The following is a 230,686-nucleotide window of genomic DNA, read 5'->3' as shown; positions in this document are numbered from 1 at the left end:
CGCACGGGCGGCTCAGGCGGTGAACCCGGCGACCCTGAGCGCGTGCACCAGATCCCACCGACGCTCCTCGGAAACGGCACGCGCGGCCTCCAACAGCAGCGGGACAAGGGCCCGCGGGTCCGGGGCCGCGCTGCGGGCTGCCTCCTCCGGGGTGCGGACCCGGACGTAGGCGTCGAGCAGGGCGCGGGCCTCCCGCCGCCGGTCCTCCCCGACCAGGGCGAGGACGGCCTGCCCGATCTCGGCGGCCGGACGGGCGACGCCCTGCCGCAGGATCTGCTCGCCGTCGTCGGCGCGCCCCACCGCGGCCAGCGCGTCGGCCGCGGCGACGAGCCGGTCGGGCGGCAGGGAGGCCGCCTCCCAGAGCAGGGTCGTCCAGTCGGCCGCGAGGCCGGTGCGCTGCAACTCCGCCGCGAGCAGCGGGATGCGGGCGGCCGGCCAGCCGGCCAGCTCCACCAGCAGGGCGTGCGCCTCGCCGCTGCGTCCCTCGGCGCGCAGCCGCAGCAGCCGCTCCACCGCCTCGACGGTCTCCCGCCGCGCGGCCGCGTCCAGCGGCTCGCGCCGCGGCTCGGCGTCGCGCTCCACGCGTTCGACGCGCTCGGCACGTCCGGCGGCTCCGGCGAAGCGGGCGCCGCGCAGCGTGCGGCGGGCGGGTACGGCGGGCGCGGTCGCCGCCGGTTCCGCGGCGGGCGGAACGGCCAGGGGGGTCACGTCGTCGTCCGCCAGACCGGCGAACCGGGCACTGCCCCGACGCCGCTTGCGCTGCCTGAGCACGGGGTCCGGCGCGGCGGCGTCATGGGCGACGGAGGGCGAGCCGCCGTCACCGGCCCGAGGCCGCACCGTCATGCCATCTGCACCGGTCCCGGGACGAGCACCGGCCCCGGCATCGGCATCGGCGCGCTGAGGATCGTCGTCGAACCCCTCCCGGGCGTCATGGCCGGACGGGGTGTCGTGGGCGTCCGGGGCGGCGTGACCGGAGGGGGTCTCACGGGCGGCCGGTCGGACGGGATGGGGTGACGGCGGGGGGACAGCGGGGAGGCGGTCCAGGGCCGCCATGCGGTGGCGCAGCTCGGCGCAGCGGGCGGTGGCGCGGTCGTGGTCGTCGCGGGCCCAGGCGAGGTCGAGGCGGACGGCGTCGGCCTGCTCGTGGGTGGCCGCGGAGGCGAGACGGCGGCCGAGGCCGGCGAGCCGGTCGGAGGCGTAGCGCTGCTCGCGGAGCATGACGTCGAGCCGGTCCCCGAGGGCGTCGCGGCCGCCGGGACGGGCGTCGTGGGCGGCGAGCGCGCCGGCGTGCAGGAGCCACAGCCGTCGCGTCTCCTGCTCGGCGACCGGGGAACCGTATGCGGCCGCGACATCCTGGAGGAGAGCCTCCACCACGTCCCAGGGCGGCACCTCACGTCCGTCCAGGCAGGCCCGCATGCCGTCCGGGTCGCGCTGCCAGAACACCGCGCACCAGCCGGCGCCCTGGTCCAGGCGTGCCAGCACTCCGTTCAGGTGGTTCACGAACTCCCGCACCCGGCCCGGGAGTTGATGCACAGTCATCGCTGGACTCCCGCCCCGACCGGAACACTCCGCTTCGTAGCGAACACCAGTTGTGTTACAGCGGGGCTACGGGGAGTTTTCGAAGCGGACGCGACCCGGTCACCGCGGGTCCCCGAGCCGGGCGAGACCGCGGGGATCCCGGCGTCAGACGGGGGCGAGCGCGCACAGCCCCGCCAGCTCGTCCATGGACAGGCCGAGCACACGGGCCAGGGCGGCGACCGTGAAGAAGGCCGGGGTCGGCGCCCGTCCGGTCTCGATCTTGCGGAGGGTCTCGGCGGAGATGCCCGCGCTCGCCGCGATCTCGGTCATGCTCCGGCCGCCGCGCGCCTCGCGCAGCAGCCGTCCGAGCCGCTCGCCGCGTTCGCGCTCTTCGGGGGTCAAGGGGGTGCGCACCATGACACCATTCTAATACCGGTATAGTAATTGGAATGGTAGAGCTGAAGACGGACACATCGATCGACGCCATGTACGAGGCGGGCCAGGTCGTGGCGCGAGCCCTGACGGCCGTGCGCGAAGCCGCCGACGTGGGCGTGTCCCTGCTGGAGCTGGACGAGGTGGCGCACGACGTGCTGCGGGAGGCGGGGGCGTCGTCGCCCTTCCTCGGCTACCGCCCGTCCTTCGCGCCCACGCCCTTCCCCGCGGTGATCTGCGCCTCCGTGAACGACGCGATCGTGCACGGCGTCCCCACCCGCCACCGGCTGCGCGACGGCGACCTGGTGTCGATCGACTGCGGCGCCGAGCTGGACGGCTGGGTGGGCGACTCCGCGATCAGCTTCACCGTGGGCCGGGCCCGCCCGCAGGACGTCCGGCTCGTCGAGACCGCCGAGCGCGCGCTCGCCGCCGGAATCGGGGCGGCCCTCGTCGGCAACCGCGTGGGCGACATCGCGCACGCGATCGGCACGGTCTGCCGGGGCGCCGGGTACGGGATCATGGACGACTTCGGGGGCCACGGCGTGGGCCGCCGCATGCACGAGGACCCGGCGATCCCGAACGAGGGCCGGCCCGGCCGGGGCCTGCCGCTGCGCCACGGCATGGTCATCGCCATCGAGCCGATGCTGATCGCCGGCGGCGGCGACGACTACCACGTCGCTCCCGACGGCTGGACCCTGCGCACCAACGACGGCTCCAGAGCGGCCCACACGGAACACACGGTGGCCATCACGGACAACGGCCCCCGCGTGCTCACCCAGCGGGGCTGAGACCACCGGGAACGCCCCCGGCACGCGGGCCCCACCGCCACGCCGACGACAGGCGCTCGCGTCGCCCCCGGCACGCGGCAACCCCCGCCCCGCGGGAACCACGGCACCGCGCACGCCACGGGCTGTCGCGTCACCCCCCGGGCACGGGGCCGCCCCCACCACGCGCGACACCACCGCACGTGGGCCGCCCCCGCCACCGCCAGGTGGGGCGCCACAGGTGGTCACGGCATCCCAGGGGCACGGGGCGACCCTCGCGGGACACCACCCCCGCGGCGGGACGCCACCGGCGCTCGCGTCGCCCCGGAGGCATGGGACACCCGGCCGGGCACGGGACACCTGGCCCGGCGCGGGGCGTCGCGGGGCGCCGTGGCTGGTCGCCCGCCGGGCCTGACGTTCGCGGGTGTTCCTGCGCGTGCCCGCGGTCGGCGGGCGTGCGAAGGTGGGTGTGTCCGCCCCAGCCGAGGGCACCCGGCAGCGCAGCGCATCGCACGTCCATGGAACGGAACGCCATGACCAACGGCTTCGACGCCCCGGAGGGCTACGGCGACTACGGAGACCCCTACGGCGAGTTCCTGGCCCGCTTCTTCGGCGGGCCGCGCCCCGGCCCCCGTCAGATCAACATAGGCCGGCTCCTCAGCCAGCCGGCGAGAGACCTCGTCCGCGGCGCGGCCCAGTACGCCGCCGAGCACGGCAGCAGGGACCTGGACACCGAGCACCTGCTGCGCGCGGCCCTCACGGCGGAGCCGACCCGCAGCCTGCTCAGCCGGGCCGGCGCCGACCCCGACTCGCTGGCGACGGAGATCGACGAGCGCTCGGGCCCGGCCCGGCACCCGCCCGGCGAGGCTCCCGCGCCGACCTCCCTGGCGCTCACCCCGGCCGCCAAACGCGCCCTGCTGGACGCGCACGACCTCGCCCGTTCCCGGGGCGCGGGGCACATCGGCCCCGAGCACGTGCTCAGCGCGCTGGCCGCGAACCCCGACTCGGCGGCCGGGCACATCCTCAACGCGGCCCGGTTCGCCTCCACGGGCATGCCGCCCGAACCCCCGGAAGCCCCGGCGGGGGCCCGTGCCGCGGACCGGCAGCAGGCGACCGGCACGCCCACCCTGGACAAGTACGGGCGCGACCTCACCGAACTGGCCGCCCGGGGCCGGATAGACCCGGTGATCGGCCGCGACGACGAGATCGAGCAGACCATCGAGGTCCTCTCCCGGCGCGGCAAGAACAACCCGGTGCTGATCGGCGACGCGGGCGTCGGCAAGACCGCCGTCGTGGAGGGACTGGCCCAGCGGATCGCGGAAGGGGACGTGCCCGACGTCCTCCAGGCCCGGCGGGTGGTCGCCCTGGACCTCACCGGCGTGGTCGCCGGCACCCGCTTCCGGGGCGACTTCGAGGAGCGGCTGAACACCATCGTCGACGAGATCCGCGCCCACTCCGACCGGCTGATCGTCTTCATCGACGAGCTGCACACGGTCGTCGGCGCGGGCGGGGGCGGCGAGAGCGGCTCGATGGACGCCGGCAACATCCTCAAGCCGGCGCTGGCCCGCGGCGAACTGCACATCGTGGGCGCGACGACGCTGGAGGAGTACCGGCGCATCGAGAAGGACGCGGCGCTCGCCCGGCGGTTCCAGCCGATCCTCGTGCCGGAGCCGTCGGTCGCGGACGCCCTGGAGATCCTGCGCGGGCTGCGCGACCGCTACGAGGCCCACCACCAGGTCCGCTACACCGACGGCGCGCTCGACGCGGCGGTGGGGCTGTCGGACCGCTATCTCACCGACCGCCGCCTGCCCGACAAGGCGATCGACCTGATCGACCAGGCGGGCGCCCGGGTCCGGCTCGGCGCCCGCACCAAGGGCACCGACGTGCGGGCCATGGAGCGCGAGGTCGAGCAGCTCGTCCGGGACAAGGACCAGGCGGTCGCGGACGAGCAGTACGAGGAGGCCACCCGGCTGCGCGACCGCGTCGCGGAGCTGAAGGAGCGCATCGCGCGGGCGGGCGACGAGGTCACGGTGGACGAGGGCCGGGACCTGGAGGTCACCGCGGAGGCGATCGCGGAGGTCGTGTCCCGGCAGACCGGCATCCCCGTCGCGAGCCTGACCCAGGAGGAGAAGGACCGGCTGCTCGGTCTGGAGGAGCACCTGCACGAGCGGGTGGTCGGCCAGGAGGAGGCCGTACGGGTCGTCGCGGACGCGGTGCTGCGCTCGCGCGCCGGGCTCGCCAGTCCGGACCGGCCGATCGGCAGCTTCCTGTTCCTCGGCCCGACCGGCGTCGGCAAGACGGAACTGGCCCGCGCGCTCGCCGAGGCCCTGTTCGGCAGCGAGGAGCGCATGGTCCGCCTCGACATGAGCGAGTACCAGGAACGGCACACCGTCAGCCGTCTGGTGGGCGCCCCGCCCGGCTACGTCGGCCACGAGGAGGCGGGGCAGCTCACCGAGGTCGTCCGCCGCCACCCGTACTCGCTGCTCCTGCTGGACGAGGTGGAGAAGGCCCACCCGGACGTCTTCAACATCCTGTTGCAGGTCCTCGACGACGGCCGGCTCACCGACTCCCAGGGCCGCACGGTGGACTTCACCAACACGGTCATCGTGATGACGAGCAACCTGGGCTCGGAGGCGATCACCCGGCGCGGCTCGGGCATCGGCTTCGGCCCCGGCGGCGCGGACGCCGACGAGGAGGCCCGGCGCGAGCGGATCCTGCGGCCGCTGCGCGAGCACTTCCGGCCGGAGTTCCTCAACCGGATCGACGAGATCGTCGTGTTCCGTCAGCTGACGACCGATCAACTGCGGCGGATCACCGACCTGTTGCTGGAGAAGACGCGCCGACTGGTGCGGGCGCAGGGCCTCACGGCCGACTTCACCGCGGCGGCCGTCGACTGGCTCGCCGAGCGCGGCTACCAACCCGAGTACGGGGCACGGCCGTTGCGCCGCACGATCCAGCGCGAGGTCGACAACCGGCTCTCCCGGCTGCTGCTGGACGGCCGGGTCGCGGAGGGTGACCGGATCACGGTGGACGTCGAGGACGGGCGGCTCGCGTTCCGCACGCGGCCGCCCGTCCCCACCGCCGAACTCTGAGCGCTACCGCGCCGGGCGGACCACCTGGGCCGAACCGCCGCCGCGCCGTACGGTCTCGGCCGCGGCCAGCCACTCGCCGTTCGGCAGCCGCTGCACGCCCGTCGCCGCGCCGATCTCGGGGTTGAGCTTGAAGGAGTGTCCGAGGGCCTCCAGGCGCGCCCGAAGACCGGTGGGGCTGGTGTCGTCGTAGAGGGCGGGCTCCAGTTCCGTCTGGGCCGCGTTGCGCTGGCTCGCGCGCGGCGCGGCGATCGCGTCGACGAGCGGCAGGCCGCGGTCGAGGAACTCGGTGAGGGTCTGCAGCACGGTGGTGATGATGGTCGCGCCGCCGGGCGAGCCGAGCGCGACGACGGGCCTGTCGTGGCGGTCGAGCACGATGGTCGGCGAGATCGACGAGCGCGGCCGCTTGCCCGGGCCGGGCAGGTTCGGGTCGTGGACGGCCGGGCTGGCCGGGGCGAAGGAGAAGTCCGTCAGTTCGTTGTTGAGCAGGAAGCCGCGGCCGGGCACGGTGATGCCGCTGCCGCCGGTCTGCTCGATGGTCAGGGTGTAGGAGACGACGTCGCCCCACTTGTCGGCGACGGTGAGGTGCGTGGTGTTCTCGCCCTCGTAGGTCGTGGGCGCCGCGGTGCCGCCGGCGCCGCAGGCGGCCGGGTGGCGCGGGTCGCCGGGCGCGAGCGGGCTGGTGAGCACGGCGTCGTCCTTGATGAGGCAGGCGCGCGAGTCGGCGTACCTCTGCGACAGCAGCTGCCGGGTGGGGACGTCCTCGAAGGCGGGGTCGCCGACCCAGCGCCCGCGGTCGGCGAACGCGATGCGGCTGGCCTCGATGTAGCGGTGCAGGTACCGCGTCTCGCTCGCCTTCGCCAGGTTCGTGCGCTCCAGGATGTTGAGCGCCTCGCCGACCGTGGTGCCGCCCGAGGACGAGGGCGCGATGGAGTAGACGCCGAGGCCGCGGTACGAGGTCTTCGTGGGCGCCTGGAGCTTGGCGCGGTAGGCGGCGAGGTCCTTGGCGGACAGTTCGCCGGGCCGGGCGTTCCAGCCCGAAGCCGGGTCCACGGGCGGGTGGTTCACCGTGGCGACGATGTCCCTGCCGAGGTCGCCGCGGTAGATCGCGTCGACGCCCCTGGCGCCCAGCTCCTTGTAGGTGCGGGCGAGGTCGGGGTTCTTGAAGGTGGAGCCGACGACGGGCAGCCGGCCGCCGGGCAGGAACAGCTTCGCCGTGTCCGGGAAGGCACGGAAGCGGGTCTCGTTGGCGGCGGTCTGGGAGCGGAAGGTGTCGTCGACGGTGAAGCCGTCGCGGGCGAGGCGCTCGGCGGGCCGCAGGACGGCGCCGAGCCGTCGGCTGCCCCACTTGCCCAGTGCCGTCGCCCAGGTGGCGGGCGTTCCCGGGGTGCCGACGCCGAGGCCGCTGGTGACGGCGTCCGCGAAGGCGAGCGGCTTGCCGTTCTCCAGGAAGAGGCCGGAGTCCGCGGTCAGCGGGGCGGTCTCGCGGCCGTCGATGGTGTGCACGGTACGGGACTTGGCGTCGTAGTAGACGAAGTAGCCGCCTCCGCCGACGCCGGAGGAGTAGGGCTCGGTGACGCCGAGGGCCGCGGCGGTGGCGACGGCCGCGTCGACGGCGTTGCCGCCCTTCCTCAGCACCTCGATGCCGGCGGCCGTGGCGTCCGCGTCGACGCTGGCCACGGCGCCGCCGTAGCCGACGGCGACCGGCGTCTTCGCGACCGCCGTCCGCTGTGCGGCGGGTGGCGCGGCGCTGGGCGGCGCCGCGGCCCCCACGGCGACGACGGCGGCCGAGACCGCCAGGACCGACAGTTTCCGCGGGACAGGGCGACGCATCCGTACCTCCAGTCCGAACCGTCCGCGCAGCGTAACCACATTCGGGGGGCCCCGACAGACACCTTCAAGGCACTGTCATACGACTGCCACACCTCGAACACGGGTACGCCTCGGGCCGGTGGGCCCGCTAGCATGCGCGCCCATGAACGACGACGTGCGCAACATCGTCCTGGGCGTCATAGCGGCGGCCGTCAGCGCCGCGCTCGGCTGGGTGGCGCGGACCTGTCTGTGGAGGCGCAGACTTCGGCGCAAGCAGGCGTTCTTCGGGCTGCCGGACAACTCGGAGTCGCTGCTCGTGGTGAACCGGGAGGCGGGCGGCGCCGAGCTGTCGGTGATGCGCAACGACGTGTTCGCCCTGCTGGAGCTGTCCGCGCTCATCAAGGACTGCAACGCCCACGCCCAGGTCGTCGGTCACGACACGGCCCGTCAGGGCTTCGGGGACCGCACGGAGTTCTGTGTCGGCGGGCCGTCCTCGAACCGCCGTATGGCGGCGCACCTCTCCTCCCTGCTGCCGGGCGTCCGGGTGAACGCCGACGCCGAGCCCGGCCCGGACCGCGGCGCGTTCCGGATCGGCGGGGAGGACTACCGGATCGATCCTGGCGTCACCGAGTACGTGCTGCTGGCCCGGCTGACGGTGGGTCAGCGCCGCGGGGAGCGGCCGGTGTTCCTGTTCTGCGGGCAGCGCGCGATCACCAACCAGGCGGCCACCCGCTACCTCGCCCGCCACCACGAGCGACTGGCGCGCAAGTACGGCGACGGCTCCTTCGTCCTGCTGCTGAAGGTCGTCAACTCTCAGGCGTACGGCCCCGACGTCGTCGAGCTGGTCGACGACGTGACGCGTGCGGCCCGGACCCCGCTGCCTGCGACGACAATCGTTACTCCCACGTAACTTACCGACGGGTTACCCGTGGTCGCCCCTGCGGTTACCGTCGGGTCACTTTGTGACGCGGGAAGTTGAGGAGTTAATCGTGGGACAGCACCGCAGGGCTCTGCGCACGACCGCCGCGGGCGCCGTCTCCGCCTCCCTGATCGCCGGCGGGGTCCTGGGCCTGGCGCCCGCGGCCCACGCCGCCGGGAACGGCGTGCGCTACGTCGACATCGCCGGGGACGGCGGGACCGTCCTCAAGGCCAACGTCGTCACCCCGGCCGGGGCCGACGGAACCCGCCGCTACCCGCTCGTCGTGCTGCCGACGAGCTGGGGCTTCCCGCAGGTCGAATACCTGGCGCAGGCACAGCGGCTCGCCGACGCGGGCTATGTGGTGCTCAGTTACAACGTGCGGGGCTTCTGGCAGTCCGGCGGGGAGATCGACGTGGCGGGCCCGCACGACGTGGCCGACGCCTCCAAGGTCGTCGACTGGGCCCTCGCCCACACCCCCGCCGACGCCCGGCACATCGGAATGGCGGGCGTCTCCTACGGCGCCGGGATCAGCCTCCTGGCGGCCGCCCACGACCCGCGCGTGCGGGCCGTCGCCTCGCTCAGCGGCTGGGGCGACCTCATCGACTCGATCTACTCGGGCAGCACCCAGCACCTCCAGGCCGCCGCCGTCCTCGACACGGCCGGCACGGCGACCGGGCGGGAGAGCGCCGAGTCGCGGGCCGTCCTCTCCGCCTTCCGCTCCGGCGACCTGACGAAGGAGAAGGACCTGATCGCCTGGGGGAAGAAACGTTCCCCCGCGACCTATGCAGACCGGCTCAACCGCAGCGGCACGGCGGTGCTGCTCGCCGGCGCCTGGGGCGACAGCATCTTCCCGCCCCTCCAGTCCGCCGCCTTCTACGAGCAGCTGACCGGCCCGAAGCGGCTGGAGTTCCGCCCGGGCGACCACGCGACCGCCGAGATCACCGGACTCTTCGGACTGCCCAACGACGTGTGGACGGACACCGAGCGCTGGTTCGACCACTACCTCAAGGGCGAGGACAACGGCGTCGACCGTGAGGCGCCCGTGCGCCTCAAGTCCCGTACCGGAGGCGGGTACGAGGGGTACCCGGACTGGAAGTCGGTGAGCGCGACGCGCGGCAAGATCGCCCTCGCCGGCGCCGCCACCGTCCACACGAACGTCGACTCCGGCGCGGACGGCGGGACGGTGTTCCTCTCCGGCATCCTCGACCAGTTCGCCAAGCTGCCGCCGGTCGCCGCGATCCCGCTGCTCCCCCGCCGCTGGGCGGCGGTGTGGCAGTCGCCGAAGTACGCCACGGTCCAGCGCGTCCGGGGAGCGGCGACGTTGCACACCACCGTCACCCCGACCGAGGAGAGCGGCACCCTCGTCGCCTATCTGTACGACGTGGGGCCGCTCGGCCTCGGCAAGCTGGTCGACCACGCGCCGTACACCTTCCACGGACGCACGCCCGGCAAGGCGTTCGGTCTCGACCTGGAGATGCTCTCCACGGCCTACGACGTCCCGGCGGGGCACCGGCTCGCCCTGGTCGTCGACACGGTGGACCCGCTCTACATGGAGCACAACCCCTCCGGCGCGCGGCTGACCTTCTCCTCGCCGGCGAGCGACCCGTCGTACGTGTCGGTCCCGCTGCGCGAGCAGTGATCTCCGGCCGCTGCCGGGGCGGACGCGCCCCGCGGCTGCCGCCGTCCGGGTTCAGTGCTTGAGGATCTTGGACAGGAAGTCCTTGGCGCGGTCGCTGCGCGGGTCGGTGAAGAACTCCTCGGGCGTGCGGTCCTCGACGATGCGGCCGTCGGCCATGAAGAGCACCCGGTTGGCGGCGGAGCGCGCGAAGCCCATCTCGTGGGTGACGACGACCATGGTCATGCCGTCGCGGGCCAGTTGCCGCATCACCTCCAGCACCTCGTTGATCATCTCGGGGTCGAGGGCGGAGGTGGGCTCGTCGAAGAGGAGCGCCTTGGGGTCCATGGCGAGGGCGCGGGCGATGGCCACGCGCTGCTGCTGGCCTCCGGAGAGCTGCGCGGGGTACTTGTCGGCCTGGTCGGCGAGACCCACCCGGTCGAGCAGTTCGCGCGAGCGCCGGTCGGCCTCGTCCTTCTTGCGCCGGCGGACCTTCACCTGCCCGAGCGAGATGTTCTGCAAAACCGTCTTGTGGGCGAAGAGGTTGAACGACTGGAAGACCATGCCGACCTCGGAACGCAGCCTCGCCAGGCCTTTGCCCTCCTCGGGCAGCGGTTGCCCGTCGAGGGTGATCGTGCCGGACGCGATCGGCTCCAGCCGGTTGATCGCACGGCACAGCGTCGACTTGCCCGACCCCGACGGGCCGATCACCACGACCACCTCCCCCCTGCCGACCGTGAGGGAGACGTCCTGCAGAACATGCAGCTCCCCGAAGTACTTGTTGACGTCACGCAGCTCGATCAGCGGATCGACGGCCATGCGCAGCCCTACTCACTCTCAGCTGTGTCGTGGTCGCCGCAAACTATCCACATAAGGACAGGGTGAAGAAGCGACACGCATTTTGCGGGCATTAGCCGTATTTACGGCAGTGTCGGAAGCCGGCCCGGACCCGCGTCAGTGTTCGGCCACCTCGGCGTACAGCTGGGACAGTTCCGGGGTCCCGGTCGCCGCCCACTCGAACCCCGCCGCGACGACGTCGATCTCCCGCCCGGACGTCAGCCGGACGACCGCCTCCCCGCCGGGCCTGATCACCCATGCGGCGCCGGGCACCGTGCGCACCACGACGGTCCCCAGATAGAGCCCCGCGTCATGGCCGAACCACGGCAGGTTCTCCTCGTCCTCCCGCCAGCGCGGCGGGAGCTGGTCCAGCGCCTCCAGCGAGTCGGCGCTGTCGTCGAGTCCGACCCCCTCCCGGGCCGCGTGGGAGCGCAACACCTCGCATTCGGAGAGGAGTTCGGCGATCCCCTCGGGGTCCTCGGCCAGCACCGCCGCCCGGCGCTCCTTGCTCTTGTTGCCCAGGAAAGGGATGTTCATAAGCCCAGAGTGACACCGGCCCGGGCAGCCGCACCACAGGCGCGCGGGCGCGGGCCGGCCCGCTCCACGGCCCGCCACGAGGGCGGCCGGGCCGCCGGGCCGCGGAACACGGGGTCGCGCGGCGGTACGGGGAGCCGGGGTCACCGGGCCGCCGGAAGGCCGCCGTCGACTCAGACGTCCAGGTCGACCACGACCGGGGCGTGGTCCGAGGCGCCCTTGCCCTTGCGCTCCTCACGGTCCACGTAGGCGTCCTCGACCGCCTTCGCGAACGGCTCGTTGCCGTACACCAGGTCGATCCGCATACCGCGGTTCTTGGGGAAGCACAGCTGGCGGTAGTCCCAGTAGGTGAACGGATGGTCGTACTTCAGGGGGCGCGGGACGACGTCGGACAGGCCGGCCTCCCGCAGGGACGCCAGCGCCGCCCGCTCGGCCGGCGTGACATGGGTGGCGCCCTCGAAGGCCGCCACGTCGTGGACGTCGTCGTCGGTCGGGGCCACGTTGTAGTCGCCCAGGACCGCGAACGGGCGGCTGCCCGCCGCGTCCCCCGCGACCGCGGCCCTGAGCGCCTCGAACCACTGGAGCTTGTAGGCGTAGTGCGGGTGCCCGACCTCGCGGCCGTTGGGCACGTACACCGACCAGACGCGCACCGGACCGCAGGTCGCCGAGATCGCCCGGGGCTCCGGCGCCCCGTCGAAACCGGGATCGCCGGGCAGCCCCTTGACGACGTCCTCGACACCCACCCGGGAGATCACCGCCACGCCGTTCCACCGGCCCGTGGCGTGCACCGCGGCCTCGTAGCCCAGCTCACGCAGCTGATCACGCGGGAACTGCGCCTCGGCGACCTTGGCCTCCTGGAGGCACAGCACATCGGTGCCGCTGCTCTCCAGCCAGGCCAGGAGCCTCGGCAGGCGGGCGGTGATCGAGTTCACGTTCCAGGTCGCGATGCGCATGCCTCACAACCTACCGGGAGCCACCGACACTCACAGGGCCGTGCTCTCCCCCGGCGCCAGCCGCAGGTGCTGCGCGCCGCCGAGGGCTCCGATCTGGTTGTCGTAGATCGGACGGGCGAGGTCGGTGAGGAGGGCGTCGTGGATGTCGTAGGCGCGCTGCGGCTTCACCTCGCGCACGTAGTCGATGACCTCGGAGATCTTGCTCCAGGGGGCCATCACCGGCAGCATCAGCGTCTCCACGGGCCGGTCGGGGACCGTCAGCGCGTCACCCGGGTGGAAGACGCGGCCGCCGTCGACGAGGTAGCCGACGTTGGTCAGGCGCGGGATGTCCGGGTGGATCACGGCGTGCAGTTCGCCGTGGACCTGCACGTCGAACCCCGCCGCGGTGAACGTGTCGCCGTGGCCGACGGTGTGCACTCGGCCGGGGAAGGCGGCGGAGAGCTTCTCCGCGACGGACCTCAGCGTCCAGACCTCGACGGCCGGGTCCGCCTCCAGGACCGTCCGCAGCCTCTTCTCGTCGAAGTGGTCGAGGTGCTCGTGCGTGACCAGGATCGCCTCGGCGCCGAGGGTCGCGTCCTGCTCGCTGAAGGCGCCCGGATCGAGGACGAGGGTGCGGCCGTCCTTCTCGAGACGGACACAGGCGTGCGACATCTTGGTGAGCTTCATGCATCCATCCTGCACCCGGGCCGCGACCGCCCCTCACTCGGTGGGCGTCGTCTCCTCGCGGACGACCTGCTGCGCGACCCGGAACGCGCTGTTCGCCGCGGGCACCCCGCAGTACACGGCCGCCTGGAGCAGGATCTCCTTGATCTCGTCCGGGGTGAGGCCGTTGCGCAGGGCCGCCCGCGTGTGGGAGGCGAGGTCCTCCAGATGACCGCCCGCGACCAGCGCGGTGAGCGTGACGCAGGAACGCGAGCGCCGGTCGAGGCCGGGCCGGTCCCAGATCTCGCCCCAGGCGTAGCGGGTGACGAACTCCTGGAAGTCGCCCGAGAAGTCGTCGGCCCCGGCGAGCGCGCGCTCGACGTGGGCGTCGCCGAGGACCTCGCGGCGCACCTTCAGACCCGCGTCGTAGGGGTCCGGGCGGCCCGGGGCCCCCGACGGCCGCGGGTCCGGGGCCGGCGCGATCTCCGCGATGGCGAACGGCTGCGGGGGCTGCTGCACCTGCTGGGACTGCTGCGGCGGGTTCGGCAGCACCCGGACGGGGATGCCGGGGATCGCCGTCTGCCCGGTGCCGGAGTCGTAGGCGGGCTGCCAGGCGGTGGAGAAGTGCCGGACCAGCAGGTCGGTGACGGCCGCGGGCTGCTCCACCGGGACCAGGTGCGAGGCCCCGGGCACGACGGCGAGGCGGGCGTCCGGGATGCCGGCCACCAGGGTGCGCGCCTCGGCGGGCCCGGTGACCTGGTCGTCGGAGCCGACCAGGACCAGGGTCGGGGCCCCGACGAGACCGATCTCCGCCCGCACGTCGAACGCGGCCAGCGCCTCGCAGGCCGCGATGTAGCAGCCGGGGTCGGTGGTGCGCACCATCTGCACGGCCCACTCGGTGATCGCGGGCTGCGCGGCCGCGAAGCCGCTGGTGAACCAGCGGTCGGGCGAGGTGCGGGCGATGGGGTCGAGGCCGTTGGTGCGCACGATCACGCCGCGCTGACGGAACTCGTCGGCCGTGCCGAACCGCGGCGAGGCGGCGATCAGCGCGAGGGAGGCGACGCGTTCGGGATGGCGCAGGGCCAGCTCCACGCCGACCGCGCCGCCGAACGCGCAGCCCGCGTAGCCGAAGCGCTGCACCCCGAGCCCGTCGAGCGTGGCGAGCAGCCGCGCTGCGAGGTCGGCGACGGAACCCGCCGGGTAGGCCGGCGCGCCGCCGTGCCCCGGCAGATCGAACCGGAACACCCGCCACTGCTGGGCCAGTTCGGGAACCTGGCGGTCCCACATGTGCCAGGTGGTGCCCAGCGAGGGACCCAGGATCAGGACGGGAGCGTCTTCTGGCCCGTCGAAGCGGTATTGCAGGGTGTTCGGTGGTGTCTCGCTCACCCGTCCGAGCCTCTCATCTGTCACGACATCCCCTATGAGCGGGGTCCTGGCTACAACTGTTTGACCAGGTGGAAGACCTCCCGAGCAGCGTAGCGTTTGGGGCAGCGGACGATGTCACGCCGGTGAACACGATGGGGTGCACGACGGGGTGGGGCGCGCCGTCGGCCTGACGGTCGCCGCCGCGGTTGAGGCGACGGTGCTGCCGGCGTCCCGAGGAACGCTCGACAGGACCGGCCCCGCGCAGGGCGGCGAAGGACGTCTCACTGTCCAGGCGTTCCGGGTCGTCCCCCACCGTGATCAGCAAAGCGACCGCCGTGTCGGACCGACCCCCTGGTCGAACTCGCCATACTCGATCCCCTCCCAGTCCTATGACGTGTACCTCGAACCCGGGACAGCACCCGCTCATCCTCCCGCCCCTCACATCACCCCCACCCGGAAACACCGAGCACGCTCAGTCCCAGCCGTTGACACATCCTGGATGCGACTCCGACCGATCGTTGTACGGCACAGAAGCCGACATCTTTGAACATCCGGACACATTGCGCTCGGACCGGGGGCTCCCTCCGGTCTGTCGGACGAGTGGTCCGACCGAAGCAGTAACAGTGGGACGGCACTCGGTCACCGGCCCTCGGTCAGTCCGTAGGTGCGCAGGGCGGTTCCGGTGAAGACCTCTCGGCGTTCGACAGGATGGAGTGCTGCCGTCAACTCCTGTGCGGCAGCGGCTACTTCGGCGTAGGTGGCGGCCAGCCGGCAGACGGGCCAGTCGGAGCCGAACATCAGCCGGCGCGGTCCGAAGGCATCCAGCACGGTGTCCGCGTACGGCCGGAGGTCGTCGACCCTCCACTGGCCCCGGTCGGCCTCGGTCACCATGCCGGAGAGCTTGCAGACGGTGTTGGGCAGTGAGGCCAGCAGGCGCACCGCGTCCGCCCATGGCCGTAGCTCGCGCGAGGCGACGGGGGGTTTGCCCGCGTGATCGAGTACGAAGGTGAGGCCGGGAAGCAGTCGGGCGGTCTCGTGGGCGGCCGCGAGCTGATGGGGCCTGACGACCAGGTCGTACACGAGTCCTGCCTCGGCCACCGCGGCGAGTCCACGCAGCACGTCCGGCCGCACCAGCCAGCGGGGATCGGGCTCGGCCTGCACCTGGTGGCGGATGCCTACCAGGCGCTCGCCACCCGGCCCCTGCCGCAGCGCCGCGAGCGCGCAAGTGACATCCGGGGAGGTCAGGTCGGTCCAGCCCACGACGCCGGCCACCAGGTCGCTGTCCTGGGCCAAGGCCAGGAACTCGGGCGTTTCCTCCGGTACGTCGACCGTCTGGACGAGGACCGTCGCGGTGACGCCGACCGCCCGGGCGTCCGCCTCCAGGTCGGCGAGCGTGAAGTCGCGCCGCAGCGGGGCGAGTTCCGGTCCGGTGATCCAGTCCTGGTCGCGGACGGAGAGGTCCCACACGTGGTGGTGTGCGTCGATGACGCCCTCAGCCGTGTTCGCCTCCAGGTTCATGGCGGTCACCCCCACGACTCCTTGACTCGACCTTCGGCCGATCGGCTTCTTCGACCGGTGCGGCGGCGGGGACGGGAACGTGCGGCGGCAGCAGCCCCTCGGCGCGCAGTGCGTCCCAGAGCTCGGCCGGTACCGTCCGCCGCAGCTGATCCACCGTGTCCCGGACCTCCTCGGCGGAGCGCGCTCCGGACAGTACGCTCGCGACCGCCGGATGGCCGAGCGGGAAGCGCAGAGCGGCTGCGCGCAGCGGTACGCCGTGGCGTTCGGTGACCGCCTTCATGCGCAGAGCCCGGTCGAGTACGTGAAGTGGGGCGGGCGCGTAGTCGTACATGGCCCCGGGCTCGGGGTGGGTGAGCAGACCCGAGTTGAACACCCCGCCGACGATGACACTCCTGCCGCGGGCGGCGGCCTCCGGCAGTACCTCCGCGAGCCCCTCCTGCTCCAGCAGGGTGTAGCGGCCGGCTAGCAGCACCACGTCGATGTCGGTCTCGCGCAGGAAGCGGGCGGGGAGCGCGCACTGGTTCACTCCGATGCCGATCGCCTTGACGACGCCTTCGTCGCGCAGCCGTTCCAGTGCCGGGTAGGCCTCGGTGAGGGCCTGCTCGGCGTGGTGGTCCGGGTCGTGCAGCAGGGCGATGTCCACCCGGTCCAGGTCGAGGCGGTCCAGGCTCGCTTCCAGCGAGCGCAGGACTCCGTCGGAGCTGAAGTCCCGGACTCGCCGGTGACTGGCCGGCACGGCGAAGCCCTGGGCGAGGTCGTCGCCGCGGCCACCGTCCGGGGTGGGTTCGAGCAGCCGCCCGACCTTGGTGGAGACGGTGTACGCGTCGCGGTCGCGGTGGCGCAGCGCGGTGCCCAGGCGTCGCTCGGACAGCCCGAGTCCGTAGTGCGGGGCGGTGTCGAAGGTGCGTACGCCCGCGTCCCAGGCCGCCTCCACCGCGGCTGACGCGGCCTCGTCGGTGACCGGGCGGAAGAGGTTGCCGATGGCGGCGGCCCCGAACGACAGCTCGGTGACCCTGACGTCGGTGGCGCCCAGCGTGGTCGTTCTCATGAGCCGGCCGCCGGGCGCAGCCGGAGCCCCTGCATGCCACCGTCGACGGCGAGGGTCAACCTGCTCAAGGGGGCCCGGTCGGCACCGTCCGAGGCGAGGAAGGCGCCGTCGATGTCGGAGGTCACGGAGGACAGATCCAGCAGTCGGCCCTCCTCGGTGCGGACGGCGGGCCGCTCCTCGGCGGGCGCGCCGACTCGTGGAAGTCTCACTGGACGTCTCCTTGGCGTGGGTGGTTGTCAGGCACCTGTCGCCGATGGGGTCAGATGCCAGATCTCCGTCAGGTCCGACCAGCTGCCCCCGGTGCCGGTATCGGCCCAGGGCTTCTGGCAGGGCCCGGTGAGCTTCCACCAGGCTTGGGTGGCCGTGTCGGCGCCGATTGCGGCCATGTCGGCCTCGAAGTCGTCGCCGTGGTACTCGAAGTAGCCGAACAGCGTGTCCTCGCGCAGAAAGATGCTGTAGTTGCGGATGTTCGCGGCCCGCAGCGCGGCCTCGACGCCCGGCCAGACGGCGGCGTGCAGACGCAGATACGCGTCACGGTGCTCGGGCCGCAGGCGGATCGTCTGGGCAACGCGTTTCATCGGGGTCCTTCCGGTGAGGGTGGGCGGCGTCGCCGATACGGCGGCGTAGCCACTACGGCGCGGCGCCGAGGGTGCGGCTGCCGCCTCACTCCTTTGTCGCGCCGGCGAGCATGCCGGCCACGAGAGCGCGTTGGGAGAAGAGGAACACGATCAGGACCGGGACGATGGTCACCAGGGTGGCCAGGGCCAGTTCGGGTCGCATGATCTGGTTTCCCGTGCCGCTGGAGGTGTTGAACAGCGGCGAGGCGGCGAGCAGGTTGTTCAGCCCCACCTGCGCCGGATACCGGGAGCTGTCGGGCAGCATCACGAACGGCAGGAAGAAGTTGTTCCAGTTGGCGACGAAGTTGAAGAAGCCGACCAGGGCGATCACGGGCTTGGCCAGTGGCATCGCGACGAGACGGAAGACCTGCCACTCCGAGCAGCCGTCGATGCGCGCCGCGGACAGCAGGTCGGAGGGGACGTTGGAGGAGAAGTAGATGTAGGTGAGGTAGACCCCGAACGGGAAGAAGGAGAACGGCAGGATCACCGACCAGATCGTGCCGTCCAGGTGCACGGCGTTCATCCCCAGGTACAGGGGCAGCACCATCGCGGCCGTCGGCATGAGCATCACGAGCATGGTGATGGTCAGCAGCATCCGTCGCCCGATGAACTGGGTGAGGGCCAGCGCGTACCCGGCGGGGACCGATGTCACGAGGGTGAGGGCCAGTGCGCCGAAGGTGTAGAGCGCCGAGTTCTTCAGCCAGGTGAGGATGGCGCCTTCCTGGAAGGCGTAGAGGTGGTGCCAGGCGTCGGCGATCGCCGTGAGGGAGCCGAAGGAGAACGGGTTGTCCCGCACGATCTGGCCGTCGGTCTTGGTCGTGGCCAGCAGGAGCCACACCACCGGTACACAGAAGAACAGCGCGGCCAGGCCCATGACGATCAGCCAGGCCAGCCGGGCGGCCAGTGAGCTCGGTCGGCGCTTGCGGCGCATGGACTTCCTCGGGCTGGAGTGGGCGCCGGCGGTACGGTGCGGCGAGGTCCCGCGGGCTGTGGTCGTGGGAGCCGTGGTCATCCTTCGTCCCTCTCGAACAGGCCGGTACGGAAGACGACGAGCGCCGCGCCGGCGAGGCCCAGGATGAGGAGGTCGACGGAGAGCGCCGCCGCGCCGTTGAAGTCGCCCGCCTGGAAGGCGTACTGGTAGGAGAGCTGGTTCGGTGACCAGCTGTCGGGGATCATGCCCCAGCTGGCGAGGGAGACCAGTTGCGGCTCGACGAAGAGCTGGGTGCCGGCCGCGAAGGCCAGGATCAGCATGTACGCGATCCACTTGGTGATCATCGGGATCTGGATGCGCAGGGCGATCTGGAGCGTACTGGCGCCGTCGATGCGGGCGGCCTCCAGGATTTCGTCGGGGATGCCGTTGAGCGCGCCGTACATGACCACGATCCAGCCGCCGGCCCCGGTCCAGAAGGCGATGACGGTGAAGAGCACCGGCAGGTGCCCTGGGGCGTTGACCTGGGCGAGGGTGTTCCAGCCGAAGCCCTTCAGCAGCCAGCCGACGGGACTGGCGGCCGGGTCGAGGAGGATCAGGAAGAGCAGTACGCTCGCCACCCCGGCGAGGGCGCCCGGCAGGTAGAACAGGAACCTCAGGGTCGTGGAGGTCCTGCGCATGCGGCCGTGCAGCATCAGGGAGAGCAGCACCACCAGGATCATCAGGCCGGCCAGCCAGAACACCAGGTACAGGCCGATGTGGAGGAAGGCCGGTCCGAAGCGGTAGTCACTGAACGTCCGGGTGAAGTTGCCGATCCCGACGAGCTGGTTGCGGGAGTTGGACAGCGCCAGCCACACCGCGTAGCCGGTGGGCAGGACGCCGAAGGCGAGAAGGAGGAGGACGTAGCCGGAGACGAAGACGTAGCCGGCGCGTCCGACCGGGTTGCGGGCCGAGCGGCCGCGTCGGCGGCCCCCGGGCTCCGTTGCGGGGTGGGTGGTCATCGGTCCGCTTCGCTAGTTGACGGTGTAGCCGAGGGACTCGGCCTTGTTGGTGATGGCCGTCTGCCAGGTGTCCAGGGTGTCGGTGAGGGTCTTGCCGGAGTTCAGGGCGGGAACCACCGTGGAGGAGTAGATGGCTTCCTGGCTGTACTGGGTGGCGGACCAGCCGGGCCAGATCAGTTCCGCGGATTCCTTGAAGACGGGGCTGACGTCCTCGGCGAAGTAGCCGGTCTTCTTCTGGTTGGCGAGCCAGGTGACCGCGGCCTTCTTGTACGCGGGGTAGGTGCCCGCGGTGCCCTGGTAGGCGTCGGAGGTTGTCATCCAGGTGACCAGGTCGGCGGACGCCTTGAGGTTCTTGCTGTGGGAGGAGACGAACCACAGTCCGCCGCCGACGTTGCCGGTGTAGTTCTTCGCGTCACCCTCGAACTTCAGCGGGGAGGCGGCGGCGATCTGTCCTTCGGGGATCTTGAAGGTGGAGTTGAAGAGCACCTGGCCGAACCAGGAGGGGCCGGGGAGCATCAGGACCTTGCTCGCCTGGTCCTTGACGAAGCCGGCGCTGAAGACGGTGTCCTTGGAGACCGAGCCCTTGGCGATCAGGGTGTCGAGCAGCGTGGCCATCCGGGTGCACTTGGCGTCCTTCAGGTCCACCTTCACCTTCTTGGCGCCGGTGGTGGTGCCGGCCGTGCACTGGCTCGCCCAGAAGTACACCTCGGGGCTCCAGGCGTCCCCGGCGGTGCCGACCAGATAGCCGGGGTGCTCCTTGGCGACCTTCTCGCCGAGTGCCTGGTACTCCTCCCAGGTGGTCGGGACCTCGTACCCGAACTTGTCCATCAGGGACTTGTTGTACCAGAGCACGTTCTGGGCCAGGTCGTTGCGCAGGCAGTAGATGTTGCCGTTGAAGGTGCAGGGATTCAGCGCGCCGTCCGCGAAGCCCCCCAGCGTGGACGGGGAGATCACGTCCTTGTTGACGGGCGCGGCATACGGGGACCTGCCCTGCGACGCCCAGGTGCCGTCGTTGACGTTGGCGCTGAAGGCGACATCGGGCCAGCCGCTGCCGGTGCGATCGAACAGCTGCACCTTGGTCTGGAGGTCGTTGGCGCCGTTGGCGTCTCCGCTGTACGTGACGATCTTTATTTTCACGTCCGGGTGGGCCTTCTGGTACGCCTGCACTCCGGGGACACGGGTGGCGTCCGCCCAGACCGTGATCTCACTGCCCTGCTGCTGATCCACGGGCGTGAAGGCCGCCGGGGAAGATGTCGAGGGGGGTGTGGGGTCCGCGCTGCCGCAGGCGGCGAGCGCGAGCAGGGAGGCGGCGCCCAGGACGGCGACGGCCGTGTGCCTGAGCCGGCGGCGGGAGGAAACCGGAACGTCGTCGTTCATGTCTGACCTCAGATCTGGGGAAATGGCGCACAGCGGGAGAGGTGCCGCGTTCGGGTGTTCGAGACAGGCCGTCGGGCCTGGGGCTCCGGCCGTCAGGCCCGGGGCGGGGTGACGGTGTCCTCGTCGACAAATCCCTGAAGGGCGGCAGGGTAGTCCAGACCCGCCGGAAGGGCGACGCCCGGACCGGTGGGGGCATGAACCAGGCCGCGGGCGTCGATGCCGCTCTCGCGGCTGATGGGGTTGCCCATGACCAGCGACTCGTAGTAGGTGGTGTTCGAGATGGCCATGCACAGGTGCCGGTTGGGGATCTCCGGCCCGTGCACCTCGGCGCGCAGTCGGTAGGCGTCGGCGAGGTGGGCGGTGCGCATGGCGCCGGTGAAGCCGCCTCGCAGTTGTGTGGAGGCGCGGACTCCGAAGGTGGCGGCGCCGGCCTGGATGAAGTCGGCCGAGTTCATGTGCGCTCCGTCGGAGGTCTCGGCCACGAGGAGCGGAACGGCCACCGCGTCGGCGAGGCGCTTGTACGCGGTGACGCTGAACTCCCTCATCGGCTCCTCGTACCAGAGGTAGCCGGCGCCTGAGAGAGCGTGCCCGAGATAGACCGCGTCGGGGAGGTCGAAGCCGGCCGACCCGTCGAACATCAGCGGGACGTCGTCCCCCACATGCTCGCGCAACGCCACCGACAGGCGGGCGTCGCGGCGGGCGTCACCCCAGGCGTGGAGCTTGATGGCGGGGTAGCCGAGCTCCAGTGCCTGGTCGGCGATGTCCAGGTACTCCTCGACCGAGGAATAGGTGACGGTGGAGGCGTAGGCGGGTATCGAGGTGCGGTATCCGCCGAGCATCTGCCAGGTGGGCCGGTCGGCGAGCCGTCCGGCCAGGTCCCACAGCGCGGTGTCGACCAGCCCCAGCAGATAGAGCGGGAGTTCCTCCGTGCGGTCAAGCTCCCACATGCGATGCCAGAGCCATTCCCGTTGCAGGGGATCCTGCCCCACCAGCTCCTTGCGCAGGACGCGGTCCAGCAGGTCCGCCAGGATGACGCCGCTGCCGCGCCGGGGGGACATCGCCACTCCCTCCACCCCTTCGTCCGTGCAGATGCGCAGCACCGCGGCCTCGCCCTCGGACGGGCTGCCCAGGAGTCCGTCCCGCCAGACGAAGGCGGGACTGGCTCCCGGCACCCGGACCGGATGGCACTCGACTTCGGCAATGCGCACGGCTTGCACCCCTTGTGGCGGGAAGTACTGCTGCGAAATTTTCGTGTAACGTAAGTCGTCATACGAATGCTGTCAAGGAGTCCCGCGCAGTAGACTCGCCGTCATCGCACATCAGCAAGGGGGACTTGGATGGCCAAGGAGAGCGCCGACAGGGCGGGAGAGCCTCCCGTTCTCAAGCCCTGGCCCAAGCGTCCGGCCCGACTGGCGCAGGCCGTCATGGAGAGCCTGACCGACACGATCGTGTCGGGCGTCATTCCGCCGGGATCGACCCTGCCGGTGGAACCCGAGCTCTGCGAGACATTCGGCGTCAGCCGGATCACCGTCCGCGAGGCGGTCAAGTCCCTGGAGGCCAAGGGGCTGGTCCAGGCCCGGCAGGGCTACGGCACCACCGTCACCGCACCCGAGGAATGGAACCTCCTCGACCCTGTCGTGCTCGCCGCGACCGTCCAGCACGACGACCAGCTCGTCATCCTCGACCAGTTGGTCGACATCCGGTCGACGCTGGAGGCCCAGATGACAGCCCAGGCCGCGGAGCTGGCCACCGACGACGACCTGAGAGCCGTCGAGCAGTTGCTCGCCCGACTCGACGAGGAGACCGCCGTCCCGGCACGCTTCATCGAGACCGATGTGGCCTTCCACGACCGGATCCTTCAGGCATCCCACAACAGACTCGGCCGTTCCATCATCCGGACCCTCCACGGCCAGGCGCGCACGACCTTCCTGTACAACGGCACGCCGGACGCGACCGCATGCGAGCAGGCCAACGAGGAGCACCGCGCGGTCGCCGAGCGGCTACTGGCCCGGGACGCCGACGGGGCCGCGCGGGCCATGGCGGCACACATCCAAACCGCCTGGAGCCGCCGCCGCCTGCCGAACGTCGGCTCGCCCGTCTCCTAGAGCACCCGCACCGAACGCGCCCCCGAGCCGACGGCGGGTTCTATTGATCCCCGCAACACCCTGGAGTTCAGGGAGTTGCGGGGATCGTGGATTTTGAGGTGTTGAAGGCGAAGTTCTTCGAGGCGCTGGATCGGGAGGACGGCGGCATCACCGCTGCCGCTCGCGCAGTCGGAGTGAACCGCAATACGGCGTTCGGATGGGCCCGTCAGGCCGGTGTCCGAGGTCGCGGCAAGCCCGGCACATCCGGGCATCCCGGTCGGGCGGAGTACGAGCGGCTGCGTGCGGCCGGAGTCCATCGCCGCGATGCCGCCGCGCAGGTCGGCGTCCACGAGCGCACCGCTCGGGACTGGGACCAAGGGATCCGGCAGATCGGCCACTCGCGCCTGCATGCAGACGGCCGCCTGATCGACTATACGACCGGTGTGATCACCATCGTTACTGCCGCGTCGAAGCCGTCCGTTGCCGCGGTCGAGGCCGGGCTGCACCCCCGTTTCCTCACCGTGGCCGAGCGGGAGCTGATCGCCGACATGCGCCGTGAGGGCCGCTCGCTGCGCGCGATCGGACGGGCACTCGGCCGGCCGGCCTCCACCGTCAAGCGTGAGATCGACGCCCGTGCGGTCAACGGCGTCTACCGGCCGCACCAAGCCCAGCGGGCATGGGCGAAGAGCCGGTCGCGTCCAAAGGACTCCAAGCTGGCCCGGGAAGGAGCGTTGCGCGACTTCGCTACGGCCAAGCTCCAGGAACGCTGGTCGCCCGAGCAGATCTGCCACGCTCTGCTCATCGAGTTCCCCGACGACGAGAGCATGCGCGTGAGTCCGGAGACGATCTACCAGGCCATCTACGTCCAGGCCCGCGGCGGACTGCGCCGCGAGGTCGCCCTGGCGCTGCGCACCGGACGCACCCGCCGCAAGCCCCACCGCAGCCCGGAGCAGCGCACTCGCCGCTTCGTCGACGAGATGGTGATGATCTCCGAGCGGCCGCCGGAGGTCGAGGACCGGGCTGTTCCTGGCCACTGGGAAGGCGATCTGATCGTCGGCCCCCGCAGCGAGAGCGCGATAGTGACCCTGGTCGAGCGCTCCACCCGCTACGTCCTGCTCGGACATCTGCCCGGCGGGCACACGGCCGAGGAAGTCCGCGATGTGCTGGTGCCGCTGATCCAGACCCTGCCCGAGCACCTGCGTGGCTCGCTGACCTGGGACCAGGGCTGCGAGATGGCCGCGCACAAGCAGTTCACCGTGGCCACCGGCGTGCCAGTCTACTTCTGCGACCCCCACTCGCCCTGGCAGCGCGGATCGAACGAGAACACCAACGGCCTGCTGCGGCAGTACTTCCCCAAAGGCACCGACCTCTCCGCGCACAGTCCCGCAGACCTCGAACACGTTGCCCAGCAACTCAACGGCCGGCCACGCAAAACGCTCGGCTGGAGAACCCCAGCCGAGCGCCTGCGTGATCTACTGACGGCCGCATAAGCCATCAGGTGTTGCGAGGACCCCGAGAATCCGCCGACAGGCCGGGGGCGTTCGCATGCACTGATCGACTCCGGCCGGGGCCACATGCACGATCTCTTGACGAAATTCATATGACGACTAACGTTACATCGCCCTTTCCCTTCCCCTCCCGTCGCCGGGTTCTCCCTGCCCGCCGTGGGCACCGCAGGCCCCTCTGAACCACCCGGAAGGTGTCACGTGCGAACAACCCGTATCCGTCCCGCGGTTCCCTCCCGTTTCAGATCATGGCTGGCCACAGCCGCCGTCCTCACCGCCTCGAGCGCGGCAGTCCTCGCCCAGGCCGGCCCCGCCTTCGCGGCCGGCACGACGCTCTACGCCTCACCGAGCGGCTCCGGCACCGCCTGCTCCGTGAAACGGCCGTGCTCCGTCACCCAGGCCAAGACCAAGGTGCGGGTAACCCACAACTCCATGAAAGGTGACATCACCGTCGAGCTCGCCGACGGCGCCTACCGGCTCTCCGCGCCGCTCGCCTTCACCTCGGCGGACTCCGGCACAGGCGGCCACACGGTGATCTGGAAGGCCGCGCTGGGCGCCCACCCGGTCATCACCGGAGCGCAGAAGGTTACTGGCTGGACCGTGCAGGACTCGGCCGAGAACATCTGGAAGGCTGACGTCGGCACCGGCTTCGACACGCGCCAGCTGTCCGTCGACGGCGTCCTGGCCACCAGGGCCCGCACCGCGGTCGCCCGCTCGGACCTGACCGCGACCACCAGCGGCTACACCTTCACGAGCAGCTCGCTGAGCTACCTCAACAGCCTGGCCCGGCCCGGCCGGACCGAGATCCACGGCATCGGTTCCTTCACCGACCGCTATGCCCCGGTGACCGGCATCAGCGGCGGCACCATCACCATGGCCCAGCCCTCATGGAACAACAACACGTTCGGCTACGACACCCTGACGAGCCCCTTCCGGGCCGGCCCCCTCTACATCGAGAACGCCTACGAACTCCTCGACACGGCCGGCGAGTGGTACCTCGACACCGCTGCCGGCACCTTGTACTACAAGCCGCTCACCGGGCAGGACATGAGCAAGGCCGACGTCGAGGTGCCGAAGCTGGAGTCGCTCATCAGCGTCGGAGGAACGTACTCCTCCCCCGCCACCCACATCGCCTTCTCCGGGCTGCAGTTCTCGGGCACCAGCTGGCTGGACCCCACCGCCCACGGCTACGCCAGCCAGCAGACCGGCGCGTACATATCCGATGCCTGGGACCGCCCGTCGGACGCGCTGACCTCGTGCCAGAGCGGCTGCCCGCTCTTCGAGGCGACCCGCCCTCACTGGAAGCAGATGCCCTCCGCCGTTCAGGTCTCGGCCGCCGACCACATCACCTTCACCGGCAACCGGTTCACCCAGCTCGGACAGAACAGCCTCGGCATCGGCAACGACGCCAACGCCCACACCACCGGCGTCGGGCTCGGCGCCCGCAGCATCACAGCGACCGGCAACGTCTTCACCCAGGACGCGGGGGGCGGCATCGCCGTCGGCGGCGTTCGGGCGGACGCGCACCACCCCGGTGACCAGCGGATGACCAACCGCGACATCACGCTGAGCAACAACCTCGTCCATGACGTCGCGCTGGAATACCGTGACATGTCCGCCATCCTCGTCACCTACGTGAACGGCGCGACCGTCTCGCACAACGAGGTCTACAACCTGCCCTACTCCGGCCTCACCATCGGCTACGGCTGGGGCGCCAACGACATCGGCGGCAGCCAGGACTACGTCGACCGGGGCCTGTACGACTACCAGCCCACCTACACGACCGCGACCACCGCCGCGAACAACCACATCACTGACAACTACATCCACGACCTCATGCAGCAGATGACCGACGGCGGCTGCATGTACACCCTGTCGGCGTCACCGGGCAGCACCTTCGAACGCAACTACTGCCACAGCAACAACGGCTGGTTCGGCTTCTACCACGACGAGGGCTCCCGGAGCTTCACGGACACCCACAACGTCTTCCGGAACACCGGCGAATGGGGCCACGAGAACAGCAGTGCCACCAACAACACCGGCGCCCTGACCCTGACCGACAACTGGACGAACAACAGTTCCGCGAACATCACCAACACCAACGGCCGCGGTGACGTGGTCAGCGGCACCGTCGTCGTCAGCGACGGCAACTGGCCGTCAGCCGCCAAGACGATCATGAACAACGCCGGTATCCAGCCCCGGTACCGTCCGCTGACCACCGACCCCGCCGGCTCCCCCTACAGCGCCTACTCCTCCACCCCCGCCGACACCGGCCAGAGCGGCGGCCACGTCACGATCACCGACGCGGGCAAGGACATCTGGGGTGCCGGCGGACAGCACGACGACGAGTACGGCACCGTCTTCCGAAGCGGGGCAGCTGTCGACGGCACCTCGGTGACCGCCCGGGTCGACAACCTCGACAAGACCAGCGGCTGGGCCAAGGCCGGCGTCGTCCTGCGCAACGACCTCACGGGCAACGGCTCTTCCGCCGGTTACGCGGCCGTGGTGGTGACCCCGGACAACGGCGTCAGCTTCCAGCGGGACTCCAACGCCGACGGCTACCTCGACCAGCTCACGTCCACCGCCGCCACCGTCGGGGCACCGGTCTGGTTGCGGCTCACCCGCACCGCCACCCGGGTGTCCGCCTCCTACTCCACCGACGGATCCACCTTCACCCAGGTCGGCTCGACGGTGACCCTGCCATCCATGGCGACCACGCAGGACGCCGGCGTCATCCACACAGCCCACAGCACGACCGCCGGCAGCGCGACCTTCAGCAACCTGCAGATCGTCACCTCTCCGTACAAGGCCTACAGTTCGACCCCGGCCGCCGTCAGCCAAAGCGGCCAAGTGACCTCCCTGACCGGCGCGGGCATCGACGTGTGGCGCTCCGGCACGCAGTACGACGACGAGTACGCCGCCGCCTACCAGGCGGGGGCCGCCGGAACCTCCTCGACAGTCACCGTCCGCGTCGCCGGTCAGGACAAGACCAACAGCTGGGCCAAAGCCGGCCTGATGCTGCGCAACACCATCGCCTCCGCCGGCTCGTCCGCCGGGTACCTCGCCCTCGCCACCACCCCCGGCAACGGAATCGCCCTGTCGTCGGACTCCAACGGCGACGGCTACCTCGACACCAACACCGTCAAGACCGGAAGCGCCACCGTCGCCCCTGTCTGGCTCCGCCTGGTCAGAAGCGGTACGTCGGTCACCGGCTCCTACTCCGCCGACGGCGCCACCTGGACCACTGTCGGCACCGCGTCCCTGACCGGGGCGAACAGCACCCTGGACGCGGGCATGTTCTCCACGGCCCACGCCGGAACCATCGGCACCGCGAACTTCAGCCAGTTCTCCGTCAGCTGACGACGCGGTCCGGAGCACGATCCCCGAAACGAACTCCGCGTGCCGGTGCGACCTCCACACCGGCACGCAGAGCGTCGTCACGTCGGTCCCATACACACGTCGAAAGTGGAGTTGATGCGCAAACACGGAGTGCTCGCGGGCGTCCTGGCGACGGCCGCGCTGGCTGCCGGGCTGGTGGTCAGTGGTACGGCGGAGGCGGCAGCAGCGTGCACCTTCTACGTCTCCGCGTCGGGAAGCGACGGCAACGCCGGAACCTCACCGGATCGCCCCTGGGCGACCTTGGAACGGGCGCGGGACCACATCCGACAGCACGAGCTCAACAAGGACATGCAGGCCGACCTCCGCGTGTGTCTGCGCGGGGGCCGGCATACCCGGACGGCCACCTTCGACCTGACGGAGGCGGACTCGGGTTCCAACGGGTTCGAGGTCGTCTACCAGGCGTATCCGGGTGAGGCGCCCGTCGTGGACGGTGGCAAGGCCGTCACGGACTGGAAGCGGGTGACCGACCAGCCTTACTTCGTGGCCGACGTGCCGGAGTCGGCGGGCTACGCCGACTACTTCCGGCAGCTCTACGTCGGCGGCCGGCGGGCTCAGCTGGCGATGGGCAAGGGCATCACGGGCAACGGCTTCTTCGATGAGGCATCGGTCCCCAACCCGCCGGCCGACCCGGAACGGCCGACCCGCTCCTACGACGGCGTGCAGTTCCCGGCGGCCGGCGTTCCGGCGTACACCAACGTCCGCGACATCCGGTTGCTGCACATCGCGATCGGCTTCAAGATCGACTACTTCCCCGTCGCGGACATCAGCGCGAGCGGCGCCAACAAGCGGGTGCGCCTGGCGCAGCCGCACTTCCAGGCGCGGCTCAACCGCGACGACGGCTTCTCGCTGGACTACAACGACACGTTCTACGTGCTCAACGCGTTCGAGGAGCTGGACTCCCCCGGCGAGTGGTATCTGAACCGGGCGGCGAACAAGGTGTACTACTACCCCCGGCCGGGAGAGGACGTCAACCAGGCCGGGGCGTACGTGCCGGTGGTGGAGACACTGGTGAACGTGGCCGGGTCCAGCCCGTCCGCAAAGGCGAGCGCGATCGCGTTCGACGGCATCACGTTCGAGCACGGCAACTGGCTGCTGCCTCGCGACCGGTTCATCGGCGGTTCGCAAGCGGAGGCGCAGTACGCGGACGACCCCTTCAAGGATCCGAGCTACGACGGCTACGGCGGTGAGGTGCCCGGTCAGATCAAGCTGACCAACGTCCGCGGCATCACCTTCACCGACAACACCGTGCGCAAGATGGGCAGCGGCGGGCTGCAACTGCTGACCGGAGCCGAGGACGTCACGGTCACCGGCAACCTCTTCCACAACCTGACCGCGGCCGGGATCATCGCCGGCCGCTGGATGGACGTACACGTCGACGGCGCCCGGCGCACCAGGAACGTGACGATCAGCAACAACGTGGTGACCGACACCGGTGACGACTTCTTCCCGGCGACCGGGATCAGCCTGATGAACACCTACAACGTGGCGGTCACCCACAACCTCGTCTACGACACCGCCTACATGGGCTTTCATCAGCGCAAGGCAGAGGAGCTCAGCCTCCTCGACGGGGTCGACGGGATCGGCAAGACGACGTTCAGCCACAACGAGGTGTACAACGCCACGTCCAAGGTGCCCTGGGGGGTGCACGACTCGGGAGCCGTCTACTCGTTCGGGTCGTGGCCGGGCAGCGAGATCAGCCACAACTACCTGCACCACTCGACGTCGACCGCGAACTACTACAGCGACAACCAGAGTTACCGGACCCGCTGGGACTACAACGTCGGGCAGGGCGGCCGGTTCGACTTCTCCCCACGTTACCGCCGGCCGCTGTCCGTGAACGCGTCGCACAACTACACCGACTTCGCCGACAACTGGCTCAACGGGGCCATCTACGACGGCGACGGACGACCGCACGTGGTGACAGATGGCACGTGGCCGACCGAAGCGCGGACCATCATGAACCAGGCGGGCCTGGAACCGGCGTACGCCGGACTGCGGTGGAAGGTGCCCAGGGAGAACCTGGCCGACCACTCCACCGTGTCCCGGCGCAGTGCCTGGAACAGCGACCTCGGCAAGCTCTGGGACGGCGTCACCGAGACCGGCGAAGCCGGCTCCGACGAAAACGAGTCCTGGGTGCAGTTCGATCTCGGCGCCGACTACGAGCGGTTCGCCTTCACCCTCCAGCAGGACGACTGCTGCGACTGGATGACCACCCACTGGAAGGTGCAGCGGTGGAGCGCCAGCCAGAAGGCCTGGATCGACATCATGCCCTACCAGGCGATCAACACGGCGGAGCCGGTCGTCTACCGACCGCCGGCCGACGTCGCCACCACCGACATCCGGCTCTACGTGCGCAACAGCAACCAGAACGGAAAGGTCGGCGTACAGGAGTTCAGCGCGACCGGCGTGCGGAAGTAACGGCCTCACCACCACGCGGCGGGCTCGAGCGCAGCGGGCGGGTGCACCGGGTCGTGCGCCCGCCTGTCTGCATTGCACTGCCGCCTCGCGAGCTCCTCGCGCCGACCCCCTTGTGGCGGGTGGATCGCTGGGCCAGGGAACGGGCGACGGAGGAAGTCTTCGGGATCGGGACGGAGTTGCTCTCTGTCTGGCCCTGCTGGTGTTCTGCCTGATCGAACGCCAGGTCCGCCGGGCCCTCGGAGGCGACCAGAGAATGCGGGGCATCTGTCCCGGCAACAAGAAAGTACAACCCACCGGCTGGATGATCCTCTACCACCTGTCCGATCTGCGACTACGGAGCGGCAGCGGCACAGACCCACCCGTCGTCGCCATCACCCGCGGCATCCGGCTCCACCTGCTCGACATCCGGCCTCCGGGACGCGGCACGGCACTGCGGCGGCGCACGGAACGGGCGGTCACCTGCGCAGTCCTGCTGCGCCGACCGCAGAGGCTGCCCATCACGTCCCAGTCGAGTCGACGAGCTCACAGTGCGGAGGCCATCCTGCGGACCCCCTCGGCGAGGATGTCCGGAGAGGTGGCCAGGTTCATACGGACGAACCCCGCGCCGCCCGGCCCGAAGGCGATCCCGGAGTTGACGGCGATCCGGCCTCGTTCCAGGAAGACGGCCGCCGGGTCGTTGCCAAGGCCCAGTTTCCGGCAGTCCAGCCAGGCCAGGTAGGTGGCCTGGCCTGGGCGGCAGCGCACGGTGGGCAGGTGGGTGGACAGCAGCTCGCCGAGCAGCCGACGGTTTTCGTCCAGTCCGGCCAGCAGGCTGTCGAGCCAGGCACCGCCCTCCCGTAGGGCCGCGGTGTGGGCGATGACGCCGAGGTGGCTGGGACCGTGACCGACTTCCTCGGGGAGGCGGGCCAGGTCGTCGGCGGCCTCGGGGCCGGCGACGGCGAGGGCGGCCTTGAGACCGGCGAGGTTCCATGCCTTGGAGGCGGACATCACCGACAGGCTGTTCTCCGCGCCCGGCACGCTCAGGAAAGGAACGAAGGAGGTTCCGGCAGCCACGAGGGGAGCGTGGATCTCGTCCGCCACGACGCGCACGGCGTACCTGCGCGCAAGCTCGGCAACATCGGTCAGTTCAGTGGCGGTGTGTACGGCGCCGGTCGGATTGTGCGGACTGCACAGCAGGTACACCGGCTGCCTGCCGCGACCGGTGGCTTTCTGGAACGCGACCTCCAGGGTGGTCAGGTCGATCCGCCCTTCCTCGGTCAGCGGCGCCTCGACAACCGGCCGGCCGTCGTTGCGGATGAACTGATAGAAGGGGGGATACACGGGGCAGTTGACCACGACGGGGTCCCCGCGGCCGGAGACCAACTTGAGCATCTCGACGATGCCCAGCATCACGTCAGGGACGATCGCCGTCCGCTCGACAGCCAGGTCGTCCCAGTCCCAACGTCGCGCGGCGAAGTCCGCGAATGCCTCGGCATAGGCGGTTCCGGCCGGATATCCGGTATCTCCGCGGTCCACCGCACTGTGGATGGCTCGTGCAATGGGCTCGGCGACCGGCACGTCCATCTCCGCCACCCACAGCGGCAATACGTCGTCCTGGTAGGTCGTCCACTTCATACTCGTGCGCTGCCGTAGCTGCTCGAGAGACAGCTGCCGCAGGGGGTTCACGCCGCGAGTTCCCGTGAGGTCCTTCAATGAGTCATCCATGAAACGAAAATAGACCGCATCTCGCGCGCATTGTTTGCCTTTCTTGCGCTGTCCGCCTCCGGGGCGGCAAAGAGTCACCCAGTGTGGAGCGCGATTCCCCAGCAGCCCAGGGCGCGTCTTCAGCACGGCACGTCCGCCGGTCTCGTCGGGAACGTCGGCCACGAAGGCCTGAACGTGTCGCTCGTCCCGGGTCCAGCGCACCCAGGGGCCGCCGTCATGCGGATCGGCGGAGCCTGATTCCCGTGGCCTGGTCGCGTGCACGGCCGGCGAACCGGGCATGCCCGTTCCCCTCTCCGGCCCGACGGCGCGTCGCGCTGCCGCGGTTTGCCCGAAGGGTCCGGAGCCGGCGGAGTTCGCGGGCATTGACCTACTCCGCCGCGGTCCGGGCCGGTAGCATGCGGCCGCGAAGCGGACAGAGGGGGACCATGTCGGCGTCCGGGGACACGGAACACCAAGGGAACGGCGGACCCGGCGGGCGCCGGGAGAATGCCGGGCGCGGCGGGCGCAGCGAGTCCAGGATCGCCGTAGCGGCGGTCGACGACCATCCGGTGGTCCTGCTCGGTCTCCAGGCGTACTTCGCCGAGCACACCGCCGACATCGAGCTGGTGCACGTGGCGCCCGACGTGGAAGCCCTCCTCGCCGGGCTGGAGCCGCCCCCGCCTGCCGAGCCGTCGGAGGGCGCCCTGCCCTGCGCACCACCTGGCCCGCCTCCCGGCGCACCAGCGGGGGTGTCCCTGGACATGCCCTCGGTGGTCCTGCTCGACCTGCGGCTGCGAGACGGCAAGGCCGTCGACGACAACGTCCGGCGCCTTCGGGCCGCCGGAGCGCGGGTGCTGGTCTTCACCACCGAGCACCGGCCCGCCGCGGTGCGCAGGGCGCTGGACGCGGGGGCCGTGGGCCTGGTGCTGAAGGAGGACCCGGAGGCACGACTGGTGGACGCCATCCGCGCCGTGCACGGCGGGGAGCCCTATCTGTCCAGTCGGCTCGCACACGCCATCGTCACCGATCCGCGCGGCGCCGTCCGCCTCAGCAGTCAGGAGCGCCGCGTCCTGGAGCTGATCGCCCGAGGTCTGCCGCACCGCCAGGTGGCGCGGATGCTGCACATCACCGAGGACACCGTCCGCACGTACCGCAAGCGTGCCATCGAGGCGTACGCCGCCGCGGGCGAAGGGCTGTTGGAGGACAGCCGGCAGCTGGTGTGGCGTGCCGTGGCCGACGGCCACATCGACCTCACACCGACTGCGTCCGACGGCACGCCGGACACCCCGGGGTGGTGACACCGAACGCCGAGGCGCCGAGGCCGGGAACCTACCGCCATGGCGTGTGGTCCGGTCTTCAGCGCGCGATGGCGGCGGTCACGGCGCTGTTCGCGGTGAGCTGGTCGATGCTGCTGGTGTCATCGGGCGGACGGCTCGCGCCCGCCGTCCTCGCCACTGCCGTGGTGGTCACCGCGCTGGCGGCCGTCCTGACGGTGCGCGGCGCCCTCGTCCGGCTGGGCTATGGCGATGTGTGGGCGTCCGTGGGCGTCTCGCTCGTCACGGAGGCGGTGTTCGCGGTCGAGCGGCCGTCGCTGATCGTCGTCGGGCTGCGCTGCGAACCCACCGCCGTCGCCGTGCTGCTGGCGATCGGGTTCGGACCGCGCCGGCTCGCGTGGCCGGTGTCCTCGGCGGTCATCGGTGCGCAGATCGCGGCGAGTCTGCCGACGGACGGTCCGGCTGCCGCGGTGCAGGGCGCCTGGCCGGTGCTGGCCGCCGCGGTGGCGGCCGCGGTGCTGGGCCCACTGCTGCGCACCGCCGGAGCCCGTGCCGACGCCGCCCAGGAACAGACGCTGACGGCAGGCGCCACGGCCGCACGAGCGAAGGCGCGCCGGGAGGCGCATCACCGCTTCCAGGACCTGCTGCACGACGAGGTGAGTTCCGCGCTGCGCGCGGTCAGCATGCCCGGGATCGCCACGACGCAGGTGAGGCAGGCATGCCACAGCGCCGTGGACGCACTGCTGCGGGCGCCTGCCGCACCAGGGCAAGATGCCGACCTCGCGGCCCTGCTCGCCACGCTCACCGCCGGAGGCGGGCCACCTCTGAGCGTCGAGGTCTCGGGGGCCGTCCCGGTGCCCGCCGAGGTTGCCGAGGCCGCCCTGGGTGCGGCGGCCGAGGCGGTGCGCAACGCGGTCCGGCACGCCGAGGCGCAGGCGCTGAAGGTCCGGCTGCGCGGGGACGAGCACGGATTCGTGCTCTCCGTCGCCGACGACGGGGTGGGGTTCTCCCCGGCCGGAGTGCACGTGTCCTCGATGGGACTGCGCAGATCGGTGCTGCGGCGGATGGCCGCCGTGGCAGGCACCGCGGAGGTGCACAGCTCCCCCGGCGACGGCACCACCGTACGGCTGGTCTGGCAGCGGGCCCGGGCGCGGGCGGTCCGCACAGGCGAGGGCCGCGGGGCCGTCGCGGAAACCCCGGACCGGATGTCGAGCATCCGCACCGCGGTCGGGGACATCCGCCGGCCGCTGGCCGCCGTCTGTGTCCCCTATCTGCTCGCCACCGGGGCCGTCGCCGCGATCCACACCGTGCGGACCCCGCGGGTGAGCTGGCTGATGGTGTGGTACCTGCTGCTGGCCGCGGTGACCGTGGCGTTGCTGTTGCGCGCCCAGAAAGGCATCGGGGGGCGCGCGGCCGCCGCCGTGAGCGCCTTCGCCGTCGGCGGGGCGGTCGGCAGCTTCCTCGTGATCCCCACGTCCGGCATCGCCGATGACACCTCCTGGCCGATCGGCGCGGTCACCCCGCTGCTGACCGTGCTGGTGATCGTCCGGCCACCGTGGGAAGCCGTGCTGGCGCTGGTACTGGAACAGGCGGGGGTCGTCCTGGTGCTGCTGGCCGGGCCGCCGTTCGCCGACTCCTGGGGCGAGAGTGCGGCGAAGGCGGTGCCGGCGTTGTTCGCCCCGGCGCTGGGTGTGGGCATGGGGCTGGCCATCGGGCAGACCGTGGCCCGGCTGGGCGCGGCGGTGATGCGAGCCAACGCCGGGCGGGCGGCCTCGGCCGCTGTGGAGTCCGCCCGACAGGCCCGCGAGGCGGTGCACCGCAGACGCCTGGCCGACCTCGACGAGGAGATCCTTTCCTTCCTGCGCCGTACCGCCTCCGGGGATCTCTCCCCGCAAGCGTCACAGACCCGGGTCCGGGCGCGGATGCTGGATCTGGCCGTCCGCGACGAGCTGCACCTGCCCGGTGCGCTCGGCCGCTCCACCCGTGAACTGCTGGGCGCGGCACGCGCCGAGGGCTGCGTGGTGACCATCCAGTCGGACGCCGACCATCCGCCCCCGCCGGATCTGCTGCGTCGCCTGCTCACCTCCGCGCTGGGCACGAAACCGGCCCCGGAGGAACTGGTCCTCAGCGTGGAACCCCGGCCAGGCGCGCTCTCGGTCGGCCTGGTGACGCTGCCGGGGGACCCGGAGCGGGCCGCCGCCCTGCGCAAGGCCCTGGCGGAAACCTCCGCGGTCGTCGAGGACGGCAGGGAGTCCACCTGGGTCGAGGTCTCCACCCACGCGGGCGGCGTCGCGGCCCCGTCGTCTACCGGTGTCCCCATTGATGGGGACAGCGCGGTCGGTGCCGCGGCGACAGGATGACCGTACGACGGGCGGCCGTTGGGGGGATGGCCGCCCGTCGGTGACAGGTATGCGGGCCGGACCGCGCTGCGGCCCGCCCGGACGGTCCTGACCGGGACGGCCGTTGCTGCGCCCGGTCCGCAGCGCACCGAAGGCAAACGGGAGGTGGCCGTGGCTACGGCTGAGGAATACGAACGGGTGCTCCGCAAGGCGGAGTTCGGCGGCAAGCTCAACCAGCAGGAACTCGACCTGCTCAAGCGCCTGTACCGGGAGGTCGGCGAGCGCGGAAACCGCGCACGCAAGATCATCGACGGCTGACAGGACCGCGGTCGGCCACCGGGCGTCCGCGGCGGCTCTCCGCGACCGGCCGCCTGCCCCGATCCCCTACTCACGGCTTTCACGGCTTTTCACCGCTTTTCACGGCAGAACGGAACCAAGGAGATCATGGTGGGGTTCTTCGGAAGCAAGTCCAAGCGTTCCTCGGCGGTACGGGACTGGTCCACCGGCCCGGTGGTGAAGCAGAGCCCCCTCGCGGCCGATGCGCCCGACGTGCTGGCGTTCGCCGTCGAAGCGGCCAAGCAGGCGGACCGCCCGGCCGGTGTCGACCCGGAAAAGGTGCTGGCGGCGATCGACAGGCTGCTGGCGGGCCAGATGGACGCCTACGCCGCTGCGCTGTCGGGACTGGACGCCGGACAGACGGCGCAGATGCGCGAGTCGCTCTACGCCAGGCCGGACTTCCGCTTCGAGATGTTCTTCGACGGGCTGACGTACTTCGGGTCGAACGGCATCGCGATGTGCAACGGGCTGGTCGAGCAGTGGGGAAAGTTCCAGTCGGTGATCGTGGGCCTCATCGAGAAGGGCGAGTTCGACCGGGGCTGAACGGACCGGCGGCCGGCCGGGGCGACGCCGCCCGGCCGGCCGCCGGTTCGTCCTCACGCCACTGCGGACGCACCGGCCGCTACCCACGTTCCCCCCGGGCCCACGGCGGCAGGTCCGGATCAGACCGCGGGCCGGTCGCATCACGAGAGCCGGAGTCATGCGCAACGCGATCAAAGTCCTGTTCGCCCTCGCCTGCTTCTACGTCTTCTGGAAGTTCCGCAACACGACGCTGGGGCAGAGCAGTTTCATCGTGTCCGTCATCGGCCTCTTCATCGACGACTGGTTCATGAACCGCCTGCGCGACGGTGTGCCGCGCCGCACCAGCGTGCCGCAGCGGCACGAAGACGCCGCGCCACAGCCCCACACCGGCGATGGCGGGCGGCCCCCGGGCGGCGTAGGCGACTACCTGGCGGTCGTGGTGACAGCCGTGCTGTCGGCCGTGATGGCGGACTCCTTCTTCCTCACCACCTGGCTCGACCTGCCGCCGGCAACGGGTTCGGCCGGCGCCGGCGGTCCGGCGGTCGCCGTGAAGGTCGTCGCCTCCCTACTGGCCATGGCCGTGGCGGTGGCGGCGCCCGTGGTCCTCGCGGCCGTCACCTACCTGACCTGCGCGGAGTGGCTGGCCGACCGCTCAGGCAGCCCGCACCGCAACGGCGGATGCCTGGCCCTCTTCCCTGCGGCCCTGCTGGGCGTCGCGGCATACGGGCACTTCTACCTGGCCTACGAGTTCTACCAGTTCCTCGGGGCGCTCCGACCGACGGACTGGACCTGACCGCCGCACGCTGCGGACTGTGCCTGCTTGCTCGTGGTGCAGCACCCGCGCCTCGCACGACAGTCGGTACGGGAAACGGAAGCTCGTCAACGCGCTGCTCCACCGGAGCCGCACCGGCGGGCGACGGTGGTGCCGGCCGTGTCCGTCGGGGCGCATCAATCCGGTCACGCCGGCGGCGGCCTCGGTGCGTGACACGCCTGCGGTCATACCGACCGGAGCCACGGTCAAGCGGCCGTTGATCGCGTACGGCCGCTGAAGGCGTCAGCTTCGCTGTTCGCGAAGGCCTGCCGTCCGGGCACGCGGGTGTGTGCCCGGACGGCGGGCCACTGTGGCTGTGGCGTGTCAGTCGATGCCGATCTCGGCGAGTTGCAGGCGGAACTTGGTGGACTCGTCGGAAGCCGGGGCGCCGAGTCCGGTCGCCGTCAGGCGCAGGTAGCGGCCGGTGACGGAGGTGAGCGTGTAGGTCTGGGCGGCTCCGCTCGGGTTGGGCTGTCCCGTGACGGTGCGGGCGGTGGTGTAGGTGCCGGATCCGTCGGGGCGGGTCTGCAAGGTGAAGTCGACGGGGAAGTTCGCCGAGCCGCCGCCGGCTCCGGCGGCGTCGGTGCGCGGGTGGAGGGTGACGGAGCCGATGGACCGGTCGGCACCGAGGTCGACCTCGATCCACACCGGGGTGGCGCTGACGTCGGCGGCGGGGAAGTCGATGCTGGTGAAGCCCTTGGCGCCGGTGACGCTGGTGGTGGTGCCCTCCAGAATGCGGGTCTTGCCCCAGTCGCTGTTCTCGAGCGTGTAGTTGGCCGTGACGGTGGTCGCGGCGGTGGGGACGGTGAGTTCGGCGAGTTGCAGACGGAACTTGGTGGACTCGTCGGAGGCGGGGGCGCCGAGCTTGGTGGCCTGGAGGCGGACGTGGCGGGCGGTGGTGGTCTTGAAGCCGTACGTCTGCACCAGCCCCTGGGGGTTGGACTGTCCGGTGACGGTGCGGGCGGTGCTGTAGACGCTGGATCCGTCGGGGCGGGTCTGGACGGTGAAGTCGACCGGGAAGTTCGCGGTCCCGCCGCCGGCCGCCGGGGTGTCGGTGCGCGGGAAGAGGCGTATGGCGTCGAGGTCGGTGTCCGCACCGAGGTCGATCTCCACCCAGACGGGGTTCGCGCTGACGTCGGCGGAGGTGAACTCGTTGCTGGTGTATCCCCGGGCGCCGCTGACGCTGGTGAGCTTGCCGTCGGTGAGCCGGTTCTTGCCCCAGCTGGTGTTCTCCAGGCTGTTGTTGCCGGTGACCGGCCGGTTCAGGGCGAGGTTGTCGAGGCGGCCGGTGCCCGTCGCCACGAACGTCCAGGCGCCCGGCTGGACCTTGAAGTAGACGTACGAGGAGTCCTTGCCGTCGTAGCTCAGGCCGCTGACGCCGCCGGTGGAGGAGCCGCCGGTGAAGACGGTGGTGCCGTTGGCCTTGATGACGGGCTGGGAGCCGCCGTAGGTGGGCACGCCGACGCGAGCGGTCGTTCCGCTCGGCGAGGTGAGCGTGAGGGTCGCCTGGGCGCCGTCGCGGGTGATGCCGAAGCGGATGTCACCGTTGACGGTCGGTGTCACGGTGTTGATCTTCGTGAGGGTGCCGGTCTGGGGGGTGACCTCGTAGGTCTCCCAGCCTGCCGTGGTGGGGCGGACGCCCGCGGCGTAGGCGGAGAGCGCGTACAGCGGGCCGCCGTTCCAGGCGTGGTTGTCGGTGCCCTGCGACTTGACCCACACCTCCCACAGGGTGTGGCAGGCGGGGTCGGCGGCCTGGGCGGCGTAGCGGTTGCGCATCCGCTCCTCGGCGACGGTGGCCGCGCCCATCAGGTACAGCGCCTCCAGGACGTAGAACTCCGTGTAGGGGCTGGCGTTGAGGTGGGTGCGCAGCACGTTGGTGATCGCCGGGTAGTGACTGGGGGCGGCCAGGCCCGCGACGACGGCGAGGGCGTTGGCCCGGTCGTCGGTGTCGCCGGTGTAGCCGGGCGAGCGGTACTCGTTCTTGGTGGAGTTCCACAGCAGGGTGTCGAAGTTGGCCTTGATGCTGGTGCGCTGGGCCTGCCAGCCGGCGACGTCGCCGGTGTTGCCGCTGAGGGCGGCGAGCTTGGCGGCGGTGTCCAGGGCCAGGTAGTACCAGCAGTTGTTCAGGACGCGGGTGTCGATGTCGGTGCCCCAGTCCTGCCAGTCCCAGTCACCGGCGCGGTGGGTCACCAGGCCGTCGCTGCCCAGGCTCCACAGGTCCAGGTACTTCTTCACCGCCGGGTAGGCGCCGGTGACGGTGCTCGTGTCGCCGGTGTAGAGGTGGAACGTCCAGAACGACCACACCGAGGCGAGCATCTGGTTGGGCAGTTCGCCGGTCCAGATGGTCGAGGGCATCGGGGAGTAGAGCGCCCCGGTGTCCTTCGCCCAGGAGGCCAGCTGGGAGATGGCCTTCTTGCCGAGGGCGTGGGAATTGGCGTCGAAGGTGTAGAAGCCTTCCTTCAGCTGGTTGACCACATCGCCCCACCACTGGGCGCGTTCGCGGGTCGGGCAGTCCATGTAGTTGTCGCGCATGTTGACGTACATGGTGCGCGCGGCCTTGGTCCACACGGTGTCGAAGAGGGCGTCGTTGCTGGTGAACGACCCGGCGAAGTCGGTGTCGTACCCGGACTCCCGGTACTTCAGGTCCACGATGGTCACGCCCGCCGGGATGGTGTACCGCACGGCCGTACCGCTCATCCAGCCCAGCGCCTCGAACTCCTGGACCCCGCCCGTGCAGACGTAGGTGGCGCGCACGTTGAAGATGGTCTTCTGGTCGATGCCGACCAGGCCCTTGCCGTCGTCGTAGTGGTCGGTCTGGACGCCGATCACGGCGCCGGCCGGGGCGTTGACCTTCAGGTAGGGGGTGACCTGGATGTTGGACGGCAGGGTGGCCGAGATGGCCGTGGAGCCTTGTCCGGCGCTGGGGAGTGACGCGGCGTTGGTGTAGGACTTCAGGCCGGAGTAGCGGAACTGCGGGATCGGCCGTTCGACGAGGCCGTTCCAGGGAGCCGTGCCGGCGGCGCCGAAGTCGGTGGGCGCGCTCCAGGCGCTGTCGTCGAAGCCGGTGGACTGCCAGTCGGCCATGGCGGTGGCGTTGCGGGCGTCGTAGTAGACGTTCGATTCCGGCAGCCGGAAGTTGACCTGGGTGCCGCTGGTGTTGTTCGCGTAGCCCGGGTGGACCTTGTGCTTCCAGCCGGTGTCGCTGACCAGCCGGGTGGTGGTGGAACCGGTCTCGATGTCCGACTGGAACAGCAGACCGCCCTTGCCGCTGCTGCTGTGCGAGAAGCCCTCCTTGCCGAAGTACCGCACCAGCAGCGCCACCGTGTTGGTGCCGCTGGTCAGGTACGGGGCGAGGTCGATCTCGTCGTAGTAGGTGTCCGTGCGGTTCGGACCGCGCTTGAGCCCGCCGTCGAAGACCACGAGCGTGCCGTTGACCCACAGCCAGTACTTCGAGTCCGTCGCGATCTGAGTGACGGCCTTCGAGGGGGCGGAGCCCAGGGTGAACGTTCTGCGGAAGGCCACCCACTGGTTCGCCGAACTGGAGGGAGCCCAGATCCACTTCGCGGTCCACGAGACGGCCGCGGACGCGGTCGACGCGAGCCCCGGCAGGAGCAAGGAACCCAACGTGGGGGCAAGCGCCACGGCTATGGCCGAGCGCAGAGCAGAACGGCGCGTCACATCGTGCATCGCGGGCTCCTAAGAATTGTGCGGAGAGCGGAGAGCGGGGAGCGGGGAGCGGGGAGCGGGGAGGGCAGCGAACGGGGCGGCAGCCCGGGGTGGAGGCGGGGCGGAATTTTCGCTTCCCACGGTTCTGAATCGTTTCAATCACATGTTTGCAGGCGTGATCCTGACGTCGGCGCAGGCGTCGTGTCAATGGCCGTGCAACCGGAATCTCCGTGTGCGGCCCGCGCGATGGCGGGAGGTCTGCGCAGTTCAAGAGTGTGGAGTGTGGAGTCCTCCACCGCGGTGAGCGGTCGGGAGCGCCGTGTTCGGGGCCGAACCGGCCAGTTCCATTGACGAACTCCCGGTCGGCATTTATCTTCTGCACGAACTTGCGAACGATGTTCGATTGTTCGAACCCTGGCTGCCGGAAGGGGCAGCCCGCGTTGCGCGCCCGTCGCCGTCGCACCTCTGTGACAGCCCTGTCGGGCTTCTCCGCTGTCTCGTCACCCGGCCCGCCATCGCGGGGTTCCGGTCGCTGCCGCACCCACGCGAAACCCGCGACGCCTCGGCCGCTGATGACGCAACAGGCGACGTTCCGCCCCCACGGAGCCGGTACCTCCCCAACGGCACGGAGGCCGGGCCTCGTCCCCGCCTCACCTGCACCTGCCCTGCACCTGATCACGGCACTGTCTGCACTACGAACAGGAACGCACATGCCCGCGGTTCTCTCCCGGCTGGCAGCGACATTCGTCGCCGCCTGCCTGCTCTTCACCGCCCAAGTCGTGAGCACACCCCAGCGGGCCGCCGCCGCGGATCCGGGATACCTGATGACGCACTTCATAGGGGAGGGCTCGACCGGTCAGCAGATGTACTTCTCGTACAGCGCGGACGGCCTGAACTGGTCCGACCTCAACGGCGGTGGGATGACCCTGCGTTCGACCGTGGGCACGCGCGGAGTACGCGACCCCGCACTGGTGCGCTCGCCCGACGGCAGCAAGTACTGGATCATCGCGACCGACCTGTGCATCGGCTGCGGCCAGTCGTGGTCGGACTCCACGTCCAACGGCAGCCGCAACCTCGTGGTGTGGGAGTCGACGGACCTGGTCACCTGGTCGCAGCCGTGGCTGCTCAACGTCGCCGGAGCCATCCCCGACGGGCGCAACGCCTGGGCCCCGGAGGCGATCTGGGACCCGGCCACCAGCGACTACGTCATGTACTGGGCGACCAACGCCACCCTCGACGGTGTGCTGAAGCACCGCATCTACTACGCCCGCACCTCCGACTTCCACACGATCACGACACCGCAGATCTACATCGACCGCCCCGGCACCCAGGGCATCATCGACACCCAGATCGTCGAGGTCCCCTCCGGCGTCGGCGACTACCGCTACGTGCGGGCCTCCGGCGACGGCCAGATCACGCTCGAGGGCAGCAACTCGATCCTCGGGACCTGGACCGCCATCGGCAACCTCTCCGGCATCGGCCTGACCGGCTCCCAGGTCGAAGGCCCGATGTGGATGAAGTTCAGGGACCGCAACGAGTGGACCCTCTACCTCGACCAGTACGCGGCCGGAAAGGGATACATGCCGGTCGCGACGACCAACCCGTCCGCCGTCGGGACCTACCGGCTCCCGACGTCGGGAACCTACTCCATGGGCGGCACCAAGAAGCGCCACGGCTCGATCCTGAACCTGACGGCCGCGGAGGACGCCCGGATCCGGGCCCGCTGGGCGGACACTGCGGCCAAGCGGCTGCAGTCGTTCAACTTCCAGGACCGCTACGTGCGGCACACCAACTTCGACGTCCGCATCGACCAGAACGTCACCAACGACGACGCCAGATTCCGGCCGCGACCGGGTCTGGCCGGCTCCGGCACCGTCTCCTTCGAGTCGGTCAACTTCCCCGGCTACTACCTGCGCAGCGACGGAGCCGACTTCCAGCTCGTGCACAACGACGGCACCACCCAGTTCGCCGACGACGCCACCTTCCGCCAAGTCGCCGGGCTCGCCGACTCGACCTGGTCCTCGTTCCAGTCGTACAACCATCCCGACCGCTACATCCGCCACTACGCCTTCCAGTTGAAACTCGAAACGATCACCACCGCTACAGCACGCGGCGACGCCACCTTCCGCCTGACGAGCTGACCGGACAGGTGCCGGTGCCCCTCAGCACGGCCTGTCCCCGGCGTGCGGCAGGTGCTGGTCATCTGTCCAGGGCGGGTTGACGGGGCTTCACCTTCGTTCGTTCGGCCGTTGCCCGTCGGCGTGGTGGTCTTCATCGGACTCGGCCGGACTGAGGCAGCCAAGCCGCTTCACGCGCGTAGGGCCCCGGAGCGCAAGAGCACGCAAGTGCACGTGCGCTCCGGGGCCTACGGGATCTGGATGCGCCGGGAGTCACAGAAGCCGCCCCTGTCGGCGGCTTCGCGCCCACTCGTGCCCGGCGTGTGCGCGCGGCCCCGCCGGTCACCGACCGGGGGTCATCCGACCGCCCCGACGGCGTACAGCACGCCCGGCGCCGCCATGGCCGCGCCGATCGCGCGGAACGCCAGGGTGTTGCCGCGCTCGAATCGCTGTCCGGTCCGGCCGCCCGCCCGGGCCGCGAAGGCGGGCCCGAAGACGGCCATGACCGCACCGCTCACGGCTACGAGCAGACCTGCGACGGTGTGCACCGTCTCCTCCTCCGTGTCGGGGGGCAGGCGCGTCCGAGGCCGCGCCTGCTCTTGTCCTGTCGTCCTGCGCGGCCCCTACCTGCTCCGGCGGCGGCTCCGGACGAACAGCGCGCCCATGACGATCGCGGCCACCAGGAACATGCACACGGCCAGGTAGGGCGACCAGGAGGGCCCGTCGGGCCGCTCGTTCGCCAGTCGGACCCATGCGTGCACAGCGATTGACTCCCGAGTCTGAAGGTGTGTTCGGCGGTCCCGGTGCCCCGGCACCGGACGAGCACATGACGAGTAGAGGACGAGTACCGGCCGAGCACAGGAGCGTGTACCCGGAGCGGTCGAGGGCATCCCCTTCCGGTCGAGGCCGGTGCCGTGACGGAGTCAACTGCCGGTCAGTCGTGCGCCGTTGCTGGGACTCACCCCGCCGGCCGGACGGCGTCGGGGCAGGGGCGCGTCGAGTTCACAGCGCCGACTGGCCTCGCGCGTGCGGTCGTTGGGGGTGGGGCTGCGACAGCGGCTGCGGCTGCGGCTGCGGTTGCGGTTGCGGCCACAGGGCGCCACCGCCGACTGCCGGCGTCCGCTTCCGTTTCCGTTTCTGTTTCTGTTTCCGAACCGTGATGATCTCGGTCGCCGGGTCCCTCACCTGCGCTGCCGTACGCGGTGCCACGCCCTGCACACTCGATGTATACACACCATGTATACACAGTGTGTAGAGTACGGCCGTGGCCAGCTGCCGAGGGAGTGACTCCCCCTCGGCCGGGCCCTGTTCGCACCGGCAGCCGGCCCGACCCGTGTGGGCCGGAATCCGACCATCGCCCGACTCCACAGACCTCGTGAGGCCGTGACCCGATGACCCCTTCTCCCCCCGGCTCCCTGCTCTTCGCCGAGGACCTGCGCAAGGCCTACGGCCCGACCATGGCGCTCGACGGCGCCGGGTTCTCCATCCGCCCCGGCGAGGTCGTCGCCGTCATGGGGCCCTCCGGATCCGGCAAGTCCACGCTGCTGCACTGCCTCGCCGGAATCGTCCAGCCCGACTCCGGAACGATCTCCTACGACGGGCGTGACCTGACGACGATGAACGACGCCCGGCGCAGCCAACTGCGCCGCTCCGAGTTCGGGTTCGTGTTCCAGTTCGGCCAGTTGGTGCCCGAACTGACGTGCGTGGAGAACGTCGCCCTGCCGCTGCGGCTGAACGGCGCCTCGCGCAAGGAAGCCGAGCGGACCGCGCTCGGCTGCATGCAGCGCCTGAAGGTCGACGACCTCAGGGCCAAGCGTCCCGGCGAGGTCTCCGGCGGCCAGGGGCAGCGGGTCGCCGTGGCCCGCGCGCTGGTCACCGGTCCGCGCCTGCTGTTCGCGGACGAACCCACCGGCGCGCTCGACTCCGCCAACGGCGAGCGGGTGATGGAACTGCTCACCGAGGCGGCCCGCTCGGCGGACGCCGCCGTCGTCCTCGTCACCCATGAGACGCACGTGGCCGCCTTCGCCGACCGCGAGGTCGTCGTCCGCGACGGGAAGTCCCAGGACATGGAGCGCGCCGTATGAGCACGCTCGGCGAGCAGCTCCCGCCCCAGCGCGAGCGAGCGTGGAAGAGGGCGGCCGCGGACCTGGCGCTGGGGGCCCGCTTCGCGGTCAGCGGCGGGCGCGAGGGCTGGGTCCGGATGACCCTCACCGGCGTGGGCGTGGGCCTCGGCGTGGCACTGCTCCTGCTGTGCACCGCCCTGCCCAACGTGTTCGCCGCCCGCCACCGGGTGGAGGAGGCCCGCTTCGACAACACGTTCGTGTCCTCCGACAAGGTCCCGCCGAAGGCCGACGACACCTTCCTGATCGCCGACACCGACACCACCTGGCACGACGACGACATCCGCGGCCGCCTCGTCGAACCCGAAGGCCGCCGGGCGCCGCTGCCGCCGGGTGTCGACGGCTACCCGGCCAAGGGCGAGATGGTGGTCTCCCCCGCGCTCAGGGACCTCCTCGCCTCGGACGGCGCCGCTCTGCTGCGCGCACGTCTGCCCTACGAAATCACCGGCACGATCGGCGAGAGCGGCCTCATCGGCTCGCACGAACTGGCCTACTACGCGGGCGCCTCGGGGCTGAATCCCACGGACGGCTCCCCCGTGCACCGGCTGAACCGGTACGGCCGACCCGACTCCCCGGACCCCTCGGACACGGCGTCCGAGGAGACCGACCCGGTGCTGCTGCTCATGATCCTCGTCGTGTTCGTGGTGCTGCTGGCCCCGGTCGCCGTGTTCATCGCCGCGGCCGTCCGCTTCGGCGGCGAGCGCCGCGACCGCCGACTGGCCGCGCTGCGCCTGATCGGCTCGGACAGCCGCATGACCCGGCGGATCGCGGCGGGCGAGGCACTCGCCGGAGCCCTCCTCGGCCTGGTCGTCGGCGCCGGCTTCTTCCTCCTCGGCCGTCAGACCCTGGGCTCCACCGAGGTGCTGGGCGTCAGCGTCTGGCCCGGTTACCTCGACCCCTCCCCCGCGCTCGCCGCGCTGGTCGCGGTGGCGATCCCGGTCGCCGCCGTCCTCGTCACGCTGCTCGCGATGCGCGGCGTCGTGGTGGAACCGCTCGGCGTCGTGCGCGCGGCCAGGCAGCGCCGCCGCCGGCTGTGGTGGCGACTGCTGCCGCCGCTCGCCGGCCTCGCGATGCTCTACCCGTCGATCGGCAAGGGCCGCGACAACGGCGACTACAACACGTACCTCGTCACCGGCGGCGTCCTGCTGCTGCTGACCGGCATCACCGCGCTGCTCCCGTGGGTCGTGGAAGCGGCCGTCGACCGTCTCGGCAAGGGCCCGCTGTCCTGGCAGCTCGCCGTACGGCGGCTGCAACTGAGCAGCGGGACCGCCGCCCGCATGGTCAACGGCATCGCCGTCGCCGTGGCCGGAGCCATCGCCCTTCAGATGCTGTTCACCGGAACGCAGAGCCAGTACGTCAAGGCCACCGGCCAGGATCCCGGCCGGGTCCAGATGGAGGTCGACTTCAGCGACCGCAAGCCGCTGTCCGGCGTCGAGCGCGCGTTCACCGGCACCAAAGGGGTCCGGGCCGCGGTGGCTCTGGCCATGTCCCAGTACGGAGACGCGCGTCGCGACCCGAAGAACACCAACGGTCTGACGGTGGGCAGTTGCACCGCCCTGCGCGAACTCGCCACGCTGCCCTCCTGCAAGGACGGCGACGTGTTCGTGACGCGCACCAGGAGCGGCTACACCGACACCCGCAACGACGCCGAGATCGCCGTGGTGAAGCCCGGACGCCGCCTCTACATCGACCCCTCGTACGGCGACGCCACCGAACGCGGCCTCGAGGCGCCCTGGACCGTGCCGGCGAACGTGCGGGTGGTGGACGCGCGCAAGGACTCGCTGGGAGACGCCAACAGTCTGCTGGTCACTCCCGCCGCGCTGCCCGCCGAGGCCGCGCCCGCGTTGTACTCGGCCGGGGTCTACCTGCGCCTGGACCCCGCGGTTTCCGGGTCACGCGAGTACGTGCGCAACGTCGTCGCCCGGATCGACCCCCTGGCGCACGACTACAGCTGGTCGGCGACCCAGGAGGACGCCATGTACGCGTCCGTCCGCACCGGCCTGTTCGTCGGCTCCGCATTCGTGCTGGCGCTGATCGGCGCGAGTCTGCTGGTCTCCCAGCTGGAGCAGTTGCGCGAGCGCCGCAAGCTGCTCTCCGCGCTGGTCGCCTTCGGCACCCGGCGCCGGACGCTGAGCCTGTCGGTGCTGTGGCAGACGGCCCTCCCGGTGGGGCTCGGCCTCGTCCTGGCGGCGACGGTGGGCGTCAGCCTCGGCACGGTGCTGCTGAAGATGACCCGTACACCGGTGGCCATGGACTGGTCGAGCGTCCTGACCATGACGGGCGTGGGCGCGGCCGTGGTCGCCGTGGTGACCCTGCTCAGCCTGCCGCCGCTGCTGCGGATGATGCGCCCGGACGGCCTGCGCACCGAATAACCGGCCGTCGCACAGCCCGGGGTGGGGCCACACCGACCAGGAGCATCCTGGCAGGAGGGGCCCACCCCGGGCCGCGGAGTGCGTGCGGGGGTGCAGGGGTGCGTGCGGGCCGGGGTGTGGGGGCGATGGTGTGAGGGGCCGGGCCGGGGTGTAGGGGCCGTGGTGTGAGGGGCGGGGCCGGGGTCTGGGGGCCGGGGCGTGCGGCTCAGAGGTCGTCCGAGGCGCCGAGGCCGGTGAGCGCGCCCACCGGGTCGGAGTCGGGGGTGCCTCTGGGCCACCAGTCGTCCTCGCCCGGCTCCGACTCGTACGCGTACCACAGCCCGTCCTGTCCGTAGCGGAGCTGGACGTGACCGCGCGGGTGGGTGAGGTGGTTGCGACGCGGGCGGAAGGCGGGCAGGTCGGCGGCGAGCAGCAGCGGGCGGGCCCGGTCGAAGCGGCCCGCCGGCGGATCCCAGGTCTCCTCCAGGACGGTCAGCCCGTCCGGACCGCCCTGCCGCCAGGCGGCCACCGCGCGCGCCAGCTCGGAGGGGGTGCGGCCGGCGGCGGAGGCGAGGGAGGCGTAGAGGGACCGGGTGGCGGCGGTGAGCCCGGAACCGGGGCGGGAGGCGGCGAGCCGTACCGCGTCCTGCCAGAGCGTCAGTCCGCCGATCTGGTCGCGACCGGTGGTCAGCAGCGTGTGCGCGCGGGCCGCCGCGTCCGTCGCGAGATGGTCCAGGGCGAAGGCGTCGGGCCCGTTCGGGGCGGACGGGTAGGCCGGGGGCTGCTCGGGGTGCGCCGGCGGGGGCAGCGGGGCCGGGAGGGGCGGGAGCCGGCGTTCGGCGAGGACTTCCGCCGCCCGCACGCCCGCCAGGGGCTCCGGTTGCCCCTCCTGCTCCTGCGCGGCCCGCGCCGCACGGACCGCGTTGCGGCGCGACAACGCGTCGAGCACCTCGCGTTCCCCGCGGCCGCGCAGCAGAAGCAGCACGAAGGGGTCCGCGTCGAGGAGACGCGCCGTCTGGTAGCAGAGGGCGGCCGCGTGCTTGCAGGGGTGACCGCGGTCGGGGCAACTGCACTGCGGTTCCAGGTCGCCGGGGCCGGGCAGCAGCGGCACGCCGCAGTCGGCGAGGGACTCGGGCATCTCCTTGTCGAGCAGCGCCGCGATGTGTCCGGGGCGCTCGACGGCGGCGTCCAGGAAACGCTCCCAGGCGTCGCCTCCCAGGGTGCGCAGCCGGACCTGCACCCGGTAGGGGCGCGGACGGCTGCCCTGCACGTACGCCAGGACCAGCCCGGGGGTGACCGTGATCGCGTCCACGTTTCCCTGCTCGGCGTAACCGCGTCCACGAGCCAGCCGCTTGACGTCCAGGGCGCCCTCCTCCAGGGCCGCAACCCAGGCGTTGCCCCACCAGGTCTCGGCGAAGGCCCCGCCGGCGCGGGGCGGGAACGCGGGGAACGTACGGCGGTGATCGCCGTCCCGCGAGGGGGCGGCCATGGAACGGGGCGCCCGAGCCGCCTCGACGGGCCGGGCCGGGGCGTTGCCCTGGATGACTGACGGGGTCGAGGCAGCCTGGGCTGCGGTCGCCGGGGCTGCGGTCGGCGGGGCCGTACTCGGCGTCGGCGTCGGCATCGGAGTCGGAGTCGGAGTCGGAGTCGGCGAGGATGAGCTCGGCGTCGGTGAAGGCGCGGTCTCCGAAGGCACGGTCTCCGACGCCGCGGTCGCCCCGGACGCAGTCGGCGGACGTCCTGGGCGTGAAGGCGCGACCGGATCGGTGACGTGAGGAGGGGGCGGGCTCGTCGGGACGCCCGGCATCGCCGCCCTCGTTTCCGCGGCCGGAGAGCCGTCAGCCGGCTCCGCGATCGTGGACGGCACGTCGGTGTCCGGCTCGGCCGGCTCGTCGGTCGGCATCCGGAACGCGCCCGCGAGCACATCCCTCACCGCACGCGCGCGTTCACGGGCCACCGGATCGGGGGCCTGCCCCTGGATGCGGTCTCCCGCAAGGCCGCGCTCCGGGCGGGGACGGGGGCGGATTCGGGGACCGGTGCGCGCGCCCTCGCGCTCACGTCCGGCCCGTTCCCCCGCCCGGCCCGTTTCCCGTGTTTCCGTCGCCGTTTCCGTCGTCGATTCCGTCGCCGTTTCCGTCGTCGTCTCCCCCGCCTCCGTCTCCTTCGCACCCTGCCGGGCCTGCGCGCGGGCCGCGCGCAGCGCCTCGCGGGCGACGTCCCCGGGGCGCGGCCCGGCCGGGACACGTGAGGACGGCGAGGTGGGCGCGGCGGACACGACGGGCGCGGCGGGCCGGTCGTCCCCCTCCGACGCCGTGCGCCCGTCTGCGGTGTGGTCAGGTGCGATGGGCCCCGGGGCACCTAGGGACGAGGAACCGGCGGTTGACGGCGTCTGCGGGGCGGAAGCGGCGGCCGGGGTGGGAGCCGTGGGAGGTGTCGCCGGGTTGCCGGCCGTGCGGCGCAGGGCCGCGCGCACCGCGTCGGCCGGGCTCGGCGCCGAGTCCTCGGGCGACGGGTCGGTGCGCCGCCCCCCGGTCGCGGGCAAGGGTCCGTCTGCCCGGCGCCCCTGAGGCCGCGCCAACGTGCGTTCCGTTGCGGAGGGTGTCTCCGGCGACTGCCCCTGCGTCCCCTTCACGGTCCGGCTCGGCTGGGGTTCCCCTCGGCGCTCCCGGGCCGCCCTCAGCGCACGGCGCACCTCGTCGGCCGGGCTGCCGGACTCCTGCCCCTGTCGCATCCCGTGCGTGCCGGTCCCGTCTTCAGCCGACCGGCCTGCGCCGGCCCAGCCCTCGCCGGTCTCCTCCGCGCCGGTCCAGTCGGCACCCGATCCGCCCCCGCCCGTCTCGTCCCCGCCGGTCCCGTCCGCGTCCGGCTCGCCCGCTGTCTCGGACGAGTCGGTCGTCTCGGTGGGCGCGACGGGTAGTGCTCCGTGCCGCCGGAGCCGCTCGCTCTCGTTCTCCCTCTTGTTCTCCCTCTTGTTCTCTTTCTCGTTCTCCTTCTCGTTCTCCGGCATCACGCCTCCCTCCGGAGCCTGACGAGGTCGGACAGCTCACGGTCGGTGAGTTCGGTCAGGGCCGACTCGCCGGTGCCGAGGATCGCGTCGGCCAGGGCGCGCTTGGCTTGGAGCATCTCGGCGATGCGGTCCTCGACCGTGCCCTCGGTGATCAGGCGGTGGACCTGGACGGGCTGGGTCTGGCCGATGCGGTAGGCGCGGTCCGTGGCCTGTTCCTCCACCGCCGGGTTCCACCAGCGGTCGAAGTGGACGACATGGCCCGCGCGGGTCAGGTTGAGGCCGGTGCCGGCGGCCTTCAGGGAGAGGACCAGGACCGGGGTCGCGCCGTCCTGGAAACGGTCCACCATCCGTTCCCGTTCCGGCACCGGCGTGCCGCCGTGGAGCATTTCGACCGGGATCGCGCGGGCGGCGAGGTGGGCGGTGATCAGACGGCCCATGGTGACGTACTGGGTGAAGACGAGGGCCGAGCCGTCCTCCGCGAGGAGGGTGTCCAGCAGTTCGTCCAGCAGGGCGAGCTTGCCGGAGCGGGCGGCCAGGGCGTCGCCGGTCGACGCGCCGGTCTCCTTGAGGTAGAGCGCGGGATGGTCGCAGATCTGCTTCAGCGCGCCGAGGAGCTTCAGCACCAGGCCGCGCCGGGCGATGCCGTCCGCCGTCTCGATCGCCAGCAGGGACTCGCGCACGACCGCCTCGTACAGCGCCGCCTGTTCGCGGGTGAGCGGCACCGGGTGGTCCGTCTCGGTCTTGGGCGGCAGCTCGGGCACGATGCCCGGGTCGGACTTCCTGCGGCGCAGGAGGAACGGGCGCACCAGGCGGGCGAGGCGCTCCACCGCCTGGTCGTCCTCGCCGTTCTCGACGGCGCGCGCGTGCCGGGCGCGGAAGGACTTCAGGGGGCCGAGGAGGCCCGGGGTCGTCCAGTCGAGCAGGGCCCACAGTTCGGAGAGGTTGTTCTCCACGGGCGTGCCGGTCAGGGCCACGCGCGCGGGAGTACCGATGGTGCGCAGCGCCTTCGCGGTCGCCGAGTAGGGGTTCTTGACGTGCTGGGCCTCGTCCGCGACGACCATGCCCCAGGCGCGTCCGGCGAGGGCGGGGGCCGCCGAGCGCATCGTGCCGTACGTGGTGAGGACGAAGCCGCCCGGCAGGTCGGCCAGGCTGCGGTCGGGGCCGTGGAAGCGGCGCACGGGCACGCCGGGCGCGAAGCGGTTGATCTCGCGCTGCCAGTTGCCCATCAGGGAGGCCGGGCAGACCACCAGGGTGGGTTCGGTGCGGGCCCGCTTGAGGTGCAGGGCGATGACGGTGATCGTCTTGCCGAGGCCCATGTCGTCGGCGAGACAGCCGCCGAGGCCGAGGGACGTCATCAGGTCCAGCCAGGCCAGTCCGCGCAGTTGGTAGTCGCGGAGGGTGGCGTCCAGACCGGCGGGCGGCTCGGCGGGCAGCACCCCGGCGGTGAGGCGGTCGCGCAGGACGGCCAGGGCGCCGACGGGCACGGCCTCGACGCTCTCGCCGTCGACCTCGGCGGTGCCGGTGAGGGCGGCGGACAGGGCGTCCACCGGGTCCAGCAGGCCCAGTTCGCGCTTGCGGGCCTTGCGCACGAGCGCCGGGTCCACCAGGACCCACTGGTCGCGGAGCCGGACGACCGGGCGGTGCGCCTCCGCCAGCATGTCCATCTCGGCCTCGCTCAGCGGATCGCCGCCGAGCGCCAGCTGCCAGCGGAACTGCAGGAGGTCCTCGCTCTCGAAGAACCCGGTGCCGTCGGTCGCCGAACCGGGGGCGGGCCGCACCACGGCGGCCGCGCTGAGATCCTGCGCCAGGTCCCTCGGCCAGTGCACGGCGACCCCGGCCGCCGCGAGCCGGGTGGCCGCCACCCCGAGCAGGTCGTTCAGCTCGTCCTCGGACAGGGCCAGGACGTCCGGCGCGTCCTGGTCGGCGAGGCGGGCGAGGGGCGGCCACACACGGGCGGCACGGCGGACGGCGAGAGCCGCGTCCACGCGGGCGCGTGCCCCGAAGGCGGCGTCGGCCTCGCCCGCCCACAGCGCCGCCGCGTCCGTCACCAGGGTGGGGTCGGCGAGGCTGTGCACCTGCACGATCGCCGCGCCCGCGCCGCGCGAGCGGCCGTCGTCACCGGCGTCGAACATGTCGTACGCGGAAAGGTCGAGGCGCAGCGAGATCCGCACGCCCGCGTCCATGCCGGCGGCGACCTCGGCGGCCCAGTCGTGCGCGCCCGGCAGACGGTGGGGCCGACGGTCGGCGAAGGGTTTCCCGCAGGCGTGCGGTGCGGCGGGGGTGCGGGGCAGGGTGTCCGCGACCGCGTCCAGGAAGGACCGCATGAGCGCTTCCGGCTGCGGCAGCCGGAGCGCGCCCGCGCCGGGGAGCGGCACGGCGTGGCCCTCCGCGGGGAGCGCGGCGGCGATCGCGCGCAGGTGGGCGATGTCCTCCGGGTCGAGCGGGCCGGCCCGCCAGGCGTCGTGTCCGGTGGGCGTCAGGCCGGGCAGCAGACGGCCCCGGGCGGTGAGCCGCAGGGCGTGCAGCGCGGCCGCGCCCCAGCAGGCGGTCGCGGGGTGGGAGGCGGGGTCGTGGCGGGCGCGCACGAGCAGCGGGAGCGCCTCGTCGAGCGGCAGTGACAGGGCGGGGACCTGCCCGCGGCGGATCGAGGAGCCGTGCTGGCGGACCACGGTGAGTTCCGTGCGCTCCGCGTCCGCCGCCTGGGGCAGCGGGGCGTCGGCCGGGTCCCACAACGCGATGCGGCCCTCGCGCGGGAGGGGGCCGGGCAGGAAGACGGCGGCGAGCCGTACGCGGACGGAGCCGGGCTCCGCCCGCGCGGTGCCGTCGAGCAGCGCGCTCATGCCTTGTGTCCACCTCCCGCCCGTGTGTCGGATCAGTCGTCTTCGACTCTACGGGCGGCCTCTGACAATCGGCCCCGGCAGCCGGCCGGTCCCCGCTCCGGACGCCCGCGCGGTCCTCGCCGCGGCCGCGCCGGTCAGGCGGGCGGCCGGGCGGGCGGGCACGTCGGCGGGCGGGCCACGTCGCCACGTCGGGCCGAACGTCGCGTCACGGGACGTCGCGTCAGGGAACGTCTGTCACGGAAGGTCGCGTCACGGGACGTCCGTCACGGGACGGTGCGTGAGACCACATAGACGAAGGGGTACGTCGCGTTGCCCGTGTTCACCACCACGTCCAGCGTCGGGTCGGGGTTCTTCCGGCCGCGGACGAGGCCGAAGTAGTCGCCGGGGCGGGAGCCGGGGCCGGAGAACTTCCAGCCGGTGATCTCCTGGTCGCGGGCGCTGATGGCGATGTCGCCCTTCTTCAGGTCCGCGCGGCTGACGCCGATGTGCGCGAGGAACTCGTCGAGGCCCAGGTGGGTCGTCTGGAACTGGACGTAGAGACGGCTGGTCTTCCAGTTGTTCGTCTCGTAGTAGGCGACCTGGTTCGAGGGATGCGGGATCGGCACCTGGTACAGCCGGCGCTGGATCTTCGAGGGCCAGCCCTCGGTCAGGCCGGTCGCCGAGTACTTCTCCTCCTTGTCCTTGCCGCTGTCACGGCTCTGGTTGGCGGAGATCACCAGATAGCCGGCGGGCACGCCGATGAGCAGCACGATGATCAGCAGGGTGATCGCTCTGCGGCGGATCACGTGCCGACGGTCCTCCGGCGGGCGGGAGGGCTCGGCCGGGGACGCGGCCTGGTGGGGCAGCGAGGGTGTCATGCGAGGTCCGAGGTGGTACGGGGCGGTGCGGCCGGTCAGGCCGTCGCCGGGGCGGGACGACAGGGCCGTCAGGCCGTGTCCTGGGTGCGGCGGGCCGCCTCGGTGAACCGTTCGAAGCGCTCGAAGCGCTCCACGCGCCGCCGCTTGGCCCGCCGGAAGCGGCGGGCGACCAGACGGGCCAGGTCCGCGGCCCCGACCATGCCGGCCTCGGGGCCGAGCTGGGCGCGCACGATCCGCGCCTCGGGACGGTAGCCGCGGCCGGTGAGCTGGCGCTTGAAGGCGTCGCGCGCGGGGCTGATCAGCAGGTCGTCGGCGGCCGAGACGCCGCCGCCGATCACGAAGCAGGACGGGTCGAGCGCGGCGGCCAGGTTGGCGATGCCGACGCCGAGCCACTGCCCGATGTCCTGCAACAGCTCGATGCACATGGCGTCGCCCTCGCGGGCCAGCTCGGTGATCATCGGGCCGGTGATGTCGCCGATGTTGCCCTTGACGTGCTCGATGATCCCGTAGGCCACCGGGGAGTCGGCCGCGGCCAGCTCGCGCGCCTCCCTGACCAGCGCGTTGCCGGAGCTGTACTGCTCCCAGCAGCCGCGGTTGCCGCACGGGCAGCGGTGGCCGCCGGGGACGACCTGCATATGGCCGAACTCGCCGGCGACGCCGTACTTGCCGCGCTTGACCTGGCCGTCCTCCAGGATGGCGCCGCCGATGCCGGTGCCGAGCGTGATCATGACGAGGTGGTCCTCGCCGCGGCCCGCGCCGAAGCGCCATTCCGCCCAGGCCGCGGTGTTGGCGTCGTTGTCGACCAGGACGGGCACCGACAGGCGGCCGGTGAGCCGGTCGCGCAGCGGCTCGTTGCGCCAGGACAGGTGGGGGGCGAACAGGACGCGGTTGCGGTCGGCGTCGACCCAGCCGGCCGCGCCGATGCCCACGGCGTGCACGTCGTGCCGGTCGGACAGGTCCAGGACGAGTTCGGCGATCGTGTCCTCGACGACCTTCGGGCTCTTGGACTTGTCCGGGGTCTCCGTGCGGATCTTCTCCAGGATGTTGCCGTCGGCGTCGACGACCCCCGCCATCACCTTGGTGCCGCCGATGTCGATGCCGACGGTCGGCACGCGGGGCGCGGTGAGGTGCGAGCGGCGCTCCCTCGTGCCCACCGTGCGAAGTGCGGGGGCGCGGCGGGAGCCGATGGGGGCGCTGAAGTTGCCGTAGGTGCTCATCGCCGCCGATTCTGCCTCACCGCCGTGCCGGGTGCCGAGCGGGGCGACGCGCACGCGACGAAGCCCACGCCGGCGCCGCACACGTCGCCCGTGCGGTCCGTTCGGCTCCCACCGCGCCCGCCTGCGCTTTCGGACGGAGCCCTTCGCGTGCCGGGGCGACGCCGTGCCGCGCGCGTGCCGAGGTGACGCCGTGCCGCTCGCCGGCGTCGTCCGGCTCGACAGGGCCCGAGAGGCGTCACCGGCGGGTCACCGGCAGCGCGCCGATCGTCACAGGCGGCCCGGCGCGTCCCGTCACCGATGGCCCGGAGCGTCCCGTCGTCGGCGGCCCGGCGGGCGGTGTCCGGGCGGATCGCCTGCGGCCGACTGAAGCCGTCTGATTGTCAGGACAAGTTGACCGTCGCGGCCGTCGGCCGGGACGGGCGCGTAAGTCCTGCGGCCTCAGGGGCGGACGAGCAGCTGGAACTCGAAGGAGTAGCGGGTCGGACGGTAGATGTGGTCGCCGAACTCGACCGCGCGGCCCGTGTCGTCGAAGGTCGTGCGCTGCATGGTCAGCAGCGGGGCGCCCTCGACCTCGGCGAGCCGCTCGGCCTCGGCGGGGGTGGCGGCGCGCGCGCCGATCGACTGGCGGGCGCTGTGCAGGGTGATGCCCGCGGTCCGCATCAGGCGGTACAGCCCGGTGGCCTGCAACTGGTCGGTGTCGAGGTCGAGCAGGCCGGACGGCAGGTGGTTGCACAGGTAGGCCATCGGCTCGCCGTGCGCCAGCCGCAGCCGCTCCACCCGGTGGACGTCGCTGCCCTCGGCGACCGCGAGCGCGGCCGCGACCTCGGCGGACGCCTGGACCACGGTGTTGACCAGGACCGTCGTCGCGGGCCGCTGGCCGGCCGCCTCCAGATCGTCGTAGAGGCTGCTCAGCTCCAGGGGGCGCTTGACCTGGCTGTGCACGACCTGCGTGCCGACGCCCCGGCGGCGCACCAGCAGGCCCTTGTCGACCAGCGACTGGATCGCCTGGCGGACGGTCGGCCGGGACAGGCCGAGCCGTGCCGCCAGCTCGATCTCGTTGCCCAGGAGGCTGCCGGGGGTGAGCGATCCGTGCTCGATCGCGGCCTCCAGCTGCTGCGCCAGCTGGAAGTACAACGGCACCGGGGAGGTTCGGTCCACACGTAGTTCCAGCTGCACGGTCGGGTCCACTTCTGGTTTCGGCACGGCCCGAGCGTAGCTCCGGTACCGGTTGACGGGAAGTCGTGTAGTTCGGTTGTCCGGACATACGCATTGACAGGTGCGCCCGGTGCCGCCACTTTGGTCTCATGCGCATCGGGGTCATCGGGACGGGCCGCATCGGCACCATTCATGCGAACACACTCAGCCGTCACCGCGAGGTCGGATCCCTCATCCTGACGGACGCGAACCACGCGCGGGCGCAGGAGCTGGCGCTGCGCCTGGGCGAGACGGCCGCGCCCGGGGTCGACGAGATCTTCCGGTGGGGCGTGGACGCCGTGGTGATCACGACGGCGACCTCGGCCCACGCCGAACTGATCGGTCGGGCAGCACGCTCGGGCCTGCCGGTCTTCTGCGAGAAGCCCATCGCCCTCGACCTGGCCGGGACCTTACAGGCGATCGCCGAGGTCGAGACCGCCGGAACGATCCTTCAGATGGGCTTCCAGCGCCGCTTCGACGCGGGGTACACGGGCGCCCGGGAGGCGGTGCGCTCGGGCCGGCTGGGCCGGCTGCACACGATCCGGGCGCTGACGTCCGACGAGTCGGCGCCACCGGCGGCCTGGCTGCCGGTGTCCGGCGGGATCTACCGGGACGCGCTGATCCACGACTTCGACTGTCTGCGCTGGGTGACCGGGCGGGAGGTGACCGACGTCTACGCCGCCGGGTCCGACGCCGGGCCCGCGATGTTCCGCGAGGCGGGCGACGTCGACACGGCGGCCGTGCTGCTCACCCTCGACGACGGCGCGCTCGCCACGGCGACGGCGACACGGCTGAACGGCGCGGGCTACGACGTCCGGATGGAACTGGCCGGGGAGCTGGACCAGATCGTCGTGGGTCTGGACGACCGCACGCCGATCGCGTCCACCGAGCCCACGGGCCCGCCGGCCGCGGACAAGCCGTGGTCAGGTTTCCTGGAACGCTTCGGGCCCGCGTACGAGGCGGAGCTGAACGCCTTCGTGGACGTGGTCAGGGGTTCGCGCCCCAATCCGTGCGACGGTCGCGAGGCCCTTCAGGCCCTGCGGATCGCGGAGGCGTGCGAGGTGTCCCGGCGCGAACGCAGGGCCGTCGCCCTCGCGGAGATTCCGGCGGCGACGTCGCCGACGGGGTGAGTGCGGGGGCGTAGCGGGGGGATGCCCGTCCGACCCGGCGTCGCGCAACCGCACGGTGGGCCGCTCGCCGGACCTGCCCGGCCGGATGCGCCGCCCCTTGCGCGGCGCGGGTCTCACACCGGGGGGCGGGGTGCGCGGCAGGTGTCCGCCGGGCCCGCCTCGCCCGCCCCCGGCGCCGTCCGCCCCCTCGTCGAGGAGCCGGCGTCGTAGGCCAGCAACGCGATCTGCACCCGGTTGTCGAGGCCGAGCTTGGCCAGCGCCCTGGAGACGTGCGCCTTGACGGTGGCGACGCTCGTGAACACGCGCGAGGGCGTCACCTCCCCGTGGACGCGATCGCCTACCGAAGCGACGCAAGCACCGACCGAAGTCGCGGCGAAGGCCTGCTTCCGGCCCCACAAGGCCCACGGCCCACCCCTGCCGGGCCCGTCCCCGACCTTGCCTGGCCTCGCCCCTGGCCCTTCCCCTGCCCCTGCCGAGCGGTCAGTGGGTCACCCGCGTTCGCGGAGGTACGCCTCCAGTTCGGCCGATCCGGAAAGCATCGCCCGGCCCCGCGCGGACACCCGGGTCCGCCAGTCGAGGAGGACGGCCTCGAGCGGCTCCGTGCCGTCGGCCTCCCGTACGCGGGCGATCAGCGGGGCGATCTGCTCCAGCAGGTATCCGCCCCGCCGGAGCTGGTGGGCCAGCCTGGCGTCCCGCGCGTCGGCCTCCTCGTAGATCCGGTAGCCGGTGCGTGGGTCGCGGCGCGGACTCACCAGCCCGGCCCGTTCCCAGGCGCGCAGCGTCGCGGGCCTGACGCCCAGCTCCGCCGCCAGCCGCCCGATGAACCCGGCCGCCTGATCGCGGCGGCCGTCGGCCTCATGTGCGGGCCCCCGCTCCGGAGCGCGCAGGGCCCGCTCCACCGCCTCCAGGGTCCGCCGGTCGTCGCGGAGCTGGACATGGCTCTCGTCGACCAGCCGCAACGCCTCGTCCACGGCGCCTTCGCCGACCGCCCGCATGATCGCCGCCGCCGTCGGACGACCGTGGCCGGGGACCAGCGCCAGGAAGGCGCGCAGCGCCGCCGCGTGCAGCGAGCTGTACGTGCGGTAACCGTGCGGGGTGCGCTCGGCGGCCGGGAGGATGCCCGCCTCCTCGTAGTTTCTGACGGCCTGCGTCGACAGACCGTGCGGGCGGGCCAGGTCGACCGGCCGCAGCCGCTGCCCGCTTTGAAGCTTTGATCCCATCACCCTGCCGACATCGCGCGAAAGTTTCCACCGGAACTTCAACGATAGCGTTTTCGGCATGGCCCACGACTCCTCCGGCTTCACCGGTCCGATCGACCCGTACGAACCGCACGGCTCGACCGACTCGACCGACTCGACCAGTCCCCTCGGCTCCATCCACTCCGCCGAGTCCTCCGACTCCACCGACTCCACCGGCTTCACCGGCTTCACCGGCCCCACCGGCCCCACCGGCCCCACCGGCATCGAGGCTCTGGCGCGGCCCGTGGTGGCCGCCGCCGTCGTGGAGCTGCTTCCGGCTCGGCCGCGGCTGCTCGCGCTGGGCGAGCCGACCCACGGCGAGGAGACGCTGCTCGACGTGCGCAACGACGTCTTCCGCGGGCTCGTCGAAGAGGAGGGCTACCGGACGATCGCGGTCGAGAGCGACTGCCTGAAGGGCCTGGTCGTGGACGACTGGATCGCCTCGGGCACGGGCCCGCTGGACGAGGTCATGGAACGCGGCTTCAGCCACCCCGACCTGGGGCTGGGCGCGTCCGCGGCCAACCGCGAGCTGGTGCGGTGGATGCGCGGGTTCAACGCCGGGCGGCCCGCGTCCGACCGGGTGCGCTTCGCCGGGTTCGACGGGCCGCTGGAGATCACCCACGCCGCGGGCCCCGGGGAGGCCCTGACCGCGCTGCACGCGTATCTCGCGGCGTGGGTGGACGCGGACCTGCTGCCCTGCGCGGCGGACGAGCTGGACGTCCTGCTGGGCGCCGACGACCGGTGGACCGAGCCCGCCGCGATGACGGATCCGTACCGCTCGACGGGGCGGTCGGCCGAGGCGGGCCGGCTGCGGCTGCTCGCCGACGACCTGACGAGCCTGCTCGACGCGCAGTCGCCGCACCTGATCGCGGCGACCTCGCGGGACGCGTGGGAGCGGGCGCGGCTGTACGCGCGCACCGCGACCGGCCTGCTCCGCTACCACCACGCGATGGCCGACTCCTCACCCGCCCGGATGGCGCGGCTGTGCGCGCTGCGTGACGCGATGATGGCCGACAACCTCCTCGCGCTCGCCGCCCGGGGCCCGGTCCTCGTCCACGCCCACCACGCCCATCTCCAGCGGGAGAAGAGCACGATGCGGATGTGGCAGGGGCCGGTGGAGTGGTGGAGCGCGGGCGCGCTGGTCGACGCCCGGCTCGGCGGGGAGTACGCCGTCCTGGCGATCGCTGTGGGCACCCTCCGGCGCAGGGGAGTGCACGTGCCGCCCCCGGACACCGTCGAAGGGCGCCTGTACGCACTGGGCCGGGAGCGCTGTCTGGTCGACGCGGCCGGGCTCGCCGCCTCGCTCGGCGGGCCGCCGCCCGCCGCCCGCGTCTCACCCTGGTTCGGTTACGCGCCGCTCGACCCCGCACAGCTCGGGACGTACGACGGGATCGTGTTCGTCAAGGAGGTGCCGCACGCCGGGGCCGGGCCCGAGAGCGCGTAGGAGCCGCGGGGAGCGGGACGACGGGGCCGCCGTCGGGGCATGGTCCTGTGCGAGCCCGTGCGGGGGCGGGGGGCCGTTCAGCCCGCGTCGGTGGAGAACAGGCCGCCCGTCGGGCCCTGTTTGTCGCCGCCCTGGGCCTTTTTCAGCGCGTTGGCGAGGCTCTCGATGGTGAGGGACTGCAGGATGACGCGGCCGCTGCCCTCCAGGGTGGCCAGCGACAGGCCCTCCCCGCCGAACACCGCGTTCATGATCCCCTGCCGGTCGAGACCGCCGACCCGCTGGACGCCGTACCGGATGCCCTCCTCGAAGGCGACCACGCAGCCGGTGTCGACCTCGATGCGGCCGCCGAAGTCGGACGGGTCCAGGTCGATGAAGTTCCCGGCGCCGGCGATGATCACCGTGCCGCGGCCGGTGAACTTCTCCAGGACGAAGCCCTCGCCGCCCTTCCTGCCGGTGCGGCCGCCCTGGAAGGCGATGCCGAAGTCGACGGTGGACTCGGCGGCCACGAAGGCGTCCTTCTCGGCGAACCACGCGCGCGTGCCGTCCAGCTCCAGTGCGCGCATCTCGCCGGGCAGCACGCCCGCGAAGCCGACCGTGCCCTCGCCGCCCTGGGCGGTGAAGTACTGGAAGGCCAGCGACTCGCCGGCCAGAGCGCGCTGACCGACCTGCATGGCGGTGCCCATCGCCTGACGCAGCATGCCGCCCATGCCGCCGCTCCCGGCCCCGCTCTGCGGTTGCGGGCCGCCGCCGCCGGACGGGCCGCCCAGTCGGGTCTCCATGGTCACGTTGACCGTCTTGAACAGGAACTTTCCGGCCTCGCAGTACACGGTCTGTCCCGGCTGGAGGCTGACGACCGCCATCTGCATGGCGTTGCCGACGATCTCTTGCTGAAGGCTCACAGAGGAAGAACGCCTGAAGCGGAGGAAAGAGTTCCACACCCGGCGGAACGCGACGTCCGTTCGCCGCCGGTGCCGCGGGACCGCGGAAGCCGGGATTCGACCGGCGGGTTCTGCCCCGCTGTTCCGGACGCACGTGTACCCCTTCGGCCGGTTCGAGCTGGACATGAACAGCCGCCTTCAGCCCGACCCGGCCACCTCGGCCGCGACCGTGTCCGCCCCGCGCCGCCCGCAGGACGAGGCGGCGCCGACCGGGAGGTGATGCCCGGTTCCAGGCACCGCCGTGCCCATGTCGTGCGTCGCGGCCTCGAACAGCGCCGCATCCCGGTCGATCGCCACGGCGGGACAGCGCTCCTCGACCCAGTCGACCAGCCGATGCGCGACGTCGTGGACGGCGCGTAGGTGGGCCGCCGGCCGAGGCGGACCGCCCAGCACGGACAGAAGCGCTGCGACACGATCCGGCAGCGGGCGCAGGGCCAGGCCGACGGTGCCGCTCGAAGGTCTCAAGAAGGCCGGGTCGGTTGTCACCGCGTCAGGGTATGACCGAGGCCGTCGATTGTGTCCGTCAGACAGACCCACGACGAACAATGATGATCTTGCCTGGCGGGAGAGAGTTGCCTGCGCTGACCGAGTACGCCGTGGACGGCGGCTTCACGGCGTGACACAGGGGAAGGCCCACCGCGCGACGGTCCTACCGGGGACACGCGCACGCGCGGGGCCGGTTCAGCCGCTCAGTTCCTGGTGGCGGGCGGTCAGGGCCGCCGTGCCCGCCTCGGTGAGGGAGCCGAACAGGCGCAGCCGGGAGATGCCGCCGTCGGGGTAGATGTCCAGGCGCGCGTGGGTGCCGACGGCGGGGGCCGGCAGGACGAAGCGATGGTTGGTGTCGGGCTGGAGCCGGGTGCGCGGGAGGACCGGCGTCCACTCGCCGTCCTCGCCGTCCCTGACCGACACCGAGGCCCAGCCGGCGCTGTTGCCCTTGAGGTACGCCGTGTCGATCTCGATCGCGCGGATGCTCGCCCGGGCCGTCAGGCGGTAGCGGATCCAGTCGTTGCCCTGGTCGCGGCGGCGGCGGGTCTCCCAGCCGTCGTCCATCTTGTGGGAGCGGCCGGGCTGGACGGTGTTCGAGGCCGGGGAGTAGAAGAGGTTCGACGCGTCCTCCGCGCGGCCCCCGTTCTCCAGGGCGACGACGTCGAACGTGCCGAGGACGGCGAGCCACGCGGGGTCGGGGACGATCTCGCCGTGCACCCGCAGCCGGGCGATGCCGCCGTCGGGGTGCTGGTTGATGCGCAGGTGCGTGAAGCACTGCTCCACCGTCACCGGGAACCCGTTGGCCGCGTGACCGCCGACGGGTGTGCGCGGGACGAGCGTCGTCCACTTCACGTCGTCGCCGAGGAGGTCCTGCGGGGACGGCGAGCCGGGCAGCCGGGCGCCCTCGATCGACACCGCCTGCGGGTAGTTCCCGCGGAAGTGGGCCGTGTCGACGACGATGCCCCGGATCACCCCGGGCGCGCCGAGCCGGACGAGCGCCCAGTCGTGGTCGTCGGGGGCGGGCCACGGGTGCTCGGCGTCGGCGCCCCGCCTGCGGCGGGTCTCCCAGCCGTCCATGATCTTGCCCTTGTGCCCGAAGTGCTCCGGGTCGAACTCGGCGGGGCCGGGCAGCAGCAGGTTCTCCCGCTGGGCGAAGAACTCGTCGTTGGCGGCGACGACCGCGGCGCCGAGCCGCCGGTCGGCGAGGTCGGTGTGGCGCGTGAAGGGGAGGTCGGCGGTGCGGTAGTCCGCGTACGGGTCGCCGCCGCCGTAGGGGTTCGCGTCGCCGGTGAAGCTCTGTATCGCCGTCACGGTGATCAGGTCTGCCTTTCGGTGGTCGGCCGGTGCGGGTACCGGTGCGGGACGTCGCGGTGCGCGCGCGTCAGGGGGTGCGGGTGAGGAGCCGGCCCTTCGGTCCGGTGAACTCGCCGCCGGCGACGATGCGTTCGCCGCGCAGCCAGGTGGACTTCACGACGCCGTACAGGGTCCGGCCGGCGTACGCCGTGACCGGGTTGCGGTGCTGGAGGCCGGCCGGGTCGACGGTGAACGACTCGTCGGGGGCGAGGACGGCGAAGTCGGCGTCGCGGCCCGCCTCGATCCCGCCCTTGCGGGAGAGACCGGCCAGGGCGGCGGTGCGGGCGGACATCCAGCGCACCACGTCGTCCAGGCCGTGGCCCCGTCGGCGCGCCTCGGTCCACACGGCCGCGAGGCTGAGTTGCAGGCTGGAGATGCCGCCCCAGGCGGTCGCGAAGTCGGCCGTCTTCAGGTCGGCCGTGGACGGGGAGTGGTCGGTGACCACGCAGTCGATCGTGCCGTCGGCGAGGGCCTGCCAGAGCCGGTCCTGGTTGGCTGCCTCGCGGATGGGCGGGCAGCACTTGAACTCGCTGGCGCCGTCGGGCACTTCCTCGGCGGCGAGGGTGAGGTAGTGCGGGCAGGTCTCGACGGTGACGCGGACGCCGTCGGCCTTGGCGGCGGCGATCAGCGGCAGCGCGTCCCCCGAGGACAGGTGGAGGATGTGCACGCGCGCGTCGAGCCGTCTCGCCTGGGCGATGAGCTGGGCGATCGCGGTGTCCTCGGCGTCGCTCGGGCGGCCGGCGAGGAAGTCGGCGTACCGGGGGCCGGACCGCTGCGGCGCGGCCGCCAGGTGGTGCGGGTCCTCGGCGTGCACGATCAGCAGGCCGCCGAACCCGGCGATCTCGGCGAGCGAGCGGGCCAGGGCGTCCTGGTCGAGGTGGGGGAACTCGTCCACGCCGGACGGGGAGAGGAACGCCTTGAACCCGAAGACGCCGCGCTCGTGCAGGGCCCGCAGGTCCTTGACGTTGCCGGGCAGCGCGCCGCCCCAGAAGCCGACGTCGACGTGCGCCTTGTCGGCGGCGACCTCCTGCTTGACGCGCAGGTGGTCGACCGTCGTGGTGGGCGGGAGCGAGTTGAGGGGCATGTCGACGAGGGTGGTGATCCCGCCGGCCGCCGCCGCGCGGGTGGCGGTCCAGAAGCCCTCCCAGTGGGTGCGGCCGGGGTCGTTGACGTGCACGTGGGTGTCGACCAGTCCGGGCAGCAGGACGTCGTCGCCGAAGTCCTCCACGCGCGCGCCCCGCGGTACGGGGGCGTCGTGGGGCAGGACGGCGGTGATCGTGCCGCCGGCGACCGCGACCGCGGCGGGGCGCGTCCCGCCGGGGGTGACGACGCGCGTGGAGCGCAGCACCAGCTCGGCCTCGGACCCCTCCGCCCCCTCGGATGCCTCGGATGCCTCGGACACCGGGACCCCTCTCTGTCGCCGCTCGCCGCCGACTTCCGCCCGACGGGATTCAACGTTCTGTTGAAGGAGTCTTCACTCCCGCCTCCGGGCCGTCAAGAGCACACTTCTCCACAGTGCACCCGTCGCCGGCGCTCTGGACGTTTCCGTAAAGCGGAATTACTCTTCCATCAAGCAGAACGTAGTCACGTGCCAGCGGGGAGTCAACCGACCCCCCGGTAGGCTTCAGCTCTTCCCGCCGGTTTCGAAAGGAACGCGCCCGTGCCGACGTCCAGCGCCAGCACCACCGACTCCGCCAAGTCCGCAGGCGGAGGGGTCCAGTCCCTCGAGCGCGCCTTCGATCTGCTGGAGCGGATGGCGGACGCGGGCGGCGAGGTCGGCCTGAGCGAGCTGTCCGCGAGCAGCGGGCTCCCGCTGCCCACCATCCACCGCCTGATGCGCACCCTGGTGGCCTGCGGTTACGTCCGCCAGCAGGCCAACCGGCGCTACGCCCTGGGCCCCCGGCTGATCCGGCTCGGCGAGTCCGCCTCCCGGCTGCTGGGCACCTGGGCCCGCCCCTATCTGGCGCGCCTGGTCGAGGAGACCGGCGAGACGGCGAACATGGCGCTGCTCGACGGCGACGAGATCGTGTACGTGGCGCAGGTGCCGTCCAAGCACTCGATGCGGATGTTCACCGAGGTCGGCCGGCGCGTCCTGCCGCACTCCACCGGCGTGGGCAAGGCCCTCCTCGCGGGCCTCCCGGACCACGAGGTGCGCGCGCTGCTCGCCCGCACCGGCATGCCCGCCGCGACGGAGAAGACCATCACCACCCCCGACGGCTTCCTCGCCGCCCTCGCGGACGTACGGCGGGCCGGGTACGCGGTGGACGACAACGAGCAGGAGATCGGCGTCCGCTGCCTGGCGGTGTCGGTGCCCGACTCCCCCACCGCGGCGGCCGTGTCCATCTCGGGACCGGCGGGCCGCGTCACGGAGTCGGTCACGGAGCGGATCGTGCCGGTGCTTCAGCAGGTGGCGGTGGAACTGTCCCAGGCCCTGGCCAGCCAGGGGTCGGGGACCCCGAACCCGTAGGCCCCGCCGGCACCCGCCGCCCGGAGCGCCGACAGCAGGGTCTGCCGTCCGGATCACCGACCACAGCACCCGCCGCCCGGACCACCGACCACAGGACCCGCCACTCGGACCACCGGCCGAATCACCGACCACAGGACCCGCCGCTCGGACCACCGGCCGGATCACCGGCCGCAGGGGCTGTCGTCCGGATCGCCGTGCGGCGCGTGCGGCGGCCACCGGCCGCGGTTCAGCGCCGGGGCGGTTCCCCGAACCGGTCCACGGCGGCGCGCACGTCCGACAGGCTCCCGGCCAGCGCGCTCACCGAGCCGATGGAGCCCGCGATCAGCAGCAGGGAGCGCCGTAAGCGGGTGATCTCCGGGACGCCGTGGACCGCCATCGCGGCGAGTGCGGCGAGTTCGTCCTCGGCGATGACCCGGTCGGGGAACTCGGCCCGGTACGCGGCGAGTTCACGCCGCAGCCGGGACACCGCGGTCCGCAGTCCCGCCACCCTCTGATCCTCGTCGCCGCCGGTCACTGCCCTCTGCCCCGAGATCCGCAACACAGCTCTCCCCCCTCGCGCGCACGCGCGCGTGGACGCCCGCGTCCGCCCGCCCCGCGCCCCCGTGACGGCGGCCGGCGCCGAAGGACGCGCGGGTCAGTAAACGCCACCGGACGGCGGGCGCGCCACAGCGCGTACCGAAATTCAGCCCCGGGAGAGCGCGCGGCCGACGTCCCGTCAGGTATGCAGGACGCATGACGGACAGGGAAGCGCGGGGCGGGGACGAGGTCGTCGGGCTGCTGCTCGCCGCGGGCGGCGGGCGGCGTCTCGGCGGGCGGCCGAAGGCGCTGCTCGCATATCGCGGGCGGCCGCTGGTGGAGCACGCGGTGGAGGTGCTGCGCGCGGCGGGTTGTGCCCGCGTGCACGTGGTGCTGGGCGCGGCCGCCGACGCCGTGCGGGAGCGGGCGCGGCTCGCCGGGTGCGTGGTCGTGACGAACCCGGAGTGGGAGGCGGGCATGGGCACGTCGCTGCGGGCCGGGCTCGGCTCGCTCGCCGGGACGGGGGCGCGGGCCGCGCTGGTCTGTCTCGTCGACCAGCCGGGCATCGGGCCGGAGGCGGTGGCGCGGGTGCTCGCCGCCGGAGGGGACCCGTCGGCGCTGGTCTCGGCGGCGTACGACGGCGTGCGCGGCCATCCGGTCCTGCTCGGGGCCGACCACTGGGCGGGCGTGGCGGCGGCCGCGACCGGCGACCGCGGGGCCCGCGCCTATCTGAAGGAGCACGCGGAGGCGATCACGCTCGTCGAGTGCGGGGACGTGGCCCGGCCGTTCGACATCGACACGCCCGGCGATCTCGTGCACCTCGAGTGAGGACCCTGGCACTGAGAGCCACGGTGTCTCGTCCCGGAGAGTCTCGACATCAACAAACCATTGAACTTCCACGATGAGGAAACTAGTATCCACTGTTCAGAAGGGGGCCGGTCCCGTCCGGGACCGTGCCCGCCGTACCCGCTTCGACCGGCACCCGGTGCCACCGCTGAAGGAAGTGACCGCTCATGTCCGCACCAGCGCCGTCCCCGCTGGCCATCGTCGACGCCGAGCCCCTGCCGCGGCAGGAGGAGGTCCTCACCGAGGCGGCGCTCGCCTTCGTGGCCGAGGTGCACCGGCGGTTCACACCACGCCGTGACCAGCTCCTCGCCCGGCGTGCACAGCGGCGTGCCGAGATCGCCCGCACCTGCTCGCTCGACTTCCTCCCGGAGACGGCCGCGATCCGCGCGGACGACTCCTGGCGGGTCGCCCCGGCCCCCGCGGCCCTGAACGACCGGCGGGTCGAGATCACCGGCCCGACCGACCGCAAGATGACGATCAACGCCCTCAACTCCGGGGCCAGGGTCTGGCTCGCCGACTTCGAGGACGCCTCGGCGCCGACCTGGGAGAACGTCGTCACCGGTCAGCTCAACCTGTCCGACGCCTACACCCGGACCATCGACTTCACCGACCCGGCGTCCGGCAAGTCGTACGCCCTGAAGGACGAGGGCGAGCTCGCCACGGTGGTCGTGCGGCCGCGCGGCTGGCACCTGAACGAACGGCACCTCGTCGACGCGGACGGAGTCCAGGTCCCCGGCGCCCTCGTCGACTTCGGCCTGTACTTCTTCCACAACGCGCGGCGGCTGATCGACCTCGGCAAGGGTCCCTACTTCTACCTCCCGAAGACCGAGTCGCACCTGGAGGCCCGCCTCTGGAACGACGTGTTCGTCTTCGCGCAGGACCACCTCGGCATCCCGCAGGGCACCGTCCGCGCCACCGTCCTCATCGAGACGATCACGGCCGCGTACGAGATGGAGGAGATCCTCTACGAACTCCGCGACCACGCCTCGGGGTTGAACGCAGGCCGCTGGGACTACCTGTTCTCCATCGTGAAGAACTTCCGCGACGGCGGCCCGAAGTTCGTCCTCCCGGACCGCAACGCGGTCACCATGACCGCGCCGTTCATGCGCGCGTACACCGAACTCCTGGTGCGCACCTGCCACAAGCGCGGCGCGCACGCGATCGGCGGCATGGCGGCCTTCATCCCGTCCCGCCGGGACGCCGAGGTCAACAAGGTCGCCTTCGAGAAGGTCCGCGCCGACAAGGACCGCGAGGCGGCCGACGGGTTCGACGGCTCGTGGGTGGCCCACCCCGACCTGGTGCCGATCGCCATGGAGTCCTTCGACAAGGTCCTCGGCGACCGGCCGCACCAGAAGGACCGGCTGCGCGAGGACGTGCACGTCGAGGCGGCCGACCTGATCGCCGTCGACTCCCTGGACGCCAGGCCTACCTATGCCGGGCTGGTCAACGCCGTGCAGGTGGGCATCCGTTACATCGAGGCCTGGCTGCGCGGCCTGGGCGCGGTCGCCATCTTCAACCTCATGGAGGACGCGGCCACCGCCGAGATCTCCCGCTCGCAGATCTGGCAGTGGATCAACGCGGGCGTCGAGTTCACGCACGAGGGGGAGACGGTCAGGGCCACTCCGGAGCTGGCCCGTGAGGTCGCCGCCCGGGAGCTGGCCGCGATCCGCGAGGAGACCGGCGAGGAGGCCTTCGCGGCCGGCAACTGGCAGCAGGCCCACGACCTGCTGCTGACGGTCGCCCTCGACGAGGACTACGCGGACTTCCTCACCCTGCCGGCCTACGAGCGGCTCAAGGGCTGAGCCCCACCGGCGTCAGAGCCGGCGTCAGAGACCGGGCGTGTCCGGACGGCCCGGGGATCTGCCCGGGGATCTGTCCGGGGCCGCCCGGTCGCACGGGGCACCCGCTCCACGGCCCGTGGGCTCGGGGAAGCCCTGCTCGCGGCGGTCCCGCACCACCTCGTCGTCCACCCGCACGACGGACACGCCGCCCGTGCCCGGCCGCGGGGACCGCCCGGAACCGCCCGGTCGCCGCCCGGTCAGGCCGGACGCGAACGTCGTGAGCCGTTCCCGCGCCGGCCGGGGCGCGCGCGGCAGCCGGCGGCACCGGGTGCGCTACCCGGTCTCCCCGCGCCGCGCGTCGCTCATCCCAGATGCACCGACCAGTCCTGTTCCGCGGCCGGCTTGCCGTGCAGGTCGGGGACCCGCTTGAGCCAGTCCGGCCGCTCCCGCCGCGTCCTCGCCGCGCGCACGGCCTCCTCCGCGGCCAGTTCGTCGCGGGTGGGGAAGTCGGTGGGCAGCCACGCCGCCGAGGCCCGCACACGCGCGTGGAGGTAATCCGCGTACGCCCGGCGGACGTCGTCCGGGCCCGCGAAGCCTTCCTCGCCCGCCAGCCAGTCGTCCGGGACGGCGGCCGTGATCTCCCGCAGGAGCTCGCGGGTGACCCGGCCGGCCAGCTCCGCGTCGGCGGCCCGCACGTCGGGCCCGTACGAGCCGAGGGCGTGGTGCCGGAAGTCGTAGGACTTCGCGGGCGCGGTCGTGTCCCAGCGGTGGTGGAAGACGAGGGCCGCGCCGTGGTCGATCAGCCACAGACGCGGGGTCGCCGTGCCGGAGGTGGGCCAGACCATCAGGTTCGAGCTGTGGACCGTGCGGTCCACGTTCACCGTGAGGGCGTCGAGCCACACGATCCGCCCGGCCTCCAGCGGATCCACCGGGAACACCCCGGCGACCTCCGGCGTGAAGTCCTTAGCACCCGGCAGGAAGTCCATGCCGAGGTTGCGGCCGGCGCTCGCGCCGTGCAGGTCGCGGACCTCCTGATGGGGCTCGTCGTCGGCGATGGCGGGGTCGAAGCGCACGAACACCAGCTCGGGGAACCTGAGACCGAGGGCGCGGGCCAGCTCGCCGACGATCACCTCGGCGACCAGCGCCTTGCGGCCCTGCGCGGAGCCGGTGAACTTCACGACGTAGGTGCCGAGGTCGTCGGCCTCGACGACCGCGGGCACGGAGCCGCCCGAGCGCAGGGGCTCGACGTAGCGGGTTGCGGTGACCGTCCTCATCATGACGCGAGCATAGTGACCGGCCGTGACGGCAGACGGTGAACGGCCGGTCCGGCCGCCCGCCCCCATGGTGGCCTTCACCACAATTTGCCCATTTATGAACATAGACCCGGCTATAAGTGGTTCTTCATGCTGATTGCACTCCTCTGCGAGAAGCGCCGGGGATCCACGGAAAGTGACACGGGAGAAGCCTTTTATGACGCTGCGTGAACGACACACCCGGCTGACGGCTACGGCGGGCGTACTCGGCGGCGTACTCGCGGTCACGGCCCTGGCTGGCACGGGTGCCGCCGTCGCCGCCGGAGGCGGTTCCGGGAACCACCCGGCGTCGTACGCGCGGACGGCGGCTCCGGCGGACCCCCAGGGCGCCGAGGAGACGAAGGCCGCCAAGGACCCGAAGGACTCGCAGAAGGCCTCCGACGCCCGGATACGGATCACCCCCGGCGACGGCGTGCACGGCGTGCCGACCGACGCACCGGTCGCGGTCGCCGTCAGCCACGGCAAGCTCACCAAGGTGACCATGACCGCCGTCGCGACCGGCACCGAGATCGCGGGCTCCGTGTCCGCGGACGGCGCGTCCTGGAAGCCCGACGGTCCCCTGGCCCGCGCCACCAGGTACCAGATCGCCGCCGAGGCCGACGACGCCGAGGGCCGTTCCGCCACCGGCTACGCCACGCTGACCACGGTCTCCCCGGCCAACGACTTCATCGGCCACGTCTCCCCCATGGACGGCTCGACCGTCGGCGTGGCCATGCCGGTGCGGGTCGACTTCGCCGGGGCGGTCCAGGACAAGGCCGGCGTGCGGTCGGAGATCCAGGTCGTCTCCAGCAGCGGTCAGCGGGTCGTCGGCCACTGGCTGAACGACCACCGCCTGGACTTCCGCCCCGAGCACTACTGGCAGGCCGGCTCCACCGTCACCGTCACGCTCACCCGCCAGGGAGTGAGCAGGACCGTCACGTTCACGGTGGGACGCAGCCAGATCAGCACCGTCGACGCGAAGTCGAAGCGGATGACCGTCGTCCGCGACGGCAGGACGATCCGTACCGTCCCGATCTCGTCCGGCAGCCGCGAGCACCCGACCTACAACGGCCGGATGGTGATCTCCGAGAAGTTCCGGCAGACCCACATGAACGGCGCGAGCGTCGGCCTGACGGAGAAGAACGGCAAGCCCTCGTACGACATCAAGGCCGTACCGCACGCCATGCGGCTGACCGACTCGGGCACGTTCATCCACGGCAACTACTGGGGAGGCGACGCGGTCTTCGGCAAGGTCAACACCAGCCACGGCTGCGTCGGCCTGAAGGACGTCCGGGGCGGCGACGACGCACGGCAGCCCGCCGCCTGGTTCTTCGACCACTCGATGGCCGGCGACGTCGTGATCGTCAAGAACTCCACGGACAAGAGCCCGCTGGCCGCGGACAACGGCCTCAGCGACTGGAACATGCCGTGGAGCGAGTGGATCGCGGACAGCCCCGCCGCCTGACCCCGCTCGCCCGGCCCGCCCGCGCCGCCGATCAGGACGGGGCGAGCGGGCTGGGCAGCGGCAGGTAGCGGGCGTCGGCGCCGTCCGCGCCCGTCCACCGCAGCAGCAGGTTGGTCTTGCCGGGCAGGGTGGGCGAGGCCAGCAGTCCCGCGACCTCGGGGAGGTCGTGGCGGGCCAGTTCCCGGCGCGCCGCGGGCCACGGGTCGAAGCCGGGGCTCCGCTCGGCCAGGGCCTCGGCGACCTCCCACAGATGGTTCACGACCAGGCAGTACACCAGCCGCTCCCAGCCCGCCGCCCGCGTGACGTCGGGGAGCAGTTTGACGCCCTCGGCGTCCCGGAACAGCGCCTGCACGGGCATGCCGTCCGCGTCCACCGCGACCAGCGTGTTCTGCAGATGCGCCTCCAGGACGACGCCGTGGTCGGCGAAGGCCGCCAGGGCGGGCGGCACGACCGTCCGCAGATACGCCTCCCACCAGGCGGCCGGGTCCGGCACGGCGTCCAGCGGAGAGCCGTCGAAGCCCTCCACGAGACCCGCCGCGAGCAGTGGGGTCGCGCCGGGCGCCACACGGCCGTCGAAGCCGTCGCGGACCAGCACGGCCAGTTCCTCGAAGGCGAAGGCCGCGGTGCGGTAGCCGCGGTCGCTCAGCCAGACCGCGGGGCCGCCCCCCGACGCGAAGGCGCGGGCCGCGGCCGCGTCGGTGCGGCGCAGCCGCAGCAGGTCGTGGCGCCACAGCCGGCGGACGTCGTTGGTGATCCGCACGTCCAGGCTGAACTTCAGGCACAGGTCCCGCTCGGGCGCGTACACGGTGCGCACGGCGGCCGTCGGCCAGACGTCGAAGCCGGTCGTGCCCAGCCGCACCAGGCGGCCGTCCGCGAAGGCCGGCCCGAGCCGCGGTCCGGCCAGGCCGAGCTGCCAGGGATGGGCGGGCAGCAGCCGGTAGCCGCGCGGTGCCGTGCCGAGGGCGTCCAGCGCCGAGACGTCCCCCTCCTCGACGACCGCGTCCTCGCGCAGCCCCAGCAGGACGAGCGGGAACCGGGCGTGCGCCTCGGGCGCGTAGGGCAGCCAGCGCGCGACCGGTCCGCCGCCGCGCGCCTTGGGCGCGGGGTGGTGGGGATGGCCGGTGAGGAGCGACTGCTCGGAGCGCAGGTAGCCGCCGTCCGGCGGACCGGCCTGCGCACGAGCGGTGAGCAGGGCGGCGACCGCGTCCCGGCTGTCGGTCATCTCCGCGGGCAGTGCGGGGTTGGCCGCTCCGGTGTGCCGGTGCAGCGTCGTGGCGACCAGTTCGACCAGCTCGGCGTGGCCGAGGCGGCGCCAGGAGCCGGCCTCGTACAGCTCGGGCTCGGCGGGCCGGCGCCGGCCGCGGACCCGCAGCAGGGCGCCGCCCGGCAGCCGGTACCGGAACCGGCCGTCGTCCGGGGCCGGGGACGGCAGAGGTTCGGCGACTTCCCGCAGCAGGCAGTTGAGCAGCGGCGCGGCCGCGAGCGCGTCGGCGCGCTCGGCGACGTCCGCGGCGTGCGGCGCGGCCCCCGCGGGCGGCACGGCCCCGGCGGGGGGTGCGGCCACGGCGGGGGGTGCGGCCACGGCGGGCGGGGGGATGAGGTCCACGCGATCCACTGGTTCCCTGGTTCCCTACGGTTCTTCCGGGCGGAGAAGATCAGTATCGCTGTCGTCGCACCCCCTGTCGTGACGTCGTACCCGCACCCCCAGGAGCCCACCCGTGCATCGTCCCCCCACCGCCGAGGCCGAGCTGGCCGCGGAACTGGCCGTCGTGCGCCCCGCTCTCGGCCCGCGGTTCGCGGCCGAGCTGCCGGGAGCGCGGGCGGCCGTGCTGACCCGGCTGTGGCGCGGGCTCGCCCACGAGCCGCTGCCCTGGATCGCCGGCCGTGAGGAGGCGGGCGGGGAGCCGGGCCGGGGGGAGCTGCTGCTGCGGCTGCGCGACGGCCGCCGGCTGCGCGGCCCGCGCCCGGATCCGTACGCGAGCGCCGGTCAGGTGACGCGGGTGTGGCTGGACGCGACGGCGTACGACGACCCCGCCCGTCTGATGACGGCGCTGTCCGTGCCGCACGGTACGGGCTTCGCCGCCGAACTCGGCCACAGCGTCGCCTCGTCGGCGCTGTCCCGGGCCGGGCAGGACCCCCTCGACGCCCCCTCGGCCGATCCGGGGCGGTGGCCGTCGCGGGACTGGGAGTGGGAGCAGCGGGTCGTCGACGGCCACCCCTTCCACCCCAACTGCCGTTCCCGGCCCGGCTTCTCGGTCGCCGAGCAGCTGGCGTACGGGCCGGAGCACCGGCCGGCGGTACGGCTCGGCCTGCTGCCCGTTCCCGCCGCCGAGTGCCTGGTGTCGGGCGACTGGCCGGAGTGGCTGCGGGACGGGACGCGCCTGCTGATCCCGGTGCATCCGTGGCAGGCGGCGCACGTGCTGAAGCGGTCCTGCGCGCGGGGGGTGACGGCGCGTCCGCTGATGTCGCTGCGCACGCTGGCGCTGCCCGGGGGCCCGCACGTCAAGACGGCCCTGAGCACCCGGCTGACGTCGTCGGTGCGGGACATCTCCGTCGGCTCCGTCGCCGCCTCGGCGGCCCTGTCCGGCTTCGCGCAGAGCCTGACGCCGTACACGGAGGGCCTGCTGCACCTGACCCGTGGTCTGGGCGCGGCCACCGCCCACTCCCCCGACCTGGCGGCGGTGCTGCGCGAGTCGCCGGACGTGTACGGCGCGCCGGGCGAGCACGTGGTGCCGGTGGCGGCCCTCGCGGTGACCGGGCTGGCCCGTTCCCCGCTGTGGCTGGCGCGGTTCGCCCGGCTGGCGCTCGGTGTGGGGCTGCGGCTGCTGGAGCTGGGCGTGGCGCTGGAGGCGCACGGGCAGAACCTACTGGTCGTGCTGTCGGCGTCGGGGAGCCCACTGCGGCTGGTCTACCGGGACCTGGCCGACATCCGGGTCAGTCCGGCCCGGCTGGCCCGGCACGGCGTCGCGCTGCCGGACGGGGTGCCCGCCCGGATCCGCACGGACGACGTGACGGCGCTGCGGCGCAAGCTGTTCGGCTCCCTGGTGGCCGGCGCGCTGGCCGGGACGGCGGGCGGCGGCCCCGCTCTGGGTGCGGCCCTGGAGGCGGCCCTACGGGATCTCCCGCGCACCCCGGACCTGGCGGCCCTGTGCGAGGAGCCGCTGCCGGCGAAGGCGCTGACGCTGATGCGCCTGTCGCCGGGGGCGCCCGGGGACCGGTGGGCGCTGCTGCCCAACCCGCTGCGCGGGGACGGAACCTGACCCCGTTTTGTGGCGGGACGCATCTGATCAATAGGATCCGCCGATGATCAGAACACAACGGCTGGCGGCGGGCGTCTGCGCCCTGCTCGCCGCACTCGCGGCCGGGATGGTCTTCCCTGCCGGGGCGGCCGCGGACGAGACCACCGCCACCGCGCCCAAGGTCGACCTGGTCCTCGACGTCAGCGGCTCGATGCGGACGAAGGACATGGACGGCGGGACGCGGATGGCCGCGGCCAAGCAGGCCTTCAACGAGGTGCTGGACGCCACTCCGGAGAACGTCCTGCTCGGCATCCGGACCCTGGGCGCCAACTACCCCGGCGACGACCGCAAGACGGGCTGCAAGGACACCGCTCAGCTCTACCCGGTCGGCCCGCTGGACCGCACCGAGGCCAAGACGGCGGTGGCCACGCTGTCCCCCACCGGCTGGACGCCGATCGGCCCCGCGCTGCTGAAGGCGGCCGACGACCTCGACGGCGGCACCGGCTCCAAGCGGATCGTGCTGATCAGCGACGGCGAGGACACCTGCGCGCCGCTCGACCCCTGCGAGGTGGCCCGCGAGATCGCGGCCAAGGGCATAGGCCTGACCATCGACACCCTGGGCCTGGTGCCCAACGTGAAGATGCGCCGGCAGCTCAGCTGCATCGCCGAGGCGACCGGCGGCAGTTACACCTCGGTCGAGCACACCGATCAACTCACGGACCGGGTCAACCAGTTGGTGGACCGGGCCGCGGACCCCGTGGTCACTCCGGTGGCCGTCGAGGGCGCGGCCTCCTGCGCCGCGGCGCCCACGCTGAAGTCGGGCCTGTACACCGACCGCGAGGAGTTCGGGCGGCAGCGCTGGTACAAGGTGGACGTCGAGCCGGGCCAGGAGCTGCGCGCCTCGGTGAGCGTGGCGGCGGACCGGGCGGTGAACCCCGACCACGGGGTGCTGCTGCGGGCGGTCACGACGCACGGCCGGGAGATCGTGCGGGGCGAGGCGGCCGGCCACGGGCGGACCGACGTCGTCTCGACCGGACTGCGCTACCCGAAGGCGGACGACGACGACGCTCCCGCCGAGACGGTGTGCGTGCAGGTGACGAACTCCTACTCGGTGGGCGCCGGCGTGAAGACCACGCCGGGTCTGCCGCTGGAGCTGACCGTGGACGTGGTCGACGGTCCCTCGCCGGCGAGCGACGTGGCCGCCTTCGGTCTCGGGCGCGGCTGGTGGCTGCTGGGCGTCCTGGTGCTGTTCGGATTCCTGGCGGGTGTGCTGTGGGGCTGGCTGTCACGCTGGCGGGTCGCGGTCTGGAGGACCAACTGATGCGGATCACACGGGTGACGACCGGCGTTCTTCCGGCGCTCGGACTGGCTCTCGGACTGGCTCTCGGTCCGGCGGTCGCGCCGGCCGCCGCCGACGCCTCTCCCTCCGCGAGCCCTTCGGGCGACGGCTCCGCGCCCACCGAGGCGGGCACGTCGTTCCGTACGGCGACGGAGATCGACCAGGGCGAGACGGCCACCGCGAGCGGCTCCGCGGGCGACTACCTGTACTGGTCGTTCCCGGCCGACACGGGCCGGCGCCCCACGGTCAAGGCGACGGTGAAGCTGCCGAAGTCGCACACCGCGCAGACCTGGCAGGTCGACGTGTACGACGGGCTGCGGCGCCGCCAGGCCTGCCAGTACGGCGCGCAGACGCGCACCGCGGCGGCGGGCACGGCCTCGGTCGAGCTGGCCTGCGTGCTGCGCACGGTGCGCGCGTGGGCGGAACCGTGGGCCGACGACCCGCTGCCGGGCACGTACTACGTGCGTCTGACGGCTCTCGGCCTCACGGCGGGCGACCTGGGCCTGCCGGTCGAAACCACGCTGCGGGTGGACTCCAAGGACATCGGCGGCGCGGCTGCCGTGGACGGTTCGCTGGCGGAGCCGCTGGTGCCCGGCGCCGCGTTCCGGTCGAAGGACGGGGAGAACGGGACGGACGCGAAGGGCGGCTCGTCGGGGCCGGCCGTCCTGTCGAGCATCGAGCCCGACGACGGCTGGTCGTCCGGCTGGTGGTCGGACCGCTGGGTGTGGACCGCCGCCGGCGCCGTCCTGGCCGCCCTCGCGGGCATCGGCGGATACACGCTGACGCGCGGATCGGGACGGCCGCGGCAGGTGCCGCCGGGCGCCTGACGGACCGCCTGACCCAAACCTGACGGTAAGTCACCGCCCTTCCGGGGCACGGTCGATGGGGCCGCCACCGCACGGTGGCGGTCCCATCGCCGTCCCCCCGCGGGGTTTCCCGGCCCTCGCGCCCGCGCTCTCCGGCGGGCCCCGCCCCTCCCGCGACCTCAGGCGTCCCGCAGCTCCTTGGCCAGCGGTCCGTCGCCGCTCACCGCGATCCTCCCGGAGCGCACCGCGTCGAGCACCGTCAACTCCCCCTGGGCGACGGCCGTGCAGGTGTCCGTGCCGAGGTCGAGCCGGGCGTCCGGCGCCACCGGGGCGGGCCCGTACCCGTACACGGGACCGTCCTGCGCGCCGACGAACAGGTGGAAGTCGCCCTCGTCCAGGCGGACTTCGACGACGCCCTCGCCCGTCAGCCCGCGCGCCAGGGGCAGCGCGAACCAGTGCGCGCGCAGCGCGTCGGTGGGCCGCCGCTCGCCGAGTTCGCGCTCGCCCCACGCGCCGAGCGCCTGGAGCACGGGCAGCAACTCCCGGCCGCGTCCGGTGAGTTCGTACACGTAGGCAGCGCCGGGCGGGGGCAGCCGGCGCCTGGTGGCCAGCCCGTCGCGCTCCATGTCCTTCAGCCGTGAGGCGAGGACGTCCGTGCTCACGCCGGGCAGGTCGGCGTGCAGGTCGGTGTAGCGGCGCGGACCGGCGAGCAGTTCCCGGACGATCAGCAGGGTCCAGCGGTCGCCCACGACGTCGAGGGCACGGGCGGCGGAACAGTACTGGTCGTAGCTTCGGCGCGGTGACATGGCACGCAGTCTAGACATGTCGTTGGACTTTCCAAGCTGGAACTTGGTAAAACCAAGCAACACATCAACCGGAGGGGCGAGCGCGCATGGAGTTCCGGCAGTCGAACAAGCTGAGCGAGGTCTGCTACGAGATCCGCGGCCCGGTGATCGAGCACGCCGACGCGCTGGAGGCGGCCGGCCACAGCGTCCTGCGCCTGAACACCGGCAACCCCGCGCTGTTCGGCTTCGAGGCGCCGGAGGAGATCCTCCAGGACATGATCCGCATGCTGCCGCGGGCGCACGGCTACACCGACTCGCGCGGCGTCCTGTCGGCCCGGCGCGCGGTGGCGGGGCGCTACCAGACGCTGGGCCTGGAGGTCGGCGTCGACGACGTGTACCTCGGCAACGGCATCTCCGAGCTGATCTCGATGGCCGTGCAGGCGCTCGTCGAGGACGGCGACGAGATCCTCATCCCGGCCCCCGACTTCCCCCTGTGGACGGCCGTCACCACGCTCGCCGGCGGCAAGGCCGTCCACTACCTGTGCGACGAACAGGCCGACTGGTACCCGGACCTGGACGACATGGCGTCGAAGATCACCGACCGCACCAAGGCCGTGGTGATCATCAACCCGAACAACCCCACCGGCGCGGTCTACCCGAAGGAGATCATCGAGGGCATCCTCGACCTCGCCCGCCGGCACGGCCTGATGGTCTTCGCCGACGAGATCTACGACCGGATCCTGTACGACGACGCCGTGCACCACTCGGTCGCCGCGCTCGCCCCCGACCTGGTCGTGCTGACCTTCTGCGGCCTGTCGAAGACCTACCGGGTGGCCGGCTTCCGGTCGGGCTGGCTCGTGGTCACCGGCCCGAGACAGCACGCGAAGAACTACCTGGAGGGCCTGACCATGCTGGCGTCCATGCGGCTGTGCGCCAACGCGCCCGCCCAGTACGCCATCCAGGCCGCGCTCGGCGGCCGCCAGTCCATCCACGAACTGACCGCGCCCGGCGGCCGCCTGCACGAACAGCGCACCGTCGCCTGGGAGAAGCTCAACGAGATCCCCGGCGTGTCCTGTGTGAAGCCGAAGGGCTCGCTGTACGCGTTCCCGCGCCTGGACCCCAAGGTGCACAAGATCCACGACGACGAGAGGTTCGTCCTGGACCTGCTGCTGCGGGAGAAGATCCAGGTCGTCCAGGGCACCGGGTTCAACTGGCCCGCCCCCGACCACTTCCGCATCCTGACCCTGCCGCACGCGGACGACCTGGAGGCCGCGATCGGGAGGATCGGCCGGTTCCTCAGCGGGTACCGGCAGTAGCGCCGGCCGGCTGTGCCAGCCTGTGTCCCATGGGTGATCTCTTTCTCGTCCGGCACGGCGAGACCTCCTGGTCGCGTTCCGGACGCCACACCGGCTCCACGGACGTCCCGCTGACCGACCGCGGCCGCGCACAGGCGCGCGCGCTCGCGCCGCTGATCGGCGCGCAGCGGATCGGGGCGGCGTTCGTCAGCCCGCTGGAGCGGGCGCGCGAGACCGCGGAACTGATCGGGCTGTCGGGCTTCCGGCTCGACGCGGACCTGCGCGAGTGGGACTACGGCGGCTACGAGGGCGTGACGACCGCCGAGATCCAGCGCACCAGGCCCGACTGGTTCCTGTTCAGCGACGGAGTGACACCGGGGCCGCCCGAACACCCCGGGGAGACGGCCGAGCAGGTCGGGGAACGCGCCGACCGGGTCCTGGCCAGGGCCGACGAGGCGCTCGCCGGCACCGAGGGCTGCGTGGTGCTCGTGGCGCACGGGCACTTCCTGCGGGTGCTCACCGCCCGCCGGCTGGGACTGCCCCCGTCGGCCGGGGCGCTGTTCCAGCTCGCGACGGGGACGCTGTGCCGGCTCGGCACGGAACACGGGCGGCCGGTGATCGCCGCCTGGAATGTCAGTCCCCCGACGTAGCCTCGGACGCACCGGGGCGAAAGGCCCGAGACCGGGAAGGAGCACGCCGTGACACGACCGCCGACCGCCGCGCAGCGGCGCGTGATCGACGCCGCCGATCCGGTCTCCGGGCGGCTGAAGGGCACACCGGCACAGCTCACGGCCCTGGTCCGGCACGGGCTGGCGTTCCGGCACCCCCGGCCGCCGCACGACCACTTCCTGACGCCCGCGGGCCACCGCGTGCGGGAGGCGGTGCCCGGCCCCCCGTCCGGCGGGCCCGCGGCCGACGCCCCCGGGGCGGGCGCGGACAGCGGGGTGTTCGCGGCGCGCGTCGGCGGCGAGGAGGACGGCGCGGACCGCGGCCCCGCCCGGCTGCGCGAGGTGCGCGGCGCCTGGCGGGGGCTGCTGGAACTGCGCAGGATGACCAACCCGGACGGCGGGACGGACCGGCCCTGCGGCTGGGAGCGCGCGCATCTCGTGCGGGCCGCCGCCCTCGCCGTGGAGGCGGCCGGCCACCGCCCCGCCGGCCCCGGCGGGGGAGACGGCTACCGGGTGCGGGGCACCCCGCAGCCGGAGGCCGTCGCCGTGCACGCGCCGGACGAGGCGACGCTGCGGGCCTGCGCGGCGACCCTGGAGCAGGCGGGCTGGCAGGTCGGCGAGCACACCGAGCCCCGCACGCGAGCGCGCTATCTGCTGGCTTCCCCTCGCCGCGCCTGAAGCTCGTGCCAAGATCGGTGTCCGGGGCATCGACGTCCCACGAGAAGTCCCACGAGAAGGGGAGACAGTGAGCGAGCCGTTCGCCGTCCGGGTCACCGTCCGCGGATACGAGACCGACGTGCAGGGACACCTCAATCAGAGCGTGTACCTCAACTACGCCGAGCACGCTCGCTGGTCGCTCCTGCACGCGGCGGGCATCACCCAGGCCGAACTGCTCGGCAAGGGCCTGGGCCCCGTCGCCCTGGAGACCACCATCCGCTACCGGCGCGAACTCCTCGCCGGTGACGAGGTCGACGTGTCGTGCGTCTTCGAGTGGAGCGGCGGCAAGACGTTCCGCATCGAGCAGACCGTCACCAAGACGGACGGCACGGTCGCCGCGGAGATCACCGCCGTCGGAGGCCTGCTGGACCTGACGGCCCGCCGCATGGTCGCCGACCCGCAGAACATCTTCCGGGAACTCGCCGACGACCCGGCCCTGTTCGGGCTCTGACCCCTCCCCGGGCACGGGCCGGACATCCGGAAATCCGGGTGCCGCCCCAGCCGGGCGGCTGCGATCATCGGGCCCCATGTCCGCACGAACACGTGAAACCCGACTGCCGACGCGCCCGCACACCCATCACGCGCTCGACGACGCCGTCGAGCAGGCCGAGCTGTTCGCGAACCTCATGGCGTGGCGGGGGCACGGTTCGCCCGGGTGATCTCCGTGGCCGCTTCCGCCGGCCGGTGCGGGCATTCCGGGACGGGCCGGGGGCCGCGACGGCGGGGGCCGGTTCCGGGGCGCGCGATGAACGCGCGCCCCGGTCACGGCGTCCGGGCCAGGGCCGTCCCCCTCGCCCGGAGTCCTCGGGGCCGCTCAGCCCTGCGCGGCGATCCGTGCCAGCCGCCGCGCCTGCGCGCGGGTCGAGCGGGCGACGGCGTCCTCGTCGATGTGCAGCGGCCGTCCGTCCTCGACGATCTGACGGCCGTTCACGAAGGACGCGGTGACGGGGGCCGCCGCGCCGAAGACGAGGGCGGTCACCGGGTCGGCGATGGAGGCGTGCGCGAGGGTGTCCATCCGCCACAGCACCAGGTCGGCAAGCTTGCCCGGCTCCAGTGAGCCCGTCTCCCGGGCCCGGCCGAGGACCCGGGCCCCGCCGAAGGTGCCCAGGCGCAGCGCCTGACGGGCGTTCAGGGCCGCCTCCCGGTGGGCGCCGAGGCGGTTGATGAGCAGGGCGTTGCGCAGTTCGGTGTGGAGTTCGCCGGACTCGTTGGAGGCCGTGCCGTCGACGCCGAGGCCTACCGGGACGCCGGCCTTCAGCATGTCGGGGACCCGGGCGATGCCCGCGGCGAGGCGGGCGTTGGACGACGGGCAGTGGGCGACGCCGGTCCCGGTGCGGGCGAACGCGTCGATGTCGGAGTCGTTCATGTGGACGCAGTGCGCCATCCACACGTCCTCGCCGAGCCAGCCGGTGGACTCGAAGTAGTCGGTCGGGCCCATGCCGAACAGTTCGTGGCAGAACTTCTCCTCCTCGACCGTCTCCGAGCCGTGGGTGTGCAGCCGCACGCCGAGCCGGCGGGCCAGTTCGGCGCCCTGGCGCATCAGTTCGGTGGAGACGGAGAACGGCGAGCAGGGGGCGACGGCGACCTGGGTCATCGCGTCGTAGGAGGCGTCGTGGTGGCGGCGGACGGTCTCCTCGGTGGCGGCGAGGGCGTCGTCGAGCGTCTCCACCGCGAAGTCCGGGGGCAGACCGCCGTCCTTCTCGCCGCGGTCCATGGAGCCGCGGGCGAGGGTGAAGCGCACGCCGATGTCGCGGGCGGCGCCGATGACGGCGCCGGACAGGTCGCCGGAGCCGCGCGGGAAGACGTAGTGGTGGTCCATGGCGGTGGTGACCCCGCCGCGGGCCATCATCGCCAGGGAACCCTCGGCGGCGGCGCGGACCATCTCCTCGTCGATGCGCGCCCACGTGGGGTAGAGGGCGACCAGCCAGTCGAAGAGGTTGTGGTCGGTGGCCAGGCCCCGGGTGATCCACTGGTAGAAGTGGTGGTGGGTGTTGACCAGGCCGGGGGTGACCAGGTGCCCGGTGGCGTCGATGCGGCGCGCGACGTTCTCCAGGCCCCGGGGGGCCGGGCCCGCGCCGAGCGACTCGATGCGGTTGCCCGCGAGGACGACGTGTCCGTCCGCGTGCTCGGTGTCCTCGGCGTCGACGGTCGCGATCGCACAGTTCTCGATGACGATGCGCCGGTCTGCTGCCATGGTTTCGTCCTTTTCCCTCGGTGGACCCGCGGTGGGCCTCGCCGGGCCCTCGGTGGACCCGGATGGAGCGGGCACGGCATGACCCTGGAGGAGTTGAGTGCCGCGGCCGGGGACCGGGCCCCGGCCGCGGGTGCCGCAGGAGAGGTGGGTGGGGGTGAGGGGCGGGGTGCGGTGGGGTCCGTCAGAGGTTGGTGAGGTCCACCGGTATCCGGGCCTGGCAGCCGTCCCGCAGGACGGTGCCCTCGATCAGGCCGTAGGGCCGGTCGGCGGCGAAGTACACGGCGCCGTCCGCGGTGTCGTTCTTCAGCCCGAACGGCTTCAGGTCGACCAGGAAGTGGTGCTTGTTGGGGAGGGAGAAGCGCACCTCGTCGATCTCGTCGCGGTGCTCGACGATCCGCGCGCCCATGGCGTAGAGGGTCTGCTGCAAGGACAGCGAGTACGTCTCGGCGAAGGCCAGCAGCAGGTGCTTCCTCGCCTCCGTGTACGACTCGTTCCAGTCCGGCGCCGGCCGGGCGTCGTCGGTCCAGTTGTGGCGCCAGCGGGCGGTCACGTCGGTCGCCAGGATCCGGTCGTGCGTCTCGGGCAGGGTGGTGTACCCGTCCTTGACGTAGCCCCAGAACTCGGAGTTCGTCGAGTTCATGACGGTGAGGTCCTTGAGCCCGGAGACGACCTCCCAGGACGAGCCGTCGTAGGTGATCTGGGCCAGACGGGTCTCCTGGCCGCGGCGGACGAAGGAGTGCTCGTCCGTGCCGGGCGTCCGGATCCGCTCCCAGGAGTACTCCTCGACGCGGATGCGGGCGATCCGGATCGGCTCCTGCGAGGTGACGAAGTGGCGGGCGAGGTGGATGCCGAACTGCTCGGCGGACTCGATGCCGTGCTCCTTGGCGAACGCGTACACCGTGTTCTTGGTGCTGTCGGTCGGCAGGACGTTGGCGTTGGATCCGGAGTAGTGGACCTCGTCCATGTCGCCGCTGAGCGCGACGGACACGTTGAGGTCCTTGATGTGGTGGGTCTCGCCGTCCCGCGTGATCCTGACGACCCGGTTCTCGGCCTTGCCGTACTGGTTCTGGCCCAGCGTCACGGGGCGGGCGGGGCGTGAAGCGTCGGTCATGTCTGCTAGCTCCCTCGGTATACGGAGTAGCCGAACGGGTTGAGCAGCAGCGGTGTGTGGTAGTGCTCGCCCGGCACGACGGCGAACGTGATCGCCACCTCCGGGAAGAACACGCCGGCGGCACCGCTGTCCCGATTCGCGGGGGCGTCCTGCTGCGCATCGGCTCGCTGGTCGTCTCGGTGCTCGAAATACGCCTCCACGGCGAAGTCGAGCCGTACGTGGGTGGTTCCCTCCGGCAGCGCCGGCAGGTCCTTGCACCGGCCGTCCGCGTCGGTCGCGGAGCCGCCGAGCGCCTGCCAGTCCGCTCCCCGGCCGCCGCGGGCCGCGAGCCGGACGGCGACGCCCGCGGCGGGGCGGCCGACGGAGGTGTCCAGGATGTGGGTGGACACCGAAGCGGTGGTGCTGGTGCTCATGGTGTGTCTCGGTCCTCTTCGACGAGTCGGGCCAGGCGGATGCGGTTGATCCTGCCCAGTTCGCGGCGGACGATCTCCCGCTCCCGTTCCGGCGGGTTGCCGATCCGCTCCCTGGCCGCGTCGAGCATCTCCTCGGCGGTGCGGCCGGTGGCGCAGATCAGGAAGACGTGGCCGAACCTCTCCTCGTAGGCCAGGTTCAGTTCGAGCATCTCCGCCCTGAGCCGGTCGGAGGCGCCGGCCATGCCGCGCTGCTCGCGCGCCGAGGCCGGGTCGCCGGGTTTCGGGCGGCCGATCGGCGGATGCCCGGCCATCGCCTCCGCCAGGTCGGCGTCGGTCAGTTCGGCCGTGGCCGCGTCGCCGGCCCCGTACAGCTCGTCGGCGGACGCGTAGGGGCGGGCCGCGAGCACTCGGCTCGCCCACGCCGCGGAGGCGCACGCCTCCAGGAGCGCGGCGCGGGCCGCGGACTCCTCGAGGGCGTTGAACCGGGCCAGGCCCGGGAGCGGGGAAGTCGACGTCACGGGAGCCTCCGTGGCCGCGGAGAACGGCCTTCGTGCTTGAGCGGGCTGCGGCCAGCTAACGCCCCCGCACGACACCACGTCAACACTTTGTTGAAAATTCTCGGCGAGAGGCGTCCCTCGGGCCGGGCGGGCACGGGCGGGCGGACCGGTCAGGCCGGTCAGGCGCCCTTCTCGCGGTTGAGGTAGTTGTAGACCGTGAAGCGGCTCACCCCGAGCGCGCTCGCCACGGTCTCCACGCCGTGCCGTACGGAGAAGGCGCCGCGCGCCTCGAGTATCCGCACGACCTCCTGCTTCTCCTTGCGGTCCAGGTCGGCGAGGGGTCTGCCCCTGCGGCGCTCCATGGCGGCCAGGATGTGGTCGAGGGAGTCGGCGAGCTGGGGCAGGCGCACGGCCACCGACTCCACGCCCTCCCAGGTCAGGACGATGTCCTCGGCTCCGGCCTCGTCCGGCGGGAGCATCTCGCCGCCCATCGCGTCGACCAGCGGTTTGACGGCCGCGATGAAGGCCGCGTCGCCGCCGGCGCTCACCGCTCCTGCCCGACGACGTTGACCTGGAGCGAGACACGGGTGGCGCCCGCGCCCAGGGACTCGCGCAGCAGGGCGTCGACGGCGGCCAGCACCGCGTCGGCGGAGCCCTCGACGGTGTTGCCGAAGGGCCCGACGTCCACCGCGTCCAGGTCGGCGCGCTCGATCACCTCGCGGGCGGCCAGCGCGTGCGCGGGCGCCTCGTCGAGGTCGAAGGGCTCGGTGGTGAACTCCACTTTCAGTCGCATCGCGCCCCACACCTTCCTGAACGGGTCCCGGCCGCAGACGCCCGGACCCCCGACCTTAACGGACCCGGCGGACGACCACCCGGGAGTCCGGATTCAGTCCGGATTCCCCCTCGTCCGCCCGGAGCCGGCCGGCGGCGCAGGAGCGCGGCACCCCCTTGACAAGCCCCGGCCCACGACGGCAACCTTCCGTTAAGCAGAAACTAACTTCCGCAATATGGAAACTAGGCGGAAGCAGTCGACACGGAAGGGAGCGCGGAACCGCCATGGGATTCGAAGACCAGCGCTTCAGCGTCAACCTGTCGATCCTCTTCACGGAACTCCCGCTCCTGGAACGTCCCGCGGCCGCCGCCGCGGCCGGGTTCGGCGCGGTCGAGCTGTGGTGGCCCTGGATCGACTCGCCCACCCCCGAGCAGTCCGCACTCGACGCCCTGAAGCGGGCGATCGACGACGCGGGCGTACGGCTCACCGGCCTCAACTTCTACGCGGGACGCCTCCCGGGCCCGGACCGCGGCGCGCTGTCGCTGCCCGGCGCCGAGTCGGAGCGGTTCCGCGCCAACGTCGACGTGGCCGCGGACTTCGCGCGGACCCTGGGCTGCGGGGCGCTCAACGCCCTCTACGGCAACCGCGTGGCGGGCACGGACCCCGCCGAGCAGGACGCGCTCGCGCTGGAGAACCTCGTCCTCGCGGCCCGCGCCGCCGACCGGATCGGCGCGACCTTGCTGATCGAGGCGCTGAACCGGCCCGAGTCGCCGCTGTACCCCCTGGTGAGCGCGGGCGCCGCGGTCGGGATCGTCGACAAGGTCAACCGGGCGACCGGTCTCGGCAACGCGCGGTTCCTGATGGACCTCTACCACCTGTCCAGGAACGGCGAGGACCTCCCGGCGGTGATCGAGCGCCACGCCGCGCTGACCGGTCATGTGCAGATCGCCGACGACCCGGGCCGCGGCGCGCCGGGCACGGGCACGCTGCCGCTGGAGGACCTGCTCGACCGGCTGGCGAAGGCGGGCTACGACGGCTGGGTCGGCCTGGAGTACAAGCCCGGCGACCGGACGGGCGCCGAGGCGTTCGGGTGGCTGCCCCGCGAGGCCCGCGCCGCCCGCGCACCGCGCCGGTGAGGCCCGCCGCCGCGAAGCCCGTCGCACACACCCCCGCACCGAGAGGCGTTTCGTCATGAGCAGTCTTCCCAAGGTCGCCTGGATAGGCCTCGGCATCATGGGCTCCCCCATGTCCGAGAACCTCGTCAAGGCGGGCTACGACGTCACCGGCTTCACCCTGGAGCAGGACAAGCTGGACCGGCTCACCGCCGCCGGCGGCACCGCGGCCGCCTCGATCGCGGACGCCGTGCGCGACGCCGACGTCGTGATCACCATGGTCCCGGCCTCCCCTCAGGTCGAGGCGATCGCCTACGGGCCGGACGGCATCCTCGAGAACGCGAGGCCGGGCACGCTCCTGATCGACATGTCCTCGATCACCCCGCAGACCTCGGTCGACCTGGCGAGGGCCGCCGCGGACAAGGGCATCCGGGTGCTCGACGCCCCGGTGTCCGGCGGCGAGGCCGGCGCGATCGAGGCCGTGCTGTCCATCATGGTCGGCGGCGACCAGGCGGACTTCGACCGGGCCGAGCCGATCTTCGACGCGCTGGGCAGGACCGTCGTGCTGTGCGGCCCGCACGGCTGCGGGCAGACCGTGAAGGCCGCCAACCAGCTGATCGTCGCCGTCAACATCCAGGCGTGCGCCGAGGCCGTGGTCTTCCTGGAGAAGTCGGGCGTGGACCTGAAGGCGGCGCTGGACGTCCTGAACGGCGGCCTCGCCGGCTCCACCGTCCTGACCCGCAAGAAGGACAACTTCCTCGCCCGCGACTTCAGGCCGGGCTTCCGGATCGACCTGCACCACAAGGACATGGGGATCGTCACGGACGCCGCCCGCAACGTCGGCGCGGCCCTGCCCGTCGGCGCGGTCGTCGCCCAGCTGGTCGCGAGCCTGCGCGCGCAGGGCGACGGCGGCCTGGACCACTCGGCGCTGCTGCGGGCCGTCGAGCGGCTCTCGGGCGCGCGGGTCTGAGCCCGGCCCCCGAAAGCTTCCGGGCGGCGGCGTCGTCGACACATGTCCTGTCGCGCCCAGCGACGACCGCCGCCCGGAACCCCCCGCACCGACCGAACCCCACCGGCCGCACTCCCGCGGTTCCCGGTGGACGAGGAGCCGGTCCCCGCGCCCCCGCGAGGACCGGCCGCACGAACGGCCCGCACCGCGGGGACGGCCCGGATGAGGGGTGACCGTCCCGGCGCGTGCGGGTCCGGTGAGGACCGCGGCGGCGTGTGAGCCAGTGCGGTGGTGAAGGACCCGAGCGCCCTTCTCGACCTGAGGGAAGGCGTCCCCGGTTCCGTCGCACCCGCCGCGGTCCCCGCCCCACCGGGCCCCGTCCGGCGGCGCGAACGTCCTGTCGCGCCCAGCCTCGCGCCGTCGGACGGCCACACGACCCTGCACGACACGCCCCCGCCCCCCCGCCGACGGGGGCGCCCGCACGTCCGCACCCGGCGCAGCCGCCCGTCCGGCGGCCGTCCGGCGGCCGTCCGGCCGACGAAGAGGGCGTCCGACGTGCGGATCGCGCCCGTCCGCAGGACGCTGGGGGCATGGGCGATCCCGCGCGACCTCCGCACATCGTGGTGCACCCCCCGGCCCTGGACGGCTCCCGCCGGGTCACCTCCGGCGACGCGGTGCTCGGCCTCGCCACGCATCTCGACGACGTCGTGGAGATCCTGCGCCTGGCCGACCTGGACCGCATCGAGGTCGAGGAGGACGACCTCATCGAATGGCAGGGCGGCGGCCCCGACGACTGGCCCGGACTGTCCGAGGAGCACGGCGGGCCCGCGGACGCGCGATAGGGGGCCGGCGACAGGGACGCCACGGGGACGCGCCGGAAGGGCGGCCCAACCTCAAATCAACCTCTGAACGCTGTTCCGTGGGCTCCAACCGCCCCCGGAGTAGGGCACATTGTGTGCACGCGGGGCCCGCCGGCACGGGGGCGGCAGGTCCCGCGTGACGGGGAGGACGACGGGACGGGGGACGTGCCGTCCCTCCCCGGCACCGCACACGGAAGGGGCGGCCCGCTCGGGCCGCCCCTTCCGTGTCGGCGTCCGCGCCGCCGCCCTCGCTCCCGCTCAGACCTTCAGTGCCCGGACCGACGTGGGCGCGTGACCCGGCTCCGTGGCCAGTTCCTCGAACTCCACGACGTCGCCGATGTCGTTGGTGCCGCTCATCGAGATGTTGGTGACCCGCTCCAGGACGGCCTCGACGACCACGGGCACCCGGAACTCGGCGGCGAGCTTCTTCGCCTCCTCGAAGGCCGCGCCCAGCTCCGCGGGGTCCGTCACCCGGATCGCCTTGCAGCCGAGGCCCTCGACGACCTTGACGTGGTCGACGCCGTACACGCCCAGCTCCGGCGAGTTGACGTTCTCGAACTCCAGCTTGACCTCGAAGTCCATGTCGAACGCCCGCTGCGCCTGGCGGATCAGGCCCAGATAGGAGTTGTTGACGAGGACGTGCACGTACGGGATCTTGTGCTGCGCCCCGACCGCCAGCTCCTCGATCATGAACTGGAAGTCGTAGTCCCCCGAGAGGGCGACGACCTGTGCCTCGGGGTCGGCCTTGGCGACGCCGAGCGCCGCCGGGATCGTCCAGCCGAGCGGCCCGGCCTGGCCGCAGTTGATCCAGTGCCGCGGCCGGTAGACGTGCAGCATCTGGGCGCCGGCGATCTGCGAGAGGCCGATGGTGGTGACGTACCGCGTCTCGGGGCCGAAGGCCTTGTTCATCTCCTCGTAGACGCGCTGCGGCTTGATCGGGATGTCGTCGAAGTGCGTCCGGCGCAGCAGGGTGGCCTTCTTCTCCCGTGCGGCGGCCGCCCAGGCGGACCGGTCGGGCAGCGCGCCGGACGCCTTCGACTCCCGCGCCGCCTCGACGAAGAGGCGCAGCGCGGCCTTGGCGTCCGAGGCGATCCCGTAGTCGGGGGCGAAGATCCTGCCGATCTGGGTGGGCTCGACGTCGACGTGAACGAAGGTGCGGCCGGCCGTGTAGACGTCGATGCGGCCGGTGTGGCGGTTGGCCCAGCGGTTGCCGACGCCGAGGACGAAGTCGGACTCCAGGAACGTCGCGTTGCCGTAGCGGTGGGAGGTCTGGAGCCCCACCATGCCGGCGTTCAGCTCGTGGTCGTCGGGGAGGGCGCCCCAGCCCATCAGGGTCGGGATGACCGGAATTCCCGTCAACTCGGCGAATTCCCGCAGGAGTTCGGAGGCGTCCGCGGAGATGACGCCGCCGCCCGCGACGATCAGCGGCCGCTCTGCCGCGTTCAGCATGCGCAGCGCCTTGTCGATCTGCGCGGGGGTCGCGGCCGGCCGGTGGACGGGCAGCGGCTCGTAGGCATCCGGGTCGAACTCGATCTCGGTCTGCTGGACGTCGACCGGGAGGTCGATCAGCACCGGTCCGGGCCGGCCCGAGCGCATCAGGTGGAAGGCCTGCTGGAACACCCCGGGCACCTGCCCCGCCTCCAGGACGGTGACCGCCATCTTGGTCACCGGCCGGGCGATGGAGGCGATGTCGACGGCCTGGAAGTCCTCCTTGTGGATCACGGCGGTCGGCGCCTGGCCCGTGATGCACAGGATCGGGATCGAGTCGCCGATGGCGGAGTACAGCCCGGTGATCATGTCGGTGCCGGCCGGACCGGAAGTGCCGACGCACACGCCGATGTTGCCGGGGTGGGTGCGGGTGTAGCCCTCGGCCATGTGCGAGGCGCCCTCGACATGGCGGGCGAGGGTGTGGCCGATGCCGCCGGAGGCCGCGAGCGCCGCGTAGAACGGGTTGATCGCCGCGCCGGGGACGCCGAACGCGCTGGTGACGCCTTCGCGCTTGAGGATCTCGACTGCCGCACGGGCAGCGGTCATACGAGCCATGGAGTACTCCTGCTTCGACTGCTTCAGCTGCTTCAGCTGTCGGATTCGCTCTCCCGTCGCGCCCCGCGGTGAGCCCTTCCTCTGTCCACCGTTTCCGCACTTCCGTATTGCGGAAAAAGTTTTCTGCTATCTGGAAGCAATGTAAGTGGGTGCGCAAAGGTCGTCAAGAGACGGACAGGAGCGGACCGGAGGAGGACGATGGGGGCCATGTCCGAGAGCGTGCCGGTGCGCTGCCCGGCCTGTCGGCGCGAGCGCCGCTACACCGTGCCGTCCTACCCGTGCGCGTGCGGCTCCCCCGTCACGCCGGTGCTCGACCCGCGCACGGCGCCGACGGCCGTCGCCCACCGGGCCTGGGACGACGAGTGGATCGTCCTGGGCTGCCGCGCCTGCGGGCGCCGCGACCAGTGGCCGCGGCCCGAACTGGGCTGCGCCTGCGGAATGCTGCTGCGCATCCCGGTGACCGACCACGCGGCCGAGCCGGACTCCGAGACCGTCGGGGAGCCCGAGTCCGAGACCGAGACCGTCGCGGAGTCCGAGTCCGGGCTCGTCGCGGAGCCGGAGTCAGCGGCCGGGCCGGAGTCTTGCGGGGCGCGCGAGCCGGCGGGAGAGGCCGGCGACGGCCGGGGGTCCGTCCCTCCGCCGCGCCGGGGCGCGTTCCGGCCCGTCGCCATCCGTACCGCGCGGGACGTCGTGACCGCCGCGGCGCTGCACCTGAACCGGCTGGGGCACGGGGACATCCGGCGGGCCGACCAGCGGCCCACCTCCGGCATCGGCCTCGCCGCCCGCGGGCTCGTCGCCCAGGTCGACCCGAGCGTGCACCCGGCCTCGGCGCGGGACGTGGAGTGCCTGTGGCTGACGGCGATGACGGAGTCCGCCGAGTGCGTGTACTTCTCCCTCGCCGGGTACACCGACGACGCCCGGGAGAGCGCCGACCGGCTCGGTGTGCCGCTGTTCGTGCTGGACCTCACCGGCGCCCCGCAGCCGGTCAACGCCACGGCCGGCGCCCTCGCCGCCGCGGACGCCCGCGAGGGCGGGGACGCCCACGGCGGGCGTGGCGTCCGCGGCCGGGAGCGGCGCACACCGCCGCGGGACTCCTAGAGCGCGTACTTCTCGCGCAGTTCGATCTTGCGCACCTTCCCCGACACGGTCATGGGGAAGGCGTCCAGGATCTGGAGCCTGCTGGGGATCTTGTAGTGCGCCAGGCGGCCCCGGCAGTACGCGCGCAGTTCCTCCAGCGTGAGCGGGTCCGCGGGATCGCCCGGGATGACGCAGGCGAGGACCTCCTCGCCGTACTTCTCGTGCGGGATCCCGACGACCTGGACGTCCCTGATCTTCGGGTGGCCGTAGAGGAACTCCTCGATCTCCCGCGGGTAGATGTTCTCCCCGCCCCTGATGATCATGTCCTTGATGCGGCCGACGATCTCCACGTAGCCGTCCTCCCGCATCACCGCCAGGTCCCCGGTGTGCATCCAGCGCCCCGCGTCGATCACCTCGGCGGTCTTGTCCGGCTCGTTCCAGTAGCCGAGCATCACGCTGTAGCCGCGGGTGCACAGTTCGCCGGGGAGGCCGCGCGGCCGGGTCACGCCGTCCACCGGGTCCACGACCTTGACCTCGAGGTGCGGCAGCACGCTGCCGACGGTGCCGGTGCGGTGCTCCAGGTCGTCGTCCCGGCGCGTCTGGGTGGAGACGGGCGAGGTCTCGGTCATGCCGTAACAGATCGACACCTGCGCCATGTTCATCTCCGCGACCACGCGCTTCATCACCTCCGCCGGGCAGGGCGAGCCCGCCATGATGCCGGTGCGCAGCGAGGAGAGGTCGTAGGCCGCGAAGTCGGGCAGGTTCAGCTCGGCGATGAACATCGTCGGCACGCCGTACAGCGAGGTGCAGCGTTCCCGCTGGACGGCCTCCAGCGTGGCCTCCGGGTCGAAGGAGGGGGCCGGGATGACGACGCAGGCGCCGTGCGAGGTCGCCGCGAGGTTTCCCATCACCATGCCGAAGCAGTGGTAGAACGGCACCGGGACGCAGATCCGGTCCCGCTCGCCGTAGGCGATCGACTCCCCCACGAAGTACCCGTTGTTGAGGATGTTGTGGTGGGAGAGGGTGGCGCCCTTGGGGAAGCCCGTCGTCCCCGACGTGTACTGGATGTTGATCGGGTCGTCGCAGGACAACTCGGCCGCGCGGGCCCGGAGTTCCTCGTGGCCGCCGGGCGTGGCGCGGCGCAGCAGGGCGTCCCAGCCCGGATCGCCGATGTAGACGGTCTCGCGCAGGAGCAGGCATCTGCCGCGCACCTGCTCGACCATGGCCCGGTAGTCGCTCGTGCGGTGGCTGAGCGAGGCGAACAGCACCGAGATCCCGGCCTGGTTGAGGACGTACTCGACCTCGTGGGTGCGGTAGGCGGGGTTGATGTTCACCATGATCGCGCCGATGCGGGCGGTGGCGTACTGGACCAGCACCCACTCGGGGCAGTTGACCGCCCAGATGCCGACGCGGTCGCCCTTGGCGACGCCGCTCGCGAGCAGCGCGCACGCCAGCCGGTCGACGTCCGCGGCGAAGGCGGCGTACGTCCAGCGCCGTCCGGAGGGCACGTCGACGAGGGCCTCGCGGTCCGGCCAGGCGGCCACCGCCCGGTCCAGGTTCTCGCCGATGGTGTCCCCGAGCAGGCCCGTGGTGCTCGTCCCGTGCGCGTACGCCGGGCCGGGAGCGGACGCGACCGGCCCGCCCGCGCCCCGCCCGCCCGCGGCGGAGCTGTCCGGCACGGGGCTGTCCGGTGCGGGGCTGTCCGGTGCGGGGCTGTCCGGTGCGGGGCTGTCCTGCGTGGAGGGGGAGCCGCCGCTCATCGGACGTCCTCCTCGCGGTACTCGTCGGCCGAGCCCGCCGCCGTGGCCTCGCGCAGCTCGATGCGGCGGATCTTGCCGCTGACCGTCTTGGGCAGCGGGGCGAACTCCAGCCGTCGCAGGCGCTTGTAGGGGGCGAGGACCTGGCGGGAGTGCTCGAACAGCACCTTGGCGGTGTCCGGGCCGGGCTCCCAGCCCTCGGCGAGGACGATGTACGCCTTGGGCACGGCCAGGCGCAGTTCGTCGGGGGCGGGGACGACGGCCGCCTCGGCGACCGCCTCGTGCTCCAGCAGCGCGCTCTCCAGCTCGAAGGGGCTGATCTTGTAGTCGGAGGCCTTGAAGACGTCGTCGGCCCGGCCGACGTAGGTGAGGTACCCGTCGTCGTCGCGGCTGCCGATGTCGCCGGTGCGGTAGTAGCCGCCGGCCATCGCCTCCGCCGTGCGGTCGGGGTCGCCGTGGTAGCCGGTCATCAGGCCCACCGGGCGGGCGGACAGGTCGAGCGCGATCTCGCCCTCCCGGGCGCCCGGCGCGCCGGAGACCGGGTCGAGGAGCTCCACCCGGTAGCCGGGGCTCGGCCGGCCCATGGAGCCGGACTTCAGTTCCTGGCCGGGGCTGTTGGCGATCTGCACGGCCGTCTCGGTCTGGCCGAAGCCGTCCCGGACGGTGACGCCCCAGGCGCGCCGCACCTGTTCGATGACCTCGGGGTTGAGGGGCTCGCCCGCGGCGACGGCCTCGCGGGGCGGGGTGCGCAGCTGGGTGAGGTCGGCCTGGATGAGCATGCGCCAGACGGTCGGCGGGGCGCAGAACGTCGTCACGCCCGCGCGGTCCATCTCCGCCATGAGCCGGGCCGGGTCGAAGCGGGTGTAGTGGTGGATGAAGACGGTCGCCTCGGCGTTCCAGGGGGCGAAGAGGTTGGACCAGGCGTGCTTGGCCCAGCCGGGCGAGGAGATGTTGAGGTGCACGTCGTGGGGCTTGAGCCCGATCCAGTACATCGTGGCCAGGTGTCCGACCGGGTACGAGGTGTGGGTGTGCTCCACCAGCTTGGGGCGGGCGGTCGTGCCGGACGTGAAGTACAGCATCAGCGGGTCGTCGGCGAGGGTGGGGCCGTCGGGCGTGAAGCCGGCCGGGGCGCCGTAGGCGTCCTCGTAGCGGTGCCAGCCCTCGGGGGCGCCGCCGACCGCGATGCGGGTGTAGTCGCCGGGGACGTCGTCGAACTTGGCGGCGTCCTCGGCGCGGACCAGGACGTGCCGGACCCGGCCGCGTTCGACGCGGTCGGCGAGGTCGGCGGGGCCCAGCAGCGGGGTGGCGGGGATGACGACCGCGCGCAGCTTCATGGCGGCCAGCGCGGTCTCCCACAGCTCGGCCTGGTTGCCCAGCATGACGAGGACGCGGTCCTCGGCGGCGACGCCGCGGGCGCGCAGCCAGTTGGCGGCCCGGTCCGAGCGCTCCGACAGCTCGGCGAAGCTGAGCCGCGTCTCGCGGCCGTCCTCCTCGACGATGTGCAGGGCGGTGCGCCCGTTGCCCTCGGCGATGGCGTCGAACCAGTCCAGGGCCCAGTTGAAGCGCTCCGGCCGGGGCCACGCGAAACGCTCGTAGGCGGTCGTGTAGTCCTCGCGGTGCTCCAGCAGGAAGTCGCGGGCTGCGCGGAAGCGCTCCGTCGCCGTCGTCATCGGTCCTCCTCGCTCTCTTGGCTGTGTTGCCCGGGGCCGTGGGAACGCGCTCGACAGCGGCGCGTCCCTGCGGCACACTCCCGTGGCGCCGGACCATTGCGGGCGGCTCTCTGCCATCGTGTAATCCGTGATGCAGGTCTCACTACCCCCGAACGGGGGTGTGCGGCACGACGGCGCGCGGAAAGGGCGGCAAGGTGGCGGCGGACGCAGCCGGAACGGCTCAGATCGGCGGGGCGCTGATGCGGCTGCGGCGCGCGACCGGGCTGCCGGTCGCCTTCGGCGGGCTGGTGGAGCCGGGGCGGCAGCGGATGCGGATCAGCGAGTTCAGCGGGGCGGCCGGGCTCGCGCTGCGCGGGCTGGCGGTGACCTCGGGAAACGGTCTGGGCGGCAAGGCGGTGGCGCTGGCCCGGCCGTGCGCGGTGACCGACTACTCGCTGTCGCGGCAGATCAGTCACGAGTACGACGCGGCCGTCGCCGAGGAGGGGCTGCGCTCGGTGCTGGCGATCCCGGTGGTGGTGCGCCGCCGGGTGCGCGGGGTGCTGTACGGCGCGCTGCGCACGGCGCAGCCGCTGGGCGAGCGCACGCTGACCGCGGCGGTGCAGGCCGCGCGGGACGTGGAGCAGGCGCTGGTCGTCCAGGACGAGGCGCGCGATCTGCTGGCGGCGGCCGAGGAGCGCGCGGCGGCGGCCGCCGGGCCGGGTGGGGGTGCGGCGGCCGGCTGGGAGCAGGTGCGCGAGGCGCATGCCGCGCTGCGCGCCCTGGCCCCGCGGATCGCCGACCCGGTGCTGCGCGCGGAGCTGCTCGACGCGTGCGGGCTGCTCGCGCCGGGCTCGCCGGGTGAGCCGGAGCGCCCGGCGGTGGTGCTGGCCCCGCGTGAGCTGGACGTGCTGGCGTGTGTGGCGGCGGGGGCGACGAACGCCGCCGCCGCCGAGCGGCTGGGGCTGCGCGCGGAGACGGTGAAGGGCTATCTGAGGTCGGCGATGCGCAGGCTGGGCGCGCGCACCCGGGGAGAGGCGGTGGTCGCGGCCCGCAGGGCGGGTCTGCTGCCGTAGCGCGAGGCCGCCGCGCCCCTTCGGGGGCGGTGCGGCGCGGCCGCGGCGGGCGCCTTGCGGGGCGCCGGCGAGGAGCGATCACATCAAGCCAGGGAGCCCCTCACGACAAGCGATTATTCACTCACTGTCACCATGAATTTGCCTGTGCACCAGGTTGTTATATCCCTCACCACGCCGCGCCTCCGAATTTCAAAGAGTCGGTGCCTAGAATTTGGCCCGGACACGACACTCGGAGGGGAGCGGTGACCGTGCGACGGGACTTCAAGGAGCCTGCCCGATGCCGCCCCGACCTGGTCATCGGCAGGGACGAGCTGTACGCGACCGCCCGCGAGCAGCTGACCCGCGGCGGCAGTGTGCTGCTGCACGGCCCGGCCGGAATAGGAAAGTCGACCGTGCTGCGGGCATTGGCCGCGGATTACGGCGACGCGGCGCGCACCGTGCTGCGCTGCTCGGCCACCGAGTCGGAATCGCACCTGCCGTTCCTGGCCCTGGCCGATCTCTTCGGGCTGGTCCTCGACGAGATCTCGGACAAGCTGCCCGCCGCCCAGCGCACCGCCCTGGAGTCCGCGCTGACCGGCCGGGGCGAGTCGACCCTGCAACGCGACGGCCTCGCGCTGCGGCTCGCCGTCCTGTCGGCGCTGCGCGCCCTGGCCGCGACGCGCCCGGTCCTGCTCGTCGCCGACGACCTGCAATGGCTGGACTCGGCCAGCGCCGAGCTGCTCGGCTTCGCCGCGCGCCGCCTCGGCGACACCCCCGTCCAGCTGCTCTGCGCGGTCCGCACCGAGGGCCAGGAGTACGACCGCCATCTCCGCGCCTCCCCGCCCGACACGCTCGCCGTCCGCCTCAACCCGCTCTCGAGCGCCCAGGTCTCCGCGCTGCTCGACCACCGCGGCTACACCGACCTGCCCCGCTCGACGATGCGGGAGATCCACCGCACCAGCGGCGGCAACCCCCTCTTCGCGCTGGAACTGGGCCGCGCCCTCGGCGAGAACCCGACGCCGCCCCGGCCGGGCGAGCCGCTGCCGGTGCCGACCTCGCTGCGCGACCTGGTCCTCAGCCGCCTCGACATGCTCTCCGCGGAGGCCCGGCGCACCCTGCTGGTGGCCAGCGCCGGCGCCCGCCCCACGCTGGCCCTGCTGCACGCGGCCGGCCGCGAGAACGCCGAGGCGGAGACCGCGCGCGCCGCCGAGCTGGGGCTGCTGACGACCGAGCCCGAGGGGCCCGCCGTGCGCTTCACGCATCCGCTGATCTCGGCGGCGCTGTACGCGGAGGCCCCCGCCCAGGAGCGGCGGGCCGCGCACGCAGCGCTGTCCACCGCCGCGTCCGACCCCATCGAGCGGGCCCGCAACCTCGCCCTCGCCACCACCGGCACCGACCCGGAGGTGGCCGCCCGGCTCGCCGAGGCCGCCGCGCTCTCCCGGGACCGCGGCGCTCCCTCGGTCGCCGCCTCGCTCGGGCTGCTCGCCGCCCGGCACACCCCGCAGGACGGCACGCCCGCCGCGGACCGGCACCGGTTGCAGGCGGCCGAGGACGCGATCACGGCCGGCGAGGTGGACCTCGCCCGCGACATCGCGCGCGAGGTGCTGACGCGGGCCACCGTGGCCGCCGACCGGATCCGCGCCTGGGAGGTGGTCATCGAGGCCGCCGGGCAGGCGCTCGGCGACGTCGACGCCGTCTTCCCGCAGGCCCTGGCCGACGCCGGGGACGATCCCCGGCTGCTGGCGCTGGTCCGCTACCACCTCGCCTGGCGCAAGCTGATCGTCGAGGGCGACTTCTCCGAGGCGCGGCAGGAGGCCGCGCACGCGGCCGAGCTGGCCGCCCGCGGCGGCGACCGGCGCACCGAGCTGATGGCGCTGTCGTTCCAGTCGTCCACCGAGACCCTGATGGGCCACCCGAACGCGCCCGCGACCATCAAGCAGGCGATGAAGGAGCCGCAGGACCCGTACGTGGCCTGCCATCACAACGGCGTCGGCGCGGCCAGGTTCCGCTGGCTGATGATGAGCGACCAGCTGGCCGAGGCCCGTTCGACCATCACCGCCCTGCTGCGCGAGGTGCGCCGGCGCGGCATGGTCGAGAGCGAGGTGCACTTCCAGCGCTTCCTCGCCGAGACGGAACTGCGCTCCGGGCACTGCGGACGCGCCCTCGACCTGGCCCGCGAGAGCCTGCGGCTGGCCCGCGACTCCGGCATCGGCCTGGGGGCCTCCGCGATGCTGGCCTCCCTCGCCGAGGCCTCGGGCGGCGACGTCGACCGGGCGCTGGCGCTGGCCCGGGAGGCGGCGGAGCGCGCCGAGGAGGACGGCGACCAGATGTACCTCTCGCGCGCCCTCGCCGCGCTGGGCCACGCCCAGCTGGTGGCCGGGGACGCCGCGGGCGCGGTCGGCTCGCTGCGCCGGGTGCGGGAGCTGGAGGCCGGGCTGCGCATCACGGACCCGGCGCGCGGCCGCTGGCAGGGCGACCTCGCGGAGGCGCTGGTGCGGGTGGGCGAGCCCCGCGAAGCCCAGGACGTCATCGACGTCACGCGCGAGCACGCGCTGCGCCTGGACCGGGAGAGCGTGCTGGCCGTGCTGGACCGCTCGGAGGCGATGGTGCGGGCCGCGCTCGGCGACCACGAGGCGGCGCTGGCCCGGCTGACGTCCGTTCAGGACCGGCTCGCCAAGCTGGGATACGGCCTGGAGGAGGCGCGGGCGGCGTTCGCGCTGGCCCGGCTGCGCACGCTGCGGCCGGGGGCGGGGCCGGGGCCGACGTCGTACGACGAGGCGGCGCGGCTGTTCCGGCGGTGCCGGGCGCTGCCCTGGCTGCGTCAGGTGGAGCGGGCCGCCGCGGAAGGCGCGGCGGCGCAGGCGCAGCGGCCGGCCGCCGTCGGCCGGCAGCAACAGCAGCAGGCGTCCGACGTGCTGGAGGGGCTGGCCGCGATGGAGCGTCAGGTCGCCGCGCTCGTCATGGAGGGCGCGACCAACCGGGAGATCGCCGCGCGCCTGTTCATCAGCGTCAAGACGGTCGAGGCGACGCTGACGCGGGTCTACCGCAAGCTGGGGATCCGCTCGCGGGTGGACATCGTCCGTCTGGCGGCAGGACGTCACGCGAAGTGAGGAATCGGCGGGACAACGCTCCCGCAGCGGCTACCTGTCCCTAGTGGGTTTCTCCTGGCCGGTGCGCCGCGCGCGGCGGACGCATCGCGCGGTCCCGGGGCGACGGCTGCGGCCGCGGCCTGGCGCCCGCTTGGCCGACCGAGGGTTTTCCCTGCCCCAACTCCCTTAGGGGGTTCCCTCATTGGGGGCACCGGTGACCGAGCCCTAGCGTAAGGGACGTGCCGCTCGCCCGGGCACACGGGGGTCGGTCCCGCGTCCCCCGTGCTACCCCCCACACCCGCGCGACCCCCCACCGGCCGTCTCCATCGAGGAGTTCCATGCTCGGGCTCAACCGCGTGAAGAGGACCGCAGCAGTGGTCGCGGCGACCGCCGCCGCTGCGGTCCCGGCACTGCTCAGCGCCCCCACCGCTGTCGCGGCGCCACAGCCGATCGTCGGCGGCACGACCACCACGACCACCGCCTATCCGTTCATGATGCAGATCACCGACGCCTCGCAGAACCAGTTCTGCGGCGGGACGCTCGTCTCGCCGACCAAGGTGGTCACCGCCGCCCACTGCATGGCCGGCGAGACCACGAGCAGCGTGCGCGTCGTCGGGGGGCGCACCTATCTGGACGGCACCGACGGCACGGTCGCCCGGGTGAGCGGCATCTGGATCCACCCGGACTACACGGACGCCACCAGGGGCGACGACGTGGCCGTGCTGACCCTGGCGACGTCGATGCCGTACACCGCGGCGCCGTACGTGTCCTCGTCGCAGACCGGGGTGTACGCGGCCGGCACGACCGCCCGCGTCCTGGGCTGGGGCACCACGTCGGAGAACGGCGCCTCCTCCAACCAGCTGCGGACCGCGACCGTCCCGGTCGTGTCCGACGCCGACTGCACGAGTTCCTACGGTTCGGACTTCGTCCCGACCGACATGGTTTGCGCCGGATTCACCTCCGGCGGCACAGACACCTGCCAGGGCGACAGCGGCGGTCCCCTGCTCATCGGGGGCGCCCTGGCAGGGATCACTTCTTGGGGCGAGGGCTGCGCGGAGGCCGGTCACCCGGGTGTCTACACCCGGCTGACCGCCTTCTCCGACCTGGTGACCGAGCAGGTCACCGCGTAGCCGGCGCGCGCCCGGCCCCGAAGAACTCCTGACGGCCCCTCGCACCCCGGGGACCGCTCAGGGAACGATCAGGGGGCGCTGCGAGCCTCCACGAGCGGCCCGCAGCGCCTCCTCTCCACTCCCCCGCCGGCCTGCCGGCGGGGGTTTCGCCGTGCCGCCCGGCCCGTCACTCGTCCGCGGCCCGCACCCGGCCGAACCGGATGTCGGGCGACTCCCCCGGATGCAGCACGGCCAGCATCCGCTCGCCCTCCGCGAGGACGTCGGCGCGCTGCGCCCGGGTGAGGTCGGTGAAGGGCTCGACGACCAGGGCGTCCGGCCCCGGTTTCCACACCCCGGCCAGGAATCCGTCGACGAGGAGGGTGCGGTGCGCCTGGTTGCCCTGCCAGCTGCGGCCCCACTGCCCGGGAGGGATCACCCGCGTGCGGTCGGCGTGGGAGAGCAGCAGGTTGTCGAACTCGGGGAGGAAGCGGGGCGGGGCCGGGGTCTCGGGGTCGGGGCGGGGGGCGTCGGGCAGGTCGAACAGCTCGACGCCCTGCTCGTCGCGGAAGACGAGCAGCCGGGGCCGCAGCCGCTCGAAGACCTCGCACAGCCGGGTCAGTCCGGCCCAGGTCTGCATGTCCTTGACGGAGGCCGGGCCGAACGCGGCCAGATAGCGCAGGACGACGTCGTCCGCGGCGGGCGCGGGTTCGGCGGGGCGGCCGAGCCAGTGCTCGGCGGTGGTCAGCGCGACCTGTCCGCTGCGGCCCCACAGTCCGCGCGGGGTGACCTGCACCAGGGGCAGCCGGCAGCGGGCGGCGACGGCGAGGGAGGCCGGGTCGGCCTCGGGCCACACGGCGTGCAGGGCCTCGCGCAGTTGCGCCATGGTGCGCGGTTCGCTCTCCACGAGGTCGCGGGCGAGGACGGCGAGCCGGTCGAGGTCGACCCCGGCGAGGCCCTTGCGGAAGTGGATCAGCTCGCGGTCGCGGGCGGGCTGCACGAACGGGCGCAGGCTCAGGCAGTCGTCCGCGGTGTGGGTGTGGATGGTGGAGCGCATGCTGACGATGCGGACGACCTCGCGGTCGGCCATGAGCGTCGACAGCTGCTGCGGGACGAAGCCGTCGAGGCGCGCGGCGAGGGCGTAGTAGGGAGGCTTCACGTTCTGCGCCTGGAGACCGACCAGACGGCGCACGGCCTCTGCGGCCGACAGGGCCGAGCGGCGCAGCAGCAGCTGCCGGTCGAGGGTGGCGCGGTTGAGGGCTCGCACGCCGAGCACGGGGGCCGCCACGGACGTCGTCTTCGTCATGACGTCAACCTAACGGCGATCTAGGACGGTTTCCGTCCTAGATGACTTCCGGTGCGGTGGGCACCCGCAGCGCGGTACGCGGTACGCGGTGGCGGGGCCGACCGGTGAACGGCGCGGCTGGCCGGGGGCGGCTCGGAGAAGGGCGGCGGCAGCCGGACGACCAGCGGGGCGGTCACCGTTCGTCACCTTGGAGGAGGCGGCGCAGGTACTCCTCGTCGGCGGAGCCGAGCTGGGCGACGAACCGGGCCAGGACCGCCTGCCGGTCCGTGCCGCGGTCGAGTTCCCCGTGCATGCGCCGGGCGGTCAGGCCGGGGGCGTCCTGCATCGGGAGGTAGACGTACCCGCGGCCCTGCCGCTCTCGGCTGACGACGCCCTTCTCGTGCAAGCGCGTCAGTATCGTCGCCACCGTGGTCCGCGCGAGGCCGGAACCGAGTTCGGTCTGCACCCGCCCGGGGGTGAGCGGGGCCCCGGCCGCCCACAGCGCCGCCATGACGGCGGCCTCCAGCTCGCCGGCCGGCCGCCGCTCGTCCCTCGCACCGGCACAGGCATCGGCATCGGCACGGGCACGGGCACGGGCACGGGCATCGGCACCGGTCATGGGAGCGTTCCTCGTTCCGCCGTCGTCTACAGTGCGGTAGGCCGTCTACACGGTTGTAGTCGGTGGCCGGACGTCGTCGTGCGATCGTCGTGCCCTCGTCACGCCGCCGTCATGCCATCCGTCCGGCACTGCGACAGTCCACTGGTCCGCGAGAAGGATGAAGAGGCTCCCGACGATGACCACAGCCATGCACCTATCGTCGCAGCTCGCCGTCAACGTGCCGGACGTCCGGTCACCACTCACGGGGAGCGCGGGCGGCACGCGGACGGTCGTCGCCCTCGACGGCTCGTCGCTCGACGGCCCCGCCTACCTCGACGTGGTCGACCTCGCCCGGCACGCACCCGCGTGGCTCGACGACACGGTGTCGGCGTGGTCCGCGTACGGGCTCGCGTTGTTCGCGGTGCTCATGGCCGTCGGCTGGTGGCAGGCCCGGCGTGCGGGCGCCGCCGCGGCGGTCATGGCACTCGCCGCGCCGGTCGCCGTGGTCGCCGCGTACGGGACGAACGCCGCGCTGAAACTGCTGGTGCGCGAGGACCGCCCCTGCCGGAGCCTGCGGGCGGCCACGCTGGAGGCGTGCCCGGCCCCCGGCGACTGGTCCTTCCCCAGCAACCACGCGGCCATCGCCGCCGCCGCGGCCGTCGCCCTGTTCTTCGTCTCGCGCCGGCTCGGCGCGTGCGCCGCGGTGGCCGCCTGCGCGATGGCGGCCTCCCGTGTCTGGGTCGGCGCGCACTACCCCCACGACGTGCTGGCGGGTCTCGTCACGGGCGCGGCGGCCGCCCTGCTCGCCATGTCGTCGCTGCGGCGCGGACGGGCGGAGGCGTGGGCGGCACGGCTGGCCGCCACCCGGCTGCGTCCGCTGCTCGCGGCGACTCCGTGACACGCGGCGGCCGCACCGGACGGGCCGTCGGCCGCGCTCTCGGCGCGTAGACGGGGTTCGGCGTGCTCACCATGGTCGCGGCTGGCCACGACGGCATACCGCTGTTCGCGGACGCGGGCCTCCTGTCGTGGCCCGTCGCCCACCGGCCGGACGTGGCGGTGGCGTTCGCGCGCGGAGTGACCGCCACCGGGACGGGCGTCGCCCCGCATCCGCTCGCCGCGTCGACCGGAGGCCGTCGCGGGCCGCACCCCCCGGCAGCGCGCGGCGGCCGTCGCGCTCTGCCTGGTTGTGCCTGGTTTGCCTGGCCTGCCTGCGGCTGGCTGGGCCTGTGCCAGGGCTCCGCGAGCCGGCTGGAATACCCCCTAGGGGTATCTGGTTGACCTCAGTGGTCCGGATGCCGGGCCGCAGTCCAGGGAACACGTTCCAGGCAGCGGGGTGCCGGGAGCACCCCGAGGGAAGGGGCAGGCCATGAAGGACAGCACCCATCACACCGGTGCCACGCATGACACGGGCACCACCCATGACACCGGCGTCGCGCACGAGCACGCCGACCACGCCGCCGCCGACGGCGCCCTGAGTCATGGCCACGGTGGCGGCCCGCACGGCGGAGCGTCGTGGGGAACGGCGGTGAAGGCGACCCTGCACTGCCTCACGGGGTGCGCCGTCGGCGAGATCGTCGGCATGGTGATCGGGACCGCCCTCATGTGGGGCAACGTGTCCACGATGGTGCTGGCGATCGCGCTGTCGTTCCTGTTCGGCTACTCGTTCACCCTGTTCGCGGTGCGCCGGGCGGGCCTGGACCTGAGGTCCGCCGTCCGGGTGGCGCTGGCCGCCGACACCGTCTCGATCGCGGTGATGGAGCTGGTCGACAACGGGATCATCGCCCTGGTTCCGGGCGCCATGGACGCCCAGCTGGCCGACGGGCTGTTCTGGTCGACGCTGCTCGGCGGCTTCGCGGTGGCGCTGCTGGTCACCACTCCCGTCAACAAGTGGATGATCGGACGCGGCAGGGGCCATGCGGTCGCCCACGCCCACCACTGAACGCCGGCCGGATCACTCGTCCTCCGTGCCCGTGCCCTCCTCGGCCTTGGCCACCAGGGCCGCGTACGACAACTGCAGGGCGTCCGCCCCGGCCAGGGCCGCGAGCGCGCCCATGGCGGTGCGCGTGGCGCGCGGCCACAGGAGCTGGCCGGCGGTCAGGGTCGAGACCACCCACACGCTCAGGCAGAACGGGCAGGTCAGCAGCTCGCCGACGGCGTCCTTGCCGGTCCCGGAGCGCGCCTCCTCGTGCAGTTCGGCCGGAGCCTGCGGGCCGACGTAGCGGGTGAAGGGAGCCCGCAGCGGACTGGTCACCGAGGCCTTGCTCAGCAGCCGGCTGAGCCGGAAGGCCGCCACGGAGGTCAGCGCCACGTCCCACGGCGCGGGCCGCTCCGGCACCGGCCGTCCCAGCAGCCGCACCGCCGTCGCCCACGCCGAGGTGTACACGCCGAAGCCGGCCACGGCCGCGAGATAGCCCTCCAGCGGCCGTTCCTGTCCCGCCGAGTAGTCCCGCTTCGTCCGCCGCAGGAACCCGTGCAGACTCCGGGCGAGACGGTTGTCAGTCGCCGTTCCCATCAGCCGCCTTCCCTTCCGTGCGCTTCTCCTCGCCGTCCGTGCGGACGTCCTGCGGGCTCCCGTCGTCCTCCTGGTCGTGCCGGCGCAGACGGACCTCCAGGTGCCCGTCCACCGTCCGGGTGTCGAAGGCGGGCTGGGGCGCGGTGGCCGGCCCGCGGACGTTCCAGCCGTCCGAGAGACGGAACACGCTGCCGTGCCAGGGGCATGTGACGCACCCGTCCGCGACGGCGCCCTCGGACAGGGGCCCGGCCAGATGGCTGCACCGATCGGCCAGCGCGTGGATCTCCCCGTCCGGCTGGTGCACGACCACGATCGGCACGTCGTCCACCATGCGGCGCACGGCCCGCCCGACGGGGAAGTCGGCCACCCCGCCGACGCGGTGCCAGCCCTCGCCGACGAGGTGCGCGACCTCCTCCGCGTGGTTGGCGCCGGAGGCCTGGCGGTAGGCCAGATGACCGCCCAGCATGCCGCCGACGCCCACCGCCGTCAGCCCCAGGAACCCCAGGGTCCGGCCCGCCGCCGTACGCCCCCGGAGCCGGCAGGCGAGGGAGGCCGCGTACAGTCCGACGGCCGTCGTGTTGGCGACGGCGTGCACCAGTCCCACGCGTTGCTGCTCGTGGTGCAGTTCCGCCCAGTCGGCCGCGCCGGTCAGGGCGGCGGGCGCGGCCGCGGCCAGCCCGACGCCCACCAGCGCGTCCGCGCCACGGGAACGGCCGGGCAGCAGGTCCAGCACGGCCGCGGACAGCCAGCTGCCGACCGGCACCTGCACCATCAGGGGGTGTACCGGGTGACCGAGCCAGGTGCCGTGCAGCACGTCCCGGCCGCGTCCCAGCGGCAGGGCGCGCACGCGCGCGGCGACGGCGTCTATCACGGCGTCCGCCCGGGAATCCCGTTCGAGGCGGTCCAGCAGCCGCAGGGCCCGGTTCTGTCCTGTCCGCAGGCGAGGAGACGTAGCGCTCATGAGCAGCCGGGTCCCCCTCAGAATCCCGGGCAAACGACCTCATGGGTGCGCGCCCGTCGGGAACGCGCACGCGCCCCGGACGAGCGGCGGCACAGCCCGCCGACCGGGCCGCCCTGCCGCTGAGCGGGGCACGGGGCGCTCGACCGGCGCCGCGCCGTCAGCGCGCGCACCGCGCACCGCGCAACGCGCCGCACCGGTAAGCCGCCGGACGCTGGCCTAGCGGCGTACCACTCGCAGGGAGCGCATCGACGGGTCGGCCGCGTCCGGGATCAGGACGCCGTGTTCCACGCCGCTGCGCAGATAGTCGAGGACCTCGTCCGTGATCACCTCGCCGGGGGCGATCACGGGCACTCCCGGCGGATAGGGGCTGATCATCTCCGCGGCGATCCGGCCGGCCGCGCGGTCCGCCGGCACATGGTCGGCCTCGGCGAAGAACGCGTCGCGCGGCAGCATCGCCTGCTCCAGCTCCAGCGTGGAGGGCGCGGGCAGGCGCACCGGCGGCCGCCGCTCCATCGAGTCGGCCGCCTCGACGAGGGCGCGCAGGCCGTCCACCAGCACCTTCTCGGTCTCGTCGTCGTCGGCGCAGGTGATCGAGGCGCTGACGCGGCAGGTGTCGGAACCGCCGAGATCGATGTGCCGGTGGGTCCGCAGCCACTCGGTGGCCTGCATCCCGCTGATGCCGAGCCCGCGCACGTCGATCACGATCTTCATGGGGTCGTAGGAGGCGGCGAGCCCCTCGTCGACGACCTCCTGGCCCATCGGCCGCAGCCCGGGCAGCTCGGCCGCCGCCCGGCGGACGCGTTCAGCGCGGCGCAGCGCGCCGGCCACGAGGTCGTGACCGTGTTCGGCCATCTGCCGGCGCCAGCCGTCGAGGGACGCGTACACGAGGGACGACGCGCTGGTGGTCCCGAGCAGGTCCTCCCGCTGTTTGAGGACCTCCGGTGACACCCGGTCGTACTGCAGATGGAAGACGGAGCTCTGCTCCACGGCGCCGCCCATCTTGTGGACGCTCGTGACCACCAGGTCGGCCTCCGCGTCCATGCCCCAGGGCGGCAGCTCCGGGTGGAACGGGAAGACCGCTCCCCACGCCTCGTCGACGATGAGCGGGACGTCGTACTCGTGGCACACCCGGGCGACGCCCCGGATGTCGGCGCAGGTGCCCCAGTCGGTGGGCGTGATCAGCAGCATGCCCTTGGCGTCCGGGTGCTCGCGCAGCCTGCGGCGTACGTCGTCTGGCTCCGGCGGGTGGGCGATGTGCCGTTCGACGTCGAACTTCGGGTGGACCCAGATCGGCTCCACGCCGTTGACGACGACGGCCGCCATGACCGTCTTGTGCGCGTTGCGGGACAGCAGCAGCTTCTCCCCGGGGCCGGCCACCGCCAGCATCGCCGCCTTGACCGACAGGGAGCTGCCGCAGGTGGAGAAGAACGCCTGTTCCGCGCCGACCGCGTCCGCCATGAGTTCCTGGGCCTGGCTCAGCACGCCCTGCGACTGGCGGCGGTCGTCCAGGCCGTTGAGGGAGAGGACGTCCGAGCGGAACACGTCCATCCCGACGATCTCCGCGACCCGCGGGTCCACGCCCCGGCCCTGCTTGTGCCCGGGCGGGCCGTAGGCGATGTCCCCCCGGCGCCGGAACTCCTGCAAGGCCTCCAGAACGGGCGCCCGCGAGTGGTCCATCGTTGCTCCTCACTGGTCCTCGGGGCAGTGGGCCCCGGCGACGGCGGCGTTCCCCGTCGCTCCGACGCGGATCCGGTCCGAGTGCACCGGAGGCGTCCCCCCGAAACCCGGCCCCGAAGGGGCGGTCCCGTGGGTCACACGATCAACGCCACCGCCATCGCGATCAGGCCGGCGGCCACCAGCACCACCACGACCGCGATCAGCGCGAGCGGCATCGCGGCCCATCCCCTGCGCTGTTCAGGCGGCTCCGGATGGGAGATGCCGTACGTTCCGCCCTCGGCGGGCGGGGTCTCGCCAGGGGGCACACCGCCGCCCGGGTCGATCGACGGGGTCCGCGTCGGGTCCGGGTCGGGAGTCGTCATGGCGTGCGCTCCGTTCTGGTCGGTCGGTCAATCGGTCAGTCGGTCAGCCGACTGACCGATGCTGGTTGGTCGGTCGGTCCGGTGTCGGGGCGGTGTGCTCACCGCCGTGCGCCTCCCGAGTACCCGGGGCGGCGCGCTCCCCACACCGCCGGGCCCGACGGGTGCGCCGGTGCGGGGAGCGCTCGCCGGGCGCAACGAGATCGAGGCCGGCAGGTGCGTAGCGCGTCTCGCGTGGCACTTGCTTCTCTATGGAGTGGATGCGAAAGGCGGCCCGGCCGGTCCGGCGCACCGCCGGCGCGGTCGTGCCGGCGGCACGCCGGGCCTGGGAAGGACCGGGCCGCGAGCGGGACCTGATGGTGCAGGCGAGCAAGGCGGCGCTGGCCGCGTGGCTGGCCTGGGCGGTCGTCGGCTGGTGGCTGGCCGCGCCGATGGCGTTCGTGGCGCCGTGGGTGGCGGTCGTCCTCGTGGAGTCGACGGTGTACCGGTCGGTCGCGCACGGACTTCAGCAGCTCGCCGCGATCGCGGTGGGGACGGCGACAGCGACGGCGGTGGCGCTGCTGCTGCACAGCACGATGATCACGATGGCCCTGGTACTTCCGGCCGTGCTGCTCCTGGGGCAGTGGCAGCGTCTGGGGAGCCAGGGCGTCTACGCCGCCACCGGTGCGCTGTTCGTGCTGACCAACGGTCCCGTGACGGTGGCCGCCTCGGCCGCGCGCATCGCGGAGGCGGTCTTCGGCGCGGTGGTCGGCGTGGCCGTCAACGTGCTGATCCGCCCTCCGGTGTACCTGCGTGACGCCCGCGCCGCGCTGGAGGACGCGGCCGGCGAGGCGCAGGAGATCCTCGACGCCGTGGCCGACGGCCTGGCGGGCGGCGAGTGGGACGGTCTGCCCGTCGGGGAGTGGCACGAGCGCGCCCTGCGTCTGGGCCGGCTGGTCGACCAGGCGCGGTCGGCGATCGGCTGGAGCCGGGAGAGCATGCGCGTCAACCCGCGCGGGCGCCGTGCCCGGCCGCGCCTCCCGGCCGACGAGGCGTACTCCGACGCCCTGGGCGTGCTCGACTACGTGGCCCTGCACACGGCGGGCGTGACCAGGACCGTGCGGGAGATCACGGAGAGCGAGAGGGCGGCCCGGCCGGCCCCGGAGCTGACCCGCGCGTACTCCGAGTTCCTGCGGCACACCGCACGTGCCGTCCGGCTCTACGGACGGACGCTGGCCGACCCGGGCCTTCCGGACGGCCACGACGACGACGCGGCGGCGGAACTGCGCGAGGCCGTCGCCGAGTTGCAGCGCACGCTGAACGACCTGCGCAGGGGGCTGCCGGGCGCCGTGCCCGACGACCCGGACGCGCTGGTCACCTACGGGACGCTGCTGGCCCAGGCGCACCGCCTGGCCGACCTGCTCACCCAGGACTGACCCGGGTTCCGGCGGCCCAGGGAGTTCGGGCGGGCGGCTCCCGTGTCCGGCGGGGCCCGGCGGCTCCGCCGGACCCCGGCCGGGCGCTCGGCTCTGGTTCGGGGGCCCGTGCGGTGGAACCCGGGTCCGGCAGGAACGTGTCGCCGTCGACCAGCAGGAGGCTCCGTTGACCAGCCCGCCGTACAGCCGTGTGCATGACGAGGTCGCCCGGCGCGCGGACGGCCTGTGGGCCGTCGCCCGCGCCCTGCACGCGGACCCCGAGACCGCCTTCGCCGAGCACCGCGCCGCCGCCCTGCTCACCGGCGAGCTGGAGCGGGCCGGGTTCGAGGTGCGCAGGAACGTGGCGGACCTCCCGACGGCGTTCACCGCGTCCTCGGGGCACGGCCGGCCTGCCGTGGCGCTGCTGCTGGAGTACGACGCCCTGCCCGGACTCGGGCACGCCTGCGGGCACAACCTGATCGCGGCGGCGGGACTGGGCGCCGCACTGGTCGTGGACGCGGTCCGGGACGGCGCCGCCGGCCGCGTCCTGGCGGTGGGCACCCCGGCCGAGGAGGGCGGCGGCGGCAAGGCCCTCCAGGTGCGCGCCGGGGTCTTCGACGACGTCGACGCCGCCCTGATGTTCCATCCCGGCGTCCACGACTGGGCGCGGGCGCCGCTGACCGCGCAGGAGCAGTACCGGGTCGTCTTCCACGGCCGGGCCGCGCATCCCACCGGCAACCCGACCGAGGGCGTCGACGCCCTCGCCGCGCTGATCGAGCTGTTCAACGTGCTGTCGGCGCTCGGCCGGCGGCTGCCGGAGGGCTCCCACGTCCAGGGGATCGTCACCCACGGCGGGACGGCGACGAACATCGTGCCCGACCGGGCCGAGGGGCGCTTCGGGCTGCGCGCGGCGACCACGGCGGCCCTGGACGAGCTGGCGGCGCGGCTGCGCACCTCGGCGCAGGGCGTCGCGCTGGCGACCGGAACGTCCGTCGAGGTGGAGCGGGCGAGCGTGCGCTACGAGCACTTCCGGGACTGCGAGCCGCTGTCCGAGCGGTTCGCCGGCCATCTGTCCCGGGCCGGGATCACCCTCACACCGCCCGAGCCCGGCGTGTACCTGGGGTCCTCGGACATCGGCAACGTCAGCGGACGGGTGCCCGCCGTCCACCCCTTCGTCGCGATCATGGACTCCGACGGCAGCGACCACACCCCCGAGTTCGCCGCCGCCGCGGCCTCCCCGCGCGCCCGCCGGGTCCTGACCGCCGTGGTGGAGGCGCTGGCCTGCACGGCCCTCGACGTGCTGGACGACGCCGGCCTGCGCGCCCGGGCCCGCTCCCGGTACGGCGACGGCCCCGACCCCGGCCTCCGTGCGGACGGTGCCGGCCACCGGCCCGCGGCCGGGCGACCGACCGGCTGAGAGGCCCGGCCGGTCCGTCACGGGTCACCGCCTCCGGGCCGGCCGGCCCCCGCCCCCGGCCGGGGTGCGCCCCCGCCCGGGCCTCCGGCCGCCGTCAGGTGCGGGGGCGTCGGTATGCTCGCCGCCATGTCCACGGCAGCCGGTCCGGCCGCCGCGCGACCGCTCCCGCCCGAGCCGTCCGACCACCCCGAGAGCAGTGAGACCAGCACCGTGACCAGCTACGACTACGAGAAGGACGGCGCGGCGATCTACCGCCGGTCCTTCGCCACCATCCGTGCGGAGGCGGACCTCGCGGGCCTCCCCGCCGACGTCGCTCAGGTGGCGGTCCGGATGATCCACGCCTGCGGCATGGTCGACCTCGTCCGCGACCTCGCCCACACTCCCGGCGTGGTGGCCCGCGCCCGCGAGGCCCTGCGCGCCGGGGCGCCCGTCTTCACCGACGTGCGGATGGTGGCCAGCGGCGTGACCCGCAAGCGGTTGCCCGCCGGCAACGACGTGCTCTGCACCCTGTCCGAACCGGCCGTGCCGGAACTGGCGGAACGGCTCGGCACCACGCGCAGCGCCGCCGCTCTGGAGCTGTGGCGCGACCGGCTGGAGGGTGCGGTCGTCGCCGTCGGCAACGCGCCGACGGCCCTCTTCCGGCTCCTGGAGATGATCGGGGAGGGCGCGCCCCGGCCCGCCGCGGTGATCGGCGTGCCGGTCGGATTCGTCGGGGCGGTCGAGTCCAAGGAGGCGCTGATCGCCAACCCGTACGGACTGGAGTACCTCGCGGTGCGCGGGCGCCGGGGCGGCAGCGCGATGGCCGCCGCCGCCCTGAACGCCCTCGCCAGCGAGGAGGAGTGAGCGCCCGGAGGGCCTGAGCCGTCCCGGAGCACGCGGCGCCGACACCGGCGGCCACGGCCACGGCCACGGCCACGGCGGCAGGAGACAACAGAGACCCCTGAGGTCCCGGCGGTGACCGGGACCCCATGCGACCCACGGCAGAGGCGGGCGGGCCCCGGCACCGGTCGGCGGGACCCCGGCACCGCCCGGCGCAAACCCGGCCCGGCCACCGGACACCGGGGATCCCATGCGGCCCTCGGCAGAGGCAGGCGGACCCCGGCATGACCCCGGCGCCAGTCGCCCGTGGGCCGTCAGCGGGGCTCGGGCCGGGGGTCGGGGTGGCCGGCCGGGCGGCCTGCCGTCCGCTGGGCCCGGATCCAGCGGACGGCGTCCCACGGGTCGGGTGCCACGGGGACGCCCGTGGGCGCCGGCGGTCTGCGCACCACGACCACGGGCAGCCCCGCCTCCCGGGCGGCGGTCAGCTTCGGCGCGGTGGCGGCGCCCCCGCTGTCCTTGGTCACCAGGACGTCGACGCGATGCCGGCGCAGCAGCTCGCGCTCTCCGTCGAGGGTGAAGGGGCCCCGGTCGAGCAGCACCTCCAGGGCGGACGGGCAGGGCGGCTCGGGCGCTTCGACCGAGCGTGCCAGGAACCACAGGCCGTCCAGTCCGGCGAAGGCCGCCAGCCCCGTGCGTCCGGTGGTGAGGAAGATCCGCCGGCCGAGCGCGGGAAGCGACGCGGCCGCCTCCGCCAGTGAGCCGACCTCGTGCCAGCGGTCGCCCTCGACGGGCGTCCAGCCGGGACGGCGCAGCGCGAGCAGCGGGACACCGGCGACGGCGGCCGCGTCGGCCGCGTGGAAGCCGATCGTCCCGGCGAAGGGGTGGGTGGCGTCGACGATCGCGTCGACGGCGTGCTCGCGCACCCAGGTCACGAGCCCTTCGACGCCGCCGAACCCGCCCACGCGCACCTCGCCCGCCGGCGGCCGGGGAGCGGTCACCCGCCCGGCGAGCGAGCTGGTGACCGTCAAGTCCGGCTCGCCGCTGAGGAGTTCCGCGAGCCGACGGGCCTCCGCGGTCCCGCCGAGTATCAGTACGTGCACGAGAGTCCGGGTCCGATCATGAGCGGCGACGGGTCGGAGCGAGCGCGCCCACTCAAGCACACCGGACCACGGGGGCGCCGTCGACGGCATGCGATCGGCGGGAGCCGCGGACCGGGGAACGGACGGGCGACGGCCGGGGCCGGGACAGCGGCGGGCTGGGCGGGCGGCCGGGGGTCCGGCGGCAAAGGCCGAGGCTCAGGGGGCGCGAGCCGCGGTCGCGACGGCGGGGGGCGGGACCAGGATTTCGCCGGCCGGGGTCCGTGGGCGGCGGTCGCGGGCCGCCGTCCGTTACCTCGCGTTCACGCCGTGTCGCCGTCCGGAGAAACAAACGGTTCCTACCGTGTCCGCTCATGGCTCCGCGGCCCACCCCTCCCCCGGATGCCGAGGACGCCGACCGGGAGTCCCCCACCGCCCACCTCCCCGAAGGGCCGCCCATGAGCGCCACCGAGACACCCCAGCCGGCGCAGTCGCCCCGGCACCCGCAGTCGTCGCCGACGGCCACCGCGCCGCACTCCCGCCCCGGCTCCCCCGCCTCCCAGGCCACCAAAGAGACCCTGGAGGACTACACCCTCCGCTTCGCGCCCCGCAGTTACCGCCACTGGACCCCGATGGTGGTGGCGACGACCGCTCTGGGCGGCATCGCGTACATGGCGGACTTCTCCATCGGCGCCGGCATCGGCCTCGCCCACGGCACCGGGAACGCGCTCGTCGCGATCGCCGTCGCCGCGGTCGTCATCTTCGTCACCGGGTTCCCGCTCGCCTACTACGGCGCCCGCTACAACATCGACCTCGACCTGATCACCCGCGGGTCCGGCTTCGGCTACTACGGCTCGGTGCTGACCGGCGTGATCTTCGCCAGCTTCACGTTCATCTTCTTCGCGCTCGAGGGCTCGATCATGGCCCAGGGCCTGAAGCTGGGCCTGGGGCTGCCGCTGTGGCTGGGCTATCTGGTCTCCACGCTGATGGTGATCCCGCTGGTGATCTACGGCATGAAGGCGCTCAGCAAGCTCCAGGTGTGGACGACGCCGATATGGCTGCTGCTGATGGTCGCGCCGCTGGTCTACCTCGTCGCCACCGACCCCGGCACCGTCGACCGGTTCCTGGCCTACGCGGGCACCGACGGGGACGGCGGGGTGCACACCGCTCCCGTGCTGCTCGGCGCGGGCGTCTGCCTGTCCCTCATCGCGCAGATCGGCGAGCAGATCGACTACCTGCGCTTCATGCCGCCGAAGACGGAGGCGAACAAGCGCACCTGGTGGACGGCCGTGGTCATGGCCGGGCCGGGATGGGTGGTCCTCGGCGCGCTGAAGCAGGCCATCGGCGTCTTCCTCGCGGTGTACATCCTGGCGGAGGTCGGCCCCGCCGCGGCCACCGAGCCGATCCAGCAGTTCCGCGGGGCCTTCGACGCGATGATGCCGTCCTGGCTGGTCGTCCCGCTGGCCGTGGCGCTCGTCGTGATCAGCCAGATCAAGATCAACGTGACGAACGCGTACTCCGGATCGCTCGCGTGGACGAACTCCTTCACCCGCGTCACCCGGCACTACCCCGGCCGCCTGGTCTTCGTGCTGGTCAACCTGGCCTTCGCGCTCGTCCTGATGGAAGCCGACATGTTCAGCTTCCTCAACGACATCCTCGGCTTCTACTCGAACTGCGCCATCGCCTGGGTCGTCACCGTCGCCACGGACATCGGCGTCAACAAGTACCTGCTCCGGCTGTCCCCGCTCGCGCCCGAGTTCCGCCGGGGCATGCTGTACGCGGTCAACCCGGTCGGCGTCGTCGCGTTCCTGGCCGCGTCCGGCCTGTCCATCGCGATGTACTTCCACGCCCTCGGCGACACCCTCCAGCCGTACTCCCCCGTGGCCGCCGCCGTCATCGCGTTCGTCCTCACCCCGCTGACGGCGATCGTCACCAAGGGCCGTTACTACCTGCGCCGTTCGGACGACGGCATCGCCGAGCCGCTGCTCGACGCGGACGGCAACCCCAGCGCCACGACGTACGACTGCCACGTCTGCCGCCTGCCCTACGAGCGTCCCGACGTGGCCGCCTGCCCGACGCACGACGCGGTCGTCTGCTCCCTGTGCCTGAGCACGGACACGGTGGGTGACCACGTGCTGCCCGCCCGGCCGTCGACCGCCTGAACCGCGCCGCCGGGCGGCGGGCCCCGTCCCGCCGCCCGGCCTGCGCGCCGCGCCCCTGTGGTAGCTTGCCGACGCCGGTCGCACCCGTGTACGCATCCGCGGGCGCGCGTCGGGGGCCGCGGCCAGGACGCCGGGCGGCCGACGCCCGAACGGCCGCTGCCCGCACGGCGATCGACCGCCGACCGCCGACCGCGAAGTTCTCGGCACGGAGGCCGGCGAACCGCGCGCCTGTGGAGGAGCATCACGTGACGAGCCGTGTCACCTTCGTCTCGCCCGCCATGAACGCGTCGCTGCGACTGGCCCGTTTCGACGACGGAGCCCCGATCGACGACGCCGGGGCGGCCCGCGCCCGCGCGGCGGCCGGCGCGCTGCCCACGGGCGGGCGGGTCGTGACGTCTCCCACCGTGCGCTGCCGGGAGACGGCCGCCGCGCTGGGCCTCGCCCCGGAACGGGCGGCCGGTTCCCCGGCTGCCGCGAAACCAGTCGAGCCGGTGGAGCCGGTGGAGTTGGCCGGGCTGGACGTGGGGCGCTGGCGGGGGCTGACCCTCGCCGAGGTGGGCGCGGCCGAGCCGGAGGCGGTGGCGCGCTGGCTCGCCGATCCCGGTTGCGCGCCGCACGGCGGGGAGTCCGTCGAGGACCTGTGCGCGCGGGTGGCCCGCTGGCTGGAGTCGTCGTCGCGGGAGGGCCGCACCCTCGCGGTGGTCGAGCCGGAGATCGTGCGGGCGGCCGTCGTCCATGTGCTGGGGACGCCCGTGACGGCCTTCTGGCGGCTCGACGTGCCGCCGCTCACGGCCACCTCGCTCAGCGGGCGCGACGGCCGCTGGAACCTGCGGACCGGAGAGCCCCTGCGACCGGACGAGGCCTGTCCCGACGGGGCGTGACGCCGCGTCATCGGCCGTCGGAGGGGCGGGCGGAGGGGGTTCCCGGGGGCGGGCCGTCGTCGTCGCCGTCCGCCGTCGAGAGAGGGCCCCCGGGTGGTCCCAGGAGCCCTCTCGTCGTGCCGGTACCGGTCGACCCGCCTTGCGGACAGGTCAGTTGGGGGCGGCGGCCGTCGTGGTCGTGCCCGCGGGCCTCGTCGCCGGGCGGGGATTCAGCAGCCGCTCGGCCAGTTCGCCGAAGGCGAGGCCGAACGCCGCCCACATCGTCGCCTGCATGGCGAGCGACGAGAGGCGGAACCGCCACAGCAGCGTGGCCGGGAAGTCCGCCGGCACCTCGTTGACGGCGGGCAGGAACCCGTACGCCAGGCCGATCACGACGACGAAGCCGGCCACGGACACCACCGTGGCGTTCCAGTTGCCGAGTCTCGGCGCGAGCCGCTTGCCGGCGATGACCGCGGCGATCGCCAGGAGCACGCCGAGCACCATCATCAGGAAGTACAGGGTGGTGCGCTTGGCGATCGTGTCGTGGTCGCCGACGGCGGGCGGGTTGGCCGGGTACTTGAGGAAGGGCACGACGTACACGGTGAGCAGTGCGGCCCCGGACAGCAGCAGCGCCGTGGCCCGGGGGCCGAAGCGTCCGACGCGGCCCAGGGCGAAGCAGTAGGCCATGGCGGCGATGCCGCCGAAGGCCACCCCGTAGACCAGGACGCCGGTGGCCAGACCGGCGGTGGACTGCAGGCTGCGGGAGACGAGTTCGACCTCGTGCTCGTGCGCGGGGGCGTGGGACTCCTCGAAGCCGATCGCGCTGTCGACGCTCGGCTCACCGAGGAAGTACGCCACCACCAGGGCGAGCACGCCGGCCCCGAGGCCGGCGAGCATGCCCCGGACGAGCAGGTTTCTTACCGTTGCGGAATTCATGCGGGTGCGGCGCCCCTTGTCAGTGGCAGGGGAAGCCGAGCAGGTGACGGGCGTCGTGCACCCACTCGTGGACGCCCTCGCCGGAGACCACGGCCGTGGCGCCCTGCTCGGCGCCGACGAAGTAGAGCAGGACCAGCATCAGGACGCCGAAGAAGACGGCCCAGGGGGCGATGTCCCTCAGCGGCAGCTTGGCGGGTACGACAGGGCTGGTGGCGGTCGGCTGGGCGACATGCTGCGCCATGGGCAGGGCCTCCTCTGGGAGTTCGCGTCCCATCTCGGTGGTGCACAGGACGACGGCCCCGGGTCTGACTCGCGATGCGCGCCCTTGCGGGGCGGCGCACCGATCACAGTGGCGCGACCGTGCCGGATTCCCACCGGCTTCCGTGACTTCCGTCGTCGATATCAGAGCGACGGTACCGTGTGTCGCGTCCATGGCCAATAGCGCATCACCTGGCGTGACGGTGTTCTCGGCCGCCGGGTGGCCCGGATCACGCGTCGGCGCCGGGCGCGCAGGCCGCGGCGGCGCCGGCCCGCGGCGCGATCCACTGGTGGGGCGGCGCGACCGGTGCCAGAGTCGGGGCCATGCCCATCGACGTCGTCGCCCTCCGGTCCCACTTCCCCTCCCTCGCCCACGGGTTCGCCTTCTTCGACGGGCCGGGCGGGACGCAGACGCCCGCGCCGGTCGCCGAGGCGATCGCCCGGACCATGACCGGGCCGCTGTCCAACCGCGGCACGGTCAGCGCCTCCGAGCGCAACGCCGAGTCGGCGGTCGCCGGGTTCCGGGCCGCCTACGCGGATCTGCTGGGGGCGCCCGCGAACGGCGTCGTGCACGGGCGCAGCGCCACGCAGCTCACCTACGACTTCTCACGGCACCTGGCCAAGACCTGGCGGCCGGGCGACGAGATCGTCCTGAGCCGGCTGGACCACGACGCGAACGTGCGCCCGTGGATCCAGGCGGCGGAGCGCGCCGGGGTGACCGTGCGCTGGATCGAGATCGACGAGGCGACCACGGAACTGGACCTCGGCTCCTACGAGCGGGCGCTGTCGTCCCGGACGCGGCTGGTCGCGGTGACGGCGGCCTCGAACGTGCTGGGCTCCGTGGTGCCGGTGCGCCGGATCGCCGACCGGGCGCACGAGGCCGGCGCGCTGGTCCACGTGGACGGGGTGCACTACGCCGCGCACCGCCTCGTGGACGTGCGGGCGCTGGGCGCCGACCTGTTCGTCTGCTCGCCGTACAAGTTCCTCGGGCCGCACTGCGGTGTGCTCGCCGGGTCGCCGGACGTCCTGGAGGCCCTCGCGCCGGACAAGCTGCTGCCCTCCAGCGACGCCGTGCCGGAGCGCTTCGAGTTCGGGACGCTGCCCTACGAGGTGCTGGCGGGCGCAACGGCCGCGGTGGACTTCCTGGCGGACCTGGACGGCGGTGCGCCGGACGCGCCCCGCAGGGAGCGGCTGCGGCGCTCGCTGGAGTCCCTGCACGAGCACGAGAACGCGCTGCGCGCCGGGATCGAGGAGGGGCTGCGGGCGCTGGGCGACGACGTCACCGTCCACTCGAAGGCGGCGGACCGCACGCCCACGCTTCTGATGACCCTGGAGGGCCGGGACGCCCGGGAGGCGCAGGCGCATCTGGCGGCGCGGGGCGTGGTGGCCCCGGCGGGCTCGTTCTACGCCCACGAGGTCTTCGCGGCGCTGAAGCTGCCGGACCCGTCGCTGCGGGTGGGGCTCGCGCCGTACAACGACGCCGGGGACGTCGACCGGCTCCTCGACGGGCTGTCCTCGTTCCTGCGCCCGGCGTCCCCGCGCACGGCCGGGTGAAGGGCGGGGTGAACGGCCCGGTGCGCGGCGGCGCGCGGCGTTCTCCAGACTTGCATCGTTCGTTTTATTGAATCGTTCGTGTTTATGCCGTAGGTTCGACGTCATGACAGCCCCCCGTACTCCGACCACCGCCGAGGAGCTGCGCGGTGCCGGCCTGCGGGTGACGGCCGCCCGGGTCGCGCTGCTCGAGACCGTCCGCGAAGGCGATCACCTGGACGTCGAGGCGATCGCCTCCGGCGTCCGCGGCCGCGTGGGCCACATCTCCGTGCAGGCCGTGTACGAGGCCCTGCACGCGCTGACCTCGGCCGGCCTGGTGCGCCGCCTGGAGCCGCCGGGCAGTCCGGCCCGGTTCGAGGGCCGCGTGGGCGACAACCACCACCACCTCGTGTGCCGCTCGTGCGGCGTCGTCGCCGACGTCGACTGCGCGGTCGGCCACGCCCCCTGCCTGACCGCCGTCGACGACCGCGGCTTCGCCATAGACGAGGCCGAGGTCATCTACTGGGGCCTGTGCCCCGACTGTTCGACCGCCCGCACCTGACCACCCGCAGCGCCTCGACCTGCGGTTTCGTGAGCATGTGATCCGACCAGTCCAGAAGGATTCCCCCATGACCGAGAACCATGACGCGATCGTGACCGAGCCGAAGGCGGCGGAGGCAGGTGGCTGCCCGGTGGCGCACGACCGCGCCCTGCACCCGACCCAGGGCGGCGGCAACCGCCAGTGGTGGCCGGAGCGGCTGAACGTGAAGATCCTGGCGAAGAACCCGGCCGTGGCGAACCCGCTCGGCGAGGACTTCGACTACGCCGCGGCGTTCGAGGCGCTCGACCTCGCCGCCGTGAAGGCGGACATCGCCGAGGTGCTCACCACCTCGCAGGACTGGTGGCCGGCCGACTTCGGCAACTACGGCCCGCTGATGATCCGCATGGCCTGGCACAGCGCGGGCACCTACCGCATCAGCGACGGCCGCGGCGGCGCCGGCGCCGGCCAGCAGCGCTTCGCGCCCCTCAACAGCTGGCCGGACAACGCCAACCTGGACAAGGCCCGCCGTCTGCTGTGGCCGGTCAAGAAGAAGTACGGCCAGTCCATCTCCTGGGCCGACCTCATGATCCTCACCGGCAACGTGGCCCTGGAGCAGATGGGCTTCGAGACCTTCGGCTTCGCCGGCGGCCGCGTGGACGTCTGGGAGGCCGACGAGGACGTCTACTGGGGTCCCGAGACCACCTGGCTCGACGACCGGCGCTACTCCGGCGACCGCGAGCTGGAGAACCCGCTCGCCGCCGTGCAGATGGGCCTCATCTACGTCAACCCCGAGGGCCCCAACGGCAATCCGGACCCGCTGGCCTCGGCCCGCGACATCCGCGAGACGTTCCGCCGGATGGCGATGAACGACGAGGAGACGGTCGCGCTCATCGCGGGCGGTCACACCTTCGGCAAGACGCACGGCGCGGGCCCGGCCGACCACGTCGGCGACGACCCCGAGGCCGCCTCGCTCGCCGAGCAGGGCCTCGGCTGGAAGAGCAGCTTCGGCACCGGCAAGGGCGGCGACACCATCACCAGCGGTCTGGAGGTCACCTGGACCTCCACGCCGACCCGGTGGAGCAACGGCTTCTTCGACAACCTCTTCGGCTTCGAGTGGGAGCTGACCGAGAGCCCGGCCGGCGCCAAGCAGTGGGTCGCCAAGGACGGCGCGGGCGCGGGCACCGTCCCCGACGCGCACGACCCGTCCAAGCGCCACGCCCCGACGATGCTCACCACCGACCTGGCGCTGCGCTTCGACCCGGTCTACGAGCAGATCTCGCGCCGCTTCCACGAGAACCCCGACCAGTTCGCGGACGCGTTCGCCCGCGCCTGGTACAAGCTGACCCACCGTGACCTGGGCCCGAAGTCGCTGTACCTCGGCCCGGAGGTCCCGGCGGAGACGCTGCTGTGGCAGGACCCGCTGCCGCAGGCCGAGGGCGAGGTCATCGGCGCCGAGGACATCGCGGCCCTCAAGGCCAAGCTGCTCGACTCGGGACTGACCGTCTCTCAGCTGGTGTCCACGGCGTGGGCGTCGGCGTCCTCCTTCCGCGGCAGCGACAAGCGCGGCGGCGCCAACGGCGCCCGCATCCGCCTGGAGCCGCAGCGCGGCTGGGAGGTCAACAACCCGGACGAGCTGGCGCAGGTGCTGCGCGTCCTGGAGGGTGTGCAGGCCGAGTTCAACGCCGGCGCGAAGAAGGTCTCGCTGGCCGACCTGATCGTCCTGGGCGGCGCGGCCGCCGTCGAGAAGGCCGCCAGGGACGCGGGCCACGACGTGGAGGTCCCCTTCACGCCGGGCCGGGTGGACGCCTCGCAGGAGCAGACGGACGTCGAGTCGTTCGCCGCGCTCGAGCCGACCGCCGACGGGTTCCGCAACTACCTCGGCAAGGGCAACCGCCTGCCGGCCGAGTTCCTGCTGCTCGACAGGGCGAACCTGCTCGACCTGAGCGCGCCCGAGACGACCGTCCTGGTCGGCGGCCTGCGCGTGCTGGGCGCCAACCACGGCCAGTCCTCGCACGGCGTCTTCACCGAGACCCCCGGCAAGCTGACGAACGACTTCTTCGTCAACCTGCTCGACCTCGGCACGACCTGGTCGTCGACGTCGTCGGACCAGACCCTCTTCGAGGGCCGCGACGCCGCCACCGGCGAGGTCAAGTGGACCGGCACCCGCGCCGACCTGGTCTTCGGCTCGAACTCCGAGCTGCGCGCGCTGGCCGAGGTCTACGCGAGCGACGACGCGAAGGAGAAGTTCGTGAAGGACTTCGTCGCCGCGTGGGTCAAGGTCAGCGAGCTGGACCGGTTCGACCTCGTCTGATCCCACGACACCCGCACGACGAGAGCACCGCACACCCGGGGCGCTCGGCCCGGTCCACGGACCGGACCGGGCGCCCCGGCGCGTCGCCCCGCTGTCCAAACCATTGACGCCGACTTGCCCGCCGCTTATCTTCTGGCCGAAGTTACGAACCATGTTCGAAATAACGAACATGGTGGACAGGCTGCTTCACGGACAAGGGACGGTCCCGTATGCCTCGGATCCACCGCCGCAGATCTCTGCTCGTCTGCGTGCTGGCCCTCCTCGTCGCCCTGGTGGCGGCCACCCAGCCGGTGTCCGCGGCCGACGGCCGCCCGTACGCCAACCCGCTGAAGTCGGCCAAGGGCGCCGACCCCTGGCTGGAGTACTACAACGGCGACTACTACCTGATCACCACGACGTTCACCGGCGTCCTCGGCATGCGCAAGTCGCCCACGCTGGCCGGGCTCGCCACCGCGCCCACCGTGCAGGTCTGGTCGGACACCACCGCGACCCGCAACAACAACATCTGGGCGCCGGAGATCCACCAGTTCAACGGCCACTGGTACCTGTACTACTCGGCCGCGCCGAGCGGCGCCGCCTGCTGCGACCTCCAGCGCACCCAGGTCCTGGAGAGCGCGGGCGCCGACCCCCTGGGCCCGTACACCCACAAGGGGACGCTCACCGGCTCCAACCTCGACCCCGGCGGCTGGCTGATCGACGCGAGCGTGCTCCAGGCGAACGGCAACCTGTACCTCGTGGGCAGCGGCTCCGTGAACGGCAGCAGGCAGAGCCTGGTCATCGCGCCGATGAGCAACCCGTACACGCTGGCGAGCAGCGCCTTCACGGTCATCTCCAGCCCCACGCTGAGCTGGGAGACCTCGGGCGCGGCGGTCAACGAGGGGCCCGAGCCGCTCTACCACGGCGGACGCACGTTCCTCACGTTCTCCGCGAGTTACTGCCAGACGGCGGACTACAAGCTCGGCCTGCTGGAACTGACCGGCTCCGACCCGCTCAGCCCGGCGTCCTGGACCAAGAAGCAGACGCCCGTGTTCCAGCGCAACGACGCGAACGGCGTCTACGGACCCGGCCACAACGGCTTCTTCACCTCGCCCGACGGCACCGAGAACTGGATCGTCTACCACGCCAACTCCTCCGCGAGCGGCGGCTGCGGCAACGGACGCACCACCCGCGCCCAGAAGTTCACCTGGAACGCCGACGGCACGCCGAACTTCGGCACCCCGGTCGCGCTCGGCACGACGCTGCCCGGCCCGTCCGGCGAGACGGCGACGACCCCGACGTCGTACACCCTCGTCAACCGCAACAGCGGCAAGTGCCTCGACGTGTCCGGCGGTTCGGCCGCCAACGGCGCGAACATCCTCCAGTGGACCTGCAACGGCGGGGCCAACCAGAAGTGGCGGATCGAGGACCAGGGCGACGACACCAGCCGGCTGGTGAACGTGGCCACCGGCGGGGTGATGGACACCGCCGACTGCTCCACCGCGGACGGCGCGGACCTGCGCCAGTGGTCGTGGCTGAACAACAGGTGCCAGCGCTTCCGGCTCGTCTTCACCGCGAGCGGCGACTACGTCCGCCTCGTCGGCGAGAACAGCGGGAAGGTCGCCGACGTGGCGGACTGCGGCACCGCCAACGGCGTGGACGTACGGCAGTGGACCTGGCTGAACAACACCTGCCAGCAGTGGCGCCTCGTGCCCACCACCTGACCCCGCGACTCCTGCACCCCCGCAACCCCTGCACCCCCGCACCCCCTTCCCTCCAGGAGAACCCCCTTGAGACGCAACGCCGTTCGGCTGATACTGGCCGGCCTCGTCGCCCTCGCGGCCGTCCTCACCGGCGTGGCCGCCCCGGCCCAGGCCGCCGTGCCCGACTCCCCCGCGGTGACGTACACCAACCCGATCGCCGAGAAGCGCGCCGACCCGCACATCTACAAGCACACCGACGGCTACTACTACTTCACCGCCACCGTGCCCGAGTACGACCGCATCGTGCTGCGCCGGGCGACGACCATCCAGGGCCTGTCCACGGCCCAGGAGGTCACCATCTGGACCAAGCACGTCAGCGGGGTCATGGGCGCCCACATCTGGGCCCCGGAGATCCACTTCATCGACGGCAAGTGGTATGTGTACTTCGCCGCCGGCTCCACCAGCGACGTGTGGGCGATCCGGATGTACGTCCTCGAAGGCACCGGCGCCAACCCGCTCACCGCGAGCTGGGCGGAGAAGGGCCAGATCAGGACCACGTGGGAGAGCTTCTCCCTCGACGCCACCACGTTCGTCGTGAACGGCGTCCGCTATCTCGCGTGGGCCCAGCGCAACCCGTCCGAGGACAACAACACCAGCCTGTTCATCGCGAAGCTGGCCAACCCCTGGACGATCTCCGGCACTCCGGCGGAGATCTCGCAGCCGACGCTGTCCTGGGAGACCGTGGGCTTCAAGGTCAACGAGGGGCCGGCGGTGATCCAGCACGGCGGCAAGGTGTTCCTGACGTACTCGGCGAGCGCCACCGACTCCAACTACTGCCTGGGCATGCTGACCGCCTCCGCGGGCGCCGACCTCACCAGTTCCGCGTCCTGGTCGAAGGGCACGCAGCCGGTCTTCCGGACGAACGCCGCGACCTCGCAGTACGGGCCGGGCCACAACTCGTTCACCGTCTCCGAGGACGGCAACTCCGACATCCTCGTCTACCACGACCGCAGCTACAAGGACATCACCGGCGACCCGCTGAACGACCCCAACCGCCGCACCCGGGTGCAGAAGGTGTACTGGAAGGCCGACGGCACGCCCGACTTCGGCATCCCGGTGGCCGACGGGGTGACCCCGCAGCGCTTCTCCTCCTCCAACTACCCGGACCGGTTCATCCGCCACTGGGACTACCGGGCCCGCATCGAGGCGAACGTCAGCCCGCTCGCCGACTCGCAGTTCCGCGTGGTGAGCGGTCTCGCCGGGACCGGCACGGTCTCCCTGGAGGCGGCCAACTTCCCGGGCTACTACCTGCGCCAGAAGAACTCCGAGGTGTGGCTGGAGAAGAACGACGGCACGTCCGCGTTCGCCTCCGAGGCGACGTACCGCCAGCGCGCCGGGCTCGCCGACTCCGCGGGGATCTCGTACGAGTCGTACGCCTCCGCGGGCCGCTACATCCGTCACTACAACTACCTGCTGTACGTGCAGACGCCGAGCACGGCCACGGACAGGGCGGACGCGACGTTCTACGCCCAGTGAGACGCCCGCCGCTCACGCCCGCGTGAGGCGAGCGACGGCATGACGCCGAGACTATACATGAGGTGTATACCTTCTCTGTATAGTCTCGGCATGCTTTCTCCGATCAAGAAGACGAAGAACACGGGGGCCCGGTTGCGCGCCCTCGGCGTTCCGGCGGCGGCCGCCTGCCTGGCGGTCGCGCTCACCGGCTGCGGCGGGGCCGACACCACCCTCCCGAGCAGCGCCCGCGCCCGCCCCGCCACCACCTCCCAGGCCGCCCGCGGCGGCCCCGTCGACTGCCGGGAGGTGAAGTGCATCGCCCTGACCTTCGACGCGGGCCCCAGCGAGCACTCCGCCGCGCTGCTGGACATCCTGAAGGAGAAACAGGTCCCGGCGACCTTCTTCCTGCTCGGCGCACGACACGCGGAGAAGTACCCGGACCTCGTCAGACGCATGGCCGCCGAGGGCCACGAGGTGGCCAGCCACACCTGGGACCACAAGATCCTCACGGAGATCGAACCCGCCGAGATACGCCAGGAGCTGCGGCGCACCAACGACGTCATAGAGCGCCTCACCGGCAGGCCCCCCACCCTGATGCGGCCGCCGCAGGGCCGCACGAACAAGACCGTGCACGAGATCTCCCGCGAACTGGGCCTCGCCGAAGTGCTGTGGACCGTGACGGCCAAGGACTACACGACGACCGACTCCGCCCTGATCCAACGCCGGGTCCTCGCCCAGGCCGACCGGGACGGCATCATCCTGCTGCACGACCTCTACGACGGAACCGTGCCGGCCGTGCCGGGCATCATCGACGCGCTCAAGGAGCGCGGGTTCGTGTTCGTGACGGTGCCGCAGCTGCTGGCGCCCGGGGAAGCGGTGCCGGGAGAGGTCTACCGCTGAGAGCCCGCACGGACACCGACACCGGACACCGACGCCGGCTCCGGAGCCGGCTGACCGGCTGACCGGCTGACCGGCTGACCGGCTGACCGGAGGGCGCTCCCCGGTCCCGCGTCCCGCACGCCTACGATCGCCGGGTGGCCGTCTTCCAGCTCGAACGCACCGTACCGCTGCCTCCGGACGACGCCTGGCGCCGGCTGACGCGGTGGTCCCGGCACGGCGACGTGGTCCCGCTCACCCGCGTCACCGTGCTCACTCCCCCGCCGACCCGCGAGGGCACCGTCTTCGTGGCCCGCTCGGGCCTCGGCCCGCTGTCCTTCGACGACCCGATGGAGGTCACCGCGTGGCAGCCGCCGACCGCCGACGCTCCGGGCCGCTGCCGGCTGGAGAAGCGCGGCCGGGTCGTCCTCGGCCGGGCGCGGATCGAGGTACGGCCGCGACCCGACGGGCGGACCCACGTGCTCTGGCACGAAGAGCTGAGCGTGCGCTTCGTGCCCTCCTTCCTCGACCCGCTCCTCGCGGCGACGGCCCGCTCCGTGTTCGGGCGCGCCGCCGACCGCCTCCTGCGCACCCCATGACGGACCCGGCTGACGGACCCGGCTGACGAACCCGGCCAGCCGTTCGTGGGGCGGTCCCTCACGCGACCGAGCCGATGCGGCCGGCCGGGGGTGCCGGCGTGTCGTGATGGATCGGGGTGTGCGCGCCGGTGAGGGACGCTCCGCTGCCGCCGCGCCGGTCGGCGACGATCTCCGCGGCGATCGACAGGGCCGTCTCCTCCGGGGTGCGCGCGCCGAGGTCGAGGCCGATGGGGGACCGCAGCCGCGCCAGCTCCAGGTCGGTGACGCCGACTTCGCGCAGGCGCCGGTTGCGGTCGAGGTGGGTGCGGCGCGATCCCATGGCGCCGACGTAGGCGACCGGCAGCCGCAGCGCCCGCCGCAGCAGCGGGACGTCGAACTTCGCGTCGTGGGTGAGGACGCACAGGACCGTGCGCGCGTCCACCCGCGTGCGCTCCAGGTACTCGTGCGGCCACTCGACGACGATCTCGTCGGCCTCGGGGAAGCGGGCGGCGGTGGCGAAGACCGGGCGCGCGTCGCACACCGTGACGTGGTAGTCCAGGAACTTGCCGACGCGCACGAGCGCCGCCGCGAAGTCGATCGCGCCGAACACGATCATCCTCGGCGGGGGCACGGACGACTCGACCAGGACGGTGAGCGGGGCCCCGCAGCGTGAGCCCTGCTCGCCGATCTCCAGCGTGCCGGTGCGGCCGGCGTCGAGGAAGGCCCGCGCCTCGGCCGCGACCGTGCGGTCCAGTCCGGGGTGGGCGCCGAAGCCGCCCTGCCAGGCGCTTGCCGCGAAGGCCGCGCCCGCGGGCGGAGCGCCGTCGTGGGCCTCGTCGTGGGCGTCGTCCGCGCGGACGAGCAGGGCGCGGCCCACCAGGCCGGGCGGACCGCTCACCACGCGGGCCAGCGCCGCGGCCGTGCCGGACGCCGCGGCCCGCAGGGCGGCCGCGACCACCGGGCGGGCCGGGTCGGCGGCGCGCACCGGGGTGACGAGGACGTCGATGACCCCGCCGCAGGTGAGTCCGACGGCGAAGGCGTCGTCGTCGCTGTAGCCGAACCGCTCCAGGACCGGTTCCCCGTCCTGGAGCGCCTGCCGGCACAGCTCGTAGACCGCGCCCTCCACACAGCCGCCGGAGACCGAGCCGATCGCCGTGCCGTCGGCGTCCACCGCGAGGGCGGCGCCGGGCCGGCGGGGCGCGCTGCCGCCGACGGCCACGACGGTGGCGACGGCGAAGTCACGGCCCTGCGCGGCCCACCGGTCGAGTTCCTCGGCGATGTCCAGCATGTCTCGGTCTCCTTGAACGCGGTCGTGCGGAGGACGGGTACCCCCTTTCGGCGGGGGGCAAGAGCGGGCGGCTCCTAGTGCACGCCCAGCCAGGCCTCGATGGGGTGCAGGCAGAGGTAGACGAGGAAGATCACCGTCAGGCCCCACATGAAGGCCCCGATCTCCCGTGCCCTGCCCTGTGCCGCCTTGATGGCGACGTAGGAGACGACTCCGGCGGCGACGCCGGTGGTGATGGTGTAGGTGAACGGCATCAGCACGACCGTGAGGAACACCGGGACGGCGGTCGCCCGGTCCGCCCAGTCGACGTGCCGGGCGTTCATCAGCATCATCGCGCCGATGACGACGAGGGCGGCGGAGGCCACCTCCTGCGGGACGATCGCGGTGAGCGGGGTGAAGAACAGGCAGGCCGCGAAGAAGGTCCCGGTGACGACCGAGGCGAGGCCGGTGCGCGCGCCCTCGCCGACGCCCGTCGCCGATTCGATGAACACGGTCTGGCCCGAGCCGCCCGCCACACCGCCGATCGCCCCGCCGGCGCCGTCGATGAACAGCGCCTTGGACAGGCCCGGCATGCGGCCCTTGGCGTCGGCGAGCCCCGCCTCGGCGCCGACGCCGATGATGGTGGCCATCGCGTCGAAGAACCCGGCGAGGACGAGCGTGAAGACGATCATGCCGACGGTCATGGCGCCGACCTGGCCCCAGCCGCCGAACTCCACGTGCCCGAAGAGCGAGAAGTCCGGCATCGAGACGGCGCTGCCGTGCAGTGCGGGGGCGCCGCCCGCCCACTGGCGGGGGTCGACGACCCCGGCCGCGTTGAGGACCGCCGCGACGACCGTGCCGGCGACGATGCCGATGAGGATGGCGCCGGGGACGTCGCGGGCCTGGAGCATGAAGATCAGCAGCAGGGTGCCCGCGAACAGCAGCACCGGCCAGCCCGCGAGTTCGCCCGCGGGGCCGAGGGTGACCGGGGTCGCCCTGCCCTGGTGCACGAACCCGGACTTGTAGAAGCCGATGAGCGCGATGAACAGGCCGATGCCCATGGTGATGCCGTGCTTGAGGGCGAGCGGGATCGCGTTCATGATCATCTCGCGCAGGCCGGTGACGACCAGCAGCATGATGACGACGCCGTACATCACGCACATGCCCATCGCCTGCGGCCAGGTCATCTGGGGCGCGACCTGCGAGGACAGCACCCCGGAGACGGACAGGCCGGCGGCGAGGGCGAGCGGCGCTTTGCCGAAGAAGCCCATCAGCAGCGTGGTGAAGGCGGCGGCGAACGCGGTCGCGGTGATCAGGGCGTTCTGGCCGAGGGTGTCGCCGGCCGCGTCCTTGCCGGACAGGATCAGAGGGTTGAGCAGCAGGATGTACGCCATCGCCATGAAGGTGGTGACGCCGCCGCGCACTTCGCGGGCGACCGTGGAGCCCCGCCCGGATATGTGGAAGTACCGGTCGAGCCAGGACCGTCCGGCCGGGACGCGGGAGCCTTCGCCCGCGTCGTCGGCTGTGGTCCTCGGCTCCAGTGACTGCTGGGTCATGGGCCATCTCCCAAGGTTCAAAGGGACACCCGCGTGGCGTCCGCGCCGGGTGCGGGATTTGGGAAGGGACGACCCGGGGGACGGCCCGAGACGAACAAGGTGGACCGGGGGCGCGAGGCCCCCGGGGAACTGCTGGTCGTGGCCCCGGAAGGGGTCACGTTCCGGTCAGGTGCTCCGGACGTACGGGCGTGCGGTCGAGCTCCAGCCCGGTCGCGTTCCGGATCGCCGCGAGGACGGCCGGGGTCGACGACAGGGTGGGTGCCTCGCCGACGCCACGGAGCCCGTAGGGGGCGTGGTCGTCGGCGAGTTCGAGCACGTCGACCGGGATGGTCGGCGTGTCGAGGATCGTGGGGATCAGGTAGTCGGTGAAGGAGGGGTTGCGCACCTTCGCCGTCTTCGGGTCGACGATGATCTCCTCCATGACGGCGACGCCCAGGCCCTGGGTCGTGCCGCCCTGGATCTGGCCGATGACGGACAGCGGGTTCAGGGCCTTGCCGACGTCCTGGGCGCAGGCCAGCTCGATGACCTTGACCAGTCCCAGTTCGGTGTCGACCTCGACGACCGCGCGGTGCGCGGCGAAGGAGTACTGGACATGGCCGTCGCCCTGCCCGGTGCGCAGGTCGAACGGCTCGGTCGGCCGGTGCCGCCACTCCGCCTCGACCTCGACGGCCTCGTCCCCGAGCACGTCGACGAGGTCGGCCAGGACCTCGCCGCCGTCGGTGACGACCTTGCCGCCCTCCAGGAGGAGTTCGGCGGTGGCCCAGGCGGGGTGGTGGGAGCCGAACCTGCGGCGGCCGATCTCCAGGACCTTCTCCCGCACCAGCTCGCAGGAGTTCTTCACGGCGCCGCCGGTGACGTAGGTCTGCCGGGAGGCCGAGGTCGAGCCGGCGCTGCCGACGGCCGTGTCGGCGGGCTGGATGGTCACCTGGGCGACGCCCAGTTCGGTGCGGGCGATCTGCGCGTGGACGGTGACGCCGCCCTGGCCGACCTCCGCCATGGCCGTGTGGACGGTCGCGACGGGCTCCCCGGCGACGACCTCCATGCGCACCCTGGCGGTGGAGTAGTCGTCGAAGCCCTCGGAGAAGCCCACGTTCTTGATGCCGACCGCGTAGCCCACCCCGCGTACGACACCCTCGCCGTGCGTGGTGTTGGACAGGCCGCCGGGCAGCTGCCGTACGTCCGCGCCCTCGCTGCTCTCCCACTGGCGCTCGGGCGGCATCGGCATCGCCTTGACGCGGCGCAGGAGTTCGGCGACCGGCGCCGGGGAGTCGACCCGCTGCCCGGTGGGCAGGAGGGCGCCCTGTTCCATCGCGTTGCGCTGCCGGAACTCCACCGGGTCCAGGCCGAGTTCTGTGGCGACCTTGTCCATCTGCGCCTCGTAGGCGAAGCACGCCTGGACCGCGCCGAAGCCGCGCATCGCGCCGCACGGCGGGTTGTTGGTGTAGAGGGCGATGGCCTCGACGTCCACGTCGTCGACGACGTAGGGGCCGACGCCGAGCGAGGAGGCGTTGCCGACGACCGCGGGCGACGCGGAGGCGTAGGCGCCGCCGTCGAGCACGATGCGGCACCTGACGTGGGTCAGCCTGCCGTCGCGGGTGGCGCCGTGCTCGTAGTACAGCTTGGCCGGGTGGCGGTGCACATGGCCGAAGAAGGACTCGAAGCGGTTGTAGACGATCTTGACGGGTTTCCCGGTGCGCAGGGCGAGCAGACAGGCGTGGATCTGCATCGACAGGTCCTCGCGGCCGCCGAACGCGCCGCCCACGCCGGCCAGCGTCATGCGCACCTTGCTCTCGGGCAGGCCGAGGACGGGGGCGATCTGGCGCAGGTCGGAGTGCAGCCACTGGGTGGCGACGTAGAGGTGGACGCCGCCGTCCTCCTCGGGCACGGCGAGGCCGGACTCCGGGCCGAGGAAGGCCTGGTCCTGCATGCCGAAGGTGTACTCGCCCCGGACGACGACGTCAGCGCGCCGGGCCGCCGCGTCCGCGTCGCCGCGCACGATGGGCTGGCGGTGGACGATGTTGGGGTGCGGGACGTGGCCGATGTGGTGGTCGTCGCGGTTCTCGTGGATCAGGATCGCGTCCGGCGCGGTCGCGGAGGCCTCGTCGGTGATGACGGGCAGTTCCCGGTACTCCACCTTGATCTTGGCGGCGGCGCGGCGGGCGGTCTCCGGGTGGTCGGCGGCGACGATCGCGACCGGCTCGCCGTGGTGGCGCACCTTGCCGTGCGCCAGGACCGGGGTGTCCTGGATCTCCAGGCCGTAGGTCCTCACCTCGGTGGGCAGGTCGTCGTAGGTCATGACGGCGTAGACGCCCGGGGTGGCCAGGGCCTCGGAGGTGTCGAGGGAGACGATCTCGGCGTGCGCGACGGTGGAGCGCAGGATCTGGCCCCAGAGCATGTCCTCGTGCCACAGGTCGGACGAGTAGGCGAACTCGCCGGTGACCTTGAGGGTGCCGTCGGGGCGCAGCGTGGACTCCCCGATGCCGCCCCTGGTCGGGGAGGCCTGGGTGACCTCGACGGGGGTGCCGAGGGGGGCGCCGCCGGTTCGGGCGGGGCCGCGCGTGGGTGAGGGCATCGTCAGACCGCCTCTCCCTGCCGGGCGGCCGCCAGGCGGACCGCGTCCATGATCTTCTCGTAGCCGGTGCAGCGGCACAGGTTGCCGGAGAGCGCCTCGCGGATGTCCGCGTCGGTCGGGTTGGGGTGGTGTTCGAGCAGTTCGTCGGCGGCGACCAGGAGTCCGGGGGTGCAGAAGCCGCACTGGACGGCGCCGGCGTCGATGAACGCCTGCTGGACCGGGGCGAGTTCGCCGCCGTCGCCGGCCTGGGAGTCGGCGCCCCCGGCCTGCCACGCGCGCGCCTCGTCGAGCGAGGTGCCCGGCGCGGCCGGGGCGTCGCCGCGGGAGCCGGTCGCGCGGTCGTCGCGGCCGGCGCGCCGGCGGGCGTGGTCGGCGAGGCCTTCGACGGTCACGACGTCGCGGCCCTCGACCTGGCCTGCGGCGACCAGGCAGGAGCAGACCGGGACGCCGTCCAGGCGGACCGTGCACGAGCCGCACTCGCCCTGCTCGCAGGCGTTCTTCGAGCCCGGGAGTCCGAGCCGTTCGCGCAGCACGTAGAGCAGGCTCTCGCCCTCCCATACGTCGTCGGCTTCCTGCGGGCGTCCGTTGACGGTGAAGTTGACGCGCATCACGCGGCTCCCTTCGAGGCGCGGCGGGCGCCGCGGTACGACTCCCAGGTCCAGGTGAGCGTCCGGCGGGCCATGACGCCGACCGCGTGGCGGCGGTAGCTCGCGGTGCCGCGGACGTCGTCGATCGGGTTGCAGGCGGCGGCGCAGAGGTCGGCGAACTGCTTGGCGACCGAGGGGGTGATGATCTTGCCGTTGTCCCAGAAGCCGCCCTCCTCGAGGGCCGCCCCGAGGAATTCCTCGGCGGTCGCGGCCCGGACGGGGGTGGGGGCGGCGGAGCCGATGCCGGTGCGCACGGTCCGGGTGTCGGGGTGCAGGGCGAGGCCGAAGGCGCAGACGGCGATGACCATGGCGTTGCGGGTGCCGACCTTGGAGTACTGCTGGGGGCCGTCGGCCTTCTTGACGTGGACGGCGCGGATCAGCTCGTCGGGGGCGAGCGCGTTGCGCTTGACGCCGGTGTAGAAGGCGTCGATCGGGATCCGGCGCGAACCGCGCACCGACTCGGCCTCGACCTCGGCGCCGGCGGCGAGCAGGGCCGGGTGGGCGTCGCCCGCCGGGGAGGCGGTGCCGAGGTTGCCGCCGACGCCGCCGCGGTTGCGGATCTGCGGGGAGGCCACGGTGTGCGAGGCGAGCGCGAGGCCGGGCAGCTCGGCGCGCAGGTGCTCCATGATCCGGGAGTACGGGACGGAGGCACCGAGCCGCACGCTGTCCTCGCCGACCTCCCACTCGTACAGATCGCCGACGCGGTTCAGGTCGAGCAGGTACGCGGGCCTGCGGTGGTCGAAGTTGATCTCGACCATCACGTCGGTGCCACCCGCAATCGGCACAGCCGTGGGATGCGCTGCCTTCGCGGCGAGCGCCTCCTCCCAGCTGGCGGGGCGAAGGAAGTCCATGACCGGCTCTCTTCTTCGTCTCGTGAGTCTCGTGAGTCGTCTCTATCGAGCCAGAATCGGGTGCGGCGGGCCCGGCTCGTTCATGTGCTGTTCACGCGTCGTGGGGCCAGTACACAGCGGCTTGCTCCGACCGGGTCAGTCACGGAAACCATGAAGGAGTTGGCTGGTCCCTTCGGGCATCTTGTAGATTCGTATGAACGGGGGCCTTCCGTGACCTCCTGGTTTTCCTCCGGAAACACGGACGACGGCCCGGCGATCGAAGAACGCGGTTTCTGACGTCCCGCCGCGGCGGCCCGGGCTCCGGGGCGGGACCGGCGGCGGGCCGTCTCCCGTCGCGTCCCTCAGGATTCATCGTAGATTTCGAGACAGAGAACGGCGGCGACGAGATGCGGCTGCGCGCACTTCTGGACACCGATGCGCTGGGCCTCGGGCTCCTCGGCGGCGAGGACGAGCTGGACCGCACGGTGCGCGGGGTCATGACCACCGACCTGCGGGACCCCAGCCGCTACCTCTCCGGGGGCGAGCTGGTGCTGACGGGCCTGGCCTGGCGGCGGGACGCGGCGGACTCCGAGCCGTTCGTACGGATCCTGGTGCAGGCCGGGGTGGCCGCGCTCGCGGCCGGCGAGGCCGAGCTGGGCGACGTCCCGGAGGACCTGGTCGCGGCCTGCGCCCGGCACCGTCTGCCGCTGTTCGCGGTGCACGAGTCGGTGGCCTTCGCGACGATCACCGAGCACGTCGTGCGGCAGGTGTCCGGCGAGCGCGCCGGCGACCTCGCGGCCGTCGTCGACCGGCACCGCCGGATGATGACCTCGGGCCCGGCCGGCGGCGGCCCGGACGTGGTCCTGGACCTGCTCGGCTCCGACCTGGACCTGCGCGCCTGGGTCCTGTCCCCCACCGGGCGGCTCATCGCCGGCCCGAAGACGGCGGGCCCCGGCCTCGCGGCCGAGGTGTGCGCCAAGCTCGCCGCGGAGCAGCTGGCCGCCGTCCGCACCGGCCGGCGCGGCCCGCACCGGGTGATCGTGGGGCAGACGACGTTCTCCCTGTTCCCGATCCGCGGCAGCGGCGGCCGCCCGCCGCACACGCCCCGCATCCCCCCGTCCCCGCAGCCGCCGCGGACCGCGCACGGTCCGGGGGCGGCGGGCGTGCCCGGTGCGCGGGACGTGCGCGACAGCGCCCTGTCGGACTGGCTCCTGGCCGTCGAGGCGGACGCCGGCGACTGGGCGGACGAACGCCTCGACCTGTTGCAGGGCGTCACCCAGCTCATCGCGGTGGAACGCGACCGCCGGGACGCGGCGCGCACGGTGCGCCGCCGTCTCGCGCAGGAGGTGCTGGAGCTGGTCCAGACGGGTGCGGCCCCCGCCGAGATCGCGGCCCGGCTGCGGGTCGCCGCGCCGGTGCTGCTGCCGGGGCTGGGCGCCGCGCCGCACTGGCAGGTGGTGGTGGCCCGGGTGGAGTGGGAGGACGGCGCCGCGGAGGCCGGCCCGGTCGCCCAGTCGCTGCTGGAGGAGATCCTCGTCGACCCCGGAGCCACCGGTCCCGAGCCGTCCGACCGCATCGCCGTCGCCCATACGGGTGACGAGGCCATCGCCCTCGTCCCTCTGCCGGCCATGCCCGCCGAGCACGAGGGCGGCGAGACCGGCGTCCTCGCCGACGCGCTGCTCGCCACCGTGCGGGAGCCGCTGTCCGCGGGACTCGACGGCGACGGGCGGCTCACCCTGGGCGTCAGCGCGGCCGTGCACTCCGCCGAAGGGCTGCGAGGGGCGCTGGAGGAGGCACGGCACGCGCGCCGGGTGGCCGCCGCCCGTCCCGGCCGGGTCTGCGCGGCGGGGCACCAGGAGCTGGCCTCCCACGTCCTGCTGCTCCCGTTCGTCCCCGACGACGTGCGCCGGGCGTTCACCGCCCGCCTCCTGGACCCCCTGCGCGACTACGACCGGCGCCACCGCGCCGAACTGATCCCGACCCTGGAGGCGTTCCTCGACTGCGACGGCTCATGGACCCGCTGCGCCTCCCGGCTGCACCTGCACGTCAACACGCTGCGCTACCGGGTCGGGCGGATCGAGCAGTTGACGAGTCGTGACCTGTCGCGCCTGGAGGACAAGTTGGACTTCTTCCTGGCCCTGCGCATGAGCTGACGGCGCCCGGACACCGCCCGCCGCCCCTCGCCGGCGACTCGGCGCGCACCTGGGAGGACACCGAGTCCCACGACTTTGTGAAATCCTTCACCCGCCCCCTTGGCCCGGCGCCTCGATCCGTGCTGAGATGCGGCCACCACTCATAGCTCGACGGCGCGCTCGGGGAGGGCAACGTGGCGCATTCCGCCATGTCTGGTACCGGAACGACCTCAGGTGACGATCCCCTCCAGACCGCGGTATGGCGGCTGCGCTCGCGGGCCTGCTGGGCCGACGCGGCGGCCCTTGTCCCACCCGGCACGGCCGCGGGCGCGATGCAGCGGGCCGCGCTGCTGGTGGAGCGGTGCCTGTACACCGAGCAGGGCTGGCAGGACGCCGAGGACGCGCTGCGCACGGCGGAGGCCCTCGCCCACGACGACGAGGAGCGCGGCGCGGCCGCCTGTGAACGCGGGCAGCTCGCCTACGCGGCCACGCTGCACGGGGTGCGCGACCGGGCGGACGAGGCGCGGGCCGCGCTGGGCCGGGCGGCGGCGCTGATCCCGCCGGACGCGACGGGCCGGGCGCTGCTGGACTTCCGGCGGGGCCTGGTCGCGGAGAACATCTCGCGTTCCCCGCAGGCCGCGAAGGCCGCGTACCGGCGCGCCCACACGGCGGCCGCCCTGCACTCGGACTCCCTGCTGCTGTCCTTCACCTGGCGTCACCTCGCCGGCCTCGCCCTGCGCGACGGCGAGCTGGCCGAGGCCCGCCACGGCTTCGCCGAATCCCTGCGCATCCGCGAGGAGTTGGGCTATCTCGTCGGCACCGCTCCGGCGCTCGTCTCGCTCGCGGACGCGGAGGTGGAACCGGAGGCGTCACGGCTGCGGGAGGAGGCGCGACGGCTGTTCCGGCTGCTGGGCGGAGTGCCGACCTGGCTGGCCCGTCAACTGGCCCCGCCGGCCGCACCGAGCCCGTCGGGCGTGTGAGGGGCCCGTCCCCGTCCGACGGCGACATCCGCACCCACCGGCCGCACCGCCGCCCGCACCGCGACCTGCGGTGGCGACGAGCGGCGGACGCTCCGCGCGGGACGGTGGCGGGCCGGTCAGCCGGCCGAACCCGCGCAGTGGTCCCGGGTCAGTTTCTGCACCACGTCCAGCTCGCCCGCCGTCAGCGCCTCCAGCAGGGACAGGTGCTCGGCCGCGTCGGCGACGAGGTCGGCCCGTCCGCGCCGCGCGGGCGCGCCGACCGGCGGCCACTGCGACCGCCGGTGCAGATCGTCGGCGACCGCGACCAGTTGCTCGTTGCCGGAGAGGGCGAGCAGCGCGCGGTGGAAGCGCCGGTCGGCCTCCGCGTAGGTGGCACGGCATCCGGTGGCCGCCGCACGCACGCCGGCCTCGGCGAGGGGCCGCAGCTCCGTCCACCGCTCACCGGGCACCGTACGGGCGAGCCGCAGCATCACGGGCACTTCGATCAGCGCCCGCACCTCGGCCAGCTCGGCCAGCTCACGGGCGCCGCGCACGACCACCCGGAACCCGCGGTTGGGGGCGACCTCGACGGCGCCCTCCAGCGCGAGCTGCTGCATCGCCTCGCGCACGGGGGTCGCGGAGACGCCGAAGCGTTCGCCGAGGACCGGGGCGGAGTACACCTCACCCGGCAGCAGCTCGCCCGTGACCAGCGCGGTGCGCAGGGCGTCGAGGATCTGGCCGCGCACCGACGCCCGCTGGATCACCGGACGGGAAGGCGCCGGAGCCGCTCCCACCCGCGCGAGACCGGGAGCGGGGGACGCGGACGAGACCGGCGACCCGGAGGACGCGGAAGAGGAAAGGGGAGAGGGGGAGGGGGAGGGAGACGGGGCCTCGCCGTGCGTGTGCTCGCCGCGCGCCGCGTCCGTCGGCCCGCACCGCTCGCGGTCCGCGTCCTCGCCGTATCCGGCGCCGTACGGGGACGAGCCGGGGCGTGTCTGCGCCGGCACCCGGGCGCGGCCGTCGCCGTCGGGCACCGCCGGGGTCTCCAGCCCGGTGGAGCCCTGCGCGCTCCGCTCCACGAGGCCTCCTCCGGCGTTGTCGGTACTTGGGGTCATTACGACGGGTTGTTACTCGTCCGTCAAGCACCTTAGGCGCACCCGCCGCCTCGGGGGTAACGGGGGCTCTCCACCGGCCGGGGCACGGGGGCGGCCGGACACCCAGGACGAGGGCAGGTAAGGTAAGGCTAACCTGTAGACGCTCCCGGAACGGCGGTACCGGCATGCCCCCAGCCCCCTCGGCCACAGTCCAGTCGGCCGCCATCGCGTCGGCCGCCGCCCCGTCCGTCACCGGGGAGGCCTACGCCCGCCTGACGCGGGCGCTGCCGAGCCTGACGGTCAGGGAGCTGGCGGACACGGAGCCCTTCCCCCGGGGCGGCGGATGGGTCACGGCGGCCGCTCTGGCCGAGGGCGGCGCGGCCCTGGAGACCTTCCTGGCCTGGGACGACGCCCAGGTCGTCCGCGACCACGGCCGCAGGGCCCGCCCGGACGTGGTGGCCGGCTTCGGGCTGCACCGGTACGCCTGGCCCGCCTGCCTGCTGATCACCGTGCCGTGGTTCCTGCACCGGCGGGTCCCCCGGCTCCTCGTGACGGACGTCTCGTACGACCGGAGCGGGGGCGGCATGCGGATGGCCGTCCGCCCGCCGTCCTCCTTCGCGTGCCTGCCGGGCGACCCGGCGGCCCGCACGCCCGGCGCCCGGGTGGTCCCGGACGAGGAGGCGCTGCGCGCGGAGGTCCGGGCGGCGGTGGCCGAGCACCACGAGCCGCTGCTCGCGGCCTTCGGCCCGCGCGCCCGGCGGCGCGGCCGCGCCCTGTGGGGCATGGTCACGGACGAGATCGTCGAAGGGCTCTGGTACGTCGGCGGACTGTTCGGCGACGACGAGGGGGAACGGGCGCGACGGGAACTGGAGCTGCTGCTCCCGGGGGCCACGCGCCCCTACGTCGGCTCGGCGGCCTTCCGTGAGCTGACCGGTCCCGGCGGCGAGTCCCTGCCCACCCGGGACCGGGCGAGCTGCTGCATGTTCTACACCGTGCGCCCGGAGGACACCTGCGCCTCCTGCCCGCGCACCTGCGACGCCGACCGCGTCGCCAGGCTCACCGCCACTGCTCCCGCCGCGAGTTGACGCCGCCTCAGCCGCCGCCGGAGGCGACCCCCGGAACGAAGGCGCGCCGTACGTCCCGTAAGATCACCCGAACGAGACTCCCGTACGGCCACAGGCGATTCACAAAATCCCCACACGTCACGGGAACTTTCCGTGGAACCACCCTTACGGGTAGTCTTATTCGAACTCAACTCCCGCCCCTCATGCGGCAGTTCGAGCAGAACGTCGCCCTGGGCATCCCCTTGCACCTCCTTGGCGGCCTCTTGCCCCGAAACCCCCTGAGGCACGGCGGGATTGGGCCACTATGGCGGGCGTTACGCCCTATCCCAATGCAAGGGACCCCAGATGAGACTTACCGACATATCGCTGAACTGGCTGCTTCCGGGCGCCGTACTGCTCCTGGGCATGCTGGCGGCGGTTGCGGTGCTCGCGCGCGGCAAGCGCTCCTCCGGGGCGAGCGCGAGCGCGGACGACTCGTGGGAGCGCACCGAGGAGCGCCGCAGGCGCAAGGAAGCCATATACGGGACCGCTTCCTACGTCCTCCTGTTCTGCTGTGCGGCCGTGGCCGCCGCCCTCTCCTTCCACGGCCTCGTCGGTTTCGGCCAGCAGAACCTCGGCCTCACCAACGGCTGGGAGTACCTGGTGCCGTTCGGCCTGGACGGCGCGGCGATGTTCTGCTCCGTCCTCGCGGTGCGCGAGGCCAGCCACGGCGACGCGGCTCTCGGCTCCCGGATACTCGTGTGGACGTTCGCCGGGGCGGCGGCCTGGTTCAACTGGGTGCACGCGCCCCGCGGCCTGGGCCACGACGGCGCCCCGCAGTTCTTCTCCGGCATGTCCCTCTCCGCGGCCGTGCTCTTCGACCGGGCCCTGAAGCAGACCCGCCGGGCGGCCCTGCGCGAACAGGGTCTCGTGCCCCGTCCGCTGCCGCAGATCCGCGTCGTGCGCTGGGTCCGCGCCCCCCGCGAGACCTACAGGGCCTGGTCGCTGATGCTGCTCGAGGGCGTGCGCAGCCTGGACGAGGCCGTCGAGGAGGTCCGCGAGGACAAGGCCCGCAAGGAGGAGACCAAGCTGCGCCGTCGCGAGCAGCAGCGGGTCGAGCGGGCGCAGTTGAAGGCGATCAGCCGCGGCCACGGCCGCTTCCCCGGCCGCGGCGGCGGCCGTCAGGTCGAGGCCCAGGCCGCGCTGGAGCGGGCGACGGCCGAGCGTGTCCCCGCGGAGCCTGCCATAGCGAACTCGGCCGAGCAGCTGCCCGTTCGGTCACGGCCCTCCCTCCAGCCCGTTCGCCACAGCTCCGAATCGACGACGGTCGACCTCACCGCGGAGGACGACACGATGGCGCTTCCGCGCCTCGACTCCCTGGAGCGCAAGCTCAAGGACCTGGAGCAGCAGTTCGGCTGACGGCCGGACGGGAATGACGGGAAGGGGGCACGACCACCACGGTCGCGCCCCCTTCCCGTTCGTGTGCGGTGCGCCGCCCCTCGTCCGGCGGGCCGGTCCGCTCACGCGGCTCCGGCGCCCAGTTCGAACCAGACGACCTTTCCGCCGCCCTGGGCCCGGACTCCCCAGGTGTCCGCGAGGGACTCGACGAGCACCAGACCCCGCCCGTGCGTCCCCTCGTCGGGGGCCGGCGCGCTCGGCCGGGGCCGGCGGGCGACGCAGTCCCGCACCTCGACCCGCAGACCGGCCGACGAGACGGTGGCCGTCAGCAGCGCGTCGTCGTCCGTGTGCACCAGCGCGTTCGTGACGAGTTCGCTGGTGAGCAGTTCCGCCGTCTCGGACCGGCCGGGCTTGCCCCACCCCCGCAGCAGTTCCCGCAGCGCCCGGCGCGCCTCGGGCACCGCCCGCAGGTCCGCCCGGCCGAGCCGGCGATTGAGCTGCGCCGCGCGATCCTGGTCCGCCGCGTCCCCGGCGGCGTCGTCCCCGGTCTCCCCCGGCTCTCCTGTCTCCGAGCCGTCCACGACCGTCGTCGCGCCGCTTCCCCGTGCCTGCCTCTCCATGACCCCCGCCCGCGTGCCGATGTCGGTTTCCCCCCTGCTCGAACACGTTCACGGGGATCCTTGCCCGGTCGGCACCGCGCCAGTCATGTGGAATCGTCAACGACCGGGTGTTCGGCCATGTTCGGACGCGCCGTCGAGGGCATTCGCACGGCGCACGGCGGGACGACAGCGTTGTCCGGGGCGGGCCGGGCACGCGTGCGCGATCGCCGCATCCGGGTTCCGGCGAGCGGGAGAGGGGCGGGGCGCGGACCGCTGCGGCCGGTGCGCCGCCGGGAGCGGCGGGCGCGAACGGAGCCGTGGGACGGTCCCCGGACGCGGGCCCGCCGGACGGCCGGACGCACGGGCCGGCCCGGCGCCGTCCGCGCCCGGCGCCGGGCAGGAGGGGAAAGCCCTGGTCGAGGCACTGGCCGAGGCACCGGTTCCGGTTGCCTCTGCGGCGGCGCGCGGGACGGCCCCGGCGACGGGCGGACGCGGCACGACGGCCACGGGGCCGCCGGGCGCTCACCAGGGCGGCCGGTCCCGGAGCGGGCCGCACGACGGCGCGGGCGCCCCCCGGGAAGGCGCGCACCCGCGCGGACCGCTCCGCGCGTTCACCTCCCGCGCGAGCCGAGGTGAGCCGGGGCGCCGGCCGCCCGGCGCGGCCTCCCGCCTGGCCGTTTCGCGCCCCTGTCGCGTGCGCGTACGGGTGGCGGGCGACCGCCGGGGCTCGTGCCGTCTGCGGACGCGGCCCTACCGACCTGGTCGTAGACACGGCGCGGGTGCGGCGATCGCCGGACGCGTGGAGGTGACACGACAGGGGATCCGCGGTCCGGCGTCCGGGACGTACCCGGCCCGCCGGCCCGCGGATCCCCTTCAGGTTCCGGCGGCCCCGGTCCCCCCCGGTCTCGCCGGTCCCCCCGGTCCCCCCGTCCCCCCGGTCCCCCGAGGTTGGCCTGAACTCTTCGGTGGCCGCGCGGCCTCCGGGGCGGCGGTCAGCTGCCCGCGACGCCCTTCGTGCCGATGTGGAAGATCTTGTGGCTCTCGCGGTTCACGTCCACGACCAGCTTGGTGGTCGTGTTCTTGCTCCAGGTGAGGGTGACGACGGCCTCCGTGTGGTCGGCGGTGCCGTTGTCGGTGACCTTCCAGGCGAGCGGGACGTTCTGGGCCCGCAGGACACCGTTGGCGTGGTTGGCCTCCTCCCAGGCGTTCAGCTCCTTCTGGAGGGCCGACGTCAGGTAGTGCGCACGCAGCGCGTCCGCGAGGTCGCCGCCGCCCTCGTCGGTCACCGCGTCGATGTAGGCGCCGTAGAAGTCGGCGACGCGGGTGATGTTGTCCGACGACCTGCCGCTGACGCTGCGCGGGCCGCCGGCGGACGCCTGCGCCGTCACGCCGAGCCCGAGGGCCAGCGCGAGCCCGGCGGCGACCGCGGTACGGCGGGTGGCGCGCAGGCGCGCGGTGCTCCTGACGGCCGTGCCGGTCGCGGTGCTGCCGGTCGTGTTGTCGACGTCGTTCGTCATGTCCGTGTTCCCCGTGTCTCTCATGTGGTCGTGTGGTCGAGCGGTGATCGGTCGTGCGGTCGAGCGGTGGTCGTGCGGTTGCGGCGGGACCGCCGCCTCTCCCGACCCCCGTGGCGGGAGGGGCGGCGGCCCGCGCTTCTCAGCGGTCTCGTCACGCGCGGTTCGTGCGTCGCGTCCCCGTCGGCGGGGGCGGCCGGCCGCGCCGGTGCTCCGGAACGTCAGCGGAGCTTGTCGACGGCGGTGACGGTCGTCTTCCTGAACGCCTTGACCGGGGCGTCGGCGAAGTCGCCCATCTGGCGCCAGTCCACGACCGTCACCCTCGTGCCGTCCCGGCCGACGGAGATGAGCCGGATGTCGCTCGCGCCCCAGGACGTCTCGGTGTGCAGGCCGTAGACGTGGGCGCCCTCCTCGACGTGCAGGCGTCCGTAGTCCCTGAGTGTCGCCTCGACCTCCGGGTCGGCCCGCTCGATCCGCCGGGCGCAGGACCTGATGTCCTGGTCGACCCGCGCGTACCGCCCCTTGGCCGCGGCGACGCTCGGCGTCCGCACGGCGATCTGACGGGCGCTCGTGTCGAGGTCGGTCCGGAACTCGCGGTACCAGGAGCCGGAGCCGCCGCCCAGCGCCCTGCCGAGGCACAGGTCCAGCTCCACGTCGGGCGCCGCGCCGGCCGTGATCCGGCCGGCCGTCCAGGGGGCGCCGGGACGGACGGGGAGGTCCGGGGCGGCGAGAAAGCCGGGCCGCTGGGAGGCGGGGCTGCTCGCCGCGGGGGCGGGCGAAGCGCCGAACGCGGTGCCCGCGGCCGTCAGTGCGGTGAGCCCGCCGAGCGTGGTGATCATCATGGTGGTTCGAAAGCGCTTGGGCATGGGTGTCCCCCGTGAGTGAGTGCCGGGTGAAGGCCGCGTGAGTGCCGGTGGGTGCATGGGTGTGGGTCGGCGCCGAGAGGCCGGCCGGTCGGTTCCGGCCCGGTCGGTGCGACACCAAGAGCATCGGCGGTTCCCCCGGCACGCTGCAACGGTCTGCGCCCGATCGGCGGCGGTGGAACCATCCCAGGCCATCTGACGTGCAGGTATATGAGTGCCTGGGATGACCGCCCGGGCCGGACGAGCACGGGGGACCCGGTGTCGACCGACGACTGTGTGAGCGATGTGACGGAGTTCGCGGCACTGCTGACGGAACTGAAGGGGCGCACCGAGCGCAGCTACGGCTCCCTCGCCCGTCGCGTGGGCATGAACACCTCGACCCTGCACCGCTACTGCGCGGGGGAAGCGGTTCCACAGGACTTCGCCCCGGTCGAACGGCTCGCCGAGTTCTGCGGGGCGACGCCCGAGGAACGCCTCGAACTGCACCGGCGGTGGCTCCGGCTGGCGGCGGCACGACAACGCCCCCGGAGCACGACGGCCTCGGAATCAACGAGCCGGGCGCGGACACCGGGGCAGGCCCCGGACGACCGGCACGGGTCGCCGGACCCGCACGATCCGCACGGGTCACCAAACCCGCACGACCCGTACGACCCGTACGACCCGCGCAGCCCGCACGACCAAGATCACGTGCAGGACGCAGCCGACGCCTCCGATGCAGCCGACGCAGCCGAGCGGGATGACGCTCGGGCGGCGGGCGGGGTCCGGCAAGCACGGGCGGCGCGGGAAGCGCGGGATCCGGCCCCGGCGCGGGCGCCCGCGCGCCGTTGGCACCGCCGCCGCCGTACCGCTGTCCTCGCCGGCGCCGCGTGCGCGCTCCTCACCATTCTGGGCACACTGGCCGCACTGCCCGGAGAAGGCGGCGGGCACCGCACTCCCCGGGCCTCGGACGACGCCGTCCGGTCCGCCGCGGCGCCCGTCGTTCCGTTCCCCGGGGCCGCCCCCGGCCGCTCCTCCGCACCCGGCCCGGCGGCGACGACCGCCCCCGCCGGTTCCGCCGAGCCCTCGCCCTCGCCCTCCCCCGGCCGCACCAGGACCGCGCCCGTGACCGAGGCCGCCCCGGCCGGCGGCGGAGCCGCGGCGGTCCCGGCCGCGGGCGTACCGCTCACCTGGACCGCCGACTCGCAGGTCTGGGCGCAGGGCTGCGGTCACGACTACGTCATCGACAGGCCTCCGGCGCAGGTCCCGCCTCCCCCGATGGCGCAGGACGCCGGGCCCTGGGCGTCGGCGCAGGGCGCCGTGCACGGACGCGAGACCAATGTGGAGATCACGCTCCAGGGACGCGGCTCCGCCGCCGTCGCGCTGACGGCGGTGCGCGTGCGGGTCGCCCGGCGAGCCGCTCCCGCCCCCGGCACCGCGTACGCGATGGACCAGGGCTGCGGCGGCTCGCTGAGCAAGCGCTACTTCGCGGTGGACCTCGACCGCGACCGGCCCGTGGCGCGCTCGGTCGCCGGCGACGACGGGGAGAGGACGATCCCGGCGGTGCGCCTGCCCTACCACGTGTCCGGCGAGGACCCCGAGGTGCTGCTGGTCACGGCACGGACGCAGACGTGCGGCTGCGACTGGTACGTCGAACTCGACTGGTCCTCCGGGGGCCGCACCGGCACGGTCCGCGTCGACGACCACGGCCGTCCGTTCCGCACCACGAGCATCAAGGGACTGCCCCGCTACTGGTACGCCTCGGACGGCGGCGGAGCACGGCGGTGGGTCCCGGCCACCGACTGATCCGCCCGCCGGTCGTCGGAGTGAGCCGGTGCTCAGGGCCGGGGCATGTGGCGCAGGTTGGAGCGGGCCATCTGGAGCATGCGTCCCACTCCCCCGTCGAGGACGATCTTCGAGGCCGACAGGGCGAAGCCGGTCACCATGTCCGCGCTGATCTTCGGCGGGATGGACAGCGCGTTGGGGTCGGTGACGACGTCGACCAGGGCCGGCCCCTTGTGCCGGAAGGCGTCCTTCAGCGCGCCGGCCAGCTGCTTGGGCTTCTCGACGCGGACGCCGTAGGCGCCGCAGGCGCGCGCGACCGCGGCGAAGTCGGGGTTCTTGTTGGTCGTGCCGTACGAGGGCAGACCGGCGACCAGCATCTCCAACTCGACCATGCCCAGCGAGGAGTTGTTGAACAGCACGACCTTCACCGGCAGGTCGTGCTGGACGAGGGTCAGGAAGTCGCCCATGAGCATGGCGAAGCCGCCGTCGCCGGACATCGACACGACCTGGCGGCCGCGGTCGGTGAACTGCGCGCCGATGGCCATGGGCAGCGCGTTGGCCATGGAGCCGTGCGAGAAGGAGCCGATGACCCGGCGGCGGCCGTTGGGGGTGAGGTAGCGCGCGGCCCACACGTTGCACATGCCGGTGTCGACGGTGAACACGGCGTCGTCGGCGGCGAGTTCATCGAGGACGGACGCCACGTACTCCGGGTGGACGGGAACGTGCTTGTCGACCTTCCTCGTGTAGGCCTTCACCACCCCCTCGAGCGCGTCGGCGTGCTTCTTCAGCATCCGGTCGAGGAAGCGCCGGTTCTCCTTGGTCCGCACGCGCGGGATGAGGCAGCGCAGCGTCTCGCGGACGTCGCCCCAGACGGCGAGGTCCAGTCTGGAGCGGCGGCCGAGGTGTTCGGGCCGCACGTCGACCTGGGCGATCCGCACGTCGTCGGGAAGGAAGGCGCTGTAGGGGAAGTCGGTGCCGAGGAGGATCAGCAGATCGCACTCGTGGGTGGCCTCGTAGGCGGCGCCGTAGCCGAGGAGACCGCTCATCCCTACGTCATACATATTGTCGTACTGAATCCATTCCTTTCCGCGCAGCGCGTGTCCCACCGGGGACTTGATCTTCCCGGCGAACTCCATCACCTCGGCGTGCGCGCCGGCTGTTCCGCTGCCGCAGAACAGGGTGACCTTGCCCGCCGCGTCGATCATCTCGACGAGCGCCTCGATCTCGGCGTCGCCGGGGCGGACGGTGGGGCGGGCGGTGACGAGGGCCGTTTCGACGGCCTTCTCCGGCGCGGGCAGGTCGGCGACGTCGCCGGGCAGGGACACGACGCTGACGCCGCCGCGGCCGACCGCGTTCTGGATCGCGGTGTGCAGCAGCCTCGGCATCTGCTTCGGGTTGGAGACCAGCTCGCTGTAGTGACTGCACTCGCGGAACAGCTGGTCCGGATGGGTCTCCTGGAAGTAGCCCAGACCGATCTCGCTGGAGGGGATGTGCGAGGCCAGGGCGAGCACCGGGGCCATGGAGCGGTGGGCGTCGTACAGGCCGTTGACGAGGTGGAGGTTGCCCGGCCCGCAGGAGCCCGCGCAGGCGGCGAGCCGCCCGGTGATCTGGGCCTCCGCGCCCGCGGCGAAGGCGGCGCTCTCCTCGTGGCGGACGTGGATCCAGTCGATGCCCCGGTGGCGGCGCACCGCGTCCACGACGGGGTTGAGGCTGTCCCCCACGACGCCGTAGAGGCGCTTGACCCCCGCGCGGGCCAGGATGTCCACGAACTGCTCGGCGACGTTCTGCTTGGCCATGGACCGACGCATCCCTTCGGTTTCCCGGGTCGATGCTCTCCACAGTGGCCGCGGTGGCGCGCTCACGCCTCCCAGACGGCCGCGGCCGTACGGTCGTCGGCGTAGCCCTTGACCCTGACCTGGGTGTCGGCGAGGAAGGCGGCGAGACCGGGCGGGGCCGGGTCCGACCAGCGGTCCGTCAGGTGCGCGGAGAGTTCCGGCTCCCCGCGCAGGGGGTCGGCCATGCCGCCGGTGCACATCAGGAGCGTGTCACCCGGGCGGGCTACGGAGGCCCGGAAGCGGAACGGCTCGCGGGGCGGTCCGGGCTCCGGGTCGTACGGGTCGGGCGGTGCGGGGACGCCCAGGTCCATGGTGAGCCGGTCCCCTTCGGGCGTCTCGGCCGGGAGCGACCCGAACCCCACGACCGGATCGCCCGCGACCTCGGCCACCTGCGGTTCGATGTCCCGCCAGACGCCGCCGCGCAGCCGGAACAGTCCGCCGCCGCCCACCCCGAAGAAGACGCGGGTGCGGCATTCGGGGTCGGCGGGCAGCAGCAGGCAGCGCAGGGTGGCCGCGTACTCCTCGGGTTCGAGCCCCTGCTCGGCGGCGCCGGCCCGCAGCCGGCCGAGGCTGCGGTCGGTGAGCCGGTGCAGCCCCGACTTCAGATCGCCGCGCCGGGCCGCCCTGATGTCCTCGGCGAGCCGGACATGGCTGCGGCCCACGGCGCGTCCGATCCACCGGCACACCTCGGCTGCCGCACGGTGCGCGGCCGGATTGGCTCTGGCGCCCGTCGCCATCGCGACCAGGACGAGCGCGTGCTCGCCCGTCCCGAAACGGGCGGTGAGCAGGGAGTCCCGGCGCGGCTCCCCCCGGTACCGGGCGGAGTCGCCGCGCACCGACGCGGCGCGCAGCGCCCAGGACCCGTAGCGGGCGCCCTCCAGGACGGTGTCGGCGACCAGCTCGTCCAGCTCGTCCGGATCGGCGGCGGGGAGGGCGGTGGGCTCGGCGTCGTAGGTGGGCGGCCCGGAGCCGACGTGGTCCGTGGCGGCGGGCCGGGCCGGGATCGTGAGGACGGTGGGCGGATGGCCGGGCGGGCCGGGCTCGGCCTCCCCGTCCGGGACCCGCTCCGGGGGGCGGGCTGGGGCGTCCGGCGCAGCGCCGGCCGGGGTGAACGAGGGCGACCGCCCGTCGGTGTGGGCGGTGGGGGCCGTCGAGGGCGGCGGGGCATGGAGCGGCACGGGCGGCGGGGCGGCCGGGGGCACCGCGGGGGCGGAAGGCGGCGCCGGGGTGTCGGGGGGCGCCGGCGCCCGGGGGTCCGGCGGTGCGTCAGGGGCGGGTGGTGCGGCGGCGGCGGAACGGGGCCCGGCCGTCGACCGCGCTTCGGGCGGAGTCGACGGCGGGGGCGGGGACGGCGGCCGGGGTGGCGGCGGCGGGAGGGCGGGGTCCGTCGCGGGTGACGGCGGTGGCGACGCGGGCCGCCGGGTGTCCGCGGCCTCCGTCCACGCCGCCGCGTCGCCGTCGTCCACGGATGCGCGGTGGACGTCGCCGCGGGCGTTCCCGTGGACCGGCTGCTCGGCGAACCCGGGCGGCAGCGGGCCCGGCGGGAAGCCGGTGGGACCGGCCGCCCCGTCCGACGGCGGTTCCGGCCGGACACCCCCGCCGTCGCCGCCCCCACCGCCCCGCGGGTCCGGCCCGCTGCCCGGCCCTTCGTCCGGCGGAGCGGGGGCCGCGGGCGGGCCGGTTCTGGGCTGCGGGACGGTGGCCTCCCGCGGCACGGGCGGGGGCGAGGACGGCGGCGGTGGCGGGCCCTGCGACGTCCACCAGTCGGCCGCCGCCTCGGCCCCCGCCTCGGCGCCGGACCGTTCGGCGCGCGGCGAGGGCAGCGCACCGGCCGGACCGGACGCGGGCTGGCCGTCGTCGGCGCCGTCCACCCAGTCACCGGTCGCATCGCCGGGGATGTCGCCGGTGGTATCGCCGGGCGCGGCGACCACTCCGCCGTCGGGGAAGCGTCCGGACCACCGGTCCGGCAGGACGTCCGGGTCGTCCCCTACGGCCGCCGAGGCCGCGGGGCCGACGCGGGCGCCGTCGTCCGGGCGCCCGCTGTCCGTCGCGCTCGTGGAGCGCACCGCTCCGGCCGCCGAGGCGAAGCGGTCGTCCAGGGAGTCGGCGGCGGGCGCGGGCCCGGTGTCCTCGCCGGCGTCGTCGTACAGCTGCCGCCACCAGTCGTCCTCGCGACCGGTGGGCCTTCCCCCCTGCTGGCTCATGCCGACAATTGTCCACCGCACGGGCCGCAGGAAAACGGGGCATCCGGAAAAATCCGCCACGCCACGGGTGTCGAACAGTCGGGCGAGGGGCGTCGCCGGGCGGGTCGGGTGCGGTGTCCGGCACGGCGCGAGGGGGTCGCCGGGCGATTCCACCCCCCACGGGAGAACCGCCCGGCGACTGCGGTGACCTGGGCTCGAGTCCCCTGGTGCGCCCCTGCGCGGCAAGAGCCCGGATCACGTCTCGCGGACCCGGAGGCACGGCGCGGCGGCCGGGCCGCTCCGGGTGTGGACGGCGGATACGGAGCCCACCCTGGACGATCGGTGGATGATCATATGTTTCCGCCGTGGCCACACATTGGCAGAGTGACCGCCGGTACGGCGATGATGGGCGGTGGCGGGTTCGCGCCGTGGCCGTTTCCCGCCACTCACGAGAGGTGAGGAGGCCGGCCGCCGCCGCCGACGGGACCCGGCAAGGAAGGACGCCACCGCGATGCTGGGAGCGATCGGACTCGACGAGACGCACGAGTCGGCCTACCGGGCGCTCGTGTCGGTGGGCGCGGCGGACGTGCCCGACCTCGCACGGCGGCTGGCGCTGGGCGAACAGGACACGGAGAGCGCGCTGCGCCGCCTGGAGCGGCACGGGCTGGCCGCGCAGTCCTCGGGCCGGCCCGGACGCTGGGTCGCCGCCCCGCCCGGGGTGGCGCTGGGCGCTCTGCTCACCCACCGGCGGCACGAGCTGGACAAGGCGGAGCTGGCGGCGGCCCGGCTCGCCGAGGAGTACCGGGCGGCCGCCGCCGAACCGGCCGTGCACGACCTGGTCGAGGTGGTGACGGGCGCCGCCGCCGTCGCCCAGCGCTTCCTTCAACTCCAGCTCGGGGCGAGCGACGAGGTGTGCGCCCTGGTCACCGGCTCCCCGGTGGCCGTCACCAGCAGCGAGAACGACGCCGAGGAGCTGGCCGCCTCCCGCGGGGTGCGCTACCGGGTCGTGCTGGAGCGGGCGGTCCTCGATCAGCCGGACGGCGTGCGGGAGCTGACCGCCGCGCTGGCCCGGGGCGAGCAGGTGCGGGTGGTGGACACCGTGCCGACGAAGCTGGTGGTCGCCGACCGCTCGCTCGCCCTGGTGCCGCTGACCGGCCGCTCGGCGGAGCCCGCCGCGCTGGTGGTGCACGCCAGCGGGCTGCTCGAACTGCTGTCGGGACTGTTCGAGTCGGTGTGGCGGGAGTCGCTGCCCCTGCGCCTGGGCTCGGCCGGCGTCGCCGAGCGGGACCCCGGCACGCCCGACGCCGGCGACCTGGAGGTCCTCTCCCTGCTGCTGGCCGGGATGACCGACGCGAGCGTGGCCAAACAGCTCGGCCTGGGCCTGCGGACCGTGCAGCGCCGGGTGAAGGTGCTGATGGAGCTGACCGGTGCGACGACCCGGCTGCAACTGGGCTGGCACGCCCACGAACGCGGCTGGGTGACCCGCGACCGGTGACGCCGCCGCACTCCGGTGTTCGCACGGCCGTTCAGCCGTCCGCCTTGACCTGCGCGTTCTCTCCTGTTCGGGCAGGCTGGGCAGATGGGAGTGTGGGAACTCCTGCTGGTCGCGGTGGTCATCCTGCTCGGCCTGTGCGGAGTGCTGGTGCCCGGCGTCCCTGGATCGTGGCTGGTCTGGGCGGCGGTCCTGTGGTGGGCGCTGGACGATCCGCGCCCGGTCTCCTGGTTCGTCCTGGTCGGGGCGACGGTGACGCTCCTCGTGTCCCAGGCGGTGCGCTGGGCCCTTCCCCCGCGCCGGCTGCGCGAGAGCGGCGCGACCCCGCGGATGGCGGTGTTCGCGGGAGCCGGCGCGTTCGTCGGCTTCCTCCTGCTTCCCGTGCTCGGCGCGATCCCCGGCTTCATGGGCGGCATCTACCTCTCCGAACGCCTGCGCCTGGGCCGTCGCGGTGAGGCCCGCGCGGCCCTGCGCACGGCCATGCGCTCCGGCGGCTGGAGCGTGCTGGCCGAGCTGTTCGCCTGCCTGCTGATCGCGGGGGCCTGGCTGGGCGCGCAGCTGGGGGGCTGACGACGACGGGCGGCGGCCCGCGACCTGCCGGGCGGTCCCGTGGTCACACCGGCGGCGCCGGGAGCACTCCCTCGAGGGTCAGCAGCCGCACCTTGCGGTCCAGGCCGCCCGCGTAACCGGTCAGCGTGCCGTCGGCGCCGATGACCCGGTGGCAGGGCCGCAGGATCAGCAGCGGGTTCGCCCCGACGGCGCCGCCCACCGCGCGTACGGCCATGCGCGAGGCGCCGACCCGCGCGGCGACCTCGCCGTACGTCGTCGTCGCCCCGTAGGGGACCGAGTCCAGGGCGGCCCACACCCGCTCGCGGAAAGCGGTGCCGTCGCTGCGCAGCGGCAGCGTGAACTCCTTGAGTTCGGCGGCGAAGTAGGCGTCGAGCTGCTCCCGCGCGGACCGGAAGGGTCCGGGGTCGTGACACCAGTCCGCCAGGACGCTGCGGCCGCGCTTCTGCCCGGGCACGGAGAGCGAGGTCAGCGCGCCTTCGGCGTCGGCGGTGAGCAGCAGCGCTCCGAGCGGGCTCTCCACCCGCGTCCAGTACGCCGTCGGGTCCGCCGCCCGCTCGCCGGGCCTCGCCCGCTCCGACATCGTCGGCCGCTCCTCCGTCTTTGCCCGCAGGTCCGGGCCCGGTTCCTTCAGGCCGGCGGGGTCCGTCCGCTCCCGCGGTTCCGGCGGTTCGGACGGATGCGGCACACGGTCCGGCAGGGTCAGGTCGGTCATCGTTCCTCCGCGACGCGCAGATGGTGCAGGGCATAGGTGCGCCAGGGGCGCCAGGTGTCGGGGACGTCCGTGCCGGGCGGCGCGACGTCGGGGTCGCCGAGGGCGCGGGCGCGGATCGCCGCGACCGTCCGGGCGTCCAGGCCGGGCAGGGCCAGCAGGGCCGCCTGGGCGTCGTCCCGGTCGGCGCCCGGGTCCAGCCGTACGGCGCCGTCGGCGAGGGCGGCGACGAGCGGGCCCAGCGGCCCGCCGGGCTCGGACTCCGCCAGGACGGCGGGCTCCGGGAAGAGACGGGTGAGGGTCCCGCAGGGTGCGTCGAGGGCCTTGCCGTAGACGCGCACCAGCCGCTCGGCCCGCGCCCGCCCGACCAGGGCCCGCACCGCGTGCTCCTCCGGGTCGGCCGCTCCCGGCGCGCGCAGTCCGGGCCGGGCGGCGACCAGCGGGGCGAGCCGCGGATCGGCGCCGAGCCGTTCATCGACGGCGTACGGGTCGACGTCGAGGTCGAAGAGGCGCCGCAGCCGCTGGACCGCGGTGGTGAGGTCGCGGGGGTCGGTGAGGTGCAGGCGGGCGGCGAGCCAGCCGCCGGGGTTGACGGCCGAGGCCCGGCCCGGGTCCCCCGCGCGCTCGTCGACGGCGACGATCCCGGTGCCGTACGGCAGGCGCAGGGTGCGGCGGTAGGTGCGCCGCCCGGCCGCTCCGCTCACCTCCTCCACGCCGGCCAGGGCCTCGCGCTGGAGCAGGTCGAACACGGCCCGCGCGTGGTACGGGCCCCGGTGGGCGAGTCGCAGCGGGATCCCGGCGGTGGGCGTGGCGGTGCGGTGCCGCGCCCGTACGGCGGCCCGCAGTTCGGTCGGGGTCGAGGCGTACACGGCCCGCACGGTGTCGTTGAACTGGCGGACGCTGGCGAACCCGGAGGCGAAGGCGATCTCGGTGACCGGCAGTCCCGTCGTCTGCAACAGGACCCGCGCGGTGTGCGCGCGCTGCGCCCTGGCGAGCGCCACGGGTCCCGCGCCCAGCTCGGCGGTGAGCTGCCGCTGCACCTGGCGGGCGCTGTAGCCGAGCCGGCCGGCCAGTCCGCCGACGCCCTCCCGGTCGACGATGCCGTCGCCGATCAGACGCATGGCCCGGCCGACGACGTCGGCTCGCGCGTTCCACTCCGCCGAACCGGGCACGGCGTCGGGGCGGCACCGCCGGCAGGCCCGGAATCCCGAGCCCTGCGCGGCGGCGGCCGTCGCGAAGAACCGCACGTTGTGACGTTTCGGCGTCACGGCCGGGCAGCTGGGCCGGCAGTAGACGCCGGTGGTCCGGACGGCGAAGAAGAACTCGCCGTCGAACCGGGCGTCCCTGCTCCGGACCGCTTCGTAGCGGGTTTCCTGGTCCGTCATGGCTCCCAGTCTCGGCCCGCGGCGACACACGTGCTAGCGGAAATCGGACGTGACGTCCGCGACGCCGGGCACGGCGCCGGCGTCGCGTTCCGCCGACCCTGCCGCCCGCCGCTCCCCCGCCGGCTCCGGTCAGTGAGGCGGCGCGGGCCGCCACGGTCCGCGGCCCCGCTTCGCCTCTCCCGCGGCGCGGCCCTCGGCCTGCCTGCGCTTCCAGTCCTGCCGGAACCCGGCGCGCACGCGCGCGTCGGACTTGGCGACGATCCACTCGTTCTCGCGGACGAGTTTGCGGTAGCTCTCCAGTCTGCGCGGCGGCAGTTCGCCGTCCTCGACGGCCGCGCGCACGGCGCAGCCGGGCTCGGCGTCGTGGGCGCAGTCGTGGAACCGGCAGCCGCGGGCGAACTCCTCGATCTCGGAGAACACCCGGCCGACGCCCTGGCCGGCGTCCCAGAGGCCGACGCCGCGCAGTCCGGGCGTGTCGATGAGGACGCCGCCGCCGGGGACGGGGAGCAGGTTGCGGGTGGTGGTGGTGTGCCGTCCCTTGCCGTCCATGTCACGGGTGGCCCGGACGTCCATCACGTCCTCGCCGACGAGCGCGTTGGCGAGGGTGGACTTGCCCGCGCCGGACGTGCCCAGCAGCACGGAGGTGCCCTGCCCGACCAGCGCGGCCAGTTCCCCGACGCCGTCGCCGTCCCGTGCGCAGACGGTCAGCACGGGCACGCCGGGCGCGCCGGCCTCGACGTCGTCGACCAGGTAGGACAGCGCGACCGGGTCCGGCACCAGGTCGGCCTTGGTGAGGACGACGACGGGCTGGGCGCCCGACTCCCAGGCCAGGGCCAGGAACCGCTCGACCCGGCCGAGGTCGAGTTCGACGGCCAGGGACACGGCGACGATCGCGTGGTCGACGTTGGCGGCGAGGATCTGTCCCTCCGAGCGCTTGGAGGAGGTGGAGCGCACGAAGGCGGTACGCCGCGGGAGGATCGTGCGCACGTACCGCGGATCGCTGCCGTCGGGGTCGACGGCGACCCAGTCGCCCGTGCACACGACCTTCAGGGGATCGCGGGGCACGACGAACTCGGTGTCGGCGCGGACCACGCCGGCCGCCGTCACGACGTCGCACAGACCTCGGTCGACGCGCACGACACGGCCGGGCAGCAGCTTCCGCTCGGCACTGGGCAGGAACGCGGATTCCCAGCCCTCGTCCCAGCCGTAGGCGACGAGAGGATGCGCGGAACCCGAAGAAACTGAAGAGCCCGAAGAACCTGAAGAGCCCGTGGAACCCGAAGACCCGGAAGCCCCTGAAGGGGCCGGGGATTCCTCCGGGACATCCGGAGAAGACGGGGACGACGGAGAAAACTGAGAAGCCGGAGAAGTCTCGGAAACGCGGGGAACCGAGGAAGAGGAGGAATGCAAGGGGGACCCTTCACAGGGGCAGCCCCGGCAGCGCTCCGCCTCCGCACGGGAATCTGGTCACGTGCGGAAAGGTGAGGAGAACAGAGCGGAGAATTCGGTCAGCCGGAGACCGCGGAGGTGCAGTGGACGAACGTCTGGTCGCTGCGCACAGCGCCCTTGGCAGTGACAGTCATCGGTCACACCCCCTGTCTCACACGGCTGACGGCGGCGGCCGGCCCGGCCCCGCTCGGAACTCCCTCAGCGTACGGACGCCGTCGACGGGTCGCCACTCCTTTTCCGGAACACGAACCGCGCCGAGAGCCGAACAAGCGCGACGGGAACCGGAATGAGAAAGGGCAAGGAGACGACCCGCTCCTCGCCACTCTCAACGTATAGCCCGGTGGGGGGCTTGCCGCAAGGCCCCCGTCACCGCCGAGAATTCCGGGCCGGGAACGACGTCAGGGAAACGGGGTAGCGATGATCGACGTCATCGTCGTCGGCGGTGGACCGACCGGGCTGATGCTGGCGGCCGAACTGCGGCTGGCCGGCGTGCGCACGGTCGTGCTGGAGAGGCTGGCCGCACCGACCGGGGAGTCCCGCGGCCAGGGTCTGCATGTGCGCAGTGTCGAGATCATGGACCAACGCGGTCTGCTGGACCGGTTCCTGGCGATCGCCGGGAAGTTCTCGGTGGGCGGGCATTTCGGCGGCATCGCCAAGCCGTGGCCGGAACGGCTGGACACCGCGCACCCCTACGGTGTCGCCGTCCCCCAGCCGGAGACCGAGCGGCTGCTGACCGAACGGGCCCTGGAACTCGGCGCCGGGATCCGCCGCGGTCGCGAGGTCGTGGGGCTCAGCCAGGACGAGGTCGGGGTGAGCGTCGAGCTGACGGACGGCACGCGGTTGCGCTCGCGGTATCTCGTGGGCTGCGACGGCGGTCGCAGCACCGTCCGCGGGCTGCTCGGCGTCGGCTTCCCGGGCACGCCGGCCACCGTGGAGACGCTGCTGGGCGAGATGGAGGCGACCGAGGACCCGGCGGTCGTCGCGGCCGTCGTCGGGGAGGTGCGCAGGACGCAGCAGCGGTTCGGGGTCGTCCCCCTCGGGGGCGGAACGTACCGCGTGGTGGTGCCCGCCGAGGGTGTGCGCGAGGACCGTGCGGCCGCGCCGACGCTCGAGGAGTTCCGGGAGCGGCTGCGGGCCGTGGCGGGGACCGATTTCGGCGTGCGCGCGCCGCGTCGGCTGTCCCGGTTCGGCGACGCGGCCCGGCAGGCGGAGCGTTACCGGGTGGGCCGTGTGCTGCTGGCGGGCGACGCGGCGCACGTGCATCCGCCGACCGGCGGGCAGGGGCTGAACCTCGGCGTCCAGGACGCGTTCAACCTGGGCTGGAAACTGGCCGCCGAGGTGAACGGCTGGGCTCCGGCGGGGCTGTTGGACAGCTACCACGCGGAGCGGCATCCGGTGGGCGCTCGTGTCCTGGCCAACACCCGGGCGCAGATGACGCTGTTGGGGACCGACCCGGGCGCGACCGCGCTGCGGGAGCTGCTGTCCACGCTGATGGACTTCGAGGAGGTGAACCGCTACCTGACCGGGATGATCACCGCCGTCGACGTCCGTTACGACCTCGGCGAGGGCCACGAGCTGCTCGGCCGCCGGCTGCGCGACGTGCGGCTGAAGCGGGGGCGTCTCTACGCGCTGATGCACACCGGCCGCGGTCTGCTGCTCGACCGGACCGGCCGGCTCTCGGTGCGGGGCTGGGCGGACCGGGTCGACCATGTCGTCGACGACTGCGGGGAACTGGACGTCCCCGCCCTGCTGCTGCGGCCGGACGGTCACGTCGCGTGGGCCGGTGAGGACCGGCGGGAACTGGCCGGCGCGCTGGAGCGGTGGTTCGGCGCGCCCGCCGCCCTCCCCGGGACCTGACGACGGCCCGGCCGGGTGGCCGGGCCCCGGGAGGGCGGCCGACCGGACCGGCCGTCGTCCGCCTCAGGAGGCGGTGCAGGTCTTGCCGTTGAGGGTGAACGCGTAGGGGGCGGAGTTCTTCTGGTGCCAGGAGGCGAGGAAGCCGAAGGTGAGCGTGCCGTTGGCGGACACGGTCCGGTTGTAGTCGGCGTTGGCCGCGGTGACCCGGGAGCCGCTCTGGGCGAGGCTCGCGTCCCACATCTGGTCCACCCGCTGGCCGTCGCGGAAGGACCAGGCCACGCGCCAGGAGTCGAGCGCCTGGGCGGTGGTCACGGTGACGGTGGCCTGGAAGCCGTCGGGCCACTGGTTGACCAGGTCGTAGCGGACCTCGCAGGCGGCCTCCCGGCCGCTGTCTCCGGCGCCCGCGGTGGACGAGGAGGTGCCCTGGGGCTCGGTGTCGGGCTTGCTCGCGCCGTCGGCTCCGGCGCCGTTCGCCGACGGTGTGCCGTCCGCGGACGGTGCGGGGCCGGACGAGGACGGCGCGGGGCCGTCCGCGGAGGGCGCGGGCGAGGAGGCGGGCGGGGGGGCGGAGCGCGGCCCGGCCACCGGGCTGCTGTCCGTGGGGCCGCCCTTGGCGAGGGCGTCGCCTCCGCCGTCGCCGGGCATCATCGAGACGGCGAGCGCCAGCCCGGAGACGAGGACGGCGGCGGTGAGCAGCGCGTTGCGCCGTACGCGCGCCCGGCTCGCGGCGGCCCGGACGGCCGCGCCCTCCGGGTCGGCGGTGTCGGGGCGTCCGGGTCCGAGGCGCACCTCGGCGGCGCGCCGCCGGCGTTCCAGGTAGGCGAGGCCGCCCCAGCCGATCACGCCCTGGGCGAGGGCCGCGGGCAGCCCGCCCCCGTGCAGACGCAGACAGGCGGCGGCCTCCGCGCACTCCACGCAGGTCGCGAGGTGGCGGGAGAGGTCGGGCGGGGTGTCGGCGGCGGGCGAGCGGGTGACGGCGTCCAGCAGCCGGACGTAGCTGCGGCACTCCGCGTCCATCGGCGTGTCGAGATGGTTGCGGTGGCAGCGGTCGCGGAACAGGCCGCGGACCTCGTTGAGCTCCTCGACGGCCGCGGACGGGTCCAGGCCCTGGCGGCGGACGACGGCGTGCAGCGGCAGCGCCTCCACCTCCGCCAGCCACAGCAGGGCGGCGTCCGGTTCCTGCATGTCCCGCAGGCCGCGCAGGGCGATGGGACGGCTCAGCGGGGGTCCGACGTAGCGTGCGGCCTTGCCGGAGTTCAGCCACAGGCGCAGGTCGGGGTCGAGTTTGTGGCCTTGGCCGCGGGCCTCCCAGGCGGCCGCCGTGGTGCGCACGGCGGTCAGCAGCAGGGGGATCCGGGGCAGCCGGGACGAGCGGCGGCCGCCGCCTCGCGCGGTGCCGTCCTCGGCGGCGCGGGCCTCGCGTATGCCGAGTGCGAACGCCTCTCGGGCCAGCTGGTTCGCCTCGGTCGAGCCGGACGTGCACAGGTCCGCGTACGACAGGACGGCGTCCCAGCACTCGGAGAACAGCGCGGCCTCGGCGGCGTCCTTCGGGGTCGGCAGGTCGGGCATGGGTCTCCTGCATCCACAAGCAAGGTCAACTCACCATGACGGCAATGGAGTTGGGGGGAACCTCGCGGCAGGGGCAGAGCTTTTCACGTTTCCCGCACAACTGACAAGCGCCCTGTTCAGATGTCATGTCAGGACAGCAGGACAGGGTGGCAGGGGCGGCCGCGTCCGCCGCTGCGCCCTGTTGTACGGACGCGGGCCCCTCCGTGCTCACCGTCGGCGCGCCTTTTTTCGGACCTGTTGCGAAAACCCTCTCGCGACGGACCGTTCGGGGCGGTCGCGCCGGACTATACGGCCGCCTCGTCCCGCGCCGGAAGGCTGTCCATGAAAGAGCTCACCGAGAACACGGCGCGGCCCGGTCCGGGCGGGCCGTAGCCGGGCGGCGAGGCGAGGCCGAACTCGTCCATGGTGGCGCGGTAGGCCTGGAGCAGCCTGATGTGGTACTCCAGCGGCGCGCCGTGGGGGTTGGCCTTGCCGAGCGGGGTGGTGGGCTCGGGGCACCAGGTGGTGAAACGGGGCGTGATGCCGTGCGACATGAAGAAGCGCAGGCCCTCGGTGGTCGAGGCGATGGCCTCGTCGACGGTGCCGAAGCCGAAGGGCTCGGCCATCTCGACGCCGGCGACGAAGTTGGGGATGACGTTGCGGGCGCCGAAGACCTCCGCCGAGTCGAGGATCCGCTTGTGCCACTCGTCGCGGCCGACGTAGCGCTCCTTGCCCGGGCAGTACATCTTGAACAGGTACTCGTCCCACACCTCGTAGTTGGGGTGGTAGATCTGCACGCCGTGGTCCTTGAAGCGCTGCACGTCGTCCTTGGGCAGCGCCTGGGCCACGACCTTGCCGATCCAGCGGCCCGGGAACCGCTCCTCGATGGCCTTGGCGTAGTGGCCGTAGAAGTCCGCCTCGTCGCGGCCGGCGACGGTCTTCGTGATCGCGCCGCCGGTGAGCGTGTAGGCGGTGGACGCCTTCTGGGTGTCGTAGCGGTCGATGATCTCCAGGGCCTCGAGGACCTCCTCGACGTCCTTCACGCCCGTGTAGGGCCGCCCGGCCGCCTTGTGCTGGCGCCAGTTGTGGTTGATGTCGCAGTACTGGCACTCCTCCTTGGCGCCGAAGTACTGGCACACCCGGAAGACGGTCAGGTAGATGAGGTAGCCCCACTGGATGGTGGGCGCGACCTCCATGACGGACTTCCCGTTGGAGAGCTTGTGCCGGTAGTACTCGGGCATCGGCGGCACGCCGACGTCGGCGATGCGCTTGCCGTCGAGGTACAGGCCGAGCAGGCCCTCGTCGTCGGCGGCGACCCGGTAGGGGGAGGCGGGGTTCACCCGGACCGAGACGACCGTGCGCCGCAGGTCGTAGGGGCCTCCCGTGAGGATGATCTCCTCCGGCGGGCGGCGCAGGGCGGCCTCGCCCAGTTCGGGCAGGGTGCCGTGGTCGAAGGAGAAGATGAAGTACGACTTCGGCTTGACCTCACCCGACTCGTTGTCGCTCAGGGCGGAGGCGTCGAAGGCCACGCCTCCGCGCAGGAGGTCCTCCTTGACGACGGCCTCCCGCGGCACATGCGGAAACCGCTCCATCAGATCCTCGACCAGCGCGGTACGGCTGTCCATCCGACTCTCCTCCCGGCTCAGGCGTACGACTCCTCACGGTATGCCCCTGCCGGCGCGGGGCCGGGGGCGGGGGCCTCGTGTTGCGGGCAGGGTAGGTTCGACCTGGGAACCGAGGGTTCCCGATCTCCTCGGAAGGGGCGAGCAGCCGCATGACGCAGACCGTGACCAACTGGGCCGGCAACATCGTCTTCACCGCGCGCGAGGTGCGCCGCCCGCGCTCCCTCGACGAGCTGCGCACGCTGGTCGCGGACAGCGCCCGGGTGCGGGTGCTCGGCAGCGGGCACTCGTTCAACGAGATCGCCGAGCCGGGCGCGGACGGGGTGCTGCTGTCGCTGGACGGCCTGACCGGAGGGATCGACGTCGACACGGCGGCCCGCACGGTACGGGTCGGCGGCGGCGTCCGGTACGCCGAGCTGGCGCGCCGGGTGCACGAGCACGGGCTCGCCCTGGCGAACATGGCCTCCCTGCCGCACATCTCGGTCGCCGGGTCGGTGGCGACCGGCACCCACGGGTCCGGGGTGGGCAACGGTCCGCTGGCCTCCTCGGTGCGCGAGGTGGAGATCGTCACCGCCGACGGCTCCACCGTCGTCGTCGGGCGCGGCGACCGGCGGTTCGAGGGCGCCGTCACCTCGCTGGGCGCCCTCGGCGTGGTGACCGCCCTCACGCTCGACCTGGAGCCCGCCTACGAGGTGGAGCAGCACGTGTTCACCGAACTCCCGCTGGAGGGGCTCGACTTCGAGGCGGTCGCGGGAGCGGCGTACAGCGTCAGCCTGTTCACCGACTGGGGTGCGCCCGGGTTCCGGCAGGTGTGGGTGAAGCGGCGCTCGGACGAGCCGTTCGGCGGTTTCCCGTGGGCCGAGCCCGCGGTGGAGGCCCTGCATCCGGTGCCGGGGATGCCGGCGGTGAACTGCACGGCGCAGTTCGGCGAGCCCGGCCCGTGGCACGAGCGGCTGCCGCACTTCCGGGCGGAGTTCACCCCGAGCAGCGGCAACGAGCTGCAGAGCGAGTACCTGCTGCCGCGTGCGCACGCGCCGCGGGCGCTGCGGGCGCTCGACGGGATCCGGCGGACGGTCGCCCCCGTGCTGCAGATCTGCGAGGTGCGCACCGTGGCGGCCGACCGGCAGTGGCTGAGCCCCTCCTACGGCCGGGACACGGTGGCGCTCCACTTCACGTGGATCGAGGACACGGCGGCGGTGCTGCCGGTGGTGCGGGCCGTGGAGGCGGCGCTGGAGCCGTTCGAGCCGCGCCCCCACTGGGGCAAGGTCTTCGAGACGCCCGCCGGCGCGGTGCGCGGCCGCTACCCCCGGATCGACGACTTCACCGCCCTGGCGCGGGTGCTGGATCCGGCCGGAAAGTTCAGCAACGCCTTCGTGCGGGACGTTCTGGGCGGCTGACGCCCCAAGGGCCGCCGACTTTATAAAGCCCCTTTCCTAACCCCTTGTCGAACGTCGTGGCACGCCATAGCCTGGCGCGGCGCCGGTGCCGTCGCAGTGCCGGCCCGCCCGGCATGCGAAGGGACGGCAGGGATGAGGGGGGCACGTTCCATGAAGCGCGGCACGTCACGGGACATCCGCACGGCGAACCGCTACGAGGTGCTGCGCCAGATCATCGCCGCGTCGCCCACCTCCCGGCAGGAGCTCGCGGCAGCGACCGGCCTCTCGCTCGCCACGGTCGCCACCCTGGTCGGCGAGCTGCTCGACCTCCGCATGATCACGGAAGTCGGGTTCGAGGACTCGGCGGGCGGCCGCCCCCGGGGACTCGTGGCCGTCAACGCGTCGGGGGGCGCGTTGATCGGCGTGGACATCGCGGAGACGTACGTCCACGTCGAACTGTTCGATCTGGGGCTGAACGTGCTGGCGCGCGCCGAGGAGAACATGCGCCCCGGTGAGAGCCGTCCGCGGCAGGTGGTGGGTCATGTCGCCGCGGCGGCCGGCTCGGTGGTCGCGCAGGCCGGGGTCGAGGCCGCGCGGGTGCTCGGCGTCGGGGTGAGCGTGCCCGGCCAGGTGGACCGCGCGACCGGCGTCTCCGAGTACGCGCCCAACTGGGACTGGCACGACGTGCCGTTGCTCGACCTGCTCGCGGAGCACATCGCGTATCCGCTCTACCTGGACAATCCGCTGCGGGCCGGCGCGGTCGCCGAGCTGTGGTTCGGGGCGGCCCGGGGGCACGGGGACGCCCTGGTGGTGAACCTCGGCACCGGCGTCGGCGCCGGTCTGGTGCTCGGCGGCGAACTGCACCGGGGGGTGAGCAACAGCGCCGGCGAATGGGGGCACACGACCCTCGTCCTGGACGGACGGCCGTGCCGTTGCGGCAACCGCGGCTGCGTGGAGGCGTACGTCGGCGCGCCGGGCATCATGCAGAATCTCCGCGAGCTGTTCCCGGACAGCGCGCTGCTGCATCCCGACGACCAGACGGCCACCATCGACGCGCTGGCGGCCGGGGTCGCCGCGGACGACCCGGAGGCCGTCCAGGTGCTCCGCGAGACCGCGCGGTACCTCGGGGCGGGCATCGCCAACCTCGTCAACCTGCTCAACCCCGAGGTGGTCGTGCTGAGCAGCTGGGTCGCCGCCCGGCTCGGCGAGCCGCTGGTGCGGGAGGTGCGCGAGGCGGTGGCGCGCCATGCGCTGAAGCGGCCGCTGGCGGCCAACCGGATCGTCGTCAGCCCGATCCCGACCGATCCGGCCTGTCTGGGAGCGGCGACGTTCGCGCTGGAGGGAGCGCTGCGCTCGGTCGGTCAGCGCAACGTCAGACGCACCGTCTCCGCGGAAGCGCGCGGTCGCACGGCCCCGGCCGGATGAGCGGGAGCGGCCGTGTGCGGCGATCCGCCGACGGCCGCGGGGCGCGCCGGTGACGCGCCCCCGCACACGGGCCGGGAGCCCGCAGGGATCCGCCGGGGCCGGCGCGGTCCACGACATCCCTGAGGTCCCCGTGGTCCTGTCCGGGCGGTAGTCCGTCCGGGGACCACCCCTTTTGGACCGAGGGTCGCCGGCCCCTGACACCGGCGGCCCTCACCTCTTCTTCCTTCCCGGCCCTTTGCCGCCCTTTTGCCGCGCTCGGGCAGGTCGCCTGTTCGCCATGCCGAACCGATGGCAACGCTTCGAACAGGCTTCGTCCAACCCCTTGCCGAAGCCTTAGCCGAAGGTTAACGTCCCGCTCCGCAGCGCCATTTGGCCATCCGGCACCCAGCCGTCGCGCCGCAGCCGTACTCGAGACAAGGACGTCGCCATGTCGGCAATGAGCAACAGCAACTGGTCCCGCCGATCCCTCTTCCGGGCCGCGGCGGGCATGGCCGCGGCCGGCACGCTCGCCGCCTGCGGCGGCAACAACGGCAGGAGCGGGGGGTCGGGTTCGGGCGTCGGCCTGACGCAGTTCTTCCACGCGTACGGCGAGGCGGGCACCGAGCAGGCCATCAAGAAGTACGCCAAGGCCTACGACAAGGCCGACGTGACCACCCAGTGGATCACCAGCGCCGACTTCGAGAGCAAGCTGTTCGCCACCCTGCTCACCAAGAACGCGCCCGACCTGTTCGAGTTCCACCCGCAGATCCAGATGGTCAAGAGCGGCCAGGTGGCGGACCTGACCGACATCATCGAGCCGGTCAAGAGCGACTTCAACCCGGCCGACATCAAGTCGCACACGGTCGACGGGAAGATATACGGCGTCCGCATGATCGACGACCCGCAGTTCTTCTTCTACCGCAAGTCGATGCTGGAGAAGGCCAAGGTCCAGGTCCCGACCACGCTCGACGAGCTGATGGAAGCCGCCGCCAAGCTCACCACCGGCAAGGTCAAGGGCCTGTACATGGGCGACGACCTGCACAGCGTCATCGACACGATGATCTGGTCGGCAGGCGCGGACCACCTCAACGAGAAGAACGAGATCGCCTACCACACCCCCGGCGTCATCGAGGGCATCAAGAAGATGCGCAAGCTGTTCACCAGCGGCCATCTCCTGCTCGGCGCGCCGACCGCGTCCTGGGACCCCTCCTCGCTCAACCAGGGCCTGTGCGCCATCCAGTTCTGCGGCATGTGGGCGATGCCGGCCATCCAGCAGGCGCTCGGCGACGACTGGGGCGTCTTCCCGTTCCCTAAGACGATCGACTCCGGCAAGCAGTCGGTCTACAACGGCGGCTGGTCGATGTTCGTCAACGCCAAGGGCAAGAACGTCGACGCGGCCAAGGAGTACGTCAAGTGGCTGTGGATCGACCAGAAGAAGTACCAGGAGGAGTGGGCCACCTCCTTCGGCTTCCACATCCCGCCGCGCACCTCGATCGCGCAGACCGCCACCAAGCTCAAGTCGGGCAACGCCGCTGAGGGCGTCAAGCTCTTCAACGAGTTCGGGCACTTCGACAACATCGGCTGGACCCAGGCCATGCGCACCTCGCTCGAGGACGTCTTCGCCAACTCCGTCCGCAAGGACATGGACCCGGAGGCCGCGCTGGACAAGGCCGACGCGGCCGTCAACCGCGAACTCAAGAAGCTGTTCGGATAGGCCGCGGGACGGACTCCGACATGTCGACGACCACGACGCGCGACCTCGCGTCCCCCGCCCCGGCGAAGGCCTCACCGGCCAGGCCGCGGCGGGGTCTGCGGGGCAGCCCCACGTTCAACTTCTGGCTCTTCTGCGGCCCGTTCCTCATCGGCCTGGCGATCTTCGTCTACGCGCCGATCCTGTGGAGCATCTGGCTCAGCTTCTTCGAGGCCCGCTTCACCGTCACACCCGACAAGTTCGTCGGCTTCGAGAACTACACGTACATGCTGACGAACGACGACTTCGTCGGCTCGCTCGTCACCTTCACCGTCTTCGCCGCGTTCATCGTGCCGACCACCTGGGCGCTCTCGCTGGGCCTGGCCCTGCTGGTGAACCGGCTCCGCTTCATGCGGGCGTTCTTCCGCTCGGTCTTCTTCCTGCCGACCGCGTGCAGCTACGTCGCCGCCGCGCTGATCTGGAAGATGTCGATCTTCAGCGGGGTCCGCTTCGGCCTCATGAACACGATCCTCGCCTGGTTCGGGATCGACAACATCGCCTGGCTGGTCGACCCCAACCCGCCCTGGTACTGGGTCGTCATCGTCTCGGCCCGGCTGTGGCTCCAGTCCGGCTTCTACATGATCCTGTTCCTGGCCGCGCTGCAGAACATCCCGGGCGAGCTGTACGAGGCCGCCGCCATCGACGGCGCCAAGCCGGGCTGGCAGACGTTCCGCCACATCACCCTGCCCCAGCTGCGCGCCACGTCCACCGCGGTGATCCTGCTGCTGCTCATCGCCGCCTACCAGGCGTTCGACGAGTTCTTCAACCTGCTGTCGAAGACCACGTGGGGCCGCCCGCCGCTCGTCGAGCTGTACTACAAGGCCCTCGGCGAGAGCCAGGACTACGGCTCCGGCAGCGCCGGCGCGGTCATCCTGACCGTGCTGATCTGCGCCGTGACCCTGCTCCAGGGCAAGTTCCTGGGCTTCGGAAGGGGGGAGGAGTCCAAGTGACCACCACCACACCCGAGGTGAGCAAGTCCGCACCGCCGGCGCCGAAGCCCCGCCGAGACCGGCGCGGCGGCGTGATGAGCTCCACCGGGCTCTACATCGCCACCGGGACCGCCGCCTTCTTCTTCCTCGTCCCGTTCTACCTGCTGGTCCGCAACGCCCTCTCCACCGACACCGAGATCACCGGGGAGAACTGGAAGTTCTTCCCCACGGACGTCCAGTGGAGCAACGTCAAGGAACTGTTCACCGACGAGACGGTGCCCTTCGGCCAGTCCCTGTGGAACTCGGCGGTGGTGGCCACCCTGCACACCGCGGGCGTCCTGCTGGTCTGCTCGCTGGCGGGCTACGCCCTCGCCCGCATCCCGTACCGGCACGCCAACAAGGTCTTCTACGCCGTCCTGGGCACCCTGATGGTCCCGACGGCGGTCACCTTCGTCCCGAGCTTCGTCCTGGTGTCGTCGCTCGGCTGGGTGGACACCTACCGGGGCCTGATCATCCCGGGCCTGTTCAGCGGTTTCACCTGCTTCCTCTTCCGGCAGTACTTCCTCGGGTTCCCCAAGGAGCTGGAGGAGGCGGCGCGGGTGGACGGGCTCGGATACTGGGGCGCGTACTGGCGCATCGTGGTGCCCAACTCGCTGAACTTCTTCGCGGCGATGGCGACCATCACGTTCATCAACGGCTGGAACTCCTTCCTGTGGCCGCTGGTCATCGGCCAGGACCCGGGCTCGTGGACCGTCCAGGTCGCGCTCTCCAACTACATGACCAACCAGACCGTCGTCTTCCACCTGATCTTCATGGCCACCGCCTTTTCCATCCTGCCCCTGGTGTTCGTGTTCCTCTTCCTCCAGCGCTGGCTGGTCCAGGGGATCGCCCAGACCGGCATCAAGGGCTGACCTCACGAGGCAAGACACCTAGGAGACCGATGACCTTGCGCACCTCCCCCTCCCTCGGTTCCGCACGAGCGGGGGGACCCCCGTCCGTCGACTACGTCGAGAACGTGTCGCCCGGCTCGGGGGCCCTCCCGCCCCGCGCCTGGTACGCGGTCTCGGACGCGCGGTCCCTGTCGCTGAACGGACGCTGGCGGCTGCGCCTGTCGGCGACCGCCGACGCCGAGGACGACGCGTTCGCGGCGCAGGGGTACGACGCCGGGGACTGGGCCGAGGTCACGGTCCCCGGCCACTGGGTGCTCCAGGGAGACGGCGCGTTCGGATCCCCCGCCTACACCAACCACCTCTACCCCTTCCCGGTCGACCCTCCCCGGGTGCCGACGGAGAACCCGACCGGCGACCACCTGCGCGTCTTCGACCTGCCCGACGGGTGGCCCGACGCCGGCGACGGCGGCGCCGTCCTGCGCTTCGACGGCGTCGAGTCCTGCGCACGGGTCTGGCTGAACGGCACGGACATCGGCGAGTTCAAGGGGTCCCGGCTGGCCCACGAGTTCGCGGTGGGCCATCTGCTCAAGGCCCGCGGCAACGTCCTCGCCGTCCGGGTCCACCAGTGGTCGGCGGGCTCGTACCTGGAGGACCAGGACCAGTGGTGGCTGCCGGGCATCTTCCGTGACGTGACGCTGCTGCACCGCCCGGCGGGCGCCGTCCTCGACTTCTTCGTGCACGCCTCCTACGACCACGTCACGGGCGAGGGGCGGCTGTGCGTCGACTCCGACGTGGACGGGCGGGTCGTCGTGCCCGCCCTGGGCATCGACGTCCCGACCGGCCGGGCGGTCACGGCGACGGTCCGGCCGTGGACGGCGGAGACGCCCACGCTCTACGACGGCGAGCTGGTGACGCCCGGCGAACGGGTGCCCCTGCGCATCGGCTTCCGCACCGTCGAACTGGCGGACGGTCTGATCAAGGTCAACGGACGTCCGGTCCTCTTCAAGGGCGTCAACCGGCACGAGTGGCATCCGCAGACGGGCCGCGCCCTGGACGTGGAGACGATGCGCGAGGACGTGCTGCTGATGAAGCGGCACAACGTCAACGCCGTCCGCACCTCGCACTACCCGCCGCACCCGGCGTTCCTCGACCTGTGCGACGAGTACGGGCTGTGGGTGATCGACGAGTGCGACCTGGAGACCCACGGCTTCGTCGAGCAGGACTGGCGGGACAACCCCGTCGACGACGACCGCTGGACCCCCGCCCTCCTCGACCGCGCGGCCCGCATGGTCGAACGGGACAAGAACCATCCGTCGGTCGTCATGTGGTCCCTCGGCAACGAGGCCGGCACCGGGCGCGGACTGACCGCCATGGCCGAGTGGATCCACGCCCGCGACTCCTCGCGCCTGGTGCACTACGAGGGCGACCTCGGCTGCCGTGACACGGACGTCTACTCCCGCATGTACGCCTCCCACGAGGAGGTGGAGCGGATCGGACAGGGCCTCGACGGCGGCACGCACCGACGGCGCGAACTGCCCTTCATCCTCTGCGAGTACGCCCACGCCATGGGCAACGGCCCCGGCGGACTGGCCGACTACCAGCGGATCTTCGAGGCCCACGACCGGCTCCAGGGCGCGTTCGTCTGGGAGTGGATCGACCACGGCATCCGGCACCCGGAGCTGGGATACGCCTACGGCGGCGACTTCGGCGAGGAACTGCACGACGGGAACTTCGTCTGCGACGGCCTGCTCTTCCCCGACCGCACGCCCTCCCCCGGCCTCGTCGAGTTCAAGAAGGTGATCGAGCCCGTCGCCCTGGAGGCCACCCCCGAGGGCGCGGTCCGCGTCACCAACAAGCACGACTTCGCCGGCCTGTCGGCGCTGGCGTTCACCTGGGCCTTCCAGGCGGACGGCGAGACCCTCGCCTCCGGGGCCCTCGCCGTGCCGCCGCTCGCGCCGGGCGAGTCGGCCGACGTCGAACTGCCCGAGCCGGCCGCCGGCGTCCCGGCCGGCACGGAGACGGGATGGACCGTCCGGGCCGTACTGGCCGAGGACACCGCCTGGGCGGACGCGGGGCATGTGGTCGCCTGGGGCCAGGTGGCGGCGGCGGCGCCGACGCCGCCGTCCTTCGGCCCGGCGGTCGCGCCCGCCGCCGGCGACCGGCTCGTCAGCGTGGGCCCCGCCTCCTTCGACGCCCGCACCGGCGAACTGCGCACCCTGGGTCCGGTCGCGGTGACCGGCCTGCGGCTGGACGTGTGGCGGGCGACCACCGACAACGACGACGGCGCGGCCTGGCAGACGGACGTGCGCCACAGCGAGCTGTGGCGCACGTTCGGCCTGCACCGGATGCGGCACCGGCTGGACGCCGTCGACGTCGGCGACGACGCCCTGACGGTACGGACCCGGGTGGCCCCGGCCGGCCGGGAGATCGGTCTGTCGACGGCCTACCGGTGGACGTCGGACGGCGACCGAGTGCGGCTGACCGTCTCCGTGACCCCCGAGGGCGACTGGACGTTCCCGCTCCCCCGCCTCGGCATCCGCTTCGGGCTGTCCGCGGCGGACCGGGTGACGTGGTTCGGCGGCGGTCCCGGCGAGGCGTACCCGGACAGCAGGTCGGCGTCGGCCCTCGGCCGGTGGCGCTCGACCGTCGACGCCCTGCACACGCCGTACGTCCGCCCGCAGGAGAACGGAGCCCGGGCCGACGTCCGCTGGGCGGAGCTGGGCGGACTGCGCGTCGAGGGGGACCCCGCGTTCTGGTTCACCGCACGGCGCTGGACGACCGAGCAGCTCGACGCCGCCGCCCACCGCACCGACCTCGTCGCGGGCGAGACGGTGTGGGTCAACCTCGACCACGCTCAGCACGGCCTCGGCTCCCAGTCCTGCGGACCGGGCCCGCTGCCCCGGTACTTCCTGAACGCGGCGCCCGCACGCTTCTCGTTCGTCTTCACGCCCACCGCCTGACCGGTCGGCCGACCCGTCGGCCGGGCAGCCGGCGGGTCGGCCGGTCAGCGGGTCGGTCGGTCAGCGGGCGGGTCGGCCGGGCCAGGGTGTCCCGCCTGGAACCTCTAGGATCCTGGCTGAACCCTGCCGGTCCCCGCACACAAGGCGGTCCCCATGCCACGAGTCGGCCTGACCACCGACCGCCTCGTCGAGGCCGCCGCCGAGCTGGCCGACGAGGCCGGTGTCGAGAACGTCAGCCTCTCGGCGCTGGCCCGCCGGTTCGGAGTCAAGGACGCGAGCCTGTACTCCCACGTCGGCAGCCTGCGCGAACTGCGCACCCGGCTGGCGCTGTTCGTCGGCGCCGAGATGATCGACCGCATCGCCGCGGCCGTCGTCGGACTGGCCGGCAAGGACGCGCTGGCCGCCTTCGCCGGCGCCTACCGCGACTACGCCCTGCGGCACCCGGGCCGGTACGCCGCGACCCAGATCCGCATCGACCGGGAACTCGACCGGGAGCTGACCGCGGACTCCCCGGCCCTGCGGCGCACCGGCGAGATCACCTACGGCATGCTCCGCGGCTACGGCCTCGACGAGCCCGACCTCACCGACGCCGTCCGCCTGCTGCGCAGCACCTTCCACGGTTACTGCCTGCTGGAGGCGGGCGGCGGCTTCGGCGCGTCGCGGGACGTGCGGCGGTCGTGGGACAAGGCGATCGACGCACTGCACACGGCCCTCACCCACTGGCCACGGGAGAGCGAAACCGACGGATGACCGCAGGACGATCGACGGATGACCGCCGGGTGATCCGCGGGTGAGGGACGGTGACCCACGGCTGCTCGGGGCCGGTCGGCGGCGGCGGTCGGCGGGGTGCTGCCGTGTCAGCGCTCCGCGGGCGTGGGGGCGGCGAGTTCCAGCGTCTGCGCGTACGTCGGCGTACGGCCGCTCACCCGTCCTCCCGCGCCGATCTCGTCCAGCGCCTCCAGCGCGGCGCCGAGGGCCCGCCGGTAGAGCAGCGAGCCGAGGCTGACGCGGGCGACGCCCAGGCTCGCGAGACGGGCGACGGTGGGACCGGTCGGCGAGTAGAGGACGTTGAGCGGGACGCCGAGCCGGGCGACGAGCGCGGCGATGCGCCGCTCGTCCGCCATCCCGGGGACGAACACCCCGTCCGCGCCCGCCTGTTGATAGGCGTCGAGCCGGGACAGCGTCTCGGCCTCGTCGTGTCCGCCGAGCCAGTACGTGTCCGTGCGCGCGTTGACGAAGAGGCCGGGCGCGGCCGCTTTGACGGCCTCGATCTTCGCGGCGTGCCGGTCGACGGAGCCCATGCCGTCCTCGAGGTTGACGCCGGCCACGCCCGCGGCCGCCAGCCGGCACGCGAAATCGGCCACCTCGTCCGGATCGTCGCTGAACCCGTTCTCGGCGTCGACCGACAGCAGGAAGGGCTGCGGACCGAGCGTCAAGGCCAGTTCCAGCGTCCGGTCCCGTGTCGCGCCGGTCCCGTCCGGCAGGCCCGCCGCCGCGGCCGCCGCGAGACTCGTCGTCCCGATCGCCGGGAAGCCCTGCCGTGCCATGGCCACCGCGGAGGCGTGGTCCCAGGCGTTGGGCAGGAGGAGCGGGACGTCGCCGTGGTGAAGCGCGGAGAAGGGGCTCATGGTCGCACCGGGTGCAGGCATGCCGCCGACGCTAGCCGCGGCTGCGTTCGGCGGACGCCGAACCGTCCCCGTAACCCGCAGCCCGCCCGCCCGCAGCCCGCCCTCGTCGTCTCAGCCGGCCGCCCGTTCCGCCGCGCTGCGCTCCACGCAGAACTCGTTGCCCTCCGGGTCGGCCAGGACCGCCCATCCCGTGCCGTCCGGTCTGCGGTGGTCGTCGACGAGGGCTGCTCCGAGGGCGAGCAGGCGCTCGACCTCCTCCTCGCGGGTGCGGTCCTGCGGCTGAAGGTCGAAGTGGATGCGGTTCTTCCCCTTCTTGGCCTCCGGCACCGTGACGAAGAGCAGGCCCGCGTCCTCGATGAGCGCCTCCTCGTCGCCGGGCCGGTCGTCCTCGTGGCGAGGCCGGCCCAGCACCTCGGACCAGAAGCCGGCGAGGGCGTAGGCGTCGGAGCAGTCGATGGTCACGTGCCGGAAGGCGGAAGTCATGCGCGGATTGTCGTGGACGCCGGGACACGGGGCAACGCAATTGCGGCGGCCCGTCGACGCCCGAGGGGCGGTCGCCCTTCCCGTCCCCCAGGCCACCGTCGGCCCCCGGCCTCCGGCCCTCGCGGCCGTCTCACCGCGGGGCCACCGACCACGGCCCCGGTTCCCGCCCCGGTTCCGGTCCCGCGTCCGAGGCCGTGGGCCGGAAACGGAACCGCTGCTCCGGGCCGTCCGGCCAGCGGACGGTCAGATCCCGGGCGTCGCCGTCGGCGGCCTGTCCCACCTCCACGGACACCGAGTGCGCGAGGGACCGGGGGTCCTGCTCGGCGGTGAGGCGGGCCAGCGCGACGAAGAGCGTCGGCCCCTCCCCCACCGTCCCCGAGAGCACGCAGTCGCCCGCGGGCCCGGAGCCGCCCGTCAGCTCGTGCACGCCCACCAGCTCGGACCGTGCGTCCGTGCCGTCCGCGGGCGCCCAGCCCGTGACCTGCACGGGCGTCCCGGGGGGCGCGCCGGACACCAGGTGGGCCCGGACCTCCACCGCCCCCTCGGCGACCACCAGGCTGGTGACCGTGGCGCCGGAGCCCCGCGTGTGCCGGGAGGCCGCCCAGCCCGCGCCGACGCCGAGGGAGACGATGCCCTCGCGGTGCGGGTCGCCGCCGACCGTGACGGAGTTGTCCGGCGGCGAGACCCGGGGCCGGGTGACCGTGGAGTAGGCGAAGCGCGTGTAGAAGGGGTCGTAACGGACGTCCTCCGAGCCGTGGTTGTGCAGCCGCACCAGACCGTCGGAACGTGTCGACTGGAGGAGCCAGTTGGGGGCGGCGACGGGCGTGACCGCGCTCTCCCGCTCCGCGGGCCCCGCTTCCTCGCGCGCCGTCCACACCGGGTGGTCGGGCGGGAGCAGCAGGCCGAGGAAGCCCTTGCTCGCCCAGTAGGGGGAGGCCGGTCCGGAGTACCCCTGTAGCACCGACTCGTCGGGACCGTGCCAGCCGAGCGTCAGCAGCCCCCGGTCGTCCACCGCGTCGCGTTCCAGGAAGTACTTCAGCGCGCCCGAGGCCAGACGGCGGGTCTCGCCGGGCGGCAGCGGGGTGTGGCCGGTCAGGGCGCCCAGCCACAGCGGCGCGGTGGTGGCGAACCGGTAGGTGAGGGAGCGGCCCTGGTGCAGGGGCGCGCCGTCGCCGCCGAACAGGCGGGCGTAGTCGCCGAGATGCGCCCTGAGGCGGCCTCCGTAACGGGCGAGCAGGTCGGGGTCGTCGGCCAGCCAGGCGTGCAGGACCGGGTAGAGGTGCATCGCCCAGCCGTTGTAGTAGTCGAAGGCGCGGCCGGGGCCGTCGGTGTACCAGCCGTCGCCGGCGTACCACTGCTCGATGTGCTCCAGGCCGCGGTCGATGGCCTTGCGGGAGGCCTCCGGCTCGTGGCCGATCTCCGCCAGGAAGCCGCCCACGGTGACCGGGAACAACTCCCAGTTGCAGGGCCATGGTTCGGCGGTCAGCGCGTCGCCGAGCCAGTGCGCGGCGCGCTGCCGGACGCCGTCGTCCAGGCGGTCCCAGAGCAGGGGGCGGGTCAGGCGCAGGGCGAGGGCGATCGACGCGGCCTCGACGAGGGGCTGGCTCCGGTCCTCGATGCGGGGCCAGACGCCGGTCACGCCGGCGGCGAGGCCGGTCGCGTAGCGCTCCAGCGCGCTCTCGTCACGGCGGAAGGCGGCCAGGAGGAGGGTGCGGGCGTACCCCTCCAGTCCGTCGGAGAGGCGTCCGGACCAGCTCGTCCGGGAGCCGGGGAAGTGGTAGAGGGCGCGGTCGTCGGTGGCGTGGGGTTCCACGGCGGCGAGCAGGGCGTCGGCGGCCGCCTCCCAGTGGGCCCGGGTGTATCCGGTGCGGGGGCTGCGGGCGGCGTCGGGCGGGGGGAGCTGCATCTGTCGTTTCTTTCCTGGGCGACCGGTCGGCAATCAGGGAGGGCGGGGCGGGGCGGGCTCGGGGGCGTCCCGGTTCCGGGCGCGGACGGGACCTGGGGGCGTCCCGGTTCCGGTCGGGACGCCCCCAGGCGTTCATCCCACGCGCACGGCGCCCTTCGGCACCAGGTGCCGGGCGACGAGTCCGTCGCGGACCAGGCCCGCGAAGACCGTCGCGCCGTGCGGGGAGGTGTGCGTGTTGTCGCGCTTCTCGTTGTAGAGGTAGAGCGCCTTGGAGCCCTCCACGCCCGCGGACTCCACCAGCGCCTTGGTCTGTGCCGTCAGGTCGATCAGCGGTACGCCCCGCGCGGCGGCGACCGAGCGGATGACCGCCGGGTGGTCGACGCCGAGTCCGTTGACCAGCAGGGCCGTCGGGTTGTTCAGTGTGCCGTCGGCATTGAACCACCGGCGCACGATGGGGGTCACCAGGACCGGTCGCCCGCCCTGCTGCCTCACCCCCGCCACCAGGGTCTCGAGGTTCGTGCGGTACGTCGTCTCGTCGGTCGTCTTGTCGTTGTGGGCGAGCTGGACCAGGACGAGGTCGCCGTGGCGGATCAGCGGCCGGACCGTGTCCCACAGTTGTGGGTTCCCCAGATAGGTGACCGTACTCTCCCCGGAATCGGCGTAGTTGGCGACCGAGACGCCCTTGCGCAGGTACTGCGGCAGTTGCTGGCCCCAGCCGGTGTAGGGCTCCGCGGGCTGGTCGCACACGGTGGAGTCGCCGACGAGGAAGATCCGCCGCGCGTGCCGGGCGGGAGTGACCCTGATGCCGGCCAGTGCGGGCGCGGCGCCGCCGAGCGCCAGGTCCAGTCCGGGGGCGCCGTCCGGTCCCGTCGGCTCGCCCTCGGGGGTGCGGACGTCGACCGTGAAGGTGCGCGCGGTGCGGGCGCCGGCGGGGACGGCGGTCTCGGGCAGCACGGCGCGCCGGGTCTCCGCGGTGACGGCGGTGCTCGACGCGGCGTCGCCGCCGAGGACGACCCGCACGTCGTAGGAGCCGGGCGGGACGTCGAAGTGGCATGCGGTGGCGGTGCAGTGGTCGATGCCGAGGGGCGCGCCGGTGCGGGCGGTGGCGGGGAGGGACGCCGGACCGGTGCGGGCGGACGCGGGGACGGACGTCAGACCGGCCGTCAGGGACAGCGCCGCCAGTGCGGCCAGGGTGAAACGTCTCACGTGCGGCTCCTCCGTGGGGGGACAGGGGGTGGCGGCAGGACGGTACCGCCTCCCGGCAAGCGCTTTCTAGACCTCGACGGGATTTCCCGTGATCACCGACCCCACACGCGTGAAAGCCCTTTCGCGAAATCGATTCAACTGTCACCCTCTCAGGCACTCGCACCCCCACACCTCCCGAAGGAGGCACCCCCATGTCCGGATCCGACAGCCCCAGGCAGGTCCGACGCCGCACCTTCGTCCTCGGCGCCGCCGCCGGCTCGGCCGCGCTCGCCGGGCCGCTCGCCGTCCCGGCCGCCGCGGCGTCGTTCGGCTACACCGACGACGGCGCGAACTACGTCGTCGACACCGGCGCCGCCCTGGTCTTCAAGGTCAGCAAGACCACCGGCGACCTCACCTCGCTCGTCCACCGGGGCGTCGAGTACCAGGGCTACGGCGGCAAGAACTCGCACATCGAGTCGGGCCTCGGCAGCTCCACGGTGAGGATCTCCCAGTCCGGGGCGACGATCCTGGTCTCGGTCACGCACGGCACGCTCAAGCACTACTACGCGGCCCGCAGCGGTGAGAACAACGTCTACCTGTGGACCCACAAGGCCGACGCGTCCGTCTCCGCGACCCGGTACATCGTGCGGGTCAGGGCGGGCCGGTTCCTGAACGACGAGCCCGACTCGTACACCTACACGACCAGCACCATCGAGGCCTCCGACGTCTTCGCCAAGCCGGACGGCCAGACCCGCTCCAAGCACTACTCCCGGCTGCGGGTCATGGACTACGACTACGTCGGCTGGGCGAGCGGCGGCGTCGGCCTGTGGATGGTGCGCAGCAACCACGAGAAGGCCTCGGGCGGCCCCTTCTACCGCTCCCTCCTGCGCCACCAGAGCGCCGACGGCGGCGGGTTGTACGAGATCCTCTACTACGGCCAGAACCAGACCGAGGAGCAGCGTTTCGGGCTCCAGGGCCCCTACGTGATCGCCTTCACGGACGGCGGCGCGCCGTCCTCCGCGCTCTTCTCCCGGAACCTGACCACGCCCTGGGCCGACTCGCTCGGCATCTCCGGCTACGTCGGCGCGGGCGGGCGCGGCCGGGTCGCGGGCGTCGGCATCACCGGCCGGGACCCGGCGTATCCGTACACGGTGGGCCTGGCCAACGCGGCTGCGCAGTACTGGGGTTCGGCACGCGCCTCGGACGGCTGGTTCTCGATCGCCGGGGTGCTGCCGGGGACGTACACGCTCACCGTCCACAAGAGCGAGCTGGCCGTGTACAGCACGCGGGTGACCGTGTCCGCCGGCGCGACGACCACCCTGAACTCGATCGCCGTCCCGTCGTCGAACGACCCGAGCAACGCGCGCGCCATCTGGCGCGTCAACGACTGGACGGGCACACCGAGCGGCTTCAAGAACGCCGACCTGATGACGTACGCGCACCCCTCGGACGTACGGGCCGCTCCCTGGACCGGCAACGTCGTGATCGGCAGCGGCGGCGAGACCTCGTCCTTCCCCTGCTACCTCTGGAAGGACGTCAACAGCGGTCTGCTGGTCCACTTCCGGCTGACCGCGGCCCAGGCCGCCGCCGCGCACACCCTGCGCATCGGCGTGACGACGGCCTACGCCAACGGCCGGCCGCAGGTCGTCGTCAACGACACGTGGACCTCGCCCGTCCCCTCCCCGCCCACCCAGCCGAACACCCGGTCCCTGACGAACGGGTCCTACCGGGGGAACAACCACACGTTCACCTACAGCGTTCCGGCGAGTGCGTGGCTCACGGACACCAGCCGGTACAACGTGCTGCGGATCAACGTGGTGAGCGGTTCGGGGGCGGCCGCCTATCTCAGCGCGGGCACCGCGATCGACGCCCTCGACCTGCTGGAATGACGGCGCCGTCCACGACCCCGTGAGCCCGTGACGCCGTCACGTCGTGAGCCGTGAGCCGCGGTCTCATGTGCCGCGCGTCCACTGCTGGTTGGCGCCGCCGTTGCACGTGTACGTGATGACGGCGGCCCCGTTGGCGGTGGACGCGCCGTTCACGTCCAGGCACTTTCCGGTGGCGCGGGACGTGAGGTTCACATAGCTGCCGGACGTCACCGGCGACCACTGCTGGGCGGTGACGGACGCGCCGCAGTCCTCCTGGGTGACGGTGCCCGCGTTCTCCTGCACGCACAGGGAGCTGTTCCTGACGACCAACTGGTAGTAGCCGCCGCCGACGGGCTTGAACCAGTACCTCTGGTTGTTCCCTCCGTTGCAGTCGTACTGCTTGATCTGGGCCCCCGCCCGCACGGACTGGCTGGTGACGTCCGCGCACCTGCCGCTGTGCCGGGCGACGAGCGTGTTGTACACGGCGCTCGTGCCGGTGACCGTGCCGGCGGCCGTGTCGACGGTGACCTCGGGAGTCCACGACATCGACATCGAGGTGGATGTGGGGAACGCGAGCGGCAGCCAGACGTAGCGGGAGTCGTTGACGGTGCCGCCGAAGGAGTTGCCCCAGCGGTCGCCCAGGTAGAGGTAGGAGGTGCCCGAGCCGCCCTGGACGGGGAGGACGTACGCGGTCTGCGAGCCGTACGCGGTCGCGTCCCCGACGTCCTTCATGGCCGTCCAGGGGCCGGCGAGGGAGGTCGCCGTCGCGTACTGCTGCTGGTTGGGGTTCCAGCCGGTGGCGGCCGAGGTGAGCATGAAGTACACGCCGTTGCGCTTGAACAGGGCCGGCGCCTCCCGGTGCCCGCCGTGCCAGGGGTCGGCGACCAGGCTCGCGATGCCGGTGTAGTCGGCCGTCAGCCGGTAGATCTGGAGGTCGTAGTTCTCGCGTGCGGCCGAGATCATGTACCCGGCTCCGTCGGTGTCCACGAAGACCGTGATGTCCCGGGACATGTGCTGGCCGAGCGGGCGGAAGCTGCCCTGCCAGCTGTAGTTCCCGTCGACGGTGTCCGACACGGCGACGGCCGCCCGGGCCTCGCTGTAGTCGGCGCCGTTCTCCTTGTGCATCCACATCACGAACTTGCCGGTGGCGGCGTTGTACATCACCTTCGGCCGCTCGATGTTGGCGGTGGCCAGCTCGGAGGCGCTCGACCGGGTGAGCACGTGGTTGCGGAACTCCCAGTTCTTCAGGTCGGTGGAACGGTAGGCGTCCACGTACCGGAAGGTGTTGTCGGCGTTGCGGTCCTCGCCGAACCAGTAGTAGTAGGAGCCGACTTTGAGGACGCCTCCGCCGTGGGCGTGCACCGGATCACCCGAAGTGTCGGTGAACTGGACGCCGTTGGCGATCGTCACGGGCGCCGCCTGGGCGGGTCCCGCGGTGGCGAAGGCGCCGATCAGCGCCAGGCAGAGGGCCAGCAGGGCCGTGTACGCACGTCTCATCTCACGCACTCTCCTTCAGAGGGTCGTGGTGGGGGCGGGATGGCAGGGGGGTGAGGGGGGGCAGGGGGCGGGAGTGGGGGGTGAGTTCGGCAGGGGGGCGGGAGTGGGGACAGGGGTGGGGGAATCGCTCCGGGGACCGTCGGCGTCCAGGTCCGGCGGTCCCGGGCCGCGGACGGCCCGCGGGGCAAGCGGTTGCCCCGCAGGAGAAGGCTGTGTTCGGTACCGCGAACGACATGTGGAATGGCGAACGCCGAAAAGGTAAGGGCGCGTTACGGGCAGGTCAACGGGTCCGACGGGACTTGACAGAAAGCCCTTTCCGGAATTTTGCGGCCGGACGGTGGCTTTCCGGGGCGCGGAGAGCGGCCGCCGCGATCGAGTAGAAAGATTTCTGTTATCCGGCCCGCCGTGGCGCGTCTCCCAGGTGTGCGCAGCCCACTTCACACCTCGACCGCGGCCGCCGGCGCCCTCGCAGCCGTCGCGGCCCTCCTCGCCGTCGCCCCTCCCGCCGTGGCCGCGGGCGTCCGCGACGTCACCGCCGACGTGCTGGCCGACCGGGACGTGACGCTCACCGGCGACTCCGCGGTGACCGTGCCCGCCGGGACGACGACGTACGGCGGCGTGTTCCGCGGCCAGGGAACGCTCACCGTCCGGGGCGGGGGGACGCTCGTGCTGAGCAAGGACAGCGACTTCACCCTGCCCGCCGCGCGCCGGCGGCAGGTGGTGCGCACGCAGGGCGGCAACCACCCGTACACCACGGTCGGCGCCCCCGACCCGCCGGCCATCACGGTGGAACGCGGGACGACCCTGCAGTACGGCGTCGGCGGGGCCACCGGGCTGATCGGGCACTTCCCCTACGACACTCCCGGCTACCGGCTCAACCAGCTCAACATCCGCGTCGACGGCACGCTCCGCCTGTCGCTGACCCGCACGTTCAACATCGGCACGATCAGCGGCTCGGGCCTGGTCACCCAGCCCCGCAACATGTGGGGCACCCTCGACCTGGCCGGCGCCCACCCCTTCTCCGGCGTCATCGACAACGGCACCGGCACGGCGGCCGGCCGGCCCGAGTACCCGGTGTCGCTGCCGCACGCCCGGGCGATCCTCAACCAGGGCTCCTGGATCATCGACACCCCGCTGAACCAGACGGTCACCCTGCGCCAGAACTTCTACCAACGGCAGTACGGCAGCGACGTCAACGTCCACACCCGGCCCGGCAGCAAGGTCGTCCTCACCGGCCAGTACAGCTACAGCGACCGGGGCGGCGACACCGCGCCCTCGCTCAGCGACCCGAGCCTCAACTGGCGCGCGATACCCCACCGGTTGAACAAGCGCGGCACGAACATCGAGGGCGCGGACGTGCGGTGGGGCGACGGCACCACGCACGACATCTTCATGCCGGGCACCCGGGACACCGTCTACGTCAACCTGCACGAGGCCTCCGGACGCCGGTCGCTGCTGACGTTCGACTACGACGGGCCGGTCACGCTGGGGGCGCCGATCGGCGGCGGCAGGTACCACGACACGCTGGCCGCGCCGGGCGCGGGCGACATCGTCATCGCCGGGACGAAGGGCAACGACGTCACCTTCGCCGCCGCGCAGTACTACGACGGTTCGACGACCGTGCAGAAGGGGGCGATCCTGCGCCTGGGGTCGGCGCGGGGGGACGGCTCCCTCCTCACCGGGACCGACCGGCGGCGGATCGTGAACGACGGCACGCTCGTCGTGCACAACACGAAGAAGGCGGTCTCCCTGTCCCGCGTCGGCGGCGGCGGCTCGCTCGTGCAGTCCGGGGCCGCGACGACGACCCTCACGGGATCCGCGGTGACCTACACCGGGACGACGACCGTCGAACGCGGAACCCTCGCGCTCGCCGACGGGGCGACGCTGGCCAACAGCAGGGCCGTCCGGCTGACGTCCGCGGCGGCACGGCTGGACACCGGCGGCTCGGCCCTGCGGGTGACGAGCGCGCTGAGCGGCAGGGGAACCGTGCGCGGCGCCGTGACGAACGAGGGCGTCGTCACCGGCGGCCTGACGGTGTCCGGCGCCTACACCCAGCGCGACGAGGGCCAACTGGTCCTGACGACCGCCCCCTTGAAGGTGTCGGGCAAGGTGACCCTGGCCGGCGGCCTCGACCTGTCCGGCGCACGGACCGCCCCGGCGGCGACCGGTTCCGCGGCCCCCTCCGCCGGCGCCGCCGCCCCACGACGCACCGCGGCCGCTCCCGGCGAGGCCTCCGGAACGGCGGCCCGCGACCCGCTGCCCGCCGTCACCGTCCTGGACCACGCCGGGAGCACACCCGTGAGCGGCTCCTTCGACGGCCTGCGCGAGGGCGCCGAGGTGAGACTCCACGAAACCGTCTACCGGATCACCTACAAGGGCGGCGACGGCAACGACGTCGTCCTGACGGCCACGGCCGCGACCCCGTCGGCGGACGCGGACGGGCGGGAGTCGCCGGGAGCGGTCACGGCCGAGGCGCACGGCGCCGGCGCGGGCGGTTCCTCAGCGTTCGGATGGTGGCCGTACGTCCTGGCGGCCGGGCTGCTCGGGGCACTGCTGGTCCCGAAGACCAGACGGCCCCGGAGCGAACCGCGCGGCAGGAGCGGCCGGCACTCCGCACCGAGGCGGTAGGCCCGGCGGACCGAAGCCGCGCACCCGCCCGGCCGCGCGGTCCCCGGCCTTCCGGACCCGGCCGCCCCCTCCCCCGCCCTCCACCCGTCCACCCGTCCACCATGTGGTCGTGCTGCTCACGTACCGGACACATCGGGCTGTCCCCCGCCCGTTCGACTAGCGTCGTGGCATGACCAGCGACGCCCCCTCCCCCCTCGCGGAGCCCTCCCTCGCCGCGGCGCTCACCGCCGCGGCCGTCGTCCTCGACGGCGGCATGTCGAACCAACTGGAGTCCGCCGGGCACGACCTGAGCGACGAGCTGTGGTCGGCACGGCTGCTCGCCGAACAGCCCGAAGCCGTCGTCGAGGCGCATCTCGCCTACTTCGAGGCCGGCGCGAACGTGGCGATCACCTCCAGCTACCAGGCCACGTTCGAGGGATTCGCGAAGCGCGGCATCGACCGCGACGAGGCGGCCCGGCTGCTCACGCTGAGCGTGGAACTGGCCCGGCAGGCGGCCCGGCGGGCAGTGGCCGGCGGGGTCACGCGTCCGCTGTGGGTGGCCGCGTCGGTCGGACCGTACGGCGCGATGCTCGCGGACGGCTCCGAGTACCGGGGGCGCTACGGCCTGAGCGTTGAGGAACTGGAGCGTTTCCACCGCCCCCGGCTCGAGGTGCTGGCCGGCGCCGCGCCCGACGTGTTCGCGCTGGAGACGGTTCCCGACACCGACGAGGCCGAGGCCCTGCTGCGCGCCGTGCGCGGACTCGGCGTGCCGGCCTGGCTCTCGTACTCGATCGCCGGAGACCGCACCCGCGCGGGGCAGCCGCTGGAGGAGGCGTTCGCCCTGGCGGCCGACGCGGACGAGGTGATCGCGGTCGGCGTGAACTGCTGCGCGCCCGAGGACGTCGACGCCGCCGTGGCGACCGCGACCCGGGTGACGGGCAAGCCCGTCGTCGTCTACCCGAACAGCGGCGAGGCCTGGGACGCGGAGGCCCGGGCCTGGAACGGCCGCTCCTCCTTCCTCCCCGGACAGGTGCTGGGCTGGCGGGAGTCGGGGGCCCGCCTCATCGGCGGCTGCTGCCGCGTCGGCCCCGGCGCGATCGCGTCGATCGCCGAGACGCTGTCCCCCGCATAGACCGGCCGGGCACAGCGGGGCACGCCCCGACGGCATCCGTGCGCGCGGGGCGTGGCAGTGGACGATGCCCTGGGGGCGGCGGCGCGCTGCCCGCCGACGGCCGACTCCGCCGGGGCGGCCGGTTTCCGCACCCGGCGGCCGCCCGCCCCGGACGCTCAGCGTCCTCGTACGCCGCCGGCCCGGCGCAGTCGGCGCACCGCCGATCTCAGCTCCGCGCGGCGTGCGGCCTTCCCGGGTGCCGGGTCCCCCGACGGCGTCGCGTCGACGGCCCCCTCGGGCGCGGGTGCTTGGGTCTGCGCCGCCGTCCACAGCGCCAGCTCACGGTCCCGCAGCCCGTACGCGGTGTACGCCATGGCCTCCCCCGTGACCGGGAGGTCGCCGCGCCCGGGGCGCGGGCGGCCGGCCGGCTCCCCGACGCCCTCGCCCACCGCCTCGCCCTCTCCGGCAGCGACGGTCCCGCCCCCGCCGTCGGCCACCGCCACGCCCGGGCCGTCGGTCTCGCGCGCCACCGCGTCGAACACGCCGAGCCCTTCCCGCACCCCGCCGGCCACGCCCACGCCCGTGCCACCGATCTCGCGGGTCTCGCCTACGCCGGTCGCGCCCGTCTCACCTGTCTCGGCGGTCTCGTCCGTCTCGGTGGTCTCGCCCGTCTCGCCGAAGACGCGCACCGGATGCGTGGCGTCCCAGGCCTCCCAGCCCGGATTGCCGGTGCGCACGAACCGGGTCCACGCCTCGTGCATCGTGTCGGCGAGCGCCTGCGGCGCTCCATCGCCGGCGAGCTTCGCGGACTCGGGCGTCTCGCCGGTGTCGAAGACGAAGCCGAGTTCCAGCGCGTGGCAGGCGCCGAGTCCGGGCCGCAGCGAGGGCCAGGCGAACTCGTACACGTAGGACGTCCCGGGCCGGGCGTCGGCGAGTTGCCGGAGCGGCAGGCGCAGCAACTTGTCGGTGACCATCTGGCCGACGAGTTCGGCGGTGCCCGCCTCGGGGCGCAGGGTGCGGTAGCCGCGCGGCACCTCGTGGCCGCAGTGGCAGCGGGCCATGGCTCCGGCGAGAGCGACGGGACCCATCCGGTCGACGCGCTCCACCAGGCCGCCCGGCGCGAGCCAGAGCCGGTACTCGTCGCGGGTCCAGCCCACGAGCAGGTCGGCGTCGCGCGCCACGTCCCCGTCGACGAGGGCCCGCAGGGGATCGCGCGGGACGAGGTCGCCGTCGACCACGATGCCGAAGGCGGGGCCGCCCAGCACCGGGCTGCTCAGCCGGCCGACCTCGGCCTGGGTGCGCAGCAGCAGGTCGCGGTCGACGCCGGCGAAGGCCTCGGCGGTGGCGGGGATCTTCAGCCGGTTGGCCATCCGGCGCACCATGCGCCGCACCTTGTCCCGCTCGAAGGCCTCCGGGGGGCCGCTCTGCAGGACGGCCCGCCGGAAGAGCCCCTGGGCCTGCGCGGCCGCGATCAGTGCGCCCACGCTGATGGCGCCCGCCGACTGGCCGGCCAGGGTGACGCGGCCGGGGTCGCCGCCGAAGGCCCCGATCGCCCGGTGGACCCATTCCAGGGCGGCGAGCTGGTCGCGCAGCCCGGCGTTGGCGGGGACGTCGGGGAAGAGTCCGTAGCCCTCGACGCCCAGCCGGTAGTTGATCGACACGAAGACGATGCCGTCGCGGGCGAACTTCCCTCCGTCGTACACCGGCACCGCTGAAGAGCCCCTGGTCAGGGCACCGCCGTGCAGCCATACGAGAACGGGCAGCCGGGCGCTCGGCGAGGGGTCCGGCGTCCAGACGTTGAGGTTGAGGCAGTCGTCGCCCGCGATGACGGGGTCGGACAGATACCGGGCGAAGGCCTCGGAGTACGGCGGTTTCGGCGGCGTCGGTCCGAAGTGTCCCGCGTCGCGCGTGCCGTCCCAGCGCTCGGGCGGGACGGGCGGCCTGAACCGGAGCGGGCCGAAGGGCGGCGCCGCGTAGGGGATCCCCCGGAAGACGGCGACGCCGTTCTCCGCTCTCCCGCGGACGGCCCCGTAGGGGGTCCGGACCACGGGGCGGGCGGACGACGGCCCGCAGGCGTCGTCCGCAGGGTTCGTCCGGTCTGCCGCCACCTGCTCACCAGCCCTTCGCCGCGCTCTCACGCACCGGTAACAACAGAGCACCACACCCGGGCCCGGTATTCCGTCGCACACTCCCGTGGGAGGGCTGTTCGGGTACTTCGGGCCGCCGGGCCGTACAGGCCGCCGGACCGTGCAGACCGCGACCGGCACGGCAGCAGGTCACGGCCGCCAGGGCCACGACCTGCTCGGCGCGACCCGACCGCACCTGACCGATTGACCGTGGCCGCGGAGCGGACTTACGGTGGGAGCGAGTCGCAGAAAGCGCTTCCTATGGCGCTTCCCCCGCAGTTTCCAGGCACCCCGGGAGAGACATGCCCAGCGCCTCCTTGCCGAGGGCCGTGTTCGCCATGGATCCGGTGAACCTGCCCCTGCTGTTCCCGGAGCCGCTCATGGCCCGGTTGCGCCGCACGGCCGAGATCGACACCGCGCTCGTCGTGACCGACCTCCGCGACCCGGCGGCCGCTGCGGCCCTGGCCGGCGCCGAGGTCCTGATCACCGGCTGGGGATGCCCCCGCCTCGACGAGGACGCCGCCGCCGCGGCCCCCCGGCTGCGCGCGGTGCTCCACGCCGCGGGCTCGGTGCGCTCACTGGTCGGCGAGTCGCTGTGGGAGCGGGGGGTGGCCGTCTCCAGCGCGGTCACCGGCAACGCCGTCCCGGTGGCCGAGTACACCCTCGCGATGATCCTGCTGGCCGGGAAGGACGCCTTCGCCCACCGCGAGCGGTTCCGCCGCACCCACGCCCAGCCGACCCCCGCCGAGACCGCGGGCACGGGCAATCTCGGCCGCGTGGTCGGGGTCATCGGCGCGTCGCGGGTGGGCCGGCGACTGCTGGAACTGCTGCGCCCCTTCGACTTCGACGTCCTCCTCCACGACCCCTACGTGGACGAGGCCGAGGCCGCCGCACTCGGCGCGAGGGCGGTCTCCCTGGAGGATCTCCTGCGGCGCAGCGACATCGTCACCCTGCACGCGCCGGACATCCCCGAGACCCGTCACCTGCTCGACCGCACTCGCCTCGCCCTGGTGCGCGACGGCGGCATGCTCGTCAACACGTCCCGGGGCGCCCTGGTGGACCACGTCGCCCTCACCGACGAACTGGTGGCGGGCCGGCTGCACGCGGTGCTCGACGTCACCGACCCGGAGCCGCTGCCGGCCGACTCCCCGCTCTACGACCTGCCGAACGTGTTCCTGACCCCGCACATCGCCGGCTCCCTCGGCAACGAGCTGGAGCGGCTCGGACGCATCGTCGTGGAGGAGCTGGAACGGCTGGCCGGCGGGCTGCCCCTCGCCCACGAGGTCCGCCACGCCGACCTCGCGAAGGTGGCCTGACCTCGCGGCGGGCCGCCCGACCGCACGCCGGCGGGACGCTTCGTAGAAGCCCGCGCCCGCCAGAACCGCCGCCGGGCCGCCGCACTCCACCCGCCTCCACCGCCCGCGCGCGCACACGCCCGCCCCCGCCCGCGCCGGCCCCCACGCACGCCTCCCCGACCGCCGCCCCGACCCGAGGCGACCGGCCGCGGCCCCGGCCGTCCGGCCCTCGTCCGCGACCCTTCCGGCTCCCGTCCGCGGCCCTTCCGGCTGCCGTTCCCGGCCGGTGCGGGTCGCCGGGCCGGAGGTTCATGATCCCGCGTCACCGCGCGTCTTCCCGCCCGTACTTGGGCACACCTAGGATAGCAAGCGCTTTCTGCGGGCGGTCGGCTCCGATGCCGGCTCCTCGCAGCACTGGTCGAACTTTCGCTGGCCCTCGGGCGGGCCGGAGAGGTGGTTCCCGATGGTGAGCACGGCGGGTGCGAGCGCGACGGCCGGGCCGACCCTGGCGGTCGTGGCCCGAGAGGCGGGAGTGTCCGTACCGACCGCCTCCAAGGTGGTCAACGGGCGGGAGGACGTGGCGCCCGAGACGCGGCGCCGGGTCACGGAGGCGCTGAACCGGCTCGGCTACGTGCGCAGACCCCGGTTCGACGCGTCCAGGCCGCCCCGGCAGGTGGATCTCGTCGTGCACGCGCTGGACAGTTCCCGCTCGGGCGCGGTCCTGCGCGGCGTCGAGGAGGCGGCGTACGAGGCCGGTCTGGATCTGGTCGTCTCCGCCGCGCTCTCCCGCACCCGCGCCGGACACCCGCAGCGGGGCTGGCTGGACCGGCTCGCCGTGCGCGGCTCGGCCGGAGTCCTCTTCAACCTCGCGGAGTTGACGCAGTCCCAGTACGCCTGGCTGGCGCAGCACCGCATCCCGTTCGTGATGATCGACCCGGTCCTGGAGCCCCCCGCCGGGGTGATGTCCGTGGGCGCGGCGAACTGGCAGGGCGGGGTGACGGCGACGGAGCACCTGCTGGCCCTCGGGCACGAACGCATCGCGGTGATCGCCGGTCCGAGGCGCAGGATGTGCAGCAGCGCCCGCGTCGCCGGTTACCGCTCCGCCCTCGCCTCGGCGGGCGTCGCACCGGACCCCGAGTACCTGCGCGACGGCGGCTTCGACGAGACCCTCGCGTACCGGCGCATGCGTGAGCTGCTGGACCTGCCCGTGCCGCCGACGGCCGTCTTCGTCTGCTCCGACCGCATGGCCCTGGGCGCCTACCGTGCCCTGGCGGAGCGGGGGTTGCGGATACCGGACGACGTCAGCGTCGTCGGCTTCGACGATCTGCCCGAGTCCCGCTGGACCACCCCCGCTCTGACCACGGTCCGTCAGCCGCTGGCGGAGACGGCGGCCACGGCGCTGCGCATGCTGGTGCGGATGATGGACGGGGAGCGGCCGGAGGGCACGCGCACCGAGCTGTCCACCCGGCTGGTGCAGCGGTCCAGCACCGCGCCGCCGCGGGCCTGACGGCCCGCGGACGCTCCCCTGCCCCCTCCTCTTCCGGCTCCCCCCTCGCCTCTCACTCCCCCCTCGCTCTCCTCCCCCTCTCCTCTCACCACCGGCGCGGGAGGGCGCACCGCCGGGTCACGGGTGCGCCGTCACCGCTGCCGCCGGTTCCTGCGCCGTACGCCCGGCCGCCGTCTCCTGCCGGGGGGCGGGGCCGGGGTGCGCCGCCGCCGGGCGGCGGTGCGCGATGTTGCCCTCCAGGAGGCGGGTCGCGGCCGCCACTCCGACCCCGTTCGCCGCGTCCGGCGCGGGGAGCCGCCCGTCCGTGCGCTTCAGGTCCGCGAGGGCCGAGTGCATCGCCTCGTGCGCGGCGAACAGACAGGGGGTGCTGTAGATCGCCAGGTCCACGCCGAGGCCGGACAGTTCGCCGAGGGACAGGCGGGGCGACGTGCCGCCGGCGATCTGGTTGAACAGCAGCGGCTTGTCGCCGACCACGGCGCGGATCCGGCGGATCCACTCCACACTGCGGACGCCGTCGACCAGGACGACGTCCGCGTCGGTGGCGGCGAGCGTCTCGGCGCGGCGCAGGATGTCCTTCTCGTCCGTCGCGTCCGTGCGGGCGACGACGACCATGTCCTCCCGCGTCGCCAGCACCATCTCCAGCTTGGCGAGGTACTCGTGCAGCGGCAGCACCTGCTTGCCGTCCGCGTGCCCGCAGCGGCGCGGCCGCTTCTGGTCCTCCAGGACGACGCCGGAGGCGCCGATGCGTTCCAGGCCCTCCACCACGTGACAGGCGACCTCGGGGTCGACGTAGCCGTCGTCGATGTCCACGAGCAGGTCGTGCCGCGGGAACGCGCCCCGCAGCCGCTGGACGAACGCCATCATGTCCGGCCAGGCGATGAAGCCGATGTCGGGCAGCCCGTAGTAGGAGGCCGCGAATCCGAACCCGGAGACGAACATCCCGTCGTAGTGCTGTGCCGCGATCGACGCCGAGTACATGTCGTACACGCCGATCAGCGGATGCGTCCCGGGGCCGGCGATACGCTCCCGCAGCTTGGTCCCGTAGGTCACGGCAGTGCTCCTCCTGGGTGTCCCCTCCCGGAACCTCTTTCCGGAAGGGCGTCGCGGAACAGGCTTCCGGGACGAAGGATCCCGACGCTCTCGCGGACGCCGTCCGCCATGCGGCCCCGGTCACCCCGATGGCGCAAGCGGTTCACCGGAGAAACGTCACTTGTCACCGCTCGACGCCGGCCGCCCACCGCAGTCCGCCCCGCAGATGGGCGAGGAAGCCGGGGTCCCGGTAGGCGTCGGCGGCATGCCCCAGGGCCGTGTAGAAGACGCGTCCGCGCCCCTGGTCACGGCACCACACCAGCGGATGGTCGGCTCCCATTCCCCCGCCTTCGTACGACGACTCGTCGGCGACGGCCAGGACGCGTACCCGTGCGCGCGGATTGCTCCGGAAGTCGTACCACTCGTCGGTGCGGCTCCAGACGGGCGGCAGCGGGCGGGTCGCGGGGTGCTCGCGGTCCTCGACGACCGCCCTGCCCGGCTGGTACTCGGGGTGGCGGGCGAACCGCGCGCCCAGGAGCTCGCCGTAGTACGGCCAGTCGTCCTCGGTGCAGGCCGCCGCGTGCACCCCGGCGAAGCCGCCGCCCGCCTCGACGTATCCGGCGAGCCGCTCCCGTCCGGCCGGGGTCAGCACCTCGCCGCTGGTGGACAGGAAGACGACGGCCGCGTACCCGTCGAGGGGGGCTTCGAGGGCCGCGGGGTCCTCGGTGTGGTCGACGGCGAACCCCTCCAGGGCCCGGACGGCGGCGACGGCGGCCGGGATGGAGTCGTGGCGGTAGTCGGTGGTGCGGGTGTACACGAGCAGCCGAGCGGTCATGCGACCGACCCTAGGGCGATACCCGCGCCCGGGGCATACGGATTCGCCGGCCAGTGCTCCACAGGCGCCACGACGTGTCCGTTTCCTTCAAGCCCGGCCACCCCGGTCCTGCCTACCGTGGCCCCATGAACGCACGTTTCGATGCCATCGGCCTGGTCGTCTCCGACATGGCCGCCGCCGTCACCTTCTACCGCAGGCTCGGGTTCGCCTTTCCCGAAGGCGCCGAGCGGGAACCGCACACGGAGGCCGGGCTTCCCGGCGGGCTGCGGCTGCTGCTCGACACCGAGGACACCGTCCGCTCGTTCCACCCCCGCTGGCAGCGCCCGTCCGGCGGCGGCCGCGGCTCGCTCGTGCTGCGCTGCGACTCGCCCGCCGACGTCGACACGGTCTACGACGACCTGGTGGGCGCCGGCCACCACGGCGAGCTGAAGCCGTTCGACGCCTTCTGGGGCCAGCGGTACGCCGTCGTGCACGACCCGGACGGCAACGGCGTCGACCTGTTCGCGCCGCTGCCCGGATAGCCGGACCGCGCGAGCACGCCCTCACGAGGGCGCGTACGCGGGCACGGTCACCCGCCCGGCCGCCGGTTTCCCGTCACGGCGATCCGTCCGGGGCGTCCGGCCCGCGCCGCCCTTGCCCGCTCAGCAGTTCTCCCAGCGTGAGACCGGTGAACTCCCGGACGTCGCGTGACAGATGCGCCTGGTCCGCGTACCCGGATCCCGCCGCCGACCGCGCGTACGGCACGCCCGACCGGGCCAGCGCGAGCGCCCGTTGCAGTCGCAGGATCCGGGCCAGCGTCTTGGGGCCGTACCCGAAGGCGGCCAGGGAGCGGCGGTGCAACTGGCGCGCGCCGAGACCGAGTTCGTCCGCCGTCGACGCCACGGAGCGGCCCGCGGCGAGGGCCGAGACCAGTGTGCGCAGCGCGAGGCCGGGCGGCTCGGCACGCTCCAGCGCCAGCGCCTCCAGAGCGGACGCGGGATGCGGTGCGGCGGCGATCCGGCCGCTCAGGCGCCGCACCTCGCGCGCCGGCCACAGCTCGGCCAGCGGCACGCGGCGATCGAGCAGTTCACGGGCGGGCACGCCGAGGAGCGCGGGCGCCGTTCCCGGATAGAGGCGGATGCCCGACCAGCGGGCGGCGGGGCCTTCGGGGAGGTGGGCCCGCGTGTCCGGTCCCGCGACGAGCAGCTCGTCCTCGTTCCACAGCAGGTCCATGCAGCCGTCGGGCAGCACGGGGAGCGCGTCGGCCCGGGGCGACGGCGTGTGCGTCCACACCACGGCCCCGCTCAGCCGGGAGGCCCGCTCCTCGTACACGCGTGCCAGCCTACGCCCGCGGGCCACAGACCCCCTGTGCCGCGGCCTCCGCCCCGGACCTGTGCGTCCACAGGTCCCTCAGGTCCCTCAGGTGCCTCAGGTCCCTCAGGCCCTCAGAAGGTCACTTCCCCGTGGGCCCTTCCTCGCCCTCTCCTCCGTCCGCGCCGTTGACGCCGTTCGCCTTGGAGGAGTTCTTCACGTGGGCGCGGAAGCGTCCCGTCACGTCCTCCGGCGGGAGGAAGCGCGACCACCTCTCCGGGAACTCGGACGGCATGTCGGGATCGTCCGGGTCGTCGTCCTCGTGGGTGTGGACCGCGGCCATGCGGGCGACGTACTCCGCGGCCTCCTCCTGGCGCAGCCGCTCGTTGGCGGCGCGGGCGGCGGCCGTCGCGGCGGCCGGCCAGACCCGGTCGATCGCCGCGTTGACGGCGGCCCCCACCAGCACGGCGAAGGCGGACACGCCGATCCACAGCAGGACGGCGACGGCGGCCGCGAGGGAGCCGTAGATGGTGGCGCCCTCGATCGTGCTGGTCAGGTAGATCCGCAGCAGGAAGCTGCCCAGCACCCACATGGCGAGGGCGACGAGCGCGCCGGGCACGTCCTCGATCCACGGGGAGCGCACGGGCACGGAGACGTGGTAGAGCGTGGTCAGGAACGCCACCGACAGCACGATCACCACGGGCCAGTACAGGACCTGCACGACGGTCGTGGACCACGGCACGATCCGCACCACGGCGTCGGGTCCCGCGACCATCAGCGGCAGCGCGACCGAGCCGATCAGCAGGGCGGCGACGAACAGCAGGAACGCCACCAGCCGCGTCTTGACGATGCCGCGCACGCCGTCCAGGCCGTACATCACGGTGATGGTGTCGATGAAGACGTTCACCGCGCGCGATCCTGACCACAGGGCGAACAGGAAGCCTATGGAGATGACGTCGGGACGGCCGCCCTTCAGGACGTCGTCGAGGATCGGCTGGGCGATCTGCCGCACGCCCTTGTCGGACAGCACCGTGCGGGAGGCCTCGATGAGGTTGGTCTCCAGGCTGGTGATGGTGTCGGTGCCCGTCCAGTCGTCGACGTAGCCGAGCAGGCCGATGAGGCTGAGCAGCAGCGGAGGCACGGACAGCAGGGTGAAGAAGGCGGCCTCGGCGGCGAGCCCGAGGATGCGGTACTCGACGCAGGAGTTGACGGTGTCCTTCAACAGCAGCCAGGCGGTCCGCCGCTTGGAGACGTTCCGGTACAGGGCGCGCGCCCGGTGGAGACGCCCGGCGGGGCTCCCGGGTTGCTCGGGTGACTGACTTGCTGGCTGCACGCCCTAAAGGTATCCGCCGTCCGGGGTCGCACTCACCTCCGGTGAGGCGGCTTCACCGGGTCGGGGAGCATGGCGCGGGCTCCGGGCGGCCATGACCGCCGTAACCCGGGGGTAGGTTCGGACCATGGCAGGCAGCACGCACACCGTGACCAACCAGCCCCCGCCCCTGACCGGGTACGACGTGTACGGCTCCGACCGGGCGCTGGTGGCGGCCGTGGAACGGCACCTGGATCCGGGTTCGGCCGACGACGCGCACGGGGAGCTGTCGGCGCTCGGCCGCGCGGCCGGATCCGCGCAGGTGCAGGAGTGGGCGGCGCAGGCCGACCGGAATCCGCCGGAACTGCGCACGCACGACCGCCACGGTCACCGCATCGACGAGGTCGACTTCCATCCGGCCTGGCACCGGCTGCTCGGCAAGGGCGTCGGGGCCCGTCTCACGGCCGCGTGGGACCGTCCGGGCGGGCATGTGCGGCGGGCGGCCGCCTTCCTGGTGTGGACGCAGGTCGATGCCGGCACCTGCTGTCCGCTGTCGATGACCCATGCCGCGGTGCCCGCGCTGCGCGCCGATCCGGAGCTGGCCGCCGAGTGGGAGCCCCGGCTGACGTCGACGGTCTACGACCGCGAGCTGCGGCCGGCCCGTCTGAAGGCCGGTGCGCTGTTCGGGATGGGGATGACGGAGAAGCAGGGCGGCAGCGACGTCCGGGCGAACACGACGGTCGCCACCGCGCTCGCCGAGGAGGGGACGTACGAGCTGACCGGGCACAAGTGGTTCTGCTCGGCCCCGATGTCGGACGGGTTCCTGGTGCTGGCGCAGGCGGGTTCCGCGCGGGACGGCGGCGGGCTCACGTGCTTCCTGGTCCCGCGGGTCCTGGAGGACGGCGCCCGCAACGTCTTCCGGCTCCAGCGGCTCAAGGACAAGCTGGGCAACCGGTCCAACGCCTCCGCCGAGGTCGAGTTCGACGGGACGTGGGCGCGCCGGGTCGGCGAGGAGGGGCGCGGGGTGCGCACCGTCATCGACATGGTCGCGGCGACCCGGGTGGACTGCGTGCTCGGGTCGGCCGGGCTGATGCGGCAGGCGGTGGCGCAGGCGATCCACCACTGCACCCACCGTGCGGCGTTCGGCGGGAAGCTGGTCGACAAGCCGCTGATGCGCAACGTGCTGGCCGATCTGGCGGTGGAGTCTGAGGCGGCGACGGTCCTCGGGCTGCGGCTGGCGGCGGCCTACGACGACGGCGGCGAGCAGGAGCGGGCGCTGCTGCGGATCGCGGTGCCGGCGGCCAAGTACTGGGTGACCAAGCGGTGCGCGCCGGTGGTGGTCGAGGCGTCGGAGTGCCTGGGCGGGAACGGGTACGTCGAGGAGTCGGGGATGCCCCGGCTGGTGCGCGAGTCGCCGCTGAACTCGGTGTGGGAGGGCGCGGGCAACGTCCAGGCGCTGGACGTGCTGCGGGCCCTGCAACGGGAGCCGCAGGCGCTGAACGCCTATCTGCGGGAGGTGGGCCTGGCGCGCGGGGCCGATCACCGGCTGGACGGGGCGATCAAGGCCCTGCTGACGGACCTGGCCGATCTGGACGGCGCCGAGGGGCGGGCCCGGCGGCTGGCGGAGCGGTTCGCACTGGTGCTCCAGGGTGCGCTGCTCGTGCGGTTCGCGCCGCCGGAGGTCGCCGACGCGTTCTGCGCCTCGCGGCTGGGCGGGGACGGCGGAGCGGCCTTCGGGACGCTGCCGCACACGCTGGACCTGGCGTCGGTCGTCGAACGGGCCGCGCCCCGGCCGTGACGGCTTCCAGGCCCCTGAGGCCCCCGCACTGACCTGCTCGGACGTGGGGAACGCCGACGGGAGCAGGAAGCGGGGGTGGTGCTGCGCCGACACGGCACCACCCCCGCCGCGATGGCCCTGCGAGGCCAGAATCGCCGCTCGGGACGACGTGGCTCAAGTTTCAAACAGTTGCGGGACGTCCACCAGGGTTGCAGGGGGTTGCAACTTGTCGGTGGTTGTCGACCGGACTGCGCCCGTCCGGCGCGCGTGGGCGGCAAGATGGGGGCCTTCAGCGGAGACCGGAAACCGTCGGCGCGCGCTCGTGACATCCGGTCGTCGGCCTGTGTGTCCCCGGGAGGCCCAGTGGTGATGCCGATGAACGTGCCGCAGCTCGCGGCCGTCGACGCCGCGCGGGCGGCACGGGTGCTCAACGAGGTGCGCGACGCCCGGCTGTCCGGCCGGCGGGCGCGCGTGGCGCCGCGCCCGGTGATCGAGCAGTCCTGGGAGCGCATGCTGCGCAGCGGGGTGGACCCGGAGCACGACTTCCGCTCCGGCCTGCTCAGCTCCGACGAGGTGCGGCGACGGCGTGAGGAGTCGCCGTTGCGGGAGGTGCTGCCCGTGCTGCGGGAGGGGCTGCTGTCGGTCGCCGACGTGGCCCACCACATCATGGTCGTCGCCGACGAGGAGGGCCGGGTGCTGTGGCGGGAGGGCTGCAACCCGGTGCTGCGCAAGGCCGACGGGCTCGGTCTGCAACTGGGCGCGGACTGGGGAGAGGCGGTGGTCGGCACCAACGGCGTGGGCACGCCTGCGGTGGTGCGCCGGCCGGTGCAGGTCTTCGCCGCCGAGCACTTCGTGCGCTCGCACACGGCCTGGACCTGCGCGGGCGCCCCGATCACCGATCCGCGCAACGGCCGGCTGCTGGGGGTGGTCGACGTCAGCGGTCCGCTGGAGACGATGCACCCGGCCACCCTCGTCTGGGTCGACTCGGTGGCCAAGCTCGCCGAGGCCAGGCTGCGCGAGAGGCATCTGGGGGCGCTGGAGCGGCTGCGGGCGGTGGCGGCGCCGGTGCTGGCCCGGCTCGGCGGCCGGGCGGCGGCCGTGGACGCGGACGGCTGGACGGCGGCGGTGACCGGGATGCCGTACACGAGCCGGATCGCGCTGCCCAAGTCGCCGTCGCCGGGCCGCCGGTGGCTGCCGGCGTTCGGGATGTGCGCGATCGAGCCGCTGGCGGGCGGGTGGCTGGTGCGGTCGGTGGACGAGGCCGCCGAGCCGGCGCCGCGCGACACGGCGCGGATCGTGCTGGACCTGGCGCGGGCCGGGCGCTCGTCGCTGACGGTGTCGGGGAACGCGGGCTCGTGGTCCCGGGAACTCAGTCCCCGGCACGCCGAGTTGCTGTACCTGCTGGCCGCGCACCACGGGGGCCGCAGCGCGTCGGGACTGGCGGAGGACCTGTTCGGCGACCCGGCCCGGACGGTGACGGTGCGGGCCGAGATGTCCCGGGTGCGGCGGTATCTGGGCGGATACCTGGACCACCGGCCGTATCGTTTCCGCGAGGGCGCCGAGGTCGAGGTGCTGCTTCCTGCCGACCCGCGGGGCCTGTTGCCCCGTTCGACCGCGCCCGCGGTGGTGCGCGACCGCGTGTCGGCGCCGGGGCGGCGATGACGCGCCGGCGCTCCCGCGATGACGTCTTCCGCATATTTGCGCAGTCTTCGTCCCCCGGGGCAGCCCACTGCCGTACCATCCCCTACGGGTCACCCCACCTGCTCCTCGGTCAACGTACGGATCATCAGGCGCAGTTGGCCCGCTCCGGGAGGACGAATGAGACATCGCGGCCGACATCGCCGGCGTAGGCGGGGCAGGGCACTGCGGGCGTTCCTGTCGGGAACGGCCCTCGCGCTGACCGCCGCCGCCACCATCGTCAGCGTCTCCCAGGCGACGGTCACCCACGACGGGCCGGGACGCCTGAAGCCGATCGCCTCATCGGCCGGGACCGCGGACCTGCGGCTGAGGGAAGACCTGGTGCCGCGGGCCGCTCTCGACCGGCTCGCCGCGGGAATGGGAAGACCGGTCGGCGTCGGCGCCGTGCTGGGCGACGCCGACCGCACCCTGCGGGACGCGGTCGACTGCTCGCCCGCCGAACGCGGGGCCCTGCCGGTCTCCCCCACGGCCACCCGCGCGTACTGCTGGAACACGGACGACACGCGGGGATGGCGGCCGGGCGCGGTCACCACGTCGGGGGACGCGGACGACGACGGCGTCTGGGGCACGAACCGGGTGATCCTCTCCGGCTGGTCGCGCGGCGGGGGGACGACGTCCGGCCAGGGGCTGGCCCGCGTCGGCTTCGTGAACGCGGGCGACCCGAACCACCTCTCCTACACCTGGGCGCTGCTCGCCGTCCCGGTCGACGGCGGGCGGGACTACCGGGGACTGGTCTCCCATGTCTCCGGGATGGTCTGGTACCAGGACAAGCTGCTGGTCACCGCCGACGACGGGGACCGGGCCGCGCTCTACGTCTACGACATGAACCGCGTCCAGCGCGCCACGGTGGCCGGCGACGCGGTCGGCCGGGTGCCGGGCGGCTGGTCGGCCCACGGCTGCCGCTTCGTGCTGCCCGCCATCGGCTCCTACCGGATGGACGGCGGTTCCGGCGCGCCGCGTCCGGCGACGGTCTCCCTGGACCGCAGCACCGCGCCGGACAGCCTGGTGGCCGGCGAATGGACCCTGGGCGACGGCGACCGGGGAGCCCGGCTGTGGCGCTACCCCTTCAGCACCGCCCCCGGCCACGCGGGGCTGCTCGCGACGGACACGGCCGGGCGGGTGCGCGCCTCGCAGGCGTACGAGACGAAGCTGACCGGCGTGCGGGGCGTGCTGGCCTACCGCGACCAGTGGTACGTGACGCGCGCCGCCGGTCCACGCGACCGCCACGGGACGCTGTGGCGCCAGACCGCGGACGGCGGCGAGAAGGACGGCAAGGGGAGCGGCTCGGGCGCCGCCGAGTGCGGCTCGGCGAAGACCCACCGCTGCTGGAGCCCGCAGACCGAGTCCCTCTCCTACTGGCAGGCGACCGGCGAGGTCTGGACGCAGTCGGGCCGCGCGCTGTTCGCGCTGCCGCTGGCCTCGATCGACAGAACGACGGAGTAGATGATTCCCTGACGGGCATGGCCAACATCCCCGTGACCACCTGGTCCCTGGAGCAGACGGACCCGACGGACCTCCTCCCGGCCGCCGCGCCCGAGGGCGACGTGCGGATCGTCCGCTCCGAGGTCCCCTCCCCCGAGTTCAGCCGTTTCCTGTACGCGTCCGTCGGCGGGGACATCCGCTGGATCGACCGGCTGCGCTGGACGTACGCGCAGTGGCAGGAGCACCTGGCGCGGCCGGGGGTGGAGACCTGGGTCGCCCAGGACCGGGGCACGCCGGCCGGGTACGTCGAGCTGGAACCGCAGGACGACGGGGTCGTGGAGATCGTCTACTTCGGGCTGCTCCCGGCCTTCCGCGGGCGGCGGATCGGCGGTCGCCTGCTGTCGTTCGGCGCCGCCCGGGCGTGGGATCTCGCGGAGCGCTGGCCCGGACTGCCGCAGACCAAGCGGGTGTGGCTGCACACGTGCAGCCTGGACGGCGAGCACGCGATGGACAACTATCTGCGCCGCGGCTTCAAGCTGTTCGACACCAAGGTGGAGGAGCAGCCCGAGGTGCCCGCGCCGGGCCCGTGGCCAGGGGCGTTCCCGGCCTGAACGGCCGCTCCTTAGCGGTTCTGACCTGCGCGGACAAGAGGCCGCGCGGTCCGTGTGATCGAGGACACCCTTGTCTCGCAGAACGAGACAAGGGTGTCCGCATCGCGGACGAAGCTGGACTGTGTCCAGATCGCCGTGACACGCTTTCGCCATGTCCGGAACTGGAATCGCCTTGGTGAGTCGGCGACACGTCGATCTCGGCCGCATGTCCAGCGCCATCTGTCCGGCGAGCTGACGAGCCGCAGCACCGCCGACGTCTCCGCAAGAGCCTCCCGCCTGCGCAATGACGCGCAAGGTTTTCCCGTGCGCCCGTACGCGCAGGTCAGAGCCGCTTCCCGCCTGTCTTGAAGGACGTATCACCCATGGCCGCCACCCCGCAGAACCCTGCCGCCGCGACTCCCCGCCGCAAGGTGAGCCGTCACCGCGGCGAGGGCCAGTGGGCCGCGGGGCACTTCACACCGCTCAACGGGAACGAACAGGTCAAGAAGGACGACGACGGTCTCAACGTGCGGACACGCATTGAGACGATCTACTCCAAGCGCGGCTTCGACTCGATCGACCCCAGCGACCTGCGCGGCCGGATGCGCTGGTGGGGCCTCTACACCCAGCGCAAGCCCGGGATCGACGGCGGCAAGACCGCCGTCCTCGAGCCGGAGGAGCTGGACGACAAGTTCTTCATGCTGCGCGTGCGCATCGACGGCGGGCGGCTGACCACCGAGCAGCTGCGCGTGATCGGCGAGATCTCACAGGAGTTCGCGCGCGGCACGGCCGACATCACCGACCGGCAGAACGTCCAGTACCACTGGATCCGCATCGAGGACGTGCCGGAGATCTGGAACCGCCTGGAGGCGGTCGGCCTGTCCACCACCGAGGCCTGCGGTGACACGCCCCGCACCATCCTCGGCTCGCCCGTCGCCGGCATCGCCGAGGACGAGATCGTCGACGGCACGCCGGCCGTCGAGGAGATCCACCGCCGCGTCATCGGCAACCCCGCCTTCTCGAACCTGCCCCGCAAGTTCAAGACCGCGGTCTCCGGCTCCCCGCTGCTGGACGTGGCGCACGAGATCAACGACGTCGCCTTCGTCGGTGTGCACCACCCCGAGCACGGCCCCGGCTTCGACGTCTGGGTGGGCGGCGGCCTGTCCACGAACCCCAAGATCGGCGTCCGGCTCGGCGCGTGGGTTCCGGTGGACGAGGTCGCGGACGTCCACGAGGGCGTCGTCTCGATCTTCCGCGACTACGGCTACCGGCGGCTGCGCAACCGCGCCCGTCTGAAGTTCCTGGTCGCCGACTGGGGACCGGAGAAGTTCCGGCAGGTGCTGGAGGACGAGTACCTGCGGCGCGAGCTGGTCGACGGCCCCGCCCCGGAGCAGCCGGTCGAGCGGTGGCGCGACCACGTCGGCGTGCACCGCCAGAAGGACGGCCGCTACTACGTCGGCTTCGCACCGCGCGTCGGCCGGGTGGACGGCGCCACCCTGACCAAGATCGCCGAGCTGGCCGAGGCGCACGGCTCGGGACGGGTGCGCACCACCGTCGAGCAGAAGATGATCGTCCTCGACGTCACGCAGGAGCAGGTCGACTCGCTGGTCGAGGCGCTGGAGGCGCTGGACCTCACCACCCGGCCCTCCACCTTCCGGCGCGGCACCATGGCCTGCACCGGCATCGAGTACTGCAAGCTCGCCATCGTCGAGACCAAGCAGCGCGGTTCCGCGCTCATCGACGAACTGGAGCGCCGCCTCCCGGAGTTCGACGAACCGCTCACCATCAACCTCAACGGCTGCCCGAACGCCTGCGCCCGCATCCAGGTCGCGGACATCGGTCTCAAGGGCCAGCTGGTCCTGGACGACCAGGGCCGCCAGGTCGAGGGCTACCAGGTGCACCTGGGCGGCGCGCTCGGACTGGAGGCCGGGTTCGGCCGCAAGGTGCGGGGCCTGAAGGTCACCTCCGACGAGCTGCCGGACTACGTGGAGCGCGTGCTGAAGCGGTTCCAGGACGAGCGCGAGGACGGCGAGCGCTTCGCCGCCTGGGCCGCGCGGGCCGACGAGGAGGCCCTCTCATGAGCGAGCGCGCAGCCCCCTTCTACTGCCCCTACTGCGGCGACGAGGACCTCCGGCCGAGCGAAGCCCCGGCGGGCGGACACGGCGCCTGGGAATGCGCGGCCTGCAACCGCGCCTTCCAGCTGAAGTTCCTCGGGCTGCTCGCCCGGGGCGTTCAGCGCACCGACACGGGAGGGGACGGGATATGACGACCGCTCAGGAAAGCCGTACGACGGACGAGTTGAAGGAACTGGCCGAGCAGGCGGGCCGTGACCTGGAGGACGCCTCCGCGCTGGAGATCCTCCAGTGGGCGGTGGACACCTTCGGCGCCCGGTTCTGCGTGACGTCCTCCATGGAGGACGCCGTGGTGGCGCACCTCGCGTCCCGGGTCCGCAAGGGCGTCGACGTCGTCTTCCTCGACACCGGCTACCACTTCCCCGAGACCATCGGCACCCGCGACGCGGTGGAGGCCGTGATGGACGTCAACGTCATCACCCTCACCCCGCGCCACAGCGTCGCCGAGCAGGACGCCCGGTACGGGCCCCGGCTCCACGACCGCGACCCCGACCTGTGCTGCAAGCTGCGCAAGGTGCAGCCGCTGGAGGAAGGGCTCAAGGACTACCAGGCATGGGCCACGGGCCTGCGCCGCGACGAGTCGCCGACCCGGGCGGGCACCCCGGTCGTCGGCTGGGACGAGAAGCGGCAGAAGGTCAAGATCTCGCCCATCGCCCGCTGGACCCAGGACGACGTCGACGCCTACGTCACCGAGCACGGCGTGCTGACCAACCCCCTGCTGATGGACGGCTACACCTCCGTCGGGTGCGCCCCCTGCACCCGCCGCGTCCTGGAGGGCGAGGACGCGCGCGCCGGACGCTGGGCGGGGCGGGCGAAGACCGAGTGCGGACTGCACTGACCCCATGGCCACGACCCCCGCGAACACCCCCGCCCCCACCCCCACTTCTACGAACCGGGAGAACCACGTGACGACCGGAGCCACCGTCTGGCTCACGGGTCTGCCGAGCGCCGGCAAGACCACCATCGCGTACGAGCTGGCCGGCCGGCTGCGCGAGGAGGGCCACCTCGTCGAGGTGCTCGACGGCGACGAGATCCGCGAGTTCATCTCCGCGGGCCTCGGCTTCAGCCGCGAGGACCGGCACGTCAACGTGCAGCGCATCGGCTTCCTGGCCGAACTGCTCGCCCGCAACGGCGTGAAGGCGCTGGTGCCGGTGATCGCCCCCTACGCCGACAGCCGCGAGGCGGTGCGCAAGCGCCACCAGGAGAGCGGAACCGCCTACCTGGAGGTGCATGTGGCGACCCCCGTCGAGGTGTGCTCGGTGCGTGACGTCAAGGGCCTGTACGCCAAGCAGGCGGCGGGCGAGCTGACCGGCCTCACCGGGGTCGACGACCCCTACGAGGCGCCCGAGCAGCCCGACCTGCGGATCGACTCCCAGGAGCAGACCGTGCAGGAGTCCGCGGCGTCGGTGTACGCCCTGCTCAGCGAGAGGGGACTGGCATGACGACGACCGTCGCCCAGACCGGGGAGGGTACGGTCAGCCCGTACGCCCTGAGCCACCTGGACGCGCTGGAGTCGGAGGCGGTGCACATCTTCCGTGAGGTGGCGGGGGAGTTCGAGCGGCCGGTGGTGCTGTTCTCCGGTGGCAAGGACTCCATCGTGATGCTGCATCTGGCGTTGAAGGCGTTCGCGCCGGCGGCGGTGCCGTTCTCGCTGCTGCACGTGGACACCGGGCACAACTTCCCCGAGGTGCTGGCCTACCGCGACCGGGTGGTCGCCGAGCACGGGCTGCGGCTGCATGTGGCGTCGGTGCAGGACTACATCGACCGCGGGGTGCTGAAGGAGCGGGCGGACGGTACGCGCAATCCGCTGCAGACGCTGCCGCTGACGGAGAAGATCCAGGCGGAGCGGTTCGACGCGGTCTTCGGCGGCGGGCGCCGGGACGAGGAGAAGGCGCGGGCCAAGGAGCGGGTGTTCTCGCTGCGCGACGAGTTCTCGCAGTGGGATCCGCGCCGTCAGCGCCCCGAGCTGTGGAACCTGTACAACGGCCGGCACGCGCCGGGTGAGCATGTGCGGGTCTTCCCGCTGTCGAACTGGACCGAGCTGGACGTGTGGCAGTACATCGCCCGCGAGGACATCGCCCTGCCGCGGATCTACTTCGCGCACGAGCGCGAGGTGTTCGCCCGCGGCGGGATGTGGCTGACCCCCGGCGAGTGGGGCGGCCCCCGCGAGGGCGAGAGCGTCGAGAAGCGCCTGGTGCGCTACCGCACGGTCGGTGACATGTCGTGCACGGGGGCCGTCGATTCCGACGCGGTGACGCTGGACGACGTGATCGCCGAGATCGCCGCTTCCCGGCTGACCGAGCGCGGCGCGACCCGCGCCGACGACAAGATGTCCGAGGCCGCGATGGAAGACCGCAAGCGCGAGGGGTACTTCTAGAGATGAGCACCGTCACCGCCGAGGCACTCTCGGACACGACCCTGCTGCGGTTCGCCACCGCCGGATCCGTCGACGACGGCAAGTCCACGCTGGTGGGCCGGCTGCTGCACGACTCCAAGTCGATCCTCACCGACCAGCTGGAGGCCGTCGAACGCGCCTCCACCAGCCGTGGCCAGGACACCCCCGACCTGGCGCTGCTCACCGACGGGCTGCGCGCCGAGCGCGAGCAGGGCATCACCATCGACGTGGCCTACCGCTACTTCGCCACCCCCCGGCGCCGGTTCATCCTCGCGGACACGCCGGGGCATGTGCAGTACACCCGCAACATGGTCACCGGCGCCTCGACGGCCGAGCTGACGGTGATCCTGGTCGACGCCCGCAACGGCGTCGTGGAGCAGACCCGCCGCCACGCGGCGATCGCGGCGCTGCTGCGGGTGCCGCACGTGGTCCTGGCGGTGAACAAGATGGACCTCGTCGACTACCGCGAGTCCGTGTTCGCCCGGATCGCGCGGGAGTTCACCGCCTACGCGGGCGAACTGGGCGTGCCCGAGGTCACCGCCATCCCCATCTCCGCCCTCGCCGGCGACAACGTCGTCGACGCTTCCGCGCACATGGACTGGTACGGCGGCCCCACCTTCCTCGAACACCTGGAGACGGTTCCGGTGAGCCACGACCTGGCCCACTGCCACGCCCGTCTGCCGGTGCAGTACGTGATCCGGCCGCAGACGGCCGAGCACCCCGACTACCGGGGCTACGCCGGCCAGATCGCGGCCGGCACCTTCCGCGTCGGCGACCCCGTCACCGTCCTGCCGTCCGGCCGCACCACCACGATCACCGGCATCGACCTGCTCGGCGAACGGGTGGACAGCGCCCGCACCCCGCAGTCGGTGACGGTGCTGCTCGCGGACGACATCGACGTCTCGCGCGGCGACCTGATCGTGCCCACCAAGGACGCCCCGGCGACCACGCAGGACGTCGAGGCCACCGTCTGCCACGTCGCCGACCAGCCCCTGACCGTCGGCCACCGGGTGCTGATCAAGCACGGCACCCGCACGGTCAAGGCGATCGTCAAGGACATCCCCTCCCGCCTCACCCTCGACGACCTGTCCCTGCACCCGCACCCCGGACAGCTCGTCGCCAACGACATCGGCCGGGTCAAGATCCGCACCGCCGAGCCGCTGCCCGTCGACTCCTACGCCGACTCCCGCCGCACCGGCTCCTTCATCCTCATCGACCCCTCCGACGGCACCACCCTCACCGCCGGCATGGCCGGCGAGTCCTTCGCCGCCCCCGAACCGGTCAAGGACGCGTCCGACGAAGACGGTTGGGACTTCTGACCGTGAACTCACCCGATTTCTACTCGACGTTCGCGAAGGAGGGCGGCCGTGTCGGCAGCGGCGCCCTCGGGAGCGGGCAGGGCGGAGTGGGCCGATGTGCGCGTTGACGTACGCGCACTGCCTGCGCGCCCCGTCCCCCCGCACCTCCCCCCATGCTCCACTTCGCTCGCAGACGACGGGACCCGCGTCCCGGAGGCGGCGAAGACCCCATGCCGACTTCCCGGCCACGACCTGAACGACCGTGACCGCCGGGCCAACGAGAGGAACCCCTCCCGTGCCTGCCAACCGCTCCGCTTCTCTGCGCCGCGCCGTCGCGGCCGTTGCCGCCCTGCCCCTGCTCACCCTGGCCGCCTGCGGCTACGGGTCCGAGGCCAAGGCGGACAACGCCAAGGAGAAGGTCGCCGCCGGATCGAAGAAGATCGACGGTCTCGACACCGTCAAGATCGGCTACTTCGGCAACCTCACCCACGGGACCGCTCTGGTCGGCCGGGACCAGGGCATCTTCCAGAAGGCGCTGGGCGCCACCAAGGCCTCGTACGCCACCTTCAACGCGGGTCCCTCGGAGATCGAGGCGCTGAACGCCGGCTCCATCGACATCGGCTGGATCGGCCCGTCCCCGGCGATCAACGGCTACACCAAGTCCGGCGGCAAGAGCCTGCGCATCATCGGCGGTTCGGCGTCCGGCGGGGTGAAGCTCGTCGTCGACCCGGCCAAGATCAAGTCCGTCGGGGACCTCAAGGGCAAGAAGATCGCCACGCCCCAGCTCGGGAACACGCAGGACGTCGCGTTCCTGAACTGGATCTCGGAGCAGGGCTGGAAGGTCGACGCGCAGAGCGGCAAGGGCGACGTCACGGTCGTCCGCAGTGACAACAAGGTGACCCCGGACGCCTTCAAGGCCGGTTCGATCGACGGCGCCTGGGTGCCGGAGCCGACCGCGTCGAAGCTGGTCGCCGAGGGCGGCAAGGTGCTGCTCGACGAGGCGTCGCTGTGGCCCGGCAAGAAGTTCGTGATCACCAACATCATCGTGTCGCAGAAGTTCCTCGCGGCCCACCCGCAGGTCGTCGAGGCCGTGCTGAAGGGTGCGGTCGAGACCAACAAGTGGATCGGCGCCCACCCGGCCGAGGCGAAGGCGGCGGCGAACAGGCAGCTGGAGGCCGACTCCGGCAAGGCGCTGCCGGCGAACGTCCTGGACCCGGCGTGGTCGTCGATCCAGTTCATCGACGACCCGCTGGCCGCCACGCTCGGCACCGAGGCGGCGCACGCGGTCAAGGCGGGTCTGCTGAAGCAGCCCGACCTCAAGGGAATCTACGACCTGTCGATCCTGAACAAGGTCCTCAAGGCCGAGGGCGAGCCCACCGTCGATGCCGCCGGTCTCGGCGTCAGCTGACCGCATCCGATGAGTTCCCAGGAGGTGACGACCATGGCCACGACCCTCGCCAAGGCCGCCGAGACCGTTGAGTCGGTGGAGTACGCGGCACGCCTCGAGCACGTCTCGAAGTCCTTCGCGGGACCGGGCGGGGAGCAGCTCGTCCTGGACGACATCACCCTCGATGTCGCGCCCGGCGAGTTCGTCACCCTCCTGGGGGCCTCGGGCTGCGGGAAGTCCACGCTGCTGAACCTGGTGGCGGGCCTCGACAGGCCGACCGCCGGGACCATCACCACGGACGGCCGTGCGGCGCTGATGTTCCAGGAGCACGCCCTCTTCCCGTGGCTGACGGCCGGAAAGAACATCGAACTCGCCCTGAAGCTGAGGGGGGTGGCGAAGCCGGACCGGCGCGACAAGGCCGAGGAACTGCTGGAGCTGGTCCGGCTGAAGGGCGCGCACGGCAAGCGGGTGCACGAGCTGTCCGGCGGCATGCGCCAGCGCGTGGCGATGGCCCGCGCGCTGGCACAGGAGAGCCGGCTGCTGCTGATGGACGAGCCGTTCGCGGCGCTGGACGCCATCACGCGGGACGTGCTGCACGACGAGCTGACCCGGATCTGGGAGGAGACGGGGCTGTCCGTCCTCTTCGTCACGCACAACGTGCGCGAGGCGGTCCGGCTCGCGCAGCGCGTCGTGCTGCTGTCCTCCCGGCCCGGCCGGGTGGCGCGCGAGTGGTCGGTGGACATCCCGCAGCCGCGCCGCATCGAGGACGCCCCCGTGGCGGAACTGTCCGTCGAGATCACCGAAGTCCTGCGTGGGGAGATCCGCCGTCATGGCCAGCACTGAGACGAACACGACGACGGCGGCGAAGCCGGCCGCCCACGCGCTGGACGGTGTGGAGGCGGGTCTCGACGCGCTGGACGTGGTCACCCCCGCGGGCCGTGTCCCCTTCCGGCGGACGTTCGTCGACAAGATCCTGCCGCCGCTCGTCGCGAGCGCGTTGCTGCTGGTCGTCTGGCAGATCACCTTCAAGGTGGTCGACGACCCGACGAAGCTGGTCTCGCCGCTGGACGTCTGGGCCACGCTGCGGGACGCCTGGCTCCGGGGCGAGCTGCTCGGCTACATCTGGACCAGCGTCTCGCGCGGTCTGCTCGGCTTCCTCTTCGCCCTCGCGATCGGCACTCCGCTGGGGCTGCTGGTGGCGCGGGTGAAGTTCGTGCGGGCGGCGATCGGACCGATCCTGTCGGGTCTGCAGTCGCTCCCGTCGGTGGCCTGGGTGCCGCCGGCCGTGCTGTGGCTGGGTCTGAACAACTCGATGATGTACGCGGTGATCCTGCTCGGGGCGGTGCCGTCCATCGCCAACGGGCTGGTGTCCGGCGTCGACCAGGTGCCGCCGTTGTTCCTGCGGGCCGGGCGCACCATGGGCGCGACGGGCCTGCGGGGCACCGTCCACATCACGCTGCCGGCCGCGCTGCCCGGCTATGTGGCGGGCCTGAAGCAGGGCTGGGCGTTCTCGTGGCGTTCGCTGATGGCGGCGGAGATCATCGCGTCGTTCCCCGATCTCGGCGTGGGCCTCGGCCAGTTGCTGGAGAACGGGCGCAACGCGAGCGACATGTCGATGGTGTTCGAGGCGATCCTGCTCATCCTGTTCGTCGGCATCGCCATCGACCTGCTGATCTTCAGCCCGCTGGAGCGGTGGGTGCTGCGCAGTCGCGGTCTGCTGGTGAAGGGCTGACGGGCCGTGTCCAGGAATCCGCTCTCTCCCGTTCTCGTGGTGATCGCCCACGGGAGCCGCGATCCGCGGCACGCGGCGACCGTCGACGCGCTCGTGCGGCGCGTGCGGTCCCTGCGGCCCGGGCTGCGGGTGGAGACCGGCTTCCTGGACTTCAACGTCCCGTCCGTGCAGGGGGTGCTGGAGTCGCTGGCCGCGGAGGGCGTGCGTGAGGTGGTGGCGCTGCCGCTGCTGCTGACCCGCGCGTTCCACGCGAAGGCGGACATCCCGGCGGTGCTGCGGGACGCGCCGTCGCGGCTGCGGATCCGGCAGGCCGAGGTGCTCGGCCCGTCCCCGCTGCTGCTGAGCGCCCTGGAACGGCGGTTGTACGAGGCGGGGTTGACGCCCGCCGACAAGTCCTCGACCGGGGTCGTCCTGGCCTCGGCGGGGTCCACGGACCCGGAGGCGATCGCAGTGATCGCAGCAATCGCGCGGGAGTGGCGGCGCACCGGTTGGTGTGCCGTGCGGCCTGCGTTCGCCTCCGCCTCCCTTCCGCGCACCGAGGACGCGGTCCGCGAGCTGCGCGAGCTGGGCTGCTCCCGGGTCGCGGTCGCCCCGTACGTCCTGGCTCCCGGCTTCCTGCCGGACCGCATCGCGCGGGGCGCGGCCGGGGCGGACGTCCTGGCCGATGTGCTCGGCCCGGCGCCGGAGGTGGCCCGGGTGCTGCTGGGGCGCTACGACTCGGCGCGCACGCCGCTGCGGGCGGCCGTCGGCGCCTGACCCGCCGGCGCCCACCCTCCTGTCCCACACCCGCGGGCCGCGTCCCGGCGCCGCGTCCCAGCGCCGCGTCCCAGCGCCGCGCCCCGGCCTCGCGACCGTCCCTTGCGACCGTCCCTTGCGATCGGCCGGGCGAGTCCTCAGCCGGTGCGGACGCCGGCGACGGCGTCGTCCGCCATGCGGACGAGCTGGCTCAGAGGGAGGGATCCCGGCGCCCTGCGCTCGCGGGCGAAGGCGTTCGCGAGCCGTTGCAGCAGTTCGTTCAGCGGGGTCGGCACGCCGTGCAGGCGGCCGAGGAGCACGATCTCGCCGTTGAGGTAGTCGGCCTCGATGCTGCCCGCGCCGCGGCTGAGGGACTGCCAGGAGGAGCCGCCGCCGCGCGGGACGCCGGGGAGCGGGACCAGGGTGACCTTGTCGCCGCGGGCCGCGCGCTGCTCTTCCGCGCCCGTGTACGCGATGCCGGCCGCGTCGAGCACGGCCGCGCCCTCCGCGCGCACCCGGTCGAACAGCGCCTCGCCAGCGGGGCCGGTGACCGGGCCGCTCACCGCTTCGAGGGCGTTGCCGAGGTTGGACAGCAGCTTGGCGTACTGCCAGCGGGCGACGTCGGGGACGGCCGGCGCCTCGAAGCGCGCCTTCTCCAGGTCGGCACAGATGCCGCGGGCGGTGTCGTCGACGCCGTGCGGGTGGCGGCCGAGGTGGAGGATGCCGGTGAGCGGGGCGCCGGCGGCGGAGACGACGCCGGGCTCCACGTGGGTCGAGGGCAGCCAGACGCAGACGGCGTAGACGTGCCGGAACCGGCGCAGGGCCATCCGGGGGCTCTCCACTCCGTTCTGGGCGCACACCAGCGGGAGCCGCTCGGCCGCCGTGCCCCCGCCCTCGACGGGGGCCGGGCCCCAGGTGTGCAGCGCCGCCTCGCTGTCCTGGGTCTTCACGGCGAGGACGAGGACGTCGTCGGCCCGCAGTGTGCCGAGTTCGTCCGGTCCGGCGACCACGGGCAGCCGGTGGGTCAGCTCGCCCTCCGGCACGCGGAGCCGCAGTCCGCCCTCGGCGAGCGCCGCCCGGTGCGCGCCGCGCGCGACGAGGACGACCTCCTGCCCGGACTCCGCGAGCCGCCCGCCGACCGTTCCGCCGATCGCCCCTGCCCCGATGATGATGTAGCGCATGGGACGAGCCTCGCACACCTGTGCCGGGGACCGCGACGCTCTCAGGCCCGCGTCATCTCCACCAGTTTGACGACGGTGTTCCAGTTCCGGGTGGTGGTGATCAGGCCCTTGGTGACGCGGGGCCTGGCCAGTTGCTCGGCCAGCCGGGAGCGGCCCAGTCCCTCCGGGGCGTACAGGTACAGGGCGCGGTCGCCGAGCCGGAACTCCTCGGGGAGGTGGGCGGCGCGGTCGATGCCCGCGTAGCGCTCCTCGTCGACGGGGGCGGAGCAGTAGGTGACGTGCAGTTGTTTCGCCGTCAGCTCGGCGGCCGGGAACGGGCAGGCGTCGGCGACGGCCTTCAGATAGGCGTGGTCGCGGACGATCACGCCGACGTCGAAGCCGAACCGCTCCGCGATCGCCGCCGTGAGGTCGGCCGCGAGGCTCTCCTCGTCGCCGTGCGCGCCGGCGAACACGGCCTGGCCGCTCTGCAGATGGGTGCGCACCTCGCCGTGGCCGAGACCCTCCATGAGGGCGCGCAGGTCGGCCATCGGGACCTTTCTGCTGCCGCCCACGTTGATGCCTCGCAACAGGGCGGCGTACGTCGTCGTCATCCGCCCACCCTAAGCGGCCGTCGTGCCCCGTGGGGGTGGGCACGACGGCCGCGTCCGGGGTGGGTGACCGGTAGGAGACTCTGGCCGATCCAGGGCCTGCGGATCCATATCCTGCGTACTTCTCCACACGTCTGTGACTTGTTCAACAAACTTGCGTATTCGTTCACTTCCACCGTCCGCGGCCGGCCTCACCCTGATCGCCGTCCCCGAGACCACCGGATAGATGTAAGGGACCACTGTCCTCCCCAGCGGTGAGACGGGGCGGTCCGACGGGAGGAGTCGGGGGCCCCGCACGTCACCGGGCAGCACGAGGAGATGGCTTTATCCAGCGCATACCTTCGAATCGGAAGGTGGCGGCAGGGGCTGCTACCGCATCACAAGGGGGCAGCCCGTCATGGTGAGCGGAGAAATACGGGTGCGGGGCATCGCCGCGCGGGCCGGCGGCTGGAGCGCCCGGCATCGATGGGCCGCGGTGGGCGTCTGGCTGCTGTTCGTCGTCCTGGCCATGGGGATCGGGTCGGCGGCGGGGACGGTCGACGTCAAGGAGAGCGACCAGCTCGGGGGCGAGACCCGCACGGCCGCCCGGATCGTCGAGGACGCGGGCATCGAGGAGCCGGCCAGTGAGACGGTCCTCATCCAGTCGAAGGACGGCTCCGTCAAGGCCACGGACCCCGAGTTCCGGGCCGCCGTCGCCGCCGTCGTCACGGCCGTCGGCAAGACCGGCGAGGCGACCGACGTGAGTTCGCCGTACGACACGAAGACGATCTCGAAGGACGGTCGCAGCGCGCTCGTCCAGTTCGACATGCGCGGCGACTCCGACACCGCGGGCGACCGGGTGGAGCCGGTGCTCAAGGCCGTGGACGCGGTCGGCAAGGAGCACTCCTCGCTGCGGATCGAGGAGATCGGCGGCGCCAGCATGGCGAAGACGTTCGACGACGCGTTCGGCGACGACTTCCAGCAGGCGGAGTACTCGGCCGTGCCCGTGGCGCTGGGCATCCTGCTGATCGCCTTCGGCGCGCTGGTCGCGGCGCTGCTGCCGGTGGCCCTGGCGATCACCGCGATCATGGCGACGACGGGCCTGATGAGCATCGTCAGCCATTTCCAGCCGATGGACGACACCGCCAGTTCGGTGATGCTGCTGGTGGGTCTGGCCGTGGGCGTCGACTACTGCCTGTTCTACCTGCGCCGTGAGCGTGAGGAGCGGGCGGCGGGACGCGACCCGGAGACCGCGCTCAGGATCGCCGCCGCCACCAGCGGCCGGGCCGTGATCGTCTCCGGCGTCACCGTGTGCGTGGCCATGGCGGGCATGCTGTTCACCGGGCTCGCCACGTTCGAGGCGATGGGCCTGGCCTCCCTGATGGTGGTCGCGGTCGCCATGGTCGGTTCGGTGACCGTGCTGCCGGCGCTGCTGTCGCTGCTCGGCGAGCGGGTGGAGAAGGGACGGATCCCGTTCCTGCACCCCGACCGGCGTCGCCGCAAGGCGGGCCGCGGACGCGGCGACGAGGGCAGCCGGTTCTGGAGCGCGGTGCTGAGGGTCGTCCTCGCCAGGCCCGCCGTCTCGCTGGTCGTCGCGGCCGGCGCGCTGCTCGCCATCGCCGCTCCGGCGGTCGGCATGAAGACGCAGAACCTCACCCTGGACCAGGAGTTCGGCGACTCGCTGCCCATCGTGCAGACCTACAACCGGGTCAACGACGCCTTCCCGGGCGGCTCCGAGCCGGCCGAGGTCATCGTCAAGGCTGCCGACATCAACGCCCCCGAGGTGAAGGCGGCGCTGGAGCAGTTCCGGCAGCGGGCGATCAGCTCGGGCGCCTCGCGCGGGCCGGTCGAGATCAAGCTGCACGACGCGCAGAACCTCGCCTACGTGTACGTGCCGCTGGTCGGCGGCTCGGACCTGGACAAGGCGGGGGCGAGCCTGGACAAGCTGCGCGACGAGGTGCGCCCCGCCACACTCGGCAAGGTCGACGGCGTGCAGGCTCCGATCACCGGACAGGTGGCCGGGTCGAACGACTTCAACGACCAGCTGGCCGGAGCCGTCGCGCCCGTCTTCGCGTTCGTCGTGGTCTTCGCCTTCCTGCTGATGCTGCTGTCCTTCCGGTCGCTGACGATCGCGATCACCTCGATCGTGCTCAACCTGCTGTCGGTGGGCGCGGCCTACGGCATCCTGGTGGCCGTCTTCCAGCACGGCTGGGGCGCTTCGCTGGTGGGGGCGGAGGGCGTCGGCGCCCTCATCACCTGGCTGCCCCTGTTCCTCTTCGTCATCCTCTTCGGCCTGTCGATGGACTACCACGTGTTCGTCGTCTCGCGGATCCGTGAGGCGCGGCTGCGGGGGCGTACGACGAACGAGGCCATCCGGCACGGTGTGGTCACCACGGCGGGCGTGGTCACCAGCGCCGCGGTCATCATGGTCGCCGTGTTCGCGATCTTCGGAACGCTGTCCATGCAGTCCATGAAGCAGATGGGCGTGGGCCTGGCGGCCGCGGTCCTGATCGACGCGACGGTCATCCGGGGCGTGCTGCTGCCGGCCGTGATGGCGCTGCTCGGTGAGCGCAACTGGTACCTGCCGAAGTGGCTGGGCTGGCTGCCCGACTTCACCCACGACGAGGCGCCGGAGCCGGTCGCCCCGGCGGCGCGCGACGACGAGGGCGAGCGCCTGCCGGTCTGACCCTGCCGAGGCCTCGCGCAACGAGGGCTCGCGCTGAACGAGGGCTCGCGGAACGAGGGCTCGTCGACCTCCCGGGGGAGTCGACGAGCCCTCACCTGTGTCCCCCGGCCGGCGTGTGGCCGGGGCACGGTCGGGGCGCGGTCGGGGCACGCACGGTTCGGCGCGGTGGAGCCGTGCGGGTCAGGGGGAGTCCGGCGCGGTGGAGGGCGTGCGGGTCAGGCGGGGAGTTCGGCCTCGATGAGGTCGGCGGCGCGCCGGGTGCCGCCCTCGTCCGCCATCTCGGCCTGGATGTCCTTGAGCCGCCGGGCGACCTCGGCGTCGCCGACGAGGGCCAGGGCCGCCGCCCGCAGGGCCTCGGCCGTCGCCTCCGCCGTGGGGATCTGCCGGGCCACTCCGAGGCCCTCCAGCACGTCGGCGTTGCCGAACTGGTCCACGGCCTGGGGTACGGCGATCATCGGCGTGGCGGTGGCCAGGCCTTCCTGGCTGCCGCCGGCGCCGGCGTGCGTCACGAACAGGTCCGCCTGCCGAAGGACCGCCAACTGCGGTACCCAGGCGTGGACTTCGACGGTGTCGGGCAGGTCACCCAGGACCGCGGGGTCGACGTGCCTGCCGATCTGGAGCACGAGGCGCCAGCCGGGCAGGTCCCCGAAGGCCCGCACGCACTCCCGGTAGAAGTCGGGCCGCTCGGTGAACGTCGAGCCCAGCGAGACGAGGACGACCCGGTCGGCGCCGGCGGGACGGGTCCACTCCCCCTCGGCCGCCCGGTCGCCCTGGCACGCGCCGACGAACGTGTACACGCTGCCGTCGACCCGGTCGGCGCAGGGCTGGAGCGCCCGGGGAATCAGCACGAGCGAGCGGGCGGGCCGGCCGACGAAGCGGTCGGGGTGCTCGGTGATCCCGTTCTCCTCCAGCCAGGCGTGGAAACGGGCGTAGTAGGCCCTGCCGCGCTCCGTCCGCCTCGGCTCGGCCCACATCGGCTCGGCGACCTCCTCCTCGTACCCCTCCCAGGCCACGAGGTTGGGCGAGAGGGAGATCGCGGGGACACCCCAGCGGTGGGCGAGGACGCGGGCCGGGTACGAGGTGATGTCGTGCAGCACCAGATCGGGCCGGTCCCCCTCGTAGGCCTCGCTCAGCCGGGGCAGCGCCTGGATCGCATCGGCCAGGAAGGGCTCCACGTGGTCGAGGAGGGTGCTGCCCCAGGCGGCGGGGTCGTCGTCGGGCGCGGGCAGGGTCGAGTGCCACGTCTTGACCTCGGCGCCGGTGGCGGCGACCTTCTCGGCGAAGACGGGCGGAATCGCGTAGGTCACCCGGTGGCCGCGCGCGACGAGTTCGCGGACGACTTCCAGGCTCGGGTTCACGTGGCCGTGCGCGGCGATGGAGAACATGGCGATGTGGGCGGGGCGACTGGTCATGCCATCGACCGTAAACGAGACGATACGTCTCGTGCAATCCGTTTACCGCGCCGGCCGCCGTGACGCGCTTCAGGCATGCCGGCCGTGTCCTTCCACTCGGCGCAGCCGCGCACGGACGGGGCGGGCTCCGGACGCGGAAGGCGCGGTACGCCGTCAACACACCGCGCGCGCGGAGCCGTCCGCACGAATGCGACACTGACCGTCGGACGGCCGGATCCGGACGCCGCCCGGTGCGCCGGACGCCGGGAGAGGCGATGCCGGGAGAGGCGACGCCGGGCGAGGCGACGCCGGGCGAGGCGACGCCGGGCGAGGCGACGCCGGGCGAGGCGACGCCGGGCGAGGCGACGCCGGGCGAGGAACGACACGGAGGCGGACGATGGACGAGGCACTTGCGCGCGACGCACTGGCCGCGGCGGGAGTGCTGCCCGGCCCGGCCACCGACGCGCGGCTGCTCGCCCTGGGCGAGAACGCGGTGTTCGCCGCGGGTGACCTGGTGGTGAAGGTGGGGCGCGACGCCGAGCTTCTCGACCGGGCCCGGCGCGAGCTGGACGTCGCCGCATGGCTCGCCGACGCGGGCGTCCCCGCGGTGCGCGCGGCCGCGCCGGAGCCGCTGCTGGCCGAGGGCCGCCCGGTGACGGTGTGGCACCGGCTGCCCGACCCGGTCCGTCCCGCCGGGCCGCGCGATCTGGCCGACCTGCTGCGCCTGCTCCACTCCTTGCCCGTCCCGCGGTTCGGGCTGCCGCCGCGCGACCTGCTGTCCGGGGTGGAACGCTGGCTGCGCCTCGCGGGCGACGCCGTCGACCCGGCGGACGCGGCGTATCTGCGTGAGCGCCGCGACGGCTTCGCGTCGGCCGCCGCCGCGCTCACCCCGCACCTGCCTCCCGGTCCGGTCCACGGGGACGCGCTGCCCCGCAATGTGCACGTCGGGCCCGACGGCCCCGTCCTGGTCGACCTGGAGACCGTCTCCGCCGATCTGCGCGAGCACGACCTGGTGGTGATGGCGCTCTCCCGCGACCGGTACGGCCTGCCCGCCGCGGAGTACGACGCGTTCACCGAGGCGTACGGCTGGGACGTGCGGGAGTGGGCGGGCTGCGAGGTCCTGCGGGGCGCCCGCGAGACCGCGAGCTGCGCCTGGGTCGCCCAGCACGCGCCCTCGAATCCCAAAGCGCTGGCCGAGTTCCGCCGCCGCGTGGCCTCGCTGCGGGACGGTGACGCAGGCGTGCGCTGGTACCCGTTCTGACCCGCCGCTTCTGACCCGCCGCTTCTGACCGGCCGCGCGCGATCCTCGGCCCGAGCCGCGCACACGACCGCCCCCGTGCCGATACGGGAGTGCGCGTGGTCGCCCCCTCAGCCTTAGGGGGTTGGAAGCCTCAGGGGGCTGGAGACGTCAGGCGGGTTTCGTGGCCGGTTCGCGCATCGGCCAGGCGCTGTCCACCACCGCGTCCGCGTCGCCCTTGCGGCGCAGGAAGTCCTGGAAGTCCGCCGCCCATTGCGCGTACCACTCGATCTGACGGCGGTGCAGCTCCGCCGGGCCGAGGGAGGCGACCTTGGGATGGCGGACGGCTATGGCGCAGGCGAGGCGGGCCGCGGCCAGGGCGTCCGCCGAGGCGTCGTGCGCGCGCTCCAGAGGGACGCCGTACTCGCCGCAGACCGCCTCGAGGTTGCGCTTGCCGCGCCGGTAGCGGTCCACCGAGCGGTCGATGGTGTACGGGTCGACGACCGGCGCCGGGTCGAGGCCGCCCAGCCGGTCGCTCAGCGAAGGCAGGCCGTGGCGGCGCAGCTCGGCGGAGAGGAGGGTGAGGTCGAAGGCGGCGTTGTAGGCCACGACCGGGACGCCGGTGCGCCAGTAGCCGGTGAGGACGTCCGCGAGGGCGTCCGCCACCCGGTCGGCGGGGGCGCCTTCGGCGGCGGCCCGCTCGTTGCTGATGCCGTGCACGGCGACCGCGTCGGCCGGGATCTCGACGCCCGGATCCGCCAGCCACTCGCGGTGGCCCAGGACCTGCCCGTCCCTGACCTCGATCACGGCTCCCGTGACGATGCGCGCCTCGCGCGGGTCCGTCCCGGTCGTCTCCAGGTCGAAGCCGATCAGCAGCTCCTGGTACCAGGCCATGATGGCCCCCCTTCTCGGTGGTGCTTTCCCCCAGTGGTCTCCACCCTCGCACGGGCCACTGACAATCCGAGGATCGCGTTCCGCACACGCGGCCCGGGGCCGCGCCCGGTCCGGGGACGAATCGCACGGACCGGATGGACCGGATGGACCGGATGGACCGGATGGACCGGACAGATCGGGTGGACCGGACGGATCAGGACACCGGTCGTGAATCGGCCCAGGCGAGCTCGAACTCCTCGCGATACGCCGCGAAGAGTCCGCCTTCTCCCACCTCGCCCGACTTGACCACCCGGTTGCCGCCGCGCAGCACCAGCACCGGCGCCTCCATTCCGCGCATCCGCCGCAGATAGGACTGGATCACGGCGATGCCGTCGGCGCCGTCGCCGTCGACGAGGTAGGCGGTGAAGCGGGGCGTCTCGTCGTACACCTGGATCTGGAAGGCGCCCGGGTCGCGCAGCCGGGCGCGGACCCGGCGCATGTGCAGGATGTTCATCTCCACGGCCCGGCTCAGTTCGCCGCGTTTCATGCCGAGTTCGCGCTCGCGGCGCTTGACCGCGCTGGAGGCGGGGTTGAGGAAGAGCAGCCGGACGCGGGCGCCGCCCTCGGCGAGGCGGACCAGCCGGCGGCCGGAGAAGTTCTGCACGAGCAGGTTGAGGCCGATGCCGATGGCGTCGATGCGGCGGGAGCCGTCGAAGATGTCCTCGGCGGGGAACTGGCGCAGCAGCCGCACCCGGTCGGTGTGGACGGCGACCACGTCCGCGTAGCGGTCGCCGACGAGGTCCTCGACGGCGTCCACGGGCAGTCTGCGCGCGGAGGGCACGTCGCCGCTGGTGCCGAGCATCTCCAGCAGTCGTGCGGAGGCCCGTTCGGCCTGGCTCAGCACGGCCTCGGACAGCGCGCGGTTGCGGGAGACGACGTTGCGGGTCACCTCCAGCTCGTCCAGGGCCAGTTCGACGTCGCGGCGGTCGTCGAAGTACGGCTCGAAGCAGGGCCAGTGCTGCACCATCAGCTCGCGCAGCTGGGGCAGGGTGAGGAAGGAGATGACGTTGTCGTCGGCCGGGTCGAGCAGATAGCCCTTGCGGCGGCTGACCTCGCGCACGGCGACGGCGCGCTGGACCCATTCCTGTCCGGCGGGTCCGGCCGCGGCGACGACCCACTCGTCGCCGTGCACGGGTTCGTAGATGGGCCGCAGCACGGCGGCCACCACGGCGCGCAGCCGCTGTTCGACGAGGTTCAGCCAGATGTAGGCCCGGCCGGCCCGCTGGGCGCGGACGCGGACCTCGCGCCAGGCGTCGGTGTCCCAGTCCAGCTCCGGACCGATGGCGTGCGTCTCCATCGGCCGGGCCAGGGACACCGTGCCGGTCGGGACGTCTGCGGAGCCCCCCTCGTGACCCTCGTCACCAGGGGGCAGCTCCAGCCCTCCCGAGCCCACCCGCGCACCGCCTTCCGCTCCCCCGAGCTCTCCCCGTGCCAACGATCAAGGAAGGGTACTCCGGGAGCGGCGGGCGGTGCAGCCGGATGGACAGGTCGTTTCTCAACTTCCGTTGCCGGGGCGACCGTTCTGTCCCGCGAGGGCGGGGGGTGTGAGCGGGTTCATGGCCGTGACGTCCCTGGGGACCAGGGAGAAGCCCTGCCAGTGGACCGGCATGGGCTGCTGGTCCTCGTCGCGCGCGATGTGGTGGAAGCCCACGTTCACCCAGGCCACCGGGTGGGTGAGGGGCTGGCCGTCCACCCACTTGTCGACGGAGTAACCGTGCAGCGGGGACCCGCAGTTGCGCACGTTGTTGCTGGCGTACTGCTCGCACTGGTTGTACTCGGTGAAGTAGACGTCGTGCCGGGTGAAGGGGCGTCCGGAGTACTTGGTGGTGGCGCCGGGGACGAACTCGTAGGAGCGGGGGTGCCCGTCCTTGTTCTTGCCGGTGGCGCTGACCACGCGCCACCAGCGCATGGTGGCCGCGTCGCCCGCGAGTTCCTTGCCGACGACCGTGCGCGTGGTCTTGGCGGTCGGGCCCTGGTCCGAGCCGGCGGGCGGGCTGACGACCGAGTCGTACTGCTCGACCTTGGCGGCGGAGTTGCCGTCGAGGCCGAAGTCGAGCCGCCAGAAGACGTTGTGGCTGTGGCTGGTGGCGTAGGCCTTGGCGCCCTTGCCGAGGGGCCAGCCGCGGCCGTCGCCGGCGTCGTAGTCGACGGGCGAGAGGCTGCCGGTGGCGCCGATGTTCATGTTGATCGCGCCGTCGTCGGAGAAGCGCCACTCGGTGATGTACTCGTACCAGCCGACCTTGTTGACGGTGTAGACGAGCAGGTCCTTGCCCTGGGCCTGGAAGACCTTGTTGCCCGTGTCGGCCTCCATGCGGTAGGCGTGGCCCCGCGCGCGCGTGGTGGTGCACAGGCCCTTGACGTTCGGGTTGTCGGAGAACGACTCGGGGACCTTCACCGTCTTGATGGTGCCGCCGGGGCACTCGGCGGGCGCCATGTTCACCAGGCCGGAGCCGAAGTTGTAGTCGGTGATGTCGTTGTACTCGTTCGTGCCGTCGTCGTAGGGCACGTGGATCTGGGCGATCTTGGCGCTGTTGAGGACTCTGATCGGCTTGGGCTCGCCGGGCGGCTGGTAGGAGATCTTCTCCAGGACCAGGCCGGACTTGGACTCGAAGCGCCAGCACATGCGCCAGGTGGTGCCGGTGGAGAGCTTCTGCTCGATGCGGTAGGCGGCGCTGCAGTCGGCCGCCGCCGCGGGAGCGGTCTTGGGCCGGGCGGCGGCCGGGCCGGCCCCGGCGGCCGCGCCTGCGGCCAGGGCGGCCACCGAGAGGCCGACGAGGGCTCCCTTGCGGACACGGCTGACGCCCCGCGGCCGGAGGCCGCCGATCGGATCGGGAACGCGCATGAGGACACGACTCCTTTGCCTCCCCGCGTGGGAGACACGTCGGAAAACGGAACTGGGAGGTGGTACCGCGGGCCGGTTCAGCGGGTGAGCCGGGCGACCTTGCCGGTGCTGAGGTCGACGATCAGGGACCGGGTGTCGATCCACGGACCGTTCCTGACCTTCGTCAGCAGCCGCGCGCAGCGGTGCTCCCCGCACGTGTCGAGGACGGCGGGCTCGGCGCCCGGCACCGCCCGGTAGACCATGCTGGCGAGTTGCAGCTGGGCCGGGGAGGTGAGCGCCTTGCCGGTGGCGTCCTTGTAGTCGGCCCTGAGGCCCGCGCCGAGCGGGTCGGCGATCAGCAGCCGGGCGACCTCGGTCTGCTCGGCGGGGCCGAGCGGCGGCTGGACGCCGTGCTGGACGCCGGTGGCCTCGAGCTTTCCGGTGTCGAGGTTGACGGTCCTGGTCAGCAGGGTGTCGTTGCGGTAGTCGTAGAACGACACCTCCGCCCGCCGCGGTGCGTTCGGATCGTCCACCTCGTCGGCCCGGGGCTCGGCGAGGTCCACGCCGAGACGCTGGGGGCCGCGGTCGCCGTCCACGTCCTGGGCGGCGTTGAACTGCTGCCGGCTGAGCGCGATGCGCTCCACGCGCGCGGTCTCGTCGTCGGTCAACGGGTCGCGGCCGTGGCCGCGGTCGCCCTCGGCGGGCGCCCCTTCGACGACGCCGGGCGCGACGCCCCCCGCCGCCCCGGCCCGCTGCCGGTCTGCCGTCCGCGCGGCGTTCCGTCCGGCGCCCTGCCCTGTCGCGCCTCCCTTGTCGTCCGCCCCCGCCGTGCCCGGCAGGGTGATCCCCACCATCACGGCTGTCGCGGCCACCGCAATGGCCGTCCCCGCCACCACCTTGCCCAGGTGGCGGCGCACCGTAGTGCGCACAATCTCCCCCTACTCCCCCTGCTGCGCGGGAGTACGTCTGCCCCACCGGTTCGGCACACGTCATATGTCGGCGTATGCACTGGTCATTTGGTAAGAGGGGCGTAAGTCACAGGTGGTTCCCTCACTTTCCTGGAGACTCGAACCCGAGCCGCCCCCACCGGGGCCCGACACCTGAAAGAGTCGTGTCCATGCAGGTCTGGCCTGGAGAGGCGTATCCACTCGGTGCCACGTACGACGGCGCCGGCACGAACTTCGCGGTCTTCACGGAGGCCGCGGACCGAGTAGAGCTGTGTCTGTTGCACGACGACGGCTCGGAGACGGCGGTGGAACTGCGCGAGAGCGACGCGTTCGTCCGGCACGCGTACGTGCCCGGCATCATGCCGGGGCAGCGCTACGGCTTTCGCGTGCACGGCCCGTACGACCCCGGTCGCGGGCTGCGCTGCAACTCGGCGAAGCTGCTGCTCGACCCGTACGCGAAGGCGGTCAGCGGGTCCGTGCGATGGGGCGAGGAGGTGTACGGGTACCACTTCGACGACCCCGAACGGCGCAACGACCTCGACTCCGCCCCGCACACGATGACGTCGGTCGTGGTGAACCCCTACTTCGACTGGGGAGACGACCGCAGCCCCCGTACGGAGTACCACCGCACGGTGATCTACGAGGCGCACGTCAAGGGCCTGACGATGCGCCATCCGGGGCTGCCCGAGGAGCTGCGCGGCACCTACGCGGCGCTGGCGCACCCGGCGGTCCTCGAGCATCTGACGGAGCTGGGGGTGACGGCCCTGGAGATGATGCCGGTGCACCAGTTCGTCAACGACCACCGGCTGGTCGACATGGGCCTGAACAACTACTGGGGCTACAACACGATCGGCTTCTTCGCGCCGCACAACGCGTACGCCTCCTGGGGCGACCGGGGCCAGCAGGTGCTGGAGTTCAAGTCGGCGGTGCGGGCGCTGCACGAGGCGGGCATCGAGGTCATCCTCGACGTGGTCTACAACCACACCGCCGAGGGCAACCACCTGGGTCCCACGCTGTCCTTCAAGGGGATCGACAATCCGTCGTACTACCGGCTGACGGACGACCCGCGCTACTACATGGACACGACGGGGACCGGCAACTCGCTGCTCATGCGGTCCCCGCACGTCCTTCAGATGATCATGGACTCGCTGCGGTACTGGGTCCTGGAGATGCACGTCGACGGGTTCCGCTTCGACCTCGCGGCGACCCTGGCCCGCCAGTTCCACGAGGTGGACCGGTTGTCGTCGTTCTTCGACCTGGTCCAGCAGGATCCGGTGGTGTCCCAGGTGAAGCTGATCGCGGAGCCGTGGGACGTCGGCGAGGGCGGCTACCAGGTGGGGAACTTCCCGCCCCTGTGGACGGAGTGGAACGGCAAGTACCGCGACACGGTGCGCGACGTGTGGCGTGGCGAGGCGCGCGCGGTCGGCGAGTTCGCCTCCCGGCTGACCGGCTCCTCCGACCTCTACCAGGACGACGGACGGCGGCCGCTGGCCTCCATCAACTTCGTGACCTGCCACGACGGCTTCACCCTGCGCGACCTGGTTTCCTACGACGACAAGCACAACGAGGCCAACGGGGAGGACAACCGGGACGGCGAGAGCCACAACCGGTCCTGGAACTGCGGCGTCGAGGGCGAGACCGACGATCCCGGGGTGCTGGGGCTGCGGGCCCGGCAGATGCGCAACTTCATCGCCACGCTGATGCTGTCCCAGGGCGTGCCCATGATCAGTCACGGGGACGAGTTCGGGCGCACCCAGCAGGGCAACAACAACGCGTACTGCCAGGACAGCGAGCTGGCCTGGGTCGAGTGGCCCGAGGCCGAGGGCCCCGGCGCCGAGCTGCTGGAGTTCACCCGCGCGCTGGTGGGGCTGCGCAAGGAGCACCCCGTCTTCCGGCGGCGGCGCTTCTTCCACGGCCGTCCGGTGGAGGGCACTCACGGCGAGCTGTCGGACATCGCCTGGTTCACGCCGGAGGGGGAGGAGATGGGGCCCCGGGACTGGGACCGGGCGCAGGCGTCCGCGCTGTCGGTGTTCCTCAACGGCAACGCGATCTCCGAACCGGGCGCGCGCGGCGAACGGATCACCGACGACTCCTTCCTGCTGATGTTCAACGCCACCGCCCGCCCGCTGGAGTTCGTGGTCCCGGTCGACCTCGGACGGCAGTGGAAGGTGGTCGTCGACACGGCGGACCCGCAGGCCGTCGCGGCCGACGCGGGCCCCGAGCTGCGGGCCGGGGCCCGGCTGACGCTGGTCGACCGCAGCATGACGGTGCTCCAGCGCCCGACGTAGGGCCCCGACGGCCCGTCTTCGCCTCGTCCCGTCGCGCGGGAGCGACGCCCGGCCCCCCGTCCCGGTCCCGGTCCCGCGCGGTGGGGCCGGGGCGCGGACGGGACGAGACGGACGGGACGGGCGGACGGGCCCGACCCGTCCGGCGGGGGTGTGACACGAAACCCCACGAGGCGGGTACGTAGGTGGTCATGACCCCTGAGCGACGTGCCGCCCCGACTCCCGTGACGCCCACGGCCACCTACCGGCTGCAACTACAGCCCGCGTTCCCGTTCGCGGCCGCTGCGGCGGCCGTGCCCTACCTGGCCTCGCTGGGGGTCTCGCATCTGCATCTGTCCCCGGTCCTGGAGGCGGTGCCGGGCTCCCTGCACGGCTACGACGTCGTGGACCCCGCGCGCGTGCGGGAGGAACTGGGCGGCGAGGACGGCCTGCGGGCGCTCGCGGACACCGCGCGCGAGCACGGCCTCGGGCTGGTCGTGGACATCGTGCCGAACCACATGGCGATGACCCCGCGCCACAACCGCGCCCTGTGGGAGACGCTGCGCGAGGGCCCGCGGTCGCCGTACGCGCGCTGGTTCGACGTCGACTGGGAGGCGCAGGACGGCCGGATGCTGGTCCCGGTGCTGGGCGGCCCGGCCGGCGCGGAGCTGGAGCACCTGCGCGTCGACGGCGACGTGCTGCGCTACCACGACCACGCGTTCCCGCTGCGCGAGGGCACCGCGGAACTGCCGCTGCCGCGGCTCCTGGACGCGCAGTGGTACCGGCTGGCGTGGTGGCGGCTGGCCCGCACCGAACTGAACTACCGGCGCTTCTTCAGCGTCTCGGAGCTGATCGGGGTGCGGGTGGAGGACCCGGAGGTGTTCGAGGCCACCCACGGCACGATCCTGCGCCTGGTGCGGGAGGGGGTGATCGACGGACTGCGCGTGGACCACCCCGACGGCCTCGCCGACCCCGACGCCTACCTGGAGCGGCTGCACACGGCGAGCGGCGGCCGCTGGACGGTCGTCGAGAAGATCCTCGCCGACGGCGAGCGGCTCCCGCACTCCTGGCCCGTCGCCGGAACCACCGGCTACGACGCCCTGCGCCGCGTCGACGGCCTCTTCACCGACCCGGAGGGAGCGCGGGAGCTCCTGGACCGCTACCGGGACTTCGCGGCCCCCCAGGCGGACCGCGGGGGCGACTGGGCGGCCACCGTGCGGCGCGCCGCGTACGCGGTGATCGGCCACGAGCTGGCGGCCGAGACGGACCGGCTGACCCGCACGGCGTCCCGGGTGTGCACGGACCCGGAGGATCCCGCGCTGCGCGACCGGGCGCCCTGGGCGCTGCGCACGGCGCTGACGGAGCTGCTCGTGCGGATGGAGGTCTACCGGCCCTACACCTCGGGCGACCCCGCGGCCGTCGTGACCGAGGAGGCGGCGGAGCAGGCCCGGCAGGCGTTCGCGGTGCCGCAGGAGGCGGAGGCGGTCGACGCGGTGCGTGCGGTGGTGCTGGGCGGGGAGGGCCCGCGCGGGGCGGAGCTGCGCGCGCGGTTCGCCCAGACGTCGTCCGCGCTGCGCGCCAAGTCGGTGGAGGACACGGCCTTCTACCGCTATGTGCCGCTGCTGGCGGCCAACGAGGTGGGCGGCGATCCGGGCGCCCCGGGCGTGTCGACGGCCGCCTTCCACGCGTACTGCGCGCGCGTGCAGCGCGACTGGCCGGTCACGGGGACGGTCGTCTCGACGCACGACACCAAGCGCAGCGCCGACGTGCGCGCCGCGCTGGCCGTGCTCACCGAGTGCCCGCGGCGCTGGGCGGACCTCCTGGACGAGGTCACGGGCGCGCCGCAGGACGTTCCCGACCTCCAGCTGGCGTGGGCGGCCTGGCAGACGGTCTTCGGGCTCGGACCCGCGGCCCCCGAGCGCGTCCAGGAGGCACTGCTCAAGCACGCGCGCGAGGCGGGGCTCCACACCACCTGGACGGAGCAGGATCCGGAGTACGAGAAGGCGCTGGCCGCGTTCCTGGCCGCGGGGCCGTGCGGGGCGCCGGGCGAGCGGGTGGCCGCGCTGCGCGACGCGCTGGCGCCGCACATCCGGGCGAACGTGCTGGGCACGGCCCTGGTGCAGCTGACGATGCCGGGGGTGCCGGACGTCTACCAGGGCACGGAGAGCGAGTACCGGGCGCTGGTGGACCCGGACAACCGGCGTCCGGTGCGGTTCCCGCCCGAGGACCCGGGCGTCAAGGGCGCGCTGACCGCGGCCGCGCTGCGGCTCCGTCGGCGGCGGCCGGAGGCCTTCGGTGAGGCCGCCACGTACGAGCCGCTGTCCGCCGAGGGGCCGGCCGCGGACCACTGCGTGGCGTTCGCGCGCTCCGGCCGGGTCGTCACCGCCGTGACACGGCTGTCGCTGCGGCTGTCCCGCGCGGGAGGCTGGCGCGAGGAACGGCTGACGCTGCCTCCGGGCCGGTGGGTCGACGTGCTGTCCGGACAGGACGGCCCGGCACGGGAGTTCACGGGGCACACGCGCGTGGCGGACCTGTTCGCACGCCTGCCGGTGGCGCTGCTGGAACGCGCGGAGTGACCCGGCGTGAGCCCGCGCGGCAGCCCTTGGGCCCGAGCGGGCTTGCGACGACCTTTCGCGACCCCGGCGGTGAGCCTCGGCGCGCCGCAGGCGGCGGAGGTTACGGGCGCGGTCGGGGTGAGCGGGGTGAGGGGCGCGGTCGGGGTGAGGGGCGTGTGTGAGCGGGGTGAGGGGCGTGAGCGGCGTCGCCGCCGCGGGCGTCCCGGTCCGGGCGGGGCGTGGGCGTCCGCGGGCCGTGTCGCGCGGTGGCGACGGCTCCCGTCGTCGCCGTCGGCGCGCGCGCATCCGAGCGCCCCCCGGAGCCTTCCGCGGGCGTTCTTGACAGTTCCCAGCGGCCGTGGGGTACTGCGGGGGCGAAGGCCGGGCGGACGAAAACGGGGGTGAGTCTCCTGCCGGAGCTGCGCTACCCCACGGTGACCGAACTGACCACTTCTGCCCGGGCCCTGGTCCTGGAGCAACGCGGCGTCTGCCGGCTGCGGCAGGTGGGGGTCTCCCGGGCGGGCCGGCCCCTGCACCTGCTGTCCGTGGGCCACGCCCGGCGTGCCGTGCTGGTCGTCGCCGGCGCCCACGCGAACGAGCCGACCGGGGGCTGCACCCTGCTGGCCCTCGCCGAACGGGTGCTGTCCGAGCGGGAGTTGCGGGACGGTACGTCCTGGCACTTCCTGCTCTGCGCGGACCCCGACGGGGCCAGCCTGCACGTCACCCCGGCCCCGCGCAGCCTGCTGGAGTACCACCTCGGCTTCTTCCGGCCCGCCGGCCCCGAGCAGCCGGAGTGGTCGCCGGCCGTGCTGCCGCCGGACCGGCTGCCGCCCGAGACCCGCGCGCTGACCCGGGTCATCGACGAGCTGCGGCCCTACCTCCAGGTGACCCTGCACGGCACCGACCTGGGCGGCAGCTGGGTACAGCTCACGAAGGACATCCCGGGCCTCGCCGAGCCGTTCGCCAAGTCGGCGGCGCAGTTGCACATTCCGGTGGAGACGGGCGCCTCGGACGCCGCGGGCTGGCCCGCGTCCGGGCCCGGCGTGCACGTGATGCCGGCCGCCGGGGCGGAGGCGGCCTATCCGAGCATGCCGGACGACGCACGGCACAGCACCTGGTACCACGCGCACCGCTACGGCGGCCTGACGGCCGTGGTCGAGGTGCCGATGTGGGCGAGCGACATGGTCGACGATCCCGCCCCGCACCCCGCCCCGGCGGCGGCGATCCGGCGGCTGGCCCGGCGGCTGCTGCGCGACGCCACGGAGGTGGAGCGCGTCCTCGCCGACGCGCTGCCGCGCCTCGAGGGCGCGGACGGGCCGCTGCTGCGGGCGGCGAGATGGGTGCTGGAGCTGGCGCCGGGGCTCGCGGCGGACTGGACCCACACTCCCCCGGCGGGCACCACGATGGCCTACGTCGGCAGCGTGGACGCGTTCGCCCGGCGGCTGCCGCTGCGGGCGGCGGCGATGCTGTGGCGGGTGCTCCAGGAGAGCGACGACCACGCGGCCCCGCGCCTGGAGCAGCTCGTGGAGACCTGGAGCGACGCCTTCGCCGACCGCTTCCGGGCCCGCTGGGTGCCTCTGGAGCACCAGGTGGAGCACCAGTCGCGCACGGTCGTCGCGGCGGCGCTGCACGCCCGCGAGGGCGCGGCCTGACGCGCCCGGCCGGTGCACGGAACGGGGCTGCCGCGGCACACACACGCGTGCGTGCCGCGGCAGCCGGTTCCGCTCAGACCTCGGGCACCTGCTCGTCGTCCAGGGCGAACACGGCTCCGGTCAGCGCCTCGCGCTCGCAGTCGTTGCTGAAGGTGTGCCGGTAGTCGACCGCGCGGCCGTTCCACCGGCCCTGCGCGCGGACGGTCACCGGCGCGTACACCAGCGGGCACACGCGCTCGCCGTCGCCGGGGACGGCGTCGACGTCGCCGTCGGCCCTGGCCAGCACGTCGCAGGCCTCCGCGGCCCGGGAGTGGCCCTGGGGCGGGTCGCACATCAGCAGGGTGCCGCGGGTGTCGCTGGAGCGGGCGTCGCCGCGGGTGACGGTGAGCTGGAGCCAGTTGCCGGGGAGGGCGTCCTGCGAGCCGGCGAGGGCGGGCGCGGCGCCCACGGCGAGGAGGAGGGCGGCGGCGGCCGTCGGCAGGGCGCGCCGCACGGCCCTCGCCGCACGGGACCGCGACAGGGACGGGGACGGGGACTCGGACGCGGACGGGGACGCGTGGGGGGAGTCGGAGAAGTTCGTCATTCCCGGTGCATCGGCACGGCGGGCCGCGCACCCCAGTCCGACTCACCCGAACGGGCCGGAGCGGGTCCGGCGGCGGTGCGGGCGGCCCGTTCGAACGCGGCGCGCACGACCCGCGTCCGGTACTCGGCCTGGCGCGCGACGGGGGTCCGGCGCGCCCCGCACCCGTCCCGGTAGGCGGCGCGGCCCGCATCGATGAGCGCGTCCAGCCGTGGCAGCGCGCCGGACGGGCCGTGTCCGGCGCGGGTGACGAACCGGTGCGGCAGTCCCGCCGTCCGCAGGACGATCCGGCGACCCGCGATGCGCAGGGAAGTCACATGGGCGGTGCCGAGCACCGGGAGCCGCAGCGGCGGCGCTGCCGGAGACTCGCGCGCTGCTGCGGGCCCGCGCGGACCGCGGCCGGAGCCGGCGCGGGCGGCACGCGCGCGTGACACACGGCGACGCGAGTGGAACCCGCGCGTGGGACGCGGGCACGACGCACGGCGGCGCGAGCACGACGCGCGCGTGGGACGCGGGCGGCACGCCGGCACGACGCGCGCGTGGGACGCGGGCGGCACGCCGGCACGACGCGCGCGTGGGACGCGGGCGGCACGCCGGCACGACGCGCGCGTGGGACGCGAGCGGGACGCGGGCACGACGCGCGCGTGGGACGCGAGCGGGACGCGGGCACGACGCGCGCGTGGGACGCGAGCGGGACGCGGGCACGACGCGCGCGTGGGACGCGAGCGGGACGCGGGCACGATGCGGGCGAGATGCACGGCGGCGCGAGCACGACGCACGCGTGGGACGCGAGCGGGACGCACGGCGGCGCGCGCGTGGGACCCGGGCAAGACGCATGGCGGCGCGGGCGCGACGCGCGCCGGTTCAGTTCACCGAGAGGCGGAACGCCGTGCGGCCGAAGGCGACCTGGTCGCCCTCGCGGACCACGGCCGCGCCGATGACCCGGCGCCCGTTGACGGTCGTCCCGTTGGTCGAGCCGAGGTCGCGCAGCACCCACATGCCGCCCTGCCGGCTCAGTTCGGCGTGCACCCGCGAGACGCTGTCGTGGGTCAGCCGCAGGCCGCTCGACGGGTCGCGGCCGATGCGCAGCGCCTGCTCGGTGCCGGGGTGCGGGAGCAGCAGCTTGGGCAGACGCTCGGCCTGCCAGGCCCGGCGCAGCCGGACGGTGAAGCCCGAGACCGCCTCGACGCTGCCGAACACCACCCGGGAGAGACGGCTCTCCTTGGGCAGGTCGGCGGTGAGGACGGCCAACTCGTCCGAGCGGCGTGCCGCCAGGGCCAGCTCCATGCGCCGGATGAACGTGTCGTGCGACAGACGCCCCATGGCGACGCCGTCGCGCAGCACCTTCAGCGCCCGGTCGCGCTCCACGTCGGACAGCCGCGCGGGGTACGTGTTGAACTCGAAGGACGACGTCACGCTGGTGATTGTCGGTCAGCGAAACCCCGGGTGTCCAGAAGACGGGAAACGCCGCCGTCCGCGCGCGGGGAGAATCGGGAGTGTTCCCTGAGCGGATCGATCTCCGAGGGAGCACGATGGACGACGACGCGCTCCATCACGGTGAACAGACGAAGGGGAACCGTCCGTGCAGTTCGAGGTGTGGGCACCGCAGGCCGAACGTGTGACGCTCCAGTGCGAGGGCGTCACGCACGCGATGCAACGCGACCCCGGCCGGCCGGGATGGTGGACCGCCGAGGCGGAGGCCGGGGACGGCGCACGGTACGGCTTCGCGCTCGACGACGGCCCCCTCAGGCCCGACCCGCGCTCACGCCGCCAGCCGGACGGCCCCGAGGGGCTCAGCGCCGTCGTCGACCACGGGCGCCACCCATGGCGTGCGCGGTGGCCCGGACGCCCGCTGCCGGGCGCGGTCCTCTACGAGCTGCACGTGGGCACCTACACCCCCGAGGGCACCCTCGACGCCGCCGCCGGGCGGCTCGGCCATCTCGCCGGACTCGGCATCACCCACGTGGAGTTGATGCCCCTGTGCGCCTTCCCGGGCCGGCACGGCTGGGGATACGACGGGGTGTCGCCGTGGGCGGTGCACGAGCCGTACGGCGGTCCCGAGGCGCTGAAGCGGTTCGTCGACCGGGCCCACGAACTCGGTCTCGGCGTGGTCCTGGACGTGGTGCACAACCACCTGGGCCCGTCCGGGAACTTCCTGCCCGAGTTCGGCCCGTACTTCACCGACACGCACCACACGCCGTGGGGGGCGGCCGTCAACCTGGACGCGCCCGGCTCCGACGAGGTGCGCGCCTATCTGCTGGACAGCGCGCTGGCCTGGCTGCGCGACTACCGGCTCGACGGACTGCGGCTGGACGCGGTGCACGCTCTCGTCGACACGCGCGCGTGCCACTTCCTGGAGGAGCTGTCGGCGGCCGTGGACGTGCTCGCCGCCGAGACGGGCCGGCCGCTGTTCCTGATCGCCGAGTCCGATCTGAACGACCCGCGGATGATCACCCCGCGCCGGGAGAACGGCCTGGGCCTGCACGCGCAGTGGAACGACGACTTCCACCACGCCCTGCACACGGCGCTCACCGGCGAGTCCCAGGGCTACTACGCCGACTTCGCGCGCGACCCCTTCGCCGCCCTCGCCAAGACCCTCACCGGCGGTTTCTTCCACGACGGCGCGTACTCCGGTTTCCGGGGCCGCCGGCACGGCCGTCCGCTGGACCGCTCCCGGATGCCGGCGCACCGGCTCCTGGGCTACTCCCAGACCCACGACCAGGTGGGCAACCGCGCCCTGGGCGACCGTCTCTCGGCGTCCCTCTCCCCCGGCCTGCTGGCCTGCGCCGCCGCGCTGACGCTGACCGCCCCGTTCACGCCGATGCTGTTCATGGGCGAGGAGTGGGCCGCGGGCACGCCCTGGCAGTACTTCACCGACCACACCGACCCCGAGCTGGCCGAGGCCGTGCGGCGGGGCCGGCGCCGGGAGTTCGCGGCGCACGGCTGGGCCGAGGAGGACGTGCCCGACCCGCAGGACCCGGCCACCCGCGAGCGCTCCTGCCTGGACTGGTCCGAGCCGGAGCGCGAGCCGCACGCGCGTGTGCTGGCCTGGTACCGCGAGCTGATCGCCCTGCGGCACACGCAGGCCGACCTCACCGACCCCGACCTGGCCGACATCAAGGTCGCCCACGACGCGCAGGCCCGCTGGCTTGCCTTCCGGCGCGGCGACGTCCGGGTGGCCGTCAACCTCGGCAAGGAGCCGGCCTCGATCCCGCTCGGACCGCGCCCGGCGCGGGTGCTGGCCGCATGGGACCCGGTGGACGCGCCGGGCCCGGACGGTCTGCTGCACCTGCCGGGCGAGTCGTGCGTGATCATCGAACAGGACTGATCCAGCCCGGCGGTCGGGCCGGCGGCCCGGTGGGCGGGCCGGTGGGCGTGCTCTCGGGATCAGGGGAGGGCCCGGGGAGGGCCGGCCGGGACCGTCACAGGTCGTCGTCCGGTGGGCCCTCCCCGCGCCTACGGCTCTCCCCCGCTCTCTCCGTCCTCACGCAGCTCGGTCACCCGTTCCAGCAGGATCGCCTCCCAGGCCCGTCCCAGCCGGGTGCGCCAGAGGGACACGGCCTGCGGGTCCCGCCCGCGGGGCCCGCCCTGCGCGACGTGTTCCGCGAGCCGGACGACGCTGTCGCAGCGGGCGAGCCACAGGCCGCGCAGACAGGGGCGCGCGCCGTAGCCGGCCAGGGTCGCGGCGCGCACGGCGGCGCCGGAGCCGACGGCCAGGGCGAGGCCCGCGATGTCCTCCGCGGGATCCCCCACGACCGCCTCGGTCCAGTCCAGGACCCCGCGCACCCTGCCGTCCGCGCTCACCACGAGGTGCTCGCCGCGCAGGGCGTGGTGGACGAGGACGGCCGTGGCGGGCTGGGCCGCCAGCTGTGCCGCGCCGGGCGGGGTCAGCTGGTGCAGGCGGGCAGGGTCGAACTCGTCGGCCCGGGCCAGGCCCCGCGCGGCGGCCACCGCCATCCGGCGCAGCGCCTCCAGCGAGCGCGGGGCGGTGCGCGGCACGCCGAGCGCCTCGGCCGCGCGGGGGGCGACCTCGCGCAGCCCGCCGAGCAGCGCGGCGAGGTCGGCCTCGCCGACGGCCGAGACGTCGTGCTCCTCGGCCGTGCCGCCCGGCAGCCTCGTGTCGAGGGTGTACACCAGGCCGGGCGACCACTCGCCGTGCGCGACACAGGTCGGCAGGGCCACGGGAACGTGGCTGCGGACGAGGTCGCGCAGCCGCAGTTCGCGCAGGCGGCGCACGCCGGTCTCGCGGTCGGGGGCCAGATGCAGCACATGGCGGGCGCCGACCCACCAGGTGGTGCGCGGTCCGTTCTCCGCGACGGGCCGTACGTCCGGGCCCGGACCGCCGGGGCCGCTCTCCCGCAGGAGCGCGCGGACCAGTCGGCGGACGGTGTCCGCGGTGGGTGTCGGTGCCTGGGTCATGGGTCGCGCCGTCGCCGTTCGGGTGGGTGCCGGAAACTCCTGGTGCGGGTCAGTCCACTATGACCAGCTCGCGCGTGGTGTCGTTGAGACGGCGGCCGCCGTCCGCGGTGACGGTGACGATGTCCTCGATGCGCACCCCGAAACGGCCGGGCAGGTAGACGCCCGGCTCGACCGAGAAGCACATGCCGGGCACGAGGGGCTGTTCCTCGCCCTCGATCATGTACGGCGGCTCGTGGGTGGTGACGCCGATGCCGTGGCCGGTGCGGTGGATGAAGTGCGGGCCGTGTCCGGCGTCGGCGATGACCGCGCGGGCGGCCCGGTCGATCTCCTGGCAGGCGACGCCGGGCCGCACCGCCCGGAAGCCCGCCTCCTGCGCCTCGCGGACGAGGTCGTGCACCCGACGCTCCTCCTCGGTGGGCTCGCCGACGTGGACGGTGCGGGAGGTGTCGGAGCCGTAGCCGTCCTTGAGGCCGCCGAAGTCGAGGACGACCATGTCGCCGTGCTCGATGACGCGGTCGCCGACCTCGTGATGCGGGTTGGCGCCGTTGGGCCCCGAGGCGACGATGGTGAAGTCGACCTGGGAGTGTCCGAACCGGCGCAGCAGGTCCGCGAGGTCGGCGCCGACCTCCGTCTCGCGGCGTCCGGCGAAGGGGAGCCGCCGGATCTCCTCGAACGCCCGGTCCGCGGCCGCGCCGGCGGCCGCCATCAGCTCCAGTTCGGCCGCGTCCTTGACCGCGCGCAGCATCGGCAGGGCCTGGGTGAGGGAGGCGTAGGAGGCGGCGGGCAGGGCTTTCTGCATGCCGAGCAGGTGCATCGCCCAGGCGTTGTCGCTGATCCCGAACCGGCCGTCGGCGTCGAGCAGGCCGGCGGCGACGGCGTAGGGGTCCTTGCCGTCGGTCCAGTCGCGCAGGGTGAGGGCCGGGGCGCCCGCCGCCTTCGCGGCGTCGGGGGCCTCCAGGGCGGGCACGACGAGGACGGGGTCACGGCCGGCGGCGAGGACGAGCAGCGTGAGCCGTTCGGTCACCGCGGTGGGCGCGTACCCGGTGAGCCAGACGAGGTCGGGACCCGGCGCCACGAGGAGGCCGGCGAGTCCGGCCTCGGCGGCCTCGCCCGCGGCACGCGTCATGCGGGCCCGGTAGTCGTCGGCGGTGAAGGGCGCGGGGGCGGTGCCGGTCATCCGGGCCTCCCTGGAAGGACGTGGCGACTGGAGCGTGGCGGTCGTCCGGACGGAGCGCCGCCCGCACGACGGCCACGGGCAGCATCCTGCCTGTCCGGCGAGGGTCTCGCGAGCCGATCGACGAGGTTGCGGCGCTTCCCGGCAGCGGCGGAGGGGCCGGCCCGTCCCCTGTCCGCCCTCCCTCGTCCGCCGGTTCTCATACCTCCACGTCGTCCGTCGTCCGCCGGCCTTCATTCCTCGACGTCGTCCGCCGTCCGCCGTCCGTCGCCCGTCGTCGTACCGGCGGCTCAGGTGACGACTCCGGGGGTCACCGTCAGCGACCGGCACGCACCGCCTTGATGGCAGACCGTCAGGCGTGCCGCCCTGCCGGGGCGTGCCGCGTCGACCGCGTGGGCGAGGTCCGTCGCCGAGCCGATGCTGACGCCGTCGAACCGCACCAGGACGTCGCCGCGGACCAGGCCCGCGGTGTAGCCGGGGCCGGGCACATGGACGGCGACGATCCTGGCGCCCGCCTTCCGGGCGTCCACGGGCTCCAGCCCCAGGGTGGCCCGGACGGGCCGCGACGACGCCCCGGAGGGCGGGGGCGGCGCGGACGGCCCGGCAGCGCCCGCACGCCCGGCGTCAACACCCGGCCCCCTCTGCGCCGACCCGTCCCCCTGGGCCGACTCCCCCACGCGCCCTGACTCGCCCGCCCGGCCGGGCCGTCCCGCCTCGCCCGGCTGTCCCGTCGGGGCCGTCCGGGTGCCCGGTGCCGCCTGTCGCCGCAGCTCGGCCAGTGCGCCCGTTCCGATGACGGTCGTCCCGACGGCGCCCAGTCCGACCCCGGACAGCACCAGGACGGCGCCGGCCAGCAGGCCGGACAGCAGGGTCGTCGGCCTGCCGCTCCGCGGGTGCGCGGCGGGCGGGCGCGGGGCCGGGCCGCCGGGGCCGGTGCGGCCGCCGGGCGGCTCCTGGCCGGGCAGCCGCTTGGGACGCAATGCTGTCTGTCGTTCCATGGATCGCCTCCGGCTGATGCCCTACCCGGCGCACCCGCGCACGACGAGTCACGAACGAGTGAGACTGACCCGGTTCCGGACCGCGTCGGCCCCGCGCGCAAGGGCGCGTACCGCCGCTCCACGTTCACGCGCGCGGGGACAGCGCCTCGATCACCGCTCGCGCCGCGCCCGCGGGCGCACCCGCGCTCACCAGCTCGATCCGGTGCATCACCCGCGGTTCGACGAGCGGGACGACGACCGTTCCCGCGACGCCCGCTGCCGCCGACCGGGGCAGCAGGGCCAGTCCGTGGCCGGCCGCGGTCAGGGCGGTCAGGACGCGGACGTCGGCGCCCTCGTAGCGCAGGGCCGGTCGAAAGCCGTGGCCGCCGTTGGCCGCGCGCAACTGGGGCAGCGGCAGCCCGGCGTCCGGCGCGTCCACCCAGCGGGCGTCGGCGAGGTCGCCGAGGCGCAGGCCGGGACGTCCGGCGAGCGGGTGGTCGCAGGGCAGGAGCACGCCGACCGGCTCCTCGCCGACGCCGTGCGTGGTCAGCGGTGCGACGTCGGGAAGCCGGAGCGGGTCGCTGGGCGCGGCCAGCCCGTCGACGAGCCCCAGGTCGGCGGTGCCGTCGGCGACCGCGGCGGGCACGCCGTCACGGCCGAGCACGCGCAGGACGACGCCGGCGGGCGGGAGGGCGGCGAGCGCGGCGGGGGTGAGGGCGGTCGGGGACGCG

General features: G+C 73.2%; 182 protein-coding genes, 5 pseudogenes and 1 riboswitch (1 of these 188 only partly in view). Of the genes and pseudogenes, 93 read left to right on the top strand and 94 right to left on the bottom strand.

Annotated features, from left to right (window positions below; translation table 11 throughout):
• Positions 1–12 precede the first annotated feature (12 nt).
• Positions 13–1,539, bottom strand: coding sequence for a hypothetical protein (locus OG802_RS28705; RefSeq protein WP_329415064.1), 1,527 nt, complete (start codon positions 1,537–1,539; stop codon positions 13–15).
• Between the two features lie 144 nt (positions 1,540–1,683).
• Entirely contained in the window at positions 1,684–1,935 is a 252-nt protein-coding gene (locus OG802_RS28700) for a helix-turn-helix domain-containing protein (RefSeq protein ID WP_079658656.1), read from the bottom strand.
• A gap of 32 nt (positions 1,936–1,967) precedes the next feature.
• Between OG802_RS28700 and map the strand changes: the two genes are divergently transcribed.
• Both map and OG802_RS28690 read left to right on the top strand, forming a co-directional pair.
• Positions 1,968–2,738: a type I methionyl aminopeptidase gene (gene map / locus OG802_RS28695; RefSeq protein WP_329415059.1), complete on the top strand. Its 771-nt coding sequence runs from the start codon at positions 1,968–1,970 to the stop codon at positions 2,736–2,738.
• A gap of 509 nt (positions 2,739–3,247) precedes the next feature.
• Positions 3,248–5,806: an ATP-dependent Clp protease ATP-binding subunit gene (locus tag OG802_RS28690; protein WP_329417471.1), complete on the top strand. Its 2,559-nt coding sequence runs from the start codon at positions 3,248–3,250 to the stop codon at positions 5,804–5,806.
• Positions 5,807–5,809: 3 nt separating this feature from the next.
• On the opposite strand, the gene ggt is transcribed toward OG802_RS28690, so the two are convergent.
• Complete coding sequence (ggt, locus tag OG802_RS28685) at positions 5,810–7,636, bottom strand: gamma-glutamyltransferase (protein ID WP_329415057.1); 1,827 nt, start codon at positions 7,634–7,636, stop codon at positions 5,810–5,812.
• A 142-nt stretch (positions 7,637–7,778) separates the two neighbouring features.
• Between ggt and OG802_RS28680 the strand changes: the two genes are divergently transcribed.
• Together OG802_RS28680 and OG802_RS28675 are read left to right on the top strand one after the other, a co-directional pair.
• Positions 7,779–8,525: a hypothetical protein gene (locus tag OG802_RS28680; RefSeq protein WP_329415055.1), complete on the top strand. Its 747-nt coding sequence runs from the start codon at positions 7,779–7,781 to the stop codon at positions 8,523–8,525.
• A gap of 79 nt (positions 8,526–8,604) precedes the next feature.
• A complete protein-coding gene (locus tag OG802_RS28675; protein WP_329415053.1) occupies positions 8,605–10,173 on the top strand; it encodes an alpha/beta fold hydrolase in 1,569 nt (522 codons plus the stop codon).
• 51 nt (positions 10,174–10,224) lie between these two features.
• Here the strand turns inward: OG802_RS28675 and OG802_RS28670 are convergent, their stop codons facing one another.
• The 14 genes and pseudogenes from OG802_RS28670 to OG802_RS28605 all read right to left on the bottom strand — a co-directional run bounded on the left by OG802_RS28670 (position 10,225) and on the right by OG802_RS28605 (position 22,177).
• Positions 10,225–10,968 carry an amino acid ABC transporter ATP-binding protein gene (locus OG802_RS28670; RefSeq protein WP_329415051.1) on the bottom strand — a complete coding sequence of 248 codons (744 nt, stop codon included), beginning with the start codon at positions 10,966–10,968 and terminating at the stop codon, positions 10,225–10,227.
• A gap of 135 nt (positions 10,969–11,103) precedes the next feature.
• On the bottom strand, positions 11,104–11,523 hold the full coding sequence (locus OG802_RS28665) for a DUF6278 family protein (protein ID WP_329415049.1): 420 nt from the start codon (positions 11,521–11,523) through the stop codon (positions 11,104–11,106).
• Between the two features lie 170 nt (positions 11,524–11,693).
• On the bottom strand, positions 11,694–12,473 hold the full coding sequence (locus OG802_RS28660) for an exodeoxyribonuclease III (RefSeq protein ID WP_329415046.1): 780 nt from the start codon (positions 12,471–12,473) through the stop codon (positions 11,694–11,696).
• 30 nt (positions 12,474–12,503) lie between these two features.
• Positions 12,504–13,139, bottom strand: a complete 636-nt coding sequence (locus OG802_RS28655; protein WP_329415045.1) for an MBL fold metallo-hydrolase — start codon at positions 13,137–13,139, stop codon at positions 12,504–12,506.
• A 33-nt stretch (positions 13,140–13,172) separates the two neighbouring features.
• Positions 13,173–14,501: a bifunctional 3-oxoadipate enol-lactonase/4-carboxymuconolactone decarboxylase PcaDC gene (pcaDC, locus tag OG802_RS28650; RefSeq protein ID WP_329415044.1), complete on the bottom strand. Its 1,329-nt coding sequence runs from the start codon at positions 14,499–14,501 to the stop codon at positions 13,173–13,175.
• A 153-nt stretch (positions 14,502–14,654) separates the two neighbouring features.
• Positions 14,655–14,820: pseudogene (locus OG802_RS36015) on the bottom strand (transposase); the annotation flags it as partial.
• A gap of 299 nt (positions 14,821–15,119) precedes the next feature.
• On the bottom strand, positions 15,120–15,998 hold the full coding sequence (locus OG802_RS28640; protein ID WP_329417469.1) for an amidohydrolase family protein: 879 nt from the start codon (positions 15,996–15,998) through the stop codon (positions 15,120–15,122).
• Positions 15,973–17,046 (bottom strand): aldo/keto reductase, encoded by a 1,074-nt coding sequence (locus tag OG802_RS28635; RefSeq protein WP_329415040.1) that lies wholly within the window; start codon positions 17,044–17,046, stop codon positions 15,973–15,975. The genes OG802_RS28640 and OG802_RS28635 overlap by 26 nt, the downstream gene beginning before the upstream one ends.
• Positions 17,047–17,117: 71 nt before the next feature.
• Positions 17,118–17,255: pseudogene (locus OG802_RS28630) on the bottom strand (fumarylacetoacetate hydrolase family protein); the annotation flags it as partial.
• A 27-nt stretch (positions 17,256–17,282) separates the two neighbouring features.
• Entirely contained in the window at positions 17,283–17,624 is a 342-nt protein-coding gene (locus OG802_RS28625; protein WP_329415039.1) for an L-rhamnose mutarotase, read from the bottom strand.
• Between the two features lie 85 nt (positions 17,625–17,709).
• On the bottom strand, positions 17,710–18,594 hold the full coding sequence (locus OG802_RS28620) for a carbohydrate ABC transporter permease (protein ID WP_329417467.1): 885 nt from the start codon (positions 18,592–18,594) through the stop codon (positions 17,710–17,712).
• 77 nt (positions 18,595–18,671) lie between these two features.
• Complete coding sequence (locus OG802_RS28615; RefSeq protein ID WP_329415037.1) at positions 18,672–19,592, bottom strand: carbohydrate ABC transporter permease; 921 nt, start codon at positions 19,590–19,592, stop codon at positions 18,672–18,674.
• A 12-nt stretch (positions 19,593–19,604) separates the two neighbouring features.
• Positions 19,605–20,969, bottom strand: a complete 1,365-nt coding sequence (locus OG802_RS28610) for an ABC transporter substrate-binding protein (protein ID WP_329415036.1) — start codon at positions 20,967–20,969, stop codon at positions 19,605–19,607.
• Between the two features lie 92 nt (positions 20,970–21,061).
• Entirely contained in the window at positions 21,062–22,177 is a 1,116-nt protein-coding gene (locus OG802_RS28605; protein ID WP_329415035.1) for an enolase C-terminal domain-like protein, read from the bottom strand.
• Between the two features lie 129 nt (positions 22,178–22,306).
• On the opposite strand from OG802_RS28605, the gene OG802_RS28600 reads away from it, so the two are divergent.
• The 4 genes from OG802_RS28600 (at position 22,307) to OG802_RS28585 (ending at position 30,375) form a co-directional block, all read left to right on the top strand.
• Positions 22,307–23,074: a FadR/GntR family transcriptional regulator gene (locus tag OG802_RS28600; RefSeq protein ID WP_329415034.1), complete on the top strand. Its 768-nt coding sequence runs from the start codon at positions 22,307–22,309 to the stop codon at positions 23,072–23,074.
• Between the two features lie 275 nt (positions 23,075–23,349).
• Complete coding sequence (locus OG802_RS28595; protein ID WP_329416962.1) at positions 23,350–24,543, top strand: IS30 family transposase; 1,194 nt, start codon at positions 23,350–23,352, stop codon at positions 24,541–24,543.
• 216 nt (positions 24,544–24,759) lie between these two features.
• On the top strand, positions 24,760–27,918 hold the full coding sequence (locus tag OG802_RS28590; RefSeq protein WP_329415033.1) for a DUF1349 domain-containing protein: 3,159 nt from the start codon (positions 24,760–24,762) through the stop codon (positions 27,916–27,918).
• Positions 27,919–28,032: 114 nt separating this feature from the next.
• Entirely contained in the window at positions 28,033–30,375 is a 2,343-nt protein-coding gene (locus tag OG802_RS28585; protein WP_329415031.1) for a right-handed parallel beta-helix repeat-containing protein, read from the top strand.
• Between the two features lie 522 nt (positions 30,376–30,897).
• Here OG802_RS28585 and OG802_RS28580 read toward each other — a convergent pair.
• Positions 30,898–32,079, bottom strand: coding sequence for a MalY/PatB family protein (locus OG802_RS28580; RefSeq protein ID WP_329417464.1), 1,182 nt, complete (start codon positions 32,077–32,079; stop codon positions 30,898–30,900).
• 425 nt (positions 32,080–32,504) lie between these two features.
• On the opposite strand from OG802_RS28580, the gene OG802_RS28575 reads away from it, so the two are divergent.
• The 5 genes from OG802_RS28575 (at position 32,505) to OG802_RS28555 (ending at position 37,322) form a co-directional block, all read left to right on the top strand.
• On the top strand, positions 32,505–33,356 hold the full coding sequence (locus OG802_RS28575; RefSeq protein ID WP_329415029.1) for a response regulator transcription factor: 852 nt from the start codon (positions 32,505–32,507) through the stop codon (positions 33,354–33,356).
• Positions 33,357–33,400: 44 nt separating this feature from the next.
• A complete protein-coding gene (locus OG802_RS28570) occupies positions 33,401–35,692 on the top strand; it encodes a sensor histidine kinase (protein WP_329415027.1) in 2,292 nt (763 codons plus the stop codon).
• 150 nt (positions 35,693–35,842) lie between these two features.
• Positions 35,843–35,989 carry a hypothetical protein gene (locus OG802_RS28565; RefSeq protein ID WP_329415025.1) on the top strand — a complete coding sequence of 49 codons (147 nt, stop codon included), beginning with the start codon at positions 35,843–35,845 and terminating at the stop codon, positions 35,987–35,989.
• Between the two features lie 126 nt (positions 35,990–36,115).
• Positions 36,116–36,550 (top strand): hypothetical protein, encoded by a 435-nt coding sequence (locus tag OG802_RS28560; RefSeq protein WP_329415023.1) that lies wholly within the window; start codon positions 36,116–36,118, stop codon positions 36,548–36,550.
• A gap of 157 nt (positions 36,551–36,707) precedes the next feature.
• Positions 36,708–37,322, top strand: coding sequence for a hypothetical protein (locus OG802_RS28555; RefSeq protein WP_329415021.1), 615 nt, complete (start codon positions 36,708–36,710; stop codon positions 37,320–37,322).
• Positions 37,323–37,664: 342 nt separating this feature from the next.
• Here the strand turns inward: OG802_RS28555 and OG802_RS28550 are convergent, their stop codons facing one another.
• A complete protein-coding gene (locus OG802_RS28550) occupies positions 37,665–41,027 on the bottom strand; it encodes an alpha-L-rhamnosidase-related protein (RefSeq protein WP_329415019.1) in 3,363 nt (1,120 codons plus the stop codon).
• Between the two features lie 689 nt (positions 41,028–41,716).
• Here OG802_RS28550 and OG802_RS28545 point away from each other — a divergent pair.
• Entirely contained in the window at positions 41,717–43,147 is a 1,431-nt protein-coding gene (locus OG802_RS28545) for a glycoside hydrolase family 43 protein (RefSeq protein WP_329415018.1), read from the top strand.
• A gap of 332 nt (positions 43,148–43,479) precedes the next feature.
• On the opposite strand, the gene OG802_RS28540 is transcribed toward OG802_RS28545, so the two are convergent.
• Positions 43,480–43,671 (bottom strand): hypothetical protein, encoded by a 192-nt coding sequence (locus tag OG802_RS28540; RefSeq protein WP_329415016.1) that lies wholly within the window; start codon positions 43,669–43,671, stop codon positions 43,480–43,482.
• A gap of 75 nt (positions 43,672–43,746) precedes the next feature.
• Positions 43,747–43,884: a hypothetical protein gene (locus tag OG802_RS28535; protein WP_329415015.1), complete on the bottom strand. Its 138-nt coding sequence runs from the start codon at positions 43,882–43,884 to the stop codon at positions 43,747–43,749.
• A gap of 630 nt (positions 43,885–44,514) precedes the next feature.
• On the opposite strand from OG802_RS28535, the gene OG802_RS28530 reads away from it, so the two are divergent.
• Together OG802_RS28530 and OG802_RS28525 are read left to right on the top strand one after the other, a co-directional pair.
• A complete protein-coding gene (locus OG802_RS28530) occupies positions 44,515–45,207 on the top strand; it encodes an ABC transporter ATP-binding protein (protein WP_329415014.1) in 693 nt (230 codons plus the stop codon).
• Complete coding sequence (locus OG802_RS28525) at positions 45,204–47,615, top strand: ABC transporter permease (RefSeq protein ID WP_329415012.1); 2,412 nt, start codon at positions 45,204–45,206, stop codon at positions 47,613–47,615. The genes OG802_RS28530 and OG802_RS28525 overlap by 4 nt, the downstream gene beginning before the upstream one ends.
• A 205-nt stretch (positions 47,616–47,820) precedes the next feature.
• On the opposite strand, the gene OG802_RS28520 is transcribed toward OG802_RS28525, so the two are convergent.
• The 5 genes from OG802_RS28520 to OG802_RS28500 form a co-directional block, all read right to left on the bottom strand.
• On the bottom strand, positions 47,821–50,286 hold the full coding sequence (locus tag OG802_RS28520; protein WP_443055464.1) for an SWIM zinc finger family protein: 2,466 nt from the start codon (positions 50,284–50,286) through the stop codon (positions 47,821–47,823).
• 314 nt (positions 50,287–50,600) lie between these two features.
• A complete protein-coding gene (locus OG802_RS28515) occupies positions 50,601–53,441 on the bottom strand; it encodes a DEAD/DEAH box helicase (RefSeq protein ID WP_329415010.1) in 2,841 nt (946 codons plus the stop codon).
• Between the two features lie 263 nt (positions 53,442–53,704).
• Positions 53,705–54,298 carry a sugar kinase gene (locus tag OG802_RS28510; RefSeq protein ID WP_329415008.1) on the bottom strand — a complete coding sequence of 198 codons (594 nt, stop codon included), beginning with the start codon at positions 54,296–54,298 and terminating at the stop codon, positions 53,705–53,707.
• Positions 54,299–54,366: 68 nt separating this feature from the next.
• Positions 54,367–55,515 (bottom strand): ROK family glucokinase, encoded by a 1,149-nt coding sequence (locus tag OG802_RS28505; RefSeq protein ID WP_329417460.1) that lies wholly within the window; start codon positions 55,513–55,515, stop codon positions 54,367–54,369.
• A 438-nt stretch (positions 55,516–55,953) separates the two neighbouring features.
• Positions 55,954–56,691, bottom strand: coding sequence for a GntR family transcriptional regulator (locus OG802_RS28500; RefSeq protein ID WP_329417458.1), 738 nt, complete (start codon positions 56,689–56,691; stop codon positions 55,954–55,956).
• 128 nt (positions 56,692–56,819) lie between these two features.
• On the opposite strand from OG802_RS28500, the gene OG802_RS28495 reads away from it, so the two are divergent.
• The gene (locus tag OG802_RS28495) at positions 56,820–57,839 is read left to right on the top strand and encodes a Gfo/Idh/MocA family protein (RefSeq protein ID WP_329415005.1); all 1,020 of its coding nucleotides are present in this window, start codon (positions 56,820–56,822) and stop codon (positions 57,837–57,839) included.
• A gap of 113 nt (positions 57,840–57,952) precedes the next feature.
• Here OG802_RS28495 and OG802_RS28490 read toward each other — a convergent pair.
• Both OG802_RS28490 and OG802_RS28485 read right to left on the bottom strand, forming a co-directional pair.
• Positions 57,953–58,138 (bottom strand): annotated as a pseudogene (locus tag OG802_RS28490) (LuxR C-terminal-related transcriptional regulator); the annotation flags it as partial.
• Positions 58,139–58,327: 189 nt separating this feature from the next.
• Positions 58,328–59,059 carry a TioE family transcriptional regulator gene (locus OG802_RS28485; protein WP_329415003.1) on the bottom strand — a complete coding sequence of 244 codons (732 nt, stop codon included), beginning with the start codon at positions 59,057–59,059 and terminating at the stop codon, positions 58,328–58,330.
• 58 nt (positions 59,060–59,117) lie between these two features.
• Between OG802_RS28485 and OG802_RS28480 the strand changes: the two genes are divergently transcribed.
• Positions 59,118–60,521, top strand: a complete 1,404-nt coding sequence (locus tag OG802_RS28480) for an erythromycin esterase family protein (RefSeq protein ID WP_329415002.1) — start codon at positions 59,118–59,120, stop codon at positions 60,519–60,521.
• A gap of 77 nt (positions 60,522–60,598) precedes the next feature.
• On the opposite strand, the gene OG802_RS28475 is transcribed toward OG802_RS28480, so the two are convergent.
• The 4 genes from OG802_RS28475 to allB all read right to left on the bottom strand — a co-directional run bounded on the left by OG802_RS28475 (position 60,599) and on the right by allB (position 64,700).
• Positions 60,599–61,420, bottom strand: a complete 822-nt coding sequence (locus OG802_RS28475) for an AIM24 family protein (protein ID WP_329415000.1) — start codon at positions 61,418–61,420, stop codon at positions 60,599–60,601.
• Between the two features lie 177 nt (positions 61,421–61,597).
• Complete coding sequence (locus OG802_RS36010; RefSeq protein WP_443055392.1) at positions 61,598–61,945, bottom strand: hypothetical protein; 348 nt, start codon at positions 61,943–61,945, stop codon at positions 61,598–61,600.
• 195 nt (positions 61,946–62,140) lie between these two features.
• Positions 62,141–63,256, bottom strand: coding sequence for an allantoicase (gene alc / locus OG802_RS28465; protein WP_329414998.1), 1,116 nt, complete (start codon positions 63,254–63,256; stop codon positions 62,141–62,143).
• 70 nt (positions 63,257–63,326) lie between these two features.
• Positions 63,327–64,700: an allantoinase AllB gene (gene allB, locus OG802_RS28460; protein ID WP_329414996.1), complete on the bottom strand. Its 1,374-nt coding sequence runs from the start codon at positions 64,698–64,700 to the stop codon at positions 63,327–63,329.
• Between the two features lie 258 nt (positions 64,701–64,958).
• Between allB and OG802_RS28455 the strand changes: the two genes are divergently transcribed.
• Entirely contained in the window at positions 64,959–65,765 is an 807-nt protein-coding gene (locus OG802_RS28455) for an IclR family transcriptional regulator (RefSeq protein ID WP_329414994.1), read from the top strand.
• A gap of 226 nt (positions 65,766–65,991) precedes the next feature.
• Here OG802_RS28455 and OG802_RS28450 read toward each other — a convergent pair whose 3' ends face one another.
• Positions 65,992–66,306, bottom strand: coding sequence for a DUF5955 family protein (locus OG802_RS28450; RefSeq protein ID WP_329414992.1), 315 nt, complete (start codon positions 66,304–66,306; stop codon positions 65,992–65,994).
• 191 nt (positions 66,307–66,497) lie between these two features.
• Here OG802_RS28450 and OG802_RS28445 point away from each other — a divergent pair, with 191 nt between their 5' ends.
• Together OG802_RS28445 and aceB are read left to right on the top strand one after the other, a co-directional pair.
• Positions 66,498–67,109 (top strand): nucleotidyltransferase family protein, encoded by a 612-nt coding sequence (locus OG802_RS28445; protein ID WP_329414990.1) that lies wholly within the window; start codon positions 66,498–66,500, stop codon positions 67,107–67,109.
• A gap of 185 nt (positions 67,110–67,294) precedes the next feature.
• On the top strand, positions 67,295–68,929 hold the full coding sequence (gene aceB / locus OG802_RS28440; RefSeq protein ID WP_329414989.1) for a malate synthase A: 1,635 nt from the start codon (positions 67,295–67,297) through the stop codon (positions 68,927–68,929).
• 341 nt (positions 68,930–69,270) lie between these two features.
• On the opposite strand, the gene OG802_RS28430 is transcribed toward aceB, so the two are convergent.
• A complete protein-coding gene (locus tag OG802_RS28430) occupies positions 69,271–70,185 on the bottom strand; it encodes a HipA family kinase (RefSeq protein WP_329414987.1) in 915 nt (304 codons plus the stop codon).
• 193 nt (positions 70,186–70,378) lie between these two features.
• On the opposite strand from OG802_RS28430, the gene OG802_RS28425 reads away from it, so the two are divergent.
• Complete coding sequence (locus OG802_RS28425; RefSeq protein WP_329414985.1) at positions 70,379–71,665, top strand: L,D-transpeptidase; 1,287 nt, start codon at positions 70,379–70,381, stop codon at positions 71,663–71,665.
• A 31-nt stretch (positions 71,666–71,696) separates the two neighbouring features.
• On the opposite strand, the gene OG802_RS28420 is transcribed toward OG802_RS28425, so the two are convergent.
• On the bottom strand, positions 71,697–73,280 hold the full coding sequence (locus tag OG802_RS28420) for an IucA/IucC family protein (RefSeq protein WP_443055388.1): 1,584 nt from the start codon (positions 73,278–73,280) through the stop codon (positions 71,697–71,699).
• A 103-nt stretch (positions 73,281–73,383) separates the two neighbouring features.
• Here OG802_RS28420 and OG802_RS28415 point away from each other — a divergent pair, with 103 nt between their 5' ends.
• From OG802_RS28415 to OG802_RS28405, 3 genes are read left to right on the top strand one after another with little or no spacing between them, the layout of a single operon-like run.
• A complete protein-coding gene (locus tag OG802_RS28415) occupies positions 73,384–74,925 on the top strand; it encodes an IucA/IucC family siderophore biosynthesis protein (RefSeq protein WP_329414983.1) in 1,542 nt (513 codons plus the stop codon).
• A 43-nt stretch (positions 74,926–74,968) separates the two neighbouring features.
• Positions 74,969–76,225 (top strand): VWA domain-containing protein, encoded by a 1,257-nt coding sequence (locus tag OG802_RS28410; protein WP_329414982.1) that lies wholly within the window; start codon positions 74,969–74,971, stop codon positions 76,223–76,225.
• On the top strand, positions 76,225–77,070 hold the full coding sequence (locus tag OG802_RS28405) for a hypothetical protein (protein ID WP_329414981.1): 846 nt from the start codon (positions 76,225–76,227) through the stop codon (positions 77,068–77,070). Before OG802_RS28410 ends, OG802_RS28405 begins: the two co-directional genes overlap by 1 nt.
• Before the next feature lie 158 nt (positions 77,071–77,228).
• Here the strand turns inward: OG802_RS28405 and OG802_RS28400 are convergent, their stop codons facing one another.
• Positions 77,229–77,855, bottom strand: a complete 627-nt coding sequence (locus tag OG802_RS28400) for a helix-turn-helix domain-containing protein (RefSeq protein WP_329414980.1) — start codon at positions 77,853–77,855, stop codon at positions 77,229–77,231.
• A gap of 86 nt (positions 77,856–77,941) precedes the next feature.
• On the opposite strand from OG802_RS28400, the gene OG802_RS28395 reads away from it, so the two are divergent.
• The 5 genes from OG802_RS28395 (at position 77,942) to OG802_RS28375 (ending at position 81,173) form a co-directional block, all read left to right on the top strand.
• Complete coding sequence (locus tag OG802_RS28395) at positions 77,942–79,150, top strand: pyridoxal phosphate-dependent aminotransferase (protein WP_329414978.1); 1,209 nt, start codon at positions 77,942–77,944, stop codon at positions 79,148–79,150.
• A gap of 29 nt (positions 79,151–79,179) precedes the next feature.
• Positions 79,180–79,779, top strand: coding sequence for a histidine phosphatase family protein (locus tag OG802_RS28390; RefSeq protein ID WP_329414976.1), 600 nt, complete (start codon positions 79,180–79,182; stop codon positions 79,777–79,779).
• 48 nt (positions 79,780–79,827) lie between these two features.
• Positions 79,828–80,475 carry a hypothetical protein gene (locus OG802_RS28385; protein WP_329414974.1) on the top strand — a complete coding sequence of 216 codons (648 nt, stop codon included), beginning with the start codon at positions 79,828–79,830 and terminating at the stop codon, positions 80,473–80,475.
• Positions 80,476–80,542: 67 nt separating this feature from the next.
• Positions 80,543–80,965 carry an acyl-CoA thioesterase gene (locus OG802_RS28380; protein WP_329414973.1) on the top strand — a complete coding sequence of 141 codons (423 nt, stop codon included), beginning with the start codon at positions 80,543–80,545 and terminating at the stop codon, positions 80,963–80,965.
• 76 nt (positions 80,966–81,041) lie between these two features.
• Entirely contained in the window at positions 81,042–81,173 is a 132-nt protein-coding gene (locus tag OG802_RS28375) for a hypothetical protein (protein WP_329414971.1), read from the top strand.
• Between the two features lie 155 nt (positions 81,174–81,328).
• Here the strand turns inward: OG802_RS28375 and OG802_RS28370 are convergent, their stop codons facing one another.
• The 6 genes from OG802_RS28370 to OG802_RS28345 form a co-directional block, all read right to left on the bottom strand.
• The gene (locus OG802_RS28370) at positions 81,329–82,708 is read right to left on the bottom strand and encodes an 8-oxoguanine deaminase (protein WP_329414969.1); all 1,380 of its coding nucleotides are present in this window, start codon (positions 82,706–82,708) and stop codon (positions 81,329–81,331) included.
• Positions 82,709–82,889: 181 nt separating this feature from the next.
• Complete coding sequence (gene pucL / locus OG802_RS28365) at positions 82,890–83,819, bottom strand: factor-independent urate hydroxylase (RefSeq protein ID WP_329414966.1); 930 nt, start codon at positions 83,817–83,819, stop codon at positions 82,890–82,892.
• A 5-nt stretch (positions 83,820–83,824) separates the two neighbouring features.
• The gene (gene uraH, locus OG802_RS28360; protein WP_329414964.1) at positions 83,825–84,232 is read right to left on the bottom strand and encodes a hydroxyisourate hydrolase; all 408 of its coding nucleotides are present in this window, start codon (positions 84,230–84,232) and stop codon (positions 83,825–83,827) included.
• Positions 84,229–84,750, bottom strand: a complete 522-nt coding sequence (gene uraD / locus OG802_RS28355; RefSeq protein WP_329414963.1) for a 2-oxo-4-hydroxy-4-carboxy-5-ureidoimidazoline decarboxylase — start codon at positions 84,748–84,750, stop codon at positions 84,229–84,231. Before uraD ends, uraH begins: the two co-directional genes overlap by 4 nt.
• A gap of 158 nt (positions 84,751–84,908) precedes the next feature.
• Positions 84,909–85,220 carry a helix-turn-helix domain-containing protein gene (locus tag OG802_RS28350; RefSeq protein WP_443055463.1) on the bottom strand — a complete coding sequence of 104 codons (312 nt, stop codon included), beginning with the start codon at positions 85,218–85,220 and terminating at the stop codon, positions 84,909–84,911.
• A 53-nt stretch (positions 85,221–85,273) separates the two neighbouring features.
• Positions 85,274–85,522, bottom strand: coding sequence for a thiamine-binding protein (locus OG802_RS28345; protein WP_329414961.1), 249 nt, complete (start codon positions 85,520–85,522; stop codon positions 85,274–85,276).
• Positions 85,523–85,785: 263 nt separating this feature from the next.
• On the opposite strand from OG802_RS28345, the gene OG802_RS28340 reads away from it, so the two are divergent.
• From OG802_RS28340 to OG802_RS28330, 3 genes are all read left to right on the top strand, one after another.
• Entirely contained in the window at positions 85,786–86,637 is an 852-nt protein-coding gene (locus OG802_RS28340; RefSeq protein WP_329414960.1) for a TIM barrel protein, read from the top strand.
• Between the two features lie 55 nt (positions 86,638–86,692).
• Positions 86,693–87,583, top strand: coding sequence for a 2-hydroxy-3-oxopropionate reductase (locus tag OG802_RS28335; RefSeq protein ID WP_329414959.1), 891 nt, complete (start codon positions 86,693–86,695; stop codon positions 87,581–87,583).
• Positions 87,584–88,152: 569 nt separating this feature from the next.
• A complete protein-coding gene (locus OG802_RS28330) occupies positions 88,153–88,404 on the top strand; it encodes a hypothetical protein (RefSeq protein WP_329414958.1) in 252 nt (83 codons plus the stop codon).
• A 276-nt stretch (positions 88,405–88,680) separates the two neighbouring features.
• Here the strand turns inward: OG802_RS28330 and gcl are convergent, their stop codons facing one another.
• Positions 88,681–90,465 (bottom strand): glyoxylate carboligase, encoded by a 1,785-nt coding sequence (gcl, locus tag OG802_RS28325; RefSeq protein ID WP_329414956.1) that lies wholly within the window; start codon positions 90,463–90,465, stop codon positions 88,681–88,683.
• 207 nt (positions 90,466–90,672) lie between these two features.
• Here gcl and OG802_RS28320 point away from each other — a divergent pair, with 207 nt between their 5' ends.
• Entirely contained in the window at positions 90,673–91,563 is an 891-nt protein-coding gene (locus OG802_RS28320) for a hypothetical protein (protein WP_329414954.1), read from the top strand.
• Here the strand turns inward: OG802_RS28320 and OG802_RS28315 are convergent.
• Positions 91,560–93,302, bottom strand: a complete 1,743-nt coding sequence (locus OG802_RS28315) for an AMP-binding protein (RefSeq protein WP_329414952.1) — start codon at positions 93,300–93,302, stop codon at positions 91,560–91,562. The two genes, OG802_RS28320 and OG802_RS28315, sit on opposite strands and share 4 nt — an antisense overlap.
• Positions 93,299–94,969 carry an AMP-binding protein gene (locus OG802_RS28310; RefSeq protein WP_329414950.1) on the bottom strand — a complete coding sequence of 557 codons (1,671 nt, stop codon included), beginning with the start codon at positions 94,967–94,969 and terminating at the stop codon, positions 93,299–93,301. The genes OG802_RS28315 and OG802_RS28310 overlap by 4 nt, the downstream gene beginning before the upstream one ends.
• A gap of 194 nt (positions 94,970–95,163) precedes the next feature.
• On the opposite strand from OG802_RS28310, the gene OG802_RS28305 reads away from it, so the two are divergent.
• From OG802_RS28305 to OG802_RS28295, 3 genes are all read left to right on the top strand, one after another.
• Positions 95,164–96,021, top strand: coding sequence for a response regulator transcription factor (locus OG802_RS28305; protein WP_329414948.1), 858 nt, complete (start codon positions 95,164–95,166; stop codon positions 96,019–96,021).
• Between the two features lie 242 nt (positions 96,022–96,263).
• Positions 96,264–99,110: a helix-turn-helix transcriptional regulator gene (locus OG802_RS28300; RefSeq protein WP_329414946.1), complete on the top strand. Its 2,847-nt coding sequence runs from the start codon at positions 96,264–96,266 to the stop codon at positions 99,108–99,110.
• Between the two features lie 317 nt (positions 99,111–99,427).
• Complete coding sequence (locus tag OG802_RS28295; RefSeq protein WP_329414944.1) at positions 99,428–100,219, top strand: S1 family peptidase; 792 nt, start codon at positions 99,428–99,430, stop codon at positions 100,217–100,219.
• A gap of 166 nt (positions 100,220–100,385) precedes the next feature.
• Here OG802_RS28295 and OG802_RS28290 read toward each other — a convergent pair whose 3' ends face one another.
• On the bottom strand, positions 100,386–101,501 hold the full coding sequence (locus OG802_RS28290; protein ID WP_329414943.1) for a winged helix DNA-binding domain-containing protein: 1,116 nt from the start codon (positions 101,499–101,501) through the stop codon (positions 100,386–100,388).
• A 172-nt stretch (positions 101,502–101,673) separates the two neighbouring features.
• Positions 101,674–102,099 carry a BlaI/MecI/CopY family transcriptional regulator gene (locus OG802_RS28285; protein ID WP_443055387.1) on the bottom strand — a complete coding sequence of 142 codons (426 nt, stop codon included), beginning with the start codon at positions 102,097–102,099 and terminating at the stop codon, positions 101,674–101,676.
• Between the two features lie 175 nt (positions 102,100–102,274).
• On the opposite strand from OG802_RS28285, the gene OG802_RS28280 reads away from it, so the two are divergent.
• The gene (locus OG802_RS28280; RefSeq protein ID WP_329414942.1) at positions 102,275–102,976 is read left to right on the top strand and encodes a phosphatase PAP2 family protein; all 702 of its coding nucleotides are present in this window, start codon (positions 102,275–102,277) and stop codon (positions 102,974–102,976) included.
• A gap of 468 nt (positions 102,977–103,444) precedes the next feature.
• Positions 103,445–104,017 carry a DUF4396 domain-containing protein gene (locus tag OG802_RS28275; protein WP_329414940.1) on the top strand — a complete coding sequence of 191 codons (573 nt, stop codon included), beginning with the start codon at positions 103,445–103,447 and terminating at the stop codon, positions 104,015–104,017.
• A 12-nt stretch (positions 104,018–104,029) separates the two neighbouring features.
• On the opposite strand, the gene OG802_RS28270 is transcribed toward OG802_RS28275, so the two are convergent.
• From OG802_RS28270 to OG802_RS28255, 4 genes are all read right to left on the bottom strand, one after another.
• On the bottom strand, positions 104,030–104,590 hold the full coding sequence (locus OG802_RS28270) for a DUF1360 domain-containing protein (protein ID WP_329414939.1): 561 nt from the start codon (positions 104,588–104,590) through the stop codon (positions 104,030–104,032).
• Complete coding sequence (locus tag OG802_RS28265) at positions 104,574–105,551, bottom strand: Rieske 2Fe-2S domain-containing protein (RefSeq protein WP_329414937.1); 978 nt, start codon at positions 105,549–105,551, stop codon at positions 104,574–104,576. Before OG802_RS28265 ends, OG802_RS28270 begins: the two co-directional genes overlap by 17 nt.
• Before the next feature lie 216 nt (positions 105,552–105,767).
• Positions 105,768–107,228, bottom strand: a complete 1,461-nt coding sequence (locus tag OG802_RS28260; protein WP_329414935.1) for an aminotransferase class I/II-fold pyridoxal phosphate-dependent enzyme — start codon at positions 107,226–107,228, stop codon at positions 105,768–105,770.
• A 134-nt stretch (positions 107,229–107,362) separates the two neighbouring features.
• The gene (locus tag OG802_RS28255; protein ID WP_329414934.1) at positions 107,363–107,590 is read right to left on the bottom strand and encodes a DUF6480 family protein; all 228 of its coding nucleotides are present in this window, start codon (positions 107,588–107,590) and stop codon (positions 107,363–107,365) included.
• Positions 107,591–107,838: 248 nt separating this feature from the next.
• Between OG802_RS28255 and OG802_RS28250 the strand changes: the two genes are divergently transcribed.
• The 3 genes from OG802_RS28250 to OG802_RS28240 all read left to right on the top strand — a co-directional run bounded on the left by OG802_RS28250 (position 107,839) and on the right by OG802_RS28240 (position 111,241).
• The gene (locus OG802_RS28250; protein WP_443055385.1) at positions 107,839–109,002 is read left to right on the top strand and encodes an aromatic acid exporter family protein; all 1,164 of its coding nucleotides are present in this window, start codon (positions 107,839–107,841) and stop codon (positions 109,000–109,002) included.
• Between the two features lie 166 nt (positions 109,003–109,168).
• A complete protein-coding gene (locus OG802_RS28245; protein WP_329414931.1) occupies positions 109,169–110,398 on the top strand; it encodes an amidohydrolase in 1,230 nt (409 codons plus the stop codon).
• Positions 110,399–110,608: 210 nt separating this feature from the next.
• Positions 110,609–111,241: a precorrin-8X methylmutase gene (locus OG802_RS28240; protein ID WP_329417447.1), complete on the top strand. Its 633-nt coding sequence runs from the start codon at positions 110,609–110,611 to the stop codon at positions 111,239–111,241.
• 290 nt (positions 111,242–111,531) lie between these two features.
• Here the strand turns inward: OG802_RS28240 and OG802_RS28235 are convergent, their stop codons facing one another.
• Positions 111,532–112,317, bottom strand: a complete 786-nt coding sequence (locus OG802_RS28235; RefSeq protein ID WP_329414930.1) for a cobalt-precorrin-6A reductase — start codon at positions 112,315–112,317, stop codon at positions 111,532–111,534.
• A 350-nt stretch (positions 112,318–112,667) separates the two neighbouring features.
• Here OG802_RS28235 and OG802_RS28230 point away from each other — a divergent pair, with 350 nt between their 5' ends.
• Together OG802_RS28230 and OG802_RS28225 are read left to right on the top strand one after the other, a co-directional pair.
• Positions 112,668–114,455: an allantoin permease gene (locus OG802_RS28230; RefSeq protein ID WP_443055383.1), complete on the top strand. Its 1,788-nt coding sequence runs from the start codon at positions 112,668–112,670 to the stop codon at positions 114,453–114,455.
• A 245-nt stretch (positions 114,456–114,700) separates the two neighbouring features.
• Positions 114,701–115,336, top strand: a complete 636-nt coding sequence (locus OG802_RS28225; RefSeq protein ID WP_329414928.1) for a histidine phosphatase family protein — start codon at positions 114,701–114,703, stop codon at positions 115,334–115,336.
• A gap of 150 nt (positions 115,337–115,486) precedes the next feature.
• On the opposite strand, the gene OG802_RS28220 is transcribed toward OG802_RS28225, so the two are convergent.
• Complete coding sequence (locus OG802_RS28220) at positions 115,487–116,251, bottom strand: CbtA family protein (RefSeq protein WP_329414926.1); 765 nt, start codon at positions 116,249–116,251, stop codon at positions 115,487–115,489.
• A gap of 19 nt (positions 116,252–116,270) precedes the next feature.
• Positions 116,271–116,492 (bottom strand): CbtB domain-containing protein, encoded by a 222-nt coding sequence (locus tag OG802_RS28215; protein WP_329414925.1) that lies wholly within the window; start codon positions 116,490–116,492, stop codon positions 116,271–116,273.
• Positions 116,493–116,529: 37 nt separating this feature from the next.
• Positions 116,530–116,688: riboswitch (cobalamin riboswitch) on the bottom strand.
• Positions 116,689–116,833: 145 nt separating this feature from the next.
• Here OG802_RS28215 and OG802_RS28210 point away from each other — a divergent pair.
• The 7 genes from OG802_RS28210 (at position 116,834) to OG802_RS28180 (ending at position 125,560) form a co-directional block, all read left to right on the top strand.
• Positions 116,834–118,063 carry a cysteine desulfurase-like protein gene (locus OG802_RS28210; protein ID WP_329414924.1) on the top strand — a complete coding sequence of 410 codons (1,230 nt, stop codon included), beginning with the start codon at positions 116,834–116,836 and terminating at the stop codon, positions 118,061–118,063.
• A 103-nt stretch (positions 118,064–118,166) separates the two neighbouring features.
• Positions 118,167–118,601 (top strand): Fur family transcriptional regulator, encoded by a 435-nt coding sequence (locus OG802_RS28205; RefSeq protein WP_329414923.1) that lies wholly within the window; start codon positions 118,167–118,169, stop codon positions 118,599–118,601.
• 67 nt (positions 118,602–118,668) lie between these two features.
• Complete coding sequence (gene katG / locus OG802_RS28200) at positions 118,669–120,891, top strand: catalase/peroxidase HPI (RefSeq protein ID WP_329414922.1); 2,223 nt, start codon at positions 118,669–118,671, stop codon at positions 120,889–120,891.
• A 209-nt stretch (positions 120,892–121,100) separates the two neighbouring features.
• Positions 121,101–122,591 carry a family 43 glycosylhydrolase gene (locus tag OG802_RS28195; RefSeq protein WP_329414920.1) on the top strand — a complete coding sequence of 497 codons (1,491 nt, stop codon included), beginning with the start codon at positions 121,101–121,103 and terminating at the stop codon, positions 122,589–122,591.
• A gap of 66 nt (positions 122,592–122,657) precedes the next feature.
• Positions 122,658–124,106, top strand: coding sequence for a family 43 glycosylhydrolase (locus tag OG802_RS28190; RefSeq protein ID WP_329414918.1), 1,449 nt, complete (start codon positions 122,658–122,660; stop codon positions 124,104–124,106).
• A gap of 90 nt (positions 124,107–124,196) precedes the next feature.
• Complete coding sequence (locus OG802_RS28185) at positions 124,197–124,985, top strand: polysaccharide deacetylase family protein (RefSeq protein ID WP_329414917.1); 789 nt, start codon at positions 124,197–124,199, stop codon at positions 124,983–124,985.
• Between the two features lie 134 nt (positions 124,986–125,119).
• On the top strand, positions 125,120–125,560 hold the full coding sequence (locus tag OG802_RS28180; RefSeq protein ID WP_329414915.1) for an SRPBCC family protein: 441 nt from the start codon (positions 125,120–125,122) through the stop codon (positions 125,558–125,560).
• A gap of 58 nt (positions 125,561–125,618) precedes the next feature.
• On the opposite strand, the gene OG802_RS28175 is transcribed toward OG802_RS28180, so the two are convergent.
• The 5 genes from OG802_RS28175 to OG802_RS28155 all read right to left on the bottom strand — a co-directional run bounded on the left by OG802_RS28175 (position 125,619) and on the right by OG802_RS28155 (position 132,429).
• On the bottom strand, positions 125,619–126,827 hold the full coding sequence (locus OG802_RS28175) for an XdhC family protein (RefSeq protein WP_329414913.1): 1,209 nt from the start codon (positions 126,825–126,827) through the stop codon (positions 125,619–125,621).
• A gap of 74 nt (positions 126,828–126,901) precedes the next feature.
• Entirely contained in the window at positions 126,902–128,359 is a 1,458-nt protein-coding gene (locus tag OG802_RS28170) for an NCS2 family permease (protein ID WP_329414911.1), read from the bottom strand.
• 154 nt (positions 128,360–128,513) lie between these two features.
• The gene (locus tag OG802_RS28165) at positions 128,514–130,931 is read right to left on the bottom strand and encodes a xanthine dehydrogenase family protein molybdopterin-binding subunit (protein ID WP_329414909.1); all 2,418 of its coding nucleotides are present in this window, start codon (positions 130,929–130,931) and stop codon (positions 128,514–128,516) included.
• A gap of 2 nt (positions 130,932–130,933) precedes the next feature.
• Positions 130,934–131,539 (bottom strand): (2Fe-2S)-binding protein, encoded by a 606-nt coding sequence (locus OG802_RS28160; RefSeq protein ID WP_329414908.1) that lies wholly within the window; start codon positions 131,537–131,539, stop codon positions 130,934–130,936.
• On the bottom strand, positions 131,539–132,429 hold the full coding sequence (locus OG802_RS28155; protein ID WP_329414905.1) for an FAD binding domain-containing protein: 891 nt from the start codon (positions 132,427–132,429) through the stop codon (positions 131,539–131,541). Before OG802_RS28155 ends, OG802_RS28160 begins: the two co-directional genes overlap by 1 nt.
• Before the next feature lie 386 nt (positions 132,430–132,815).
• Between OG802_RS28155 and OG802_RS28150 the strand changes: the two genes are divergently transcribed.
• Positions 132,816–134,561 (top strand): PucR family transcriptional regulator, encoded by a 1,746-nt coding sequence (locus tag OG802_RS28150; protein WP_329414903.1) that lies wholly within the window; start codon positions 132,816–132,818, stop codon positions 134,559–134,561.
• A 173-nt stretch (positions 134,562–134,734) separates the two neighbouring features.
• The gene (locus OG802_RS28145; RefSeq protein ID WP_329414902.1) at positions 134,735–135,520 is read left to right on the top strand and encodes a hypothetical protein; all 786 of its coding nucleotides are present in this window, start codon (positions 134,735–134,737) and stop codon (positions 135,518–135,520) included.
• Positions 135,521–135,636: 116 nt separating this feature from the next.
• Here OG802_RS28145 and OG802_RS28140 read toward each other — a convergent pair whose 3' ends face one another.
• Entirely contained in the window at positions 135,637–136,578 is a 942-nt protein-coding gene (locus tag OG802_RS28140) for a GntR family transcriptional regulator (protein ID WP_329414900.1), read from the bottom strand.
• A gap of 200 nt (positions 136,579–136,778) precedes the next feature.
• On the opposite strand from OG802_RS28140, the gene OG802_RS28135 reads away from it, so the two are divergent.
• Both OG802_RS28135 and OG802_RS28130 read left to right on the top strand, forming a co-directional pair.
• On the top strand, positions 136,779–137,678 hold the full coding sequence (locus OG802_RS28135) for a (2Fe-2S)-binding protein (protein ID WP_329414899.1): 900 nt from the start codon (positions 136,779–136,781) through the stop codon (positions 137,676–137,678).
• 324 nt (positions 137,679–138,002) lie between these two features.
• Positions 138,003–139,055 (top strand): DUF2637 domain-containing protein, encoded by a 1,053-nt coding sequence (locus OG802_RS28130; RefSeq protein WP_329414897.1) that lies wholly within the window; start codon positions 138,003–138,005, stop codon positions 139,053–139,055.
• A gap of 101 nt (positions 139,056–139,156) precedes the next feature.
• On the opposite strand, the gene OG802_RS28125 is transcribed toward OG802_RS28130, so the two are convergent.
• From OG802_RS28125 to OG802_RS28115, 3 genes are all read right to left on the bottom strand, one after another.
• The gene (locus OG802_RS28125; protein WP_329414896.1) at positions 139,157–139,654 is read right to left on the bottom strand and encodes an ATP-binding protein; all 498 of its coding nucleotides are present in this window, start codon (positions 139,652–139,654) and stop codon (positions 139,157–139,159) included.
• Positions 139,655–140,625: 971 nt separating this feature from the next.
• Positions 140,626–141,150: a hypothetical protein gene (locus OG802_RS28120; RefSeq protein ID WP_329414895.1), complete on the bottom strand. Its 525-nt coding sequence runs from the start codon at positions 141,148–141,150 to the stop codon at positions 140,626–140,628.
• Positions 141,151–141,368: 218 nt separating this feature from the next.
• A complete protein-coding gene (locus OG802_RS28115; RefSeq protein WP_329414893.1) occupies positions 141,369–142,013 on the bottom strand; it encodes a hypothetical protein in 645 nt (214 codons plus the stop codon).
• 207 nt (positions 142,014–142,220) lie between these two features.
• Between OG802_RS28115 and OG802_RS28110 the strand changes: the two genes are divergently transcribed.
• Positions 142,221–143,792 (top strand): helix-turn-helix domain-containing protein, encoded by a 1,572-nt coding sequence (locus OG802_RS28110; RefSeq protein WP_329414892.1) that lies wholly within the window; start codon positions 142,221–142,223, stop codon positions 143,790–143,792.
• Between the two features lie 32 nt (positions 143,793–143,824).
• On the opposite strand, the gene OG802_RS28105 is transcribed toward OG802_RS28110, so the two are convergent.
• Entirely contained in the window at positions 143,825–145,567 is a 1,743-nt protein-coding gene (locus OG802_RS28105; protein ID WP_329414890.1) for a pyruvate dehydrogenase, read from the bottom strand.
• Between the two features lie 62 nt (positions 145,568–145,629).
• Complete coding sequence (locus OG802_RS28100) at positions 145,630–147,810, bottom strand: protein phosphatase 2C domain-containing protein (RefSeq protein WP_329414889.1); 2,181 nt, start codon at positions 147,808–147,810, stop codon at positions 145,630–145,632.
• 490 nt (positions 147,811–148,300) lie between these two features.
• Here OG802_RS28100 and OG802_RS28095 point away from each other — a divergent pair, with 490 nt between their 5' ends.
• Both OG802_RS28095 and OG802_RS28090 read left to right on the top strand, forming a co-directional pair.
• Entirely contained in the window at positions 148,301–149,284 is a 984-nt protein-coding gene (locus OG802_RS28095; RefSeq protein ID WP_329414888.1) for a helix-turn-helix domain-containing protein, read from the top strand.
• 84 nt (positions 149,285–149,368) lie between these two features.
• Positions 149,369–149,851 carry a DUF456 domain-containing protein gene (locus tag OG802_RS28090; RefSeq protein ID WP_329414887.1) on the top strand — a complete coding sequence of 161 codons (483 nt, stop codon included), beginning with the start codon at positions 149,369–149,371 and terminating at the stop codon, positions 149,849–149,851.
• Positions 149,852–149,894: 43 nt separating this feature from the next.
• Here the strand turns inward: OG802_RS28090 and OG802_RS28085 are convergent, their stop codons facing one another.
• The 3 genes from OG802_RS28085 to rsgA all read right to left on the bottom strand — a co-directional run bounded on the left by OG802_RS28085 (position 149,895) and on the right by rsgA (position 153,121).
• Entirely contained in the window at positions 149,895–150,431 is a 537-nt protein-coding gene (locus OG802_RS28085) for a methylated-DNA--[protein]-cysteine S-methyltransferase (RefSeq protein WP_329417443.1), read from the bottom strand.
• Between the two features lie 128 nt (positions 150,432–150,559).
• Positions 150,560–151,945, bottom strand: coding sequence for a DNA-3-methyladenine glycosylase 2 family protein (locus OG802_RS28080; RefSeq protein WP_329414885.1), 1,386 nt, complete (start codon positions 151,943–151,945; stop codon positions 150,560–150,562).
• A gap of 129 nt (positions 151,946–152,074) precedes the next feature.
• Entirely contained in the window at positions 152,075–153,121 is a 1,047-nt protein-coding gene (gene rsgA / locus OG802_RS28075) for a ribosome small subunit-dependent GTPase A (protein WP_329417441.1), read from the bottom strand.
• A 690-nt stretch (positions 153,122–153,811) separates the two neighbouring features.
• On the opposite strand from rsgA, the gene rox reads away from it, so the two are divergent.
• Positions 153,812–155,251, top strand: a complete 1,440-nt coding sequence (rox, locus tag OG802_RS28070; protein WP_329414883.1) for a rifampin monooxygenase — start codon at positions 153,812–153,814, stop codon at positions 155,249–155,251.
• Positions 155,252–155,314: 63 nt separating this feature from the next.
• Here rox and OG802_RS28065 read toward each other — a convergent pair whose 3' ends face one another.
• Together OG802_RS28065 and OG802_RS28060 are read right to left on the bottom strand one after the other, a co-directional pair.
• A complete protein-coding gene (locus OG802_RS28065) occupies positions 155,315–156,820 on the bottom strand; it encodes a cellulose-binding domain-containing protein (protein ID WP_329414881.1) in 1,506 nt (501 codons plus the stop codon).
• 284 nt (positions 156,821–157,104) lie between these two features.
• Positions 157,105–158,424: a radical SAM protein gene (locus OG802_RS28060; RefSeq protein WP_329414879.1), complete on the bottom strand. Its 1,320-nt coding sequence runs from the start codon at positions 158,422–158,424 to the stop codon at positions 157,105–157,107.
• Between the two features lie 149 nt (positions 158,425–158,573).
• Between OG802_RS28060 and OG802_RS28055 the strand changes: the two genes are divergently transcribed.
• From OG802_RS28055 to OG802_RS28025, 7 genes are all read left to right on the top strand, one after another.
• Entirely contained in the window at positions 158,574–159,818 is a 1,245-nt protein-coding gene (locus OG802_RS28055; protein ID WP_329414877.1) for an FAD-binding protein, read from the top strand.
• Between the two features lie 150 nt (positions 159,819–159,968).
• Complete coding sequence (locus OG802_RS28050; protein WP_329414876.1) at positions 159,969–161,222, top strand: ROK family protein; 1,254 nt, start codon at positions 159,969–159,971, stop codon at positions 161,220–161,222.
• Positions 161,223–161,658: 436 nt separating this feature from the next.
• Complete coding sequence (locus OG802_RS28045) at positions 161,659–162,915, top strand: ABC transporter substrate-binding protein (protein WP_329417439.1); 1,257 nt, start codon at positions 161,659–161,661, stop codon at positions 162,913–162,915.
• Positions 162,916–162,935: 20 nt separating this feature from the next.
• A complete protein-coding gene (locus OG802_RS28040; protein WP_329414874.1) occupies positions 162,936–163,901 on the top strand; it encodes a carbohydrate ABC transporter permease in 966 nt (321 codons plus the stop codon).
• Positions 163,898–164,791 (top strand): carbohydrate ABC transporter permease, encoded by an 894-nt coding sequence (locus OG802_RS28035; protein ID WP_329414873.1) that lies wholly within the window; start codon positions 163,898–163,900, stop codon positions 164,789–164,791. Before OG802_RS28040 ends, OG802_RS28035 begins: the two co-directional genes overlap by 4 nt.
• Positions 164,792–164,820: 29 nt before the next feature.
• The gene (locus tag OG802_RS28030; RefSeq protein WP_329414871.1) at positions 164,821–167,730 is read left to right on the top strand and encodes a glycoside hydrolase family 2 TIM barrel-domain containing protein; all 2,910 of its coding nucleotides are present in this window, start codon (positions 164,821–164,823) and stop codon (positions 167,728–167,730) included.
• Between the two features lie 153 nt (positions 167,731–167,883).
• Complete coding sequence (locus OG802_RS28025) at positions 167,884–168,480, top strand: TetR/AcrR family transcriptional regulator (RefSeq protein WP_329414870.1); 597 nt, start codon at positions 167,884–167,886, stop codon at positions 168,478–168,480.
• 107 nt (positions 168,481–168,587) lie between these two features.
• Here OG802_RS28025 and OG802_RS28020 read toward each other — a convergent pair whose 3' ends face one another.
• The 4 genes from OG802_RS28020 to OG802_RS28005 form a co-directional block, all read right to left on the bottom strand.
• On the bottom strand, positions 168,588–169,379 hold the full coding sequence (locus OG802_RS28020; RefSeq protein ID WP_329414867.1) for an isocitrate lyase/PEP mutase family protein: 792 nt from the start codon (positions 169,377–169,379) through the stop codon (positions 168,588–168,590).
• Positions 169,380–169,469: 90 nt separating this feature from the next.
• On the bottom strand, positions 169,470–169,841 hold the full coding sequence (locus OG802_RS28015) for a VOC family protein (RefSeq protein ID WP_329414865.1): 372 nt from the start codon (positions 169,839–169,841) through the stop codon (positions 169,470–169,472).
• Positions 169,842–169,971: 130 nt separating this feature from the next.
• Positions 169,972–171,747 (bottom strand): DUF2264 domain-containing protein, encoded by a 1,776-nt coding sequence (locus OG802_RS28010; RefSeq protein WP_329414863.1) that lies wholly within the window; start codon positions 171,745–171,747, stop codon positions 169,972–169,974.
• 132 nt (positions 171,748–171,879) lie between these two features.
• A complete protein-coding gene (locus OG802_RS28005) occupies positions 171,880–172,953 on the bottom strand; it encodes a rhamnogalacturonan acetylesterase (RefSeq protein WP_329414861.1) in 1,074 nt (357 codons plus the stop codon).
• Between the two features lie 191 nt (positions 172,954–173,144).
• Here OG802_RS28005 and OG802_RS28000 point away from each other — a divergent pair, with 191 nt between their 5' ends.
• Complete coding sequence (locus OG802_RS28000; RefSeq protein ID WP_329414859.1) at positions 173,145–174,821, top strand: rhamnogalacturonan lyase B N-terminal domain-containing protein; 1,677 nt, start codon at positions 173,145–173,147, stop codon at positions 174,819–174,821.
• A gap of 63 nt (positions 174,822–174,884) precedes the next feature.
• On the opposite strand, the gene OG802_RS27995 is transcribed toward OG802_RS28000, so the two are convergent.
• Positions 174,885–176,297, bottom strand: coding sequence for an RICIN domain-containing protein (locus tag OG802_RS27995; protein WP_329414857.1), 1,413 nt, complete (start codon positions 176,295–176,297; stop codon positions 174,885–174,887).
• A gap of 423 nt (positions 176,298–176,720) precedes the next feature.
• Here OG802_RS27995 and OG802_RS27990 point away from each other — a divergent pair, with 423 nt between their 5' ends.
• Positions 176,721–178,925, top strand: a complete 2,205-nt coding sequence (locus tag OG802_RS27990) for an autotransporter (protein ID WP_329414855.1) — start codon at positions 176,721–176,723, stop codon at positions 178,923–178,925.
• A gap of 169 nt (positions 178,926–179,094) precedes the next feature.
• Positions 179,095–180,036, top strand: a complete 942-nt coding sequence (gene mmuM / locus OG802_RS27985) for a homocysteine S-methyltransferase (protein ID WP_329414854.1) — start codon at positions 179,095–179,097, stop codon at positions 180,034–180,036.
• 155 nt (positions 180,037–180,191) lie between these two features.
• On the opposite strand, the gene OG802_RS27980 is transcribed toward mmuM, so the two are convergent.
• Positions 180,192–182,063, bottom strand: a complete 1,872-nt coding sequence (locus OG802_RS27980; RefSeq protein ID WP_443055462.1) for a carboxylesterase/lipase family protein — start codon at positions 182,061–182,063, stop codon at positions 180,192–180,194.
• Between the two features lie 380 nt (positions 182,064–182,443).
• Here OG802_RS27980 and OG802_RS27975 point away from each other — a divergent pair, with 380 nt between their 5' ends.
• Together OG802_RS27975 and OG802_RS27970 are read left to right on the top strand one after the other, a co-directional pair.
• The gene (locus OG802_RS27975) at positions 182,444–183,457 is read left to right on the top strand and encodes a hydroxyacid dehydrogenase (RefSeq protein ID WP_329414850.1); all 1,014 of its coding nucleotides are present in this window, start codon (positions 182,444–182,446) and stop codon (positions 183,455–183,457) included.
• 442 nt (positions 183,458–183,899) lie between these two features.
• The gene (locus OG802_RS27970; RefSeq protein WP_329414847.1) at positions 183,900–184,943 is read left to right on the top strand and encodes a LacI family DNA-binding transcriptional regulator; all 1,044 of its coding nucleotides are present in this window, start codon (positions 183,900–183,902) and stop codon (positions 184,941–184,943) included.
• Positions 184,944–185,060: 117 nt separating this feature from the next.
• Here OG802_RS27970 and OG802_RS27965 read toward each other — a convergent pair whose 3' ends face one another.
• Both OG802_RS27965 and OG802_RS27960 read right to left on the bottom strand, forming a co-directional pair.
• Positions 185,061–185,993, bottom strand: coding sequence for an isocitrate lyase/PEP mutase family protein (locus OG802_RS27965; protein WP_329414844.1), 933 nt, complete (start codon positions 185,991–185,993; stop codon positions 185,061–185,063).
• Positions 185,994–186,156: 163 nt separating this feature from the next.
• Entirely contained in the window at positions 186,157–186,807 is a 651-nt protein-coding gene (locus tag OG802_RS27960; protein ID WP_329414841.1) for a ThuA domain-containing protein, read from the bottom strand.
• Between the two features lie 125 nt (positions 186,808–186,932).
• Between OG802_RS27960 and OG802_RS27955 the strand changes: the two genes are divergently transcribed.
• A complete protein-coding gene (locus OG802_RS27955; protein WP_329414838.1) occupies positions 186,933–187,328 on the top strand; it encodes a VOC family protein in 396 nt (131 codons plus the stop codon).
• 73 nt (positions 187,329–187,401) lie between these two features.
• On the opposite strand, the gene OG802_RS27950 is transcribed toward OG802_RS27955, so the two are convergent.
• Both OG802_RS27950 and OG802_RS27945 read right to left on the bottom strand, forming a co-directional pair.
• Positions 187,402–188,118 (bottom strand): helix-turn-helix domain-containing protein, encoded by a 717-nt coding sequence (locus OG802_RS27950; RefSeq protein ID WP_329414836.1) that lies wholly within the window; start codon positions 188,116–188,118, stop codon positions 187,402–187,404.
• Between the two features lie 121 nt (positions 188,119–188,239).
• A complete protein-coding gene (locus OG802_RS27945) occupies positions 188,240–189,430 on the bottom strand; it encodes a YihY/virulence factor BrkB family protein (RefSeq protein ID WP_329414834.1) in 1,191 nt (396 codons plus the stop codon).
• Between the two features lie 124 nt (positions 189,431–189,554).
• Here OG802_RS27945 and OG802_RS27940 point away from each other — a divergent pair, with 124 nt between their 5' ends.
• The 15 genes from OG802_RS27940 (at position 189,555) to OG802_RS27870 (ending at position 204,593) form a co-directional block, all read left to right on the top strand.
• Positions 189,555–191,204: an acyl-CoA dehydrogenase family protein gene (locus OG802_RS27940; protein WP_329414831.1), complete on the top strand. Its 1,650-nt coding sequence runs from the start codon at positions 189,555–189,557 to the stop codon at positions 191,202–191,204.
• A 354-nt stretch (positions 191,205–191,558) separates the two neighbouring features.
• Complete coding sequence (locus tag OG802_RS27935) at positions 191,559–192,845, top strand: GAF domain-containing protein (RefSeq protein ID WP_329414829.1); 1,287 nt, start codon at positions 191,559–191,561, stop codon at positions 192,843–192,845.
• 156 nt (positions 192,846–193,001) lie between these two features.
• On the top strand, positions 193,002–194,324 hold the full coding sequence (locus OG802_RS27930) for a hypothetical protein (RefSeq protein WP_329414827.1): 1,323 nt from the start codon (positions 193,002–193,004) through the stop codon (positions 194,322–194,324).
• Positions 194,325–194,341: 17 nt separating this feature from the next.
• Positions 194,342–194,914, top strand: a complete 573-nt coding sequence (locus tag OG802_RS27925; RefSeq protein ID WP_329414824.1) for a GNAT family N-acetyltransferase — start codon at positions 194,342–194,344, stop codon at positions 194,912–194,914.
• A 151-nt stretch (positions 194,915–195,065) separates the two neighbouring features.
• Entirely contained in the window at positions 195,066–195,149 is an 84-nt protein-coding gene (locus OG802_RS27920) for a putative leader peptide (RefSeq protein WP_309486338.1), read from the top strand.
• Between the two features lie 127 nt (positions 195,150–195,276).
• Positions 195,277–196,974 carry a nitrite/sulfite reductase gene (locus OG802_RS27915; RefSeq protein ID WP_329414821.1) on the top strand — a complete coding sequence of 566 codons (1,698 nt, stop codon included), beginning with the start codon at positions 195,277–195,279 and terminating at the stop codon, positions 196,972–196,974.
• Positions 196,971–197,159 (top strand): hypothetical protein, encoded by a 189-nt coding sequence (locus OG802_RS27910; protein WP_329414820.1) that lies wholly within the window; start codon positions 196,971–196,973, stop codon positions 197,157–197,159. Before OG802_RS27915 ends, OG802_RS27910 begins: the two co-directional genes overlap by 4 nt.
• Positions 197,156–197,863 (top strand): phosphoadenylyl-sulfate reductase, encoded by a 708-nt coding sequence (locus OG802_RS27905; RefSeq protein WP_329414818.1) that lies wholly within the window; start codon positions 197,156–197,158, stop codon positions 197,861–197,863. The genes OG802_RS27910 and OG802_RS27905 overlap by 4 nt, the downstream gene beginning before the upstream one ends.
• A gap of 67 nt (positions 197,864–197,930) precedes the next feature.
• Complete coding sequence (gene cysC / locus OG802_RS27900) at positions 197,931–198,467, top strand: adenylyl-sulfate kinase (RefSeq protein ID WP_329417437.1); 537 nt, start codon at positions 197,931–197,933, stop codon at positions 198,465–198,467.
• Positions 198,464–199,402, top strand: a complete 939-nt coding sequence (gene cysD / locus OG802_RS27895) for a sulfate adenylyltransferase subunit CysD (protein ID WP_329414817.1) — start codon at positions 198,464–198,466, stop codon at positions 199,400–199,402. Before cysC ends, cysD begins: the two co-directional genes overlap by 4 nt.
• A gap of 2 nt (positions 199,403–199,404) precedes the next feature.
• Positions 199,405–200,739, top strand: coding sequence for a sulfate adenylyltransferase subunit 1 (locus tag OG802_RS27890; protein WP_329414816.1), 1,335 nt, complete (start codon positions 199,405–199,407; stop codon positions 200,737–200,739).
• 274 nt (positions 200,740–201,013) lie between these two features.
• Positions 201,014–202,126: an aliphatic sulfonate ABC transporter substrate-binding protein gene (locus OG802_RS27885; protein ID WP_329414814.1), complete on the top strand. Its 1,113-nt coding sequence runs from the start codon at positions 201,014–201,016 to the stop codon at positions 202,124–202,126.
• Positions 202,127–202,135: 9 nt separating this feature from the next.
• A complete protein-coding gene (locus OG802_RS27880; RefSeq protein ID WP_329414812.1) occupies positions 202,136–202,948 on the top strand; it encodes an ABC transporter ATP-binding protein in 813 nt (270 codons plus the stop codon).
• Positions 202,935–203,837, top strand: a complete 903-nt coding sequence (locus tag OG802_RS27875; RefSeq protein WP_329414811.1) for an ABC transporter permease — start codon at positions 202,935–202,937, stop codon at positions 203,835–203,837. Before OG802_RS27880 ends, OG802_RS27875 begins: the two co-directional genes overlap by 14 nt.
• 6 nt (positions 203,838–203,843) lie before the next feature.
• Positions 203,844–204,593: a sirohydrochlorin chelatase gene (locus OG802_RS27870; RefSeq protein WP_329414810.1), complete on the top strand. Its 750-nt coding sequence runs from the start codon at positions 203,844–203,846 to the stop codon at positions 204,591–204,593.
• Between the two features lie 137 nt (positions 204,594–204,730).
• On the opposite strand, the gene OG802_RS27865 is transcribed toward OG802_RS27870, so the two are convergent.
• The gene (locus OG802_RS27865) at positions 204,731–205,753 is read right to left on the bottom strand and encodes a ketopantoate reductase family protein (RefSeq protein WP_329414808.1); all 1,023 of its coding nucleotides are present in this window, start codon (positions 205,751–205,753) and stop codon (positions 204,731–204,733) included.
• Positions 205,754–205,794: 41 nt separating this feature from the next.
• Positions 205,795–206,343 carry a DUF1697 domain-containing protein gene (locus OG802_RS27860; RefSeq protein WP_329414807.1) on the bottom strand — a complete coding sequence of 183 codons (549 nt, stop codon included), beginning with the start codon at positions 206,341–206,343 and terminating at the stop codon, positions 205,795–205,797.
• Between the two features lie 394 nt (positions 206,344–206,737).
• Between OG802_RS27860 and OG802_RS27855 the strand changes: the two genes are divergently transcribed.
• Entirely contained in the window at positions 206,738–209,005 is a 2,268-nt protein-coding gene (locus tag OG802_RS27855; protein ID WP_329414806.1) for an MMPL family transporter, read from the top strand.
• 215 nt (positions 209,006–209,220) lie between these two features.
• On the opposite strand, the pseudogene mgt reads toward OG802_RS27855, so the two are convergent.
• Positions 209,221–210,454 (bottom strand): annotated as a pseudogene (gene mgt, locus OG802_RS27850) (macrolide-inactivating glycosyltransferase).
• Positions 210,455–210,793: 339 nt separating this feature from the next.
• Here mgt and OG802_RS27845 point away from each other — a divergent pair.
• Entirely contained in the window at positions 210,794–211,657 is an 864-nt protein-coding gene (locus OG802_RS27845; protein WP_329414805.1) for a phosphotransferase enzyme family protein, read from the top strand.
• A 147-nt stretch (positions 211,658–211,804) separates the two neighbouring features.
• On the opposite strand, the gene OG802_RS27840 is transcribed toward OG802_RS27845, so the two are convergent.
• The 4 genes from OG802_RS27840 to OG802_RS27825 form a co-directional block, all read right to left on the bottom strand.
• Entirely contained in the window at positions 211,805–212,527 is a 723-nt protein-coding gene (locus tag OG802_RS27840) for a 3'-5' exonuclease (RefSeq protein ID WP_329414803.1), read from the bottom strand.
• A gap of 193 nt (positions 212,528–212,720) precedes the next feature.
• The gene (locus tag OG802_RS27835) at positions 212,721–213,959 is read right to left on the bottom strand and encodes an SAV2148 family HEPN domain-containing protein (RefSeq protein WP_329417434.1); all 1,239 of its coding nucleotides are present in this window, start codon (positions 213,957–213,959) and stop codon (positions 212,721–212,723) included.
• 102 nt (positions 213,960–214,061) lie between these two features.
• Entirely contained in the window at positions 214,062–215,408 is a 1,347-nt protein-coding gene (locus OG802_RS27830) for a copper amine oxidase (protein WP_329414802.1), read from the bottom strand.
• 77 nt (positions 215,409–215,485) lie between these two features.
• Complete coding sequence (locus OG802_RS27825) at positions 215,486–216,316, bottom strand: Tat pathway signal sequence domain protein (RefSeq protein ID WP_329414800.1); 831 nt, start codon at positions 216,314–216,316, stop codon at positions 215,486–215,488.
• Positions 216,317–216,504: 188 nt separating this feature from the next.
• Between OG802_RS27825 and glgX the strand changes: the two genes are divergently transcribed.
• From glgX to OG802_RS27810, 3 genes are all read left to right on the top strand, one after another.
• Entirely contained in the window at positions 216,505–218,622 is a 2,118-nt protein-coding gene (glgX, locus tag OG802_RS27820) for a glycogen debranching protein GlgX (RefSeq protein ID WP_329414798.1), read from the top strand.
• A gap of 188 nt (positions 218,623–218,810) precedes the next feature.
• Positions 218,811–221,174, top strand: a complete 2,364-nt coding sequence (treY, locus tag OG802_RS27815; RefSeq protein ID WP_329414797.1) for a malto-oligosyltrehalose synthase — start codon at positions 218,811–218,813, stop codon at positions 221,172–221,174.
• Between the two features lie 380 nt (positions 221,175–221,554).
• Entirely contained in the window at positions 221,555–222,805 is a 1,251-nt protein-coding gene (locus OG802_RS27810; RefSeq protein WP_329414795.1) for a M14 family zinc carboxypeptidase, read from the top strand.
• A gap of 73 nt (positions 222,806–222,878) precedes the next feature.
• Here the strand turns inward: OG802_RS27810 and OG802_RS27805 are convergent, their stop codons facing one another.
• From OG802_RS27805 to OG802_RS27795, 3 genes and pseudogenes are all read right to left on the bottom strand, one after another.
• Positions 222,879–223,325 (bottom strand): SSI family serine proteinase inhibitor, encoded by a 447-nt coding sequence (locus tag OG802_RS27805; RefSeq protein ID WP_443055461.1) that lies wholly within the window; start codon positions 223,323–223,325, stop codon positions 222,879–222,881.
• A gap of 59 nt (positions 223,326–223,384) precedes the next feature.
• Positions 223,385–223,726 (bottom strand): annotated as a pseudogene (locus OG802_RS27800) (dehydrogenase); the annotation flags it as partial.
• 523 nt (positions 223,727–224,249) lie between these two features.
• On the bottom strand, positions 224,250–224,801 hold the full coding sequence (locus OG802_RS27795) for a DUF1707 and FHA domain-containing protein (RefSeq protein ID WP_329414792.1): 552 nt from the start codon (positions 224,799–224,801) through the stop codon (positions 224,250–224,252).
• Positions 224,802–224,967: 166 nt separating this feature from the next.
• Between OG802_RS27795 and treZ the strand changes: the two genes are divergently transcribed.
• Positions 224,968–226,713 carry a malto-oligosyltrehalose trehalohydrolase gene (gene treZ / locus OG802_RS27790; RefSeq protein ID WP_329414789.1) on the top strand — a complete coding sequence of 582 codons (1,746 nt, stop codon included), beginning with the start codon at positions 224,968–224,970 and terminating at the stop codon, positions 226,711–226,713.
• A gap of 128 nt (positions 226,714–226,841) precedes the next feature.
• Here treZ and OG802_RS27785 read toward each other — a convergent pair whose 3' ends face one another.
• The 4 genes from OG802_RS27785 to OG802_RS27770 form a co-directional block, all read right to left on the bottom strand.
• Entirely contained in the window at positions 226,842–227,804 is a 963-nt protein-coding gene (locus tag OG802_RS27785; RefSeq protein ID WP_329414787.1) for an aminoglycoside phosphotransferase family protein, read from the bottom strand.
• Between the two features lie 49 nt (positions 227,805–227,853).
• Positions 227,854–228,981 (bottom strand): aminopeptidase P family protein, encoded by a 1,128-nt coding sequence (locus OG802_RS27780; RefSeq protein ID WP_329414785.1) that lies wholly within the window; start codon positions 228,979–228,981, stop codon positions 227,854–227,856.
• 287 nt (positions 228,982–229,268) lie between these two features.
• Positions 229,269–229,976, bottom strand: a complete 708-nt coding sequence (locus OG802_RS27775; protein WP_329414782.1) for a PDZ domain-containing protein — start codon at positions 229,974–229,976, stop codon at positions 229,269–229,271.
• 124 nt (positions 229,977–230,100) lie between these two features.
• Positions 230,101–230,686 carry the 3' portion of a LysR family transcriptional regulator gene (locus OG802_RS27770; protein ID WP_329414780.1) on the bottom strand. It continues 281 nt past the right edge of the window, so only the last 586 of its 867 coding nucleotides appear in the window; its start codon lies beyond the right edge, outside the window; the stop codon is at positions 230,101–230,103.

The sequence above is a fragment of the Streptomyces sp. NBC_00704 genome, from assembly GCF_036226605.1.
Lineage (GTDB): Bacteria > Actinomycetota > Actinomycetes > Streptomycetales > Streptomycetaceae > Streptomyces.
This window is presented reverse-complemented; position numbering and strand designations above follow the sequence as displayed.

Excerpts from the sequence above, each read along its gene's own strand:
- OG802_RS28705 (WP_329415064.1), bottom strand. The coding sequence starts at position 1,539 with ATGACTGTGCATCAACTCCCGGGCCGGGTGCGGGAGTTCGTGAACCAC.
- OG802_RS28700 (WP_079658656.1), bottom strand. The coding sequence starts at position 1,935 with ATGGTGCGCACCCCCTTGACCCCCGAAGAGCGCGAACGCGGCGAGCGG.
- map (WP_329415059.1), top strand. The coding sequence starts at position 1,968 with ATGGTAGAGCTGAAGACGGACACATCGATCGACGCCATGTACGAGGCG.
- OG802_RS28690 (WP_329417471.1), top strand. The coding sequence starts at position 3,248 with ATGACCAACGGCTTCGACGCCCCGGAGGGCTACGGCGACTACGGAGAC.
- ggt (WP_329415057.1), bottom strand. The coding sequence starts at position 7,636 with ATGCGTCGCCCTGTCCCGCGGAAACTGTCGGTCCTGGCGGTCTCGGCC.
- OG802_RS28680 (WP_329415055.1), top strand. The coding sequence starts at position 7,779 with ATGAACGACGACGTGCGCAACATCGTCCTGGGCGTCATAGCGGCGGCC.
- OG802_RS28670 (WP_329415051.1), bottom strand. The coding sequence starts at position 10,968 with ATGGCCGTCGATCCGCTGATCGAGCTGCGTGACGTCAACAAGTACTTC.
- OG802_RS28665 (WP_329415049.1), bottom strand. The coding sequence starts at position 11,523 with ATGAACATCCCTTTCCTGGGCAACAAGAGCAAGGAGCGCCGGGCGGCG.
- OG802_RS28660 (WP_329415046.1), bottom strand. The coding sequence starts at position 12,473 with ATGCGCATCGCGACCTGGAACGTGAACTCGATCACCGCCCGCCTGCCG.
- OG802_RS28655 (WP_329415045.1), bottom strand. The coding sequence starts at position 13,139 with ATGAAGCTCACCAAGATGTCGCACGCCTGTGTCCGTCTCGAGAAGGAC.
- OG802_RS28640 (WP_329417469.1), bottom strand. The coding sequence starts at position 15,998 with ATGAACCTGGAGGCGAACACGGCTGAGGGCGTCATCGACGCACACCAC.
- OG802_RS28635 (WP_329415040.1), bottom strand. The coding sequence starts at position 17,046 with ATGAGAACGACCACGCTGGGCGCCACCGACGTCAGGGTCACCGAGCTG.
- OG802_RS28625 (WP_329415039.1), bottom strand. The coding sequence starts at position 17,624 with ATGAAACGCGTTGCCCAGACGATCCGCCTGCGGCCCGAGCACCGTGAC.
- OG802_RS28620 (WP_329417467.1), bottom strand. The coding sequence starts at position 18,594 with ATGCGCCGCAAGCGCCGACCGAGCTCACTGGCCGCCCGGCTGGCCTGG.
- OG802_RS28615 (WP_329415037.1), bottom strand. The coding sequence starts at position 19,592 with ATGACCACCCACCCCGCAACGGAGCCCGGGGGCCGCCGACGCGGCCGC.
- OG802_RS28610 (WP_329415036.1), bottom strand. The coding sequence starts at position 20,969 with ATGAACGACGACGTTCCGGTTTCCTCCCGCCGCCGGCTCAGGCACACG.
- OG802_RS28600 (WP_329415034.1), top strand. The coding sequence starts at position 22,307 with ATGGCCAAGGAGAGCGCCGACAGGGCGGGAGAGCCTCCCGTTCTCAAG.
- OG802_RS28585 (WP_329415031.1), top strand. The coding sequence starts at position 28,033 with ATGCGCAAACACGGAGTGCTCGCGGGCGTCCTGGCGACGGCCGCGCTG.
- OG802_RS28580 (WP_329417464.1), bottom strand. The coding sequence starts at position 32,079 with ATGGATGACTCATTGAAGGACCTCACGGGAACTCGCGGCGTGAACCCC.
- OG802_RS28575 (WP_329415029.1), top strand. The coding sequence starts at position 32,505 with ATGTCGGCGTCCGGGGACACGGAACACCAAGGGAACGGCGGACCCGGC.
- OG802_RS28560 (WP_329415023.1), top strand. The coding sequence starts at position 36,116 with ATGGTGGGGTTCTTCGGAAGCAAGTCCAAGCGTTCCTCGGCGGTACGG.
- OG802_RS28555 (WP_329415021.1), top strand. The coding sequence starts at position 36,708 with ATGCGCAACGCGATCAAAGTCCTGTTCGCCCTCGCCTGCTTCTACGTC.
- OG802_RS28550 (WP_329415019.1), bottom strand. The coding sequence starts at position 41,027 with ATGCACGATGTGACGCGCCGTTCTGCTCTGCGCTCGGCCATAGCCGTG.
- OG802_RS28545 (WP_329415018.1), top strand. The coding sequence starts at position 41,717 with ATGCCCGCGGTTCTCTCCCGGCTGGCAGCGACATTCGTCGCCGCCTGC.
- OG802_RS28530 (WP_329415014.1), top strand. The coding sequence starts at position 44,515 with ATGACCCCTTCTCCCCCCGGCTCCCTGCTCTTCGCCGAGGACCTGCGC.
- OG802_RS28525 (WP_329415012.1), top strand. The coding sequence starts at position 45,204 with ATGAGCACGCTCGGCGAGCAGCTCCCGCCCCAGCGCGAGCGAGCGTGG.
- OG802_RS28515 (WP_329415010.1), bottom strand. The coding sequence starts at position 53,441 with ATGAGCGCGCTGCTCGACGGCACCGCGCGGGCGGAGCCCGGCTCCGTC.
- OG802_RS28510 (WP_329415008.1), bottom strand. The coding sequence starts at position 54,298 with ATGACACCCTCGCTGCCCCACCAGGCCGCGTCCCCGGCCGAGCCCTCC.
- OG802_RS28505 (WP_329417460.1), bottom strand. The coding sequence starts at position 55,515 with ATGAGCACCTACGGCAACTTCAGCGCCCCCATCGGCTCCCGCCGCGCC.
- OG802_RS28495 (WP_329415005.1), top strand. The coding sequence starts at position 56,820 with ATGCGCATCGGGGTCATCGGGACGGGCCGCATCGGCACCATTCATGCG.
- OG802_RS28485 (WP_329415003.1), bottom strand. The coding sequence starts at position 59,059 with ATGGGATCAAAGCTTCAAAGCGGGCAGCGGCTGCGGCCGGTCGACCTG.
- OG802_RS28480 (WP_329415002.1), top strand. The coding sequence starts at position 59,118 with ATGGCCCACGACTCCTCCGGCTTCACCGGTCCGATCGACCCGTACGAA.
- OG802_RS28445 (WP_329414990.1), top strand. The coding sequence starts at position 66,498 with ATGACGGACAGGGAAGCGCGGGGCGGGGACGAGGTCGTCGGGCTGCTG.
- aceB (WP_329414989.1), top strand. The coding sequence starts at position 67,295 with ATGTCCGCACCAGCGCCGTCCCCGCTGGCCATCGTCGACGCCGAGCCC.
- OG802_RS28430 (WP_329414987.1), bottom strand. The coding sequence starts at position 70,185 with ATGATGAGGACGGTCACCGCAACCCGCTACGTCGAGCCCCTGCGCTCG.
- OG802_RS28425 (WP_329414985.1), top strand. The coding sequence starts at position 70,379 with ATGACGCTGCGTGAACGACACACCCGGCTGACGGCTACGGCGGGCGTA.
- OG802_RS28410 (WP_329414982.1), top strand. The coding sequence starts at position 74,969 with ATGATCAGAACACAACGGCTGGCGGCGGGCGTCTGCGCCCTGCTCGCC.
- OG802_RS28405 (WP_329414981.1), top strand. The coding sequence starts at position 76,225 with ATGCGGATCACACGGGTGACGACCGGCGTTCTTCCGGCGCTCGGACTG.
- OG802_RS28400 (WP_329414980.1), bottom strand. The coding sequence starts at position 77,855 with ATGTCACCGCGCCGAAGCTACGACCAGTACTGTTCCGCCGCCCGTGCC.
- OG802_RS28395 (WP_329414978.1), top strand. The coding sequence starts at position 77,942 with ATGGAGTTCCGGCAGTCGAACAAGCTGAGCGAGGTCTGCTACGAGATC.
- OG802_RS28390 (WP_329414976.1), top strand. The coding sequence starts at position 79,180 with ATGGGTGATCTCTTTCTCGTCCGGCACGGCGAGACCTCCTGGTCGCGT.
- OG802_RS28375 (WP_329414971.1), top strand. The coding sequence starts at position 81,042 with ATGTCCGCACGAACACGTGAAACCCGACTGCCGACGCGCCCGCACACC.
- OG802_RS28370 (WP_329414969.1), bottom strand. The coding sequence starts at position 82,708 with ATGGCAGCAGACCGGCGCATCGTCATCGAGAACTGTGCGATCGCGACC.
- pucL (WP_329414966.1), bottom strand. The coding sequence starts at position 83,819 with ATGACCGACGCTTCACGCCCCGCCCGCCCCGTGACGCTGGGCCAGAAC.
- uraH (WP_329414964.1), bottom strand. The coding sequence starts at position 84,232 with ATGAGCACCAGCACCACCGCTTCGGTGTCCACCCACATCCTGGACACC.
- OG802_RS28350 (WP_443055463.1), bottom strand. The coding sequence starts at position 85,220 with ATGGGCGGCGAGATGCTCCCGCCGGACGAGGCCGGAGCCGAGGACATC.
- OG802_RS28345 (WP_329414961.1), bottom strand. The coding sequence starts at position 85,522 with ATGCGACTGAAAGTGGAGTTCACCACCGAGCCCTTCGACCTCGACGAG.
- OG802_RS28340 (WP_329414960.1), top strand. The coding sequence starts at position 85,786 with ATGGGATTCGAAGACCAGCGCTTCAGCGTCAACCTGTCGATCCTCTTC.
- OG802_RS28335 (WP_329414959.1), top strand. The coding sequence starts at position 86,693 with ATGAGCAGTCTTCCCAAGGTCGCCTGGATAGGCCTCGGCATCATGGGC.
- OG802_RS28330 (WP_329414958.1), top strand. The coding sequence starts at position 88,153 with ATGGGCGATCCCGCGCGACCTCCGCACATCGTGGTGCACCCCCCGGCC.
- gcl (WP_329414956.1), bottom strand. The coding sequence starts at position 90,465 with ATGGCTCGTATGACCGCTGCCCGTGCGGCAGTCGAGATCCTCAAGCGC.
- OG802_RS28320 (WP_329414954.1), top strand. The coding sequence starts at position 90,673 with ATGTCCGAGAGCGTGCCGGTGCGCTGCCCGGCCTGTCGGCGCGAGCGC.
- OG802_RS28315 (WP_329414952.1), bottom strand. The coding sequence starts at position 93,302 with ATGAGCGGCGGCTCCCCCTCCACGCAGGACAGCCCCGCACCGGACAGC.
- OG802_RS28310 (WP_329414950.1), bottom strand. The coding sequence starts at position 94,969 with ATGACGACGGCGACGGAGCGCTTCCGCGCAGCCCGCGACTTCCTGCTG.
- OG802_RS28295 (WP_329414944.1), top strand. The coding sequence starts at position 99,428 with ATGCTCGGGCTCAACCGCGTGAAGAGGACCGCAGCAGTGGTCGCGGCG.
- OG802_RS28290 (WP_329414943.1), bottom strand. The coding sequence starts at position 101,501 with ATGACGAAGACGACGTCCGTGGCGGCCCCCGTGCTCGGCGTGCGAGCC.
- OG802_RS28285 (WP_443055387.1), bottom strand. The coding sequence starts at position 102,099 with ATGACCGGTGCCGATGCCCGTGCCCGTGCCCGTGCCCGTGCCGATGCC.
- OG802_RS28280 (WP_329414942.1), top strand. The coding sequence starts at position 102,275 with ATGACCACAGCCATGCACCTATCGTCGCAGCTCGCCGTCAACGTGCCG.
- OG802_RS28275 (WP_329414940.1), top strand. The coding sequence starts at position 103,445 with ATGAAGGACAGCACCCATCACACCGGTGCCACGCATGACACGGGCACC.
- OG802_RS28270 (WP_329414939.1), bottom strand. The coding sequence starts at position 104,590 with ATGGGAACGGCGACTGACAACCGTCTCGCCCGGAGTCTGCACGGGTTC.
- OG802_RS28265 (WP_329414937.1), bottom strand. The coding sequence starts at position 105,551 with ATGAGCGCTACGTCTCCTCGCCTGCGGACAGGACAGAACCGGGCCCTG.
- OG802_RS28260 (WP_329414935.1), bottom strand. The coding sequence starts at position 107,228 with ATGGACCACTCGCGGGCGCCCGTTCTGGAGGCCTTGCAGGAGTTCCGG.
- OG802_RS28255 (WP_329414934.1), bottom strand. The coding sequence starts at position 107,590 with ATGACGACTCCCGACCCGGACCCGACGCGGACCCCGTCGATCGACCCG.
- OG802_RS28250 (WP_443055385.1), top strand. The coding sequence starts at position 107,839 with ATGGAGTGGATGCGAAAGGCGGCCCGGCCGGTCCGGCGCACCGCCGGC.
- OG802_RS28230 (WP_443055383.1), top strand. The coding sequence starts at position 112,668 with ATGGCTCCGCGGCCCACCCCTCCCCCGGATGCCGAGGACGCCGACCGG.
- OG802_RS28220 (WP_329414926.1), bottom strand. The coding sequence starts at position 116,251 with ATGAATTCCGCAACGGTAAGAAACCTGCTCGTCCGGGGCATGCTCGCC.
- OG802_RS28215 (WP_329414925.1), bottom strand. The coding sequence starts at position 116,492 with ATGGCGCAGCATGTCGCCCAGCCGACCGCCACCAGCCCTGTCGTACCC.
- OG802_RS28210 (WP_329414924.1), top strand. The coding sequence starts at position 116,834 with ATGCCCATCGACGTCGTCGCCCTCCGGTCCCACTTCCCCTCCCTCGCC.
- OG802_RS28205 (WP_329414923.1), top strand. The coding sequence starts at position 118,167 with ATGACAGCCCCCCGTACTCCGACCACCGCCGAGGAGCTGCGCGGTGCC.
- katG (WP_329414922.1), top strand. The coding sequence starts at position 118,669 with ATGACCGAGAACCATGACGCGATCGTGACCGAGCCGAAGGCGGCGGAG.
- OG802_RS28195 (WP_329414920.1), top strand. The coding sequence starts at position 121,101 with ATGCCTCGGATCCACCGCCGCAGATCTCTGCTCGTCTGCGTGCTGGCC.
- OG802_RS28185 (WP_329414917.1), top strand. The coding sequence starts at position 124,197 with ATGCTTTCTCCGATCAAGAAGACGAAGAACACGGGGGCCCGGTTGCGC.
- OG802_RS28175 (WP_329414913.1), bottom strand. The coding sequence starts at position 126,827 with ATGCTGGACATCGCCGAGGAACTCGACCGGTGGGCCGCGCAGGGCCGT.
- OG802_RS28170 (WP_329414911.1), bottom strand. The coding sequence starts at position 128,359 with ATGACCCAGCAGTCACTGGAGCCGAGGACCACAGCCGACGACGCGGGC.
- OG802_RS28165 (WP_329414909.1), bottom strand. The coding sequence starts at position 130,931 with ATGCCCTCACCCACGCGCGGCCCCGCCCGAACCGGCGGCGCCCCCCTC.
- OG802_RS28160 (WP_329414908.1), bottom strand. The coding sequence starts at position 131,539 with ATGCGCGTCAACTTCACCGTCAACGGACGCCCGCAGGAAGCCGACGAC.
- OG802_RS28155 (WP_329414905.1), bottom strand. The coding sequence starts at position 132,429 with ATGGACTTCCTTCGCCCCGCCAGCTGGGAGGAGGCGCTCGCCGCGAAG.
- OG802_RS28150 (WP_329414903.1), top strand. The coding sequence starts at position 132,816 with ATGCGGCTGCGCGCACTTCTGGACACCGATGCGCTGGGCCTCGGGCTC.
- OG802_RS28135 (WP_329414899.1), top strand. The coding sequence starts at position 136,779 with ATGCCCCCAGCCCCCTCGGCCACAGTCCAGTCGGCCGCCATCGCGTCG.
- OG802_RS28130 (WP_329414897.1), top strand. The coding sequence starts at position 138,003 with ATGAGACTTACCGACATATCGCTGAACTGGCTGCTTCCGGGCGCCGTA.
- OG802_RS28125 (WP_329414896.1), bottom strand. The coding sequence starts at position 139,654 with ATGGAGAGGCAGGCACGGGGAAGCGGCGCGACGACGGTCGTGGACGGC.
- OG802_RS28120 (WP_329414895.1), bottom strand. The coding sequence starts at position 141,150 with ATGACGAACGACGTCGACAACACGACCGGCAGCACCGCGACCGGCACG.
- OG802_RS28115 (WP_329414893.1), bottom strand. The coding sequence starts at position 142,013 with ATGCCCAAGCGCTTTCGAACCACCATGATGATCACCACGCTCGGCGGG.
- OG802_RS28110 (WP_329414892.1), top strand. The coding sequence starts at position 142,221 with ATGAGTGCCTGGGATGACCGCCCGGGCCGGACGAGCACGGGGGACCCG.
- OG802_RS28105 (WP_329414890.1), bottom strand. The coding sequence starts at position 145,567 with ATGGCCAAGCAGAACGTCGCCGAGCAGTTCGTGGACATCCTGGCCCGC.
- OG802_RS28100 (WP_329414889.1), bottom strand. The coding sequence starts at position 147,810 with ATGAGCCAGCAGGGGGGAAGGCCCACCGGTCGCGAGGACGACTGGTGG.
- OG802_RS28095 (WP_329414888.1), top strand. The coding sequence starts at position 148,301 with ATGCTGGGAGCGATCGGACTCGACGAGACGCACGAGTCGGCCTACCGG.
- OG802_RS28090 (WP_329414887.1), top strand. The coding sequence starts at position 149,369 with ATGGGAGTGTGGGAACTCCTGCTGGTCGCGGTGGTCATCCTGCTCGGC.
- OG802_RS28085 (WP_329417443.1), bottom strand. The coding sequence starts at position 150,431 with ATGTCGGAGCGGGCGAGGCCCGGCGAGCGGGCGGCGGACCCGACGGCG.
- OG802_RS28080 (WP_329414885.1), bottom strand. The coding sequence starts at position 151,945 with ATGACGGACCAGGAAACCCGCTACGAAGCGGTCCGGAGCAGGGACGCC.
- rox (WP_329414883.1), top strand. The coding sequence starts at position 153,812 with ATGATCGACGTCATCGTCGTCGGCGGTGGACCGACCGGGCTGATGCTG.
- OG802_RS28065 (WP_329414881.1), bottom strand. The coding sequence starts at position 156,820 with ATGCCCGACCTGCCGACCCCGAAGGACGCCGCCGAGGCCGCGCTGTTC.
- OG802_RS28060 (WP_329414879.1), bottom strand. The coding sequence starts at position 158,424 with ATGGACAGCCGTACCGCGCTGGTCGAGGATCTGATGGAGCGGTTTCCG.
- OG802_RS28055 (WP_329414877.1), top strand. The coding sequence starts at position 158,574 with ATGACGCAGACCGTGACCAACTGGGCCGGCAACATCGTCTTCACCGCG.
- OG802_RS28050 (WP_329414876.1), top strand. The coding sequence starts at position 159,969 with ATGAAGCGCGGCACGTCACGGGACATCCGCACGGCGAACCGCTACGAG.
- OG802_RS28045 (WP_329417439.1), top strand. The coding sequence starts at position 161,659 with ATGAGCAACAGCAACTGGTCCCGCCGATCCCTCTTCCGGGCCGCGGCG.
- OG802_RS28040 (WP_329414874.1), top strand. The coding sequence starts at position 162,936 with ATGTCGACGACCACGACGCGCGACCTCGCGTCCCCCGCCCCGGCGAAG.
- OG802_RS28030 (WP_329414871.1), top strand. The coding sequence starts at position 164,821 with ATGACCTTGCGCACCTCCCCCTCCCTCGGTTCCGCACGAGCGGGGGGA.
- OG802_RS28025 (WP_329414870.1), top strand. The coding sequence starts at position 167,884 with ATGCCACGAGTCGGCCTGACCACCGACCGCCTCGTCGAGGCCGCCGCC.
- OG802_RS28020 (WP_329414867.1), bottom strand. The coding sequence starts at position 169,379 with ATGCCTGCACCCGGTGCGACCATGAGCCCCTTCTCCGCGCTTCACCAC.
- OG802_RS28015 (WP_329414865.1), bottom strand. The coding sequence starts at position 169,841 with ATGACTTCCGCCTTCCGGCACGTGACCATCGACTGCTCCGACGCCTAC.
- OG802_RS28010 (WP_329414863.1), bottom strand. The coding sequence starts at position 171,747 with ATGCAGCTCCCCCCGCCCGACGCCGCCCGCAGCCCCCGCACCGGATAC.
- OG802_RS28000 (WP_329414859.1), top strand. The coding sequence starts at position 173,145 with ATGTCCGGATCCGACAGCCCCAGGCAGGTCCGACGCCGCACCTTCGTC.
- OG802_RS27995 (WP_329414857.1), bottom strand. The coding sequence starts at position 176,297 with ATGAGACGTGCGTACACGGCCCTGCTGGCCCTCTGCCTGGCGCTGATC.
- mmuM (WP_329414854.1), top strand. The coding sequence starts at position 179,095 with ATGACCAGCGACGCCCCCTCCCCCCTCGCGGAGCCCTCCCTCGCCGCG.
- OG802_RS27975 (WP_329414850.1), top strand. The coding sequence starts at position 182,444 with ATGCCCAGCGCCTCCTTGCCGAGGGCCGTGTTCGCCATGGATCCGGTG.
- OG802_RS27970 (WP_329414847.1), top strand. The coding sequence starts at position 183,900 with ATGGTGAGCACGGCGGGTGCGAGCGCGACGGCCGGGCCGACCCTGGCG.
- OG802_RS27960 (WP_329414841.1), bottom strand. The coding sequence starts at position 186,807 with ATGACCGCTCGGCTGCTCGTGTACACCCGCACCACCGACTACCGCCAC.
- OG802_RS27955 (WP_329414838.1), top strand. The coding sequence starts at position 186,933 with ATGAACGCACGTTTCGATGCCATCGGCCTGGTCGTCTCCGACATGGCC.
- OG802_RS27940 (WP_329414831.1), top strand. The coding sequence starts at position 189,555 with ATGGCAGGCAGCACGCACACCGTGACCAACCAGCCCCCGCCCCTGACC.
- OG802_RS27935 (WP_329414829.1), top strand. The coding sequence starts at position 191,559 with ATGAACGTGCCGCAGCTCGCGGCCGTCGACGCCGCGCGGGCGGCACGG.
- OG802_RS27930 (WP_329414827.1), top strand. The coding sequence starts at position 193,002 with ATGAGACATCGCGGCCGACATCGCCGGCGTAGGCGGGGCAGGGCACTG.
- OG802_RS27925 (WP_329414824.1), top strand. The coding sequence starts at position 194,342 with ATGGCCAACATCCCCGTGACCACCTGGTCCCTGGAGCAGACGGACCCG.
- OG802_RS27920 (WP_309486338.1), top strand. The coding sequence starts at position 195,066 with ATGTCCGGAACTGGAATCGCCTTGGTGAGTCGGCGACACGTCGATCTC.
- OG802_RS27915 (WP_329414821.1), top strand. The coding sequence starts at position 195,277 with ATGGCCGCCACCCCGCAGAACCCTGCCGCCGCGACTCCCCGCCGCAAG.
- OG802_RS27910 (WP_329414820.1), top strand. The coding sequence starts at position 196,971 with ATGAGCGAGCGCGCAGCCCCCTTCTACTGCCCCTACTGCGGCGACGAG.
- OG802_RS27905 (WP_329414818.1), top strand. The coding sequence starts at position 197,156 with ATGACGACCGCTCAGGAAAGCCGTACGACGGACGAGTTGAAGGAACTG.
- cysD (WP_329414817.1), top strand. The coding sequence starts at position 198,464 with ATGACGACGACCGTCGCCCAGACCGGGGAGGGTACGGTCAGCCCGTAC.
- OG802_RS27890 (WP_329414816.1), top strand. The coding sequence starts at position 199,405 with ATGAGCACCGTCACCGCCGAGGCACTCTCGGACACGACCCTGCTGCGG.
- OG802_RS27880 (WP_329414812.1), top strand. The coding sequence starts at position 202,136 with ATGAGTTCCCAGGAGGTGACGACCATGGCCACGACCCTCGCCAAGGCC.
- OG802_RS27875 (WP_329414811.1), top strand. The coding sequence starts at position 202,935 with ATGGCCAGCACTGAGACGAACACGACGACGGCGGCGAAGCCGGCCGCC.
- OG802_RS27865 (WP_329414808.1), bottom strand. The coding sequence starts at position 205,753 with ATGCGCTACATCATCATCGGGGCAGGGGCGATCGGCGGAACGGTCGGC.
- OG802_RS27860 (WP_329414807.1), bottom strand. The coding sequence starts at position 206,343 with ATGACGACGACGTACGCCGCCCTGTTGCGAGGCATCAACGTGGGCGGC.
- OG802_RS27855 (WP_329414806.1), top strand. The coding sequence starts at position 206,738 with ATGGTGAGCGGAGAAATACGGGTGCGGGGCATCGCCGCGCGGGCCGGC.
- OG802_RS27845 (WP_329414805.1), top strand. The coding sequence starts at position 210,794 with ATGGACGAGGCACTTGCGCGCGACGCACTGGCCGCGGCGGGAGTGCTG.
- OG802_RS27840 (WP_329414803.1), bottom strand. The coding sequence starts at position 212,527 with ATGGCCTGGTACCAGGAGCTGCTGATCGGCTTCGACCTGGAGACGACC.
- OG802_RS27830 (WP_329414802.1), bottom strand. The coding sequence starts at position 215,408 with ATGCGCGTTCCCGATCCGATCGGCGGCCTCCGGCCGCGGGGCGTCAGC.
- glgX (WP_329414798.1), top strand. The coding sequence starts at position 216,505 with ATGCAGGTCTGGCCTGGAGAGGCGTATCCACTCGGTGCCACGTACGAC.
- treY (WP_329414797.1), top strand. The coding sequence starts at position 218,811 with ATGACCCCTGAGCGACGTGCCGCCCCGACTCCCGTGACGCCCACGGCC.
- OG802_RS27785 (WP_329414787.1), bottom strand. The coding sequence starts at position 227,804 with ATGACCCAGGCACCGACACCCACCGCGGACACCGTCCGCCGACTGGTC.
- OG802_RS27780 (WP_329414785.1), bottom strand. The coding sequence starts at position 228,981 with ATGACCGGCACCGCCCCCGCGCCCTTCACCGCCGACGACTACCGGGCC.
- OG802_RS27775 (WP_329414782.1), bottom strand. The coding sequence starts at position 229,976 with ATGGAACGACAGACAGCATTGCGTCCCAAGCGGCTGCCCGGCCAGGAG.